Below are 182,535 nucleotides of genomic sequence, written 5' to 3'. Positions count from 1 at the left end.
GGCCGAGCGCACGGTCGATCGGCTCTGGACTGTCGTCGGCAATCTGCTCGACGCCTTCACCCCAACCGAGTGCGCAAACTACTTCGCTGCCGCCGGTTACGATCCGGAGTAGGTGGAAACCGCTCTAGAGCTGCGCCCGATCAAGTTGGGTCAAAGGCATCCGAGGCCCGACTGCCCTGTACCGCGTCAACCGCTTCGACCAGATCTGCCGGGCGCACGACATCGAGCATCGGTTCACCAAGCCAAACCACCCGTGGACCAATGGCCAGGTCGAGCGCATGAACCGGACCCTCAAGGAGGCGACCGTCAAGCGCTACCATTACGACAGCCACGACCAACTGCGGGAACACCTCGCCGCCTTCCTGGATGCCTACAACTTCGCCCGGCGACTCAAGACCTTACGCGGCCTCACGCCATACGAAGCGACCTGCCGAGCCTGGGCAGACGATCCGGACCGGTTCAGATACGATCCGACCCACCTCACCTCGGGACTGAACACCTAGGATGGATATTTGAAGTTCGTACGTTTCAGGCGGAACATAGAGCGCGTGGATTGTTTGGCTCACATGACCCCCATCGGTTTGTTTGTCTCAGATTTAGTCTTAGAGGCTGTTATGGACCTATGACGGCTGGATTCCAGATGAAGGGGCATGACCTCTTCACGCAAAGCCTACCCGTCCGACGTCTCCGATGACGAATGGGCGCTGGTCGCCCCCCCCTGTCTGATGCTGCTGCGCGCGGATGCGGGACAGCGTGAGCACAGCCTGCGCGCGGTGGTCAACGGGCTGCGCGATGTGGTGAAGACGGGCGCGCCGTGGCGGTGGATGCCCCAACGACCTTCCGCCCTGGGAGGCCGTCTACCAGCAGGCGCAGCGCTGGCTGGCGGCCGGGTGCTTCGAGCAACCGGCCGCGGATCTGCGGGCCCTTCTGCGTCTGGCCTCCGGACGTTCGCCCGAGCCGCGTTCGGCCATCCTCGACAGCCGGACCCTGCGCTCCTCACCCGAGAGCGGCGAGCGGGCCGGACGGCTGAGAAGTCGGCCAAGGCCGCCCGCGCCCACGGGATCGAACGGGAGGTCGCGAAACCGCCGGAGACCAAGCGCAGCTTCGTCCTGCTGCCGCGCCGGGGGGGTCGTCGAGCGCTCCTTCGCCTGGGCCACGTGCTTTCGCCGCCTCGTCAAGGATGACGAGCGCGATCCCAGCACGCGAGCAAACCTCCCAGAGTCGCCTTCGCCTGCCTCATGCACGAACAGGCCACTGAACCCGCGGCCCGTTCAGGAATAGCCTCTAGGCAGTCGAGCGACGGGTCTCGGAGGGCGTGCACCCGTAGAGCCGCCGGTAACGCTGGCCGAAGTCGCTCATGTGGGCGAAGCCCCAGCGCTTCGCGATCACCGCCACCGGAAGGGCGGCATTGCGCGCGCTGATCAGATCCTGATGGACCCGCTTCAGGCGCTGATCGATGAGGAATTGAAATGGCGTCTGTCCCACGTCCCGGCGGAACCGGGTCTGCAGGCCGCGGACGCTGATCCCGGCGGCGGCCGCAATGTCCGCCAAGGTGAGGGGGCCGGACAGGTTCGCCTCGATATAGTCGAGCGCCATCCGGAGGCTGCGGGACGGAACGTCGACCCTGTCGCAAACCTTCGGCTCCACCCGCTTCGGCCAGGCCGAGAGCAGCTGATAGCTCAGAATTTCCTGAACCAGGGGCAGGACGTAGTCACACGCCGGATCGGCCTCCTGGACCCGACGCTGGATCTCGCGCAGGGAGCAGGCGAGGGCCTTCATGCCCGGGGTCGCGATGTCGGCGACCGGCGCGAGGGACGACAGGCCGCGGGAATCACCCATCAGGGCCGCGTCGGCGGCCGTCAGGGTCTCGACGGCGATCGTCCCGCTGAGGGCGCTGAAGCTGCCCGAGGCCTGAACTTCCCGCAGATCCTCGAATCCCACGAGGGTCGCGTGCGTCGGTGTTCCGATCGAATTGCCGGCGCGGTGGCGGTAGGTGACGTGGCCGCGCGTGACGAAGCGGAACGTCATCACGGCCGCGTCGTATTTCGGCTTGGTGACGAAGCCGCTGATCGTGTGGGTCGCCCACAGGCTCATGCACGCGTCGACCCGCCCGTCGATCTCGATCTCCGGCGCGATCGAGCGCATCACGTCGAAATGGACCGGGATCCCGCCGCGATCGTTGAAGGCCTGGAGTTGCCGCAGGGAGTCGATATGGGCGGCGAGCCGACGCTGCGGCTGCCTTGCGGACGGATAAGCCGAAGCGCGATCCACCATTCCTACCCTCCTGCCCGCTCCGCGCCCGCGCAAGAATCCGCCTCGTGGAGCCCTCGGATCAGACCTGCGGGCGCAGATCAGGACGGAGGGCGGGACGCTGAGCCCTGCGAGGTCGGGGATGGCGGATCGAACGGCGCCGCGCCGGCCCGTCGCCGGAAGCTCAAGGCCTGCGGGACACCGGCTCCACATCCCGAAAGGCGACCACGACGCCCCTCTTGAATTTCTCCCACAGGCGAAGCGGAAAGAACAGGACGCAGGCCAGGGACACGAGGACCAGGCCGCACAGCAGCGCCAATCGTTGCATCGGCGGCTCGGATTCCTCGCGATCGTACCAGAGGGGATCTTCGTCGGGAATCACGATGGGTCCTCGCCAACACGCGCGCGATTGTCTGCTCGTTTCAGAACATCACAGATCCGAGCATAGGTCGATGACGGGTTTAAGATATCGTTAATCCTAACCCGGCGCCTCGGGCCAAGCAGCCCGTCCGGGATTCCACGTTCACGCCGAACCGACACGCCGAAACGTCCCTTCCGGCCCTTGGCATTCCGAACTTGGCATTCCGAACTTGGCATTCCGAACTCGGGACCGGGTGGACCGCCACGGATGGGGACGAGGCGGTCCCGAATGCGCGCGGCGCTTGGGGGTGGGATCATCGCGACAGGCTCACGGGGATACCTGCCAGAACCGGACCGATGCCGGCCCGAAAACGAAACCGGCTCACTAAGGAAGATCCCCGCGGGAATCGCTCGATGAGCCCGGTTCGAGGCGGTCAGCGGCGAACCCGCAGGGTCGACGCCGTCGGTCTTCTTCAGAAAGAGCCGGTCGTTTCCACCTCTCCCGCCGCCTGCGCGCTCCGCGGCGTCGCCGCAGGCCCGGCCGAAGCGGTCGGCTGAGGCGTGGTGGTCAGGTCGCTGACGCTGCGCACCTGCTGGGTTTCACGCACCTGCTCGCGAAACAGCGGAGGCGTCAGGTAGAGGGCTTCACCCGCCTGGGCGGCACCGCCGGCGAAGGACACCGACGCGAGAACGGTCAGGGTGAGAAGGCGAGCGACGCGCATGGGAAATCTCCTGATCGGCTGGCAAGGGGCCGCCGTTGAAGAGATTGAACCACATTTTTGTGCGCTGCGGTTTGCCGATTTTGCAACGCAGCATAATGCCCGCCCGCCGTCCGGTGACCACTATATCGCAGCTTTGCAAGGGCACGGGGCCAATGATGACCGAAGAAAGACATGTCCTGAGTGCAGGCCGCCCAAAATCAGCAATGCTGCCCAAAAATTAGCTTTTCGGACTTCGCAAAAATACTTTGCGGGACCAGGCGATAAGCCGTCCGTCGCTCATGCGGGTAGGGGGCCATCGGCTCCCTACCCTGGGACAGGATCGTGTTACTCGGCCGTGCCCCACTCATCCTTGGCTTCCGCGGTCGTGCGATTCAGCCGAACTTCGCCGCCCTCGACGGCGGCGATCGAGTCGATGTGGATGAAGTGATGCCGGCCCTGAGCCTCGGGATCGGTGCGGGTGAGCTTGATGCGTTGCCCGTCGAGGTGATCCACGGTTCCGACATGTCCGCCATCGGAGCCGACGACGGGCATGTGCTCCTGGATCTGACTGGTGTCGGTCATGGCGGTGTTCCTCTATCCAAACGCTGGTGAGCAGCGAACGCGCGTCCGACCAAACGGGTCCGAAGCATGTTTCCGAGCTGTGGAGGAACTTTCGCGCGGTGCGGGAAGGGGTCTCCGCCCCGCCGATTTCGCGACCGCGACGGTCAGCGTGAGGCCTGCGAGCCGCCGCGCAGCGGCGCGTGATCGGGCACGGGACGGGAGATTTCGGCCGGGAAGAGGCAGATCGCAGGTGCGCGGCAAGCCGGGACGGCGCCCTGCATCGGTTCGGGGGATCGCCCAGGCGGACCGGTCCCGCCCTCGGGTCGAGCGGTCCTTCTGCGATCGCGCGTTGCATCGGCGCCGTTGCGTTCGTTGATCGAACCGCAACGGCGACCGATCCGCCGAAGGCTAGATGTTCTCGCCAGGCTCGGGACTGGCCACGAGCTGCTCGGCCTCGACGGTCGTGTACCCTTCCAGCCAGTCCGCACTCTCCTGCGATCCCGCCGGATACGGGTTGGCGGAGACGGGCTGGCCCTCGCTCCGCGCGGCACTGCCCTCCAGCCAGATCTTGTTCGACGCGACGACGGTCATGACGGTCCCTCCTGTGGAGGTGAAAACGGCCTTCGGGGAGGACGGTTCACGCCAAACCGAAAGTCCCAAGCTGCCGTTTGCCTGCGCGGGCCCCTGGAATTGTCGGACATCCCCTGTCGCCCCCGGCTGCGGACGTGCCGTACAACCCGGACGGAGGCCGCAGCGGCGACCTTCGTCGGGCTTCGGAGTGCCGGGGCCGGCCCCGCGGGGGCAGGCATCGAGGCCCGAGGTCCGGCCGCCGAATCGGCCGCGCCGGCACCGGGCGATCGCCGGCAGGCCCGGCAGGCCCCTCCCCCGCCGGGCCGCCCCCTCAAATCGGCCTTCGCATGCGCCGCGCGCTGGCGGCCGGCGTCGCCGACGACATCGCGGGCGGCCGCCGGAACCGCTCGAGCCGTGCGGGCGCCTTTGGAGGTGACGCGGGAGGCCGCCGCGATGGCGCTTGCGACCCGCCCGTCCGAGCCGGCACGACCCTTCGCGTCCGACGAAGGCTTAGCCGCTGTTCGACACTCAGATTCCCGCGGGGGTGTGCCCTTTTAGGAACAGCGACCTTGATCGCACCATCAATCGTTTGTTAGCCATTTTGAGCGCGTATCCGTGACCTGGACCTGCGTATTCGTTCACCACTATTGTGAGGTTGTATGGCAAGTTGGCTCAATTCATCTGGTGTTGCACTGAGAGACAGTACATCTCCGGCGAAGTGGTTCACCACTTCCTATGGCGGTCAGACCCTCAACGGCACCAGCGGCGCCGACTCGCTTTCCGGTAAGGCCAACACCGTGTCATCGCTGGCCGGGGGGGCAGGCGACGACAGCTACGCGCTGCCCGACCTGAAGACGAAGCCCATCGAAGCGGCCGGGGGCGGCGTCGACACCGTGACCACCTGGTGGCGCGACTACGTCCTGGCCGACAACATCGAGAATCTGAACATCAACGGCATCGCCCGCGTCGAGGGCAACGGCCTCGCCAACATCATCCGCGGCGACAGCAGCGCCCAGACGATCGACGGCGGCTTGGGCAACGACGTCCTGATCGGCGGCGGCGGGCGCGACACCTTCCTGGTGACGAAGGGCGACGGCAGCGATGTGATCGTCGATTTCCAGACGAGCGGGGCCGGCGACCTGGCGCGGCTCGACGGCTACAGCCTGACGAGCTTCGCCCAGGTGAAGTCGGCCATGTCGCAGGTCGGATCGGACGTCAAGCTGGCCTTGAGCGGGAGCGAGGCGCTCATCTTCCGCAACCACAAGATTGCAGACTTCACCGCGGACGATTTCCAGCTTCCGGTATCGACCGCGGGCCGCACCCTGACCTTCGCGGACGAGTTCAACAGCCTCAGCTTGTGGAACGGCAAGTCGGGGACCTGGGAGACGACCCAGGCAGGGTCTTCGCTCAACGTCAACGGCAGCACACTGGCCGGCAACAAAGAGCTGGAATGGTACATCAACAGCAACTATACGCCGACCGCTTCGGTCAAGCCCTGGACGATCAACAACGGCGTCCTTGAAATCACTGCCGCGAAAGCTCCGGCCGCGATCAAGCCCTATATCAATAATTACAATTACACGTCCGGCATGATCCAGTCGCATCAATCGTTTTCCCAAACCTATGGGTATTTCGAGATGCGCGCCCAGCTTCCTGCCGGGCAGGGATTGTGGCCGGCCTTCTGGCTGATGCCGCAGGATGGCACCTGGCCCCCCGAGCTCGACATCATGGAGGTGGTCGGAAGCAAGCCGACCTCGCTGGTGACCACGCTTCGATCGATGCAGACGGGATCGCTGGTCGAAACCTCGATCGGCTCGACCGTCGCCGACATGACCAAGGGCTTCCACACCTACGGCGTCGACTGGGAGAAGGACACCATCCGCTGGTACTTCGACGGCCTGGAAGTCGCCTCGATCGCCACCCCGGCCGACATGCACAAGCCGATGTACATGGTCGCCAATCTCGCGGTCGGTGGGACCTGGCCGGGCAATCCGGACGCCACGACGACGTTTCCGTCCAAGATGCAGATCGACTACATCCACGTCTATTCCGGTGACGGCACCGCGGCCGCCCCGACAACTCCGGTCACCCCGACGCCCGCCCCCTCCTCTCCGGACAAGAGCCCGACCGGCGGCACCCTGTTCGCGCTCAATGCCGAGGATAAGCCCCTCTACGAGAGCGCTGTCGCGACCAAGGGCTTCGTCGCCAGCGGAAGCTACCAGACCCTCACGGGCACATCGGGCGCCGATGCGCTCCGAGGCAACGGCACCTCCACGCTGACGGGCGGCGCCGGCGACGACACCTACTACGTCTCGAAGGACAAGGTGGTGGAGAGCAGCGGCGGCGGCACCGACACGGTCATCGCCTATGCCAACCATACCCTGGCCGCCAATGTCGAGAACCTGTTCGCGTTCGGTGCCAACACCACGGCCACCGGCAACAGCCTCGACAACGTCATCCAGGGCGGTGCCGGGCGTCAGACCCTCGACGGCGGCGCCGGCAACGATGTGCTGAAGGGCGGCGCGGGCTCGGACATCTTCGTGTTCGGGTCGGGCCACGACCGGGTGCTCGACTTCCAGGGCGGTTCCGGCTCCGACAAGGACCTGCTCCGCATCTCCAAGGCGGATTTCACCAGCGTCGCGGCCGTCCAATCCGCAAGCCACCTCGTCGATGCCGATCATGACGGCGCGATCGACGACGTGGTGATCACGCATGGCTCGGACACGATGGAGCTTCTGAACCTCAGCCTGTCGACCCTCGATGCCGGGCACATCCTGATCGTCTGACCCTGCTCCTCACCCTGCTCTCGCGCGAGAGCGACCTGACCGGCTCCGGCGCGTCCTGCGTCGGAGCCGTCTTGCGTTTCCAGCGTCACGGGCGCAGCGCTGCACCGATCCCACCGGCAGACGGAGACCGCCCGCCGATACCGGTCCCGGCGCGGGAACCGCGCCGGTTCGCGCATCGGGGGCGTCGAGCGCGAGGATCTCAGTGGATGGCGTCGTTGGCCCAGACCCGGACGTAATCGACGTCGAGGTGCGTGGTCGGCATGGAGGCGTCGTACTTGCCCGGCCAGCTGCCGGTGTCACCCACCGCCAGATTGACGACCATGTACATCGGCTTGTGCATGTCGGCCGGCGTTGCCGTCTCGGCCACCTTCGCACCGTCGATGTACCATTCCAGCGTGTCCTTCTGCCAGTTGACGCCGAAGGTGTGGAAGCCCTCCGTCAGGTCTTCCGTCTGCACCGGCATGCTCGTCAGGGTATGACCGCCGATCGAGGAATGCGCCGTGGCGTAGGCGGTGTCCTTGTCGTGGCCCAGGAACTCCAGAACGTCGAGTTCGGCCGGCCACGTCCCGTCGGCGTTCAGCAGCCAGAAGGCCGGCCACATGCCCTGGCCCGCCGGCAGCTCGGCGCGCATCTCGAAATAGCCGTAGGTCTGGGCGAACGACTTGGCCGTGGTGAGCACGCCCGAGGTGTAGGCCAGGCCCAGCGGGTTGCCGTCGTGATCCGGAGCCGCCGTGATGCTCAGGACGCCGTTCGAGACCGAGAACGGGTTCGTGCCCACCGAGCTGTCCGAGTAGTACTGCGCCTCGTGGTTCGACCCCAGGGTCCGATCCTGGCTGGTGCCGACGCCAAGTGCGCTCTTCCACACCGTGCCTTGGCCATTGGCCGAAGCACTGAGGGTGTTGAACTCGTCGGCGAAGCTCAACGTCATGCCCGGATGCGACGGGTCCGCCGGCAGGGCGAAATCGCCGGCCTTGAGGTTCGTGAGCGCCACGTTCTGTAAGGTCAGCGTCTCGCCGCCGCCGAGCGCGATGACGGTGTCCGACCCGACCTGACTGGCCGCCATCTTCAGCTCGGCGAAGCTGTGCAGGTTGACCCCCTCCATGCGGACCTTGTCCACGCCGGAGGCGAAGTCGGTGATGATGTCGCTGCCCTCGCCCTTGGCGATGACGAAGATATCGGCCCCGCCGCGGCCGGTCAGGATGTCGTTCCCGGCCTTGCCGTTGAGGGTCTGGGCGCCGCCATCGCCGGTGATCATGTTGTTGAGGCTGTTGCCGGTGCCGCTCTTGGCGTTGCTGAAGATCAGGTTCTCGACGTTGTCCGGCAGGGTGTAGTCGCGCCAGGCAATGATGACCGTGTCGACGCCGCCGCCGGGCGCCTCGACGACCTGATCGCTCGACTGCCAGATGTGGTAGGTGTCGTCGCCGGCGCCGCCGGTCAGGACAGCATTGCCCTTGTCCCAGCCCCAGATGTCGTCGTGCCCGGCCGTGCCGCTGAGGGCCTGGACGGCATTGTTGGCCTTGATCGTGCTCGTCGGTGCCACGCTGGCCCGCGCCGGCTCGTTCACCACGACGGGTGGAGCGACGACCACAGGCGGGTCGACGACGGGCGGGGTGACGACGGGCGGCTCCGGGGGCGCCGGCGGTAGGGCCACTTCGGGAGGCTGCGGCGCGGGGGGCGCAACGACTACGGGCGGCGTTTCGGGCGCCACGGAATCCTCCAGGACGAAATCGCCTGACGTGAGGGCGTTCCCGGCATGCGCGGCGGTGAAGCGGCCGACGGCCGTGCCATGCTCGCGGATCTCGTAGGTGTGCAGCGTGCCCTGACGGGCGATCTCGACCACGTTGGCATCGGCGGCAAAGCCGCGGAACACCAGCGTGTCCCCGCCGGCGGCGCCGGCCCCCTGGAAGTCGGTGATCCGGTCGAGGGCCGTGCCCGTCAGGCCGGCCGTGCCGGCCAGATCCGCCTTGCTGAAGACGAAGCGGTCGGCTCCGGCCCCGCCCGTCAGCAGGTCGACGCCAAGCCCGCCGGTGATGATGTCGTTGCCGGCGCCGCCGTTGATGGTGTCGTTGCCCGACGCCCCGATGATGATGTCGTCACCGTCCTGGCCGGCGATGAGCTGCGCCCGCGTCCCGCGCGAGGAGAGGTCGATCCGATCCGCACCCGCGGTGCCGGCGGTGTACTGGGCCGCCAGGGGTGCGATCGGGCCGCTGCTCGAACTGACCGGTGCGGTTGCGGAAACCACCGGCGCGAGCGTGCTCGACGCCGCCGGCGTGATCAGCGCTTCCGGAGAAGGCTTGACCACGGACGCCTCCGACGCCTCGAACACGAAGTCGCCTGACTTGAGCGCCTCCCCGGCATGGACAGCGGTGAAGCGGCCGACGGCGACGCCGTGCTCGCGGATTTCGTAGGTGTGCAGCGCGCCCTGCCGGGCGATTTCGACCACGTTGGCATTGGCGGCAAAGCCGCGGAAGACCACCATGTCGCCGCCCGCGGCGCCGGCGCCCTCGAAGTCGGTGATCCGGTCGAGGGCGGCGCCCGTCAGGGTGGCCGTACCGGCGAGATCCGCCTTGCTGAACACGAAGCGGTCGGCCCCGGCTCCGCCCGTCAGGGTGTCGACGCCGAGCCCGCCGGTCATGATGTCGTTTCCGGCGCCACCGTTGATGGTATCGTTGCCTGATGCACCAATGATGATGTCATCACCATCCTGGCCGGCAATCAGTTGTGCGCGCGTCCCGCGCGACGAGAGGTCGATCCGATCCGCACCTGCGGTGCCGGAGGTGTACTGAGCCGAAAACAATGCCGTGTCCGCCATGGGTCGCTGACTTTCTTGCGATCGATGGCGGATGATGAGAACGGCTAAGTTAATACAGAGCAAATACTGCCTTTGGTTCCATCGTCTGAATCGGCAGAGTATTTATCTCGTTAAAGAAGAGTACCGCTAGGCCGACAAATTAATCGAACCATTTCGCTCAAAAACTCAGGGGCAAGGGTGGCCTTTGGCGGATGGCCTTCCGTCAGCGGTTCCATCCCGAGGCGAGAGGGCGAGGATCGTCCCCGAAGCGGCCTTGATCGTCGGCGTGACGCTTCGCTGGAGATCGGGCGCATCCGGGGCGCCAACGGGGCGACCGCCCTCGCCCGCATGACAGATCGGGGACCGGTGTCCGGCGGTTCCGTCCAGCCGGATCAGAGGCCGGCGCAATCGCTCGGCCGACCGGTGAGACTCACGTGGTCACGCTCCCTCTGCCCAGCAGGAACAGAGCTGCGCCGAGGACCAGAAGGCTTTTCGACAGGAACGAGAATCCGGAAACGCCCTCGCCGTCGTCCAGGGATCGCAGATAGGCGACCTGGGCGAACATCGCCGCCCAGTACGCGGACCACAGGGCGAGGACGGACATCATCCCCATCGGCGCGGCACGCTCCCAGAATCCCGCCGGGCGATCTAGGCTTCGACCCGCCGCTCATGCCGCCAGAGCGCGACCGCATGCCGGCGCGCCTCGTAGGCCCGGCGCACGGGCGTGCCGTCGGCGCCGCGCCCCTCCTGGCTGTAGCCGAACCGGAGCACGCCGTCCGGACCGTAGAGACGCGTCATCTCGGAACGCCAGGCCTGATCGGTGCGCGCCAGAACCGCTTCGGTCTCGGCCAGTCGGTTCGTCTGCATCGGGGCTCTCTCGCGGGGCTGAATGCAGATCTAACGCGCGCCGAGGCCATCCGGTCCCGAGCCGGTCCCTCCTTCTCACCGCATCATGCGCGACCCGGCGACCGCGCATGCACAGGTGAGTCGCGTGCAAGGATGAGGCGCGTGCAGGGGAGCTTCCGGCCTCGACGGCTCAGCCCTTCGGCGCGGCCTGCGTCGGCGCGGGCGACGCCCCCGGCGACGCGAGAGCGCTCTTCGGCATCAGCATGTGCACGCCCTTGTTGCCGTCCACCGTCTGGGTGATGCGCAGGTTTCCGGCGAGCGAGCACAGCATGTAGGCCTGGTTGCGGGTGAGGCTCGTGCGATCGCAGACGTGCCGCACCATCTCGCGCACGGCCTGGCGCATCGCCTCGTCGAGGCTCTCGTGCAGGCCGATCGACATCAGGTCGGTGGGCGTCTCGGCGAAGGGCCAGGCATAGCCGAGGTCCTTGCGCACGGTGAGGCGGAAGGTGCCGGTCAAGCCGGTTTCGAGGGCGGTGATGCAGACCTCGCCGTCGCCCTGCACGCCGTGGCCGTCGCCCGCATAGAAGCCGGCGCCCGGATTGTAGACCGGCAGGTAGAGGGTGGTGCCGACCTTGAGTTCCTTGTTGTCCATGTTGCCGCCGAACCCGCGCGGGACCGGGGTGCCGACCCGGCCCCAGGCGGCGGGGGGCGCCGTGCCCATGATGCCGAAGAACGGATCGAGGGGCAGCTCCGTACCCCAGGGCAGCACGGCGACGCCGCGGGCCACATCGATGTCGGGGTGGATGGTCTCGTAGTCGGTGAACTCGTCCGGCAGGGTGCCGAGGAGCGGCAGGATCGCCACGAAGCCCCAATCCATGCGGAATTTCAGGTCCAGGATCTCGACCTGGAGCACGTCGCCCGGCTCCGCCCCGCGCACATGGACCGGCCCGGTGACGAAGTGGGGGCCGGGTCCCTGCGCGAGCGTGTCGAGGGCGAGGCGATAATCGGCCGGCACGCGGGCGGGATCGGGGTGCAGGGATTCCCGGCCGCCGGCCGGAAACGAGTGCAGCGTCACGGTATCGCCGGAGGCGATCTCCAGGACGGGCGGCAGGGCGGCGTCGAAGTAGCCCAGCGCCATGGTTTCGGGGGTCGCGGGAATCTCGTGGTGCTGCGACATGCGGGGTCCTTGCTGTGTCGGATCAGACGGTGATGTGACGCGAGACGGCGTCGTGGTTCAGGGTTTCGCGGCTGCCATGCTCGACCACGCTTCCGCGCGCGAGCACCACGAAGGCATCGGCGAGGCGGATCGCGAAATCGAGGTACTGCTCCACCAGCACCACGGTGATCCGGCCCTTGAGACCCGCGATCACGCCCTCGATGGCCGAGACGATGGAGGGCTGGATGCCCTCGGTCGGCTCGTCGAGGAGCAGGACGCGCGGCCGCGTCGCCAGCGCGCGCGCGATGGCGAGCTGCTGCTGCTGGCCGCCGGAGAGGTTTCCACCCGGTCGATGCCAGAGGTCGCGCAGGGCGGGGAACAGGGCGATCGCCTCGTCGACGGCGTCGCCGCCCTCCAGCCCGTGCGCGCGCGCGGCGACGCGCAGATTCTCCGCCACGGTGAGGTCGGCGAAGATCTCGCGGCCCTGGGGCACGATGGCGAGGCCCGCGCGGGCGCGCCGGTCGGAGGGCAGGCGCGTGATGTCGGCGCCGTCGAGACGGATCGTCCCGCCACTCGCCGGGATCAGCCCGGTCAGGCAGCGCAGCAGCGTGGTCTTGCCGGCGCCGTTGCGGCCGAGCACGGCGAGGCAGGCTCCGGGCGCGACGGCGAGGTCGACGTTCCGCAGCACCTGGGCGCTGCCGTAATGCTGGTCGAGCCCCGAGACCGCGAGGCCGGCCGGGCGGGGGGGACAGGGCGTGCTCATCGGCCGAGGAACACCTCGATCACGCGGGCATCGGCCCGGGCGGCGGCCATGCCGCCCTCGAACAGGGTGCGGCCCTCGTGCAGCACCGTCACCCGGTCGGCGACCGCCTCGACGAAGGCCATGTCGTGCTCGATCACCAGGATGGCGCGATCGGACCGGCGCAGGGTGGCGATGAGTTCGGCGGTCCGGGCCGTCTCGGCATCCGACAGGCCCGCCACCGGCTCGTCGAGGAGGATCACGCGCGGCTCGGAGGCCAGCACCATGCCGATCTCCAGCCACTGCTTCTCCCCATGCGCCAGGGCACCGGCCAGCGCACCGGCCCGGGCCTCCAGGCCGGTCTCCGCGAGCGCCGCCGCGATGCGGTCCGCCTGCGCGCCCGGCGGGCATCCGGGACCGCAGCCGAGGCTCAGGTTCTCGCGCACCGTCAGGGCCGGGAAGACGCTCGGCTTCTGGAACTTGCGCCGCACGCCGGCCCGGGCGATCGCGGCCTCCCCGTGCTGGGTGAGATCGAGACCGTCGCCGAGGACGATGCGCCCGGATCGCGGCCGGGTGATCCCCGTGATGGCATCGAGCAGCGTGGTCTTGCCCGCGCCGTTGGGGCCGATCACCGCCCGGACCTCGCCGGCATCGACGGCGAGCGACAGGTCATCGAGGGCGCGAAAGGCCCCGAACACCACGGAGAGGCTGTCGACCACGAGGGCGCTCATCGAAGCCCGCCTCCGCGTCGAAGCCATGTGGGCTTGAGCGATGTGGGCCGAAGCCCTGTTTGCTTGAGCGATGCGGGCCGGAGCCGGAGCGCGGCGAGGTCGAGCAGCCCGTTGGGCAGGCCCAGCACCACCGCGAGGACGAGGCCCGAGAGGATGAAGGGCCAGGCCTCCGGCATCGCCGCGCTGAGCCAGAACTTCAGGGCGTTCACCGCCACGGCGCCGATCACCGCGCCGCCGAGCCGGCCCATGCCGCCGATGGCGACCCAGACCGCGATCTCGATGGACAGGTCGGGGCTCAGCACCCGCGGATTGATGATGCCGACCTGGGGCACGTAGAGGAGGCCGGCCAGCGCCGCGATGACGGCCGAGAGGCACCAGATGCCGAGCTTCAGGCGGGTGGTGCTGTAGCCGAGGGTGCGCAGCCGCGCCTCGTCGTCCCGGCAGGCGAGCATGCGGCGGCCGATCGGACTCGCCACGAGAACCTTGGCACCGACGAGCACGCCCGCCAGGGTCAGAAGGGCCGCCACCGCGAGGCCCGTGACCACGCCGGGGCTGCCCATCGGCCAGCCGAACAGGACGGAGAAACCCGTCATGCCGTTGTTGCCGCCGAGCCCGGTATCGTTGCGGAACATCAGCAGCATGGCGACGTAGACCAGCGCCTGGCTGATGATCGAGAAGTAGACGCCGTTCACCCGCGAGCGGAACGAGGCAAGGCCGAACACGAAGGCGACGGCCGCCGCCAGACCCAGCGCCAGGACCAGGGCGTAGGGCGCGCTGGTCAGGCCGGTCCAGTAGGCCGGCAGGCTCTTCCAGCCCATGAACTGCATCAGGTCCGGTGCCGTGCCGGTGACCGCGTAGGCATGGGCCAGCAGGTGCATGGCGCAGACGTATCCGCCGATGGCGAAGAACAGCCCGTGCCCGAGGCTGAGGATGCCGAGATAGCCCCAGACGAGGTCGAGGGAGACGGCCAGGATGGCGAAGGCCGCGAGCTGCCCGACCATGTTGACCAGGTAGGGGGCGGGCTGGAGCAGCACGAGGCCGAGGGCCGCCGCCAGCACGAGGACGACGAGGCTCGCCAGCAGCGGGTCGCGTCCCAGAGCGGGGCCGATCCGCCGGACGGCCGGGACACGCGGCGACAGGTCCACGGCGCCGCTCATCGCCGGCGCCTGAGGGCGAACAGGCCCTCGGGCCGGCGCTGCAGGAACAGGATGATGCCGGCGAGCACGATCACCTTGGCGGCGACCGCCCCGTAGAGCGGCTCGATCAGCACGTTGGCGCTGCCGATGCCGAGCGCCGCCACCAGGGTGCCCGCGACGGTGCCGACGCCGCCGAGCACCACCACCATGAAGCTGTCGACGATGAAGTTCGCGCCCATGCCGGGATTCACGCTGTAGATCGGGCAGAGGGCGACGCCCGCGAGGCCGGCCAGCCCCGAGCCGAAGCCGAAGGCGAGCCGGTCGACCCGCCGGGTGCGGATGCCGAGGCAGGCGGCCATGTCGCGGTTCTGCGTCACCGCGCGGATGTCGAGCCCGAGCGGCGTCCGCTTCAGGATCACGAGGGTCAGCGCCAGGGTGGCGACCGCGAAGGCGATGGCGAAGAGGCGGTTCCAGGTCACCACGAAGTCGGCATAGAGCGGCACGCCGCCGCTGACGTAGGACGGCATGGCGAATTGCAGGTTCTGCGATCCGACCGCGACCCGTACCCCGTTGATGAGGAACAGGCTCACGGCCCAGGTGGCGAGCAGGCTCATCAGCGGGCGCCGGTAGAGGTGGCGCAGGATCAGCGCCTCGATGGCGATGCCGACCGCCGCCGAGGCCAGGAACGCCACCGGGATCGCGGCCAGCAGGTACGCGTCGAGCCAAGCCGGGGCGAGACGCCGGAGGACCTCCTGCACGCCGTAGGTGGCGTAGGCGCCGATCATGATGAACTCGCCCTGGGCGAGGTTGATGACGCCCATCAGCCCGAAGATGATGGCGAGGCCGGCGGCCGCCATGAACAGGATGCTGGCGAAGCTCAGGCCGTTGTAGAGCACGGCGAGACCGTTGCCGATGGACACGGCCCGCTCGACCCGGGCGAGGGCGGCGTCGAGGGCGCTGCGGAAGGCGGGATCGCTGCCGTAGGCCGCGTCGGTCTTGAGGGCGGAGAGCCGCGAGAACGCCGCGCCCGAGGGCGCCTCCGAGACGGCCCGGATCGCCGCGAGGCGGCGCGCCGGGTCCGGCGACGACAGGGCGGCGGATTGCGCGACGGCCGCGAGGCTGGCCCTGAGGCCGGGATCGGTCTCGGCGGAGGCCGCGCGCAGGAGGAACGCTTCCGGCACGGCGCCGATGCGGCGCTCCAGGATGGACAGGCCGGCCCGGCGCGCCTCGACGCTCGGCCCGGTCAGCAGGGCCGCCGCCCCGGAGGCGGTCTCCACGAGGGCGCGCTGGCGCAGGCCGAGCACCGGGGAGCGCCCGCCCGCGGCCGGACGCGCCGTCCCGGTGGTGGCCTCGACGCCTTCGGCGGCGCCGGCACGGTCGAGCAGCAGGGCGGTCTCGCCGAGGCAGGCGAGGCGCCGGTCGAGGAGCGCGCGCAAGGCCGCGCCGGCCCAGGAGATCTCGGCGGCCTCCACCTCCGCGGCGCGGTGCAGGAACGCCTCGACGGCCTTCGTCTGCGCCGCGCCGTCCCCGCACAGGGCTGCGGCGAAGGGGCCGCGCTCGAGCGGCGCATCCGCCGCGAGGGCCGGCGGCATCACCAGGCTTGCGCCCCACGCCAGGAGGGCGACGAGACCGAGCCGTCTCACCCCCTCAACCATACGGGCTGAACGGCACGGGCTTGGGGGCGTCGGGCGATTGCCAGAGGATGTCGAAGCCCTGCTTTTCGTTGACCGAGCCGATGAAGACCCCGCGGGCGACGTAGTTGTTCTCGGCCCCCATGGTCAGGGTGTAGCCGGACGGATCGGCGAAGCTGAGGCCCGGGAAGGCCTTGCGCACCTCCGGCACGTCGAAGCTGCCGGCCTTGGCGGCGGCGAGCGCCCAGAGCTGGACGCTGTCATAGGCCGAGACCATCGGGTCGATGACGGTGTCGGCGCTGAAGGGCACGGACTTGGCCTTCACGTAGGCCGCCCATTCGGACAGGAACCGGGTGTTGGCCTCGGCCTTGGCGGCCTGGAGATAGGCCCAGCAATTGAGGTGGCCGACCAGCGGCGCGGTATCGAGGCCCTCGAGGTCGGCCTCCACCATGTCGAGGCCGAGGATCGGCACGTCGGTGGCGCGGATGCCCTGGTTGGCGAATTCGCGCAGGAAATCGGGAATCGACGAGCCGACCACGGTGAGCACCACGATGGGCTGCCCACCGGGTTGCGCGGCGAAGCTGCGGATCTGGTTCACCAGGGTCTGGAAGTTGGAGAAGCCCAGCGGCACGTATTCCTCGCGCCACGCGGTTTCGGGCACGCCCTTGGATGTCCAGTAGGCCTTGAGCTGCTTGTTGATGGTGCGCGGCCAGACGTAGTCCGAGCCGATCATGAAGAAGCGCTTGGCGCCGACCCCCTCGGCCCCCATCAGGTAATCGACCGCCGGCAGCACCGAGCTTGCCGGGGGCGAGTTCACGTAGACGATGTTCTTCGAGTTCTCGTCGCCCTCGAAGTGCAGCGGGTAGAACAGCAGCCCGTCGTTCTGCTCCACCACCGGCAGGACGGATTTGCGCGAGACGGAGGTCCAGCAGCCGAACAGGGCCGCGACCTTTTCCTGCTGCAGCATCTGCCGGCCGATCTGCGCGTAGAGGGGCCAGTCGGAGGCCGGGTCCGAGGTCACGACCTCGATGCGCCGGCCGTTGACGCCGCCCTTGGCGTTGAGACCCTCGGCCGCCATCCGCACCACGTGATTCAGGCGGCCCTCGATGTTGGCCATGGTGCCCGAGGACGAGAACAGGCAACCGAGCTTGACCGTGTCGGCGGCCCAGGCCGGCCGGATGAGGGCCGGGGCGGCCAGGGCCGCCGCCGTTCCCAGAAGGCTGCGTCTCGTGAATTCGACCATCGCTCTCGCCTCGTTCCGTGACGCCGCGATTGTCCGAGCTGAGGGCGTGAGGAGGAAGGCCAAATAGGCTGCACGGCGCCCGTGCCTTGCGTAAAACCCAGGCGTTCCGCTCAAGGTGAGTGCGCCCGGGTGCGACAAACGTCAAAAGTTGCACAATCGGCCGGACGGCACACCTTTGCGCGTCGAGCGACCGACGGTTCGTTTCTTGCTGGAGGCCGTCCCGGATACCGACTCGATTGGCTCCTGCGCATGCGTCGATCCCGACATACCGATCAAGAGATCGCCTTCCTGTTGCGGGAGGCGGAGAACGGAACGGCCATCCCGGCGATCTGCGCCGCCGCGCATGTCTCGGTCGGGACCTTCTACCGCTGGCGCCGACGTTTCGGGGGTCTGCCGCCGGCCGGCGTCCTGCACCTCGGAGAGGTCGAGCGCGAGAATGCACGGCTGCGCAGCGAGGTGACGGCTCTGCGGCGTGCGCTGCTCGCCTCGGTTCCGGGAGAGCGCGCCGGGAGAACGCAGCCGCCGTCGACCGGGCTGGCTGCATCGGCCGGGCTGCCCGCATCGGTCATGACACCGCCCCGCTTCAGAGGCAGTCACGCCTCGGTCGGGCGCTATGCCGGTCTCAGGACCGCGCACTGACGATGAACGGACGAGGCGCCGCGATGGGCAGGCCTCAGCGGCCCCCATCGATCCACACGTCGATTCTCATGCCGGTGATGCGGACCGGATAGGTCCGAAGCTCCCGGACGTGCCATCCGGGCGAGACGGCACCGCCCGGGAGGGTGACCCACGCCGGGTGCCGGGGCCGAACAGGCGTCCGGCCACGCATCGGCCGAGAACCTGATCCGCCTGATGACGAAGATCACGGCCGCGCCGGCGCAGCGCCGGGCGCCGGACGGGTTGCTGGCGTAGTTTCCTCCCGTGGGCTCCGTGTCGGTGGCGGCCACCTCAGAATCGAAGCGGCAGCGAAGACCCGGCGGAACCCGGACCGATGGCGTCGCCGTGGCTCAGGCGTTCGGTTTGTTAAGTCCAGCCGCGTAAGTCCGGGAGCCCGAAAATTCGGGCGTACAAGATCAACGTCATCGGGGGCATCGCTATCATGAAGAGATTTGCATCGAGGATCTGCACATCGGCTGTGTTCGGCCTCGCGCTGTGCGCGAGTCTGCCTGCTCTGGCAGGCGGCGCCGGCAATTACAGCGTCAAGGGCAGCAACGGAGAGCCGGACACCGAATATTCCGGTACGCTGATCATCGTCCAGACCAGCAAAGACACCTTCAAGCTGAGCTGGAACATTGCCGGCGACAAGTACACCGGCTACGCCGTGGGGGACGCCCGGATCATGGCGGCGAGCTTCACCAGCGACGGCACCAGTGGAACGGCACTTCTCGTCGAGGACGACGCGGGTGGCTACAAGAGCATCTGGGCCTTCAACGGCGAGAAGCGCATGGGCTACGAAATGATCAAGCCCAAACCGTAGCCCAATCGCGCCGTAGCCCAATCGCGCCGTAGCCCGATCGAGCCGTAACCTGATCAAGCTTTGGCCTTCTCACGCCCGCCCGGTTCCGGCCGCGGCGGGTTCGGTCGGTCGACGCCTTGGCCTCAGCGATCCTCGATCAGGTCTTCGACCGACTGGATCTTCGTCTCCAGTTCGACGATCCGCTGGAGGACGGCCTGACAGGGGGGCCGTTCGTCGGCCTCGGCGTCCAGCAGCAGAACGTCCTGCTCCGCCCTCAGGCGAGCGACGACCACTTCCAGCTCTGACGTGACACGATCCGACATGATCGGAGAAATCCTGCCCGCTCCGGACTGTTCCGACACGCGGGCGCCGCAGCGTTGATGAATCCTTTCCGCAACACCGACCGCAGACGTCACCACGAAACCCAGACTTGACCACGAAACGCAGACTTCGGCGCTCGCTGCCCTATCTTCCCTGGGAGCAGGAATGAGGAGCGCCCATGCCGACACCGCCGAGCCACGTCGTCGACCGCATCGAGACCAAGGCGGCCAAGCTTGCCGAGCGCGACCGCGTCGCCGAGGCGGCTTGGTCCGAACTGCGGGAATCGCTCCAGGCGCGCGACGAGAAGACGGAGCGGCTCAAGGCTCAGCGGCTGGCCAAGCAGCTCGAACGGCAGGCCTGATCCCGACGATGGCGGACGATGTCCAGACGCCCCAGGGGCGAGAGCGCGAGGTTCGAGAGCTCGAAGTTCAGAAGCTTGAACTTCTGACCGGCCTGTACGAGGTCGCCATCGGCCGGCTGTTCGAAACGGTCCCGGGCGGCGACGAGGCCAAGCGCCGGTTCGCCGCGGATGTCCGCCAGCTCCTGGAGGTCACGCGGGAACGCCAGCCCGATGGCCCGGCCGTCCAGACTTACGAAGCCCTGCTGCGCCGTCTCGGTGCCGCCCCGCCGGATGCGGCCGGCGGCCTCGGCGTGGTGCCGACCCCCGAGCAGGGCCTGCCGCCATCCGGGTCCGGCGCGTAGGCGAACCGGCGGGCGCATCCGTTCGGTGGTTTCACGCCGACGCCATCCCTCGAAGCGGCCCTCCTTCAGGCGGCCCGCGTCAGTGGTGCGATGGCACAGCGGGATTCACCCTGGGCCTTGCCCTGGGCCTTGGCCTCGTAGAGGGCCTTGTCCGCCACGGAGAGCAGTCGCGGCAGGTCGGTGCCGTGTTCGGGCGCCAGGGCGATGCCGATGCTGACGCCGATCCGTGCCGTCCGGCCGCCCTCCAGCGCATAGGGCTCCGAGATCCGGGCCGCGATCGCCTCGCTGAAACCGATCAGCGCCGAGGGGGCGAGGCCGTCGGCCAGGACGACGAACTCGTCGCCGCCGAGCCGGGCGGCGACGTCGCCCGGCCCCGTGCCCGCCCGCAGGCGATCGGCGACGGATTGCAGCAGAGCGTCGCCGACCCCATGCCCGTGGGTATCGTTGACGGTCTTGAAGCCGTCGAGGTCGAGGTAGAGCAGCGCCTTCGGGGCATCGCCGCGCGCCTCGATCGCCTCCGCCAGTCCGGCCCGGTTGGGCAGGCCGGTCAGGATGTCATGATGGGCCCGGAAGGCGTTCTCGCGCTCGGCCCGCATGGTCGCCACCAGCAGCTTGTTCAGGCGAAAGCCCGCCGCGCTCATGCTGGCGAGGTAGAACGGGATCTGCAGGAAGGTGATGAGCAGGATCGGCTCGCCGGTGAACGGCGCGGCGAGGCAGCAGCAGCCCAGCGTCAGCACGATCATCGCGCCGGCGAGGCGCGGCGCCCCGAAATTGCGGAACGAGATGCCGCCCACCATGGCGGCCGCCGAGAGGCAGGCCAGGGTCGCCACCACCCAGTCGCCGCTGATCAGGCTGATCAGGGTGCCGTAGCCGACGCTGGCCGCCCAGGCGAGCCCGAGCACCAGGTAGAGATCCGTTGGTGTCCGGCGCCGCGCGGTCGCGGCACGCTGGGCGATCACCAGCACGACGAGGCGCGTGAGGCAGATGGTGTATTCGAGGGCGCACCAGATCAGGAATTCCGGCCGGGGCAGCCGGAGCGCCACCAGGGTCGAGACCGCGATCGTGTTGAGAACGCCGCCGGCGAAGATCGGAAACGTGCCGAACAGGCTGCGGATCAGGGCCGCGCGGATCTCGAGGGGAACGTCGGGACCCGCATCCGTCAGCCAGCGCGTGAGGCGCCAGGACGGGAGGCTGAACGACCGGGCATCGGTGTGCATCGAAGGACCTGGCATTCGCGAACGGCGATCGGCGTCGGAGAGGGTTCCGCAGTGCCCCCCGCCGCCGGTCCCCGCAGGCTTGATCGCCCGGTTCGGTTAAGATTCACGCCACACTCTCCTTCACCGGCGCGCCCACCGCGGCGACCCGGATCGACCCTCCAGCCGCGCCGCGCTCCATCAGCAGATCCGCCGGCAAGGTGGCCGGGAACGCGTCGTCGGAGGAGAGGCGCTCAGGTCGTGTACGGCGCGTGCCAGAGGCCCGTCATCGTCACGGTCGCGGTGTAGGCGAGATGGCCGGATTCATCGCGCACGGAGGCCTGGAACGTCTGCTGATCGTTCTTCGGCAAGGCGTCTTTCACGATCTCCGCCAAAGCCTTCAGGATCTCGTCGCGGCCCGCAGCCGCATCCGGAAGGTCGAAGGCGTCGCCTTCGACCACACGCAAGTGATTACAATCAAAGTCGAAATAGAATCGCGGCATCAAACATCGGCTCTGGAATAGGGATAAACTTCAACAATCATACGATAAGATCCACCATCTGTCGCGGATATTACGGGTCGTTTGAATTATGTCTGCTGCAACACATAGGACTATCGGTCGAGCTTCGCCTGCTCCTTCAGCGGCCCGGGCTTCCTGTCCTCCGGCAGAATGCGCTGCAGGTGCGCGTGGACGATCCCGGCGCTGAAGGGCTTCTCGATGAAGCAGGCCGTCTCCGGCAGGTCGCCCGGGCCGGGTGTCTCGTGGCCGGAGGCGACCACGATGCTGATATGCGGGTAGTCCGCAGCGGTGACGCGGGCCAGGGCGAAGCCGTCATGCGCGCCCTGAAGGCCGACGGCGGTGAACAGCAGGGTCACGGCGGCGCCGTGCTGGCGCAGGATCACCACGGCCGCGTCGCCGGTGGCCATGTCCAGCACCCGGAAGCCCGCATCCTCCAGGATGTCCACGGCGTCCATCCGCACGAGGGCGTTGCTCTCGACCACCAGGGCGAACGACGGAGGGGACGAGGATCGGGAGCTTGCCATCTGGGCGATACGCCCGAGGCCGCGAAAAGCTCCGCGCGGCCGCTCGATCGCGCGTCATTTCGACCCCAAAAATCTTGACTGCACGAAATCTTGATCGCTTAAGGTTTCATGCGCCTTAAATCTTGAATTGCTCTGAAACGCGATCGTCCGCGACCCTGATCGCTCGAGGTCTCAATCGCGCGTGATTTCGGGCAAGGGGGCTTCGGCCGTGAAGACGACGCCGCGCGGCCGGTAGTCGATCTCGGCGGTGCCGCCGATCTCCTGGGCCAGAGCCCGCTCGATCATGCGCGAGCCGAAGCCCGTCCGGGTCGGCCGCGACACCCGCGGGCCGCCCACCTCCTGCCACTGGAACCAGAGCCGCGCCGGGCTCGATCCGTCCACCACGTCCCAACTCACGATGACCCGACCCGCATCCCGCGAGAGCGAGCCGTACTTCACCGAATTCGTCGCGAGTTCGTGGATCGCCAGCGCGAAGGCGAGGCCGACCCGCGGCGCCAAGCGCAGGATCGGCCCGCCGACCTTGAAGCGGTGGTCCTGCTCGACCCCGAAGGGATGCAGCGCCGCGATCACCACCTCGGTCAGCGTCGCCCAGTCGCCGCTGCCCCGGGTCAGCATCTCGGTCGCGGCCGACAGGGACCGGAGCCGGGATTCCATGGCGACCTGGGCCTCCTCCAGGGAGGCGGCGCCCCGGAGGGTCTGGCGCGCGATGGACTGCACCGTCGCCAGGGTGTTCTGGATGCGGTGATTCAGCTCCTTGGCCAGGAGGTCGCGGTGCTCCTCCGCGCGCTTGCGGTCGGTGATGTCGAGGCTGATCCCGGCGATGCTCAGGGGCGTGTTGTCGGCCCGGTAGGAGGCCTGGCCGCGGATCTGGAGCCAGCGGATCTCGCCCCGGGGCGTCACCACCCGAAGCTCGATGTCGTAGTCGGAATGCCCGTCGATGGCGGCGGCGGTGGCGGCCAGCTTCCGTTCCCGGTCATCCGCATGGATCGTGGCCAGCATCTCGTCGTAGGTCAGGGATTCGTCCGGCCGACGGCCGAAATTCTCCTTGAAGCCGTCAGAGGCCAGCAGCCGCATGACGCCGAGATCGAGCGACCACGCGCCGAGGCGCCCGGCCTTGAGGGTGAAGCGCAGGCGCTCCTCGCTGTGGATCAGTTCGAGGGAGCGGCGCTCGGATTCCGCCTCCAGGGCATCGCGATCCTTCTGGAGCAGGACGAGGCGCTCCTTCTCCAGGGTCACGTCGTATTGCGAGGCGAAGAAGTAGGTCAGCGTGCCGTCCGGGTCGAACACCGGCGAGACCAGGAGGCGGTTCCAGAACGCGGTGCCGTCCTTGCGGTGGTTCTTGAGGTCGATCTCGATGGTCACGCGCCGCTCGATCGCCTCCCGCACCCGGGCCACGTCGGCGAGGTTCGTCTCCGGCCCCTGCAGGAAGCGGCAGTTGCGGCCGACGATCTCGTCGCGGGCGTAGCCGGTCAGCGTCACGAAGGCGTCGTTCACGTAGATGATCGGATTGTCCGCCTGCTGCGGATCGGTGATCACCATCGGCATCCGGGTGGCCCGGACGGCGGCCGCGAACGGATCGGAGCCCGGCACCGTGCTGGTCATTTCGGCGTCGATGCGCGCGCCGTCGTCGTGGTCGCTCATGCGCCGATGGGTCTCCTGATGAGATCGGTTCTAAGGACTGTTTCTCATCAGGAAAGGGGTACAGTTGTCACATTGCCGGGGGTCGCGTGTCTCCATTCCGACCATCACGTCCGACCATCACGTCCGACCATCACGACACCGGTACGGGCATGCGTCCTCGAAGCGATGAACCCGTGAGGCCTGCGTTGCTGTCCCGGCATTGCGGCCGGCCCTCGATGACGTGCGCGCCTCCGGTGCCGTCCGGATCGGGACGAACGGGCTCTTCCCGAGCCGTCGCACGGCCTTCATCCCCTGGTCGACACCCTTTCGACCGATGACGGCTTCGATCCGTGCCTTCAGGCACTTGCCTATTCTGAATGCACTAAGACTTTGGAATAGGCAATATCGGCCGCCCGTCTCCCTTGATGTGACGCCAAACTGCATCGAGGTTCATCATAATGATCAACAAAGCCGCATCGATCTCCGTCGCCCTCTCAATCCTCATGGCCCTGCCCGCCTTTGCGGGAGAGCCCGCACGGCGTAAGAGCCGCCCGTTCCGGCCCGCCATCACGGAGCCGCCACACGCCGTCCGCAGCGAGGCCGACCGCCGGCGCGACCCCCTGGGCATCATTCAGCGGCAGGGCGTCAGCAGCCTGTATGGCGGCATGGGCAACATGGGCGGCGGCTCGGGGCGCAGCGCCAATACGGGGATCGGCCTCGGGGCGCACGGCAACAGCCAGGGGCCGCGATTCTGAAGGGCGGGCCTGCCGCCGATTCGCGCCCTGGGCTCGCTCCGCTCCGGGCGCCGGCCCAGCGGGCCCTTGGCGCGCCTCCGGGATTCAGACGCCCGGGATCCCGTCAAGGTTCCGGTCCCGGAGGACGCGCCGAGACGACGACCCAGGAAGAACCAAGGATCACCCGCCGAGGCATTCAGCCCCTCCTGCGACCGTCGCCGGATGCCGATGACCGAACGCTCAACGACGGGCGGAGCGATGTCTGCTCACGCTCGACCGGGTCCCATCCAATGGGCCGCCGACATGCAGGTCAAGCACTGGATGGGCGTGCTCTCCGACTGGAAGCAGCAGCTCGGCCCTGACTGGGACAAGGTCTATGCGGCCAGCAACACCATCTACGTCGCGCGCCAGAACAACGTGCTCTTCAGCACCCTGGCGCAGTTCTTCAAGCCCGAGGACATCAACGCGCGGCTGATGCTGATCGAGACGATGGGCTTCACCACGACGCCGGGCGAGATGCTGGAATCCCTGACGCGGATCATCTCCGACCGGACCGTCGGTGAGACCTTCTTCGGCAACGCCTTTCTGATGGATTACGAGCTGATGGGAGGCGACGCCCGCGACACCATCGTGGCCGAGACCAAGGCGCGCGGCCTGCCGACGAACCTGCCGCCGCGCGTCCCCTTCGGCTCACACCAATGGCCGACCCTGATCACCCCGGGCAACCGGCCGGCCTCCCTGGCCGACCTGCCGTAAGCCGCGGCACCCCGCCGGGATTCCACCGTCCGGGGCCGGTCCGTCACACAGACGGGCCGGCCTCGCCAGGGGCGTTCCCAGCGCGCGCGTGCCAGCGCATGGCGCTTCCGCGAGACCGTCCTCGCGCAGGCCGCCCTTCTGCTCGCGCAAGGGGTCACGGCGACCGAATGACGGCGGCCTGGACCCGGCGCTACGCCGCGCGGCCGAGCGGGTCCGGCGCGGGGTTCGACGAAGTGTTCGACGCGGGATTCGACGCAGAATTCGATGACGTGCGGGCCGGGCGGCCGATCAGGTAGCCCTGGACCGCGTCGCAGCCGAGCGTCCGCAGGAGCGCGAGCTGCTCGGCGGTCTCGACGCCCTCCGCCAGGGTCGGGATGCCCATGTCCCGGCCCATCTGGGTCACCGCCCGGATGACCGCCAGGGATTGCCGGTCGGTCAGGGCCGCGGCGACGAAGCTCCGGTCGATCTTGATCCGGTCGAGGGGCAGGTCCCGCAGATGGACGAGGGACGAGTAGCCGGTTCCGAAATCGTCCATCGCGATCTTGATGCCGAGGCGGCGCAGGGCCGCCAGGGTGTGGGCGATCTGCGGTCCATCCTCCACGAGGGCGGTTTCCGTCAGTTCCAGCTCCAGGCGGTTCGCCGGCAGGCCGCTCCGGGCCAGGGCCTCGGTGACGTGCGACAGCAACTGGGGCGAGCGCAGCTGGACCGCCGAGACGTTGACGGCGAGGTGCTGCTCCGGAGGCCAGCCGACGGCGTCGCGGCAGGCCTGCTCCAGCACCCACCGGCCGATCGGCACGATCAGGCCGTTCTCCTCCGTGAGCGGGATGAAATCGGCCGGCGAGACCAGCCCGCGATGGGGATGGTTCCAGCGGATCAGCGCCTCGAACGAGACGATCCGGTCGCTCGCGAGGGACAGGATCGGTTGGTAGACCAGATGGAACTGCTGGCGGACGAGGGCGCCGCGCAAGTCGGCCTCGAGGCGTCCGCGCTCGGCCAGGGCCTCGATCATGCCGGGTGCGTAGCAGACCGCCTGGCCGCGGCCGCGGCGCTTGGCTTCGTAGAGGGCGATATCGGCCCGCTGCAGGAGGTCGTCCGGGCCGGCCGGGGCGTCCGGGCCGGCGAGGCCTTTCGGGTCGCCCGCCCGCACGCACAGCCCGATGCTGCACCCGATCACGACCGTGGCTCCGTCGAGGCTGTAGGGCCGTTCGATCGCCCGCACGATCCGGTCCGCCAACGTCTTGGCGGTTGCCAAGGTGTTGGCCGTTGCCAGTGTGTTGGCGGTCGTCACGGCCTGGGTGGTCGTCAGGTCTTGGGTGGTCGTCAGGTCCCGGCTCGTTGTCGGGTCCTTGGTCATTGTCAGGTCCTGGCTCGTTGTCAGGTCCTGGCTCGCATCCGCATCCCGGCCCGGAATCAGGATCGCGAGTTCGTCGCCGCCATGGCGGGCGATGAAACCGTCGCCGGCGCAGTCGCGCAGCCGGGCCGCGACCGCCACCAGGAGCTGGTCGCCGACCGTATGGCCGAAGGTGTCGTTGACCGCCTTGAAGCGATCGAGGTCGATCAGCAGCAGGGCGACGCGTTCGCCGTCGCGATGGGCTGCGCGCATCCGCTCGTTGAGCGCCCGCCGGTTGCCCAGCCCGGTCAGGGGATCGCGGTAGGCCAGATGCGAGATCTCCTCCTGGGCGCGCCGGTCCCGGGTCACGTCGTCGTAGGTCAGGACGGCGCCGCCGGCGACGGGCTGGCAGGCGATCGACAGGATGCGGCCGTCGTCGAAGCGATGCTCGATCAGGGTCTCCTCCGCCCGCTCCATCCAGAGCCGGTGGTTCTCCAGAACCCGGGCGACGCGCGCGGCATCCCAGCCGTTGGCCCGGCCGGTGGCGGCCAGAAAGTCATCGACCCGCATGCCCACCCGCATGGTGTCCGGTGCGAGGTTGAGCATGGTGCAGAGGCGCTGGTTGTAGAGCTCGACGATGCCGCCGGACGAGATCTTGAGGATGCCGTTCGACATGTTCTGGAGCGCGGTCGCCAGCACGGTCAGGTGGGCCGTCTCCTGGGCCTCGAATCGCCGGGTCGCGGCCAGCACCACGACGGCGCCCAGGATGAGGATCGCCGCACCCGCCGCGGTCAGCAGGCTGAGGGCGACCTGGATGTCCGAGAGATGTCCGTCGGGGCGCTGCCCGGTCACGACGGTGCCGGCCAGCGAGATGAAATGCGTGCCGCACACCGCCAGCACGATCAGGCCGCAGGCCAGGAGGCCGGAATTGCGCCAGCCGGACCCATCCGAGGCCGGCACTTGCGAAGCCGGCACTTGCGAAGCCGGCACTTGCGAAGCAGGCACTTGCGAAGCTGGCACCTGCGAGGCAGGCACTGGCGAAGCAGGCACTGGCGCGTCCGGCGAACGCCGGTCCGGCAGAAGGCGCGCGACCGCCATCAGCGTCGCCCCCACGAGGCCGGCCAGGGCGTTGGCCCAGACCGACTGGCTCTGGGTGCAGCCCTCCAGGGCCGCCATGCCGGTGACGTGCATCGCACCGATGCCCAGACCCGACGCGGCGCCGAGGACACACCGGCCGACCCGGCCCGCCGGCAGGGCGGAGAGCCCGAAGGGCAGCCCGACCGCCAGCACGGCGATCAGGACGGAGACCAGCGTGGTGGCCGGATCGTAGCCCAGGATGATGTCGGTCCGGTATCCGAGCATCGCCATGAAATGCGTGGTCCAGACGCCGAGGCCGGCCGCCACGGCCGTGCCGGCGAGCCAGACGGGGCGTCCCGCCGGAGCCGCCTCGACCCTGCGCAGCAGGTGGACCATCAGCCAGGCGCTGAGGGCACAGATGGTCGCGGCAGCCAGGACGAAGCTGAACGCCTGGGCCTCGATCAGCGTGACGAAGGTAAGCATCATGCGCCCCTCTTAGCGGGCCAGATCTTTTCTCTTCCTCAAGCGCTTGCGTAAACGAGGACTTACGATTTTTTAGATCGGAATACTTCCGCAACACAGATCAATATCCTTTGTTGCGGCGCGGCTGTCGCTCACTATTTTGTGATTCACGTCCGATCGAAGCGCCGGCCGGCGCCGGTTCGCCGCACCCCCGGCCGCGTGGCGATCCGTCGGCGAAAAACGTCTAGGATGGGTGCGGGCGGGACGAGGATGACGGGATGGCCTTCAAGGCGAAATCGGCGGCGGAGACGAAGGCGGCGGACCTGGCCTCCGCGCTGATCCGGATCGCGGACCGGGAGGGCGCGCCCCTCACCATCGGGGTCGACCCCCTGCGTCAGGCCAATCCGCGCCTGACGCCACTCGCGATCGGCCAGACCTTCCGCAAGCACCGCGACAGCCTCGACGCGGCCCTGGCCGAGCGCGGCTACGTCCTCGTCGACTATGCCGATCTCGGACCCGGACGCGGCATGGCCTTCACCATCGCGGCCGACGCGTAGGGCGGGCACCGCGACCTGCGGACCGCCACGGAACGAACCGCTCCCAGGCGGCGTCATCCTGTCGATTCGTGACAGATCGAGGAGACACCGATGGATGATGCCCGCGTCTGGTCGTTCGAGGAGAGCCTGTGGGTCGGCGACGCCGACCACTACCGCGAACTCGTCGACGAGGAATGCCTGATGGTGCTGCCGCAGCCCCCCTTCGTGCTCGGCGGCGCCCAGGCGATCGAGGCGGTGGCCGACACCCCGCGCTGGTCCCGCGTCGAACTGTCCGAGGGGCGGATCTCCCGACCCCAGGAGGGCCTCATCGTCATCGCCTACCACGCCAAGGCCTCCCGCGACGACGAGACCTACGAGGCCAACTGCACCTCGACCTATCGCCGGCTCTCGCCCGAGGTGTGGCGGGTGGTCCAGCATCAGCAGACCCCGCCCCTGATCGCCCCGGCGGCGGAGGCCTGAGCGGCCACCCCTCATCCGGGGCGCGACAGCGCACCGGGTTGCCGCCCGGCCGGGGAACGCCATCTGGCCCCGTCCGGACACGCGATGATCGGCAGGATGACAACCTTCTTCACGGCCGACACCCATTTCGGCGATGCCCCCCTGGTCGCGCGGCGCCGCTCCGCCTTCGGCTCGGTCGAGGGCCACGACGAGGCCCTGATCGCCCGCTGGAACGCGGTGGTGGCGCCCGGCGATACGGTCTGGCACCTCGGCGACTTCGCCGCCGGGGCCAGCCGCCCGCATTGCGCCGCGGTGTTCGCCCGCCTCAACGGCATCAAGCGCCTGGTGCGGGGCAACCACGACACCAACCGGGTCCTCGAACTGCCCTGGGCCGAGCCGCCGGTGGAGAGCGCCCGCCTCACCGTCGCGGACGCCCTCGGGCGGCCCTGGCGGCTCTTCCTGTCGCATTATCCGCACCGGTCCTGGCCCGGCTTCTGGCGCGAGACCCGCCATCTCTACGGCCACACCCATGCCTGCCTGCCGGATACCAGCCGGTCCTGCGATGTCGGCGCCGATGCCTGCGACTACCGCCCGCTCGACCTGGCGACGCTGCTGGCGCGCCAGGAGGCCGCTCCGCTCGCCCCCGAGGAGATGGCGGCGCGCGGCCTGCGCTGAATCGATGTCACGGCGCCGGCGGCGAGATGTCATGGCGCTGGCCGCCGGGTTTCATGGCGCCGGCGGTCCGATGTCCTCCGGCGCGACCCGGGCGCGGATCGCATCGAGCAGGGCGCCCTCGAACATCAGGGCGGAGCCGTAATGGTACTCGATGTCGAAGACCCGGCGCGAGTTCATCGACAGCGAGGCGCTGTGGAGCGCCACCAGCCGGCCGTGGGTGTCGAACAGGCCCGAGCCCGAGCCGCCATAGCCGTTGTTGCAATCGTGCCGGACGCGGCGGATGGCGTCCTCGCTCGGCGGATCGATCTGCCGGATGGCGCAGGGTTCGAGGCTGGTCTGGCCGGGATAATTGGCGTGCCCCCCGGGCGACACCATCACCACCGGCACCGTCCCGGTCCCGGTCGGCAGGTCGGGCGCGGCCGGGATCGGCTGCGGACGGACGCCCTCGGCCGCCTCCGCCAGCTCGACCAGGGCCCAGTCGTCGGTGATGTGGAGCGAGAGGGCGCCCGGCACCGTGCCGAAATGCAGCGTGGCGGGACGGAAGGCGTAGTTGCGTCCGCCGATCTGGAAGAAGCAGTCGGCGATGTCCCGCGTCGGCTCCAGGTGCCGGCTGCGGAAGTTATGGGCGTTCATCACCACCAGGCGCCGGCTCCCGATCAGCCAGGCCGCCGCGGCCTTGCGGGGAATGCCCTCGGCCCGGCAGTAGAGCACGCCGGCGCCGGGATAGCGCGCGTAATCGGCGCCCGCCAGTTCGCGCCGCCCGTCCTCCGGATAGAGGGCCGCGACCCGGTCCGCCGGGTCCGGCCCGGCGGCGGCGAGCAGTCCGGGAGCGCCCCACGCGATCAGCCCTGACCCGATCGCCAGCCGGCTGCACGCCCGCAGGCCGCGCCCGATGATCCATCGGAGCCGCAAGCCCTGGCTGGGCCGGATGTCGTGCATGTGCCGCGAGCCCCGCATCCGCGCCGCGCCTGTCCGCCTGTCCGCCTGTCCGCCTGTCCGCCTGGGGCTCGGCCTATTCGGTGGCCTTCTGGTGCACCGCGACGCAGATCTTCACCGCCTGCTCCAGCTTGATGTCGCGGGGATTGCCGATGTTGGCCGTCTCCTCGAGGCAGCGGACGAAGTAGTTCCGGTCGAGTTCGGGCGAGACGGTCGCGAACGCCTTCGCCATCCGGGTGGCGAAGGCGATCTTGTCCGGGGTCGGCGTGCGCGGCCAGCGGGCGACCGGATCGTCCAGGGTCAAGGACGCCGCCTCCGCCGTCGCGCACAACCCGCAAGACAGCAATAAGATAAATCTAAGATGTCGAACCATGGAGGATGCCGAACCGTGCGATGATCTGTCGTCGAGCGATGTACACCTTCGGTCGTCTCAGGTCGCCGTGTCAATTCAGACTTTTCCGCTCAACGACAGGGGCGGATCTGCACTTGCGCTCTTCCGAATCCAAGCCCCCGGGATTGCCGATTGATCCCGATAAAAAAGTGCCAACATCCCGCAGACAGGGACCAAGACAAATGCTTTTATGAATAGCCAGCCGATCAGTAATAAAAACTTTATAAGAACGATCCTGCCTCAGGATAGTCTTATGAATATGAGGACACCCTGAATTCAATACAGGGGCCTTCTCTGATCCGGCGAAATCAAACGCTGCCCCGAACCGAACGGTCAACGGGAGCGGCATTCAGGGTAGGAGACGGTCGAATGAACAGGTTTCTGGCTTCGGTCTCGGTGCTGGCGATCGGCGCCCTCGCGCCGATCGGCCTGCCGAGCATGGCCTCGGCGAACGACAAGCTCGTCGACATGGCGAAGGACGACGCCAACTGGGTGATGCCCGGCAAGAACTACGATTCGGACAATTACAGCCCGCTCAAGCAGATCAACACCAGCAACGTGAAGGATCTGAAGGTCTCCTGGAGCTTCTCGACCGGCCTGCTCAACGGGCACGAGGGCGCCCCGGTGGTCGTGGGCGGCAAGATGTACGTCCACACCTCCTTCCCCAACAACACCTTCGCGCTCGGCCTCGACGATCCGGGCAAGATCCTGTGGCAGGACAAGCCCAAGCAGAACCCGGCCGCCCGCGCGGTCGCCTGCTGCGATCTGGTGAATCGCGGCCTCGCCTACTGGCCCGGCGACGGCAAGACCCCGGCCCTGATCCTCAAGACACTGCTCGACGGCAACGTCATGGCGCTCAACGCCGAGACCGGCGAGACGGTGTGGAAGGTCGAGAACTCCGACATCAAGGTCGGCTCGACGCTGACGATCGCGCCCTACGTGGTCAAGGACAAGGTCATCATCGGCTCGTCCGGCGCCGAGCTCGGCGTGCGCGGCTATCTCACCGCCTACGACGTGAAGACCGGTGCCCAGGTCTGGCGCGCCTACGCCACCGGCCCGGACAAGGACCTGATGCTGGCCGACGACTTCAACATCAAGAACGCCCATTACGGTCAGAAGGGCCTCGGCACCGCGACCTGGGAGGGCGATGCTTGGAAGATCGGCGGCGGCACCAACTGGGGCTGGTACGCCTATGACCCGGGCACCAACCTGATCTACTTCGGCACCGGCAACCCGGCGCCGTGGAACGAGACCATGCGTCCCGGCGACAACAAGTGGACCATGACGATCTTCGGTCGCGACGCCGATACCGGCGAAGCCAAGTTCGGCTACCAGAAGACCCCGCACGACGAGTGGGACTATGCCGGCGTCAACGTGATGATGCTGTCGAACCAGAAGGACAAGGACGGCAAGGATCGCAAGCTCCTGACCCATCCGGACCGCAACGGCATCGTCTACACCCTCGACCGGACGGACGGCTCGCTGGTCTCGGCCAACAAGATCGACGACACCGTCAACGTGTTCAAGTCGGTGGATCTGAAGACCGGCCAGCCGGTGCGCGATCCCGAATACGGCACCCGGATGGACCATCTCGGCAAGGACATCTGTCCTTCGGCGATGGGCTACCACAACCAGGGCCACGATTCCTATGATCCCGAGCGGAAGCTCTTCTTCATGGGCATCAACCACATCTGCATGGATTGGGAGCCCTTCATGCTGCCCTATCGTGCCGGTCAGTTCTTCGTCGGCGCGACCCTGAACATGTATCCCGGCCCGAAGGGCGATCGCCAGAACTACGAAGGTCTGGGCCAGATCAAGGGCTACAACGCCATCACGGGCGAGTTCAAATGGGAGAAGATGGAGCGCTTCGCGGTCTGGGGCGGCACGACGGCGACCGCCGGCGGGCTGGTGTTCTACGGAACCCTCGACGGCTACATCAAGGCGCGCAACTCGGACAACGGAGACCTTCTCTGGAAGTTCAAGATGCCGTCCGGCGCCATCGGCTACCCGATCACCTACACCCACAAGGGTGACCAGTACGTCGCCATCTACTACGGCGTCGGCGGCTGGCCGGGTGTCGGCCTCGTGTTCGACCTTCAGGACCCGACCGCCGGCCTCGGCGCGGTGGGCGCGTTCAAGAAGCTCGCCAACTACACCCAGATGGGCGGCGGCGTGATGGTGTTCTCGCTCAACGGCAAGGGCCCCTACGACGATCCGAACGTCGGCGAGTACCAGACGGCGGCTGCCAAGTAGGCAGCACGACACGGCAGCGCCCGCATCGTGAGCGTGTCCCCCTCCCCCTTGTGGGGAGGGGTCAGGGGTGGGGGTGGCTCCGCTGGCCTTCGTCCGTCGAGGATCACCCGACCACCCCCACCACTCACGCCTCCCCGCGAGGGTCGGGTGACCGCATCTGCGATCTGCTTGTCTGTGATCTGCTTGCCTGCGATCTGCTTGCCTGCGATCTGCTTGCCGAACGACTGATTTCAGCACCCCGTCATCCCGGGGCCGCGCAGCGGAGCCCGGGATCCAGAAACGCAGGGGGTGCCATTTCTTACGCTGTCGGCGGCTCTGGATTCCGGGCTCGCCGACGGCAACCCGGAATGACGGTGTGCCTCATCTGTGATTGCTCTGCCGCAACGGGCCGCGGAGCCGCGCCCCGGTCCCAGAAGACTCCGACCAACAAGAACAACGGAAACGCTCCCATGTCCTTCGCCACAGGATGCTCCTTCGCCACAGGATGCCTGTCCGCTGCGGTTCTTCTCGCCCTCGGCGGGGCCGCGGTCGCGCAAGGCGACACCAAAGCCGGGCCGGACGACAGGATCCTGCGGGTCTGCGCCGCGAACCAGCCGCCGCTCTCGCTGAAGGACGGCAGCGGGCTGGAGAACCGCATCGCCTCCGCCGTCGCCGAGGCCATGGGCCGGAAGGCGGAGTTCGTCTGGTCGGACAAGGCCGCGATCTATCTGGTGCGCGACAGCCTCGACAAGAAGCTCTGCGACGTGGTCGTGGGCCTCGACAGCGACGACCAGCGCGTGCTGACGACGAAGCCCTATTACCGCAGCGGCTACGTCTTCGTGACCCGCGCCGACCGCGACCTCGACGTGAAGTCCTGGGCCGACCCGCGGCTCAAGACCGTCGACCACATGGTGGTCGGCTTCGGCACGCCCGGCGAGGTCATGCTGAAGGATATCGGCCGCTACGAGGAGGACATGGCGTACCTCTACTCGCTGGTGAACTTCCGCGCCGCCCGCAACACCTACACGCAGATCGATCCGGCCCGGATGATCAGCGAGGTCGCCACCGGCAAGGCCGACGTGGCGGTCGCCTTCGGCCCGGACGTCGCCCGCTACGTGAAGGACTCCCCCCAGCCCCTGCGCATGAGCCTGGTGCCCGACGACACCACCCGCAGCGACGGCCGCAAGATGCCGCAAAGCTTCGATCAGTCCATGGGCGTGCGCCGGGACGACACCGCCCTGAAGGCGGCCCTCGATGCGGCGATCGTCAAGGCCAAGCCGCAGATCGAGGCGATCCTGAAGCAGGACGGCGTGCCCCTCGTGCCCGCCACCAACTGAGGCCGGCCCGGCGCGGACCGCCGGCCCCCCTTCACCCTCCTCTCGCCTCCGCCCTCCCCTCGCCTTCGCCCTTTCCTCCGCCACTCCCTTGTCCGGCGCTCGCCTCCGAGCCCGGCCGTTTCGCCCCTCGGCGTCATCAGGTCATCGTCATGCGTGATTCCAAAGGCTTCCTGGCCATCTGCCTCAGCGTCGCCGCCGTCCTGGGCGGCGTCGCGGCCCTGGCCCAGCCGGCCGCCGGTCCCCAGACCGGCTTCGTCTTCCGCAACACCGTCACGGGCGAGCAGCTCAACGTCGCCGAAGGCAAGGAGGGCGGCCGCGACACCCCGGCGGTGAAGCAGTTCTTCCAGTCCGGCAAGAACGCCTACATCGACGACAAGTCCTGCCTGCGCAACGGCGAGTCCCTGTTCGCGACCTCGTGCTCCGGCTGTCACGGCCATCTGGCCGAGGGCAAGCTCGGACCCGGCCTCAACGACAATTACTGGACCTATCCGTCGAACACCGAGGATACCGGCCTGTTCGCCACGATCTTCGGAGGCGCCAACGGCATGATGGGGCCGCACAACGAGAACCTGACCCCCGACGAGATGCTCCAGGTCATCGCCTGGATCCGGCATCTCTATACCGGCCCGGTCCAGGATGCCGTCTGGCTCAACGACGCGCAGAAGAAGAACTACACGCCCTACAAGCAGGGCGAGACCTTCCCCAAGGACGTGAAGGGCCAGTGCCCGCCGCTGGAAGAGTAACGTCCGAGGAAGTCACGGCGCCATCCGTGAGGCACCACCGCGCACAGCCGCAACACTGATCGAAACAACACCGATCAACAGAGGAGACGACCATGCGGACTTTCATCACAGCCCTGGCGATCGGCGCGGGCGCGCTGCTCGCGGTTCCGGCGATGGCCTATGACGGCACCAAGTGCAAGGCGGCCGGCAATTGCTGGGAGCCGAAGCCCGGATTCCCCGAGAAGATCGCCGGCACCAAGTACGACCCGAAGCACGACCCGAAGGAACTCAACAAGCAGTCCGAGTCGATCAAGGCGATGGAAGAGCGCAACAAGAAGCGCATCGAGGCCGCCAAGAAGACCGGCAAGTTCGAGTACGACGTCACCAAGCTGTCGTCGAACTGACCATGCCGTCCTGATCCTTTGCGACCCGGCGGGGCGGCCGTCCGGACGCCCCGTCCCGGGTCGCACCGGTTGCCGTCGCCGGGTCGTCGTTCCCCCGGGACGCTGTTGCCCCGGGTCTTCCTTCCCTCGGGTCTTTGTTCCCTCGGGTCCTGCTTCCCCCCGGGTCTTCGTTTCCCCCCGGGTCTTCGTTTCCCCCCGGGGCCTTCGTTTCCCCCCGGGGTCTTCGTTTCCCCCAAGGCTGAGCATGATGAATCAGGTCCGCTCCGGCGATGCGATGCTCACCGACTGGCGCGGGGCGGCCGGCCGCTTCGAGGCCGCATTGGGCGGCGCCGTGCTCGGGCAGACGCGGGCGATCCGGCTCCTCACCATCGCGCTGTTCGCCCGCGGCCACGTCCTGCTGGAGGGCGATGTCGGCGTCGGCAAGACGACCCTGCTGCGGGCCGTGGCGCGGGCGCTGGGCGGTGCCTACGAGCGCGTCGAGGGCACCGTCGACATGATGCCCTCCGACCTCGTCTATCACACCTACCTCGCCGAGGACGGGCGCCCCCGCGTCGAACCCGGCCCGGTGCTGCGGCAATCCGAGGACCTGTCGATCTTCTTCTTCAACGAGATCAACCGGGCCCGGCCGCAGGTCCATGCCCTGCTCCTGCGCCTGATGGCCGAGCGCACGCTGACCGCCTTCAACCGCGAGTACCGGTTCCCCAACCTGCAGGTCTTCGCCGACCGCAACCGCGTCGAGCGCGAGGAGACCTTCGAGCTGCCGGCGGCCGCCCGCGACCGCTTCCTGATGGAGATCGGCCTGGAGGCGCCGCAGGACGCCGAGAGCCGGCGCGCCCTGGTCTTCGATCCCCGCTTCCACGACACCGACGCCCTCATCGCCGGCCTCGACGCCGGCGTCCTCGATCACGCCGCCCTGCCGGGCATCGCCGCCGCGATCCAGCACGGGGTCCAGGCGAGCCCGGCGATCGAGGCCTACGTGATCGGGCTCTGGGACGCGCTGGTGCGGCCGGCGCAGGCCGGCATCCGCCTGCCCGGCCTCGACATGGAGGCCCTGGTCCAGGGCGGGGCCTCGCCGCGCGGCGTCGCCTTCCTGGTCCGCGCCGCCCGCGTCCGCGCCTGGCTGGAGGGGCGCGACTGGATGGTGCCGGAGGACATCCGGGCGATCTTCCCGGAGGTCATGGCCCACCGGGTCTTCCTGGAACCGATCTACGAGATGCGCCGCGCCGCGATCGTGCCCGAGCTGTGCCGGGCCGTGTTCGAGACCGTGCCGGCGCCATGAGGGAATCGCGCCAGCCCGACATCGTCTACCGCCCGCGCGGGCGCCCGTCCGGCACCCGCCCCGGCGCCCATCGCGGCCGCGAATCCGGCGGCCTCGGCACCTTCCGCGATCAGGTGCCGTTCCTGCGCCTGCCCGATGCACGGCGCATCGACGTGCGGGCCACCCTGCGCGACCCCTTCGAGGGCACGGTGGTGCGCCGGTTCGAGGCCCGGACCCCGATCGAGGTCTGGGCGCTCGTCGACCTGTCCGCCTCGATGCGCTTCTCCGGCGCCGCCGACCGCCGGGTCCTGGCCTCCGACTTCTGCCGCGGCCTCGCGGCCTCGGCCACCCGGATCGGCGATCCCTTCGGGCTGATCGGCTGCGACGGCGCCGTGCGAGAGGACGTGTTCCTGCCCGCCAGCCGCGCCCGCAGCCAGGTCGCGGCGGTGAGCCGCCGCCTCGCGGACGCCGCCTGCACCGGCGACCGCGCCGACGGCTTCCTGGCCGCGGCCCGCCGCCTGACCGGCCGCCCCAAGATGGTGTTCCTGGTCTCCGACTTCCGCTGGCCGGAGCCGCTGATCGCCGAGGTCTTCGCCGCCCTCGGCCTGCACGACCTCGTCCCGGTGGTGCTCGGCGATGCCGCCGAGGCCGAGGGCCTGCCGGATTGGGGCCTGCTCGAACTCGACGATCTCGAGGGCGCCGGGCGCCGGGTGGTGTTCATGCGCCCCGCGCTGCGCCGGCGCTGGATCGCCCGCGAAGCCGCGCGCGCCGAGACCCTGCGGCGCATTGCGACCGCCCATGGCCGGCCGCCCTTCCGCCTCGCCGGCCGCTTCGATCCCGACGCGGTCAGCCGCCATCTCCTCGGCACCTGAGGCGGCCATGCGCATCCCCCCCGCCGGCCGCCTCGCGCTGATTCTCTCAGCCCTCACCCTGTCCGCCGCCGAGGCCCAGGTCCGGTCGGTGGAGGTCCGCACGCCGCGTCCCTTCGGCTACTTCCTCGGCGACCTCGTCCAGGCCCAGGTCGACATCGTGGTCGAACCGGGCTTCCGACTCCAGGCCGCGTCGCTTCCGCAGCCCGGCGCGCTCACCTACTGGCTCGACCTGCGTGACCTCGACGCGACCGCGTCGGTATACGGCGACGCCCAGCGCGTCCGAATCGGGCTGACCTACCAGACCTTATACGCCGCCCTCGACGCCCGCCCCCTGGAGATCCCGGGCTTCACCGTGACCTTCGTCAGCGAGAGCGACCACGGCGCCGCCACCGCCAAGGCCGAGGTGCCGGCCTGGTCCTTCAACGTCTCCCCCTTGCGCGAAGTCCAGCCCCCCGCCCGGAGCGACCCGCGCGATTACCTGCGTCCCGACGGCCAGGTCGGCCCCGGCGATCCGCGCCCCCTGCTGCTGGGCGCAGCCGCCTCCACCGCCCTCGCGCTGCTGGCCTTCGCGGGCCTCGCCCACGACCGGACCTGGTGGCCGTTCCAGGCCCGGCGCAGCCGCCCCTTCGCCGTCGCGGCCCGCCGCATCCGCGCTCTCACCCGCCGGACCGAGGGCGATGCGGCGCCGCGGGAGGCGCTGCTGGCCCTGCATCAAGCCCTCGACACGAGAGCCGGGCGCCGGCTCCTGGCCGACGACCTCGGGGCGTTCCTCGAAGGCCACCAAGCCTTTAAGCGCTGGGGTCCCGATCTCGCCCGCTTCTTCGAGGCCTCCCGCCGGGCCTTCTTCGGGCCGGAGGCGGAGGCGAAGTCCGGTGCCCTCTCGGGCGCCGATCTGGCGAGCCTCGCGCGCCGCCTCGCCCGCGTCGAGCGATCCGCATGACCGACGCCCTGGCCCGCCTTTCCGCCGATCACCCGCTCCTGCTCTGGCTGCTGCCGCTCGCCCTGCTGCCGCTGCTGGCCTCGGCCCAGCGCGCGACGCCGGTGGCCTCCATCGCGGCCGGCCCGCCGGACGGCCTGTCGCGGGCGGTCGGCGTGATCGTGCGGCTCGGCGGCATCCTCGCCCTCGCGGGCCTGATCCTCGCCCTGTCCGGCCCCTATCGGCAGGGCGAGACCCTGACCCGGACCGGGATCGGAGCCCAGGTCTCGATTCTGATCGACCGCTCGGGCAGCATGAACGAGACCTTCGCGGGCCGGCAGCCGTCGGGCGCCGAGGAATCGAAGGCCGCCGCCGCCCGGCGCCTCCTCGCCGCCTTCGTGGGCAGCCGCACGCACGACCAGTTCGCCGTCACGGCCTTCTCGACGGCGCCCATGCTGGTGGTGCCGATGACCGACCGGCACGACGCGGTCCGCGCCGCCATCGCGGCCATCGACCGCCCGGGGCTCGACTACACCAACATCGCGCGCGGGCTCGCCATGGGGCTGTCGCAGTTCGGTGCGGCCAGCCCTTCGACCTCGCGCGCCCTGCTGCTGGTCTCGGACGGTGCAGCCGTGATCGACCCGCGGGTGCAGGAGACGCTGCGGGCCGCCTTCACCCGCCTCCGGCCGAACCTCTACTGGCTCTTCCTGCGCACCAAGGGCTCCCCCTCGATCTCGGACAGACCGCAGGGCGAGGATACCCCGCAGGCGGCGCCCGAGCGCCACCTCGACCTGTTCTTCAAGAGCCTGCGCACCCCCTACCGCGCCTTCGAGGCCGAGGGCGCCGAGGCGGTCGCCGATGCGATCACGCAGATCGAGCGGCTCGAGCGCGACCCGATCCCCTACACCGAGCAGCGCCCGCGTCGGGACCTGGCGGGCTTTGCCTACGGCATGGCCCTGATCGGATTGCTGATCCTCGTCCTGGCCAAGCTCGGTGAGGCCGACCTGCGCCGGACCGGCTCATCCGATGCCGCGCCGAACCGGAGCCTCCCCGTGAGACTGGCCGCATGACGACGCGCGTCACCCTGCCGGCGCGACCGCCCGCGATCCCTGCACGCCCTGCCTTGGGATTCGCCCGGCTCGTTCGGGTGCCGCTTCGGACCGGGTGGGCGCGCGCCCGTCCGATCCTCCTCGCCCTGCTACCGATGCTGCTGCTCGCCTGCGCCCTGGGCTTCGCGGCCGTTGCTTGGCGGATCAGCCGGGACACCGCAACCATCCGCGCCCTGTCCGAGGGGCGGGACATCGCGGTTTCGGCGGAGGCGGCGCCCTCGCTCGTGCTCGCGCGCGTCCTACACCTCGCCCGGCGTGGCGCCACCGAGGCGATCGAGCCGCTGGTCGAGGCCCTCGACACGCGCGGCGCGGTGGATGCAGCCTCGCGTGCCCGCTACGCCTTAGCCAACGCCCATCTGCGCCAAGCCTTCGATCATCTCGAGCGCGGCGACCTCGATCCGGCCGGCCCCCGCATCACCCTGGCGCGTCAGGCGTACCGGCGGGCGCTCCAGGGCCGGCCAACGTTCTGGGACGCCAAGTTCAACCTCGACGTGGCCTCGCGCCTGCTCCGTGACTTTCCCGAATTCGATCGGAAGTCCGGCGATGCCCTGGCGGCCGAGCCGAAGAAGATCTGGACCGACATCCCGGGCCAGCCCAGGGGCGAGCCGTGACGGCCAGCAGCCCGATCGCCCGCAACCTGCGGGACTGGCGTCTACGCGGCCTTGCCGGAGCCCTCGGCCTGGTGGCGCTGACCTTCGTGGTCCCGCCCCTGAACCTGACCCGCGACGGCGTATCCATCCTGGCGGTCGTCGACATCACCGGCAGCATGAACGTCCGCGACTACGTCGGTCCCGATGGACAGCCGGCGAGCCGCATCGAGACCGCGAAAACGGTCCTGCGCGATCTCCTGGCGCGCTTGCCGTGCGGGTCGCGACTGGCGCTCGGCCTCTTCACCGAGCGGCGCCCCTTCCTGCTGTTCGCACCGATCGAGACCTGCAGCGGATTCGCGCCGATCGACGGAGCGCTGGCGGCTCTCGATTGGCGCATGGCCTGGGAGGGCGACAGTCGTATCTCCGCCGGCCTGTTCCGCAGCATCGACCTGGCGGCCGAACTCGGCACCGACCTCGTCTTCATCACCGACGGCCAGGAGGCGCCTCCCCTGCCCAGCAGCGGCGGTCCTCGCTTCGACGGCAGGCCCGGCGCCGTTCGGGGCCTGATCGTCGGAGCGGGGGCTTCCGGCCTGTCGCCAATCCCGCGCTACAACGACCGGGGCCGGGAGACCGGATTCTACGGCCCCGGCGACGTGCAGCAGGAGAACCGCTTCGGGCCGCCACCCGCCGACGCGGAGAGCCGCGACGGCTACAACCCGCGCAACGCCCCCTTCGGCGCCGCGGCCGCAACCGGCACCGAGCACCTGTCCTCGGTGCGCGAGCCCTACCTGCGCGCGCTCGGCCGCGAGACGGGTCTCGCCTACGCGCCTCTCGCCGGACCGGCCGGTCTCGCCTCCGCTCTCGCCGCCGAAGCCACGCCGCGTCCCGTCCCGGGGCGCTTCGATCCGCGCCCGGTGCTGGGCGCGATGGCACTGCTCCTCCTCCTCGCAACCTTCCTTTCCGCCCTTCTGCGCGCGCGCGGATTCCCGACCTGGAAAAAGGCCTGATCGATGCGTCTCGGTGTCCTCACGATTTCCCTCTCCCTCCTGTCCGGAGCAGCCCTGGCGCATGGCCCGACTCCGCAGAAGGTGGATCAGACAATCGTCATCGCGGCCAAACCCGACGCCGTCTGGAAGGTCGTGGGCGAGTTCGCCGGCATCGATCGCTGGCACCCGGACGTGGCCAGGAGCGAGGGCAGCGGCGGAAACAAATCCGGCGGCAGTCGCAAGGTCACCCTCAAGTCCGGCGGCACCCTCGACGAGGGTCTCGACGAAATGGACGCCGCTGCCCGCAGCTACTCCTACCGCCTGTCCGAACCCGACCTGAAAGGGCTGCCGGTCTCGTCCTACACGGCGACCCTCACGGTCTCGCCGGAGGGTGACAGCTCGAAGGTCGAATGGCTCGGACGCTTCTACCGGGGCGATACCGGCAACGAGCCGCCGGAGAACCTGAGCGACGAGGCCGGCAAGGCCGCCATGAACCGCTACTTCGCCGACGGCCTCAAGGGTCTGAAGGCCCGCGTGGAAGGAAAGCCGGCGCCATGACCTGGCGCTGTGCTCTGGTGGGCCTGCTCGTCGTCCTCGGCGCCGGCGGGGTGCAGGCCTCGCCCGTCTACGTGGCGAGCCAGGGCGCCGGCACCCTGGTCGCTCTGGCACCGGGGCCATCGGTGAGCGCAAGCCCCGTCGTCGTGGGCCGCTCGCCCGCACAGGTCGCCCCAGGCCCGAATGGGCTGTTGTACCTGACCCATCCCGACGCGCGACAGATCTCGGTCTTCGACGCCCGGCGCGGATCGCTCGTCCGGACCTTCCCGGTGGACGGGCAGCCCTTCGGCATCGCGGTCTCGGCCGATGGCGCACGGCTCTTCGTCGGCGACTGGGCCGGCGACCGGGTGATGCGCCTGTCCGCCGAGACGGGCGCGCTGGAGGGAACCGTCTCGGTCGGAAAAGAACCCGCGGCCCTCGTCCTCGATCGGCGCGGCAGGCTCTACGTGGCGGATCGCGAGAGCCGGCAGGTCAGCGTGGTCGACTCCCTGCGCCTGGAGCGCATCGCGACGATACCCGTGGGCGAGGCCCCGTTCGCCCTGGCGCTCGATCCCACTGAGGATCGCCTCTACGTCGCGAATGTGCGCAGTGGTACCGTCAGCGTCATCGACACGGTCGCTTCGCGGACCATTGCGACCTTTGCTATCGGCGGCATGCCCTACGGTGTCGCCGTAAGCCCGGATGGCGGCCTGATCCTCGTCACCAACCAGCAGGGCGGAACCCTCGTCGTTGTCGATGCGACCGATGGTATGCGGCGGGCGACGGTACCGGTCGGGCGCTATCCCGAAGGCGTCGTCATCGCCGAGGCGTCCGCCTACGTCGCCAACTGGTTCTCGGATTCCGTGTCGGTGATCGACATGGCGACGTTGCGGGAGACGGCACGGATCGCCGTGCCGGACGGTCCGCGTAGCCTCGCTGTGGCGCGCGGAGGGGACCGGTGAGGTCCGCCGCGGCGCAGGCGCTCCTCCTGCTCTCTCTCCTCCTGGCCGGTTGCGATGGCGGCGAGCAGCCCCCGGAGCCGGCGGTCGTTGCGACGAAATCCGGTCCCGAGGGACCCAAATGGCTTTCGCCCACGGATGCGACCGAACCGGCGCTGTGGCTCGCCAGCCAAGAACCTCGACAATCGGCCGAGACCATCACGGAGCGAACAGACCACCTGAGGCACAGTCTCGCGCGTGCCAAGCGGACCTTCATCGAAGACCCTCGCATGATCGCCAATCGCACGGTGCAGCTCGGGCAGATGCTTGCGGAAGCCGGACAGGGCGAAGATTACAGCGCCCTTCTCGATGGTCTGGAGGCGGCCGCAGCTACGAGCCACCGCAAACAGCTCTTCGGCGAGCTGTGCCAACATTACTACAACTCTCGCCAGCAGGGCCTGGACCGAACCAAGGCTCTCGTACGTCTGACCGACCGCTACGCCGCCCAGGCGATCACACAGGGCGATGCACAATGAGGACCTGGCCGTGCAACGGGGCGTCCATCAGGCGATGACCAGTGTCCTCATCGCCGATGATCATCCGGTGATCCTTCGGGGATTTCGCACCCTCATGGAAGATGTCGGCGTCGAGACCATTCTCGAGGCGAGCACGGTCGTGGACGCTTACCGGGCCTTCTGCCGCCAACATCCCGCAATTGTCGTCTGCGATCTGACCTTCGGCGATCAAGGGGTTTCGGGTCTCACGTTGATCCGACGCATCAGAAAATTGGAACGCAGAACGGGAATCCTTGCCTTCAGCATGCATGACGATCCGATGATCGTTGCGCGCGCGTTGGAAAGCGGAGCGACCGGGTATGTTCTCAAGGACGCGCCGGCAAAGGAATTTCTCGAGGCTTTCGCGTGCGTTCGGACCGGCCGGCACTACCTCGAACATGAGCTTGCCTTGCGGATCGCCATGCTGAATGCGGACACGCAGCAGCCGAGAATGTCGAACCTGACCGAGCGCGAGTTTCAGGTGCTCGCTCTGATCAAAGAGCGGCGCTCCTACCAGGACATCGCAACCGAATTGTCGATGAAGTACAAGACCGTCGTCAACGTCTGCTCATCGATCCGGCAGAAGCTGGGTGCAAAGAACTTCGCCGATCTGGTCAGGGCCGCGCTGGGTACTTGACGGCAGAAGAGCGAGTCGCTCCTCTTTGCCGCAGCACGACGTGTCTGGTCAGAGCCCGAAATGCCTGGATGCTGCCACCGCGGCATCCCGCAGCGCAGATGCCGCTAGGGTTTGGCTGAGAGCGGACGACGGATACGCGTCGCACTGGGGCGATCGCAATGCCTTCCGGACAGCGGCGATCCCGTCAATCCGCACGGTTGGCTGCGGCGTCGGCCACGATCCGGACGGTGCGCGACGCGATCATCGGCTTTGAAGCGGCGACCGGCTGCGGGGTGGTGGTGAGGTCGCTGAGGTTCCGGGTCTGCTGCAGCGCGCGGGCCTGATCCCGATACAGGGGCGGCGTCAGGTACAGTGCCTCATCGGCCAGCGCGACAGTGACGGCAAAGGGAACGGCGGCGAGAACCGCGACGGTGAGAGCGTAAACGACACGCATGACAGATCTCCGAAACGACCGACGCGATGGCGTGGCCGATGGAGTGATTGAACCATAGATTTGTGCGGTGCGGTCTGCTCATTTTGCAACGCAACATAATGCGTGCGGCGGATCTCGGGGGATTTATAAGACATTCGCGCGAGCGTACGCCCCGCCAGTCTGAGGATCGAAGGCATGCTTCAAATGCAGGGAGCTGAAATCTGCAGCTTCTCAAGTCAAAATACAATTTCAAGTCAGTCAAAGTATTTTTGAGACCTGCCCCGCTCCGGTGCTCGATGGGCGCATCTCTCAGGCGACCATAAGCGGTTCCCGCACGCCGCCGCAGCCGTCGGAACACACCGTTTTTGCAGGACGGCGACGCGACTCTTCAGACGCTTGGAGTCCGATGAAGCGGCACCCCATATTCGAGGTTCGTTCACGCCTGCGGAACCCTCGTGTTGAAGATCGCTGCGCTCGCCTTCATCGTCTTGTATCTGGTCCCCATCGCCTTGTCCGCCATCGTCTATGTCAGCCAGTCCCGGGGAGACTGGCGTTCGGCCGATCGCTCCAGTACGGGGCTGCTGCCACCGGCAAGGACGAATCCGGACGCCGTTGTCCGCGTCTTCTCGGCCCGGACGGTGAGTTGGCGCGGCATCATCGCGACCCATAGCTGGATCGTCATCAAGACGGCCGATGCCAAGGCCTATCAGCGTTTCGACTACACGGCCTGGGGCGAACCGATCTGGATCGACCGCTTCGTGCCAGACGGGCGCTGGTTCGGAAGCATCCCCGAGACCATCTTCGAAGCCGATGGCAAGACGGCCGAGAGCATGATCCCGAAGATCCGCGAAACGATTCGGACCTACCGCTACGCGCAGCCAGGCGACTACACGGTGTGGCCGGGTCCGAACTCGAACACCTTCGTCGCCGCCGTGATGAGTGCCGTCCCCGAGATGAAGGCCAGCCTTCCGTCCACCGCCATCGGCAAGGATTTCCCCTATGACGGTCGCTGGATCGGTTTGACGCCCTCGCGCACGGGAATTCGGCTCAATCTCGGCGGTTATTGCGGCCTGACCGTGGGATGGATCGAGGGCATCGAACTGAATCTCCTCGGTGCGGTCGCGGGGATCGACATCCGGCGTCCGGCCCTGAAGCTGCCCGCGCTCGGCCATATCGGCCTGTAGTGCCGGAGCCGTCGACTGGATCGGTCCTGGCGTGCTCGACGGAAGGCTTCACCTCGGTCGTCGGCACCGGCGTGACGGGCTGGCGGAGCTTTCTCGGCGCACCCGCAATGATGCGCGGCAGCGCAAGCTTTCATGGCGCCGAGGCTGGGCGTGCGTGGAGAAGAGAGCAGGATTTCCGTCTGGTACAGCGCTCGACGCACGAGGACGTTGCCTCCAGATCGGGGCTGTGGACTTGGATGACGATCTTCGTCCGATCATCGTGCCGACAGCAGGAGCCGCTCCCGATCACGCCCCTCGGAGAAGCCCTGAGGTGAGATCTACAAAACAATGTCGGGCGTGACGTCTTCGGGTCGAAGCGGCAGGAAAAACCGCGCGGCGAGACCGTCATCGGTATACCGGACGACGGTCGCCCTTCGGCGCCCAATGGCGAGGGTGGTGCCGATCTCGACGTGGGTCGTCAGGCGCAGGGTCGCTTCGGTCATCGAGAGGCTGAGAAGAATCCCGGTCGTGTCCGAACCCGTTTCGGTGCGCACGCGGACTGTGTTGAACCGGGGGATGACGCCGTCGTGATCGCGCGCCCGGCTCGCTTCCGTCGCTCGGCGTCGATGCCATGCGAGGCGCGCACCAAGCCGGGAGAGATGCGCGGTGGTAGCCTGGACATGAATCAGGCATCGGCCCCCTGGGGTGTTCTCGGCGACGATGCCTTCGATGACGCCCAAGCTTTCCACATGGCAGAGCAGGCGTATGCCCGGCTGGACGGTCGAAGCCAGAACGAGCTCCATGGTATCGGGGTCACGACACCGGATCGCGCAGGCTTCTTCGGTCCCGTTCGGAAGCAGGGCGCGTCCGAGCAGATCGATGGCTTCAGGGTTTGGCATCAGGTGAGCCTTCATGGGGATCCTCCAGAACTCTCCGGACGGTGACGGGCGCGGACCTCCGGGTTGTCCGGTCGAAGATGTTCGGCTCTTGCGAGGGATCGCCTCTCGTCGCGGCGGGCGCGAAGTTCGAAAACCGCCGGGGGACGGGTTTCGCGCGACTCCGCGACGGCGCACCCCGATCCGTCACACCGTCAGGGTCTTCATCCAGGACGGGAGAACCGGCTCATCCCGCCCGCGGGTGCGCGGGGAGGCCTCGCCGACGCTCGCGTCGCGGGGCAGAAACCCGAACCGGCGCCGGAACGCGCGGCTGAACGTCTTCTCGTCGGAGAAGCCGACTGCGTAGGCGACCGCCGAGATCCGCGGCCGGGTGCCGGACCGGGTCAGGAGACGCAGAGCGTGAAGCAGACGCCGCTCGCGGATGTAGTTCGCAGCGCCGTCATCGCCCTCGAAGTGCCGGTACAGCGTCGTCCGCGAGACATCGAACCGGCTCAGGAGTGTCTCCACGCCGAAGCCCTCGTTGCCCAGTTCGGATTCGATGAAACGCCGCATCTCCAGGTCGATCATGAGATCGGCGGCGCGGGCGTCCCCCTTCACCGGTTCGAAGCTCGCGGCGCACAGGGCCGCCACGACCTGCGACAGGTGAAGCGCCTGGCCGGGCTCGACGGTGTCGGCACAATTCACTAGGCCGGACAGGTAGGTCCGGAACATCCGCAGGGCCGGGGCCGACAGGCAGTCGAGGGACTGGCCGTGCAGAGTCTCCACCGTCGCGATGCGATCGCCCAGCAGCTTGCGGGGAATCATGACGTCGGTGGCCGAAACGGCCTGCGCCTCGCAGACGACCGGCTGGGACAGGTCGAACAGGACCATCTGCCCCGCCTGCACCCGGACGTCGCGGCGTCCGACCGCAAAGCGGCTCTCGCCGGACGCGTGGAACTGCAGCAGCACGTGTTCGCACCGCTGCAGGTCATGTTTCCGGATCCCGGCTATGTCCTCGCCCTCGAGCGGGACCCGCGCTTTCAGAAGGCCCATGGCAGCGCCTCGGTCGCGGTCTTCGAGGGCGCCGCCACGGTGGCGTGGCGCAATCTCGACGTGGTGTTCTTTCTCAGCGCCACGGGCGCCCTATCGATCCTGTTCACGCTCTGTCGCATGGGCGGAGAGGAGGCCAACAGCACCATCCGGGAGGCCGACCTCTCCGAGATCGCGCCGCAATTCGTCGTCTCCCGCACGCACATCCGCAACATTCTGCGCGCCGCGAAGGAGCGGGGCTTCATCGGCCATCACGGCGAGCGCCGACAGTTCATCCGCCTGATGCCGGCGTGGATCACCGCTTTCAATCGGTTCATGGCGGATTCGCTGGCCTACAGCGACTTGACCTACCGCCTGGGGCTGGCAGCGTTGGCGGACCACGAAGCACCGCTCCCGGCCTGAGGGGCGCACCCCAACGCTGATCATGAGAGGTGGTCTGCGCTGCAGCGAGTCTTCAGGGCGTGGACAAAGATATGGTGGCAGCCAAACTTGCCAAACGATCCTGCCGGATGGGAACCGAAGTTCGCGATGCGGAATTATTCTTCCCGATAACAAATCTGGAGGAACGCACGATGAAATTCTCGATGATTGCCGGCGCCGCTGCCATTCTCGCGCTGACGTCCGGAGCATCCCTGGCGGCTCCCTGCAACACCGGGGCGGTGAAGGGCAAGACGCCTGAGCAGCACGCGGCCAACGACAAGAGCTCGAGCGTCGATCAGGGCAGCAAGAATCTCGCGGGCGGCCAGCAGCCGGCGTCCCCCGGTACCGTCGGTGCCATGAACAATGTCGGCGCCAATCAGGGTGTCGGTGAGAAGCCGGGTTCGGGTACGGCCGCCAAGGGCAATGAGGATCCCGCGAGCAAGAACCTCGCGGGTGGCCAGCAGCCGGCCGCGCCAGGGACCGTGGGCGCAATGAACAACACCGGTGCGAACCAGGCTGTCGGCAAGTCGGGCGACGATTGCTGATCGCCGGATCGGCATGACACGGCTCGCGTCGAGACGCGATGTCTGACGCGTGATAAAGGAGCCCCGGCCGCGTCGCGGTCGGGGGTTTTTTAATACAGAGGTCAGCGGTTGCAGGGGTCAGCCCGTGCAGGCTCGACCCACCAACGATGTCGGCCCGGCGCTGCGGCTTCGGGACTTTGGCCATGCCTGGATCTTGGCCATGCCTGGATCTTGGCCATCCCTGGATCTTGGCGATACCTCAACCGTCCCTTGGTGATCGGTCTAGGGAGATGAGAGGCTGCCGCACCTGCTGCAGAGCGCGCTTCATTCAAGGCTCGGAGACCAAGATCGCCTGCGACTCCTTGCGTCCGCGACCGGCGGAACGTCCCTTCTCGCGAGACATTCCCTGCTCACACCCAGTCAGTCCTGGCATACCAGCAGGGTTTCCAGCATGCGTAACCACATCACGCCCGATCCACGGGCACGGTCATCCGCGACCATCGCATTGAGCCAGCGACCCCGCGTCGGCGGGTGCCATCAATCCTTGGACCTGGCCCGCAGCCATCATCGCGGCGCAGTCGTCGGCACCGGTTCCAGCCTAGCCCGCACGACGGTTCCCCCGTCGTCCGATTTCGAGGGTTTCGGCTCGTTTTCCTGACCGCTGCGTCTCAAGCCCCGCCGATCACCGTTTCCATAACAACCGCCCCGTCGTCGTTCTCGCCAGATCGGACATGTTCATGACCACACTTACCCATCTCGATGCCAAGCCGCACCAGGCGACGTCCGCAATCCGCGACGGCGGCTCCAGCCGCGAGGGGCTGGACAGCACCGTTATGAAGCGCGAGCACCGGGTCGGCAATACCGTCGACAAGGTCGATCAGGTCAGCAGTGTCACGCTGCTTGGCTTCACCGTTGCGGGATCTGCGGTGATGCTCGTGGCGCACTGGCTGGTGGGCTGAGCCAGCGCGGATCGCGGTTGACGACCGGCATACGCATCGCCGGTCTTTGAGGGGATCCGTCCCAGGTCGATCGTGCCCCCAGCCCCGACGTGTCCGCACGCACGCCCCCCCGCCGGCGCGGCAGAATCGTGCGTGGCGGCCGATACCTTCCCCGCAAACCCCGAATACTTCCAGCCACGCGTTGTTCTGGGCGGAAATCTTCCGGCATCCACCCTCGGTGCCAAGACCACCGGAGTGACGCCGACGCTCACTGGAGCAGGCTTGAAAGGCTGTCAGATGCCGGAGGTCTCACGGGCCGGCGTGGTGATCTCCCGGCTTCCATCTTGGACCGAGCGGAATCCCCTCCGCAAGGCGCGCACGAGATAACCCTCACTCAAGGATAACCACCCAGATCGGGCGAAGGTGATGAAATGATTGGCGCACCCGACACGATTCGAACGTGTGACCTTTGCCTTCGGAGGGCAACGCTCTATCCAGCTGAGCTACGGGTGCTGACCGTGTCGCTCTGGTAGCCCATGCGGGGGCTCCGCGCAACGGGGGTGTGGAGGCCTTCGCGCACCATGGGATGGGTGCGAGGGAGCCTCAGGCACAGGTCACGGGGTCGGGCGCGCGGGCGGTTGTCGTGAAGCACCGGTGGGATGCTCGGCGGCGGCAGGCCTGGCGGGCCTCGCTGGTCGGGTAAGCCTCCATGAACTTCGATACGCACCTTCGAAGATTTTCGACAAGCACCTTCGCCCGCTGAATGGCCCCCTCAAGTAGCGGATAGCGTCCGCTTCAAGATGTTCGAAAGCGCTCGAAGGCCAGCTTCGGCACCGGCGCTGTCAATGATCTTTTAAGCGCAGGCATTTAAGCACCCGACGACTATCGCATAGGATACGCCGGTGCCTGGACGTCTCAGAGTTGCAGCAACGATCGTCGGGCTCTGCTCGATCTTGACCATCACCCGGGCGCAGGCCGAGGAGCGCGTTCTACGGCTCGGCTTCCTCTTCGCCCAGACTTCGCAACTCGGGGCGGGGGCGGAGCGCTTTGCCAAGGACGTCGCCAAGCGCACCGGCGGCACCACCCGCGTCGAGCTGTATCCGAACGGCACCATCGGTGGCGAGGTCGAGATGGCGGAGGAGCTCCGCCTGGGGCACCTCGACATCGCCTTCATCACCAGTGCGCCCTTCTCCAGCATCATCCCCGAATTCGGGATCTTCGACATCCCGTTCCTGTTCCGCGATGCCGGCCATGCCCACGCCGTCTTCGACGGCCCCGTCGGGCAGGATTACCTGAAGAAGTTCCAGCAGAAAGGCATGGTCGCGCTCGCCTGGGGCGAGAACGGCATGCGCCACATCACCAATTCGAAGCATCCGGTCACGAACCCGGAGGACCTGAAGGGCCTCTCGATGCGGGTGCCGCAATCGGACATCATGCTCACGGGCTTTCGCAGCCTCGGGGTGAAGGCGGAGCCGCTGGCCTTCCCGGCACTCTACGGCGCGCTGCAATCCGGGCAGTTCGACGGGCAGGAAAACCCGATCGCGGTCATCTCGGCCTCGCGCTTCGAGAAGGTCCAGAAGCACCTGACCCTCAGTGGTCACGTCTATTCCTGGGCCGTCATCGTCATGTCGAAGACGGCCTGGGACGCCCTCGGCCCTGCCGAGCAGAAGGCCTTCACCGAGGCTGCCCGGGCTGCGGGCCAGGTCTCCCGCGAGGCGGCCGGGCGCGCGGAGCGGGAGGGGGTGGACGAACTGCGCAAGGCTGGGATGAACGTGGTCGCCTCCGTCGATCGCGCCGCCTTCGAACAGAGCCTGCAATCCGCGACCGCCGGATTCAGCGCCAGGTTCGGCGCCGAAACGATCCGCCAGATCAAGTCCGTCCGCTAAAGCTTTCGAGGCTCCCGCCCATGTCCCTTCTCCGTCCGGACTCCCTTCTCCGCCTCGACTCCCTCCTCCGCCTCGACCGCCTCTCGGTCTCCCAGCGCATTCTCGCGGGTTTCGGCGTGGTGCTGCTGCTCCTCACCGTGTCCGCGCTCATGACCTTCCGCAGCGTCAGCGTGCTCAACGCCGAAATCGAGGCCACCGGCGCCCGCATGCAGGCGGCCGAGGAGGCGAGCGCCTTCGAGCTGCGCCTCAACGGGGCGCGGCGCCTGGTGCTCAACTACATGCGCACGGAACAGGGCGAGATGTTGAGCGACCTCAAGACCGGTCTCGCCGCCCTCAAGGCGGAGATTGCCGGCCAACAGGCGGACGGCCGGGACGCGGCGGTCCGGAACCGGGCTCTCGACTACGTCACCGGCGCCGATGCCCTGGTGAGCGTGCTGCAGAAGCGGAAAGCCGCCCTCGGCGACCTGGTGAAGCTCGGTGCCACGCTCTCGAACGCCGGTTACGCGATGGCGCAGCGCGCCGCGCCAGAGCCGGGTCTTGCCGCCGCGACCTTTCGCGCCGATCGGGCGCTCCAGGCCAGCATGAGCGCCGTCTATCTGTTCCGCTCCAGCAACAACCCGGCGGATGCCAGCACCGCCACGGTCGAGTTCGGGCGCTACACCCGGGAGCTGCAGGCGTTGTCCCAGCTCGACGAGGCCGGACTGCTCCAGACCTCCCTCAAGGTGGCGAATGCAAAGGCCGCAGCCTTCAAGGCAGCTCTGGACGGCGTCCTGCAGGGGGCCAATGACGTCGAGGTCGCCTATCAGGCCCTGAAGCAGACCGGCGACGGACTGATCGGCCTCGGCCGGGAGACCCGGGAACGGGCAGTCCAGGAGCAGCGCCAGATCATGACGGTGATGACCGAGGATGCGAGCCAGTTGAGCCAGCGGGTGATCGGGATCGGAGCCGTCGCCCTGGTCATCGGGGGGCTGCTCGCCTGGCGCGTCGGCCGCGGCGTGTCCGGGCCGGTGACGGCCATGACCGGCGCGATGCAGCGCCTCGCCGCAGGGGATCACGGCGTGATCGTGCCGGGTGCCCGCCGCGCCGACGAGCTCGGCGCCATGGCGCGGGCGGTGCAGGTCTTCAAGGACGCGCTCATCGCCAAGGAGCAGGCCGACGCTGCGGCCGCCGAGGAGGCGGACGCGAAGACGCGGCGTGCCGACCAGCTCGACGCCCTGACGAAGGCGTTCGAATCGAATGTCTCCGTTCTCACGCAGGGTCTGTCCGGCGCCGCCACGGAGATGGAGGCCACGGCCCAGGGCATGGCAGGCACCGCGGAGCAGACGACCCGGCAATCCACCGGCGCGATGCGGGCGGCCGAACAGACCTCGGCGAATGTCCAGACCGTCGCCGCGGCCACCGAGGAGATGTCCGCGTCGATCCAGGAGATCACGCAGCAGGCCGGTCAGTCGGCCCGCATCGCCCAGCAGGCGGCCGACGAGGCGCGCCGGACGGATGGGCTGGTCCGGCAGCTCGCCAGTGCGGCCGAACGGATCGAGACCGTCGTCGCGATGATCAACAAGATCGCCGGACATACGAATCTCCTGGCGCTGAATGCCACCATTGAGGCGGCCCGGGCGGGCGAGGCCGGACGGGGCTTCGCCGTCGTCGCCTCCGAGGTGAAGGAGCTCGCCGGTCAGACCACGCGCGCGACGGAGGAGATCGCCGGGCAGATCGCGTCCATCCAGGCCGTCACGCAGGATTCCGTCGCGGCCATCCAGGCCATCGGCAGCACGATCGGGCACATGGCGGCGGCCTCCAACGCCATCGCGGCCGCGATGGAGCAGCAGGGGGCGGCGACCCAGGAGATCGCCCGAAACGTGCAGCAGGCGGCCAACGGGACCGGACAGGTCGTCGGCAGCATCGACGACGTGCGCCTCGGCGCCGATTCGACGGGCACGGCGGCGACTCAGGTGCTCGGCGCGGCACAGGCGCTCTCGCACCATTCGGAAAGCCTCCGCCAGGAGGTGGGCACGTTCCTGACGGCGGTGAAGGCTGCCTGAGGCGGCCGGACGGCGTCGAACAGGCGGGAGACCGGGATCGAACCGGTCTCCCCGGCTCGACGAGGGCGTTCCGCATTCCGCACGCGGCGTCGCCGTCATCGGACGATCACGGCGGGACGTGGTGTCGTCGGCGCCCCATCTCGGCGGCGCCTGGTTCCATGCGCATCCCTCGGCAGAGCACGCGGCGGCACAGCCCTCGTGATGCCCGCCCGAGCGGGCGGCACGGCGGGGGCGACCGATTCCGCGCTTCGACGTCACCCCTGCCCGGGCGAGCTGCGGATTCGTGCGCCTTCGAACCGCGCTCCCCAGCCACGATCCGATCCCGGGGCGGGGCAGAGATAAGAGATCGGGGGGTTAGAGATAGGGCAGCAACAGCCGCACGCTCGCGTCCCGGAGCCGGACCGGTAGGCTGCGACGGGTCAGCTCGGCGCATTCCAGGCGGGTCGTCATCTTCGCCTGCATGGACCGGCCGAGCTCGGTTGCCAGAGCCGGGTCGTAGAGCTCCAGGTTGAGTTCGAAGTTCAGGCGGAAGCTCCGCATGTCCCAGTTCGCACTGCCGACGAAGCACCAGGTTTCGTCGACGACGAGCATCTTGGAATGCTCGAAGGGCGGATCGTTCAGCCAGATCCGGACGCCGTGAGCCAGCAGCGGGCCGACATGGGCACGGGTGGCCCAATCCACGAACCGGTGGTTGCTGGCACGCGGAATGATGACGTCCACGCCGACGCCCCGGGTCGCCGCGAGCAGGAGCGCGATCGTCAGCACTTCGCTCGGCAGGAAGTAGGGGGTGACGAGCCGGATGCTGCGCTGTGCCCCGTTGAGGGCATGCAGCACCACGTGCTCGATCTTCTCGATGTCGGCATCCGGCCCGGAGGTCACGACCCGGGCCATCGTGCCGCCGGCCAAAGCCGCCGTGCCGCCGGCCAAAGCCGCCGTGCCGCCGGCCAAAGCCGCCGTGCCGCCGGCCAAAGCCGCCGTGCCGCCGGCCAAAACCGCCGTGCCGCCGGCCAAAGCCGTGCTGTCGCTGGCCGGGGCGGGTTGCCAGCGGTCGCCGTGGAGATCCTCGCCCGCGGCGAACATCCAGCTTCGGGCGAAGGCGCCCGCGAGCTGCCGGACGACCGGCCCTTCGATGCGGAAGTGGGTGTCGCGGACCGGGTTCGGAGGATGCCAGCCGACGCGGTTCTCGTCCGCGATGTTGATCCCGCCGGTGAAGGCGGTCGCGCCGTCGACGATGAGGAGCTTGGTGTGCGTCCGCAGGTTCAGGAACGGCATGCGCCAGGGCAGGGCCGAGTGCATGAACAGGGCGGCCGGCACGCCGGCCCCCCGCAGGCGCCGGTAGATCGGGTGCCGGAAGTAGCCGCCGCCGATGCCGTCGATCAGCACGCGGACCTCGGCGCCCCGGGCCTTCGCGGCGACGAGGGCGTCGAAGAAGGCCGCACCGGTCCGGTCATTGCGAAAGATGTAACTCGACAGGGCCACGGACCGCTGCGCGCGGCCGATGGCGTCGAGCATCGCCGGATAGGCCTCGTCGCCGTTCCGCAGCAGGCGGACGGCGTTGCCCGCCACCAGCGGCAGGCGCGTGATGTGTCGAACAGCGTGGTCGAGCGCCCGAAAGGCCGGGGCGATCGCGGGTGCCTGCGGCGGCTCCGTCTGCGCCGGCTCCGAGGGGGGCACCGCGAGCTGTCGTGCGCGGCGGGTGACGCGGTTGATGCCGAACAGCAGGTACAGCGCGGACCCGGAGAGGGGCGCGAGCCAAGCCAGTCCGATCCACCCGATGGCCGTGCCGACCTCGCGCTTGTGCAGAAGCACGTGGATCGTCAGCAGAAGCGCCGACGCCAGACCGATCCCCATCAGGACGTTGGATCGGATCGACCCGGACGCCGCGATCCACCGATGAAACGCCTCTTCCACAGCCGCCCCGGGGTTCCGATACCGACACCGTGGATACGGGACCGCGGCCGGTTCGCAAACCACGCACGCATCCGCGCCGTCTCGCGCCGAGCGTTCTGTCCCGCGCAGGCCGTTCGCGAGCGTGTCAGACGGCCAGCACGGCCCAGCGATGGGGTCCGAGACTTGCCCGCGCATCCCGTGTTCCGGCGTCCGTCACGACAGCCTCTCCGGCTTCCACCGAGCGGGCGTCCGGCGCCGGAACGACCGCCGCGTCCTCGGCGAGGTTCAGGGCGAGGAGAAGGCGTCGCGTTCCGTCGCCGACCGACAGCACGAGCTGGGTGTTCGTCAGGTGAAGCGTCCGCGTGCGGGCGCGGTGCAGCCAGGCATGGCGGCGGCGCAGGGCGATCAGCGTCTGGTGCAGCCGGTAGATCGGCCAGCCGAAGGGGGCGAGATCGGCCGGCGTGTCTGGAAAAACCGGCCGGATCGCATCGTCCCCGCCGATGCGATCTTCCTTCAGGCCGCGGAAGGCCTGCTCGTCACCTGCATAGATCGAAGGCGTGCCGCCGCAGACGAGCAGGATCGCGAGGGCATGGGGGAGGTGGCGCTCATCCACGAGACGGCTGGCGATCCGCGTGACGTCGTGGTTGCCCACGAAGGTGAGCGGCACGAACGTATCGAGAAAGGCGTTGTGGCGGTCGAGCGCGTGGGCGAGTTCGAACAGGTTACGGTCGTTGAGCGCGCTCCAGATGGCTTTCCAAAGCTCGTACTGGGTCACCGCATCCAGGCCGGTGTCGCGCACGAGGGCGGCGTAATCGCCGTGGATCACCTCGCCGAGCAGGTAGGCGTCCGGGTGGGCCGACCGCACGCGGCCCAGGACATCGGCCCAGAATCGCCGCGGCACGGCGTAGGCCGCATCGAGGCGCCAGCCATCCACGCCGCGGGCGAGCCAGTGCGTCATGACGGAGACGACGTAATCGGCCACTGGGGGCGCGTCGTGATTCAGCGTCACGAGTTGCCGGTGCCCTTCGAAGCAGGCGTAGTCCGGCTCCGCGCCCGGATGACCGCCATGCGGCCAGGACAGCTTGAACCACCCGGCCCTGGGTGCTCGCTCTCCCTGCTGCAGAACCTCCTGGAAGGCGGGATGCGCGCGTCCGACATGGTTGAAGACGCCGTCGAGGAGCACGCGCAGGCCCCGCGCATGCGCGGCCTCGATCAGGGCAACGAGATCGGCCTCGTCGCCGAGGCGGGGATCGACCCGGAAGGGATCGACCGTGTCGTAGCCGTGGGTGGAGGCGGCGAAGACGGGTCCGAGCGCAAGTCCCGTGGCGCCGAGCTCGACGGCATAGTCGAGCCAGGCCTGCAGGTGACCCAGGCGATGCACGACGCGAGCACCCGCTGCAGTCTCGGGCTCGGCGCCGACGAAGCCGAGCGGGAAGACCTGCCACCAGATCGTGTGTTCAATCCAATCCGGCACGGCACCGCCTTCGTCCAAAACCGGCAGGAAAACTCGTCAGGTCCGCCTCGGGTGCCATACCGCGCTCTGTTCGCCCATCACGTGTTTGTCGGGCGCGCGAACGGCCGTCGAGGCAGGCTCCGGAGGTCCGATGACACGGTGACAGCGCGCGGCATAATACTGCTGTCTCGGACATGAAGTCTAAGAACCATAATGCAAGATACTTTGACCTGACCGGTTCGCATCCTCATCCATGCAGGACTGGTATATCTGGCATAACGTATCTGGCATACCAGTCTTGGGCGGGAAGCGTCATATCAGCGTCAACGCAATCGCTTCTCGGGATAACCTTCATGCTCACCCTGCTTCTCGTCGTCGCCGCCGGTACCGCCAACATCGCGCTCGTGGCCTTCGTGGCCGATCGGTTGACCCCGAAGAGCACTGCGTCCGTCATCTCGGCCGGCGAACTGGCGATCGTGAACGACAACGTTCCGGCCTCCGCGGTGAAGCTGGCGGCCTGACGGACCGTCCCCCGGCCCGCATCAGCGGACCCACACGACCGAACCGATCGGCCCCGCCCCTCGAAGGCGGGGCTTTTCTTTTGACCCGTCACCTGTCGCCGCGCCGAGTCGATCAATTCCCGCCGAAACGACGCAAGTCTTGATCGAAACGCGAAACTTGATCGGAATGCAAACCTCGATCGGAACATAAGTCTCGATCGATCAGCTGCCGAGCACGTCCGCCTCTGCCCGGCCCACCGCTGCGGCCTGCTGCTGCGCGATGGCCCTGTCGGACTTGCGCTTGAGAAGGAGGCCGATGCCGACCACCAGCGCGGCCCCGAGGACGCCCATCGCGTATGGGACGGCCCCCTGCAGGCCTGCGGGCAGCACCACGACCATCTGCTGCTGAACGAGCCGATCCGTGGCGATCATCTCGCCGGCCACCCAGCCGAGCAATCCGCCGCCGAACCAGATCAGGATCGGGAACCGATCGATCAGCCGGGTGATCAGACTGGCGCCGACCACGAGGAGCGGCACCGACAAGGCGAGGCCGATGATGAAGAGCTCGTCGTGCCCCTTGGCTGCGCCCGCCACCGCTACGACGTTGTCGAAGCTCATCACGGCATCCGCCACCACGATGGTCCAGATCGCCTTGGGCAGGCTGGAATGCTCCTTGACGGCGCTCTCGTCCTCTTCCTCGCCGCGCACCAGCTTGACGGCGATGTGCAGCAGGATGAGTCCGCCCAGAACCTTCAACAGCGGCACCGCCAGCAACTGCGAGATGATGACGGCGAAGAAGATCCGCAGCAGGGCCGCCGCGAAGGCGCCCGCGAAGACGCCGATCCGCCGCTGCCGCTCGGGCAGGCCTCGGCAGGCCATGGCGATGACCACCGCATTGTCGCCCGACAGGATGATGTCGATCCAGACGATCTGGAGGAGCGACAGCAGGAAGGAGGAGGTAAGGTAGGAATCCACGATCAGGCGCCTCTGATGCTCCGGCCCGGTGAAGCGGTGGTGTCCCGTGCCGGCGCCCGTTGTCCTGGACGCCCGTGCGCAGAAGGGCAACCGACGTGTTGAAAGAGCCGGCCCCCCCTGACGGGCGGCCGGCGCAGAAGACGTCTCAGGGATTGGCTTCGACGGCGGAGCGGAGCACGGGCGTCCACCGCGCCACTTCGCGCTCGACCAGTGCCTGCAGGGCGGCGGGACCCGCTTCGGCCTCCTTCGGCACGGTTCCGCCGAGATCGAGGATGCGCTTGGTCGTGGCCGGGTCCTTGAGCGCGGTGTTGAGGGCGGCGGTGAGCTTGGCCCTGACATCCGCCGGCAGGCCCTTCGGCGCGAACACGGCGTTCCAGGCGCTGACCTCGTAGCCGGGCAGGCCCGCCTCCTTCGTCGTCGGCACGTCGGGCAGGCTCGGGGAGCGCTCGGGCGTGGCGATGGCGTAGGCCTTGATCGTCCCGCCGGCGATCTGAGGCGCGACGTTGACAATCTGATCGGTCATGAAGTCGACCTGGTCCGCCATCAGATCGTTCAGCGCAGGCCCCGTGCCGCGATAGACCACGAGCGTGGGCTTGGCGCCGGCGAGGGAATTGAACAGCACGCCCGTCGAATGCGAGACGGAGCCGACGCCCGCATGAGCCTGGTTGATCGCCGGGCCGCGGGCCTTCAGCACCTCGATGAAGCCCTTGAGGTCCTGGGCCGGGAAGCTCTTCTTGGCGACGATGACGATCGGCGTGCCGGCAGCGAGGCCGATCGGATCGAAGCTCTTGGCCGGATCGTATTTCAAGCCCTTGAACAGGGCCGGCGCGGCGCCGTGCGTGCCCATGTGGCCCATCATGATGGTGTAGCCGTCGGGCGCGGCCTGCGCGGCGCGGGTGATGCCGGTGGTGCCGCCGGCCCCGGTGACGTTCTCGATGACGACCTGCTGGCCCAACGCGCGCGACATCGGTTCGGCGACGATCCGCGCCACCACGTCGGTCGGTCCGCCGGCCGCGAAGGGCACCACCATGGTGATCGGGCGCTGGGGATAGGTGTCGGCGGCCGCACCGAACGCAGCGAGTGCCGACAGGAGGCCGATGGCGAGTGCCCGTCTCATGTTCCTCATCCTTCTGGTTTCTGGTTGTCGAACCCGTTGCCGCAAGACGCCGAGGCGTCCACGCCGTCAGGCCTCCGTGAACACCGCGTCGCGGCTTCGTCGCAGCGACGGCAGCAGCGCCGCCGCCAGGATGGTGAAGGTGACGAGGAACAGCACTGCGCTGACCGGGCGCTCGAGGAACACCAGGGCGTCGCCGCGCGACAGGGTGAGGGCGCGGCGCAGGTATTCCTCCATCAGCTTGCCCAGGACGAAGCCCAGCAGGAGCGGCGCGGGCTCGAAGCCGAACTTGATCAGCCCGTATCCGAACACCCCAAAGGCCGCGATCAGCATCACGTCGGTCGGCTGCGCATTGATGGAGTAGATGCCGATGGAGCAGAACATCAGGATCGCGGGGAACATCAGCCTGTAGGGCACCTTCAGCAGGCGCACCCAAATGCCGACGAGCGGTAGGTTGATGACGAGCAGCATGAGGTTGCCGATCCACATCGACGCGATCATGCCCCAGAACAGGTTGGGGTTCTTGGTCATCACGCCGGGACCCGGAACGATGCCGTGGATCGTCATCGCGCCGACCATCAGCGCCATCACGGCGTTCGGCGGAATGCCCAGCGTGAGGAGTGGAATGAAGGCCGTCTGCGCGCCGGCGTTGTTGGCGCTCTCCGGGCCGGCGACGCCCTCGATGGCCCCGCGCCCGAACCGGCTCGGATCGCGGGCGAGCCGCTTCTCGATCGTGTAGGCCGCGAAGGGGCCGAGCACGGCGCCGTTGCCGGGCAGGATGCCGAGGATCGACCCGATCGCAGTTCCGCGCAGCGCCGAGGGGGCCGCCTGCCGCAGGTCCGCCCAGCTCGGCAGCAGGCGGCCGATACGCGCCCGGGCGATCTCTCGGGTCTCGGTCTGGTCGAGGTTGCGCAGGATTTCGGCGACCCCGAACAGGCCCATCGCCAGCACCGAGAAGTCGACGCCGTCGGTCAGGAAGCCGAAGCCGAAGGTCATCCGCTCCTGGCCGGTCTCGAGGTCGGTGCCCACCGTGGCGAACAGGATGCCGACCAGGATCATGGCCACGGCCTTGAGCACGGAGCCGTGCGCGAGGACGACCGCGAAGGCGAGCCCCATCACCATCAGGGCGAAATACTCCGCCGGTCCGAAGATCAGCGCGAGGCGGGTCAGCGGTGCGCCGAGGGCCGCGATCAGCAGGGTGGCGACGGTGCCGGCGAAGAACGAGCCGATGGCGGCGATGCCGAGCGCCACGCCGGCCCGGCCCTGGCGCGCCATCTGGTGCCCGTCCAGGGTGGTGACGACCGAAGTCGCCTCACCCGGGATGTTGACGAGGATCGCGGTGGTGGAGCCGCCGTACTGCGCCCCGTAATAGATCCCTGCGAGCATGATCAGGGCGCCGACGGGATCGAGCCCGAAGGTGATCGGCAGGAGCATGGCGATGGTGGCGATCGGCCCGACGCCGGGCAGCACCCCGATCAGCGTGCCGACGAGGCAACCCAGGAAGCAGAGCGTCACGTTCTGAAGGCTCAGCGCGACGGCGAAACCGAGGCCGAGATTGGCGAGGAGATCCGTCACGTGCCGCGCTCCCGATCAGGTCGTCATCGCGTGCGGGGCGACGTCGGTCCGGCTCCGGCGGGTGGAGCGGCGCTCCACGGCGAGCAGGCCCAGTCCCGCCAGGGCGAGCGCACCGGCCGCGAGCCGCAGCATGACGCGCGACGGAATCGTCCCGCTCGCCGCCTCGATGAGGGCGGTGGGGAAGATGGGAATGGGCAGGTTGAGCAGGTCGCCGAACAGCAGCATGCATCCGGCGGTGAGGAGCAGGGCCAGGATGAGAAGTTCGCGAAAGCGCGCCTCGGGAGTCGCATAGCCTCCGATGATCACCGCGAGCGGTCCCGCAACGATGAGACCGAGGCCCGGACTGGCAACGGAGCCGAGGGCGAAGGGCCGGATCGTGATCGCGAAGGCCAGGATGGCCAGCACGACGGTGAGGGGGCCGCGCAGGCCTGTGGTCTGCAGGCCTGCCCCTTCGCGGGCGAGGCCCGTCACGGCGAGAACGCTTCCGCAGGCGGCGACGCCGATCGCCACCCAATGCGGCAGCATGCCGGGTCCCATGGCGCCGAGGGTGCCCCGCGGCAGATCGCTCGCGGCCCAGAGGCCGAACATCCCGAGCAGGACCAGCCCGAGGCCGGCCACGAAGCTCTGCGGCGCGCGCACCACGGACCTGGTCCGCCGCACGGCGTCGGATGCGTCGCTCATCGTTCCTCCCCTGCGCGCCCCGCCTTCGTTTCTCGGGCGTATGGCACGGCGATATGCGCGTTCCCGTTCGTACCGACGGAAGGCCGGCTCGAGGATGGCCTCGGCAGCCGGCGCTTCCGTTCACACAGGACGATGCGCCCTGTCGGATCGGGATCGTCGAAAATGATTGTTGTCTAGAATCTATGCCGTAACGCGAAGTCTCCACAAGGGCCGGCGTCTACGCATACGCTCGATTTCAAGCTTTGATTTCAGGACATCTAGGCACGTTACAGGGCGCACTTTAATCCGGCTGCGATGGCGGAACCCGCATTGCTGCGCTTCGCTCGGCCGCCATCACGCCGCGGGTGTTGACCAGGTAGGCGAGCTCGGTGCGGTTCTTGGCCTGAAGCTTCTTCATGATGTTGCGCACGTGAACCTTCACGGTGTTGGTGCACATGTTGAGTTCATAGGCGATCACCTTGTTCGGCTTGCCGATCTGCAGGCCGCCGAGCACGGCCGCCTCGCGCTCCGTGAGCCGGACCGCATCGGCCCCGCGCGGCTCCGGTACCTGCGGTGCCGGGATCGCGCACAGGAGTTCGGAAGGTACGAAGCGCCCCCCCGCCAGCACGAGCGCGATGGCGCTCTGGGCCACCTTCAGCGAACTCGTCATCGGAATGAAGCCGCGCAAGCCCCGGCGCATCGCCTCGGTGACCTGATGATCGTCCTCGATCTCGGACAACAGAATCACGGGGACGCCCGGGCTGATGATGGCCAGGGTGTCCAACTCGCTCCGCATCTGGGCGACGCGGCGGTGGGTCGCCGCGATGACGATGACGGAGGCGCCCGGATGCGCCGGCGCCAACTGCTGCCAATGCGTGACCGTGCAGACTCCAAGGACGTTCGGCGCGTCGCCCTTCATCTGGATCTGGCAGAGCAGACTTTCCCGGAACAAAATTCGAGGATCGATGATGACGATAGTCGAAGTCTCGACCTTCTCGTGGGGAAGGACGGATTCGATCATGATACCGGACATCATCGGAACTCCCATCGCGATCCTTGAAGGATGCCTTCCGGCGGCATCCCGACGCGGACCGGTGATGAATTCCGCGACAATTTGTTCAGTTATCGTGTTGGAATTTTAATGACAAGCGATTACTTTATAATCATCGTCGAATTGATATTTGATAATGTCATAATGCCACTCGGACTGGAGACGAACGAGGATACTCAGTCGATCCGCCGTGACGACGCAAGACGACGGTCCAGTGACGCTCATTCTATTGCCGTGCGGTCCTCTCAAGCACTTTCGCCGGCCTCGCCCGTTGTGCCGGAATCTCCTGTCCGTCGGGCCCCTGCCGAGAGCAAGCGCGCCCCATGACCAGTCGGATGGCGGCTAGACCGGCCGCACGTCCCGCAGCACGAGCCCGCTACGCGGGCGGGCGGGGATGTTCGCGAGGTCGAGGGTCAGGTCCTGCGGTGGGATCGTGTACGTCATCCCGTTGGCCAGTTGATCGGTCAGGGTTTCGACCAGAATCTGGGTGATGCCCTCGCCCGGGCAGCGATGGCCGGTCGCGGCCGAGCCGGCGCCGTGGGAGACGAGGTCGAAGGCGCCGGGCGGCGCGTCGCGGAAGCGCTCGGGATCGAACCGGTCCGGCTCAGGCCACAGGCGGGGATCGTGGTTGGTGCCGTAGAGGTCCATCAGCACCCAGGCTCCGGCCTGGAACGCATGGCCGCGCCAGGTGAACGGCTCCCGCACCCGGCCGCCGATGAACGGGATGAAGGGGTAGACGCGGCGGACCTCGAAGGTGAAGCGCGCCAGGGCGCCCGGATCGGCTCCGCGCTGGGCCTCGCGACAGGCAGGGTTGTCCCGGAGCGCCATGGCGGCGAACACGACGTAGCGGGCATTGGCCACGGTCGGCCGCAGCACGTTGATCAGCTCGACCCCGGCGGTCTTCACGTCGAGGAGGCGGCCCTGGAGGTCGCGATGCTCGGCGATGGTGCGGGCCGCACCCTCCGGCACCGCCCGCCGCCCGTCGCGGATCTCGGCGATGACCCGGCGCGCCCATCGCTCGGTACGGGCGCGGTAGAGATGACCGCGCCAGTTGCGGGGGCCGACCGCCCCCGTGCCGGCGATCATGGCGGCGAACTCGGTCGCCCGGTCGCGGGTCTCGCCCGAATCCAGGGGGAGGCCGACCCATTCGCTGATCGCCGCCGTCAGCACGGCATGCGCCTCGTCGAGGAGGATCACCGCGTCCTGCCGCGCCCAGCGGGCAGCGGCCGCCCGCCAATGCCCCACCGTCAGGTCGGCGAGGCGGCGCAGCGCCTCGTGGCCGACGAGCGAGAGGAACATCGCCTTGCGCCGGCGGTGGGCCTCCCCGTCCATCACCATCACGCTGCCGTGGTCCTGGATCAGCGCGAACGCGGTCGGCGGAAGGGCGTGTCGTCGGGTGAAGCGGTGATCGTCGTAGAAGTGGCGCGCGGCCTCGGCACCGGACATGCAGAGCACCGGGCTCAGCATCAGGCGGGTCGCGAACAGGTCGGTGCCGAGGGCCCGGCAGCGGTTCGGGATGAAGGCGTAGCCCTCGGCCAGCAGCGCCAGGGTGCTGTCGAAGCCGGACGCGCGCGGCAGGGGGGTGGCGTCGCGGCTCTGGTCCAGCATGGCGGGGTTCGCGGTCATCGGGGCTCCCTGGGGTCGAACCGTTCAAGCCCGTCGAACCGTTCGGGGTGGGGTCCAACGTCGACTCTCGGGGTCCAACCCGCGAGCCGCAGGGGATGTTCAGCCGCGCGCCGGGCGGCCCCCTGCGGTCACAGTCGCAGCAGGGGCAGGGCCTTGAGGCTGCCATGCGCGTGGAGATCGAGCCCATGCTCGGCGATCTCCTCGGTGCTCAGTTCCCGCAGGGTTTCGGCTTGGGCACCCGAGCCCGCCGCCTCGGCGGCCACGAGCGCCGCGTCCTGTTCGTCGCGGGCGACGACGATCACCGGCGCCACGGTCGCTTCCCCCGCACCCGCCGGAATCACCGTCACCTGCACACCATAGGCCTTGTTCATCACGCCTTCTCCGTCCGCCAACGATCCGGCCTCCCCTGCGCGCTACGGGCCGCCGCGTCCCCCCACGGCGCCGAAGACCTGCCCCGTCGAGTAGCTCGCTTCATGGGAAGCGAGCAGGACGTAGATGCCCGCCAGCTCCGCCGGCTGGCCCGGGCGCCCCATCGGCGTATCCTTGCCGAAACCCGGCAGTTTCTCGGGCGGCTGGCCGCCACAGACCTGGAGCGGGGTCCAGAACGGTCCGGGGGCGACGGCATTCACCCGGATGCCGCTCTGCGCCAGCTGCTTGGCGAGCGCCTTGGAAAAGTTCACGATCACCGCCTTGGTGGCGGCGTAGTCGAGCAGGGTCTCGGAGGGCTCGTAGGCGTTCACCGACGCGGTGTTGATGATCGCCGCCCCGAGGCCCAGATGGGCGAGCGCCGCCTTGGTGATCCAGAACATCGCGTAGACGTTGGTCTTGAAGGTCTGGTCGAACTGCTCGGTGGTGATGTCCAGGATCGAAACCTGCGATTTCTGGTAGACGGCGTTGTTGACCAGGATGTCGAGGCCGCCGAGGGACCGGGCCGCGTCGGCCACGAGGCGTTGGCAGAAGGCTTCGTCGCGGATGTCGCCGGGCAGCGCCACCGCCTTGCGTCCCGCCTGGCCGATGAGCGCCACCACCTCGGCCGCATCCGACTCCTCGGCCGGCAGGTAGTTGATGGCCACATCCGCGCCCTCGCGGGCATACGCGATGGCGGCGGCGCGGCCGATTCCGGAATCGCCGCCGGTGATCAGGGCCTTGCGGCCGGCGAGCCGGCCGGAGCCCTTGTAGGTCGTCTCGCCGTGGTCCGGGCGCGGCACCATCCGGCTCGCGAGGCCCGGCCAATCCTGCTGTTGCCGCTCGAAGGGCGGCCGCGGATAGCTCCGGGGCGGATTGGGGGACGTATCGGTCTGGGCCACCTGCTCCTGGGCACCGGCCGCACTCCCGAGGGCGGCCACCATGCCGGCGGAGAGGCCGCCGACGAGGGCACGCCGCGAAGGATCGGTCTTCGTCTCGGTCATGAAGACTTTCGCTGCTCGATGAACGGGGCACCGGCGGAACCGCCGCCCCCGTCGGGTCAACCCGAACCGGCCGCGTTCGTTCGCGGCCGGGCGAGAGGCGGACGATCGCCCAGGCCGCTACTGGGTCTGGCTGGCGCCGCTGACCCGCCAGATGGTCTTGCCGACATCGTCCGAAACCAGCAGTGCCCCGGTCTTGTCCAGGATGACGCCCACCGGACGCCCCTGCGCCTTCTCGTCGGCATTGAGGAAGCCGGTAAGCACGTCGACCGGCGTCCCGGCGGGCTTGCCGTCCCGGAAGGGCACGTAGATCACCTTGTAGCCGCTCTTCGGCCGGCGGTTCCACGAGCCGTGCTGGGCCACGAACAGACCGGTTTTCCAAGCCTCCGGCAGGCTGCTCTTCGAAGCCTCCGGCAGACCACTCTTCGAAGCCTCCGGCAGGCTGCTCGCCTGCGAGAAGGCGAGGCCGAGGGAGGCCGTGTGGGTGCCGACCGCGTAGTCCGGTGCGATCGCCTTGGCGACGAGCTCGGGCTTCTGCGGCTGCACACGCTCATCCACGTGGTTGCCCCAGTAGCTGTAGGGCCAGCCGTAGAACCCGCCCTCGCGCACGGAGGTGATATAGTCCGGCACGAGGTCGCTGCCGATCTCGTCCCGCTCGTTCACGACCGTCCACAGGGTGCCGGTCGTGGGTTCGAAGCCGAGGCCGTTGGGGTTGCGCAGGCCGGTCGCGTATTCACGCATCTGTTTCGTCGCGATCGTGTATTCCCAGATCGCCGCCCGGCCCGCCTCCTTGTCGAGGCCGTTCTCACCGACATTGCTGTTCGAGCCGACGGTGACGTACAGCCGCTGGCCGTCCGGGCTGGCGATGACGTTCTTGGTCCAGTGGTGATTGATGCCGGACGGCAGGTCGACGACCGTCTCTGGGGTCGCGGTAATCTCGGTCTGGCCCGGCTGATAGGGCACCTTCACCAGGGCGTCCGCATTGGCGACGTAGAGATCGTTGCCGACCAGCGCCATGCCGAAGGGCGAGTGCAGGCCTTTCAGGAAGACGTGGCGCTCCTCGGCGACGCCGTCGCCGTTTGCGTCGCGAAGCAGGACGATGCGGTCGGGGCTCTTCACCCCCGCCCCGGCCAAGCTCTTGACCTTGTCGGCCACCCAATCGGCGATCCCGGTCGAGGGATCGTCGGTCTGGGGCTTGTTCGCCTCCGCCACCAGCACGTCGCCGTTGGGCAGCAGGGCCATCCAGCGCGGATGGTCGAACCCCTCCGCATAGGCCGCGACCTGAAGTCCGGCGGCGGCCTGCGGCTTGGCGCCGTTCTCCCAGCGTGCCACGCGGGCGATGTTCACCGTCGGCATCAGGGTCGGGTTGGGGGCGGGCAGGGTCGGGCTCGCCCCCTGCCCCGCCGAGGCTTCGAGCGTCGCCTGTTCGGGGAAGACGATGAAGCGCACGAAGGCTGCGCCGCCGAGGAGGACGACGGCCAGGGCCGCGAGGCCGATTTTCGATCCGGTCCGCATGACATTCACTTCGGTTCGCGTGGGCGAGGTGTCGCGTCGGCGAAGCCTCGCTTGAGGGAGAGGGCGCTCGCCGACAGGGCGTTCGCCGCATGCGGCCCGCCGGATCGCACCGCATAGACGTCAAGCGCGCGAGACCGGTTTTGGCTCCCTTCCGTTCGCCCTCGGCGCAACGGTACCCCAGGGGTCGAGCCGGGTCGTCAGCCCGTCATCGCGCGGGGCGCCGGCACCTCCCGTCCGTAGACCTGAACCTGGTTGCGCCCGTTCGCCTTGGCGCCATAGAGCGCCTGGTCGGCCGCCTCGACGAAGCCCGCGGGATCGGCGGCACGCGTTTCCGGGATCTGCGCCACGCCGATGCTGACCGTGAGCACGCCGTTCGGACTCCCCGCATGGGGCACCTTCCAGCCCAGAACGGCCTCGCGGATGCGGTTCGCGACGACTTCGGCGCCCGCCGCATCGGTCTCGGGCAGAAGGACGGCGAACTCCTCACCGCCGATCCGGCAGGCCGTGTCCGCCTGGCTGCCGATGCTGGCCTCGATCGAGCGGGCGATCAGCCTCAGGGCCTCGTCGCCCCTCTGGTGCCCGTAGCGATCGTTGAAGCCCTTGAAGTTGTCGGCATCCATCACGAGCAGCGCGAGGGGCACCTGGTTACGAATGGCGCGGCGCCACTCGCGGCCGAGCACGTCGTCGAACCGTCGCCGGTTGGCCAGACCCGTCAGGGCATCGGTGGTGGCGAGCTTCTCCAGTTGGATGTTGAGTTCGTGGGCGGCCCGCTCCGCAGCCCTGCGCTGGCGCAATTCGCGACGGAGGAGGCCCGTGAGCACCACGGTGGTGGCGCACAGGCTGAGGACCACGGCGCCGAGGCCCAGGGCACGGTGCCACCAGTCCGCGTAGACCTGCGCCGGAGTCACGGCGATGCTGAGATGGAGCGGCAGGTCCCCGACCTTCGTGAAGACGAAGTCGCGGGTGCCCTCCCCCACCATCGCGGGCCCGCTGAAGCTGTCCCGCTCCGTGGCGAAGAATTTCCGGTAGCTGTCCGTCGCCGAAACGCTCTGGCCGATCACGGCCTCGTCGTACGGCTCGCGCATGATGATGGCGCCGCCCGGTCCGTAGAGGGTCACGGTCCCGGCGTGATCCGCGCCGACGGCCGCGAACAGCTGGCGGAAATAATCGAGGTAGATCGAGCCGAGGACCACGCCCGCGAAGGTGCCGTCCGGGTCCGACAGGCGCCGGCTGATGATCAGCACGCGCCGTCCCGTCAGACGCGAGACCAGGGGCTGGCTGATGTGCAGGCCGTTGCCCGGATGGGTGGCGTGGTACTGGAAATATTCGCGGTCGGCGTAGTTCAGCGGCTCCGGATTGAGAGAGCGCGAGCTGATGATGAGCTTGCCGGTCCGGTCGAACACGAGGGTGTGGCCGAAATTCTCGGCGGTGGCCGCCCGGTCGAACAGGATCATCTGCCGGAGTTCGGGGTCGGCCTGTGCCAGTTCGGGCAACTTGAGGCCGTCGACGACGGAGCGGAGCGAAAGATCGTAGAGTTCGATGTTGCGGGCGATGTCGCGCCCCAGAACCTGGACCAGGCTGCGCGAGGTGACCTCCGAGCGCCGCGCCGCATCAAGGCGCATCTGCCAGAGCATGAAAGCGGACACGGCACAGAGCCCGATCACCGAAAGCAAATTGATCGTACTCAGCCATCGGGCCGAGTGGGTCCACCGAAATCGCCGCGTCAGGATAGGTCGCTTTGGCATCGTTAGGACCCTGACATCCATCGTTGATCCAGCAGGGAGCGCTTTTGACGGAAGAATGACATCCGTCGACAGGGCTCTTTCATCGCTCGACGGCGGTTAATTCTTCCTCCGTCCACCGGGGTGCCATGCGGTTACGAACTTTCGCGGGCCGTTTGCTCCACGGATCAAGCGGCCGCTCGGCCGCGTTGCCCAGTCGACGCAGACCGAACCGGACGGAAGGACCCTTCATGGCATCTCGACAGAGCCTGCTGCTGCTCCTCGCCCTCGGGTTGGCGACGCCGGCTGCGGGTCAAGCCTCGCCAGCATCTGACCGAGCGCCGGCGGCCTCCAGCCAACCGCCAGCGGCCTCGACCAATGCGGCGCGCGGCGAGGCGGTCTGCGCGACGCAAGCCGACAAGAACGGGCTCACGGGAGCGGGCCGCGACACCTTCCTGCGGGAATGCACGGCAGGCGAGAGGCTGGATCAGCAAAAACCGGCTGGGGCGAAGCCCTAACCGTCCTGGCCATGGCGGGCGACGCTCAGAGCACCGCCGTCAGCTTGTCCGCCATGGACTGCACCTTGTCGCGCCGCGACGAGAACGCCATCGTGAAGAAGACCCGCTGGACGCCGAGTTCGCTGAGCCGAGCCTCGCAGGCCTCGATCAGCGCACAGATGTCGCCGAGTTCGCCCTCGATATTGGTGCCGTTGGCATGCATCTCCGCCTGAAGGGGACTGGCGTCGATGACCGCCTTGATCTCCTTCACGTAGGGCGAAACCGAGGGGCCGACGCCCATCGGGACGATGCACAGATCCGCGACGACCTTCATGATGTTTCTCCCTGCGCCCGACGGCTCTGCCAGAGGTCGCACGCATCCCGGCCTGTCAATCACATCGCGGGGCCGCCTGCGCACATCGATTCCGCCCCGAATGGGTAAGCCGCGCCTGGGCCGTCGACGTGATGGCGTGCCAGCCCCCGGATCGGCCGCCACCAGGGCAGCAGGCCCGGAACCGGACGCCCAATATCGGAACGGCCGGATCGCAGCGGCCGGATCGACCCGGTCTCAGATGTGGATCGCGCGCTTGCCCACCGCCAACGCCGCTTCCTTGACCGCCTCGGTCAGGGTCGGATGGGCGTGGCAGGTGCGGGCCACATCCTCGGCGGAGGCGCCGAACTCCATCGCCACCGCGACCTCCGCGATGAGGTTGCCCGCATCGGCGCCGACGATGTGCACGCCGAGAACCCGGTCGGTGGTGGCGTCGGCCAGGATCTTCACGAAGCCGTCCGTGGTGTGGTTGACCTTGGCGCGACCGTTGGCGGTGAAGGGGAATTTTCCGCTGTTGTAGGCGATGCCGTCCTTCTTCAGCTCCTCCTCGGTCTTCCCGACCGAGGCGACCTCCGGATAGGTGTAGACCACGTTCGGGATCACGCCGTAATTCACGTGGCCCGACTGGCCGGCCAGCAGCTCGGCCACCGCCACGCCCTCGTCCTCGGCCTTGTGCGCCAGCATCGGCCCGGCGATGACGTCGCCGATGGCGTAGATGCCCGTCACGTTGGTGGCGTAGTGGCTGTCGGTCTGGATGCGACCCTTGTTGTCGAGTCCGACCCCCACCGTCTCCAAGCCGAGGCCCTCGGTGTAGGGCACGCGGCCGATGGCGACGAGCACCACGTCGGCCTGCAGCGTCTCGGCCTCGCCGCCGGCGGCGGGCTCCACCGTGACGGTGGCGGCCCCGTCCGCGACCGCGACGCCCGTCACCTTCGAGGACAGCTTGAACTGGATGCCCTGCTTGCCGAGGATGCGCTGGAACTGCTTGCCGACCTCGCCGTCCATGCCGGGCAGGATGCGGTCGAGATACTCGACCACGGTGACCGCCGAGCCGAGGCGGCGCCAGACCGAGCCGAGTTCGAGGCCGATGACGCCGGCGCCGATGATCAGCATCTTGCCCGGCACCTTGTCCAGGGCGAGCGCCCCCGTGGAGGTGACCACGACCGTCTCGTCGATGGTGACGCCGGGGAGCTTGGTGACGTCCGAGCCCGTGGCGATGACGACGTTCTTCGTCTCGAGAAGCTGATTGCCGCCGTCCTCGGACAGCACCTCGACGCGACCGGCGCCGGCCAGACGGGCGGTGCCCCGGTAGGCATCGATGCCGTTCTTCTTGAGCAGGAACTCGACACCCTTGGTATTGCCGTCGACGCCGTCCTGCTTGAACGTCATCATCTTGGCGAGGTCGAGTTCGGGCGTGCTGACCATGACGCCCATGTCGGCGAAGTGCTTGGAGGCCTCTTCGAAGGCCTCCGAAGCGTGCAGCAGCGCCTTCGAGGGGATGCAGCCGACATTGAGGCAGGTGCCGCCGTGGGTGGCCCGCTTCTCGACCACCGCGGTCTTGAGACCGAGCTGGGCCGCCCGAATGGCGCAGACATAGCCGCCGGGGCCGGTGCCGATGACGACGAGATCGTAGGACATGGAGTTCTGACTCGCTGGATTGGGCGGCGGGTCATGCCCCACCATCGATGGACAAAGCGCGCGGAAGCGTCCGGCCGCGCGGGGGCGCGGCCGGCGGACGGCAGCTGCCGGGCCTTAGAGGTCGAGCACGAGGCGTGCCGGATCCTCCAGCGCCTCCTTGACGCGCACGAGGAAGGTCACGGCCTCCTTCCCGTCGACGATGCGGTGATCGTAGGACAGGGCGAGGTACATCATCGGCCGCGCCTCGATTTTGCCGCCCCGCACGACGGGACGCTCCTCAATGCGGTGCATGCCGAGGATGCCCGATTGCGGCGCGTTGAGGATCGGGGTCGACATCAGCGACCCGTAGATGCCCCCGTTGGTGATCGTGAAGGTGCCGCCCTGCATCTCGTCGATGGAGAGCTTGCCGTCGCGGGCCTTCTTGCCGAAGCCCGCAATGGTCTTCTCGATGCCGGCGATCGACAGGTCGTCGGCGTTGCGCACCACCGGGACCACGAGGCCCTTATCGGTGCCGACGGCGATGCCGATGTGATAGTAGTTCTTGTAGACGAGGTCCTGCCCGTCGATCTCGGCATTGACCGCCGGTACGTCCTTGAGGGCGCCGATCACCGCCTTGGTGAAGAAGCCCATGAAGCCGAGCTTGGTGCCGTGCTTCTTCTCGAAGATGTCCTTGTACTGGCTCCGCATCGCCATCACGGCCGACATGTCGACGTCGTTGAACGTCGTCAGCATCGCGGCGGTGTCCTGCGCGTCCTTGAGACGGCGGGCGATGGTTTGGCGCAGCTTGGTCATGCGCACGCGCTCCTCGCGCGCCGCATCGTCGGGCTTCGAGGGTGCCCGCGGAGCGGCCGGCCTGGCCTCCTTGGCGGGAGCGGCCGCCTGGAGGGCGGAGGGCCCGGCGGAGGGCCCCTTGGCGGTGGCCTCCAGCATGTCGCCCTTGGTCACGCGGCCGTCCTTGCCGGTTCCATTGAGGGTCGACGGATCGATGCCGGATTCGCGCGCCATCTTGGCGACCGCGGGGCCGTGATCGCCGGATTCGCGGGCCGCCGGGGGCGCGGCGTCGCCGTGATTGCCGTAGCCGGCGGAGGATTCCTGGGCCGGCGCCTCGGCCTTCTTGCTCTCCTGAGCCGGCGCCTCGGCCTTCTTGGGGGCCGCCTTGGCGCCGCCGGTGGCCTCGACGATCGAGCCGAGGAGCGCGCCGGGCTCCACCGTCTCGCCGTCCTTGGCCAGGATCTCGCCGAGTTCGCCCGCCGCCGGCGCGTTGACCTCGAGGGTGACCTTGTCGGTCTCCAGTTCCACCAGCGGCTCGTCGGCCGCCACGGTGTCGCCCGGCTTCTTGAACCAGCGACCGATGGTGGCCTCGCTCACGGATTCGCCCAGGGTCGGGACGACGATATCGGTTGCCATGGTTCAGTGTCCGTCCGGAGAGTTGGGGCGCCTCGACGCGGCGCCTTCGGATCGAGAAACGGTGCGGGATGCGCCGGCGGTCAGACCGCCAGCGCCTCGTTGAGGAAGGCCTGGAGCTGGGCCTGGTGCTTCGAGAGCAGGCCCACCGCCGTGGAGGCGGAGGCCGGGCGACCGACGTAGCGCGCGCGCTTCACCGGCGACTGGGCCTGGCCCAGCACCCATTCGAGGTAGGGTTCGACGAAGGCCCAGGAGCCCATGTTCTTGGGCTCCTCCTGGCACCACACCACCTCGGCGTTGCGGAAGCGCCCCATCTCGCCCGCTAGCGCCTTGAGGGGGAAGGGATAGAGCTGCTCGACCCGCATCAGGTAGACGTCGTTAACGCCGCGCTTCTCACGCTCGTCGTAGAGGTCGTAATAGACCTTGCCCGAGCACAGCACGACGCGCCGGACCTTGTCGTCCCTGACCAGCTTGATGCCGTCCTCGTCGCGCTCGGCATCGTCCCAGAGCACGCGGTGGAAGCTCGATCCGTCCGCCATCGCCTCGATCGGAGAGACCGCTTTCTTGTGCCGCAGCAGCGACTTCGGCGTCATCAGGATCAGCGGCTTGCGGAATTCGCGGTGCAGCTGCCGGCGCAGGATGTGGAAGTAGTTCGACGGCGTGGTGCAGTTGGCGACCTGCATGTTGTCCTCGGCGCACATCTGCAGGAAGCGCTCCAGGCGGGCGGAGGAATGCTCCGGCCCCTGGCCCTCGTAGCCGTGCGGCAGCAGCAGGGTCAGGCCCGACATGCGCAGCCACTTGCGCTCGCCCGACGAGATGAACTGGTCGATCACCACCTGGGCGCCGTTGGCGAAGTCGCCGAACTGCGCCTCCCACAGCACCAGGGCGTTGGGTTCGGCCGCGGAGTAGCCGTATTCGAAGCCGAGCACCGCCTCCTCGGAGAGCATCGAGTTGATGACCTCCAGGCTCGCCTGGCCCTCACGGATCGAGTTCAGCGAGGTGTAGCGCTGCTCGTTCTCCTGGTCGATCACCACGGCGTGGCGCTGCGAGAAGGTGCCGCGCTCGACATCCTGGCCCGACAGGCGGACGCGATGGCCCTCGATGAGCAGCGAGCCGAAGGCCAGGGCCTCGGCGGTCGCCCAATCGATGCCCTTGCCCGACTCGACCGCCTTGGCGCGATTGTCGAAGAAGCGCTGGATCGTACGGTGCAGGTGGAAGCCGGGCGGCGGCGTGGTGATGCGCTGGGCGATCTCCCGCAGGGTCTCGGCCGGCACGCCGGTCTTGCCGCGACGGGGATCGTCCACGTCCTCGCGCACGGCCTTGAAGCCGGCCCAGCGTCCGTCGAGCCAGTCGGCCTTGTTGGCCTTGTAGTTGGTGGCGACCTCAAGCTCGGCGTCCAGGATGGCGCGGAACTCGGCCTTGCGCGTGTCGAGCTGCTCCTGGCTCAGGACGCCCTCGGCCACGAGCTTCTTGCCGTAGGTCTCCAGCGCGGTCGGGTGCTTGCGGATGCGCTGGTACATCTTCGGCTGGGTGAAGGCCGGCTCGTCGCCCTCGTTGTGACCGAAGCGGCGGTAGCACAGCATGTCGATGACGACGGGCTTGCCGAACTTCTGGCGGTACTCGATCGCGATCTTGGCCGCGAAGGTGACGGCCTCCGGGTCGTCGCCGTTGCAGTGGAAGATCGGCGCCTCCACCATCTTGGCGACGTCCGACGGATAGGGCGAGGAGCGCGAGAAGCGCGGATCGGTGGTGAAGCCGATCTGATTGTTGATGATGAAGTGGATCGAGCCGCCGGTGCGATGGCCCTTCAGCCCGGACAGGCCGAGGCACTCGGCCACCACGCCCTGCCCCGCGAAGGCGGCGTCGCCGTGGATCAGAAGCGGCACCACCCGGGTGCGCTCCACCGTGGGCTTGGCCCGCTGGTCCTGCTTCGCCCGCACCTTGCCGAGCACCACCGGATCGACGATCTCGAGGTGCGACGGGTTGGCGGTGAGCGAGAGGTGGACGTTGTTGCCGTCGAAGGCGCGGTCCGACGAGGCACCGAGATGGTACTTCACGTCGCCGGAGCCCTCGACCTCGGCCGGATTGGCCGAGCCGCCCTTGAACTCGTTGAACACCGCCCGGAACGGCTTGGCCATCACGTTGGTGAGCACGTTGAGGCGGCCGCGATGGGCCATGCCCACCACGATCTCCTCGGCGCCGAGGGCGCCGCCGCGCTTGATGATCTGCTCCAAGGCCGGGATCATCGCCTCAGAGCCGTCGAGGCCGAAGCGCTTGGTGCCGGTGTACTTGAGGTCGAGGAACTTCTCGAAGCCTTCCGCCTCGATCAGCTTGTTCAGGATCGCGCGCCGTCCCTCGGGGGTGAAGGTGATCTCCTTGCCCTTGCCCTCGATGCGCTCCTGGATCCACGCCTTCTCCTCCGGGTTGGAGATGTGCATGAATTCGACGCCGAGCGTCTGGCAGTAGGTGCGCTCCAGGATCTCGACGATCTCGCGGATGGTCGAGAATTCGAGGCCGAGCACGTTGTCGAGGAAGATCGGGCGGTCCCAGTCCTTCTCCTCGAAGCCGTAATGCTGCGGGTGAAGCTCCTCGTGGTCGCCGCGCGGCGCGAGGCCGAGGGGATCGAGCTTGGCGTGCAGGTGGCCGCGCATGCGGTAGGCACGGATCAGCATGATCGCGCGCACCGAGTCCTTGGTGGCCTGCTCCACGGAGATGCCGGGAGCGGAGGCGACGACGACGCCCTTCGCGGGGGCCGAGGCGGTGTCGCTCTTGGCGCGGATCTTGTCGCCGATGGCCTTCTCGACGGTGGCCCAGTTGCCGTCCAGCGCCGAGACAATCTCGCCATTGGCGTGGATGGGCCAGTTCGGCCGCTCCCAGGAGGCGCCGGCGGCGTTCTTCTCCGCCAGGCCCTTGTCCTCGTTCAGGGAGCGGAAGAACGCCTGCCACTCGGGATCGACCGAGTTCGGATCACGGGCGTAAGCCGCCTGCAGTTCCTCGATGTAGGCGGCGTTGCCGCCGTAGAGGAACGAGGTTTCGAGCGCGTCCTGGCGTGCCATCGTTCGGGTCATCCTGCCGCTTCGCGGAGCCTGCCGTCGGGGCGAGGCCCTGCCCGATCCGTTCCGCCGGGATCTCGGTCGGGAATCGGAAGTGTGGGGAAAGACGCGGGACCCTGTCCCGCGTCGCTCGTTCCTAGATGGGGTCTCGGACCTGAACGCCGGAGCAATGCAGGCCTGCGATCCCGGAGTGTCAGCCGCGCAGGACGTCGACCAGCGTGCTGCCGAGGCGGGCCGGCGAGGGCGAGACCCGGATGCCGGCCGCTTCCATGGCGGCGATCTTGTCCTCGGCGCCGCCCTTGCCGCCCGAGATGATCGCGCCCGCATGGCCCATGCGGCGGCCCGGAGGCGCCGTGCGGCCGGCGATGAAGCCGACCATGGGCTTCTTGCGGCCGCGCTTGGCCTCGTCGGCCAGGAACTGCGCCGCCTCTTCCTCGGCCGAGCCGCCGATCTCGCCGATCATCACGATCGACTCGGTCTTGTCGTCGGCCAGGAACAGCTCGAGCATGGAGATGAATTCCGTGCCCTTCACCGGGTCGCCGCCGATGCCCACCGCCGTGGTCTGGCCGAGTCCCGCATTGGTGGTCTGGAACACGGCCTCGTAGGTCAGCGTGCCGGAGCGCGAGACGATACCCACCGAGCCGGGCTTGAAGATGTTGGCCGGCATGATGCCGATCTTGCACTGGCCGGCGGTGACGATGCCGGGGCAGTTCGGGCCGACGAGGCGGGACTTCGAACCTTCCAGGGCGCGCTTGACCCGCACCATGTCGAGCACCGGAATGCCCTCGGTGATGCAGACGATGAGCGGGATCTCGGCCTGGATCGCCTCGCAGATCGCGTCGGCCGCGCCCGGCGGCGGCACGTAGACCACGGAAGCGTCGGCGCCCGTGGCCTCGCGCGCCTCCGCCACCGTGTCGAAGACCGGCAGGTTGAGGTGCTTCGAGCCGCCCTTACCGGGCGAGGTGCCGCCGACCATCTTGGTGCCGTAGGCGATGGCCTGCTCGGAGTGGAAGGTCCCGTTCTTGCCGGTGAAGCCCTGGCAGATGACCTTGGTGTTCGCGTCGATCAGGATGGACATGGGTACTCTCAGCCCTTCTTCACGGCGGCGACGATCTTCTGCGCGGCATCGTCCAGGTCGTCGGCGGGGATCACGTTCAGGCCGGAATTCCGGATAATCTCCTTGCCCTTCTCGACGTTGGTGCCCTCCAGGCGCACCACCAGGGGCACCTGCAGGCCGACCGCCTTCACCGCCGCGATCACGCCGTTGGCGATCACGTCGCACTTCATGATCCCGCCGAAGATGTTGACCAGGATGCCCTTCACCTGCGGATCGGCGGTGATGATCTTGAAGGCCGCCGTGACCTTCTCCTCGGACGCGCCGCCGCCGACATCGAGGAAGTTCGCCGGCTCCTCGCCGTAGAGCTTGATGATGTCGAGGGTCGCCATGGCGAGGCCGGCGCCGTTGACCATGCAGCCGATGGTGCCGTCCAGCGCGATGTAGGCCAGATCGTACTTCGAGGCCTCGATCTCCTTGGCGTCCTCCTCGGTCTCGTCACGCAGGGCCACGATGTCGGGGTGGCGGTAGAGGGCGTTCGAGTCGAAGGAGATCTTGGCATCGAGGCACTTGAGATGGCCGTCGCCGGTGAGCACCAGCGGGTTGATCTCCAGCATGCTCATGTCCTTGGCGGTGAACGCCTCGTAGAGCCGGGTGGTGAGGTCGCCCGCTTCCTTGGCCTGGGCGCCCGAGAGGCCGAGGGTCTTGGCGACGAGGCGGCCGTGATGGGGCATCACGCCGGTGGCCGGGTCGACCGAGAAGGTGACGATCTTCTCGGGCGTGTCGTGCGCCACCGTCTCGATGTCCATGCCGCCTTCCGTCGAGACGACGTACGCGACCTTGCCGGTCTCGCGATCCACCAGCATCGAGAGGTAGAACTCCGCCTCGATCTGGGCGCCCTCCTCGATGTAGAGACGGTTGACCTGCTTGCCGGCCTCGCCGGTCTGGATCGTGACGAGGGTCTGGCCCAGCATTTCGCCGGCGAACTGCTTGACCTCGTCGAGGGACTTGGTGACGCGCACGCCGCCCTTTGCGCCGGCGGGAGCGCCCTTGAAGCTCCCCTTGCCGCGGCCGCCCGCGTGGATCTGGGACTTCACCACCCAGACCGGGCCGCCGAGTTCCTTGGCGGCCGCCTCGGCCTCCTCGGGCTTGAAGATCGGCACGCCGCGCGAGACGGGCAGGCCGAATTCCTTCAGCACCGCCTTGGCCTGGTACTCGTGAATGTTCATGGATTCAGACCCTCAACGTCATCCCGGGGCCGCGACGCGGAGCCCGGGATCCAGAAACACAGGTTGCGATCCAGCCTGCCGCGTCGGCGGCCCTGGATTCCGGGCGCGCCGGCGGCGCCCCGGAACGACGGCCGGCGATCAGGCCAGCGCGGGGTTCACGCTCTTGCAGGCCTCGATCAGGGTCTTCACGGCGCCGACCGACTTGTCGAACATCGCCTTCTCGTCATCGTTGAAGGTGACCTCGAGCACGCGCTCGACACCGTGGGCCCCGATCACGATCGGCACGCCGACATACATGTCGGTGATGCCGTACTCGCCGTTGAGATAGGCGGCGCAGGGGAGCACGCGGCGCTTGTCGCGCAGGTAGCTCTCGGCCATGGCGATGGCCGACGCCGCAGGGGCGTAGAAGGCTGAGCCGGTCTTGAGCAGGTTGACGATCTCGCCGCCGCCCTTGCGGGTGCGCTCGACCATGGCGTCGAGCTTCTCCTGGCTGGTCCAGCCGAGCTTGACCAGGTCGGGCAGCGGCACACCGGCCACCGTGGAGTAGCGCACCAGCGGGACCATGTCGTCGCCGTGGCCGCCGAGCACGAAGGCGGTGACGTCCTCCACCGAGACCTTGAACTCGTCGGCGAGGAAGTGGCGGAAGCGGGCGGAATCGAGCACGCCAGCCATGCCCACCACCTTGTGCGTGGGAAGACCCGAGAACTTCTGCAGGGCCCAGACCATGGCGTCGAGGGGATTGGTGATGCAGATCACGAAGGCGTCGGGCGCGTGCTGCTTGATGCCGGTGCCGACCGCTTCCATGACCTTGAGGTTGATGCCGATCAGGTCGTCGCGGCTCATGCCGGGCTTGCGCGGCACGCCGGCGGTGACGATCACCACGTCGGCGCCGGCAATCGCCGCATAATCGCTGGCACCCGTGTAGGTCGCATCGAACCCGTCGACGGGCGCGGACTCGGCGATGTCAAGGCCTTTGCCCTGGGGCACGCCGTCGGCGATGTCGAACAGGACGACGTCGCCGAGTTCCTTCAGGCCCGCCAGGTGCGCGAGGGTTCCACCGATCTGTCCGGCGCCGATGAGCGCGATCTTGCTGCGTGCCATGGGGGAAACCAACCTCCGGTCCTTGAGTCGCGGGTCGCGGCGCGCGGAGGGGTCTCGACCACCGGCGCAGTGCTGCCGCGGTGTGTGGCCGAAAAGGCCCAGGGCTTCAACCGAGGCACGAACGGCAAAGCAGGGTTCGGGCCAGGGCGGCTCTCAGGCGGGCACCGGCTACCGCCGAAAAAGCGCAGATCCCTCAGGCAGTTGGCAGATCGGGCGTCGACTTGGTTCGGCGGCGAAGCTCAGGTGACAGATCAAAAACTCTGTCACGGAGGCTCAGAGCGTCCCGGTCCGCAGCACCTTCTGGATCGCCAGAATCACCGCGCCCAGACGGGCTTCGACGAGGTCGCGCGGCAGGTCGGCATCGTGCTGAATCGCCAGCGGATGGGTGAAGCGGTAGCTGGCATCGAAGATGTGCGCGATGGCCCGCTCGCGGTCCCGGGCGACGAAGGCGCCGGCCCCGATGCCCTCCTCCACCACGCGCTCCACGAGACTGCGCAGCCGGACCCGGTGGCGCCGGGCGATGGGGCGCGCGCCCACGGTGGCGTCGAGGTGGACGGCGAACAGGTTCGGCTCATGCACCAGCGTCTCGCGCTGGACGCTCGCCAGGGCGGTGAGCAGGCGCTCGATCTTGTCGTCAGCCGGGTCCGGCGCATCGGCGATGCGGGCGAGTTCCGCCTCGACGTCGCGCAGCCAGCGCCCCGCCACCGCATCGAGGAGCGCGTCCTTCGAGGGGAAGTAGCGGTAGACATTGGCGTGGGTCATGCCCGCCTCGGCGGCGACGGCCACCACGGTCACGCGCTTGGGTCCGAGACGGCGCAGATGTTCCGTGGCGACGGCGAGCAGGCGCGCATCGACGGCCAACGGCGCGGTAGGCCGGGGCGCCGGACGCCCCAGGCGCGGCACCGTGAGGCGGACACCGATGTCCTTGGCGCCGGCCTCGTTGGCCGCACCCTCCCCCGATGAGTCGAAGTCGCGCGACCCGGAATCGCGTGCCCCGGAATCTTCCGACTTGAAATCTTGCGACTTGAAATCCTGCGACTCGGAATCTTGCGAATCGGAATCCTGCGACTCGGAACTCTGGCCGTGTCCGAGGTTGATCGCGTGATCGAAGGCGAAAGGCGGGCCGGGCGGCTGCATCAATGGGACACCGGGGCTCGTGGAAGGGATCGGCAAGCAGGAGATAGGCAGGCAGGAGATAGGCAGGCAGGAGATAGGCAAGACAGGGGTGCGCAAGGCTCCCATTTGGATCCGTCTTGCCAGAACGGATCTCACCCACCGGAACGTCCAGATGACGGGAACCAATGACAGCACCCGCCCTTCTGTAATGCCCCCTTTAGCGAGTTAGAACCGGTTCTTCCAGGCCCTTAGTGCAGTAAAGACAACCGAAGGCTGGGTTCCGGGGGCCAGACCCACGGCCTGCGCGAGGGCCGCCTCACCGGCGCGCAGGAACGGATTGGTCGCCCGCTCCGCGCCGATCGTGCTCGGAATCAGGAAGCGTCCCTCGGCCTTCGCGCGCTCCGCCTCCGCCGCCCGTTCGGCCAGAACCGCGTTGCCGGGCTCGGCCGCCAGGGCGAAACGCGCGTTCGATAGGACGTAGTCGTGGCCGCTGTAGACCGCCGTCGCATCGGGCAGCGGCAGGAAGCGCGCCAGCGAATGCCACAGGGTGGCGGGCTCGTCCTCCATCACCCGCCCGCAGCCCAGTGTGAACAGGGTGTCGCCCGCGAACACCACGCCGGCCTCGGCAAACCAGTAGGTGACGTGGTCGGCGCAATGCCCCGGGGTTTCCCAGACCTCGGCGGCGAGATCGCCGACCCGGACCCCATCGCCCTCTGACACGGTGACGTCGACCTCCGGGACGGCGGCGCCCGCCTTGAGGGGCGCCGTCACCCGCGCGCCGGTGCGACGTTTCACCTCCGGAATGCCCTCCACATGGTCGCCGTGCCGATGCGTCACGAGGATGTCGGTGAGGGTCCAGCCGGTCTCCGCCAGCGCGGCCAGGACCGCGTCGGCCTCTGGCACGTCGATGGCCGCGCAGGCGCCGGTGGCGGGGTCGCGGATCAGGACTCCGATGTTGTCGGAGCGGCACAGGAAGGTGTGGATCTCGGGCTTTGCGGCAGTCATGGCAGCGTCCTCGGGGATGGTGGCGTCGAGCAGGACATCGTTGCGTCGAGCAGGACATGGGACCCGCGGACGCCGGGTCCAGGTGGTTTTTCCCCGGTCCCCGCCCCCCTCGGGCCGATCCGGGCTTGTCGGGCGGGGTGCCGGCCCCCATTGATGCCCCTGCACCTGTTTTTTCGCGCCCCGCCCCGTGGCCGCTCGAAACCTGTCCCATGCGCCTCGACGTCACCGATCTGCGCGCCTTCTATGCGAGCCCCCTGGGGGGCGTGACGCACCGCATCGTCGCGCGCGCGATCCACAGCTTTCTGGGCTCGGTGTCGGGCCTGCGCGTGCTCGGGCTCGGCTACGCCACGCCGTATCTCGGCCCCGTCCACGTCATCGCCGAACGGACCCTGGCCTTCATGCCGGCGACCCAGGGGGTGGTGAACTGGCCCGGCAGCGGCCGCTCCTGCTCGGCGCTGGCCGATCCCACGATGATGCCCCTGCCGGAAGCGGCGGTGGACCGGGTGATCCTGGTGCACGCCCTCGAATCGGTCGAGAGCCCGACGGAGCTGCTGCAGGACGTCTGGCGCGTGCTGACACCGGGCGGGCGCATGATCCTGGTGGTGCCGAACCGGCGCGGCGTCTGGGCCCGGCGCGATGCGACCCCGTTCGGTCACGGCCAGCCCTACAGCCGCTCGCAGCTCGCCCGGCTGATGCGCAGCACCCAGTTCTCCCCCGAGGGCTGGGCCGAGACCCTGTACATGCCGCCGGTGGAAAACCGGTTGCTGCTGCGCACCGCGAGCGCCTGGGAGCGCATGGGCACGAGCCTGTCCCTGCCCTTCGCCGGGCTGCACGTGATCGACGCCACCAAGCAGCTCTACCGCCCGGTCGCCGTGCGGCGGGCGCGCAAGGTCGCCCGCCTCGCCCCGGCCCGCGTCCTGGTGCCCGCCCCCTCGCCGGGTTGAGCGCATGCTGAACCTGATCGCGCCGGAGGCCGCGCTCCAGAGCTTCGTGCTCGCCTTCTCGTCCCTGTTCTCCATCGTGAACCCGGTGGGTTCGTCCCTGATCTTCGCGCAGGTGACGGCGCTGAACTCCCACGCCGAGCGCCTGGAGCTGGCCCGGCGCATCGGCTTCTACGCCGCCCTCATCATGCTCTCGACCCTGTGGGCCGGCGCGCCGATCCTCAACTTCTTCGGCGTCTCGCTGGCGGCACTGCGCATCGCCGGCGGCCTCGTGGTCGCGGCCTCGGCCTGGACGCTGCTGACGGCGCCGGAGGCGCGCGAGGCCCGCAAGCAGGCCGAGGTGACCCGGGACCCCGCCGGAAACCTCGCCGAGATCGCATTCTTTCCCCTGACGCTCCCCTTCACCACCGGGCCCGGCACCATCGCGGTGGCGATCGCGCTGGGCTCCAACCGGCCCGCGCCCGGGCCGGACCGGATCGGTTTCTACGTCGGCATGTCCCTGGCGGCGCTGGCCATCGCCGTGCTGGTGCGCTTCACCTACGGCTCGGCCGACCGGGTGGTGACCTGGATCGGCCCCGTCGGCGCGCGGGTGCTCGGACGGCTCTTCGCCTTCCTGCTGCTCTGCGTCGGCACCCAGATCACCGTGAACGGCGTCACCGACGTGCTCGGGCCGCTGCTGGCGCAGGCGGGGCGCTGAAGTCCCTCCGGGGCGCCGACCCTTGCAAATCTTTGCCGATCCTCGCCGATCCTTGCCGCTGCCCGCCGGAGGCTGTACCGCAGGCGCGAGTTCGACAGGATGACGAGGCCAGGCATGCGGCTCGTGGTGGTGGGCGCCGACGGGCGCATGGGGCGGATGCTGATCCGCGCGGTGGCGGAGACCGAGGGCTGCACGCTGTCGGGCGCCATCGAGCGCGCGGGCTCCGATGCCCTGGGGCAGGATGCCGGCACGTTGGCGGGTCTTCAGCCCCTCGGCGTCGCGGTCACGGACGACCCGCTGCCGGTCTTCGCAGCGGCCGAGGGTGTCCTCGACTTCACCGCGCCCGCCGCCACCACCTTCTTCGCCGAGCTCGCCGCCCAGGCCCGCATCGTCCACGTGGTCGGCACCACGGGCCTGCAGGAGGCCGACCTCGCCAAGCTCGGAGCGGCCGCCCACCATGCCCGCATCGTGCGCTCGGGCAACATGTCCCTCGGGGTCAACCTCGTCGCCGGCCTCGTGCGCCGGATGGCGGCGGCCCTCGGCGAGGATTTCGATATCGAGGTCGTCGAGATGCATCACCGCATGAAGGTCGATGCGCCCTCGGGGACGGCCCTGCTGCTCGGCGAGGCGGCGGCCGAGGGGCGCGGCGTCGCCCTGGCCGACGCCCGCGTCTCCACCCGCGACGGCCATACCGGGGCGCGCCGGCCCGGCGACATCGGCTTCGCCACCCTGCGCGGCGGCACGGTGGTGGGCGACCACAGCGTGGTCTTCGCCGGCCCCGGCGAGCGCATCACCGTCAGCCATCACGCCGAGGACCGCGCGATCTTCGCGCGCGGGGCCGTGCGGGCGGCGCTCTGGGCCTTCGACAGGCCCCCCGGTCTCTACGGGATGGACGACGTCCTCGGGCTTTAATACGGAAGCCACGTCGGCACGGCGGCCCCGTCATCCGCCGTTCAGATTCGGGCGCCCATGAGCCGCCGAACGCACGTTCGCTGCATTGCACCATCGCCTCGCGAGGGTGTTGTCTCAAAAGACCAAGAGGATCGCCCCCCGATGGATCGCCTTCTCGTCCTCGCTCGCCATGGCCAGAGCGAATGGAACCTCAAGAAGCTCTTCACGGGCTGGCGTGATCCCGAGCTGACGGACCGCGGCGTCGAGGAGGCCCGCAATGCCGGGCGCTGGCTCAAGGAGCAGGGCTACGGCTTCGACGTCGCCTTCACCTCCAACCTGAAGCGGGCCCAGCGCACCTGCGCGCTGATCCTGGAGGAGATGGATCTCGGCGGCATCGAGACGATCCGCAACGAGGCCCTGAACGAGCGCGATTACGGCGACCTGTCCGGACTCAACAAGGACGATGCCCGCGAGCGCTGGGGCGACGCCCAGGTGCATCAGTGGCGCCGGTCCTACGACGTGCCCCCGCCCGGCGGCGAGAGCCTGAAGGACACCGCCGCGCGGGTCCTGCCCTACTACATCCAGGTGATCCTGCCCCGCGTGATGGCGGGCGAGCGCGTTCTGGTGGCCGCTCACGGCAATTCCCTGCGGGCCCTCGTGATGGTGCTCGACGGCATGACCACGAAGACCATCGCCAGCCTCGAGATCGCCACCGGCATCCCGCTCGTCTACCAGCTCAAGGCCGACACCACGGTGGAGAGCAAGACGGTGCTGGAGCACGACATCGACCACAAGGCCTGATCGCGGGCGCATGGCGCCGACCGCACAGGCCGGGATCGTCCTCGCTCCCGGCCTGATCCATGTTCCGGGCTACCTCGATCAGGCCGCGCAGGCGCGCCTGGCCGCCGAACTCGACGCCGTGCTGGCGCACGCGCCCGCCTACATTCCCCGCATGCCGCGCACCGACCAGCCCTTCTCGGTGCGGATGTCGAATTGCGGATCGCTCGGCTGGGTCTCCGACCGGACCGGCTATCGCTACCAGGCGCATCATCCCGAGACGGGGGCGCCCTGGCCGGCCATGCCCGCCACGGCCCTCGCCGCCTGGACGAGGCTGGCCGCTTATCCGGCCCCGCCCGAGGCCTGCCTCGTCAATCTCTACGACGCCGGCGCCCGCATGGGCCTGCACCAGGACCGCGACGAGGACGCCCGCGATGCGCCGGTTCTGTCGCTCTCGCTGGGCGCCACCGCCCTGTTCCGCTACGGCGGCCTGAAGCGCAGCGATCCGACGCGCTCGGTGCGCCTTCGGGCCGGTGACGCGCTCGTGATCGGCGGGCCGGCCCGGCTCATCCATCACGGCGTGGACCGGCTGATCCCGGAGGTGCCGGACCTGCTCCAGGGCGCCCCGCCGGCGCCGGTTCCGGCCATCCTGGCGGCAGGCGGCCGCTGCAACCTGACCCTGCGCCGTGTCACGCGGCCGTCAGGCGCTTGACAGCGACGGGGTGTGGGCCGACCCATCGCGTCAGCCTCACCGGCGATCGGCCTCCCGGGGGCTGACCCGGCCGACCTGCCCTGCGAGACCGGGGCCTTGCGGAGAACCGATTTGATGCGTCTGCGTATCCTCGTCCGTCGCGTTTCCATCCTGGCCCTCGCCCTGGGGCTGGCGGGGCCCGCGCTGGCCGCCGACCCGGTCTTTCCGCCGAGCTCGCGCTTCGGCTTCGATCCGCCGTCGGACATGGTCTCCTCGAAGCGCTTCTCCGGCCTGGAGCGGCTCGAGGGCGGCGCGACGGTCTCGGTGGTGGAACTGCCCGCCAACGCCTTCGCCGACCTGGAAACCAATTTCACCGACGAGAACCTGAAGGCCCAGGGCTTCATCGTCTCGAGCCGCCAAGCGATCAAGGTCGCGGGCGACGTCGATGCGGTGCTGTTCACCGGCGAGCAGCCGGCGGTGGAATCGGCCGGGACCCCGGCGATCAAGAAGTGGATGCTGCTGGTCGGCGACCCGACCGTCACCGGCATCATCATCGCGCAGGCGACACCGGATGCCGAGACAGAGGAGACGATGAAGCGTCTTCTGACCGGCATCCACATCCGCCCGGCCCTGAGCCTGCAGCAGCAGGTCGATGCCCTGCCGTTCCGCATCGGCAACGATGCCGGTTTCCGACCGGTGCGGGTGCTGGCCGGCAACTCGGTGCTGCTGACCCAGGGGGCGAAGGACGAGATGCTCGGGCTCGAGCAGCCGATCCTGGTGCTGGCGCAGGCGGTGCAGCCGCCGCCGGCCACGGAACAGCGCGAAGCCTTCGCCCGCGCGGCGCTCTACTCGAACCAGACGATGAAGGACTTCGTGATCGAGCGGGCCCAGAGCTACCGCCAGAACGGCGTCGACTGGCACGAGATCGTGGCCCGGGCGGTCGACACCGCCACCGGCACGCCGGTGGTCATCTCGCAGACGATCCGCTTCGCGCCGGACGGCTACCTGCGCGCCGTCGGCGTGGTCAAGGCCGACAAGCGCGAGGGCGTGCTCGCCCGCTTCCGCGAGGTCGTCGACAGCGTGCAGATGCGCTAGGGCGAACCGCTTCCCTCCCCCTGCGGGCGGGGGGATCGCAGAAGCGAAGCGGCTTTGGCGAAAGGTTCTGCCGGAAGCCCAGACGCAGCGCCGCGTCATCCCGGGGCCGCGCAGCGGAACCCGGGATCCAGAAACGCAAAGCGTGCAGAACCTTACGCCGCCGGCGGATCTGGATTCCGGGCTCGCCTCCGGCGCCCCGGAATGACGGCGCAGTGCGGTCTGCTATCTCCCGCCCCGACGGCGAGGGTCGGGGTGGCGCTTCGGCCGGCCTTCAGGCGGCGTCGGCCGGGGGCGCGCTCGGCTTCGGACCGCCCTTGGCGACGCCGACCAGCGCCGGGCGCAGGACGCGATCGCCGATGACGTAGCCGGCCTGCATGACCTGGACGACGGTGCCGGTTGGGACCTCGGGGTCGGGCACCTCGAACATCGCCTGGTGGCGGTTGGGATCGAAGCGCTGGCCCTTCGGCTCGACCAGCTTGACGCCGTGGCGCTCCAGGGTCTTGGCGAGGTCGCGCTCGGTGAGCTCGATGCCGTCGATCAGCGCCTTGAACGACCCGTCGGCGCTGGTCCGGTCCGCCTCGGGGATGCTTTCCAAGGCGCGGCGGATGTTGTCGGCGGAGTTGAGAAGGTCGCGCGCGAAGTTCGTCACCGCGTAGACGCGGGCGTCGGCGACCTCGCGCTCGGTCCGCCGGCGCAGGTTCTCCATCTCGGCCAGGGTGCGCAGGACGCGGTCCTTCAGCTCGTCGCGCTCGGCCACCAGCGACGCCAGGGCATCGGGGGCCTCATGGGTGCCCTCAGCCTGCGCGGCCCCCTGGATCTCCTCGACCGACTGGGTCGGGTCGCGCCGCTCGTCATGCATGTCGTTCGCCATCGTTGGATTTCGTCGCAGGAATCGGGTGTCGGGGTTGGCGCTGATATCAGGCGGTGCCGCCCTGAAATCAAGCGCACGGGCCATCGTGCCGGCTCAGCGGTTCAGGCTTCGCGGGGCGGCGGCGAGTCGATCAGCGCATCGAGACCTTCGGCGCGCAGGGCCGCCACGTCGCTGGCGAAGACCTCCATCACGGCGGCCCGGATCGCCACCTGCCGGTCGGGCTGCGTCACCCGGGTGCCGGTGAGGTCGGTCACGTAGAACACGTCCACCGCCCGCTCGCCGAAGGTCGCCACATGGGCCGAGGTGATGTTGAGGCTGAGCCGACTCAGCGCCGTCGTCAGCTCGTAGAGCAGGCCCGGGCGATCGAGGCCGGTGATCTCGATCACGGTCTCGCGGCTCGACAGGGCGTTGTCGATGGCCATGTCGGGCGGCACCAGGAAGGTCGGCGCCCGCCCGCTCGGCGGGTGCCGGTCGGCCACCAGGTCGGCGATGCGGATCTCGCCGCGCAGCGCCTTCTCGATCGCGATGGTGATGCGGCCGGCCCGGCGCATCTCGTCCTCGTCGCGCTCGAAGGCCCGCGAGATGAAGATCGAGTCGAGGGCGAAGCCATCCGTGGTGGTGAAGATCTGGGCGTCGACGATGTTGCCGCCCGAGGCCGCGCAGGCCCCCGTGACGATGGCGAGCAGGCGCGGATGGTCGGGCGAGTAGATCGTCAATTCGGTGACGCCGCGGACCGGATCGGTCTCGGTGGCGGTGGCGACGGTGCGGCCCTCCGCCGTCAGCGCCTTGACGAAGCCCGCATGCTTGTACTGGCGCGTCGTGTCGACCTTGAGCCAGTAGGCCTGGTTGTGCCGCGCCGCATAGGCGTCGAAGGTCTCGGATTCCCAGCCGGTGAGCTGCTCGCGCAGCGCCATCTGGATCAGGCGGACGCGATCGGTGCGGGCGATCTCCGAATGCCCGCCGGACAAAACCACCTCGGTCTCGTCGTAGAGGGTGCGGAGCAGCGTGCCCTTCCAGGCGGTCCAGACGCCGGGGCCCACGGCCTTGATGTCGGCGACCGTCAGGATGGTGAGCAGCTTCAGGCGCTCCAGGGTCTGGACCACGCCGGCGAACTTCTCGATGGTCTTGGGGTCCGACAGGTCGCGGCTCTGGGCGGTCATCGACATCAGCAGGTGGTGTTCCACCAGCCAGGCCATCAATTCGGTCTCGGCCGGGGTCAGGCCGAAGCGCGGCCCGAGCTTCTCCGCGATGGCGGCCCCCGCGATGGAATGGTCTTCGGGCCGGCCCTTGGCGATGTCGTGCAGCAGCACCGTGACGTAGAGCGCGCGGCGGTTGCTGATGGTGTCGATCAGCCGCGTGGCGAGGGGATGCTCCTCCTCGGTGCGGCCCGACTCGATCGCCGACAGCACCCCGATGGCGCGGATCAGGTGCTCGTCCACCGTGAAGTGGTGGTACATGTTGAACTGCATCATCGCGACGATGCGGCCGAAATCCGGGATGAAGCGGCCGAGCACGCCGGCCTCGTTCATCAGCCGTAGGATCGTCTCCGGCGAGTTCTTCGAGCTCAAGATGTCGAGGAAGAGCCGGTTGGCCTCCTCGTCGGCCCGCAGGGAATGGCCGATGAGGCGCAGGGAGCGGTTGGCCGCCCGGGTGGCGTCGGGGTGGATCGGCAGGTTGTGGCGGTCGGCGAGCCAGAACAGCCGGATCAGGTTGACGGGATCGCGGCTGAAGGCGTCGGGGTCGCGCAGGTTGATGCGGCCGTGATCGTCGACGAAATCCTCGGCCTCGATGGCGGTGGCGCGGAAGCGGTCGCGGAAGCGGCCGATCCAGCGGTCGAGCACCGGAGTCCGCTTGGCATGGCGCGCCTCCAGGGCCGCGCACACGATGGCGGTGAGGTCGCCGACCTCCTTGGCGATGAGGAAATACGCCTTCATGAAGCGCTCGACGCCCGACAGGCCGCCGCGCGGCTCGTAGCCGAAGCGCTCGGCGATCTTCGGCTGCAGGCCGAAGGACAGGCGCTCCTCGGCCCGGCCGGTGACGAAGTGCATGTGGCAACGCACCCGCCACAGCAGCTCGTCGCAGCGCTCGAACACCCGGTACTCCTCGGGCGTGAACAGCCCGGCGGCCACCAGCTCGCTCTGGTCGCGGACCCGGTAGGTGTACTTGGCGATCCAGAACAGCGTGTTGAGGTCGCGCAGGCCGCCCTTGCCGTCCTTGACGTTCGGCTCGACGAGGTAGCGCGAGGCGCCCGCCTTCGAGACCCGTGCGTCGCGCTCGCGCAGCTTCGCCTCGACGAATTCGGGCGCGGTCCACATCACCAGTTCGGTGTCGAAGCGGGTGACCAACTCCTCGAACAGCACGCGGGTGCCGAACAGGTAGCGCGCCTCCAGGAGCGAGGTGCGGATGGTCATGTCGGCCCGGCCCTCGCGCAGGCATTCCTCCACCGAGCGGGTCGCGTGGCCGACCTTCAGCTTCAGGTCCCACAGCACGTAGAGCATCGCCTCGACGACGCTCTCGGACCAGGCGGTCTGCTTGTAGGGCAGCAGGAACAGCAGATCGATGTCCGAGCCCGGCGCCATCGTGCCCCGGCCGTAGCCGCCGGTGGCCACCACGGCGAGCTGCTCGCCGGTGGAGGGATTGTCGTTCGGGTAGAGCCGCCAGACCACCGCGTCGTGAATCGTGCGGATCACCGCGTCGGTGAGCTGGCTCAAGCGCTGGGCGCAGGCGATGCCGTCGCGCTCCTCCAGCAGCCGCGCCTCGGCATCGGCCCGCCCGAGCTCGATCACCCGGCGCAATTCCGGCACCAGCACCGCCCGCAGACGCGTCGCCTCGCGGGCATCGCGGTCCAGGTTCTCGAGGATGTCTTTGAGGGCGGCGACGGCGTCGAACATGGCCAACCCCGTTAGCATGTTGGCAGAATGACGCCAGCGGCATCACCGCGCGGGCGAGGCGGCGCGCCCCGCCCGCGCGGTGTTTCAGCGGATTCCAGCCGGGAAAAATCGGCCGTGGCGCACGAAGCCGCCGTGGATACCCGATGGGTCACGGTTGCGCCGCAAGGCCGCGCTAGCGCTGCGCCGGACCCCGTCCGATCTCCCGTCACGCGCCCCCCAGCATTCACGAAGGCCCCCGATGCGTTCGATCCTGCATCCGATGTTTGTCCGCCTGGCCGGAGCCCTGCTTCTGACGACCGGGCTGCTCCCGGCGCTCGGGAGCCGGGCCCGGGCGGCCTCGTTCGAGTTCGTGCCGGCCCCGCAGATCGACCTCAACCGGGTCTACCGCGTCGACAAGGTCACGGGCGAGGTCACCTCCTGTCAGTACGGCCTGCGCGAGGGCGCCGTCGGCAGCGTCGGCGTCACCGTGTGCTACGGCTCCGGCGAGGGAGCGAGCGCGCAGGCCCCCTCGGAATACGGTCTCGTGGCCTCGCGCCACACCCGCGAGGCGGGGGTGTTCCGGGTCAATTACCGCACCGGCGAGATGAGCATCTGCTACGTGCAGCTGCAGAAGGAGGCCGTGGTCTGCACCGCCCAGGCGAATCCGACCGGTCCGGGCGCGGACGAAGCCCCGGCCACCGGGGCCGCGCCGGGCCGGGCCGGGCCGAGCGCCACGCCGCCCCAGAGCGGACGCCCCTGACGGCAAGCCTCGCGCAGTGGACGGCAAGCCTCGCGCAGTGGACGGCAAGCCTCGCGCAGCGGACGGCAAGCCTCGCGCAGTGACAGCCACGGCGGAGCGAGGCGGCATCGGCGGCACGCCGCGTTGGACCGGCCGGCCCGGCGTGCTAGGGGCACCCGGTCGCATCCTCCCGCGCCACCAGCGCGCTTCGCTCCCCGCCCCTCGCCCGAGCCGTCCCATGCCGCACGCCCGTTCTTCCGAAGTCGCCGGAGCCCCCGCGTGAGCGGGCCGGATCTGCGCCGCGCCGCGGCCGAGGTCGCCGTCGGGCTGGTCACGCCCGGGATGCGCCTCGGAATCGGCACCGGCTCCACCGCCAACGTCTTCGTCGCATTGCTCGGTGAGCGCGTGCGCGCCGGCCTCGACGTCGTCGGCGTGCCGACCTCCGAGGCGACGCGGGTCGCGGCGGAGGCGGCCGGCATCCGCCTCGCCACCCTGGAGGACCTGCCCGAGCTCGATCTGACCATCGACGGCGCCGACGAGATCGACGGCGCGATGCGCCTCGTGAAGGGCGGCGGCGGCGCGCTGCTGCGCGAGAAGATCGTGGCCTTCGCCAGCCGCCGCATGGTGGTGATCGCCGATGCCGCCAAGCGCGTCGAGACCCTCGGGGCCTTCCCCCTGCCGATCGAGGTCAACGCCTTCGGGCTCGGCGCCACCCGGAAGGCCGTCGCGGCGGCCCTGCGGGCGAGCGGCTGCACCGGGGACATCGTCCTGCGGATGCAGGACGGGGCGCCGTTCGTCAGCGACGGCGGCCATCATATCCTCGACGCCCATCTCCAGCGCATCCCCAACCCCGAAACCCTCTCGGGCGCCCTGTGGGCGGTGCCGGGCGTAGTCGAGCACGGCCTGTTCCTCGGTCTCGCCACCGGCGCCATCCTGGCCGAGGCGCGGGACGGACAGGCGGTGGTGACCCGCCTCGGCACCGTCTGAAGGCAAGCTCGCACGCCGTTCCGCTCACGTTCTGCCGCCCAATCTTTCCTGATTTCGAATTCTTCCCGACTTCTGTCCTTCCCGGAGCGTCCGCCATGTCCCGCCGCCTTGCCGCCCTGGCCGCCCTCATCCTCGCCGGTGCCCCCCTGGCTGCCCTGGCCCAGGCCCCGGCAGCGAAGCCGCCGGCCGCCAACGCCAAGCCCGGCACCAAGCCGCCCGCCCCCGCCGCCGCGGCGCCGAGCACGCCCGCCGCGCAGACGCCCGCCTACTCGGCGAACCATCTGGCGCTCGCCCGGGAGGTGATGCTGAATTCCGGCATCGCCCGCTCGTTCGACTCGATCATCCCCGCCTTCAGCGAGCGGATCCGCCAGGGCGCGGTGACCCGTCCCGAACTGACCAAGGACCTCGATACGGTGCTGGCCTCCCTCGAACCCGAGATGGAGATGCAGAAGCAGACGATGATCGACACGGCCGCGCGCATCTACGCCTCGCGCCTCTCCGAGGCCGAGCTGAACGAGATCGCGACCTTCTTCCGCTCGCCCGCCGGCAAGCGCTACGTTGAGACCCAGCCTCAGGTGCTCGACGAGATGGTGCAGGCCATGCAGAACTGGACCCAGGACGTCTCGGAATACATCATGGTCCGGGTGCGGGCCGAGATGGCCAAGAAGGGCCATCAGCTCCAGTAAGCCCAGCTTGGCGGTTGCTGACCTTGGCGGTTGCTGACCTTGGCGGCTTCTTGACCCTGGCGGTTGCCGCCTTCAGGCGGCGGCCGCCTCGACCCGGTTCCGGCCGGTGCTCTTGGCCCGGTACAGGGCGAGATCGGCGCGCTTGAGCATGTCGGCGGGGCCGGCATCCTCGGCCCGGCGCCAGGCCACCCCGATGGAGACGGTCACCGGCACGGTCCGGGTCTCGCGCTGGATGGCGAAGGGCGCCGCCTCGATCCGCTCGCGGATGCGCTCGGCGATGGCGTAGGCGCCGTCGGCCTCGGCATCGGGCAGGATGATGACGATCTCCTCGCCGCCGTAGCGGGCGACGATGTCGATGCCGCGGGTATGGGTGCGGATGCGCTCCGCGAAGGCCTTGAGCACCTCGTCGCCGGCCTCGTGGCCATAGGTGTCGTTGATCGATTTGAAGCGATCGATGTCGAGCATCAGGGCCGCGACCGGCCGGTTGCGCAGGGCCGCCTCGTTGAACATCGCGCCGAGATGGCTGTCGAGATAGCGCCGGTTGTGCAGCCCCGTCAGGCCGTCGGTGATGGCGAGTTCCATCGAGGCCTGGACGGCGCCCCGCAGGGCGTCCGAGAAGCGGCGGCGGCGCACCTGCGTGCGCACCCGGGCGACGAGTTCGTTCCGGTCCACCGGCCGCATCAGGTAGTCGTGGACGCCGAAATCGAGGCCGCGGATGACCCGGGCGCGGTCATGCTCCTCGGCGATCATCATCACGGGCATCGAGCGGGTGCGGTCGAGGGAGCGCAGCTGGCTGCACAGGCGCAGCCCGTCGAAGCCCTGGATGTCGAGGCTGACGAGAGCGAGGTCGAAGTTGCCCTCCGTGGCCAGCACCAGGGCCCTGTGCGGGTCGGCCTCGACCGTCAGGGTGTGATGCTGGCCCAGCGCCGCGGCGAGGCGGTCGGCCGATCCGGGGCGGTCCTCGACGAGCAGGATCGAGGCGTCGAGCCCGGTCTCGGCGGTCGCGAGGGCGAGCGGATCGCCGATGCCGAAGTCGCGCGAGGCCATGGCGCGGGAGCGCAGCTCGTCCGTCACGGCCTTCAGGCGCACGAGGCTGCGCACCCGGGCGAACAGGGCGGTGTCGTCGATCGGTTTCGTCAGGAAATCGTCGGCGCCCGCATCGAGGCCGCGCAGGCGGTCCGAGGGCTGGTCGAGGGCCGTGACCATGACCACCGGAAGATGGGCGGTGTTGGGGTTGCTCTTGAGCCGGCGGCAGACCTCGAAGCCGTCCATGCCGGGCATCATCACGTCGAGCAGCACGAGGTCGCAGAGGCCCTTCTCGCAGATCGCGAGGGCATCGGGTCCGTTCATCGCCGCCAGAACGTCGAAATACTCCAGGGAGAGCTTGGTCTCCAGGAGCTTCACGTTCGGGAAGAGATCATCGACGATCAGGATGCGGGCCGACATCGTTCCTCGCGCAAGGTCGTTCGTTCTAGGCCGTCGGGGACGCGGTGTGCGAGGCGATCGGGTCAGGCGGTCCGGGCGTCGCCCAGGTATTGGCGGACGGTGGCGAGGAACTTCGCCACCGAGATCGGTTTCGACAGGTAGGCCTCGCAGCCGCCCTCGCGGATGCGCTCCTCGTCGCCCTTCATGGCGAAGGCCGTGATGGCGATGACGGGGATCCCCTTGAGGTCGTCGTCCTCCTTGAGCCACTTCGTGACTTCGAGGCCGGACACCTCGGGCAACTGGATGTCCATCAGGATCAGGTCGGGGTGGTGGGCGCGGGCGAGCTCGATGGCCTCGATGCCGTTGGCGGTCTTCAACGTGGCGTAGCCATGGCCCTCCAACAGGTCGTTGAAGAGCTTCATGTTGAGTTCGTTGTCCTCGACGATGAGCACCGTCTTCTTCATGGCCCGTTGTCCCCGATGCGTGGACGGCCCATTGTCGTTCGACGCATGCCCCGCCTGAGGAGATTTAGCGGATACATGTTGACGAAACGCAAACCCAATGGCGGAGACGCCTCCGCCGAAGGCCTGGCCCTGGCGGCCCTCGCCTGGATGGCCACCGACGACGAGCGCCTGTTTCCGTTCCTGAACGCCACCGGCGTCACCCCCGAGACCTTGCGGGCCAGTGCCCAGGACCCTGGATTCCTGGCCGGCATCCTCGATCATATCATGGGTGACGAGGCGACGCTCATGGCCTGTGCCGAGGCCCTCGACGTCAAGCCGGACCGCATCGCCGCCGCCTGGCGCCGCCTCGGCCCGCCGGACTTCGACGACGGTCTCTAGGCAGCGATCCCCAGCGGAGGCGGGGCGCACGGGTCGCCGCGGCCGATCCGGCGCGCTAGGGTCGGCCTTGCGGGCGCGACGCGCACCCCCTCCGGAGACCAAGCCATGCCTCTCGCCGCCACCATGAGCGCCTGGGCGCCGCGCCTGCTCAGCGTCCTGCGGATCATGTCGGGCCTGCTGTTCCTGGAGCACGGCACCCAGAAGCTGTTCGGTTTCCCCGCCCGGATGGGCGGTGGACCCGCGCCCGACCTGCTCTCCCTGCCGGGCATCGCCGGCGGCCTCGAGCTGGTGGGCGGCACGCTGATCGTCCTCGGGCTGTTCACCCGGCCGGTGGCCTTCCTGCTCTCGGGCCAGATGGCGGTCGCGTATTTCCTGGCGCATGCGCCCAAGAGCCCGTTCCCGGCGCTCAACGGCGGCGATGCCGCGATCCTGTTCTGCTTCGTCTTCCTCTACCTCGTCGCCGCCGGTCCCGGCCCCTGGAGCCTCGACGCCCAGCGCCGCGGCCGGATCTGAACGGCGGTCCCGGGGCCTGTCAGGCGCGGAAGCGCCAGACGCTGCTGCGCTTGATCTCGGCATCCTCCAGGCTCCGGCTCACCGGCACCGTGTAGGTCGCCAGCTCGGTCAGGCGGTCGCGCGGCAGGTAGGACCGGCCGGGATCGCCCACCAGCACGGTGGCGCCGCGCGCATGAAGGCCCGAGAGCCATTCGGTGACGCGACCCGCGAGGTCCTGCTCGTAGAAGATGTCGGCGGCGAGCACCACGGCGCTGCCGGGGTCCGAGCCGATGAGGTCGCGCGACACCGCCTCGATCCGGCCGGCGACGCCGTTGGCCTCCGCGTTCAGGCCGATGGCCGGGATCGCGAAGGGATCGAGGTCGCTGGCGGTGACGTGGACCGCGCCGGCCTTCGCCGCCGCGATCGCCACGAGGCCCGAGCCCGAGGCGAAATCCAGGACCCGGCGTCCCGCCACGATCCCGGGCGTGTCGAGAAGGTAGCGGGCGAGCGCCTGGCCGCCGGCCCAGGCGAAGGCCCAGAACGGCGGCGGCAGGCCGATCGCCTCCAACTCGTCCTCGGTCTTCTGCCACAGCTCGGTGGCCTCGTCGGCCACGTGCAGGACGATTTCGGGCGCGTGCGGCACCGGTCGCAGCCGGGTGTTGGCCCGGATGAACGCGAGGGGATCGGCGGACGCGATCATGCGCGGGCGAGGTCTTCGTACAGGGTCCGGGCCGCGGCCCCGAGCCCGTCCGGCCCGACGAGCGCCAGCCCGGTCTCGGCCGGATCGAGCCCCAGGGCGGCGGCATCGGCCGCGGTCTCGCACAGGAAACGGGTGGAGCGGGTGGCGAGCGCCCCCCGGACCACGCCGCGGAGCGCCAGGCGCGACAGGCGCCCGGCCGCGTCGGTGCGGGCGCCGAGGGCGGCAAGGTCGTCGGGCTGGTAGATGCGGGCGCCGAGGCCCGCCATCGCGGCGGCCGAGCCGCCGACCACGATGGCGCGCAGGCCGAGGCAGTGGATCAGGTCGGTCTCCAGCGCCCGGAGGATGCCGGCGAGCTGGCCGGCCTCGTAGCCGGCCGCCATCGGGTTGAGACGGGACACCCCCAGGGCGAAGGGGACCACGCGGGCGCCAAGCGCCTCGATCGCGGCGCGATGGTCGACGACCCGCGTCACCACCGTGGGCCTCAACCCCGCCGCCAGGGCCGCCTCGATCAGGACCGGGAAGCGCGCCGCGAAGGTCGCGTCGTCGGGGCTGAGGAGGACGAGGCGTCGGGACGCAGCCGGGGAGGAGGCCGAGGAGGAGACTGTGGAGGAGGCGGAGGCGGGGTGTTCCATCGGACCGGATGTAGCACGTCGGCGCCCGGAACACGGTATGGCGCGGCCCCGTTGATCGACAACCAGAAACGTCAGGGATGGGTGCCAGCATGGCGACGGCGCGCGACGAAGAGGGCACGGTGGCCGATCCGCGCGACGCGGCCGAGGAGGCCGGCCTGCGCTACGTCGACGACGCGATGCCGGGGCTGACCCGCGTCAAGAGCGGCACCGGCTTCCGCTACCGGGATGCCCAGGGGCGGCCGGTGCGGGACGAGACGGTTCTGGCCCGCATCCGCGCGCTCGCCATCCCGCCGGCCTATACCGATGTCTGGATCTGTCCCAAGGCCAACGGCCACATCCAGGCGACCGGACGCGACGCCAAGGGGCGCAAGCAGTACCGCTATCACCCGGATTTCCGTGCGGCCCGGGACCTGACCAAATTCGAGCACGTGATGGCCTTCGCCGACGCGCTGCCGGCCATCCGCGCCCGGGTGGACGCCGATATGGGCCGCAGCGGCCTGCCCCGCGAGAAGGTGCTGGCCACCGTGGTCCACCTCCTGGAGACCACGCTGATCCGGGTCGGCAACGACGATTACGCCCGCACCAACAAGAGCTTCGGCCTCACCACCCTGCGCGACCGCCACGCCCGGATCGAGGGCGCGGACCTCACCTTCCGCTTCAAGGGCAAGAGCGGCAAGACCTGGGACCTCGGCCTCAAGGACCGGCGCGTGGCCCGGATCGTCAAGGCCTGCCAGGACCTGCCGGGCCAGGAGCTGTTTCAGTATCGCGATGCGGACGGCACCGTGCGCGACGTGACCTCGGCGGACGTGAACGCGTATTTGCGCGAGATCACCGGACGGGACATCACCGCCAAGGACTTCCGGACCTGGGCCGGGACGGTGCTGGCCGCCCTGGCGCTGCAGGAATTCGAGGCCTTCGACAGCGAGGCCAAGGCCAAGAAGAACCTGCGCACCGCCATTGAGGGCGTCGCCGCGCGCCTCGGCAACACGCCGACCATCTGCCGCAAGTGCTACATCCACCCGCAGGTGCTGGATTGTTACCTCGAAGGCGCCCTGCTGCTGCAGATCAAGGATGCGGTGGAGGAGGAGCTGCGCGAGGACCTCGACGGCCTCAGGCCCGAGGAAGCCGCAGTGCTCGGCCTCCTCCAGGCGCGGCTGGCCGAGGTGAAGGACGACACGGGCCGAGACCTCTCGGATCAAGGAGCCGGCAAGGCGGCTGAGAAGGCAGTCGGGAAGGCGGCCGGGAAGGCGGCTGGCAAGACAGCCGAGCAGGCCACCGGGAAGGTTACGAGGAAGTCCGTCCGCAAGCGGGTCGCGAAGGCGGTCGATGCCGTCGCCGGCCGGAAGACCACCTCCAAAGCGAAGACCCCACCGAAGAAAGCGGCGTCCAAGCAGGCTCCGGAAAAGAAGACGGCGGGACAGGAGCTCCGGCGCCCTGAAACCTCCGACGCCGCACGGGAGCACGCAGCCTCGTAGGAAAGACCTGACCCTCGGGGCCCGCGCCGAACGTCCGGGGCGGGCGAATGTCTGCCGGCCTGCTTTTACGCCGGAGCTGACTTTGCCGTTTGGCATCTTGGCGCTCCGAGGCAGGGAACCCGGACTGAGCCGGGTCCCTGATCCGAGGGTCAGGCGAAGGCGTCGTCGCTGGGCGTCGACACTTGCCCCCGCGCACCGCCCGCGCTGACCAGGATTTGCCCTTCCGACAGGCCTGCACCGTCCTGCACCTCGTACACTCGCGCATGGCCCGAGGCGCCACCAGCTCCAGCGTCGAGCCCGCGGCAAAGCCCGTGAAGCGGATCACGTCGCCGCTGGTCTGGCCCGCATCCTGGAAGTCCACGAGCAGGTCGGTGGCGCCCCTGACGGCGATGTCGCCAAGGGCGATGCGGAAAATGTCGTTGCCTGCACCGCCGCCCATTCGGTCAGCCCCGACGACTGCCAGCACGCTGGGTCGGGTCGGGCTCCGCCGGCCTACGCGATGGCCGTATGGGGTGGGGGAGCGGCCCCTCACCCTCCGCCCTGAAGCGGACGTTCCGCCTCCGACCCAACTACCACGAAGAAGCGATTTCGTCGGGGGCTCTGACGCAGACCTAATCCGTGCCTTCGTTGCGGTCTGCTTGCCCAAGCACGATCCGCTGCAACGCGCCGACGGCTGTCTCGATCTGCGTTTCGTTGAGCGACGAGTAGCCGAAGACCAGCATGTCGTCCCGTGCACCCGGATCGAAGTCGTAGGCAGCTCCGCTCGAAAGGGCGTAGACGCCGATGCCCTGCTCTCGCGCCATGATCTGGATCTGCCGAGCGGGCGGAAAGCCGGGCGGGAGGCGCCAGACCAGGTGCAGGCCACTCTCGCCGCCGAGGACGACAGCCCCGTCGAACGTCCTGCGAAGTGCTCCAACCAGACAGTCACGGCGCGCCTTGTAGACCTGCCTCAGGCGGCGCAGGTGCCGGTCGAAGTGCCCCTCGTCGATGAAGGCGGCGAGCGCGGCCTGCTCAAGCCAGGCCTGGCCATTGCTCATCCGTGCTTTCAGCATCCGCGCCTCGTCCCAAAACATGCGCGGGACCGTGGCGAAGCCGATGCGCAGGCCGGCGCCTACCGACTTCGAGAACGTCCCGGCGTAGAAGACGCGCCGGCCTCCGTCGAGACCGGCCAGAGCCGTCAGCGGCGGCCCGTCGTACCGGAAGTCGCTGTCGTAATCGTCCTCGACGATGTAGCTGTCGGTTTCCTCCGCCCATCGCAGCAGGGCCAGGCGCCGCGTCAGCGGCATGGTGGCTCCGGTTGGGAATTGATGCGACGGCGTGACGTAGAGCAGGCTGCCTTTGGCCGTGGGCAGGAGGTCCGTTCGCAGCCCCTCGCCGTCGACCGGAACCGGATGGATCTCCAGACCGGCGTTCCGGAAGATGAGCGAGGCTCCGAGGTAGCAGGGATTCTCGATGCAGAGTTGCCGGGTGTGTCCCTTCAGCAAGTTGAACACGAGGTTGAGCGCGTCCTGCCCACCCGTGGTCACGATGACCTGATCTTCCGTCACCGCCACCGCTCTGGCGCGCCGCAGGTGCGTGCTGATGGCCATGCGCAAATCCGGGAGGCCGGCCGGATCGCAGTAATCGGTGAGGTAGGCCGTCTCCCGCGCCAGAAGCCGCGTCACGATCCGTCGCCAGATGGCCAGCGGGAACCCCGCCGGATCGGACCGCCCGACCCAGAAGTCGAGTTCGGGTCGGTCGCCGCCGCCGCCGGGCGAGCCGGCGAAGCACAGCAGGGGTTCGCTCGATGCGTCCGGCACCGGGCCGTTCGTCAGGGACCGACTGCCCTGTTGGATCAGGAGGAGACTATCCGGCGAGATCGGCTCCACGAACAGGCCCGCCGTGCCGCGCGCCCTCACGTAGCCCTCCGCCGCAAGGCGTTCATAGGCCAGCAACACCGTGTTGCGGGACACGCGGAGGCGCTCCGCCAGCAATCGGCTTGGAGGCAGTGCCATGCCGGCCTTGATCTGCCCATCCAGGATGATCTCCCGAACCTGGTCGAACACCTGTGCCTGGAGCGGCTTCTCGGACTTGGCGTCTAGGGTGAGCGTCAGTTCCACACGTTCCATCCTGCCCGAGGTCGCCTGCTGGCCGTGACGTACCCCGTCCCTGTCGTCACGAACCAAGCCTCAGGCGGACCGCGCCGATCCGCGACAAAACCGTTGGTACCATGGCCCAACACTCATTTGGCCCTTCCACCGGACCAAAATTTGGAATTGTTTGCACTTGAGTGCATTGTGCTGACGCACTGGGCCGGCCCGCCAGAAAAATAAGGCGGGACGCTCGGCCGTGGAGGAAACATGAACGAGATCGTCAAGCCCGACTCCCTGATCGTCGCCGAGGCCGAGAGCCTGACCGAGACCTTCTTCGGCGGCTGCCCGCACGACTGTCCCGACACCTGCTCGATGATCTTCGAGGTCAAGGACGGGGAGCTGCTCGGCGTGCGCGGCAATCCGGATCATCCGATGACCCGCGGCGGTTTGTGCGTGAAGCTGAAGGACTACGAGAAGCGCCATTACCACCCGGACCGGCTGCTCTACCCGATGAAGCGCGTCGGCCCGAAGGGCTCCAAGCAGTTCGAGCGCATCACATGGGACGAGGCCCTCGACACCATCGTCACGCGCTGGAAGGCGATCATCGACCAGTACGGCCCCGAGGCGATCGCGCCCTACAGCTACCTCGGCAACCAGGGCCTGGTGCACGGGTTGAACGGCGGCGATGCCTTCTTCAACCGCATGGGCGCCACCGTGACCGAGCGCACCTTCTGCGGCGAGGGCTCGTGCACTGCCTGGCTTCTCACCGTCGGCCCGACCGCGGGACTCGACCCGGACAGCTACATCCACTCCAAGTACATCGTGATCTGGGCCTGCAACTCGGTCAGCACGAACCTGCACCACTGGGCCATCGTCAAGGACGCCCAGAAGAAGGGCGCCAAGGTCGTCGTCATCGACACCTACGCCTCCCGCACCGCCAAGGCGGCCGACTGGCACATCGCGCCGAAGCCCGGCACCGATGGCGCGCTCGCCATGGCGCTCATCAACTCGATCATCGAGCAAGGCCTGGTCGACCAAGACTACGTCGACAACTACACGGTCGGCTTCGAGGAGTTGAAGGAGCGGGCCAGCACCCGCACGCCGGAATGGGCTGCCGAGATCACCGGCGTCCCGGCCGAGGACATCCGCAAGCTCGCCCGCGAGATGGCGACCGAGCAGCCGGTCGGCATCCGCATGGGCGTGGCGCTGGAACGGCATTACGGCGGTGGCCAGACCATCCGGGCGGTGTCGTCCATCCCGGCGCTCACCGGCGCCTGGCGCCACGTCGGCGGCGGCGTCACCCAGTTCGGTGTCTGGGAGCATCCCTACAAGTTCGACGTGATGTGCCGGCCCGACCTGATCCCGGAGGGTACCCGCGTCATCAGCAACCTTCAGATCGGACGCGCGCTCACCGGCGAGCTGAAGCTCGACCCGCCGATCATGTCGATGATGTGCTGGAACTCGAACCCCGTCACGCAGGCGCCCGAGACCGACAAGATCGTCGCCGGGCTGATGCGCGAGGACCTGTTCATGGTCTCGGCCGAGCACTTCATCTCGGACACCGCCTCCTATGCCGACATCGTGCTTCCGGCGACGATGGGCGCGGAGATGGAGGACATGATCCTGTCCTGGGGCCACCTCTACCTGACCTACAACACCAAATGCGCGGATGCGCCCGGCGAGGCGATCCCGAACAACGAGATCTTCCGCCAGCTCGCGGCCCGGCTCGGTTTTGAGGAAGAGAACTTCAAGTGGACCGACACGGAGTGCCTGGAGCACTACGTCGACTGGAACGCCCCGGCCTGCGAGGGCATCGACCTCCAGTACATGCGCGAGCACGGCTTCGCCCGGCTGAAGGTCGGCACGCCGGACGACCGCGCGCCCCACCGCGAGGGCAACTTCCCGACGCCGACCGGCAAGTGCATGTTCATGGTCGAGGGCGCCACGAACTTCGTCGCGCCACCGTTCCGGCAGATGTACGAGGGCTTCCAGCCCGGCGAAGCGCTCGATCCGCTACCCGACTACCTCGGCCCGCGCGAGTCCCACACCAACGACCCGGCACTGGCCAAGCGCTTCCCGCTCAACATCGTCTCGCCCAAGAGCCACTACTTCCTGAACTCCTGCTACGCCAACATGGAGGACAAGCAGAAGGGCCAGGGCGAGCAGTTCGTGATGATCAACCAAGCCGACGCCGACACCCGCGGTATCAGGGACGGCGACAAGGTTCAGGTTGCCAACGACCGCGGCGCCTTCAAAGGCGTGGCGCGCATCACCGACGATGTGAAGGCCGGCATCGTGGTCGCGACGCTCGGCTACTGGCGTCAGCTCAACGAGGGCACGGTCAACAGCATCTCCTCGGGGGCCTTCACCGACATGGGCCACGCCCCGTCCTTCTCGGACAACCTCGTCGAGGTGGCCCGGGCGAACTGAGGTCAACGCTTGGCTGCGCAGCAAACAGGCGTCCTACGGGACGCTTGTTCCTGATCCACGGTTCTTTGGTCAGCCTGCGCCGAGAACGCATTGTGAGAGCCCCCGGGTGTTCGTCGAAAGCACGGCCAGGTGTCCGCTTCTTCCATCCTCACGCCCGAACGCGGACCGGAAAAAATCCATCCGGTTCAGGCGTCGGTCATCCTCCACCGAGCTGCTGCGAAGCGGAGCTTCTTGAGGTCGGTGAAGGGACACAAAGAGACGGAACCGAGTGTCAGGTTCTACCCACGAGAAGCTTTCCGCGATCCCGTGTCGTTTGGGCACGCCGGTCGGAGAGCAACGGCGCTGGCGTGAGACCGTTGGCGCAAGCTGTCGTCGGCAGACTGTCTTGGACAAGCTGTCTTGGGCAAGCTCTCCCGGGTTGAGGATACCAACATCATGACCAAGGTCGCGGTCGTTACCGGCGGAACCGCCGGAATCGGGCTTGCCACCGCCTACCTCTTCGCCCGGCGCGGCTGGGCGGTCGCGGTCATCGCCCGCGATCCGGAGCGCCTGCGGAGGACCGAGGCCGCGCTCGCGGCCTATGGCGGGTCCGTCCTGGCGATCTCGGCGGATGTGGCGGATGCGGCCGCAATCGACGCCGCCGCCGAGCGGATCGAGGGCGAGATCGGGCCGATCCGGGCCTGGGTCAACAACGCGATGGCGACCATCGTGAACCCGGCCGACCGGATCACGCCGGACGAGTACAAGCGGGTCACCGAGACGACCTATCTGAGCCAGGTCTACGGAACGCTCGCGGCCCTGCGCCACATGAAGCCGCGCAACCGGGGCGCCATCATCCAGGTCTCGTCCGGCCTCGGCATCCGCGCGGCGCCGCTCCAGGCGCCCTATTGCGCGGCGAAGTTCGCGGTCTCGGGCTTCACCGACGCCCTGCGCTCCGAACTGATCCACGACGCGGTCGACGTCTCCCTCAGCGTGGTCTACCTGCCGGCCGTCAACACCCCGCAGTTCAACTGGGCCCGCAACCGCACCGGCCACGGGCAGTACGCCCCCGACCCGGTCTACGATCCGCGCCTCTGCGCCGAGGCCATCGTCGCCACGGCCGAGAATCCGAGCCGCGAGGTCTGGGTCGGCCACAGCACGGTGATGATGGCCGCCGCCCAGGCCCTGATGCCGGGCTACGCCGATGCCAAGGCCGCCACGATGTGGTCGGCGCAGCTGACCGATGAACCGGCGCCCGACAAGGCCGGCAACCTCTTCGCGCCGGTGCCGGGCGATGTGGGCATCGACGGGCGCTTTTCGGACCGGACCAAGGCCACCCGCAGCGCCTATTGGACGAGCCGGGATCGCGACCTCCTCGTCGCCGGCCTGACCGGCGTGGTCGCCCTCGGCCTGTTCGGCGTCGCGGCGCTGGCCCGGGCACCGCGGCGGCTGTTGCGGAGGCCCTGAGCGCGGCGGCTCCCTCTCTCCCCCCGGACTGCGACCTGAGCGGCCCCGGTGAACCGGGTGCAGCTTTGGTGTCTTCTACGCTATAGCTGTTCCAAGGTTCCCTGATTCCGGGCACCGCATCGGACGAGGTTTCCTATGGAAGTCGACGCGCTCCTGCTCTCGCGCATCCAGTTCGGCTTCACCATGGCCTTCCACATCATCTTCCCGGCCTTCACCATCGGGCTGGCGAGCTTTCTCGCCCGCCTGGAAGCCCAGTGGCTGTGGACCAAGAACCCGATGTACCGGAACCTGTACCGGTTCTGGGTCAAGGTGTTCGCGGTTTCGTTCGGCCTCGGCGTCGTCTCCGGCATCGTGATGAGCTACCAGCTCGGCACCAACTGGTCGCGCTACTCCGACTTCACCGGCAACGTGCTGGGGCCACTGATCCAATACGAGGTCATCACCGCCTTCTTCCTCGAGGCGGGCTTCCTCGGGATCATGCTGTTCGGCTGGGATCGGGTCGGCGACCGGCTGCACTTCGTCTCGACCTGCATGGTGGCGCTCGGGACGCTGATCTCGGCCTTCTGGATCCTGTCCGCCAATTCGTGGATGCAGACGCCGGACGGCTTCGTCGTCGAGAACGGCCGGGCCATCGCCACCGACTGGTGGAAGGTGATCTTCAACCCGTCCTTCCCGATCCGCTATGCCCACATGGTGCTGGGCTGCTTCCTCACCACGGCCTTCGCGGTGGCGGGCATGTCGGCCTGGATGATCCTGCGCGGGCGCAAGGAACCGGCCGAGAAGGTGGCGGGCGCCCGGATCTCGCTGTCCATGGCCCTGTGGTTCGCGGTGATCTTCACGCCGATCCAGATCTTCGTCGGCGACAGCCACGGTCTCGCGGTGCTCAAGCTGCAGCCGACCAAGCTCGCGGCGATCGAGGCCAACTGGGACCGGCAGGCGAACATGCCCCTGCTGCTGTTCGCGATTCCCAACATGGAGGCGGAGAAGAACGACTTCGAGATCGGCATCCCGCGGCTCGGCAGCTTCATCCTCACCCACGACTTCTCGGGGGTGGTGCCGGGCCTGAAGGACGTGCCGCGCGACCAGCGCCCGCCGGTCTGGCCCGTGTTCTATGCGTTCCGCATCATGGTGGCGATCGGCATGGCCATGCTGGGCCTGAGCCTGTGGAGTCTCTACCTGCGCTGGCGGGGCACGCTCTACACGAACCGCTGGTTCCTCAGGGCGGCGATGCTGATGACGCCGTCCGGCTTCGGCGCCGTCCTGTTCGGCTGGTTCACCGCCGAGATCGGGCGCCAGCCCTACATCGTCTACGGTCAATTGCGGACGGCGGACGCGCATTCGCCCCTGACGGTCAATGCCGTGACGACCTCCCTGATCGCCTTCCTGATCGCCTACGCGTTCATCTTCGGCTTCGGCAGCTACTACCTCGCCAAGCTGTTGCGCAAAGGCCCCGAGCCCCTCGAGGAGGCCATGCGCGGCGGCGACGTGGCGCAGAAGCCCAAGCGTCCCCTCTCCGCGGTCAACGAAAGTCTCACCCCCGCCTGAGGGGCACCGTGGCCCGGCTCAGAGCCGGGCCACGCACTCGCTCTGGTGCTGGACCCGTCCGCGCTCGCCGCCCGACCGCATGGGGCTGGCCTCGACCACCGGAGCGAGCCCGAGGTGGCGCGCCAGGGCGACGAGGTCTTTCAGGCGACCGGTCTGGGTCTTCCGACGCAGGTTGAGGCGGTGGGTCTCCACCGTGCGCACGCTGAGGCTCAGGCGGCGAGCCACCTCCTTGTTGCTGAAGCCGGCGCTGAGGAAGCGCAGGATCTCGGCCTCACGCGGCGTCAGGCCCTCGCTGGCGGGCAGCACGGCCGGCGCTGGCGTCTCGGCGCCCCGCGCCTCGGATCGCGCAGCCAGGCTCAGGATGGCGCCGCACACGTCCCGCGGCGTCGCGCTGCGGGCCACGAAGGCGTCGGCGCCCGCTTCCACCAATTGGCGCAGCAGGTCGGCGCGCAGCAGGTCGAAGCCCACCAGGACGTTTAGGCCCGGCGCGCGCTCCTTGAGAGCCGCGATGTCGGCGGCAATCGAGGCCTCCGGCTGCGATCCGACGAAGACCAGGGCGACGCTCCGCGCCGGTGCGCGCGCGAGATCCGACTCACTTAAAGTCTGCAGACGCGGCTCATGTTCGATCACCGCTCGAAAGGTCGAGGCGAACCCGGATGGCTCATTGACGATCAAGACTCCGACGGCGTCATTCATGCCGCATTACTCCCCGTTGTCCCGCCACGACACACCGCGACGGCCCTTGGGAGAGTCAGATCAATTTCCGTTCCAGAGCTTTATTGACCAAACCTCGCGCGAAACCCCGTCGACCTGCTTCGAAACTCGCCTGAAATCCCGCATGACTGTGGTGAACGCTGTGCAGATGCCCCACCCTGGTCGCGGGCCTCGTCCCGCACTGGGACAGACGACGCGGCCGGATGGTTGGGAATTCCTCGGGCGCCGGCTCAGCCGGCACGGGCCAGGACGAGATCGGATGCGGCGCTGACGACGCGGTTGCGGCCGGTGGTCTTGGCCTCGTAGAGGGCGATGTCGGCGCGCTTGAGCAGCCCCTCGACGGTGTCGCCCTCCGACCATTCGCTGACGCCGAAGCTGCAGGTGAGGCGGATCGGCACGCGGCCGCCGCGGATGCGCAGGGCCTCCATGGCACGGCGCAGGCGGGTGGCGATGGCCTCGGCCTCGGTACCGGCCCGGTGCGGCAGGACGATCCCGAATTCCTCGCCGCCGAGGCGGCCGACGATTCCGTCCAGCGCCAGTTCGCGGCAGACGGCCTGGATGGCGGCATCGCCGACATCGTGGCCGTACTCGTCGTTGATGCGCTTGAAGTGGTCGATGTCGAGCAGGATCGCCGACATCTTGCCATGGTCGCCGACCCGCTCCGCGGCATCGCGCGACTTCTGCAGGAAGGCGCGGCGATTCAGGAGACCCGTGAGCGAGTCGGTCTCGGCCAGGCGGATCAGTTCGCTCTGCATCGTGGTCAGGCGCTCGGCGGCCCGCAGGCGGGCATGAAGCTCCTCCGGTCCCGGCGGCTTCTCGATGAAGTCGTCGGCGCCGCTGTCGAGGGCCTCGGCGAGGTTCCGCGCGTTGCGGGCGGACGACATCGTGATGACGTAGAGCGGGCGATTGGCCTCCGCCAGCAGACGGGCGGACCAGCACAATTCGAGGCCGCCCAAGGGCCGGACCTCGAGGCTGGTGATCAGCACCCGCACCGATGCGGTGTTCTCGACATAGTCGAGCGCTTCCGCCGAGTCGGTAAAGGCCGTGACGGTGTGGCCGTTGGGTTCCAGCAGGGCCGAGATCATCTTGAGCACGACCCGACTGGTGTCGACGAGGACGATATGCATGGCGTGGCCCGACCACCTTCACGGTTGTTGACGTGAGGATGACAGGAACAGATTAACCGCTTGCCAAAGCGTCCCGAGCCGAAACATCTTTCGTTCGTGGGCGGACAGCCCTGGCCGAGCCTATCGGTGCGAGACGCGAACCGGGATGACCCGCGCGCCGCCGCTCATCTCGGCTGCGGCGGGCGCAGCCTGGACGGAGGCCGGCCCGGTCTGCCGTGCGGGCTCCGACCAGCGGCCCCGGCGATCGCGGACCACAACCCTGGAGCGGCCCATCGCGGACCGGGACCGGATGGTTCCGCGAGCCTCGGCGCGCGGCGCTTCGATGACATAGACGGTCGGCGTGCCCGGGCGGGTGCTGCGGATACCCGCGACGGTCGGAATCCCGTAGGTGCCGTAGCCCCAGGCGCTCGGCACCAGCTCGCTCGGGCGGGGAACCCGCGTCAACGGTGCCCCGACATAGGCGCCCTCGATCAGCGCGCCGCCGTAGCCGTAGCCCTGGTCGTGCCCATCCGGGAAGGCCTGGCCGTAGGGCGAGCGGTGGCCATAGCCCGACGTTCCGGCGTACGCGACATCCTGGGCGCAGGCCGCGCCGGTCGCGGCTGCGAGAACGAGGGCCGCACCGAGGAGGCGGGCGCCGAGGGGCGCCGGCAGGAAGCGAGTGGTCATGGGGGGCCGAACTCCGACGCGCGCCGATTCGGAGGAAAACCACCCCATTCCACCGGTCGTTCCCGCCCCCTGCGCAACGGACACCGTCGAAGACTGCTTAGGGCGCGAGGCAAGGCGCGCCGAACGCAGCCCGGAACAGAAGCGGCCCAAGACAAAAGCAGTTCAGCACGAAACAGCAGTTCAAACGAAAAACCCTGCCGGGCGGCAGGGTTTCGGTGTCTCACGTCAAGAATCTCGGCCTCAGGTCTTGAGACTGGAAATTTTCAGCCCACCCCGTGGAGCCAATCCGCCTAACGGCAGGTGGTGACCCGGCGCACGATCCAGCCTTCGCCCTCGATCCACAGGCGTCGACGCGCGCGGCTGCAATTGACCGCCTCGTCCTCGGATTCCGTCACGGCCGCCACCGGTGTAATCGTCGGGCTGGAGCCGGAGGCCTTGGCCGGCCCCTGATCGGCCGCGGGTGCCGCCATGACGACACCACCGGAGACGCCGAATCCCATCAAGAAGAAAGCGCCCGCGAGTGCGGGCATCCGCAGTCGATTTGCCATCATCGGAAAGTCTCGCTCGCACATCCCTCGGTGGACGTGCCCTCAACGTGTCGGGTTTGCGCAACGGCCTGCGTTGCTGCTTGAACAGTTAAGTCGCGAGCGGGCTGAAGGGTTGCAGTCAAGAGACCTGCCGGAGCATAAATCGTTGCTCGGCAACGCCGAAATCTCAGGGCGTCGCCGTGACGGACAACATCGGCAGCGTGATCGCCAATTCGGTGACGGCGGCCCGCGGCGTGGCCCGGTCGGACACCACCAGCGCGCCCAGCCCGAGGACGAGACTGAAGGCCAGCAGGGCCGTCTCGATCCCGCGATAGAACCCGTCCATCTCACATCTCCGGCGCTGCGATGCCCGGCCGACCGCGCGGCCCCGCATCGCCCATGATCGCCCCGGGAGTGTGAGGGAACCGTAACCGAAGCGCGGTTCAGGCCCGCCCCAGCACCGCCATGTGGGCGAGGTCCGGTTCGGGCGGCTGCATCAGGGCGGCCGCCAGATGGGCTTCCAGCACGATGAGATCGCAATCCGGATCCGGCTCCCAGCCGCAGCGGCACCCGTTCGGGCCTTCATGAGCCTGAGCCACCTGGCGGTAGAGGGCCCCGACGACGCGGGCCGCCACCTCCAGGGCCGACATCGCCGGCAACGGCGCGCGGTTCAGGCTCTGCCAGAACGCCCGGCGCAGGGCCTCGTCGAGGTGACCCTCGGGCGACGCCGACTCGGCGCAGGCCGGCCTGGCCTGTCCGGCGACCGTCCGGGCGGCATCTCCACCGCTCACGCGCGCTCTCCCAATGCCCAGTTCGCAGGTTCCCAGGTCGCGGGTTCCAAGGTCGCGGGTTCCCAGGTCGCAGGTTCCCAGGTCGCAGGTTCCCAGGTCGCGGGCGCCCGATCGCTCATCCCCCGGCCCTCCGCCCGCGTCCGCCAGTGCGCCGGAACCAGCGCCGGGTCCGCCTCCGGCACGCCGGCCAGGGCGTCGATGATGTCGGTCAGGCGATGCAGCCGCAGGTCGAGGGCCGAGCCGTCCCACCAGGCGAGCCGCGCATAGCCGCGCATCCAGTCCAGCGTGCGTTCCATCGTCCTGCTCTCCCGGCGGCTTTTGTTCCGTGAAGGCAAGGTTTGAAAGCTGGCACTCGGCTTGGCAAGCAATTCAGACAAGATTGGAATTGATTGAATCTTGTATCATTCCAATATTCGGTCAGTTTTAATTTGGAGGCATTCCACGCGGGGAGAAAACGGGCCATCTTTCCGGCGCTTGCCCGGACGGACTTTGTCTCCGGCAGACTGTCGGCCCCGAACGATCAGCAGGACGGCCCCGGGCTCGGTCCGGCCGCCGCGCCGTCTCGTGCCGCACGGTACCTGCCACGCAGGCCTCAGGCCGATTCGGCCTTCGTCACAGGATCATCCGCATGATCATGAGGCCGAGGAGCAGACCGGCCAGGCCGAGCACCATCGAGCCCAGGATGTAGATGATCGCCGCACCGACCTCGCCGCGCTCCAGCAGCAGGATGCCGTCGAGCGCGTAGGAGGAGAAGGTGGTGAAGCCGCCGAGCACGCCGGTCGCGAGGAACAGCCGCATCGGCTGGCTGCCGCTGCGCATGGCGTACCACCCGGCGAGCACGCCCATCAGGATCGACCCGAGGATGTTGATGCCCATCGTGCCGTAGGGAAAGCTCGTGCCGAAGCGCAGGGCGGCGAGCCCGACACCGTGGCGGGCCATGCCGCCGAGACCGGCGCCGAGAAAGACGATGAGGAACCCCATGCGGCCGCGATCTCCCTGAAACCGGCAACCGGCCCGGATCGCTCGACAGCATACGCCCAAATTCCGCAGGTGCGTCGTCCGATCCCGGTTTGCCCCCGAGGTCCACAGGGTCGGTCCCGCTTTTTTCGCGTCGGCGGTTCGACGGTGGGAAAGTGGGAGACAGCAAGTGGGAGTTGGTGAGCAAGGGCCGGGAAGCGGGCGTTTTGCGGACAACGCATCGTTTCGGCGACAAGATGCGCTGCGGTTTATCTCGGATTAACCAAGTTGGGGCTGTAGTGGTCCCGTTAAGATTGATGTTTCCTCAACAGGCACCTTCATCCGATCCTGGTTTCGCTTAACCTTTTCTTCAGGTGTGCGCAGCTGGACCGGTGTCCGTTCGGGACTTGCGTATCCGAGTAGCGCCCGCATGAACGACGCTGTGTATCCGTACGGCCGCCGTCTCCGCCGCCCTCGCCGGCCGCGCGGTCGGGTGCTGCTCCAGACGTCCCTGGTCGCGCTGCTCTGCGGCGTCTTCCCGCGCCTGACCGCGCCGGAGGGGACGGTGCCCGCCGGACCGGGACCGTCCGTCCTGGCGGCGGTCCGCGCCCCCAGCGCCTCCGCGTGGATGCTCGACCCGACCCCGGCGCTCGGGGCGTCCGTGCCCCGGCTGGCGCAGGCTTTGCCGCTCGCCGCCACGCTGGTCCCGGCGGTTGCGCCCGCCACCGTGCTGGCGATGGTGACGCCGCGCGCCTTGCCGGCCACGCCGATGCGGGTATCCCAACCCGTGGCGCAACCCATGGCGCAACCCATGGCCCAACCGGTGGCCCAGCTCGTTCCCCTGCCGGTCCCGCGTCCGGCCGGGCTCCTGGCCCAGGTCCAGGCCCAGGTCCAGGTCCAGGTCCCGGGTCAGGCCGAGCCGGCCCGCTTCGCCCTTCGGTCCGAGCCGACCCTGCGCGCCCTGACGACGCGCCGGACCCGGACGGAGCGGGCGCAGGCCAATGCCGAGGCCGAGCGCTCGTTCTTCGACACGGTGTTCGGGACCCGCCGGGCGCCGGACCCGGAACCGCGCACCACCCTCGCCTACGCGTCGGTCGATCCGACCCTCGATCCGGGACCGCGCCGGATCATCGAGAGCAATCCGGGGGTGAGCGCCGGCACCGCCGTCTACGACATCACCGCCCGCACCGTGACGCTGCCGAGCGGCGAGCGGCTGGAGGCTCATTCGGGTCTGGGCGAGAGCATGGACAACCCGCGCCACGTCCATCGCCGGATGCGCGGCTCCACCCCGCCCGGCACCTACGACCTCACCGAGCGCGAGGCCCTGTTCCACGGCGTGCGGGCGATCCGGCTCAACCCGGTCGGCGGCAGCGCGGCGATCCACGGCCGCGACGGCATCCTGGCCCATACCTACATGCTGGGCCCGAGCGGGGCCTCCAACGGCTGCGTCTCCTTCCGGGACTACAACCGCTTCCTCCAGGCCTACCTGCGCGGCGAGGTCCGCCGCCTCGTGGTGGTGGCCGGACGCGGCGATGCGGGTCCGAGCTTCGCCGAACGCCTGTTCGGCCGCGCGACGCGCTGAGCGCCGCGCACCGGGGGGCACGCGGCTCTCGATCGTCGGGACGGACGGCGGTTCGCCGTCAGCCGATGATCTTGTCGATGGTGATCGGCAGGTCGCGGATGCGCTTGCCGGTGGCGTGGAACACCGCGTTGGCCACCGCCGCCGCCGTGCCGACGATGCCGATCTCGCCCAGGCCCTTCACGCCCATCGGATTGGCCCTGTCGTCCTCCTCGACGAAGATCACGTCGATGTCGAAGATGTCGGCATTCACCGGCACGTGATACTCTCCGAGATTGTGGTTCATGAACCGGCCGATGGTGTGGTCGAGCATGGATTCCTCCTCCAGCGCTGAGCCGATGCCCATCACCACGCCGCCGAGGATCTGGCTGCGCGCCGTCTTGGTGTTGAGGATCTTGCCCGCCGCGATCGCCGAGACGACGCGGGTGACGCGCACCACGCCGAGATCCTCGTCGACCTTCACCTCGGCGAAGATGGCCGAGTGGGTGTAGCCGGCGAAGTCCTGGGAATGGTTGGAATCGGGGCCGGCCGAGCCGGTGGCCTCGATCTTGTCCATCCCCGCCTTCGCCATCACCTCCGTGAGGGCGATGCTGCGGGACGGGTCGCCTGCCACCGAGATGCGCCCCTCCTTGAACACCGCGCGATCGAAATCGACGTTGGCGAGCGGCGAATCGTCGAGGCCGCGCGCCAGGGTGAAGACCTGGGCGGCGATCTCGCGACAGGCCTTCATCACCGCCGTGCCCGAGGAGGCCGCCGTCCAGGAGCCGCCGGCGATCGGCGCGTTGGCGAGCCTGGAATCGCCGAGCTTCGTCGTCACGTCCGTCATCGGCAGGCCGAGCGCATCGGCGGCGATCTGGGTCAGGATGGTGTAGGTGCCGGTGCCGATGTCGCCGGTCTGGTTGCCGACCACGAGCTTGCCGTCGGCCGTCAGCGTGGCCTGGGCGCTCGATTGCTGCATCAGCGCCTCCCAGATGCCGGTGGCCATGCCCCAGCCCACCAGTTCGCGCCCCTCTTTCATCGAGCGCGGCTCAGGGTTGCGGCCCGACCAGCCGAAGCGCTCGGCCCCCTCCGCATAGGCCGCGCGCAGGGATTTCGAGCTGAACGGCTTGTCCTGGGTGCGGTCCTTCTCGGCGTAGTTCCTGAGGCGCAGGTCGATCGGGTCCTGGCCCGTCGCGTGGGCGAGTTCGTCCATGGCGATTTCGAGGGCGAACACGCCCGTCACCGCACCCGGCGCCCGCATGTCGGAGGGGGTGTAGGTGTCGATCTTGGCCAGACGGTAATCGAGGGCGACGTTCGGGCAATCGTAGAGGATGCCCGACCAGTTCACGACCACCTCCTGGTAATCCTCGAAGCCGGAGGTGCCGGAGATCGCCTCGTGCCGGACGGAGGTCAGCGCCCCGTCGGCCTCGGCCCCGAGAGCGATGGTCTGGCGCACGTCGGGGCGGTAGCCGAAGGTGAACATCTGGTCGCGGGTCAGGGTCACCCGCACCGAACGCTCGAGTTCGCGCGCCGCCATCACGGCGAGGAAGAGCTGGTATTGCGGGCGAAGCCCCGAGCCGAAGCCGCCGCCGAGATAGGGGTTGAGGACGTGGACGTCGTCCTTCTTCATCCCGAACACGCCGGTGATGTAGCCGAGGCTGTTCGAGACGCCCTGGATCTTGTCGTAGACGGTGAGCTTGCCGCCGCCCTCCCAGACCACGGTCGAGGCGTGGGGCTCCATCGGGTTATGGTGCTCCACGGCCATGTGGTAGTGGTTGGTGAGCTGGACCGGCGCGGCCTTGTAGGCGCCGTCCGCATCGCCCCAGGGCGCCGGCGGCGGCTTGATGCCGGAGCGCTTCTTCGGCGGCACGTAGGCCACGTCCTCCAGGCTCCTGAGATCGGTGGTCGGCGCCTCGGCCTCGTAGGTGAGCTTGATCAGCGAGGCGGCGTAACGGGCCGTGCCGAAATCCTCGGCCACCACCAGGGCCACCGGCTGGCCGCTGTAATGGACCTTGTCGTCGTAGAGCGGCCGGAAGGGCGAGCCCGGAGGCGCGACCTGGTCCTGGTAATTGTAGTCGAGCCAGGCGGTGCGCGGCCGGTTCGCGTGGGTGAACACCTTGACGACGCCCGGCACCGCTTCGGCGGCGGCGGTGTCGATGGACAGGATGCGGCCGCGGGCGATGCCGCTCGACACCACGTAGCCGTGGGTCAGGTCGGGGGCGGCGAATTCGCCGGCATACTTCGCCTGGCCGGTGACCTTGGCCGGGCCGTCGACGCGGCTCTGCGCCGTGCCGACATAGGTGTCGGTGCCTGAGGTGCTGATGCTGTGGGCCATGAGGGTTCCTTCAGGCGATGCGCTTGTCGGACTGCGACTGCGGCGTGCCGGCGGCGGCCTGGGCGAGGCCGCGGGCAATGGCACGACGCGCGAGTTCGATCTTGAATGCGTTCTCGGATTGGGGCTGCGCCTCGGCCACCACGATGTCGGCGGCCGCTGCGAAGGTCTCCGCAGTGGCGGGCTTGCCGACCAGGAAGGCCTCGGCCTGCGCGTTGCGCCACGGCTTGTGGGCGACGCCGCCGAGCGCGAAGCGCGCGGACCGGATGGTGTCGCCGTCGCGCTTGATCACGGCCGCCACCGAGACCAGCGCGAAGGCGTAGGAGAGCCGGTCGCGCAGCTTCAGGTAGGTGTGGTGGGCGCCGAACTCCTCGTCGGGCAGATCGACCGCGAGCACGATCTCGTCCGCCGCCAGGGTAGTGTCCCGCTCCGGCGCGTCGCCGGGAAGGCGGTGGAAGTCGGCGAACGGAATGGTGCGCTCGCCCCCCGGGCCCGCGACCCGGACCTTGGCTTCGAGCGCGGCGAGCGCCACGCACATGTCGGAGGGGTGGGTGGCGATGCAGGACGGGCTCGTCCCGAAGATGGCGTGGATGCGGTTGACGCCGCCGATGGCGGAGCAGCCGGTGCCCGGCTCGCGCTTGTTGCAGGGCGTGGCGTCGTCATAGAAATAGTAGCAGCGGGTGCGCTGCAGCAGGTTGCCGCCGGTGGTGGCGGCGTTGCGCAGCTGCCCCGAGGCTCCGGCCAGGATCGCGCTCGACAGGAGCGGATAGCGAGCCTGGACCTGCGCGTCGTAGGCCACCGTCGAATTCGTCACCAGGGCGCCGAGGCTGAGGCCGCCGTCGCGCTCCTCGATCCGGTCGAGGGGCAGCCGGGTGATGTCGATGAGGCGCTCCGGCCGCTCGACATTGTACTTCATCAGATCGACGAGGTTGGTGCCGCCGGCGATGAAGCGGCTGTTGGCGCCCGCCGCGATGGCGCGCACCGCCTCGTCCACGGTGGTCGGGCGGACGTAATCGAAGCGGTTCATCGTGCGGCTCCCGCGTGCATCACGTCTTCGATCGCATCGACGATGTTGGTGTAGGCGCCGCAGCGGCAGATGTTGCCGCTCATCGCCTCGCGGATTTCTTCGCGGGAATGGGCGTGGCCTTCCGTCATCATCCCCACCGCCGAGCACAGCTGGCCGGGCGTGCAGTAGCCGCACTGGAAGGCGTCGTGCTCGACGAAGGCCGCCTGGAGCGGATGCAGGCCCTCCGCGCCCGCGACGCCCCCGCTCCCCGCAAGGCCTGCACTCCCGGCAAGGCCTTCCACGGTGGTGATGCTGGCCCCGTCCTTCATCACCGCCAGGGTCAGGCAGGAATTGATGCGCGTGCCGTTCACCAGCACCGTGCAGGCGCCGCACTGGCCGTGATCGCAGCCCTTCTTGGTGCCGGTGAGGTCGAGGTCCTCGCGCAACAGGTCGAGCAGCGTGGTCCAGGGCGCGACCTGAAGCGAACGGGTCTCGCCGTTGATCGTCAGGGTGATGCCGATGGTGTTCGCCGCATGAGGCGAACCACTTTCGATGAGCATGGCGGTATCCGTGACTTGCGGGCCGGGACAGGCACGGCACCGTTGGATTTCGAGACAGGGTCGCAGGGGCCGCGGCGGGGAAAAATCATCCGCCCCGGGCCGGTCCACTCGATAACAGTTCCAAAAAGCGGGTGTTCCCGCCGAGCGTGCACGGGCCGACACGGCGCACGGCTGACGGATACGTTGCGGTACGGCTCGACGATGCGACGATTGCTTCGGTGGAGGCTGGTTGCTCGGTGCTGCCCGGTTGCTGGGTCATGCCCGGTTGCTTGGCCCGGCTCCCTTGCGCTAACCCGGTTCCGACGCTCGCCTCCCCGTGAAGGACGCCCGATGACCGCGCTCGCCCCCGTTCTCAACGATATCGACCGCGACCTCGACAACGCCCTGGAGCGGCTCTTCGCCTTCCTGCGGATTCCCTCAATCTCCACGGACCCGGCCTTCGCCCCCCATTGCCGCACGGCGGCGGAGTGGCTGGAGGGCACGCTGACGGCCCTGGGCTTCGAAACGGCCATCCACGAGACGTCCCTGCACCCGGTGGTGCTGGCCCACGCCCCGAAGCCGGGCGCCCCGCACGTGCTGTTCTACGGCCATTACGACGTGCAGCCGGTGGACCCGCTGGCCCTGTGGGAGACGCCGCCCTTCGAGCCGCGCCTCGCGCTGAACGCCAAGGGCGAGAAGAAAATCGTCGGGCGCGGCGCCTCGGACGACAAGGGCCAGGTGATGACCTTCATCGAGGCCTGCCGGGCGCATCTGACGATGGAGGGCGAGCTGCCCTGCGGCGTCACCATCCTGATCGAAGGCGCGGAAGAGAACGGCTCGCAGGGCCTTCCCGAATGGGTCGCGGCCAACCGCGACAAGCTCGCCGCCGACATCGTGCTGGTGTGCGACACCAGCATGTGGAACCCCACCACGCCGGCCATCACCACCTCGCTGCGCGGCCTCGCCTATTTCGAGGTGACGGTGACCTGCGCCGACCGCGACCTGCATTCGGGCTTCTTCGGAGGCGCGGCGCGCAACCCGATCCATGTCCTGTCGAAGATCATCGCCGACCTGCACGATGTCGACGGAAAGGTCGCGCTGCCGGGCTTCTACGACGGCGTGCGCGAGACGCCGCAGGCGGTGCTCGACCAATGGCGCGGCCTCGACTTCACGCCGGAAACCTTTCTCGGTCCCATCGGCCTGTCGGAGCCGGCCGGCGAGCGCGGCCGCATGCTGATCGAGCTGATCCAGTCGCGCCCCGCCTGCGACGTCAACGGCATCATCGGCGGCTATACCGGCGAGGGCACCAAGACGGTGATCGCCGGTCAGGCCAGCGCCAAGGTCTCGTTCCGCCTCGTGGACGACCAGGACCCTGAACAGCTCGCCCGCACCTTCGAGGCCTTCGTGCGCGAACGCATCCCCGCCGACTGCTCGGTGGAGGTGATCTGCTACAAGGGCAGCCGCGCCATCAGCCTGCCGTTCGACATGCCCGAGCTCGAGACCGCCCGCGCGGCCCTGGCCGAGGAATGGGGCGTGCCCGCCGTGACCATCGGGGCCGGCGGCTCGATCCCAATCGTGGGCGACTTCAAGCGCCTGCTCGACCGCAACACCCTGCTCATCGGCTTCGGCCTCGACGACGACCGCATCCATTCGCCCAACGAGAAGTACGACCTGACGAGCTTTCACAAGGGCACCCGCTCCTGGGCCCGCATCCTGGCGGCTTTCGGCGCGCAGCGGACCGGCTGAAGCCCCCCCCCCCCCGCGTCCCCGTGGCGAGCGGTTTCGCACCCTGGAGTTCGGGCCGCCGCCTTCGGGGACGCGCGTGACGGGAATCGCTCGACGGCCATCGCCGGGCGCGACGGTGCCCCCTCAGAACCCGGCCGGTCCGGGAATCCTTGTGGTGACGAGGCGATCGCAGGGGGGTTTGGATGACCCTCGGCCGACCGACCTCCGCGCAATCACCCGCCCATCACATCCCAAGGCCGCATGACCGCCCCCCCCGACCACCCCGATGTCAGCGAGGCTCGCCTGTTCGCGGCCGGCAACGGCGTGCTGGTCTGTCGCTACCCCGTGGGCACGGACCTGCCGATTCCCCTCGGGATCGCGGGGCCGGCGGGCGTCGGCCTGCTGACCTGGGCCTTCACCGGCTTCGGCGCCGACGCGCGGGACCCGGCCGGACTGCTCGTCCTGGCGGATGCCGGGGCGGCCCTGGCGAAGGGCGGCACCTTGGTGCTGGCGACGCATTTCCGCGAGGTGGCCCTCACATGTCCGAAGCCGCGCCCGGTCGCCGAGCTGACGGCGCCCGCGCGCGCGGCCCTGGCGGGCGCCGTGCTCGCGGCGGTGACGCCGGCCACCCTGGACGCCCTGGCGACGCTGTTCCCCCTCCTGGCCCCCGCCTTCCTGGAAACGCCGGTGCCGGACATGCCGGCGCGGGACATGCCGACGCGGGACGCGGCGCCCCGCCTCGCCATCGCGCGCGACAGCGACAGCCAGGCCACGCTCTCGGGCTCCGGGGTGCCGAACTATCTCCTGGTCCGGGCCGGGACGACGTGGAGCTGCGCGCGGGTGGTGCGGGCCGACCTGCGCTTCGGGCCTGCGCCGGAGACGCGCCTCGGCCTGGAAACCGTCTGGGGCAATCCCCGGGACCTCGCGGTGGCGCAGGCGCTCCTGCTCGGAACCGGCAGCGTCACTCCGGCCACGATCGGGAAGCCCCGCGGATGAGCCCCCCTGCGATCCTCGTGGTGGCGCCCATGCCGGCCTTCCCGACCAGCGCCGGCAATCGGCGCCGGCTGTTGACCACCTGCCTGTCCCTCCAGCGCGGCGGCTTCGCCATCGACCTCGCGACCTACGCCCACGAGGATCAGATCTACCGGCGCTTCGGGCAGCACCCGCCCACCGACGAGGCCGAGGCGGCGGGACTGTTCCGGCACACCTTCCGGATCGAGCCCCAGGGCACGATCCCGCTCACCACGCGGGCGCGCGGCTTCGGCATCGACGATTGGTGCCCCGACGCGGTCGGCGCCTTCGTGGCCTGGTACGGCCAGGCCTATCCCGAAACCCGCGCGATTCTGGTGAACTACGTGTTCCTGTCGCGGGCGCTCGAAGCGGCGCCCCCGGGCATGCTGAAGCTGATCGACACGCATGACCGCTTCGCCGACCGGCAGCGCCAGTACCGGCCGTTCCGGGCCGAGCCGAACTTCTTCTACACCGACCGGGCCGGCGAGGCGGCCGGCCTCGCCCGCGCCGACATCGTCCTGGCGATCCAATCCGAGGAGGCCGCCTATTTTCGGACCCTCACCGACCGGCGCGTCCACCTCCTGCCGCCCCGCTTCCTGGCCCGACGCCCGTTCGCGGCGCCGACCCGGCTGACGCGCATCGGCTTCCTCGGCCACGGCAACGACCCGAACCTGTTCTCGATCCGGCATTTCGCCGCCGCCTGGAGCGCGGATTGGGTGCCGGGGCGGCCCGAACTCGTGATCGCCGGCGAGATCAGCAACAGCCTCGGCCCGGCCACATCGCCGGGGGTGATCCGCGCCGGCTACGTCCCGCGGCTGGAGGACTTCTACGACGACGTCGACCTCGTGGTCGCCCCGATCCTGATGGGCAGCGGGCTGAAGATGAAGGTCGCCGAAGCCCTGTCCTTCGGCAAACCGGTCATCGGCACCGCTCTCGGCTTCGAGGGCTTCGACCCGGTGGCGCCGGCCCACCGCCTACAGACCGGGCAGGCGGTCAAGGACATGGTCCTGGCGCTGGCCTCGGACGCGACCGGACTCGCCGCGCTGACCCGTGCCTGCGAAGCTCTATTTGCCGGCTACAACAAGGGAGCCGAGCAGGCGGAAACCGATTTGCTGGCCATGCTTCCCGCCTGGGACGCGGACACATCCGGCCCGGACGAGCCGGCGTCGAGCGATCCCGCGCAGCCGGCCACCTTCGTCGCGTCCAGCCTCGTGTCCATGCCCCTCCGGCACGGACGTCTCGCCTGCGAGACCTCGCTGCGGTCGGACCTCCGCGACCATCCCGATCTCGGGCGGCTGATCGCCACCGAGCGCGCCGGACCGCCGGGCGCCGCCCCCTACACCCCCTTGCGCCGGCGCTGGTTCGCCAGGGCCGGTGCCGGATCATCGGGGACCGACCGAGGGATCGACCAGGGGACCAGTCCAGAGACCGGCCAAGAGACCAGCCAAGAGACCGGCCTTGCCGGGCTCCACCTCGCCCTGTCGCCGGAATGGGTCCGCGAGCGGCGGCTGCCCCCGCCCCTCCGGGCCGAACTCGCGGCCGAGCTGGCGGATGTCGCCGCGGATTGGGAGGCCGAGGCGCGCCTCGTCGGCCTGACCGGAGAGGGGGCGCTGCTCGCCCTATCGCTCCCGCGCCACCTCGCGTTCGGGACTCACCCCAACGCGGCTTTCCAGATCGGGGCGTCGACGCGGGAGATCACGTTGCAACGCGTCACCTCTTTGAATACCAGCCTGGGTCTTCTGTATACCACGGCCCGTGCGGACCTTCCGGGCGCCCCCGCCGCCCTGACCTTCGCGGGCCTCGAGCCCGTCCACGCGGGTCCGTCTAAGATCCTGTTCCTGCACGACGATCTCATCGGGCGGATCACCATCCTGTCCGAGATCGCCTCGGCAGAGGAACCCCTGCCATGATGGCTGCCCCCGACATCCTCGACGCGCCCTCCGGCCGCAAGGCGGCCCTGGTCGAGGGCGCCCTGATCTGGAACGCCTTGTTCCTCAACGACATACGCCTCGCGTTCCGGCCCGAGACCGAGCCCCTGGTCTCGGTCGTCATGGTCTCGCGCGGGGCCCGGCACCTGCTGGCCTGGACGCTGGCCAAGCTCGCCGCGCAGCAGGCCTTCGCCGGCCCGGCCTTCGAGGTGATCCTGATCGACAACGCCTCCGATCCGGAAACCCGGGCGCTGTTCGGCCGGATCGACGGGGCGCAGATCCACCTCAACGACGAGAACATCGGTTTCGGCCCGGCCTGCAACCAGGGCGCGGCCAAGGCGCGGGGCCGGTACCTGCTGTTCCTCAATCCCGATGTCGACCTGATGCCCGGCGCCCTGGCGGCCCTGGTGGCGACCTTCTCGGAATCCGACGATATCGGCATCGTCGGCGCCCGGCTGGTGTTCCCTGGCGGCATCCTGCAGGAGGCCGGCGCGGGCTTCCAGGACGATCCGCAGCTCACCCATCCCCATGGGCGGGGCGGTCTCGACCCCTTCGCTCCAGAGGCCTCCTACACCCGCGACGTCGGCTACGTCTCCGGGGCGGTGCTGATGATCGAGGCCGCACTGTTCACCACGCTCGGCGGCTTCGACGACTGGTTCGCGCCGGCCTATTTCGAGGATACCGATCTGTGCCTGCGCTGCCAGCAGGCCGGGCGGCGCGTCGTCTATCAGCCGCGCAGCATCGCGATCCACGTGGAGAGCGCCACCAGCGTCCGGCGCGCCGACGTCGAAGCGTTGCTCGACCGCAACCGCAGCCGCTTCCGCGAGCGGCATCGGGGCTGGCTGTTCGGGCAGGGGCCGGCACGCACCGGGTTCGGACCCCGCGACGACGCGCCCTTCGCCCTGCGCATCCTCTATGTCGACGACCGGGCGCCACACCAGGATCTCGGGGCCGGGCTGCCGCGCGCCAACACCATCGTCAACGCGATGGCGGATCTCGGCTACGCGGTGACGGTGTGTTCGGTCTACGGCGAGCGCGAGGAACCGGCGCGGACCTACCGTGACCTTTCCGATCGGATCGAGGTGATCGAGCCCTGTGGGCGGGAGGGTTTCCGACGCCTCGTCAGCGAACGCGCCGGTTTCTACGATGTGCTCTGGGTCAGCCGTCCGCCGCATGTCGGCATGGTCTGCGAGGTCCTGCACGACCTCGGCTTGAGCCCCCGGGATGTCGGGCGCTCCCGCGTGGTGTTCGACTGCGAATCTCTCTACGCCCTGCGCGACTTCGTCATCGCTACCCTCAAGGGCCGACCGGCCCCGGGACCGGCGCTGGCTCGAGCCACGACACTGGAACTCCGGCCGGTTGCGGCGGCCGACAACGTGGTCTGCGTCTCGCCCGCCGATGCGCGGCTGCTCCGGCACGCCGGCATCGCCGATCCTGTCGTGCTCGGCCATCTCCACGCAACGCATCCAAATCCCCCCGGCTTCGCGGCCCGCGCGGGCTTCGTCTTTATTGGCTCCCTTTCCCGCGAGGGAGAGCCCAACATCGATTCCCTCGACTGGTTCTTTGGAGAGGTCTGGACTCCTCTACGGACGCTCCTGCCGGAGGCGCGCATCACCATCATCGGCACCGTCGCGCCGTCCATTGCCGAGCGGCTGACCCGGCCCGGCGTCACCGTGCTGGGTCGGGTCGACGACATCGGTCCCGCGCTTGATGCCGCCCGCGTCGCCGTGGCGCCGACGCGCTTCGCCGCCGGCATCCCACACAAGGTGCTGGAGACCGTGACACGTGGCCTGCCGAGCGTCGTCACGCCTATCCTGGCCGGGCAGATGGGTTGGCCGGACGGCACGGGGTACCGGGTCCATGATTGGCACGATCCACCAGGCTTTGCCGAGACGCTGGCGCAGCTGCACCAGACCGAGTCCGCTTGGACCCAGGTTCAGCAGAACGGCCTCGCCCAGCTCGCCCGCGAGGACGATGCCGAGACCTTCGGTGCGGTCCTGCGCCGCCTGTGCGAGGCGCCGACCTTCACATGACGATCCCGCTGCCGCCCCGCCTCATCCGGATCGCCACCACTCTGTTCCGCCGGGTGATCCTGGGGCGCGTGCCCCGTCTGTTCGACGCCGGTTACTACCGGACCCAGCATCCGGACGTGGCCCGCTCCGGCATCGACCCGTTCCTGCACTACGTGTGGCGCGGGGCGGCGCAGAACCGCGACCCCAGCGCCGATTTCGACACTGCCTTCTACAAGCACCAGAGCGGCCGCATCCGCCTCGACCCGGTGCGCCACTACCTGCGCTTCGGCGCGAAGGCCGGCCTTGATCCGAACCCGAATTTCAGCACCCTGATGTATGTGGCGCGCTATCCCGATATCGGGGCCGCTGGGGTCAACCCCCTGCTGCATTACCGCCAGGACGGCCGGGCCGAGGGCCGGGTCGCAGCCCCCTCTGCATCGCAGCCAGAGGAATGGGTGCCCTTCCAGGGAGTGCGGGAAGCCCATCGCTGGGTCTATCCGGCGCAGGGTTCGTCGCGTTTCAGCGTGACCCTGCGACGGGACGTGCCGGCCACCGCCTGCCCCACCGCCCTGCCCCGCCTCTGCCTCGTGCTGACCCTGGACGGAGCCGAAATCGACGGGCTGGTGCAGAGCTTCGACGCCTTCGCACATTCGGCGGCCGATGCGATCACGCTGACGGTCGACACCACCCTTCGACCGCATCCACCGCGTCCCACCCTGGTGCTCGCCCTGGAGCATGCCTTCCACGGACCTGGACCGGGCGGGACGATCCAGCTGCGCTACGCTGAGGCACGGATTTGGGACGTGGTGCCAGAACGCCCGCACGTGTTGCGGATCTGCCCAGCCGGCGCGCTGTCGATCCAAGTCCTCTGAAGCGGGAAGCGCCCCCGTCCGTCTTGTCGGGCTCGTTCGATGGCCCTGCGGGTCAGACGAGGTCGGCCAGAGCATCCGGGCAGTCGCCGTCGCGGGCGATGACGATGACCGGGACAGCCTGATGGCGACCCTGATGGCGACGGAGTGCCGCCGCCACGAAATCCGGTGACGTCGGCGCGTTCGGGCTCTCGCAAACGACGATCCCGCGGAGTGGAACCCCGTGGGCGCCTAGGGTTTCGGCGGCCGTGAGGGCGTGGCTGATGGCTCCGAGATAGGACCCCGAGACCATGAGGGCCGGCAGGCGGAGGGCCTTGAGCCAGTCGAGGCCGGTCGCGTCGCCGGTCACCGGACTCATCAGACCGCCGACCCCCTCGATCAGGAGGGTACCGCCGGGCGAGATCCCGGCCATCTCGGTCCGGCACCAGTCGACAAGGTCATCCAGGGCCAGGGTCCGGCCCTCTTGCGCGGCGGCGAGATCGGGGCTGAGCGGCGCGGCGAAGCGCCAGGGCGAGCAGGCTTCTACGGTGCGAAGCGTCACGGGCAGGCCCTGCGCCGCAAGCAGGCGCGCTGTATCACTGTCCGCAAAACCGGGGGTACCGAGCGGCGGAACCCCGCTCGCCAAGGGCTTCAGAGTGCGTACGGTACGGCCCCGGTCGTGCAGACGCCGCGTCAGCGCGGCGGTGACGTAGGTCTTGCCGATCTCGGTCCCGGCACCGGCGATGAAGACGGCGCGGGCTCCGCTCACCTCCCGGTAAGACTCACTTCTCGACAAACGCCTTCTCGATGACGTAGTGGCCGGCCTCGCCGTGATTGCCCTCCTCGTAGCCACCGTCTGTGAGCAGCTGGCGGGTGTCGCGGATCATGTCGGGCGAGCCGCACAGCATGAACCGATCGTTCTCCACCGACATCGGCGGCAGACCGATATCCTCGAACAGCTTGCCGGAGGTCATCAGATCGGTGATGCGGCCGCGGTTGCGGAAGGGCTCGCGGGTCACGGTCGGGTAGTAGATCAAACCGGCGCTGATGACCTCGCCGAGGAATTCGTGGTTCGGCAGGTCCTGCGTGATGGTCTCGCCATAGGCGAGTTCCTGCACTTGGCGGCAGCCGTGGACGAGGACGACCTTCTCGAAGCGATCGTAGGTTTCCGGGTCCTTGATGATCGACATGAAGGGCGCCAGGCCGGTGCCGGTGCCGAGCAGGTAGAGGTTCCTGCCCGGCATCAGGTTGTCGAGCACCAGGGTACCGGTCGGCTTCTTGCCGACGATGATCGGGTCACCGACCTTGAGGTGCTGCAGCTTCGAGGTGAGCGGGCCGTTCGGAACCTTGATCGAGAAGAACTCCAGTTCCTCCTCGTAATTGGCCGACACGACGCTGTAGGCGCGCAAGAGCGGACGGCCCTCGACCTCGAGGCCCATCATCACGAACTCGCCGTTGCGGAAACGGAACGCGGGATCGCGGGTGGTGCGGAAGGAGAACAGCGTGTCGGTCCAGTGATGGACGCTCAGCACACGCTCCTCGTTGAACTTGCTCATCGACGGTCCGTCTCGAATTTCGCTCGAATCTCGAAGCTTTGCGTGGGGTCTTCTCGCACCTGCGGTGGGCGCGTCAAGGCGGCGCGCGTACGCAGGTGCGCTGGGGGCAATGGTCTGGAATCGTTCTTAATTCTTCGGTTTTGCCTCACAGCGGCTTCAACCCCGTCTCGATCTCTGCACGGCGGCTTTCGAGAAAAGGCGGCAGAGCGAGGCGTTCGCCCAGCGTCTCAAGGGGCTCGTCGGTGGCAAAGCCCGGACCGTCGGTGGCGATCTCGAACAGGATGCCGTTGGGCTCGCGGAAGTAGAGACTGCGGAAGTAGTAGCGATCCACCGGCCCGCTGGAAGGAATCCGTCGCACCCGGAGACGGTCGGCCCAAGCCTGATACTCGGCATCCGGAATCCGGAACGCGACGTGGTGGACGGCGCCCGCGCCTTGATGCGCAGGGCCGAGCTTCGGCTCGGCGAGGAGGTGAAGTTCAGCGGCTGGACCACCGGCTCCCATGCGGTAAACGCGGACCTCGCCTTCGGGCAGCTCATAGTTGCGATCGTGGCTCATGCCGAGGATGTCGGTCAGGACCGCTTCAGTCCGCGCGATCTGTCCCACACTCAAGCGGATCGGCCCGAGTCCGCGGATCTGGTGCTCGGCCGGCACGGGACTTCCGGCCCAGGGATGGGCCTCCCCAACGCCCCCATCATCCACCAGCATCAGGCGCTGTCCCTCACCATCCTCGAAATCGAGGGTGAGGCGACCGTCACGCTCCATCGGCACAGCGTGGGTCACGCCCTGCCGTGCCAAGTGCTCGCGCCACCACGCGATCGCGGCGGCGCCCGAGACTCGCAGGCCGGTGCGGCTGATACTGTTGGTGCCGCGCCGCTCCGGCGGGGCCGGCCAGTCGAAAAAGGTGACGTCGGTGCCGGGCGAGGCACGGCCATCGGCATAGAACAGGTGGTAAGCCGACACGTCGTCCTGGTTCACCGTCTTCTTCACCAGACGCAGGCCGAGCACCCGCGTGTAGAAGGCCAGGTTGTCTGCGGCCTGCGCGGTGATGGCGGTGAGATGGTGAATTCCGGTGAGCTGCATCGGCTGACCCTTGAGCGACGGGCGATGCCGTCAGATAGGTGCGCCGCCCACCGAACACAAAACGGCCCCCTCGCGGGGGCCGTGCGATCGGAGACGTGCAAGGAAGTTGGGCGTAGTGCTCAGAAAGCGCCGGCCAGAAGGCCGAGGCCGGCAACGGCCAGACCAGCGCCGGCGACCCGCACGGCGGCGAGGCTGCGGGCCAGACGCCCGGCGGACAGGCCAAGACCGAGTCCGACCGCGTGCAGGAGCGCAGTCGCACCGAGGAATCCAAGTCCGTAGGCGAGGCCCGAGCCCGTCTCCGGCATCTCGGCACCATGGGCATGCCCGTGGAACACCGCGAACGCGCCAACCAGCACCATGGCGGCAGCAACAGGCAGGGCAGGCCGCAGGGCCAGCGAGGCGCCCAGCACGACCACCGAGAGGGCGATGCCGATTTCCACGAAGGGAAGTCCGACGCCCGCAGCACCCAACGCTCCGCCGACAGCCATCATGCCAAGGAAGGACAGAGGCACCAGGACGAGGGCTCGGCCGCCGATCCGCGCCGCGATGAGGCCAACCGCCACCATGGCGAGGAGATGGTCGAGGCCGCTCAAGGGATGGAGGAAGCCCTGTGCCAACCCGCTGGCCGCCTCATGGCCCGGATGCGCCAGGGCGGGCGTCGCAGCGAGGCCCATCGCTGCCACAAGGGCAAGGCGAACCGGCAGGGAGGCAAGGCGTGAGGTCATCCGGACTGTCCCGAGCTTGAAAGCGAGCGGCGCGGCATCGCCGCCGCTCTGGCAGACACTAGCAACCGCACACTAGCAACCGCCGTGCCCGCGTACAGTCCCAAGAACCCGGTCCGCAGCGCGGCGGTTCGTCCGCAGCGCCTGGGGAAATCGGTGCCCCGTCAGAAATCGGTGGGTCGCCCGGCGGCCACCACCAGCATCTTCCCATCCGCGAAGGTGCGGGCGCCGGCGCGGCGGATATCGGCCTGGGTCACGTTGGCGACGAGATCGTTGCGGCGGGCGATATAGTCCATGCCGAGGCCTTCGAAGGCGATCTGCACCAGCTGGTGGGCGATCTTGGTCGAGGTATCGAAGCCGAGGGCGTAGGAGCCGGTGAGATAGTCCTTCGCCTTCTGCAACTCCTCGTCGGACGGACCCTCGGTGATGAGGCGGCCGATCTCTTCGCCGATCACCGACAGGGCCTCGCCGACGCGCTCGTTCTTGGTGGCGGTGTAGCCCCAGGTCATCGACGCGGCGCGGTGGCTGACCAGCGACGTGCCCACCGAATAGGCGAGACCGCGCTTCTCGCGCACCTCTTGGAACAAACGGGAGGTGAAGGAGCCGCCGCCGAGGATGTGGTTGAGAACGTAGGCCGGAATGAAGTCGGGGTCGCGCCAGGGCACGCCGTTCATGCCGAAGCGGATCACCGATTGCGGGACGTCGAGGTCGACGACGTGACGCGCGCCGATGTTCTGCATCCGGGTCTGAGGCACGGCCTTGAGGGGGGCGGCCAGAGCGAGCCTGCCGAAGGCCCGGTCGAGGCTTTCCGCCAGCCGTGCGGCGTCGATGGCGCCCACCGCCGCGACCTTCAAACCGCCACGCCCGATGATCTGGCGATGCATCGTCACGAGATCGTCGCGGGTGATCGCCGCGATGCTCTCGGGCGTGCCGGACGACGGGCGGGCGTAGGGATGGCCGGCATAGGCCTCGGCGAAGAAGCGGCGCGAGGCCATCACACCTGGATCGTTCTGCTGGTAGCGCAGGCCAGCCAGGGTCTGAGCCCGCACCCGCTCGATGGCGTCGGGGTCGAGGCGCGGCTTGGCCAGGGCGAGCGCGAGGAGGTCGATGGCTTCGTCCGCATGCTTGATCAGCATCTTGAGCGAGCCGCCAAGGGCATCGGAGCCAGCATGGAACGAGAGTTCGATGGCCCGGGCCGCGAGGCGCTCCTGGAAGGCGTCCGAGGACAGGTCGCCTGCCCCTTCGTCGAGAAGGCGAGCGAGCATCTGGGCCACGCCGGCCTTGCCCTCCGGGTCCTGGGCCGCGCCGCCCTCGAAGGTGAAGGCCAGGGCGATCAGCGGCACCACCGGGGATTCGACGTGCCACGCCTCGATGCCGGGGGCGGTCGCGACGGGAACGGCCTGGGTCGGCGAGGTCGCGGAGCGGGTGGCGGACGTGTCGAGCAGGTCGGTGGTGGCCACGTTCATGGGAACCTCATGCTGTGCGTAGGGCGCGGCGGCAGGGCCGCGGCCTCTCAAAGGGGATCGGCCAGCCGCGGGGTCGGATCGGCCGCGCGGCCTGAAAGGCCTCAGGCTGCTTCGGCGTCGCGAGCCTTGGTCAGGTAACCGGTCACGGAGCGGGACGGCGTCAGGTAGCGCTCGGCCACCGCCGCGAGGCGCGCCTGCGTCACGCCCTCGATGTCGGAGGGCCAGCGCCGGACCTCCTCGATCGACTCGCCGATGGCGAGGGCCGAGCCGTAGATGCGGGCCAGCGAGGACTGGCTGTCGGAGGAGTAAACCGTCTCGGCCACGAGCCGCGTCTTGGCCCGCTCGATTGCTTCCGTGCTCAAGGCCTCGGAGGGAACGCGGCGGAGGACGCGGTCGACCTCCTCCTCCAGCTTCTCCAGGCTGACGCCTTCGGCCGGGATCGCGTAGACCGAGAAGCGGGTGTCGTCGATGGCCGAGCCCATGTACCAGGCGCCGGCATTCACGGCGACGCCGAGTTCCATCACCAGCTTGCGGTAAAGGTAGGAGGTCGAGCCACCGCCCATGACCTCAGCGAGCAGTTCGAGCGCATGGCATTCGCCGTCTCGCGCAGTAATGCAGGACGGGGTCAGGTAGAGGCGCTGCAGGGTCGGCTGCTCGACCTTGGGATCGGCGACCGCGAGGCGGCGGAGCGCCCGCGGCTCCGGCTCCTTGGCGCGGATGCGCAGCGGCCGGGTGCCCTGCGGAGTGACGCGGCCGTAGGTGTCGTCGGCCATGCGGCGAACGTCATCTGGGGTTACGTCGCCGGCAACCACCAGGATGGCATTCTCCGGCGTGTAGAAGCGCTTGTAATAGTCGAGAGCGTGCGTGCGGTTCAGCTGCTCGATCTCGTGCATCCAGCCGATGATCGGCGTGCCGTAGGGATGGTGCACGAAGAGCGAGGCGGCCATCGCCTCGGACAGCTGCGCCGACGGGTCGGTCTCGACCCGCATGCGGCGCTCTTCCAGCACCACGTCGCGCTCGGGCGCCACAACGGCATCGTCGAGGACGAGACCGGTCATGCGGTCGGCCTCGAATTCCATCATCGTTCGCAGGTGATCGCGGGCGACGCGCTGGAAATAGGCGGTGTAATCGTAGGAGGTGAAGGCGTTCTCCTGGCCGCCGAGGCCGGAGACAGCCTTGGAGAAGGCGCCGATCGGGTGCTGTTCGGTCCCCTTGAACATCAGGTGCTCAAGGAAGTGGGCGATGCCTGACTGGCCGAGCGGATCATCGGCCGAGCCGTTGCGGTACCACACCATATGCGTGACGACCGGGGCGCGGTGATCGGGAACGACGACGACATCGAGTCCATTGTCGAGGGCGAAGGCACTGACCTCGGGCCCACCTGCCTCGGAGCGTCCGAAGGGAGCGGCTTCCGCCCGACCGGCGCTGCCGTGCCGGCGCGTCGGTCCGAAGAGGGGCGTGTCCTTCCTGAACAGATGCATCGAAGCTCTTCCTTCCGCGGCTGGCCGCTTGCGAGCGCCATCCGTCATGTTGGCATTGCGCCGGCTCCACGCCACGGGGGTGCGTCGGAGGGGCAGGAAACGGGTTCTCTCGCGACGCCCGCACCCTGCGCGGCGCCGAGACTGACCCGGAGTTCAGTTCGCTGAGCGCGCACGCACATAGGCGCCCGGATCGGATTCTTCGCGCTCGCGGTAGGGATTGTTCACGGGGTCGCCATTGGTCTTGGCAACCTTACGGGGCGGCTTGCGATAGCCATTGGGCGGATCGGTGAGCACGTCGCGATCGGGCTCGACAGCCGACGGCTCAGCGACTTCGGCGGAGCGCAGGCCGAAGGGGTTCGACCAGAACGAGTTCCGGTCATCGTTCTCGCCTTCGGGGCGCCCCGGCTCGGTACGGGTCTGGGCACTGGCGCGGCGCCCGCCACGCATCTCGTCGATCGACAGGGTCATGTTGTTGTCGTTCATCCGGCCCTGTGCACCTCGCGCGATGGGCTTCTTAGCCTCCTCGCGTTCGCGCTCACGCTGGACGATTTCGGGATCCTTCGGCCATTGGGCCGAAGCTTCGGGCTGGCGCGGGGCCGGCAGGGCCTTGCCGTCGAGCTTGGGCGGCATCACGAGAGGGGCCCGCTCGCGATAGGTGATCGCGGGCTTCTCGGGCTCGATGAGGCCGATGTTGCTGAGAGCATCGCGCATGAAGACGCCCTGCTGCGCCTGCGCGCTCCCGGCGGTCAGAACACCCGCTATCACCAACAGCAAACCGCGATGCCCGATCATGCTATCCCCGCTCTCCGCCCGGTTGTGGGTCCCGGTTGCCCGAGCCCGGATGGTCGCCTTGTGTACAGCGATCCTGATCCGACCCTGTCGGCCTGACCTGGGTTTCAGGCGATCGTATGGCGCCTTGACCGCTGCGTACCAGCCTCGGCCGCACAACGATTCCGACTGTGACTTACGGATCACAGGCCGGCTAGAAATGCCGATCCTGTTTCAAAGGCTGGAACCCGTGCGCCGGGGTACCGGCCGCAGGCTGTCGAGGATGAGGCCAACAACGCCCGCGACGATGGCCGCATCGGCGATGTTAAAGACGTACCAGGACCAAGTGCGCCAGTGGAGGTGAACAAAGTCGAACACCGCACCGTAGGCCGTACGGTCGATGGCGTTGCCGATGGCGCCGCCTGCCACGAGCCCGAGGGCGATGGCGAGCAGACGCGTCTCCGCTCGCCGCATCCAGAAGATCAGGCCGAGGGCCGCCAGGCAGGACACCCCCACCAAAACCCAGCGGCCGAGGCCACCCTCCTGCTGAAACATCCCGTAGGACACGCCCCGATTCCAGACGACGAGGAACTCGGCGAAGGGCGTGAGCCGCCAGGGCTGGGTCAGCACCAGATCGGTGCCGAAATAGAGCCAAAGCTTCGAAGCCTGGTCGAGGATCAGGGTCAGGAGAAGGGCACAGAGGCCGAGGCGGAAAGGAGTTACGTGCATGGTTTGGCCCTCCCCCCTGGCTGGGGGAAGGGGTGCTGCGGACGCTGGCTCACGCGGCACTCGTGTGGGCTTGGGCGGCATCCCACTCGCGCAGGGCGCGGGCGTCGCGTGGGGTCACGTCGGGATAGTCCGGGTCGTTGCCGACCTCGGGCGTCACCCGCCAGGACCGGGCGCATTTCCGGCCCTCGGCCAGGGCCGGCACCACCGCAACGCCTCGCACATCGTCGAGGCGGAAGGCCTCCGCCGGGCCTTCCCCGTCCGTGATCCGGATGGCGGACGTGATGCAGATATCGGCGAAGTCGACGCCCTCGACGATCGCCCGGAGCGCCGAGTCCGCGATGAACACGGTAGGCGCCGCCTCGAGGCTTGCGCCGATGCGCTTGGCCGTGCGCTCGATCTCCAAGGCGCCGGTGACGACCCGGCGCACGCGGCGGATGGTCTGCCAGCGCGTCGCCAGAGCGTCGTCCCGCCAAGCGGCCGGCGTCTCCGGAAGGATCTGGAGATGGACCGAGTCGGTTTCGGATGGGTAGCGGTCGAGCCACGCCTCTTCGGCCGTGAAGGCCAGGACAGGGCTCAGCCAGATCGTAACCCGGCGCAAGGTCTCATCGATAACCTGTAGGGCGGCCCGGCGCACCGCAGACGAGGCAGGATCGCAGTAGAGCACGTCCTTGCGGACATCGAAGTAGAAAGCCGAGAGATCGCCGGTCATGAAACCGTTGAGGAGTGCCACCACCCGCTTGGTGTCGAAGGTCGCGTAGGCTTCGCGGATCTCGCCGTCGAGTTCGGAGAGGCGGTGCCGGATCAGCCGCTCCAGTTCGGGCAAGTCCGCATGGGCGATCTCGGTGCCGGGTTCGAAATGTGCCAGCGAGCCAAGCATCCATCGCAGCGAGTTACGCAACTTACGGTATGTCTCAGCAAAGGTCTTGATGATCTCGGGCCCGATGCGTAGGTCATCGGCATAGTCGGAGGCCGCAACCCACAGGCGCAGGATGTCGGCACCGGAATCCTTGATGACATTCTGTGGCGCGACGACGTTGCCCTTGGACTTCGACATCTTCAGGCCCTTGGGGTCGAGTACGAACCCGTGGGTCAGGACGATGTCGTAGGGCGCGCGTCCGCGAGTGCCTGCGGATTCCAGCAATGACGACTGGAACCAGCCGCGATGTTGGTCTGAGCCCTCAAGGTACATCACCGTGTCGGTGCCGCCATCGCGGCGGCGCTTGATGCCGGAGAGACCTGGAAACTGCTCAGGATCATCAAGCACGAAGGCATGTGTCGAGCCGGAATCGAACCAGACGTCGAGGACGTCCGTGACCTTTTCATAGTCCGCCGGATCGTAGTCCGGGGCGAGGAAGCGGGCGCCATCCGCATCGGTGAACCAGGCGTCGGCGCCCTCCGCCTGGAAGGCTGCAGCGATGCGAGCATTCACACGCTCATCGCGTAGCACCTCGTGAGTGCCGCGCTTGACGAAGACCGTGATCGGCACGCCCCAGGCGCGCTGGCGCGAGACCACCCAGTCCGGCCGGTTGGCGACCATCCCGTTGATGCGATTCTTGCCCTGCGGCGGTACCCATTGGGTCTCCTCGATCGCCTGGACGGCAACCTCACGCAGGGTTCGGTTGCCGAGAGAATCCACTGGGCGGTCCATCGCGATGAACCATTGTGGGGTGTTGCGGAAGATGACCGGCTTCTTCGATCGCCAGGAATGCGGGTAGCTATGCTTGAGCGTGCCACGCGCCACCAAGGTACCCGCATCGGTGAGCGCAGCGATGATCGCCTTGTTGGCGTCGCCCTTCTCGCCCTTGTGGTTCAAGACGAGTTTTCCCGTGAAACCGGGCGCCTCGTCGGTCAGCATCCCATCGGCATCCACCGTGTAGGGGATGCGGGTGTCGATGCCGCGCTCAGCCAGCATCCGGCCGTTGGCCATCCAGACCTCGAAATCCTCCCGGCCGTGGCTCGGCGCCGTGTGGACGAAGCCGGTACCGGCCTCGTCCGTGACATGTTCGCCATCGAGGAGCGGAACGGCGAAGTCGTAGCCGGGCACGTGAGCGGCGAGCGGATGGCTTAGGGTCAGGCCGGCGAGTTCGGCCGGCGCGACGTCGCGCAGGCGCTCGAAGGTCTCGACGCGGGCGCTGGCGAAGACGGAAGCGGCGAGCGTGTCCGCAAGGACATAGGCGTCGCCGACCTTGGCCCAGTTGTCGTCGGCGGCTGCCGTGACCCTGTAGAGGCCATAGGCGACCTTCTTAGAATAGGCGACCGCCCGGTTGGCCGGCATGGTCCAGGGCGTGGTGGTCCAGATCACCACCCGTGCCGGTGCAAGCTCCGTCGGAGCGCCGTCAGTGATCCGGAAGGCGGCGAAGATCGCGTCGCTGACGACGTCCTCGTATTCGACTTCGGCTTCGGCCAAAGCTGTCTTCTCGACCACCGACCACATCACCGGCTTCGAGCCGCGGTAGAGCTGACCCGTCATCGCGAAGGCCATGAGTTCGCGGGCGATGGTGGCCTCGGCGGGGAACGTCATGGTGGCGTAAGGATGATCCCAATCACCGGTGACGCCCAGGCGCTTGAACTCCTCACGCTGCATGTCGAGCCACTGCCCCGCGAAGGCCCGGCACTCCTGGCGGAATTCGAGGACCGGCACCTCGTCCTTGTTGCGGCCCTTGGCGCGGTACTGCTCCTCGATCTTCCATTCGATCGGCAGGCCGTGGCAATCCCATCCCGGCACGTAGTTGGCGTCATAGCCGAGCGCGCCCTGCGCGCGGACGATAACGTCCTTCAGGATCTTGTTCAGCGCCGTACCGATGTGGATGTTGCCGTTGGCGTAGGGCGGGCCGTCATGCAGCACGAATTTCGGCCGGCCGGCTGCCTGAGCACGAATCTGTCCATAGAGGCCGGTGGCGGCCCATCGCTCTAGAAGCAGAGGTTCGCGTACCGGGAGGCTGGCCCGCATCGGGAACTCGGTCTGAGGCAGGAACAGGGTCTTCGAATAGTCGCGGGCTGGCACGACGGGGGGGGAGGTCTGGTCGCTCATGGGATGTCTGTGAGGTCTTCGGCACGGGTCGGTGTCGGGCGGTCGGTGGGCGATCTGCCCCCAGGGCCAGCGGAACGGAGGCGAGTGATCGCCCTCCCGGCCTTCGCATCGGGTCCGCCATGGCGGCCCTCAGGCGCAGGCCGGGCTCATAATTCGAGACCGGGTCGTCCGGTCCGGCACGCCGAACCACCCGCGCGGATCACCATCAACGCACATCTGGCGGCTTCTAGCAGCGGCATCGACCTGAGACTAGCGAGCTTTCCGACCTCCCGCACGTTCGGCCCGAACTTTCGATGCCACCTTTTCCAAGCTCGGCCGTTGTTTCTCGCGCGCTCGGGACCTGTCCTGGTTGAAGGATGGCCCGAGACGCGGCGTCATTGGGAGACACCGTCATGAGAAAAGCTCTGCTCGCCGCCAGCCTCGTCCTGTCCGCCTTCGCCATGTCGGGCACGGCCGAAGCACAGGGCCTGCCCGGTGGAATGCGCCGGGGAGCCGCCGAGGGCGATCGGGTCGCCGGTCCGGTGGGCGGCATCGTGGGCGGGGCGGTCGGAGGCGCGGTCGGCACGGTGAACGGGGCGCTCGGCATCGATCCCGGCCGCCGCGCCTATCGCACGCGCATGAAGTCGCGCGGCCATTCCCACCATCGCCGTCACCGCTGAGCGGAGCGCCGCTTCTGGGCCAGGAGAGTAGGGCTCGGAGCCGATGACGATGGACGCACCGATCAGTGTCCATCGGTCCGGCACGTCGCCGAATATCAGGTAACCCAGCGCCAACGGTCAGAGCAGTTGGATGGATATCAAGGACGCCAGCACGTTTGCGGGCGCCCAGGCGTGGGCGAGCACCAGACGCCAATGCCCCATCGTGCCGAAGAGGCCGAGCGGCAAGGCGGCGCTGAATCGACCATCCGCCGAGTAGCGGTCCGGTGATCAGCGTGCCAATCAGGGGCGCGGCGAACCCGGTCGACAGGGTTTCGGCGAGTTGGAGCTTGCGCAAGGTCCGGAAGCTGAGGGCCGTCGATCCGAACCGCAGCAGCGCGCGCAGGACCTAGAAACCGAACCGATTCGTCTGGGCCACACCGGGCGCTCACAGCGGGTTCAGGACCAACAAGACCAGGAAGACGTTCACCGCGTAGAGCATGACGGTCGAGAGCAGTGGGTCGCCTCAGACCAGCCAGCGTCTCGGCCGACGCGTCGAGGCAGGCGAAGAAGGCCCGGCACCGCACGTCAGCGCGATGCCGTCCGGGCACCCTTTCCGGAGCGCGGCGGCCCTCGACTCGATCCCCAACGACTCGATCCCAATCTCGGCGCACCGCTCGGCCAAAGCCGTGGGGCCCAGCGTCAGTCCTGTGACGCGGAGCTTCAAAGCAGGGCCGCATTCCCGCATTCACGCATAGCTGCACCGGGCTGGACCTAGCGTCACATATGGCAGCAGGAGTCGAAAGGGAGAACCGGAAGGGATTGATCGCACGGGACGTGAAACCCGATATTCACCCACATTTGAAATCGGCGCGATTTCGCGCACCACGGCCCCAAAGCCTTAAGAATGTTGGGTGCAAGCGAGAGGTACGAGTGCCGCCTTCGGAGGGCGATCCATGACGAAGGCCGTGCCTTTACTTGCCACCTTTGGGCTGGTCTGCCTGATGGTTCTCCCGGCTCCCGGGATCTGGGGCCTTGTGATCGGCCTCACCTGCACCATCACCATCCTGATCTGCGGGGTCTTATGGCTGTTCGATCGTGCCGCCACCCACTTGGCGCGCCTGATCGAGCGGAACCGCAACCGCTTCCTGCGGCGCCGACGGGCAGTTCATGCGGGGTCTGGTATGATGCGCAAAGCCAAACCCGAGGCTGTCAACGCCAAGCCGCACCTGCCGGCATAGGGTCCCTTGCAGCCTTGATGGCCTCGGGTCGTGCAGGAGGTCGGAGAGGCTGTCCTGAGCGCACACGGCTGCTGGGTGGTACGGCGGTCTCCGACCCATAGGGCGGCCCGTCTACAGAGCTTCCGGAACCACCAGCGAATCCGACTCCTCCTCATCCATCTCGGAATCGCCCTCGACCTCGTGACCGGTGACGCCGGACGCCTCGGCGAGGTTGCGGGCGGCCTTGCGCAGGAGCTTGCGAAGCCGACGCTTCTCCTTGCCGTCGAACCCATCGAGGAGTTCCGCCTCGACATCATCCCACAGCCGCTCGATGGCCGCAGCCTTGGCCAGCCCCGTCTCGGTAAGCCGCACGCGCACGATGCGGCCGTCGCCGGCCTCGGCCCGGCGCTCCACGAAGCCGAGGGCAGCGAGCCGCGAAATCGTCTTGGAGGCGGTGGGCGGGCGCACCCGCAGCATCGCGGCGAGATCCCCCATCGTCATGGTCCCGGCGGCGGCCAGCGCCTGCACCACCTGCTCCTGACCGGCGAAGAGGTCGAGGGCAACCAAGCGGTCACCGATACGGGACCGGTGCAGGCGCGCGGCCTGGACCAGGGCCCAACCGACGCTCTTGGCGCCCGGGGGACGGAGGCGCTTGTCGGATTTCGCCATGCTGCGCTCGCCCTCCCTGTCGTTTCCCGCTCCGGGAAGCGACGCCATCGCCGCACGGGTCAGGCCGCCCTCGCCAGGCTCGGCCGTCCCGCGCTCGTCAGCCGCCCACATCGCACGTCCTCTTCTTCGACCCTAGCGCGATGGCTCCTTGCCCGCGCCCATCATTCCGGATGCATCCACGAGCAACCGGGATGATCCTCTCAGGCCCGGGCATGACCGGCCCATGTGAAGCTGCGATGACAGGCGCCCCGGGCGAGCCCGCAAGAGACCGGAAAAGCCGGCTCATCGATCGGCCGGCCCCACGCCTGGACGAAGCCCATCCCCTCAACTAAACCTTGCGGAAACGCCGCTCCGGCGCCCGTTCCAGGCCCCGCGAAGACCGTTCAGGACCCCATGAAGGCAGTCATCCTCGCAGGCGGTCTTGGTACACGCCTGTCCGAGGAGACAGTGACGCGGCCCAAGCCCATGCTGGAGATCGGCGGTCGTCCGATCCTCTGGCACATCATGCAGATCTTCGCCGCTCACGGGGTGCGCGAATTCATCATCTGCCTCGGCTACAAGGGCTACGTTATCAAGGAGTTCTTTCTGAACTACCGACTACACCTCTCCGACGTCACCATCGACATCGGACGCGGCGACGTCGACTTTCACCGCAGCGCTGCCGAGGACTGGCGCGTTTCGCTGATCGAGACAGGCGAAACCACCATGACGGGTGGGCGGTTGAAGCGAGTGCGCGCCTATCTGGGTGACGACGACTTCTTCATGACCTACGGCGACGGCGTCGCCGACGTGGACCTCACCGCGCTCGCTGCCTTCCACAAGGCGCAGGGGAGGCTCGCCACCCTCACGGCGGTGACACCGCCTGGCCGCTTCGGGGCGCTGGATCTAGAAGCCGGCAAGGTCCGCCGCTTCCGCGAGAAGCCGGCGGGGGACGGAGCGACGATCAACGGCGGCTTCTTCGTACTCTCGCCGCGCGTCTTCGACCGGATCGCGGGGGACGGCACGGTGTGGGAAGCAGAACCCCTGGAGGGCCTTGCCGCCGACGGGCAGCTCGCGGCCTACGTCCACACCGGGTTCTGGCAGGCGATGGATACCCTGCGCGACAAGAACCACCTCGAAGCCCTGTGGGCGAGCGAGGCGCCGCCCTGGAAGTGCTGGTAGTCTCGTCGCCCCCCTGGAGATCGATTTTCAGCGTGCAGCCTTCGCCCTTCCCCCTGCCGCGCACCCGCGACCCGAATCCCGATCCCGCGTTCTGGGCCGGCCGGCGGGTGCTCGTCACTGGTCAGACCGGCTTTAAGGGCGCTTGGCTCTGCCTATGGCTGGGGCGCCTGGGGGCCCGCGTCAGCGGGCTGGCACTTCCGCCCGAAAGCGCGCCGAACCTGTTCGAGGCGGCCCGTATCGGCGCCGGGATGGACTCGCATCTCGGCGACATCCGCGATGTGGACGCAGTACGGGCCTGCCTCGCCGCCACCGCCCCCGAGATCGTCATCCACATGGCGGCCCAGGCGCTGGTGCGTGCCTCCTATCGCGATCCGCTCGGCACCTATGCCACCAACGTCATGGGCACCGCCCACGTGCTCGATGCGGTGCGAACGACGCCCTCCGTGCGGGCCGTCGTGGTGGTGACGAGCGACAAGGCCTACGAAAACCGCGAATGGCCCTACGGCTATCGCGAAACGGAGGCGCTGGGCGGCCACGACCCCTACAGCAGTTCCAAGGCCTGCGCCGAACTGGTGGCAGCGGCCTATCGTACCGCCTTCCTTGCCGAGCGCGACTGCCGGATCGCGACCACGCGGGCGGGCAACGTCCTCGGAGGGGGCGACTGGTCGGAGGATCGGCTGGTGCCCGATATCGTCCGCGCCTTCGCCCGCGGGGAGTCCGTCGAAATCCGGGCGCCCCATGCCACCCGGCCCTGGCAGCACGTGCTCGAACCCTTGAGCGGCTATCTCCGCCTCGCCGAATGCCTGGCGGGTGCGGACGGGCCACGCTACGCCGAGGCCTGGAACTTCGGGCCGGCTGACGAGGATTGCCGGCCGGTGGCCCACCTCGTCGATGCACTCGCCCAGGCCTGGGGGGCGGATGCCCTGTGGCACCTCTCCCCGGCGATCCACCCGCACGAGGCCACCTTCCTCAAGGTCGATTCCGCCAAGGCCCGTACCTATCTCGGCTGGGACCGGCGTCTGCGCCTCGATGCGGCCCTGGCCTGGACCGCCGCCTGGCATCGCGCCGAGGCCGATGGCGGTTCGGCCCGCGACCTGACTCTGGCGCAGATCGAGGCCTACGAGGCGCTCAGCGGATGACGATGTCGGATATGACGGTTCCAGACATGAATGCCTCTGAAACGACCTCTGCGGGCCCGTCACGCACCTGCCGGGCGTGCGGAGCCGCCCTCCAGCGAAGCGTGGCCGATCTCGGCCTGTCGCCGCTGGCCAACGCCTACGTGCCGGCGGACCGGGTGAACCGGGGTGAGATGTTCCACCCGCTCCATGCCTATGTCTGCGATTCCTGCTGGCTCGTGCAGCTCGAGGCGTTCGAGACCCCGGAGGCGATCTTTTCCGATTATGCCTACTTCTCGGGTTTCTCGGCCGGGTGGATCGCCCATGCGGAGGCCTACGTAGCAGCGATGCAGGCGCGCTTCTCGCTCTCGCCTGTCAGCAAGGTCGTGGAGGTGGCGAGCAACGACGGCTATCTGCTGCAAGCGGTCGTCGCCCGCGGCATCCCGGCTCTTGGAATCGAGCCCGCTGCCAACGTGGCGGCAGTGGCCCGTCAGCGCGGCATCCCCACCGAAGTCGCATTCTTCGGCGAGGAGACCGGCCGCCGCCTGCTGGCGGACGGTCACGCGGCCGACCTGATGGCGGCGAACAACGTGCTCGCCCATGTGCCCGACATTCACGACTTCGTCGAAGGTTTCCGGATTCTACTGAAATCCGAGGGAGTTGGTACGTTCGAGTTCCCGCACCTCCTCCGGATGATCCAGGAGCGCCAGTTCGACACCATTTATCACGAGCATTTTTCGTATCTTTCCCTCGGCGTCGTCTCGAACATCTTGGCGGCGCACGGCCTGCGGGTGTTCGACGTCCAGCAAGGGCCGACGCATGGTGGCTCCCTGCGGGTGTTCTTCTGCCATGCGGCAGCGGCCCATGCGGAGACCGACGCCGTGGCACGGGTGCTGGCGGAGGAGCGGGCGGGCGGGCTGTTCGATCCGGAAGGCTACGCCGCCTTCGCGGAGGATGTGGTCGCTATCAAGTGCGCCACCCTGACCTTCCTGGCGGATCTGCGGCTGACGCATCGGACCGTCTGCGCCTACGGAGCGGCAGCCAAGGGCAACACCTTCCTCAATTACTGCGGCATCGGCCCCGAACTGGTCGGGGCCGTCGCCGATCGCTCCCCGCACAAGCAGGGCACGCGCCTTCCGGGAAGCCGCATCCCGGTGGTCTCGCCAGAGGCGCTGCTGGCGATGCGGCCAGACTACGTCCTGATCCTGCCCTGGAACCTCAAGGACGAAATCGCCAGCGAAATGGCGACGATCCGTGACTGGGGCGGGCGCTTCGTCACCGCGATCCCGCGCCTCTCGGTGTTCTGAGCGGATGCGCTTCGAGGCCCTGCCGCTGGCTGGCGCGTATCGGGTCGTCCCGGAACCCCATGCCGATGCACGCGGCTTTTTCGCCCGCACCGCCTGCACGGATGATTTCGCCGCCCAGGGTCTGATCGGCGCCTTCGCGCAATCCAGCATCTCCTACAACGCTCGGCGCGGGACCGTGCGGGGCCTGCACTTCTCGGCAGAGCCGCACGCGGAGACCAAACTGGTGCGCTGCACGGCCGGCGCGATCCACGACGTCATCGTCGACCTGCGGCCAGATTCTGCGACCTACCTGCAGGCCTACGGGGTCGAGCTGAACGCCCGGAACCGCCATGCCCTCTACATCCCCACGGGTTTTGGCCATGGGTTCCAAGCCCTCAGCGACGGCACGGAAGTGCTCTATATGATTGATCGGCCCTACGTGGCCGGCAGCGCCCGAGGCCTGCGCTGGAACGATCCGGCCCTGGACGTCGCCTGGCCGGAGCCCATCACGGTGATCGCCGAGCGCGACCTGACCTACCCGGACTGGGTCCGGTGACGGGCCGTGTCCTCATCACCGGCGCCACCGGCTTCGTCGGCCGCCACGCAGTTCCGGCCCTGCAGGCCCTGGGCTTCGAGGTGCACGGTGTCGGCCGCCGTCCGCTCGGCGGCACGGCGATGCACACGGCCGACCTGCTGGTGGAGAACGAGCGCCGCGCATTGATCGCGGACCTTCGCCCAAGCCACCTGCTGCATCTCGCCTGGGACGCGGAGCCGGGCCGGTACTGGACCTCCGCCAGCAATCTCGACTGGGTCGCCGCCACCCTGGACCTCGCCAAAGCCTTCGCAGCGCAGGGCGGACGGCGCTTCGTCGGCGCCGGCACCTGTGCCGAATACGCGTGGGGCGCATCCCGATTCAACGAAGCAACGACCCCGTGCCAGCCCGCAACCCTCTATGGTGCGGCCAAGGATGGGACCCGGCGCATCCTCACGGCCTATGCGGAGAACCATGGCATCCGCCTCGCCTGGGGACGGCTCTTCTTCCTCTACGGTCCTGGCGAGCGGCGCGGACGCCTCGTCTCAGATGCGGTCCACGCACTGATGACCGAGACATCGTTCCCGACCTCGACCGGGCACCAGCGCCGCGACTTCCTGCATGTCGCGGATGCGGCCGCCGCGTTGGCCGCTCTCGTGGCGAGCGACGTTACTGGACCGGTGAATATCGGCTCGGGCACGGCCGTTCCGGTGCGCGCACTTCTCGATGGTCTCGCCGCCCGGATCGGGAATGCGGAGCACCTCGCCTACGGTGCCCGGCTCCTGAACCCGACAGAACCGGCAGCCATCGAAGCGGGCACCCGGATTCTCACTGAAGCCATCGGCTTCCGCCCACGCTTCAGCCTGGAGCGCGGACTCGACGACACGGTCGCGTGGTGGCGTGCGCACAGCAGCCCGACGGCCTGAAGTTCAGCAACCCATCAGCAGGGCAGCAGTCCCTTGAGCTGCGAGAGAATGTCCTCGCCGGTACAGGGTCGGGCGATGAACTTGGCCCCCTTCGGCATCCGCTCGGGGTCGGGCGCGGCGCGGCCCGAGACGATCACGATGGGCAGTTGGGGACGAGCCTCGGACACCGCCGTAGCGAGCTCGAAGCCGTTGGTCTTGCCGGACAGTTCGACATCCGTGACGAGGCCGCAGATGTCGGGGCGGGCCTGGAGGATGCCGAGGGCACGTTCTGCCGAGGCGCATTGCACGGTTTCGTAGCCGCCATTCTCGAGGACGTCGCCGAGGTCCATGATCGTCAGGGCTTCGTCCTCCACCAGTAGGATCACCGGCCGATCGTCGTTCGCGTTCGTCGCCTCATCCACCACGATGCACCCTCCAGCCTGTCTGGCCGCAGGCCCTGCCCGGAACCAGGATCGTCGCGCCCCACCGGGCTTGCACGACGCGGTTCAGAACACAGGGCCAGCGCAACGTAGTCCCAACGAGCAACGCGGGCGCGGGTTGCAAGGCGTGCCGGACCGAACCCGCCGCGATCAGGCGGTGGTCTCCGTCACCACCGCCCGCATGGCCGCGAGGAGTTGCGCCAGATCCTCGGACGCGATGGTAAGTGCGGGCGTGAGATAGACGATGGCGCCGAATGGGCGAACCCAGGTCCCCAGCGCGAGGAACCGGCGCTTAAGATCGGCGAGATCCGGGGCCTGCCGGAACTGGACCACGCCAATCGCCCCAAGAACGCGGATGTCAGCCACCCCGGGCAGGTACCGGAGCGGCTCCAGGCCCTCTGCCAGAGCCATCGCGATGGCAGCGACCTTCTCCAGGCGCGGCTCGCGCTCGAACAGATCGAGGCTGGCATTGGCCGCCGCACAGGCAAGTGGGTTGGCCATGAAGGTCGGCCCATGCATCAGGGCGGCGGCGGGGTCGTCGGACAGGAAGCTCTCGAACACCGCCCTCGTGGCGATCGTGGCGGCCAACGCCATGGTGCCCCCGGTGAGTGCCTTCGACAGGCACAGGATGTCCGGCACGATGCCGGCCTGCTCGCAGGCGAACAGGGTGCCGGTGCGTCCGAAGCCGGTGAAGATCTCGTCGGCGATGAGCGGCAGCCCATGGCGCTTCGCGAGGCGGGCGACGGTCGCCAGCACGTCCGGAGCGTGCATCCGCATACCGCCGGCGCCCTGAACCAGGGGCTCGATGATGACGGCCGCCAGGGTCTCGCGCTCGGCGGCCATGCGGGCATCCATTGTGGCGACCTGCACCGCTGTCCTTGGTAGATCGCAAAAAACCTGGGCCGGCAGGTAGGCGCCGAAGCGCCGGTGCATGCCCTCGTCGGGATCGCAGACCGACATCGCCCCGAGGGTGTCGCCGTGATAGCCCTCGCGAAACGCCAGGATGCGGGTGCGCCCGGCGATCCCCCGGTTGACCCACATCTGCACCGCCATCTTCAGCGCGACCTCGACGGCGACCGAGCCGGAATCGGTGAAGAAGACGTGATCAAGGTCGCCCGGCAACAGGCCAGCGAGGCGGGCCGCCAAACGCTCGGCCGGCGCGTGGGTGAGCCCCCCGAACATCACGTGCGGCATCGCCTCCAGCTGGGCGGCCACGGCGGCGCGGATGTGGGGATGGTTGTAGCCGTGGGCGGCGGTCCACCACGAAGCAATGCCGTCGATCAGTTCGCGTCCGTCGGCGAGGACGATGCGGGAGCCATGCGTCCGCACAGCCTCCAGCGGGGGAGCCGCCGTCTGCATCTGCGTATAGGGCCGCCAGAGATGGTGCGTGCGCGGGTCGGTCATAGCCGGACCGGGATGGGCTCGCGCAACGGAAGGGTCAAGATCTGGAGGTGGGCCTGACAGCGGCATGGGACCATCTGGCATTCAGCTTATTTTGCGAAACATATCTATATTTTGAGATATAAGTCAGATTATAATAGACTAATTCCAATATATCACCGATATATTGTCAAATATAAAAGACTATCCTACGGAAGATCGAGCCTCAATCTGGAGCGATCATGCCTCATCACGTCCGCCGTCGCCGGCACAGCCGTTCCACAAGCCGCGCAGCCGCGGGAGCGACGGGGTTGCTCTCAGGCGTAGCCCTTCTGCTTCACGCGGGGTCCGCATCTGCGCAGCAGCCGGACTTCTCGGACGTCGCAATGGAAGAGATTCACATCGCCGGCGACAGTCGCGGCGTTCTCGGCTACACCCCCCGGCGCACGAGCTTCGGGGCAGGGTCGGAGACCGCTCTCCTCGATACGCCGGCCAACATCGCAGTCGTGCCGAACGCCGTCCTGCGCGACCAGCGGGTCCTGAGCCTCGACGAGGCCCTGCGCAATGTCAGCAGCGTCGTGCAGACCAACAGTCTCGGCGGCACGCAAGAGGCCGTGATCAGGCGTGGCTTCGGGTCTTCCCGCGACAGCTCGATCCTGCGCGACGGGCGCCGCACCGTCCTACAGCAGAACTTCAACCATTCTATCGAGCGGGTTGAGGTGCTCAAGGGGCCGGCCTCGCTCCTCTACGGCATCTCCGAGCCTGGCGGCCTCATCAATCTCGTCTCGAAGCGGCCGGAATTCACCCCGAGCGGGTCTCTTGAGCTGACGGGGACGAGCTTCGGCGGCGGCCTCGTCCAAACCGATCTCACTGGTCCGGTCAAGGACACCAACCTAGCCTACCGCGTGATTGGTGACTTCCAGGACTATGAATACTGGCGCAACTTCGGACAGATCCGCCGACAGGTTGTGGCCCCGTCCGTGACTTGGCGCGGCGACGACACCAGCGTGACGGTAGGCTACGAGTTCGCGCACTACACCATCCCATTCGATCGGGGCACTACCTTCGATCCGCGCACCGGCCGCCCCCTGTGGGTGCCGCGCGACCGCCGCTTCGACGAGCGCGTGAGCCGGGTCGAGGCTATGAGCCACCTCGCCACGATCGATATCGACCACCGGTTCAACGAGGATTGGAAGCTACATCTCGGCTACAGCTATTCGAACCTCGGTTACGACGACAATCAGATCCGGCCGGTCTCCTACAACGCCAATACGCGTCTTCTGACGCGCCGGGCAGATGCGACGCGCGGAGGCGACTTCAACGCGAACGTTGCGCGCCTCGACCTGATCGGACGCTTCGATACCTTCGGCTTGCGTCACGACCTCCTGGCCGGCGTGATGTATGAACGGATTGATTACTACCGGAAGACCAGTGTGCGCGGGCCGAACGTGAGCGGTTTCGACCCGTTCGATCCCCTCTACGGTCTGCTCGGCGCCTCAGACCGGATCTCGCTCGCGTCCAGCAACAACCGCGATCGTCTCAGCAACACCAGCCTGTACCTGCAAGATTCTCTTCACCTCACCGACCGGCTCATTCTGGTTGGCGGGATGAGTGCCCAGATTTACGACCAGCTCGCCTATGCGGGACGCCCGGCCGTCATCTCGACCGCGATCAACGGTGTAAAGCCGGTGCCGCGCGCCGGTCTCGTCTACAAGCTCGCGCCGAACCTTTCGCTCTATGGCAGCTACACGCAATCCTTCCGCCCGAACGTGACCGATCTCGACGTCACCGGCACGCTGCTGCCGGAAGAGGGCGAAGCCTATGAGGTCGGCGTCAAGGCGGAGGTCGCCGAGGGGCTCCTTATCACGGGCGCGATGTTCGACGCCGAGAAAAGCAACGTGCTGATCACCCAGGTGGTCAACGGCAACCGCTTCGGCTCCACCGCCGGCCGGGTCCGCTCGCGCGGCTTCGAACTCGATTTCGCGGGTCAGATCCGTCCCGACTGGGCCGTGATCGGCAGCTACGGCTTCACCCAGGCCGTCGTTACGGAGGATCCGGTTCTCGTCGGCAAGGAACTCCAGAACACGCCGCGGGTCACGGCCTCGCTGTTCCTGACCCATCAGCTCGGCGCCGTCGCGGAGGCGATGGAATTCGGCTCGACCCGCCTCGGGCCGGGCTCCCTCGAAGTCGGCTTCGGCACCCGCTACGTCGGGGCGCGGCCCGGCGACGCCGCCAATACCTTCAGCCTGCCGGACTACGTGGTCAGCGATGCCTTCCTGGCCTACCGGACCCAGGTGAACGGCCTGCCGACCACGGTCCAGCTCAACCTGAAGAACCTGTTCGACGAGACCTATTATGCCTCGTCGGGGGCGAGCAACCTGCTGGTCGCCGTGGGCGAACCGTTCCAGGCCCTGGTGACCGCACGGGTGGCCTGGTGAGGCGCCTTCGCGCGATCCTATTCCAGATCCATTGGCTGCTGGGTCTCGGCGCCGGACTGATCCTCGCGGTGGCGGGCGTGACCGGCGCCCTCCTGAGCTACGAAGATGCGATCGGCGCGTTCGTCGACGCCGACTTGATCCGGGTCGCGCCCCGGGCGGAAAACCTGCTCACGCCGGATGCGCTCCTCGCCCGGTTCCACGCCCAGCACCGCGGCACGGTGGTGAACCTCACGCTGTCCGCCGAGCCCGGCACCACCGCGATGATGCGCCTCGGCCGCGACCCCGCCACCGACCAGCGTCCGCCCTCGCTCTATCTCGACCCTTATGACGGGACCGTCCTGGGCGCAGCGCGGACGGAGACGGTGTTCGCCACCATCCGGCGCCTGCACCGCTGGCTCCTTCTTCCGGGAGACGGCAAGGGCTGGGGCCGGACGCTGACGGGCTTGAGCGTGCTGGCTCTCCTCATGCTGCTCTGCACCGGCCTGTACCTGCGCTGGCCGAAGGTGATGTCCTGGCGAATCTGGCTGAAGCCGAACCTCCGCCAATGGGGTCGGCCGACCTACTGGTCGTTGCATTCGGTGGCCGGCACCTGGGTGCTGCCGATTTATCTAATCATCGCCCTGAGCGGCCTGTGGTGGTCCTTCGACGGGTATCGCAACGTGGTCACCGCCCTGCTGACGCGCGGCGAGACCATCACCCGGATGGCGGATGGCAAGCCGCAGTCTGGCATGGAAAAACCGCGGTCGGTCGGCTCTGAGAGCAAGCCGCCGCTGGACCGGAAGGAGGAAGGCCTGGGCGCCCCCGGTGCCCCCTCCCTCGACACGGCCTGGGCGGCCTTCCGCGCGGTGGAGGACGGCCATTTCATCCGCGCCACCCTGCTCCTCCCGGCAGGCTTCACGGGTCCCGTGCGGATCCGCTCGGAGAATCCGAACGGCTGGCGTGACGACACCCGGATCGAGGCGGCCACCGGGCGCATCCTGGTGCGCGAGATCGGTGGGGAACGGCCGCTCGGCGTCCGGATCGCCGGCACCATGCTCGACGTGCATAGCGGCCGCTTCTTCGGCCCCCTCGGACCGCCGATTTTCCTCATCGCGGCCCTGTTGATGCCGCTCTTCCTGGTGACGGGGCTGCTGCTCTATATCGGGCGGCGCAAGGCGAAGGCCCGGCGCCGGTCCTCGGCCCCGCCGATCGCCGCCGCGACCTCCGGGCTCAGGCCACGCGCTTGACCCCCTGGCCGGATTTCGACAGGTTCCGCCGCCACAGCGCCCAATCCGTCTGCTGCAACCGTCGAGATCCGATGTCGTCTGGCGACGAATCTGCCGTCCCGCCCGCCGCATCCGCGCGTGCGCGACCCTTCACAATCTGCCGCGAGGACGAGCCGGTACCGCCCGCCATCGCTGGCGCCATCGCGGCGATCGGCAATTTCGACGGGGTGCATCTCGGCCATCGCGCTCTGATCGCCGCCGTCCGCGAGACGGCGCAGGCAGCAAGTCGCCCAGCGGTGGCGCTCACCTTCGAGCCGCATCCGCGCGCTTATTTTGCGCCGCACCTGCCCATGTTCCGTCTCACCGATGCGTTGGCTAAGGAGATCGTATTCGCGCATCTCGGTCTCGACGGCCTGATCGTACGCCGCTTCGACGCCACCCTGGCGGGCACCGGCGCCCGAGACTTCGTCGAGGAGCTTCTGGTGCGTGACCTCGGAGTGTCAGGGGTCGTCATCGGCCACGACTTCCATTTCGGCCGGGGCCGGGAGGGCACGCCGGCCGTGCTCGCGGACCTCTGTACGCAGGCCGGCCTGACCTGCCGTATCATTTCCCCCGTGGCCCTGAGCGCAGGCGCGGAACCGGTCTCGTCGAGCGCGATCCGGGCGGCCCTGGCCGAGGGCGCGGTGGCGCAGGCCAACGCGCTCCTCGGTTATCGCTGGTTCGTCTCCGGAGAGGTCCGCCACGGCGACAAGCGCGGGCGTACCCTGGGCTATCCCACTGCCAACGTGGCGCTGACGGATTGCGGACTCGCTCACGGCATCTACGCGGTACGGGTGCGCCTGCCGGATGGCCGGGTGACGGACGGAGTCGCCAGTTACGGCCGACGGCCGACCTTCGACGACGGCGCTCCTCTCCTCGAGGTCAATCTGTTCGACTTCTCCGGAGACCTGTACGGCCAGACGATCGCGGTGGAGTTTCTCGACTACATCCGGGGCGAGGTACGCTTCGACGGGGCCGAGGCCCTGATCGTCCAGATGCATTGCGATGCGGCGGAAGCCCGCCGGATCATCGCCAAGAACCCCGTCCCGTCGATGTTGGAGGCTTGACCCTCGATCAATCCGCCTCGTCCTCGGTGTCGGGCGTGCGGTTGGGCCAGGTCACGATCCGATCGAGCAGTTCGTCGGCGGTGAACTCCTCCTCGTTGCCGGAAACCCGGCCCCGCACGGAGATGCCGGCCTCGTGCACGCTGGCGGCGCGTCCGGAGACGAGGGGATGCCAAGCGTAGAGGTCTTGACCGTCGCGGATGAGGCGATAGGCGCAGGTCGGCGGCAGCCACGGGATCGTGCGGACCGCCTCGGGCGTCAGGCGCACGCAATCGGGCACCCGCTTCTGGCGCCTCGGATAGTCGCGGCAGCGGCAGCCATGGCCGTCGAGGAGAGTGCAGCCGACATCCGTGTGATAGACCTCAGCCGTGTCCTCGTCTTCGAGCTTGAGGAGGCAGCAGCGGCCGCAACCGTCGCACAGGCTCTCCCATTCGGTCGGGGACATCGCCTCCAGGCTCTTGGTGCGCCAGAACGGCTCGTCGACCGAGGCGGAAGGGGATTCGGGGAAGGCCTGCGGCGTCTGGGAACGCGCGGCCGAGCGGTCCCGCATGGGGAACACCTTGGGCTGGGAGCGGCGAAAATCCGGGTGATCCGTTCCTGTGCCGCAACGCCGACCTGCGGGCAAGCGTTGCCGGCGCAAGGCACGACGTCGCAGCGCGGAGTCAAGCCTCCCGATGCCACCGACCCGCCCCAATCCGACGTCAAGGTTAAGACCAGGTTATCGTCCACAACGCCGGGACTCTGCGCCTTGCCGAGGCGTTGTCAGCAACGAAGCCTCGCGGCCGGGCGCAGGTGTTGTTAGGATCGCGTGACCCGGCCTCGTGCCGGCGCCGGGTACGGAAGGACTGGAACTCAGGTGCGCCTGCCCAAAGCGACCTCGCTGACGACGCGGATCAAGCACGCCGCCCTGGCCTTTGATGCCTGGGTGAACGCGAGCCTGTACGATGGCGGCCGCTCGGCAGGCGAGACCTACGAGCGATTCCAAGAGCGCATGAACGTGTTCGCGGTGCGGGGCTGGAAGCGCGTCACCCTAGACCTGACCAGCGAGGCGGTGACCCTCGGCACCGGCGGGGCCGTGCTGATGCTGGCGCTGGCGCAGCCCGCCTTCAACCTGACCAATGACAACTGGCTCAAGGCCCAGGATCTCGCGGTGACCTTCCTCGACCGCTACGGCACCGAAGTCGGGCGGCGCGGGATCAAGCACGATGATTCGCTCAAGCTCGACGACTTTCCCGACATCATGATCAAGGCCCTGGTCTCGACGGAAGATCGGCGTTTCTACGAGCATTGGGGTATCGACCCCATCGGCACCGCCCGCGCGCTGGTGTCGAACTCGCGCGGCGGGGGCAACACCCAGGGCGGCTCGTCGATCACCCAGCAACTCGCCAAGAACCTGTTCCTCACGAACGAGCGCTCGCTTGAGCGCAAGATCAACGAGGCCTTCCTGGCGCTCTGGCTGGAGAGCCATCTCTCCAAGAACGAGATCCTGAAGCTCTATCTCGACCGCGCCTATATGGGCGGCGGCACCTTCGGCGCCGTGGCGGCGGCGGATTATTATTTCGGCAAGCCGCTCAAGGACATCTCCTTGGCCGAAGCCGCGATGCTGGCCGGCCTGTTCAAGGCGCCGACCAAGTACGCCCCCCATGTGAACCTACCGGCGGCCCGCGCCCGTGCCGTCGATGTGCTGCACAACATGGTCGAGGCCGGCTTCCTCACCGAGGGCCAGATCCAGACGGCCTTGCGCAACCCTGCGACGCCGGTAACGCGCACCCGCGACATCACGGCGGACTATTATCTCGACTGGGCCTTCGGCGAGATCAAGCAAATGGCCGACGCTGGCCGCTTCCGCAGCGACCGGGTACTCACCGTCAAGACGCCGCTCGATCTCACCATCCAGCGGCGGGCCGACGAGGTGGTGCAGAACACCCTGCGCCGGCTCGGCGATCAGTACGAGGTCGACGAGGCCGCGATGGTGATCCTCGACCCCGATGGCGCGCTGCGGGCGATGGTCGGCGGCGCCGATTACGGCGAGAGCCAGTTCAACCGCGCCACCGATGCGCTGCGCCAGCCTGGCTCGTCGTTCAAGCCCTATGTCTACGCGGCCGGCCTCGCCGCGGGCCTGTATCGGCCGGATACCCGCGTCGTCGATCGGCCTGTCTGCATTGGCAACTGGTGCCCGCAGAACTACGGACGCTCGTTCTCGGGCGCCACGACTCTGACCGTGGCGGTGGCCAAATCCATCAACACCATCCCGATTCAGGTCTCGATAGCGCTCGGCAAGGCGATGGGCATCTCGCACGAGGCCCGGGCGGCTGCCGCCGGGCGCAAGAAGATCATCGAGACCGCCCACGCTATGGGCATCACCACGCAGCTGACCGATTCCGTCTCCCTGCCCATCGGTTCGGCCGAGGTGAACGTCATCGATCAGGCCGCCGGCTACGCGGTGTTCGCCAATGGCGGTCGCAAGGCCAAGCCCTACGCGGCGATGGAGGTGAAGAACTCGTCCGGCGAGGTGATCTATCGCCATGCCGACGAGCCGATGCGGCAGGTGCTTTCGACCCAGGTGGTCGCCGATATGAACTACATGCTCACCAAGGTGGTGGAGGAAGGCACCGGCAAGCGCGCCGCGCTGGAGGGCATCAAGGTGGCGGGCAAGTCCGGCACCACGAATGCCTATCGCGACGCCTGGTTCGTCGGCTACACCGGCAATTATGTCGGCGCCGTCTGGTTCGGCAACGACGATCACACCTCCACCAACAAGATGACCGGCGGCTCGCTGCCCGCCATGACCTGGCATGACGTCATGGAAGTCGCACACCAGGGCATCGAGCTGAAGCCGATGCCGGGCCTGAAGGATCCGGGCCGCGCGGTGGCCCAGGCCGGCCCGAGCGCGGCACCCGTCAACGCCGCGGCGAGTGCGGCCGGCAAGCTTTCGCGACGGTCCTTCGAGGTCATTGGCAGCATGAACGGCCTGTTCCGCCAAGTGGAGCGAGCGCCCGAGAAGACCTCTGCCCTCCAGCCCGCAAGCGTACCGGGCGCGGTGGCGGAGGGAACCCGCGCTGGCGGCCGCATCGGCACCCCGTAACTGGCGATGATGCGCATGACATTGGCCGAGACGGTGGCGCGATTGCGCCCGGACCAGACCCGCCCGCCCGCTTCCCAGCCAACAAGCACAGGCACCGTTGGCCCGCTGCGGAGCGGAGTTTCCGGGCGCCTTGCCGGACCTCTGCGACGCGGCGTGCGCCGGGCCTCGACCGTGACGCTGATGCTCTACGCCCTGGCGCTTGGCGCCGGAATCGGGCTGGCCACCGCCGATTACGCCACGCGGGGCGGCTATCCGTTCGGGGGCGTCCCGGTCGGAGCCTGGACGGCCTGGCCGAAGATCGGCTCTGTGGGCGCGGACCCCTACGCCCGCGCGGTCAACGCCCGGCGGGGCGAGATCCCCCTGGCGATCGGCGAGGGTATGCTGCTGACCGCGGAGCAGGACGAGTCCGGGCAGACCCTCGACGCCGCGTGCACTTATCAAGTGGCGGGCGTGACGCCGCCCGCTCGCGCTTGGACGGTGACGGTCGCCGGGCGCGGGCCGCGTGATTCGGAGGCAGCACCGATGCGCGAAGGCTTCACCTCCACGGAGATCCTGCGCGAGACCGACGGGCATTTTGCCATCACGCTTTCGCCCGAGGTGCAGCCGGGCAACTGGCTGCCGATGCCCCGCGCGAAGGGTCCTGTGCGCTTGGCGCTCCGTCTCTACGACACCCCCGTGGCGGCCAGTGCCGGCAACCTGGACCGCTCGGCGGTACCGGCCGTCACCCGAACCGGATGTGCCCCATGACGCCGCGCGGACGCTTTCTGGTCGCCACACTGTCGGGGCTGGTGATCGCCGGCCTCGTGCATGTGGCCACGGTGCTGCTGATCCCGAGGCTGGCGGAGGGAGATGCTCTCTCCCGGGCACGATCGGGAGAGAGCCTCGACCATCCGATGCCGGTGAACACGGTGGCGACCGGTGACGCGCCGCCCCCCGTTGAGGCATGGCTGCCGATCCCCGATCCTGCGGTCGCGGTCGGCCTGTGCGCCTTCGATTTGACCGAGGGACCGATGCGGGTCTCTGCCCGCACCGGTCCCCTGATGCTGTCCCTGGCGGTGCATGGGCCGCGTGGCGCCTTCTATGCGGTCACCGATCAGGCGGCCGTGCGCGGTGCCCTCGATCTGGTTGTCCTCACGCGGGCCCAGTACGACGAGGCGCTCGCCAATGCCGACGAGGACGAGGTGAGCCACGATGTCCGCATCGTCGCCACCGACGCCAAGGGCTTTGTGGTGGTGCGGATCATCGCGGCGCTTCCAAGTCAGCGCGCGACCGCGGATGCGGCTGTGCAGGCGGTCTCCTGCACGGTTGACAGCCCAGCCGATGAGAAGACCGGGGGCTAAGGCAGCCCCAGAACCTGCTCAGTACTTGGCGACGATCGGCTTTGCCGCCGCTACCTCGACCATCACCTCCGGCAGGAGCCCGCATCGCGCCTCGGCCTCCGGGGGCACCAGGGGGTCGAGCAGGGGATTTCGGCCGTTGAGGGCCGCCAGGGCCTGTGCCACGGCCGTGAGCTCCGGACCCGGCGCCTCGATCACCAAATGCTCCAGAGCGTAGCGGTAGCGCCCGGCGCGCCGTCGGGTCTCAAGTCGAACCCAGGCGATCAGGCAGCGGTTCTCGGCCACTCGCATGGCGGCTTGGCGCACATCGCCGTCGTCAAGGCTCTTGGCGAAGGGCAGGCTGCGAAGGCGCAAGGCATCGGCGTCCTTCACCCGAACGGCCAGGGCGACGAATTGTGGAATCAGCCGCGCATCGGCGCCGATATCCTCCGACAGCCGCCGGTAGCGCGAGACCGGTGAGCGGAAGGCCTCCGCCATCAGGATATCGTGGTAGGCCGCGGGATCATCGGTGCGCCAGGACGGGGGCAGCACACGGGTGCGGGTCAGGTTGGCGAGGGCGTCCGTGAAGGCCTCGTGCCCAGCCGCAGGCATCAGGAAGCGCCAAGCACGGTCGCGCAGGGTGCGCTCCTCGTCGGTGAACGGAAAGGTTGAGGCCGGCTCCTCGCGTTCCTGCGCGGCCAGAGTTCCGGTGGTCTCGACCAGACTGTTCCAGGCGCCGGCCTTGGGACGTCCGAAATCGCCCTGCTGCGCGCAACCGGTCAGAAGCACCAGGATCGCGAGGGGCGTCAGATGCCGGGAGCGCGGCCGTCGCGCGAGGAAGCATCCGGTTCGGAACAAAGGCATCCTCCGGGAACGGAGCAGTTCGTGGTCAGGAACGACGACGCAGGCGCGGGGCGGGCGCGTCCGGCTCGGGCATGCGCTCGTAGCGGATGCCGGTGAAGAGCAGGATGGCACCGCGCGGAGTATCCGCGTCCGCACGCCGGAAGCGGCGGGCAGGTCCCGCGAAGGGCACCACCTGGGCTGTCTGGCGCTCGGGATGGCGCTCGGTGCCGCCCGTCTCGGGCGACCGTTTGACGTTCATCCGAGGCGCGTTCATCCGGGGAGAGTTCATCGGCTTGGTTCCGATTCCATTCGATCTCTGAAGCGAGCCGTCATCAGGCCTGCCCTCACCGCATCCGGGCCGTTCCGGTATCGCGGCGGTGCCGGCAGAGATCAGCATGGGGTGGTTAACGGAACCTTGCGATGCTGCCGCCAACACCGTCTTCCCCGACTGGCCATGAGGGGACCGGACCAGCGTGGCTTCCAGGCAACGGAGCCACTTCGTCCGTATGGCCCGCGACTTGCACCCCCGGGACTGCCCATGGCGGGCATTTCCTCCCTTGTACTCGGCCCTGCTCGCCCGGCGAGCGGGGCTTTTTTTGTTCGGCGGACCATGCGCGGATCTTTAGTGGCCCTGATCGATCCGGGAGCGAACGCACGGAACACGCGGCGGTCGAGGCGCTTGCTAAGGGCGGGTCGCGCCCGATATGCCGTGTCGCTTCCGATCGAACGGTCGTACTTTTCGCGAACGCCCATCACCCCAACGCCATTTCATTTCCGATTGAAGGACACCGCCGGATGCGCGTGGTTATCTCCCGACTCTCAAGCCCGAATCGGGGCCTCAAAGCGGCCCTGCGCCTGGCGCCTTTCGCGCTCCTGATGATGGCTGTCAGCCCGGCCCAGGCCCAGCGCGAGGACCAAGGGCTTCAGCTCGGATGTGCCAACGACTACTTCCGCCTCTGCGCCGGCGTCGATCCCAACAGCCAGGACGCGGAGCGCTGCATGGATCGCAACCGCTCCCGGCTGTCCCCCGAGTGCAAAGCCGCCATCGGCGACTATGACCGCCGTAGCGGTGGAAAATCCCAGAAGTAAGGTGCCGTCCGGCACGCCGCATCACGGTCGGGACGGGCATCGACGGTGTCCGTTCCCAGACAGAGGTTTGACAGCATGACCCTGACCGTCGCGGTGCAGATGGATCCGATCCAGTCGATCCGGATCGCCGGGGACACCACGTTCGCGCTCCTGCTCGAAGCCCAAGCGCGCGGGCACCGGCTCCTGCACTACACGCCGGACCGCCTGTCGATGCAGGGCAATGCCGTGACGGCGCGGGTCGAGGCCCTGACGGTACAGGACGTGGAGGGCGCACACGCGAACCTGGGCGCCCCCGAACGCATCGACCTGTCGAGTGTCGACGTGGTTCTGATGCGCCAGGATCCGCCCTTCGACATGGCCTACATCACCGCCACACACATGCTGGAGCGCATCCATCCATGCACCCTGGTGGTGAACAACCCGGCCGAGGTCCGCAACGCCCCTGAGAAGCTGTTCGTCCTCGACTTCCCCGAGTTGATGCCGCCCACCCTGATCACCCGCGATAAGGCGGAGATCGAGGCGTTCCGGGCCGAGCACGGCGCCATCGTGATGAAGCCCCTCCACGGGCATGGCGGCGCGGCGGTGTTCCGGGTCCTGCCCGAGGACGCGAATTTCGGCTCGATGTTCGACCTGTTCTCGGTCACCTTCCGCGAGCAGTGGGTGGTGCAGCGGTTCCTGCCGCGCATCACCGAGGGCGACAAGCGCATCATCTTGGTCGATGGCGAGCCGATGGGTGCCATCAACCGGGTGCCCGCCCTCAACGATATCCGCTCGAACATGGTGCGGGGTGGGGCGGCGGCGGCCTCCGACCTGACCGAGCGCGAGCGTGCGATCTGCGCTACCATTGGTCCGGAACTGAAGCGCCGAGGCCTGATCCTGGTTGGGATCGACGTCATCGACGGAAACCTGACCGAAATCAATGTGACCTCGCCGACAGGTATCCGGGCGATCAAGCGCCTCGGCGGGCCGGACTTGGCGGTTTCTGTGTGGGACGCAATCGAGGGCCGCGTCGGCACGGTCCTGTCCGCCTGACGGGCGCTCACACTCGGCTGTCTTAAAACGACACGACCCGGGCAAGCCCGGGTCGTGTGCTTTGTGGTCCTCGGACTCAGACCAGTCCGAGTTTCTGGGCCAAGCCGATGCGTTGGAGCTTGCCGGTAGCACCCTTCGGGATTTCGTCCAGGATCAGGATCTTGGCCGGCACCTTGAAGGCGGCGAGGCGTTCCGAGGCGAAGCCGCGCAGTTCCTTCTCGGCGAGGTGCTGGCCCTCGCGGAGCACGATGGCGGCGCAAACGTCTTCGCCCAGTTTGTCATGTGGCATCGCGAAGGTGACGCATTGCGATACTGCCGGATGGTCCATCAGGATCTCGTCGACTTCGCGCGGGGAGATTTTCTCGCCGCCCCGGTTGATGATTTCCTTGAGGCGCCCGGTGATGGACAGGTAGCCCTCGGGCGTCAGCGATCCCTGGTCGCCGGTGCGGAACCAGCCCTGCTTGGTGAAGGCCTCGGCATTGGCCTTGTCGTTGTTCTCGTAGCCGGACATCACGTTGTCGCCGCGGATGACGATCTCACCGGTCTCGCCTGCAGGCATCGGCTCGCCGTCCTCGTCCACGATCGCGATCTCGGGGCCGGCCGCGAGGCCGACCGAGCCGGCGTAATGCGGACGCGGCGGCAGCGGATTGGAGGCCATCTGGTGGGAGGCCTCGGTCATGCCGTAGGCCTCGATCAGGGGAGCGCCGAACACCTCCTCGATTTCCTTCATCACCTGGGGCGGCATGGAGGATGAGGAGGACCGGATGAAGCGCAAGGGGTTGGCCTCGATGGCCTCCCGGTTGCGTGCGGCCCGGCTAAGGATCGCCTGATGCATGGTCGGCACGGCGGTGTACCAGGTCGGGCGAACCTCGCTCATCCACCCGAAAAACTTGAGGGCGTTGAAGCCCGGCGTGCACGACACCTGACCGCCGGCCGAGAGCGGGGCCAGGATGCCGGCGATCAGCCCGTGGATGTGGAACAGCGGCATGATGTTGAGGCCGCGATCCTCGGCCGTGAAGGCCAGGGTGGTGCGGATGTTGCGGGCCGAAGCACAGACATTCGACTGCTTCAGCGGCACGATCTTCGGGCGCGATGTGGTGCCGGAGGTGTGCAGCACGAGGCCGATATCGTCCGGGTGAGCCGGACCACCCTGCGCGGCCGGCGAAGCCCCGGCCCCCTCGAACGACAGGGTGAAGCTGCCGGCCCCTTCCTCAGGGGTCGGGCGAAGGCGCACCACTGGCACGCCGAGACGGGCAGCGACCGCGATGGCCGGGCTGTCGGAGCCGTCCGCAACCACGAGGAGCTTCGCGTTGAGATCGGAAAGGTAGAACGTGAACTCGTCGGCCTTGTAGCTCGGGTTGAGGGGAGCGGCCGTGGTCCCGGCCCCGATGGCGATGAAGGCGGCCGCCATTTCAGGTCCGTTGTCGAGGACGATGCCGACCCGGTCGTTCCGGCCGAGGCCCTGTGCATTCAGGGCCGCGATGGTCCGGTCCGTGAGGCCGCGGAGCTGGCCGAAGGTCAGGGGCACGCCGCCAGGGCTGGACAGGGCGGTCGCGTCCGCGGCGCCGGCCTGGATCAGGGCGTGCAGGGTGGTGGCGGCGGGATGTGCGTGGGAAGTCTCGGCCATGGCGAAGCGTCCTCGAATGTCTTGGGGGTCAGGCCGGCATGATGGAGAGGCGCCCCTGCGCCCGCTCCAGGCTCTGGGAGAGGAGGCGCATCAGGGCGTAGACGGTGCCGATATGCGGGGTCGGGGTGTCGGTAAGGCGCCCGAGCTCGATGATTGAGCCGACCAGGGCCTCGAGTTCGATCGGGCGTCCCGCCTCCACGTCCTGCAGCATCGAGGTCTTGTGGGCGCCAACCTTCTCAGCGCCGGCGATGCGCCGTTCGATGCCGAGCTTGAAGGTGATGCCGAGGCGGTTCGCGATCGTCTCCGCCTCGCGCATCATGTCGGCGGCGAGTGCCCGAGTCTCGGGGAACTGGCAGATGTCGACCAGGGTGGCGTGACTGAGCGCCGAGATCGGATTGAAGCTGAGGTTGCCCCAGAGCTTGAGCCAGATCTCCGCCCGGATATCGCTGGTCACCGGCGCACGGAAGCCCGCCTTGATCAGGGTCTGGGCCAGCGATTGCACACGCGGCGACATCGAGCCGTCGAGTTCGCCGAGGCCGAAGCGGTGGCCTTCGACCACCTGCACCACGCCGGGCTCGGTCAGCACGGCGGCCGGGTAGACGACGGAGCCGATGACGTGCCTGGGATCGAGATGCTTCGCGATGAGGCCGCCCGGATCGGCGGTCTCCAGGTGGGTGCCCGTCAGGTCACCGCCGTGACCTTGCGAAAAGTACCACCACGGGATGCCGTTCTGCATCGTCACCACCATCGTGTCGGGACCGATGAGGTGATGGAGGTCGGCCGCGATCGGACCGACCTGATGCGCCTTGACGGTGAGGAGCACGATGTCGTGCTTTCCCGCCTCGGCCATCGACTTCATGGCCTTGAGGTTCGTCACGTGAATCTCGGAGCCGTTCTCCTCGATCAGCCGCATCCCGTTCTGCTGGATGGCGTCGAGGTTGGCGCCTCGGGCGATGAAGGTGACGTCCTCGCCCGCATGGGCGAGGCGCACACCGAGAAATCCTCCGATGGCGCCGGCGCCGACGATCGCGATGCTCATGTGGGTATCCTTGAAGCCTGTTCGGTTCGCGTCCGGTTCGTTGGAGTCGGGTGTCTCACGAAAACCCGTTCGACAGTATGCCGATGCCGGCGATCTCAACCTCGACGGTAGCGCCCTTCGGGATCGGCCCGGCGCCCACCGAGGTCCCACAGGCGATGAGGTCGCCGGGCTCCAGGGTCATGCCCCGGGAGAGTTCGGCCACCAGCTCGGCGGGTCGGCGCATCATGTCAGCCAGCGGATAGCGCTGCCGCTCGCGCCCATTGACCCGCACTGCGACCTCAAGGGCCTCGGGATCGAGGTCGGTGGCGATCACCGGGCCGAATGGTCCGAAGCCGTCGTAGCCTTTGGACCGGGTCCAGTGGGTGAAGCTCGGATCGGCCTTCAGGGCTTCAAGAGCGGTCACGTCGTTCACGCAGGTGTAGCCGAAAATGTGAGCCGCCGCCGCCTCCGGCGTGAGGTCGCGGCCGCGCCGGCCGATCACGATTCCAAGCTCGCCCTCGAAGAGCAACCGACCGCCCCCGTCCGGCGCCGTGACGGTCTGCCCGCTGGCCAGATAACAGCTCGCCGGCTTCACGAAGTAGAGCGGCACCTCGGGCCGGGTGAGGCCCTGCTTCTCGGCCGAAGCGTGGAAGTTGTTCCACAGGGCGATGTATTTCGAGGGCCGGCATGGCAGATCGAGAGTGACCTCGGCGAGCGGCAGCGTCGCACCGGTGGGCGCCGGGTCAGCGAAGAGATCGCCCTCGTGGACGGCGATCGTTCCTCCGTCGAGGCGGCCGAAGCCGCTCTCGCCGTCGTGGATGTAGCGGAGCCATCGGGCCATCTGCATCAGCTCCGGGCAATGAACCGGGCGCGCATCGGCTTCAGCACGAAGAGTGCGAGGAAGCCGGCCAGGAACGCCATGCCGGAGGCGGCGTAGAACACATTCTGCCACGAACCGGTCTTGGCCTGGATCATGAGAAGGATCGGAAGGAGCAGCGCGGCGGTGCCCTTGGCGGTGTAGAGGAGGCCCGCATTGGCGGCCGCGTTCTTGTCGCCGTAGGTGTCGCTGCAGGTGGCGGGGAACAGGGAGTAGATCTCGCCCCAGGCGAAGAACACGAGGCCGGTGAGCAGCACGAAGGCCATCGGGATGTGCGCGAACATGCCCAGTGCCAGGATGCCGGCGCCCTCGATCATGAAGGCGATCACCATGGTGTTCTCGCGGCCGATCTTGTCGGAGACCCAGCCGAAGAACGGCCGCGTCACACCGTTGAGCACCCGATCGATGGTCAGCGCGAAGGTCAGGGCCGGGAGGGTGATGCCGATGAGCGAGACGTTGACGCCCGCAACCTTGAAGTCCTTGGCGATGGGCGCCAGGGACGCCGCCGCCATCAGGCCGCCGGCCGCCATCATCACGAACATGAGGTACAGGAGCCAGAAGACCGGCGTCCGCACCATCTCGGCGGTGGAGTACTGCCGCCGGGTGACGGTGTTCACGGTCGCGGTGCGGCCGGCGAGCATCCGGTCCTTGAAGGCGGTGCTCGGCGAGACAAGAAGCAAAGCCGCCAGCATGACGATGAGGCCCTGGCCGAGGCCGAACACGAAGAAGGTGTGCTGGTAGCCGGAATCGCGGATCATGTTGGCGATCGGGATCACCGTGAGGGCCGAGCCCGCGCCGAAACCGGCAGCGGTGAGGCCGGCAGCGAAGCCGCGCCGATCAGGAAACCATTTCAGGGCATTGCCGACGCAAGTGCCGTAGACTGCGCCCGCGCCGATGCCGCTGATGGCGGCGGCCGCGTACAGCATGGTCAACGTGTCGGCGTAGGAGTTCATCACCCAGCCGAGCGCGCAGAGGGCGCCGCCGAAGATGGTGACGAGGCGCGGGCCGTACTTGTCCACGAACCAGCCTTCGATCGGAACCAGCCAGGTTTCCATCACCACGAAGATCGTGAAAGCCCACTGGATCGCGGTGCGCTCCCAGCCGAACTTTTGCTGGATCGGATCGACGAACAGCGTCCAGCCGTATTGCAGGTTGGCGATCATCGACATGCACAGCACGCCGAGGAACAGCTGTCCCCAGCGGCCCAGTGGCGGCGCATCCACCTTGGTCGATGACCCCACCCGAGCGGCGTGAGCCTCAGCGGGCGTGATCGACGTCGCTCCCTGGGGAGCAGGCGCAACACTACGCGCGGTCATAGGCGTCTTCCTCGGCTCAACTCTGGTTTATGGTGCTCGGTTTTATCGGTAATTATTTTGAATTCAAGGATCTATACCTCGCGTAACCCTCGGGCTCGCCTGCAAAATTTTTGGGTTAAGCATCCAAAAAATTTGAGATGCTGGCGGACACTGGCGCAGCCTCCATCCTTCTCTTGCGACGCAGTAATTTTGTTTGCGATGCGGCAGCGGATGCCTTTTCCATCATTGGAGAAGGGTCTTGCGTGGGCTTCGGGAAAGGCTCGAGAATCGTTGGAAACGGGATCCACGCGGAGCGCTCGCGTGCGCCAGCCCTTGGCATTCGGCCGATCCCAACGGCGGCGGCCCGGTGGATGAGGCCCCGTGGATCGGGGATGAGATCCATGGCACCCAAGGAATATGTGGCGGGACGAGCGCCTCGCCGGGGGAATGCCAGGATGCCGATACGCCACTGGGCCGAGTTGACGACGAACGAGATCCGGAACCGCGACATGGGGCGGGCCATCGCGGTGTTGCCCGTCGCGGCGATCGAGCAGCACGGGCCGCACCTGCCGCTCGCCACCGACACCATCATCGCCGAGGGCTATCTGGCCCATCTCACCGCCCTCCCGGCGGACGAGCTCGACGTCCTGCTGCTGCCGGTTCAGGCCATCGGCAAGTCCGACGAGCACGATGGCTTTGCCGGAACCCTGACCCTGGACACCGGCACCGCCCTGGAGGCCTGGACAAGCATCGGCGATGGGGTGCGGCGTGCCGGCTGCGAAAAACTCGTTCTGGTCACCTCTCACGGGGGCAACAGCGGACTGATCGATCTGGTGGCCGGGACGTTGCGCGGGCGGCACGGCATGGTGGCGGTGACCACGGCCTGGAGCCGCTTCGGCTATCCCGACGGACTGTTTTCCGAGGCGGAAATCCGCCACGGCATCCATGGCGGCGGTATTGAGACCGCCCTGATGCTGGCGCTACGGCCCGACCTGGTCCGGCGAAACCACATCGCCGATTTTACCCCGCGCACCGTGGCGATGGCGGAAACCTTCACGCATCTGCGCGCCGGTCGCCCCGCGGCCTTTGCCTGGAAGGCACAAGACCTCAACCCGGCCGGTGCCATCGGCGATGCCCGCCTCGGTACGGCGGAGGCCGGCGCTCGCGCCCTCGATCATGGAGCCCGTGCCTTCCTCGAACTCCTGCGCGACGTCGACCGCTTTCATCTTGCCCAGTGAATCTCGGCCATGACCCGGGGCTCGCCCCTGCGGGCGGTAACCGCGCCGGCTCCCGGCGCGAAGAAGCCTGACATGAGAGGCGCGACATCCCGGATCGCGGAGTTCACCCGATGGCCGGATTTCATTCCGTGGCATTTGCAGTCCTGGCCGGACCCGATCGGCCCGATGGCTCCGCATCGCGGGCCGAGGAGAGGTTTGGCTGGACCGAAGCCCGGCGGCGCCCGGCGGAGGATCATGGAATTCCAGAGCGCATGACTCAGGATCGGACGCTCTCGGCCGCCATGGCGGCGGCGCAGGCCGGCAATGCCGAGGCCTATCGCCGCCTGCTGCACGACTGTCTGCCGGTGATCGCCGGCATGGCGCGGGCGCAGGGGGTCCGACCGGAGGCGGTGGACGACGTGGTGCAGGATGTGCTGCTGACCATCCATCGGGCTCGGGCGACCTATGATCCGGTCCGGCCCTTCCTGCCCTGGCTGCGCGCCATCACACAGCGCCGCGCCATCGACGGGATGCGTCGTGCCGGTCGGCGGTCCCGCGAGATCCATGATCCGGTCGCCTACGAGGCCGAGGCCGACAGCGGGCCTGCCCCCGGCCAGGGCCTGGAGGCGCGGGACCGCGCGCGCATCCTGGCCCGGGCGGTTGCGGGACTCCCGGAAGGGCAGCGGCAGGCGGTGGAGCACCTCGCCCTGAAGGAGCGAAGCCTCGACGAGACGGCGCAGCTGACGGGGCGCAGCAAGGGCGCCCTCAAGGTCAACCTGCACCGGGCCCTGAAGGCCCTGCGCCGGGCCCTCGGACCCGACTCGGCCGATCTGGGCCGACCGAAACCGGATCCCGCCGCTCGGGAGCGAGGAACACACGATGTCTGAGCGCGCCCACACCATCCCGCACGACGTCCTGGTGGACAGCCTCGCGCGAGGCCTGACCCCAGTCCGGCCCCTGCCCGCACCCGCCTTCCGAGCGCTCACTTGGTGCACGGCGGCCCTCGCCCTCGGTCTGGCGCTGCTGCCGTTCGCGGATCTCGACGCCCTTCGTACGCGCATGGGGGTTCCGGATCTGCGCTATGCCGCCCTCGGCGCCGTGCTGACTGCCGTCGCGGCCGCGCTCGCCGCCTTCCAGACCAGCGTGCCAGGGCGGTCATGGGCCTGGGCGACGCTGCCGCTGGCACCGGCGGCCCTCTGGATCGGCGCGAGCGGACTGGGCTGCCTGCGCGCCTGGGTGGCCCCCGGCACGGGTGCTCCGGACCTGCCCGAGGCCAGCGGATGCCTCGTCTTCCTGCTCACCGTCTCGCTCCCGCTTTCCCTCGGGCTCGTGCTGATGCTGCGACGGGCCTGCCCGTTACGCCCCAATCTCACGGCGGCGCTGGCCGGGCTCTCGGCGGCGGCGGCGGCGGCGGCATTGCTGGTGCCGTTCCATCCCCATGACGCCACGGCGACGGACCTCGCCCTGCATCTCGTGGTCGTCGGCCTCGTCATCGGCGCCAACAGCCTCGCCGGGGGGCGCCTGCTGGCGCGGGGCTGAGCGTCAGGTCCAGGCGAGAAGCACCTCCTCGGTGGTCACGGGATGAACCTGCTGGCCGTAGCGACGGTGATACATCGTCATCAGGGCATCGTGCGCCTCGTCGCAGGAGCTGCACAGGGCGTCGGTGACGATGAGGACCCGGTAGCCGAGGTCGACGGCGCCGAGCACGCTGGCCAGCACGCAGACCTCGGTTTCACCGCCGGTCATCACCAGGGTGTCGATGCCCCGGGCCTGGAGGCGCGCATCGAGATCGGTGCCGAGCCAGGGCGAATAGACCGCCTTGTCGAGGATTTCGGCCGGCGGGACGAGGCGGGCGAGTTCCGGCACGAGGTCGATCAGCCCCGGTGCGAGATGGTCCCGGGTCATCGAGGCCCAGCGCTGCGAGTACCCGGCCCAGGTTCCGCGCCCCTCGCCGGGGTGCCGCGCCGGGATGAAGCGGGTGAGGAGGGTCCGATCCGGATGCGCCTTCACGAGGCGCTCCACCCGCGGCAGCACCCGGACCATCCAGGGGGTGTGCCAGTCCGTTGTCTCCAGGAACATGCGTTGCATGTCGACGCACAGATGCAGGCAGGTCCGCCCCAATGCGCCGGGGCGCGCACGCCATTCGCTCACGATGTCCTCCCCGGCTCCAGCGCCGACACGATTCTGTCCTGTCGGACAACCGTGGCATTCCAGGTCGGTTCGACGAATTTCTCCTGTCCCTCAGGCTAAATCCATCGCGTTGTGCAACAAAATGCACGCGCGAAAAAACTGAACACCTGGTGAATTTTCCGGTTTTTGGGGTATCCGGTGGCCAATGCCTCCGTATGAACCTGCTTCGCATCGCCGTCATCATGACGTGCGAGCTCTCTTTGTTCGAGCATGGCGAGATTACCGCATGTTATACTATGATAAGCGCCTTCAATATCCGGTGAAGGTCGACAGCCCGGACCCGATCTTCGCGCGCATGCTCCAGCAGGCGATCGGCGGCATCGAGGGCGAGATCCGCGTCTGCATGCAGTACTTCTTCCAGGGCTGGGGTGCGCGCGGACCGACGACTAAGTACCGGGACATGCTGCTGAATACCGCCACCGAGGAGATCGGCCACATCGAGATGCTGGCCACCGCCGTGGCGATGAATCTCGAGACCGCACCGACCACGCTGCAGGAGGAGGGCGCGGCCGACGGCGTCGTCGGTGCCGTGATGGGCGGCGGAAACCCCCGTCATACCATCGAGGGCATGCTGCATCGGCACGTGCTGTCGACCGGCATGGCCGCCTACCCGGCCAATTGCGACGGCGTGCCCTTCGACATGAGCCATGTCTACGCCAGCGGAAACCTTGCGGCCGACATGTATTGCAACGTCGCCGCCGAGACGACCGGCCGGGTTCTGGCGGTGCGCCTCTTCAATGCAGCGCATGATGCCGGCATGAAGGACATGCTGCACTTCCTCATCGCACGCGACACCATGCACCAGCAGCAGTGGCTCGCAGTCATCGAGGAACTCGGCGGCGCCGAAGGCAACCTGCCGATCCCGAACAGCTTTCCGCAGAGCAAGGAGCACGAGAAGTTCAACTACAACTTCTTCGCCACCACCCGCGACGGCTCGCCGCCGCCGGCGGGGCGCTGGACGAGTGGTCCCTCGCTCGACGGCAAGGGCGAGTTCACCGTGGTCCAGAACGAGCCCATGGGCGAAGTGCCGAATCTCGGTCCGGCCCGGCCCGACAGCGGCGCCCAGACCCAGCAGATGTGAGCCCCCGACGGCCTTGGTATACGAGGGCGATCCAGGCCCTGGTATACGATGAAGGTCGTGTCACGGTCGCGCGGTTACGGACCCGCGGCGCGTCAGGCGGCGCGGATCGCGGCCGCGACCTCGCCCGGATACTCCTCGTGCGGGCTGAGCGCGCCCGGCACCGAGGCCCGGGCGACCCGGCCGGTGGCGATGAGCGCGTCCATCTCGGCGCCGGAGCGGCGCGGCGCCCGCTCCGGCCGCAGCACCAGGATCGGCGGCAGGCCGGGGGCCTCGAACAGGTCGAGAAAGTCCCGTCGGGACTCGAACGGGTCGAGCCCGCCGGTGACGAAGGCGGCGGTTCCGAAGCGGCCGCCGTTCTGGCGGGTGATGACATGCTTGTCGGCGATGATGCCCGGGGTGACGTGGGCCGGGTCGGCATAGACATGGGCCCGCATCATCCGGCCGATCACGGGCCGGCTGATGTTGATGCGGTAGAGGGCGTCGCCCAGCAGCGGCAGCTCCACCGCCCGGCGCAGGCCGGCGAACAGGCCCTTGCGCTCCGGTCCCAGGGCGGTGGGCAGCGGCCCGCGCCAGGTCGGGGCGACGAGGACGAGGCGTTCGAAGCGGTGCGGATGGCGCCGGGCGGCGGCCACGAGGTAGCCGGCCGCATGACCGGCGCCGATGCCGAGGGCGTAGGGACCGGGCGCGGCCTCCAGCAGGGCGTCGAGGAAGGCATGCATCGTCGCGGGGTTCATCGGCACCCGGGCGCGGACATGGTCGCCGAAGCCCGGCCAGTCCGGCACGAGGCAGCGGTGGCTGTGCCCGAGGTCCTTGGCCAGCGCCCGCATCTCGACCCGGGCCGAGATCGACGACAGGGCCGGCAGCAACAGGGCGTCGGGACCGTTGCCGACCACGTCGTAGGGCGTCGGCACGCGGCGCCCGGCGAAGTTCAGCGCGAAGCTGCGGGCGGAATGGGCCGGGTCGATCATCGTACGCCTCTTCCTCGCATGCGGGACGATATCACCGGCCCCAGATGGGGCCTCGCCGACCGCGCCGGCACGCGACCGGGTGACGCCCCGGACCGCGCGCCGCGCCGGATCAGGTGCGCAGCAGCTCGTTGATGGCGGTCTTCGAGCGGGTGCCGGCGTCGACGCGCTTGACGATGACGGCGCAGTACAGGCCGGGGCCGGGGCTGCCGTCCGGCAGGTCCTTGCCGGGCGTGGTGCCGGAGACCACCACCGAATAGGGCGGCACCCGGCCGTACATGACCTCGCCGGTGGTGCGGTCGATGATCTTGGTCGAGGCGCCGATATAGACGCCCATGGAGAGGACACTGCCCTCGCCGACGATCACGCCCTCGGCCACCTCGGCGCGGGCGCCGATGAAGCAATTGTCCTCGATGATGACCGGATTGGCCTGGAGCGGCTCGAGCACGCCCGCGATGCCGGCGCCGCCGGAGATGTGGCAGTTCTTGCCGACCTGCGCGCAGGACCCGATGGTGACCCAGGTGTCGACCATGGTGCCCTCGCCCACATGGGCGCCGAGGTTGATGAAGCTCGGCATCAGCACCGCGCCGGGGGCGATGTAGGAGCCGCGACGCACGACGCAGCCGGGCACGGCCCGGAAGCCGGCCTCGCGAAAGTGCTTCTTCTTCCAGCCCTCGAACTTCGAGGGCACCTTGTCCCACCAGGTGGCGCCGTCGGGGCCGCCGTGGATGATCTCCATGTCGTTGAGGCGGAAGGACAGCAGCACCGCCTTCTTGAGCCACTGGTTGACCTGCCAGTCGTCGCCGACCTTCTCGGCGACCCGAGCCTTGCCGGCATCGAGCAGGTTCAGGGCCTCCTCGACGGCCTCGCGCACGGCGCCCTTGGTGCCGGTGTCGATGGTGGCGCGCTCCTCCCAGGCGGTCTCGATGGTGGCGGCGAGGTCGGTGGGGGACGCGGCGTGCGACATGGGGCGGTCTTCCGGGAAGCGGCGTTCGGGACGGGTCCCGTGCTTACAAAAGCCCGTCCGGCCTGTCACCTTCCTGTCGCCGTCCAAGAGCGGCGTGTCGCCGTCCAAGAACGGCGTGTCGCCGGCGAAATCCGGCGTGGCCTCGGCCCGTCGTCATCCCGCCGTCATCCCGCCGTCATGGGCTTGGAGCTGGCATGGCCGCAGGCGTCGTAGCGGCGCTCGATGAAGAAGTAGTCCTGCATGGTGGTGTTGAAGTACCGGGCCGAGACCGAGACCTCGCGCTTGACCGGCCGCCCCTCGATCAGGGCGCTGGGCACCCGCTCGATGGTGCAGCACGCGGTCTTGTCCTCCAGATAGGCGAGCTTGCTGGCATAGGACCGGCCGCCGTGATCGCCGTTCTTGACGATGTCGCGGATCATGATGTCGACGTAGGCGTCGTCCGACAGGGTGGCGTTGGTTTCGTAGCAGACCAGCAGGCGGGTGGACTGCTCGTAGATCAGGTAGCCCGCGCCGAGCACCGCCGTGGTGAAGAAGGCGATGCCCGCCGCCCGCGTTCCCCGCCCCGTCGGTCGTTCATCCTGGCGCTCCGCCATCGCCTGTTCCCTTCGCCCGGCGCGGACCCGGGCTCCGACCGAGCACCGGGTCTGGGCGCGCCGCCCAGGGCCGAGGCCGGGGACTCACGCGCCGAATCTACGCCGCGCGAGCCTGGACCGGATTCGATGACAAATGGTTTCCGACCCGCGAAATGTCGGCCAGCCTTCCAGGGCGCAGGAGCTTCTTGGGGTCTCAGGAGCTTCTTGGGGTCTCAGGAGCTTCTTGGGGTCTCAGGCGCTTCTTCGGCGATTGCGGCGTGAGAGCGATGCGGGTTTCGCACGCCGGGTTGTTCGAGCGGGTCGGCCCGACGGTCGCCGCCCGGCCGGATGGCCTACGCCCGCGCGCGAGAAACCCGGCGCGGTCCGAACCACGGCATCGGACGATCCGCAGCGGCGTTCCGGTCCGGCAACCGCGATCGCGGTTGCCGGCAGAGGCAGGTCCGGGGCGTGCGGATCGGGGGCCTCTGTCAGACCGGCGATCCGGCACCGCCCGCCTTCTCAGTCTCCGAAAGCGCGCTCGATGCGGGCGGCGCGATCAGCGCGATGCGCCAGCCGGGCATCGCGGTCGGATTGGACCTGGCGGACATCGGCCGCATGCGCGTATGCCCGGGCGGCGCCAAAATCACCGTTGATCGCAGCAACGTTGGCTGCATGCTGGTCTCTGCGCGCCTGAATCGCCCGGACATTGGAGGAATGAGAGGCATCGCGCGCAAAGAGAGAAGACTGAAGGCTCTCTTGCGCCTGCGCGGGCACCACAAGCCAGAGCGAACCACTGGCGACAAGACCCATTACGGCTGTTTTTACGACGTTCATGACAGCGAATCCTCAACTTGATTGATGATCACCAATGAAACAACAGACTTTTAAGACATGCGACACAGGCCATCAAGCCTTTTGTCGGTCCTGGATTTGATAAAGATCCTCCTTTGACCGGAGATATAGCCTGACGACCGCTTTCGGTTCCGGGCGCAGCGAATTTTTGGTGTCTGCCGGTGTGCCGGAGCACGCGTGCCTCGGCGGCCCTGCACCCGGATCGGACGATGGGTCCGCCTTGCGGGAGAAACGCAGCGGGCTTCCGCGAACGGGGCTTCCGCGAACGGGGCATTCGCGAGCCTACGCCCGGCCGCGAACCCCTCGGCCGGATGCATGACCGGGAGAGATGGAGAGAGAGGGGGTCAGGGCGTGATGGGGTCGAACCGGTCGCCGAGCCCGACCAGATCGGTCGTGAAGGCCGCGAGATCCTGGCTCAGATCGGCGTGGATGGCCCGGGCCGCGTCGGGAAATTCCTCCAGCACGCGGCGCATCAGCGTGGGGGTGATGCGGATCACTTCGGCGTCACGCGTCGCGTCGGCGTCGCAGGGGCGCTCGCCGCGCTGGAACAGGGCGAGACGCCCGATCAGGCTCGACCGCCCCATGGTGACCGGCTCGGCGCGGGCGCCCCGGGGGGTGAGTGTCAGCGTGCCCGACATCACCACGAAGCCGCCATCGGCGCGCTCGCCCTGGGCGAACAGGCGCTCGCCCGCGCCGAGGCTGCGGCGCTCGGCGGCGAAGGAGAGCAGGCGCAGCGCGTCCCGGGCCAGGAATCCGAACAGGGGTGCGGCACTCAGGATCGCGATGTCGTCGTCGAGCCCCACCGGATGTCCCTGCTGTTCTGCGTGGCCGCGCCACGGGATTGCGGGTGGAGCTTAACCGAGACGCCGGCCCGACGATATGGCGCCCGCGCCGCGCCGCCGCCCGGTGTTTCACGGGAAACATCGGACGCCGGCAGCTCCTGCGCGCCGAACCGGAGCAGGCGGTCGCCGCGTCGCCGGGGAACGCCACCGTGCCCCGCCGCTCCCCGCCAGGGCCGCGGATGCCGGTCCGGCCTTCGGTCCGCCGCCCGGGGCGGGAAGGGATTCTCACGCCGGTTCGCGATCGGGGTTAGGTGAATGCGTCGCGGGGGCGCATAGTCGATGCGTCACAGGATGCCCCATGCCCATCATCGAACTCAGAACCGTGTCGGGATTATCGGCCGCGAAGGCCGCCGTCATCGGGGCGACCCGCGCCCTGGAATCGGCCTTTCCGCTCCTCACCGAGGCGGCGATGCAGGACCGTCTCAGCAAGGCGGTGGCGGCCCTGATCCAGGTCGAGGCCGCGGCGGACCTTCAGGGAACGGCCACGGCCGCCTGAGCCGGACGGCGCCGGCCTGATGGAAAACCCGGACGCGACGCTCCCGACACGCCACGCTCCCGACACGCGGACCACGGAACCAGGAATCGGCCATGATCGAGTTTTTTGACCGGGCCGGGCAGGAGGCGGCGTTCTGCCATGACGGGCATGCGCTTTACCTGTGGAATGGGAAGCCGGCGGCCTTCCTCCACGACGACAAGGTCTACGCCTATGACGGGCGCTTCATCGGCTGGGCCGACAGGGGCTGGATCTCGGACGAGACCGGCGCCTGTCTCCTGTTCGAGCACGATGCGGTCGGAGGGCCGGACAAACCCAGGCGCCAGACGAAGACGACGCCGGGACCCCGAGGGGCCAAGCCGGCACGCGGGGAACCCGGGCCGACGCCGCCCGGGCGGTTCTCCGCCGCCACGTGGTCGGACCGTGTCTTCGCCGACCTGATCTGAGGGTCCGGCAATCCGCGCCCGCGCCTCAGTCCCAGTCTTGGCTGTCCAGCGTGCAGGCTCCCTGGGCGAGGTCCGCGATGGCGGACATCGCGGCGTCGAGGGAGGGATGCTCGCGCTTCACGCCCTTCAAAAGGCCGGACGCCTCCGGCCGGATCTGAAATCCAATCGCGCCCGGCGACGTCGTGACGGTGCCGAGACGTCGCCCCAGGCGATCCGCCAGGACCCAGGCACTTCCCGAAGAGCCCGTCGGCGTGAGGACCACGTCCATGGCAGCCTGACCTCCCGTGAGGATCGCACCTTGCGTGCGAAACCCTTCCTAGCACGGTTCCGGCCGGGGCGCGGGGCGAAGCGCAGATGCCGCCCCCCCTTGCCAGATCGCCGCGGGCGCCGTGGTGGGCCTGGCTCGGCGGCTGCCTCAGCGTGCTGCTGATCCTGGCCCAGCTCTACGCCTCGCCCGCCATCGGGCCGCGACCTTCCGGGGAATCATCGTGCCCGGGAATCATCGTGACCGTGGGCGTCGTCCCCTCGATCGGGCTCGACCAGTTCGGCTGGGTCGGCCTTCCGGTGCATCCGGCGAGCCTGTGGCGGGTGGCCGGCGCGGGCTTCATGATCCTCGGAGTCGCCCTGGTGGCGCTGTTCTGAATTCCGGGTCTGCGACGCGGGCCAGACCGCTCAGCCGTAATCGGCCTCCGGGATCACCGCGCTGAACGGCACCGTGAGCACGAGACGGGCCTCCACATCCTCGATCTCAAAGACGCAGACCGACCAGTCGCGGATAAAATCCGTCCGCGTCCGGGTGATCATGTCGTGGGCGATCGCCAGGGCGCGCGCCCGCACGGCGGCGAGATCCGGCCAGTCCTCGCCCTCGGGGTCGACGGCCAGACCCTGCGGCCCCGGGCGGTGACGCAGGTTGAAGTAGTAATGCGGCATGGTCTCAGGCCTCCTCGATGAGGCGCGCGTACTCGGCTTCCGTGATGCCGTAGCCGTCGTCGGCCAGGGCGACGAGCCCGTCCCGGTCCAGCACGCGGATGCGCCCGCGCTGGGCCTTGATGAGGCGGTTGCCCTCCAGCGTCTGCACCGCCAGCGTCGCGCCCGGACGCTGGACGCCGAGCATCAGCGCCAGGAACTCGTGGGTGATCGGAATCTCGTCGCCGTCCACGCGGTCGTGCCCCATCAGCAGCCAGCGGGCGAGGCGCACGTCGAGGGTATAGGCGGCGTTGGCGTAGGCGATCTGACGGGCCTGGGTCAGCGTGGTGTGGAGGTAGCGCAGCAGCAGCCGGCGCAGGGTCGGACTGTCCGCGACGGCCGCGCTGAACGGGGCCCGCGCGATGGCCAGCACCGTGCCGGGGCCCTGCACGAACTCGTGGTAGGACGCCGAGCCGCCGTCGAGCAGCACCTGGGGCGCGCCCACCAGCCCTTCGCGCCCGGTCATCCCGACCTCGATGCGATTGCCGGCGACGTCGGCCATGACGGAGACGTAGCCGGTCTCGGGAAAGTAGAGCTCGGTGACCGGCTCGTTCGGGTGGATCAGGCTCTGGCGCAGGCTGGTCGGCATCGGCCGGAGATGCGGCTGGAGCCGGGCGAAATCGTCTGCCGACAGGCGCTGCAGCAGACGGTTGCGGATCGTGGCGTGTTGGGGCGGCGACATCGAGGGGCTTGGCATCCATGCGGCGGGACCGGGGCAGGCGAGAGCCTGCGCGGGCTCCTGGAGCGCCTGCGCACCATTATGCGGCAGACGATGGACAGAGTATCGATAGGTTCCGTCCCGACCACAACCCGGATTGTCGCTGTGTTCACTACCCGACACAGGAGAAGTGTCGGGTACAACACGATAATATCTTCAGGAGCAACATTGCTCTGCTGGGCAGGTTAGACTTTCGTCTAATGCTTATTCATTGCCGGCCTGCTGAAGAGCCGCTGGCCTGTCGGGAGCCAGCCTCGATGCCTGCCCTTCGCCAGAGCGACGCCGCACCTGCAATCCCGAACCTGCCTATTTCGAACCTGCCTATCCCGGATCTGGACCAACGGTCGGGGCGCAACGCCCTGGTGCGCCGGCTCCAGGGCCTGGCAGCGCTGACCGCCTCCGACGTCGCGGCCCTGGAGCGGATCGGCGCCCAGCCGCGCCTGCTCGGACCACAGGTCGATCTCCGGTCCGACGATGCCGTGCCGGAGGCCGCCTTCGTGGTGCTGGAGGGTTTCGCCTGCCGCTACACGCAGCGCGCCGGCGGGCGGCGGCAGATCATGGCCTACCTGCTGCCCGGCGACCTCTGCGACGTGGATGCGCCCGATCCCGGCCCCAGGACTTCAGGCCCCATGAACCACGCGGTCGGCACCCTGGCGACCTCCCGGGTGGCGCGCATCCCGCGCCCGGCGCTGACGGACCTGATCCGGCGTCATCCCACCCTCGGGCAGGCCCTGCGCGCGGCCCGGCTGTCCGAACAGGCCATCACCCGCGAGTGGATCGTCAATCTCGGCTGCCGCTCGGCCCTGGAGCGGATGGCCCACCTGTTCTGCGAAGTGATGGCCCGCTTCGAGGCGGTGGGACTGGTGCAGGACGGCGCCTGCCCCCTGCCCCTCACCCAGTCGGATCTGGGCGACACCCTGGGCCTCTCGAACGTGCACGTGAACCGGACCCTGCAGGACTTGCGGCGGCAGGGCCTGGTGGAACTCCGGGGCCGGAGCCTGCGGCTGCTCAAGCCCCGGCAGCTCCGGGAGATCGCCGAATTCAGCCCGGGCTACCTCCTGGCTGCCACCGGGACGGACGGGCCGCGCCTCAGCGCAGACCGCCGCTGGCGGTGATCTCCTCGCCGGTCACCCAGCGGGCGTCGTCGGAGGCCAGGAAGGCGACGATGTCGGCGATGTCGTCCGGCCGGCCCGCCCGGCCGAGCGGGGTCTGGGCGACGAAGCCGGCCTCCATCTCCGAGCCGACGATGCCGGCGGTGTGGGTGCCCTCGGTCACCACGTAGCCGGGGCTGACCACGTTGACCCGGATCCGGCGCGGGGCCAGCTCGTTGGCCAGCACGTGCGAGATCGCGTTCACCGCGCCCTTGGTGCCGGTATAGACCGCCGTGGTCGGCGTGTGCACGCTGGTCACCGCCGACGAGATGGTGACGATGCTGCCGCCCTCCCCGAGATGCGCCGCCGCCGCCTGGCTCGCCAGCAGGACGCCGAGCACGTTGACGTCGAAGACGCGGCGGTACTGGGCCTCGGTCACCTCGCCGATCGGGGCGAATTCGTAGATCCCCGAATTGTTGACCAGCACGTCGAGCCGTCCGAATTCCCGGATCGCCGCCGCGATCAGGGCGTGGGCCTGCTCGGTCTTCGACACGTCGGCCTGCACCGCCACCGCCCGGCCGCCATCGGCCACGATCGCCGCCACCACCGCGTCGGCATCCGCCCGGCTCGAAGCGTAGTTGACCACCACGGCCGCGCCGTTCCGCGCCAGCGCCTTGGCGATCCCGGCCCCGATGCCCTTCGACGCGCCGGTCACCACCGCGACCTTGCCATCCAGCTTCGACATCTGTGCTAACCTTCGACCTGGGCCGGCGCCGGATTGGCGCCTGAACTCCCATAGTTCGGAATTTCGGTACTAATGGTGCGACAATCAAGCCTTCGGTCGGTTGAAAGATGAGGCCCCTGGTGCATCCGGCGATGGCGGACGTGCGGCCGGAGGCGATCCTCCACGCCCTGTCGGACCCGGTCCGCGCCGCGATCTTCGCCCGCATCCTGCGGACCGGTTGCGTCGAGGCCTGTTCGGCGGTCTCGGCCTTGGGCGACCGGGTCATCCCGAAATCGTCCCTGTCCAGCCACTTCAAGGTGCTGCGCGAGGCCGGTCTGATCCGCAGCGAACGTCACGGCGTGGAGATGCGCAACCACTCGCGCTGGGACGAGGTGCAGGCACGCTTTCCCGGCCTGCTGCCGGCGATCATCAATGCCTATGCGGCGGAGAGCGGGACGGAGGCCGGGACGGCAACCGCCGCCGGTGGCGACCCGTCCGGGCCGGAGGCCCAGGGCGCGATGTGATGGCCGGGATTGTCGGCTTCCGACTCAACCCCATCGCTTGGTTCGCCATAGACGCTTCCAAGAAACGGTCATTCGTCAGCCGTCCGGCAACTTTGGGTCGGGATGGGTTTAGGACAGTCCTCTTGCCGTTATATCCTGCAAACGAATCCGGAGGTGGGGGATGGACGTAGTTGTGAGGCGTGCCACCGCCGACGACGTTGGGGCCCTGGCGAGACTGAACCAAATCGTTCAGGCCTTACACGTTAGCGCTGAACCTGCCGCGTTCAGGGCGGATTCCAGCGATGCCGAAATGCAGAGCTTTTTTGCGAATCTCGTCATTGCCGATAAGACGTTCGTTTTAATTGCTAAGTTGGCCGGACTTCCTGTAGGATATGCTTGGTTCGAGATACAAGACCGTCCACCAACTCCATTTACGAATGCCAGGCTTCGCATCTACATACATCACGTTGTAGTCTGTGAAAACTCACGTAAACTAGGCGTGGGATCATCCTTGCTCGACGCTGCCGAAGCTGAGGCTCAGGTGCGCGGTATCAAGGACGTTGTGCTAGATACATGGGCTTTCAATGAGAGCGCACGGAATTTCTTCGAAGCTGCCGATTTCAAGCCGTTTAATATCGTCATGCGCAAGAAGCTAGGCAATTCTGCTTAGGTTGCGAGCGGGTGGGATGGCGATATCTACTTACCTAGATTATCGATCGGGAGAAGACCGGCGAAAATCCACCTGACCCATTCTTAGAGCGAATCCGCTGCGTCCGACCCCGTCCACGTCGTCGCGAGAAATTCGTATCGCGCTCGAAGGCGGATGTGTGGGGACGGGCAGTTTGGAACAGTCAGGAACCGAAATCTCGGAAGACCTACGGTCCACGCAGCGTCAAGCGGCGGCCAACGCTGCTTTCAAAGCTCGAATTTCCTGGTCGCGAACCTCCACGACCCTTCGCAGGTTGAGCAGTCCGATCACCTGCTTCGCCAGGGCGTTCAGGCACTCGGTCTGTTCCTCGTTCAGGCCACCCGGGCGCGCCACCGTGTCGATGACGCAGAGCGTGCCCAGGGTCTGGCCCTCCGGCGAGGTCAGGGGGGCGCCTGCGTAGAAGCGGATGCCCGGTTCGCCCGTGACGAGGGGATTGGCGCAGGTCCGTTCGTCCTTGGTCAGGTCGGGGATCACCAGCAATCCAGGGCGCCCCAGGGCATGGGCACAGACCGACGCGCTGAGATCGGTCTCAGAGGGTTTGAAGCCGGAGCGGGCTTTGAACCACTGCCGGTCCGCGGCCACGAGGCTCACCAGGGCCACCGGGACCGCACAGACCGAACGGGCGAGCAGCACAATCCCGTCGAAGCTGGCTTCCGCATCGGTGTCGAGGATCGCGTAGGCATCCAGCACCGCCAAGCGGTCGGGGTTGCCGATAGCGGCCACCGGGTCACGGTCGTTGCTCATCCGGTCAATCTTTCCGTCGGCTGTCGGCAGCCCCGGAGGGCGAACCGATCAGGCGGCGCAGGACGCGGCCCACCTGTTCGGCCGAGTAGGGCTTTTGCAGCAACTCGAACCCATGGTTGTTCTGCCCGGCAAGAACGTGGCTGTAACCCGAGGTCAGCACCACAGGCAGCCCGGGGAAGTCGCTGCGGATCGCTTTGGCGAGTTCGAGGCCGCCCATTCCGGGCATCACCACGTCCGAGAACACCGCGCGGAACGTCTCCGTTCCGGTCTGAAGCCGCTCCAGCGCCGCTTCGCCGCTGACCACAAGCTCCGTCTGGCAACCAAGGTCTTCCAGAAGCTGGGTCGCGGTGAGCCCGACCTCGATGTTATCCTCGACGATCAGGATGCCTTGTCCGTAGCCCAGCGGCGACAGCAGCGCATCCGGATCCACGGAGTCGATCACCCCGGCTCCGCCTTCGGCCCGAGGCAGGTAGAGGGTGAAGGTCGTGCCGTGTCCGAACCGGCTGCTCACATCCACGTCGCCGCCCGATTGCTTGGCGAATCCGAAGACCTGGGAGAGGCCGAGGCCGGTGCCCTTGCCGACCTCCTTGGTGGTGAAGAACGGCTCGAAGATCCGCTCCATCTGCTCCGGGGCGATACCGCTTCCGGTGTTGGTCACCGAGACCGATACGAACGTCCCGTTCTGCGCGGGATGGCTTCGGATGACGGGGATCTGCTCCACGGGCCGCACGGCGACCGTCAGTTCCCCCTCGCCGTCCATCGCGTCGCGGGCATTGACCGCCATGTTGACCAGCGCGGTGTCGAACTGGCTCATGTCGGCATTGATGTAGCAGGGGGCCGGGGAAAGCTCGGTGGTGATCCTGATGCGGGAGCCGGTCAGCGTGCGGATCATCTCGCCGGTCCGGCGTAGGCTCTCGCAGGCGTCGAAGACCTCCGGCGTCAGCGGCTGCCGCCGTGAGAAGGCCAGCAACTGATTGGTGAGTCTGGCGGCGCGCTCGACCGTGTCGGAGATCGCGCCGATGTAGCGGGCACGACGCTCGTCGGAGAGATCGGGCCGCTTGAGCAGATCTGTGGACGACTTGATGACGGTCAGCAGGTTGTTGAAGTCGTGAGCGACGCCGCCGGTGAGCTGGCCCACCGCTTCGAGTTTCTGCGACTGTCGGAGGGTGTCCTGCGTGGTCGTCAGTTCCGCTTCGGCTCGCAGGCGGGCCGAGATGTCTCGGGCGTAATGGAATGCGCCGATGACCTGACCGGCATCATCCCGCAGCGGCGAGTAGGACACCTCCCAGTAAGGCTTGACCCGGTCGGGGTCGCCGAACTCCTCGGTCACCGAGAAGGCCTCCCCCGTCAACGCCCGCTCCATGAGATTGCGCATGACGGGCGCCTGGTCGGGCGGGAAGAGGTCCGGGAACACGTCTCCGAGCTGAACACGGTAGGCGAAGATCCGGTGGAATTCGTCGCTGTGCGCCTGGTTGAAGGCGATGAGGCGGAACTCCGTATCGAAGGCGCAGATCGGCGCGACGCTCGCCTCGACGAGATCGCCGTAGAGGCGGAGTTTGGCGGTGCGCTCGGCTACCCTCGCCTCCAGCGTGTCGTTCAACTCGCGCAGGGCGATCTCGGCCCTACGCCGCGCCGTGATGTCGGACGCCGCGCCGTACCACTCGGTAATGTTGCCCTCGGCATCCAGCAGCGGCACCGCGCGGGAAAAGGCCCAGCCGATGGTGCCGTCGACCTGATTGACCCGATGCTCGATGGAGTAGGTCGATTGGGTTCGGATCGCCCGTGCGATCTCCGCCCGGACGGCTTCCCGGTCGGCGGCCGGGATGTACTCGTCCAGCCAGTTCCGGTTCGCGCTGGAGGTGTCGGGGATGAAGTTACCGCCCGCGAGCTGGTCGAGTTCGGTCCAATCGGCGTTGATCCGGTAGCGCACCTCGGAGGAGCTGCGGATCAATGCATCGAGGGTCTGCTCGCTTCGCTGGAGGGCGAGTTCGGTCTGCCGTCGTGCGGTGATATCGGAAAAGAGCACCGCGACCTGCCGCAGGCTGGCCGGCTCGACGCGATGCGCGGTGACGGCCAAGTCCCGCCCCGTGGCGACCAGGTGCTGCTCGAACTTGATCGGCACGCCGGTCCTCAAGACCGCGGCGTAGCGGTGCACCCACTCGTCGGCCTCGGCGCCGACGATCTCACGCAGGCGCTTGCCGACGGCATCCGGGATGCCAGAATTCGCGGTGTAGGCCGGGTTGGCCTCGATGTGGATGTAGTCGCTCAACGGTCCTTCGGGACCGTCCAGGAACTCGATGACGCAGAACCCCTGCTCGATGGAATCGAACAGCGTTCGGTAGCGCGCCTCGCCAGGATGACGGGCAAGGCCAGCCTCTGCGCTCATGGACGGGCGGTCGAGCTCGGTCATGGCTTCGAGGATGGGCCCGGCGATATCCGCTGAACGTCCTTCGTCTCCTGATGGGATCGCAGCAGGCGCACGGCCGCGCGGATCAGGTCGCTCGCGGAGGCATATTCTCCGCGCATGACCTGCTCATCGACCCACGCGGCGAGCGGCTCGGTCAGCGCGATGTGGCGGGAGTACTTGGCGGGCATAACCCTCGATAGCATCCTTCCTCGGCGGGGTGTTTCCTATTCGACACCTGCGACGCGATGGACGGCCCTTCGGACCAGCCCGGGCGTGATCTGAGCCAGTCCCTGAGAGACCAGCGTGAACCGTATCGCGTGACATCACGTCGTTGTGATCTAGGTTAAAAGAAGAAGCCATGTTCTTTGGCGAACTCGACCTAGGAAGGTTCGCCGGTGTCCGACGCAATCCGCAACTTAATGGACGTGATCCTGAGAGGAATCGTTGAGGACGAGGGATTTGCACGCGAACTGGCCGACGCTGCTTTCCAGCTTGGGTCTGACGACGACCTCGTGTCGGTTCAGGTTCTGTGCAGCCTGAGCCGGCAGCATCGCGTGCGCGCGATCAAGGGACGGGCCGAACTCGCTGCCCTCGCGGAGCGATACATCCGCGGCGAATGCCCGTGAGAGGATCGGGCTGGAGGAGCGCTCCTACGGCAGGAGCTTGTAGCCGCCGCCCTCGGTGACGAGAATCGCCGCGAGGGCCGGGTTCGGCTCGATCTTCTGGCGCAGGCGGTAGATGTGCGTCTCGAGGGTGTGGGTGGTGACCTGGGCGTTGTAGCCCCAGACCTCGGCCAGCAGCGTGTCGCGGCCCACCACCTCGCGCCCGGCCCGATACAGGAAGCGCAGGATCGCGGTCTCCTTCTCGGTGAGCTTCAGCTTGGAGCCGCGCTCGCCCACCAGCAGCTTGGCGCCGGGCCGGAAGGTGTAGGGGCCGATCTGGAAGACCGCGTCCTCGCTGGCCTCGTGGCTGCGCAGATGGGCGCGGATTCGGGCGAGCAGCACCGCGAACTTGAACGGCTTCGTGACGTAGTCGTTGGCGCCCGCTTCCAGGCCCTCGACGGTGTCGTCCTCGGAATCCTGCGCCGTCAGCATGATGACCGGGCCGCGATAGCCGCCGCGGCGCATGGCCCGCACGCCCTCGCGCCCGTCCATGTCGGGCAGCGCGACGTCCATCACCACGAGATCGATGCGGTCGTCGGTGACGCGGGCGATGGCGCTCTGGGCGTCCACCGCCGTCAGCACGGTGAACTCGTCGTAGAGATCGAGCTGTTCCATCAGCGTCTCGCGCAGCGAGGCGTCGTCGTCACAGATCAGAAGGCGATGGGTGTTCGGCATCGACCGAAGGACTTTCAGGCAGTTTCGCGGGGTTCGTCTGCGGTTGTCGGGCTGCAGACGAACGATGACGCCGAGGCTTCGGCACACAAGCACATTCCAAGGCAACGATGATGACACGGTGGCATCGTCATGCCTTATGTAAATCACACCGTGCACACTTAGCCCACAATCTCAACTGCGCACAATACGGTTGTGCGCAGTCTATCCGGCCCCTACGGCGCGGCGCGGCCGAAAGTTTCAGGGGCCGGGCCGGCGCGTTTCGCGCTCCCGATCAGGGAGGTGCCCGGCCGGCCGCTCAACCCCGGCGGAAAACCCCGGCCAAAAACCCCGGCGAAAAACTCGATTGGCAGCCGGCGGGCGGGCACGCGATAAGCGGCCGATGAAGCGCCCCCCGAAGCGAACGACCCAGCGCGTCGCCCTGCCACACCTGCGCGTGCGCGCCCTCGTCACGGACCGGAGCCGGGGCCAGCTCCTGGCGGGCGGGGCGATCGTCCCCTGCGCCCTCGGGCGGGCCGGCATCACCCAGACCAAGCGCGAGGGCGACGGCGCCTCCCCGCGCGGCCGCTTCCGCCTGCGCGGCGGTGTCTACCGGCCGGATCACTTCGCGAGCCGCCCGGCGAGCCCCCTCCCCTTGGCGCCGAGCGCGCCGGGGGACGGCTGGTGCGACGATGCGCGCGACCGGCGCTACAACCGGCCGATCGCCCTGCCGGCACCGGGGGTGGGGCACGAGCGGCTGTGGCGGGAGGACGGACTCTACGACCTCGTGGTCGACCTCGATTACAACCGGGGGCCGATCCGACGCGGGCGCGGCTCGGCGATCTTCCTGCACGTGGCGCGGCCCGGCTTCCTGCCGACCGAGGGCTGCGTCGCCCTCCGGCGCGCCGATCTGGTCCGGCTGCTGCGCCGGATCGGCCCGCGCACGCACCTGTGGATCGGTTGATCCTGGGGGATCGGTTGATCCTGGCGGATCAAGTGAACCCCGCACCTCGGGCGGCGCGGGCCTGCAGGGCGGCGAGGCTGCTGCGCACGGCGATGGCGAGGGGCGTGTGCGGCTCCTCCCCCAGAAGGGCGACGAGGCGGGCATTGTCGAGTTCGAGGCTCGTCGACCACAGATAGCGCATCTCGATCACCTCGCGCAGGAAGGTGACGAAGGGCGCCCCGGCATAGACCGGCAGCCACCGGAACGGCCGGACCGGCGGGCGCGCGCCATGCGCCCGGCCCGCCGCTTCAGCTACCGCATCGGCCACCGCATCGGCCATGCCGCACCCGTGCAGGTGATGGCCGCGGAAGTGCAGGCTCAGGCAGCGCGGCAGGTCGGCCTCCCGGTCGGCGAGGCGCGCGAAGGTCTCGGCGAGATCGGGCAGGTAGGCCCAGGCATGGCCGGCGCCCGGCACCTCGGGGGTGACCACCCGGCGCACGGGTCGGCCCTCCCGCATCAGCACGGTGGTGACCCAGGAACTCGGGGCGCGCGGGCCGAAGAAGTCGCCGGCGCGGACCACCAGCGAGGCGAGGCCGGCCTCCGCCGCCGCCGCGAGCATCGCCTCCATCTCGACCCGCACGGCCCCCTTGCGGGTGCGGGGATGGCGGGGCGCGTCCTCGCCGAGGCGGGCGCCGCCCTTCGGGGTGAACACGTCCGGACCATAGACGTAGAGGCTTCCCGGCAGCAGCAGCCGCGCGCCCGCGCCCTGCGCCGCCGTGATCGCGTGGGCCAGCATCGGCATCGCGAGGCCGCGCCAGTCGCGGTAGCCGGGCGGGTTGGCCCCGTGGAACAGCACGCGGGCGCCGGCGGCGGCGCGCACCAGGTCGGCCTCCCGCAGGGCGTCGCCCGCGACCCAGTCGAGGCCCGCCGGCCCGCTCCGTCTGGCCCTTTCGGGGTCGCGGGCGAGGCCGCGTACCCGCCAGCCGTGCCGCAGCAGCGCCTCCGCCACCGCCCCGCCGATCCCCCCTGTCGCCCCCGTGACCAGGGCCAGTCGCTCCGTCATCGCCTTCACTCCTCTGTCGAAATCCACGCGAGGATGCGGGCGGCGAGGTTCTACGCCCATTGCCGAAAGGCGGTGACCTGCCATACGAAAATGCATGGATGGTCCTGTGGAACACCGAAACGCCGATCCGGACTGGCACCTGTGGCGGGCCTTTCTCGGCGTGGTCCAGGCGGGCAGCCTGTCGGGCGCGGCCCGCGCGCTGAGCCTGACCCAGCCGACCCTGGGCCGGCAGATCGCGGCCCTGGAGCGAAGCCTGGGCCTGACCCTGTTCACCCGATCGAGCGACGGCCTGCGGCCCACCGACCGCGCCCTCGACCTCCTGCCCCAGGCCGAGGCGATGGCGGCGGCCGCAGCCGCGCTGATGCGGCGGGCCTCGGGCGCCCCCGACGCGATGCGGGGCCGCATCCGCCTGACCGCCAGCACCTTCCTGGGCGGCGCCGTGCTGCCGGCCCTGCTGGCAGGCTTCCACGACGCCCATCCGGGGGTCGACCTCGAACTGTCCTTGAGCGACCGGACCGAGGATCTGCTGCGCCGCGATGCCGATCTGGCCGTGCGCAACGTCGCCCCGACGCAGAGCGCCCTCGTGGCCCGGCGCATCGGCACGGCGCCGATCCGGTTCTACGCCCACCGCGCCTACGTCGCCCGGCGCGGCGTTCCGGCCTCGGCGGCGGATCTCGGCCGGCACAGCCTGATCGGGCGCGCGGCCCATGCCGAGCGGGTCCGCCCGAGCCTCGGCCACGACCTGACCTTCGCGTTCTCCTGCGCCGACGATCTCGGCCTGCTGGCGGCGCTGCGCGCCGGCTTCGGCATCGGCTACTGCCAGGACGGCATCGGGCGGCGCGACCCGGATCTGGTGCCGGTCCTGCCCGAGATCGTCTTGGCCGAGGTCGGAATCTGGCTCGTCATGCACGAGGACCTGCGCACGACGCGCCGCATCCGCGCCCTGTTCGATCATCTGGCCGGGGGGCTGAAGGCGTATCTGGACGGCCCGGAGCGGGATGTTTCGAGACGGTCGCCGAGGTCCTGATCGAGGCGCCCCCCCCCCCCCGCGTGTTCGCCACACCCTTGCCGG

Annotated in this window: 179 protein-coding genes, 1 tRNA gene and 3 pseudogenes; 85 read left to right on the top strand and 98 right to left on the bottom strand. The window is 68.5% G+C overall.

Features of this window, described 5'->3' with window-relative positions:
* The 3 pseudogenes from J7U37_RS06620 to J7U37_RS06610 all read left to right on the top strand — a co-directional run.
* A pseudogene (locus tag J7U37_RS06620) lies at window positions 1–112 on the top strand (IS630 family transposase); the annotation flags it as partial.
* An 82-nt stretch (window positions 113–194) separates the two neighbouring features.
* Window positions 195–503: pseudogene (locus tag J7U37_RS06615) on the top strand (integrase core domain-containing protein); the annotation flags it as partial.
* A gap of 147 nt (window positions 504–650) precedes the next feature.
* A pseudogene (locus tag J7U37_RS06610) lies at window positions 651–1,241 on the top strand (transposase); the annotation flags it as partial.
* Between the two features lie 43 nt (window positions 1,242–1,284).
* Here the strand turns inward: J7U37_RS06610 and J7U37_RS06605 are convergent.
* From J7U37_RS06605 to J7U37_RS06585, 5 genes are all read right to left on the bottom strand, one after another.
* On the bottom strand, window positions 1,285–2,274 hold the full coding sequence (locus tag J7U37_RS06605) for an AraC family transcriptional regulator (protein WP_247635194.1): 990 nt from the start codon (window positions 2,272–2,274) through the stop codon (window positions 1,285–1,287).
* Between the two features lie 160 nt (window positions 2,275–2,434).
* The gene (locus J7U37_RS06600) at window positions 2,435–2,632 is read right to left on the bottom strand and encodes a hypothetical protein (RefSeq protein ID WP_247635193.1); all 198 of its coding nucleotides are present in this window, start codon (window positions 2,630–2,632) and stop codon (window positions 2,435–2,437) included.
* Between the two features lie 451 nt (window positions 2,633–3,083).
* A complete protein-coding gene (locus J7U37_RS06595; RefSeq protein WP_056485231.1) occupies window positions 3,084–3,332 on the bottom strand; it encodes a hypothetical protein in 249 nt (82 codons plus the stop codon).
* Between the two features lie 324 nt (window positions 3,333–3,656).
* Window positions 3,657–3,893, bottom strand: coding sequence for a DUF2171 domain-containing protein (locus J7U37_RS06590; protein ID WP_247635192.1), 237 nt, complete (start codon window positions 3,891–3,893; stop codon window positions 3,657–3,659).
* A gap of 387 nt (window positions 3,894–4,280) precedes the next feature.
* The gene (locus J7U37_RS06585; RefSeq protein ID WP_056181925.1) at window positions 4,281–4,463 is read right to left on the bottom strand and encodes a hypothetical protein; all 183 of its coding nucleotides are present in this window, start codon (window positions 4,461–4,463) and stop codon (window positions 4,281–4,283) included.
* Window positions 4,464–5,101: 638 nt separating this feature from the next.
* Here J7U37_RS06585 and J7U37_RS06580 point away from each other — a divergent pair.
* The gene (locus tag J7U37_RS06580; RefSeq protein WP_247635191.1) at window positions 5,102–7,228 is read left to right on the top strand and encodes a family 16 glycosylhydrolase; all 2,127 of its coding nucleotides are present in this window, start codon (window positions 5,102–5,104) and stop codon (window positions 7,226–7,228) included.
* Between the two features lie 199 nt (window positions 7,229–7,427).
* Here the strand turns inward: J7U37_RS06580 and J7U37_RS06575 are convergent, their stop codons facing one another.
* The 9 genes from J7U37_RS06575 to J7U37_RS06535 form a co-directional block, all read right to left on the bottom strand.
* A complete protein-coding gene (locus tag J7U37_RS06575; RefSeq protein ID WP_247635190.1) occupies window positions 7,428–10,040 on the bottom strand; it encodes a family 16 glycosylhydrolase in 2,613 nt (870 codons plus the stop codon).
* A gap of 409 nt (window positions 10,041–10,449) precedes the next feature.
* Window positions 10,450–10,632 (bottom strand): hypothetical protein, encoded by a 183-nt coding sequence (locus J7U37_RS06570; RefSeq protein WP_247635189.1) that lies wholly within the window; start codon window positions 10,630–10,632, stop codon window positions 10,450–10,452.
* A gap of 35 nt (window positions 10,633–10,667) precedes the next feature.
* The gene (locus tag J7U37_RS06565) at window positions 10,668–10,886 is read right to left on the bottom strand and encodes a hypothetical protein (protein WP_056185735.1); all 219 of its coding nucleotides are present in this window, start codon (window positions 10,884–10,886) and stop codon (window positions 10,668–10,670) included.
* A gap of 169 nt (window positions 10,887–11,055) precedes the next feature.
* Window positions 11,056–12,042: an acetamidase/formamidase family protein gene (locus J7U37_RS06560; RefSeq protein WP_056185732.1), complete on the bottom strand. Its 987-nt coding sequence runs from the start codon at window positions 12,040–12,042 to the stop codon at window positions 11,056–11,058.
* 22 nt (window positions 12,043–12,064) lie between these two features.
* The gene (gene urtE / locus J7U37_RS06555) at window positions 12,065–12,784 is read right to left on the bottom strand and encodes an urea ABC transporter ATP-binding subunit UrtE (protein WP_247635188.1); all 720 of its coding nucleotides are present in this window, start codon (window positions 12,782–12,784) and stop codon (window positions 12,065–12,067) included.
* The gene (locus J7U37_RS06550; RefSeq protein ID WP_247635187.1) at window positions 12,781–13,491 is read right to left on the bottom strand and encodes an ATP-binding cassette domain-containing protein; all 711 of its coding nucleotides are present in this window, start codon (window positions 13,489–13,491) and stop codon (window positions 12,781–12,783) included. Before J7U37_RS06550 ends, urtE begins: the two co-directional genes overlap by 4 nt.
* Window positions 13,488–14,648 (bottom strand): urea ABC transporter permease subunit UrtC, encoded by a 1,161-nt coding sequence (gene urtC, locus J7U37_RS06545; protein ID WP_247635186.1) that lies wholly within the window; start codon window positions 14,646–14,648, stop codon window positions 13,488–13,490. The genes J7U37_RS06550 and urtC overlap by 4 nt, the downstream gene beginning before the upstream one ends.
* Window positions 14,645–16,270, bottom strand: a complete 1,626-nt coding sequence (gene urtB / locus J7U37_RS06540; RefSeq protein WP_247635185.1) for an urea ABC transporter permease subunit UrtB — start codon at window positions 16,268–16,270, stop codon at window positions 14,645–14,647. Before urtB ends, urtC begins: the two co-directional genes overlap by 4 nt.
* 4 nt (window positions 16,271–16,274) lie before the next feature.
* Window positions 16,275–17,501, bottom strand: coding sequence for a transporter substrate-binding protein (locus J7U37_RS06535; protein ID WP_056485251.1), 1,227 nt, complete (start codon window positions 17,499–17,501; stop codon window positions 16,275–16,277).
* Window positions 17,502–17,750: 249 nt separating this feature from the next.
* On the opposite strand from J7U37_RS06535, the gene J7U37_RS06530 reads away from it, so the two are divergent.
* The gene (locus J7U37_RS06530) at window positions 17,751–18,140 is read left to right on the top strand and encodes a transposase (RefSeq protein ID WP_247635184.1); all 390 of its coding nucleotides are present in this window, start codon (window positions 17,751–17,753) and stop codon (window positions 18,138–18,140) included.
* Window positions 18,141–18,636: 496 nt separating this feature from the next.
* Window positions 18,637–18,978, top strand: coding sequence for a hypothetical protein (locus J7U37_RS06525; protein ID WP_056185717.1), 342 nt, complete (start codon window positions 18,637–18,639; stop codon window positions 18,976–18,978).
* 122 nt (window positions 18,979–19,100) lie between these two features.
* Here J7U37_RS06525 and J7U37_RS06520 read toward each other — a convergent pair whose 3' ends face one another.
* Window positions 19,101–19,373, bottom strand: a complete 273-nt coding sequence (locus J7U37_RS06520; RefSeq protein ID WP_247635183.1) for a hypothetical protein — start codon at window positions 19,371–19,373, stop codon at window positions 19,101–19,103.
* Window positions 19,374–19,456: 83 nt separating this feature from the next.
* Between J7U37_RS06520 and J7U37_RS06515 the strand changes: the two genes are divergently transcribed.
* Window positions 19,457–19,639: a hypothetical protein gene (locus J7U37_RS06515; protein ID WP_056185710.1), complete on the top strand. Its 183-nt coding sequence runs from the start codon at window positions 19,457–19,459 to the stop codon at window positions 19,637–19,639.
* A gap of 8 nt (window positions 19,640–19,647) precedes the next feature.
* Window positions 19,648–19,980, top strand: a complete 333-nt coding sequence (locus J7U37_RS06510; protein ID WP_247635182.1) for a hypothetical protein — start codon at window positions 19,648–19,650, stop codon at window positions 19,978–19,980.
* 65 nt (window positions 19,981–20,045) lie between these two features.
* On the opposite strand, the gene J7U37_RS06505 is transcribed toward J7U37_RS06510, so the two are convergent.
* The 4 genes from J7U37_RS06505 to J7U37_RS06490 form a co-directional block, all read right to left on the bottom strand.
* The gene (locus J7U37_RS06505) at window positions 20,046–21,197 is read right to left on the bottom strand and encodes a GGDEF domain-containing protein (RefSeq protein WP_247635181.1); all 1,152 of its coding nucleotides are present in this window, start codon (window positions 21,195–21,197) and stop codon (window positions 20,046–20,048) included.
* Window positions 21,198–21,427: 230 nt separating this feature from the next.
* Window positions 21,428–21,679, bottom strand: coding sequence for a hypothetical protein (locus tag J7U37_RS06500; RefSeq protein WP_247635180.1), 252 nt, complete (start codon window positions 21,677–21,679; stop codon window positions 21,428–21,430).
* Between the two features lie 107 nt (window positions 21,680–21,786).
* Window positions 21,787–22,218: a response regulator gene (locus tag J7U37_RS06495; protein WP_247635179.1), complete on the bottom strand. Its 432-nt coding sequence runs from the start codon at window positions 22,216–22,218 to the stop codon at window positions 21,787–21,789.
* Window positions 22,219–22,389: 171 nt separating this feature from the next.
* On the bottom strand, window positions 22,390–23,859 hold the full coding sequence (locus J7U37_RS06490) for a PAS domain S-box protein (RefSeq protein ID WP_247635178.1): 1,470 nt from the start codon (window positions 23,857–23,859) through the stop codon (window positions 22,390–22,392).
* Window positions 23,860–24,296: 437 nt separating this feature from the next.
* On the opposite strand from J7U37_RS06490, the gene J7U37_RS06485 reads away from it, so the two are divergent.
* Together J7U37_RS06485 and J7U37_RS06480 are read left to right on the top strand one after the other, a co-directional pair.
* Window positions 24,297–24,593 carry a hypothetical protein gene (locus J7U37_RS06485; RefSeq protein ID WP_056485264.1) on the top strand — a complete coding sequence of 99 codons (297 nt, stop codon included), beginning with the start codon at window positions 24,297–24,299 and terminating at the stop codon, window positions 24,591–24,593.
* 237 nt (window positions 24,594–24,830) lie between these two features.
* Window positions 24,831–25,328, top strand: a complete 498-nt coding sequence (locus J7U37_RS06480; RefSeq protein WP_247635177.1) for a hypothetical protein — start codon at window positions 24,831–24,833, stop codon at window positions 25,326–25,328.
* 190 nt (window positions 25,329–25,518) lie between these two features.
* Here the strand turns inward: J7U37_RS06480 and J7U37_RS06475 are convergent, their stop codons facing one another.
* Window positions 25,519–28,221 (bottom strand): EAL domain-containing protein, encoded by a 2,703-nt coding sequence (locus J7U37_RS06475; protein ID WP_247635176.1) that lies wholly within the window; start codon window positions 28,219–28,221, stop codon window positions 25,519–25,521.
* A 254-nt stretch (window positions 28,222–28,475) separates the two neighbouring features.
* On the opposite strand from J7U37_RS06475, the gene J7U37_RS06470 reads away from it, so the two are divergent.
* The 3 genes from J7U37_RS06470 (at window position 28,476) to J7U37_RS06460 (ending at window position 29,867) form a co-directional block, all read left to right on the top strand.
* Window positions 28,476–28,754, top strand: coding sequence for a hypothetical protein (locus J7U37_RS06470; RefSeq protein ID WP_056185686.1), 279 nt, complete (start codon window positions 28,476–28,478; stop codon window positions 28,752–28,754).
* Window positions 28,755–28,844: 90 nt separating this feature from the next.
* A complete protein-coding gene (locus J7U37_RS06465) occupies window positions 28,845–29,213 on the top strand; it encodes a DUF4440 domain-containing protein (protein ID WP_056485270.1) in 369 nt (122 codons plus the stop codon).
* A gap of 96 nt (window positions 29,214–29,309) precedes the next feature.
* Window positions 29,310–29,867, top strand: coding sequence for a metallophosphoesterase (locus tag J7U37_RS06460; protein ID WP_247635175.1), 558 nt, complete (start codon window positions 29,310–29,312; stop codon window positions 29,865–29,867).
* A gap of 51 nt (window positions 29,868–29,918) precedes the next feature.
* On the opposite strand, the gene J7U37_RS06455 is transcribed toward J7U37_RS06460, so the two are convergent.
* Window positions 29,919–30,824: a trypsin-like peptidase domain-containing protein gene (locus J7U37_RS06455; RefSeq protein WP_247635174.1), complete on the bottom strand. Its 906-nt coding sequence runs from the start codon at window positions 30,822–30,824 to the stop codon at window positions 29,919–29,921.
* A 55-nt stretch (window positions 30,825–30,879) separates the two neighbouring features.
* Window positions 30,880–31,107 (bottom strand): hypothetical protein, encoded by a 228-nt coding sequence (locus J7U37_RS06450; protein ID WP_156376203.1) that lies wholly within the window; start codon window positions 31,105–31,107, stop codon window positions 30,880–30,882.
* Window positions 31,108–31,563: 456 nt separating this feature from the next.
* On the opposite strand from J7U37_RS06450, the gene J7U37_RS06445 reads away from it, so the two are divergent.
* From J7U37_RS06445 to J7U37_RS06380, 14 genes are all read left to right on the top strand, one after another.
* Entirely contained in the window at window positions 31,564–33,447 is a 1,884-nt protein-coding gene (locus tag J7U37_RS06445; RefSeq protein WP_247635173.1) for a methanol/ethanol family PQQ-dependent dehydrogenase, read from the top strand.
* A 449-nt stretch (window positions 33,448–33,896) separates the two neighbouring features.
* A complete protein-coding gene (gene moxJ, locus J7U37_RS06440; protein ID WP_056185674.1) occupies window positions 33,897–34,763 on the top strand; it encodes a methanol oxidation system protein MoxJ in 867 nt (288 codons plus the stop codon).
* A 149-nt stretch (window positions 34,764–34,912) separates the two neighbouring features.
* Window positions 34,913–35,506: a cytochrome c(L), periplasmic gene (moxG, locus tag J7U37_RS06435; protein ID WP_056185670.1), complete on the top strand. Its 594-nt coding sequence runs from the start codon at window positions 34,913–34,915 to the stop codon at window positions 35,504–35,506.
* Window positions 35,507–35,598: 92 nt separating this feature from the next.
* Window positions 35,599–35,889, top strand: coding sequence for a methanol dehydrogenase [cytochrome c] subunit (locus tag J7U37_RS06430; protein ID WP_056185667.1), 291 nt, complete (start codon window positions 35,599–35,601; stop codon window positions 35,887–35,889).
* 247 nt (window positions 35,890–36,136) lie between these two features.
* Window positions 36,137–37,168, top strand: a complete 1,032-nt coding sequence (locus J7U37_RS06425) for a MoxR family ATPase (RefSeq protein ID WP_247635199.1) — start codon at window positions 36,137–36,139, stop codon at window positions 37,166–37,168.
* Entirely contained in the window at window positions 37,165–38,019 is an 855-nt protein-coding gene (locus J7U37_RS06420) for an MxaS protein (protein ID WP_247635172.1), read from the top strand. Before J7U37_RS06425 ends, J7U37_RS06420 begins: the two co-directional genes overlap by 4 nt.
* Before the next feature lie 7 nt (window positions 38,020–38,026).
* Window positions 38,027–38,959 (top strand): nonribosomal peptide synthetase MxaA, encoded by a 933-nt coding sequence (locus J7U37_RS06415; protein WP_247635171.1) that lies wholly within the window; start codon window positions 38,027–38,029, stop codon window positions 38,957–38,959.
* A complete protein-coding gene (locus J7U37_RS06410) occupies window positions 38,956–40,005 on the top strand; it encodes a vWA domain-containing protein (protein ID WP_247635170.1) in 1,050 nt (349 codons plus the stop codon). The genes J7U37_RS06415 and J7U37_RS06410 overlap by 4 nt, the downstream gene beginning before the upstream one ends.
* A gap of 134 nt (window positions 40,006–40,139) precedes the next feature.
* Window positions 40,140–40,655 carry an MxaK protein gene (locus J7U37_RS06405; protein WP_082504146.1) on the top strand — a complete coding sequence of 172 codons (516 nt, stop codon included), beginning with the start codon at window positions 40,140–40,142 and terminating at the stop codon, window positions 40,653–40,655.
* Entirely contained in the window at window positions 40,652–41,641 is a 990-nt protein-coding gene (locus J7U37_RS06400; protein WP_056185651.1) for a vWA domain-containing protein, read from the top strand. The genes J7U37_RS06405 and J7U37_RS06400 overlap by 4 nt, the downstream gene beginning before the upstream one ends.
* A gap of 3 nt (window positions 41,642–41,644) precedes the next feature.
* Window positions 41,645–42,178 carry an SRPBCC family protein gene (locus J7U37_RS06395; RefSeq protein WP_247635169.1) on the top strand — a complete coding sequence of 178 codons (534 nt, stop codon included), beginning with the start codon at window positions 41,645–41,647 and terminating at the stop codon, window positions 42,176–42,178.
* Window positions 42,175–43,116 (top strand): YncE family protein, encoded by a 942-nt coding sequence (locus tag J7U37_RS06390; RefSeq protein WP_247635168.1) that lies wholly within the window; start codon window positions 42,175–42,177, stop codon window positions 43,114–43,116. Before J7U37_RS06395 ends, J7U37_RS06390 begins: the two co-directional genes overlap by 4 nt.
* A complete protein-coding gene (locus J7U37_RS06385) occupies window positions 43,113–43,628 on the top strand; it encodes a hypothetical protein (RefSeq protein WP_247635167.1) in 516 nt (171 codons plus the stop codon). The genes J7U37_RS06390 and J7U37_RS06385 overlap by 4 nt, the downstream gene beginning before the upstream one ends.
* Entirely contained in the window at window positions 43,618–44,283 is a 666-nt protein-coding gene (locus J7U37_RS06380; RefSeq protein ID WP_247635166.1) for a response regulator transcription factor, read from the top strand. The genes J7U37_RS06385 and J7U37_RS06380 overlap by 11 nt, the downstream gene beginning before the upstream one ends.
* A 184-nt stretch (window positions 44,284–44,467) precedes the next feature.
* On the opposite strand, the gene J7U37_RS06375 is transcribed toward J7U37_RS06380, so the two are convergent.
* Window positions 44,468–44,716, bottom strand: coding sequence for a hypothetical protein (locus tag J7U37_RS06375; RefSeq protein WP_247635165.1), 249 nt, complete (start codon window positions 44,714–44,716; stop codon window positions 44,468–44,470).
* A gap of 443 nt (window positions 44,717–45,159) precedes the next feature.
* Between J7U37_RS06375 and J7U37_RS06370 the strand changes: the two genes are divergently transcribed.
* Window positions 45,160–45,879 carry a DUF3750 domain-containing protein gene (locus J7U37_RS06370; protein WP_247635198.1) on the top strand — a complete coding sequence of 240 codons (720 nt, stop codon included), beginning with the start codon at window positions 45,160–45,162 and terminating at the stop codon, window positions 45,877–45,879.
* Between the two features lie 317 nt (window positions 45,880–46,196).
* On the opposite strand, the gene J7U37_RS06365 is transcribed toward J7U37_RS06370, so the two are convergent.
* A complete protein-coding gene (locus tag J7U37_RS06365; RefSeq protein ID WP_247635164.1) occupies window positions 46,197–46,772 on the bottom strand; it encodes a pilus assembly protein PilZ in 576 nt (191 codons plus the stop codon).
* A 168-nt stretch (window positions 46,773–46,940) separates the two neighbouring features.
* On the bottom strand, window positions 46,941–47,702 hold the full coding sequence (locus J7U37_RS06360; protein WP_247635163.1) for a helix-turn-helix domain-containing protein: 762 nt from the start codon (window positions 47,700–47,702) through the stop codon (window positions 46,941–46,943).
* On the opposite strand from J7U37_RS06360, the gene J7U37_RS06355 reads away from it, so the two are divergent.
* From J7U37_RS06355 to J7U37_RS06345, 3 genes are all read left to right on the top strand, one after another.
* Window positions 47,703–48,185 (top strand): hypothetical protein, encoded by a 483-nt coding sequence (locus J7U37_RS06355; protein WP_247635162.1) that lies wholly within the window; start codon window positions 47,703–47,705, stop codon window positions 48,183–48,185.
* Window positions 48,186–48,355: 170 nt separating this feature from the next.
* Window positions 48,356–48,748 carry an exopolysaccharide production protein YjbE gene (locus J7U37_RS06350; RefSeq protein WP_247635197.1) on the top strand — a complete coding sequence of 131 codons (393 nt, stop codon included), beginning with the start codon at window positions 48,356–48,358 and terminating at the stop codon, window positions 48,746–48,748.
* Between the two features lie 716 nt (window positions 48,749–49,464).
* Entirely contained in the window at window positions 49,465–49,686 is a 222-nt protein-coding gene (locus J7U37_RS06345) for a hypothetical protein (RefSeq protein WP_247635161.1), read from the top strand.
* A 415-nt stretch (window positions 49,687–50,101) separates the two neighbouring features.
* Here the strand turns inward: J7U37_RS06345 and J7U37_RS06340 are convergent.
* A tRNA-Arg gene (locus J7U37_RS06340) sits at window positions 50,102–50,178 on the bottom strand.
* Between the two features lie 389 nt (window positions 50,179–50,567).
* Here J7U37_RS06340 and J7U37_RS06335 point away from each other — a divergent pair.
* Together J7U37_RS06335 and J7U37_RS06330 are read left to right on the top strand one after the other, a co-directional pair.
* Window positions 50,568–51,551: a DctP family TRAP transporter solute-binding subunit gene (locus tag J7U37_RS06335; RefSeq protein ID WP_247635160.1), complete on the top strand. Its 984-nt coding sequence runs from the start codon at window positions 50,568–50,570 to the stop codon at window positions 51,549–51,551.
* A gap of 20 nt (window positions 51,552–51,571) precedes the next feature.
* Window positions 51,572–53,593 (top strand): HAMP domain-containing methyl-accepting chemotaxis protein, encoded by a 2,022-nt coding sequence (locus J7U37_RS06330; RefSeq protein WP_247635159.1) that lies wholly within the window; start codon window positions 51,572–51,574, stop codon window positions 53,591–53,593.
* Window positions 53,594–53,947: 354 nt separating this feature from the next.
* Here the strand turns inward: J7U37_RS06330 and J7U37_RS06325 are convergent, their stop codons facing one another.
* A complete protein-coding gene (locus J7U37_RS06325; RefSeq protein ID WP_247635158.1) occupies window positions 53,948–55,504 on the bottom strand; it encodes a phospholipase D-like domain-containing protein in 1,557 nt (518 codons plus the stop codon).
* A 124-nt stretch (window positions 55,505–55,628) separates the two neighbouring features.
* Window positions 55,629–56,957 (bottom strand): alpha-amylase family protein, encoded by a 1,329-nt coding sequence (locus J7U37_RS06320; protein WP_247635157.1) that lies wholly within the window; start codon window positions 56,955–56,957, stop codon window positions 55,629–55,631.
* Window positions 56,958–57,289: 332 nt separating this feature from the next.
* Between J7U37_RS06320 and J7U37_RS06315 the strand changes: the two genes are divergently transcribed.
* On the top strand, window positions 57,290–57,457 hold the full coding sequence (locus tag J7U37_RS06315; protein ID WP_200935886.1) for a hypothetical protein: 168 nt from the start codon (window positions 57,290–57,292) through the stop codon (window positions 57,455–57,457).
* A gap of 201 nt (window positions 57,458–57,658) precedes the next feature.
* On the opposite strand, the gene J7U37_RS06310 is transcribed toward J7U37_RS06315, so the two are convergent.
* From J7U37_RS06310 to J7U37_RS06265, 10 genes are all read right to left on the bottom strand, one after another.
* Window positions 57,659–58,411: a TerC family protein gene (locus J7U37_RS06310; RefSeq protein ID WP_247635156.1), complete on the bottom strand. Its 753-nt coding sequence runs from the start codon at window positions 58,409–58,411 to the stop codon at window positions 57,659–57,661.
* A 145-nt stretch (window positions 58,412–58,556) separates the two neighbouring features.
* A complete protein-coding gene (locus tag J7U37_RS06305) occupies window positions 58,557–59,528 on the bottom strand; it encodes a tripartite tricarboxylate transporter substrate-binding protein (protein WP_247635155.1) in 972 nt (323 codons plus the stop codon).
* A 66-nt stretch (window positions 59,529–59,594) separates the two neighbouring features.
* Window positions 59,595–61,100: a tripartite tricarboxylate transporter permease gene (locus J7U37_RS06300; RefSeq protein WP_056485386.1), complete on the bottom strand. Its 1,506-nt coding sequence runs from the start codon at window positions 61,098–61,100 to the stop codon at window positions 59,595–59,597.
* Window positions 61,101–61,115: 15 nt separating this feature from the next.
* Entirely contained in the window at window positions 61,116–61,781 is a 666-nt protein-coding gene (locus J7U37_RS06295; protein WP_247635154.1) for a tripartite tricarboxylate transporter TctB family protein, read from the bottom strand.
* Between the two features lie 280 nt (window positions 61,782–62,061).
* Window positions 62,062–62,796 (bottom strand): response regulator transcription factor, encoded by a 735-nt coding sequence (locus tag J7U37_RS06290; protein ID WP_247635153.1) that lies wholly within the window; start codon window positions 62,794–62,796, stop codon window positions 62,062–62,064.
* Between the two features lie 357 nt (window positions 62,797–63,153).
* On the bottom strand, window positions 63,154–64,437 hold the full coding sequence (locus J7U37_RS06285) for a cytochrome P450 (protein WP_247635152.1): 1,284 nt from the start codon (window positions 64,435–64,437) through the stop codon (window positions 63,154–63,156).
* 128 nt (window positions 64,438–64,565) lie between these two features.
* A complete protein-coding gene (locus J7U37_RS06280; RefSeq protein WP_056485392.1) occupies window positions 64,566–64,808 on the bottom strand; it encodes a hypothetical protein in 243 nt (80 codons plus the stop codon).
* Window positions 64,809–64,850: 42 nt separating this feature from the next.
* Window positions 64,851–65,846 (bottom strand): SDR family oxidoreductase, encoded by a 996-nt coding sequence (locus tag J7U37_RS06275; RefSeq protein WP_056182359.1) that lies wholly within the window; start codon window positions 65,844–65,846, stop codon window positions 64,851–64,853.
* Window positions 65,847–65,963: 117 nt separating this feature from the next.
* Complete coding sequence (locus tag J7U37_RS06270; RefSeq protein ID WP_247635151.1) at window positions 65,964–67,358, bottom strand: sorbosone dehydrogenase family protein; 1,395 nt, start codon at window positions 67,356–67,358, stop codon at window positions 65,964–65,966.
* A gap of 197 nt (window positions 67,359–67,555) precedes the next feature.
* Window positions 67,556–69,004 carry a sensor domain-containing diguanylate cyclase gene (locus J7U37_RS06265; protein ID WP_247635150.1) on the bottom strand — a complete coding sequence of 483 codons (1,449 nt, stop codon included), beginning with the start codon at window positions 69,002–69,004 and terminating at the stop codon, window positions 67,556–67,558.
* A 326-nt stretch (window positions 69,005–69,330) separates the two neighbouring features.
* Here J7U37_RS06265 and J7U37_RS06260 point away from each other — a divergent pair, with 326 nt between their 5' ends.
* Window positions 69,331–69,597, top strand: coding sequence for a hypothetical protein (locus J7U37_RS06260; protein WP_247635149.1), 267 nt, complete (start codon window positions 69,331–69,333; stop codon window positions 69,595–69,597).
* Window positions 69,598–69,622: 25 nt separating this feature from the next.
* Here the strand turns inward: J7U37_RS06260 and J7U37_RS06255 are convergent, their stop codons facing one another.
* The 9 genes from J7U37_RS06255 to gloB form a co-directional block, all read right to left on the bottom strand.
* On the bottom strand, window positions 69,623–69,910 hold the full coding sequence (locus J7U37_RS06255; RefSeq protein ID WP_056182372.1) for an MTH1187 family thiamine-binding protein: 288 nt from the start codon (window positions 69,908–69,910) through the stop codon (window positions 69,623–69,625).
* A 234-nt stretch (window positions 69,911–70,144) separates the two neighbouring features.
* Complete coding sequence (gene lpdA, locus J7U37_RS06250) at window positions 70,145–71,545, bottom strand: dihydrolipoyl dehydrogenase (protein ID WP_247635148.1); 1,401 nt, start codon at window positions 71,543–71,545, stop codon at window positions 70,145–70,147.
* Window positions 71,546–71,659: 114 nt separating this feature from the next.
* On the bottom strand, window positions 71,660–72,952 hold the full coding sequence (gene odhB, locus J7U37_RS06245; protein ID WP_247635147.1) for a 2-oxoglutarate dehydrogenase complex dihydrolipoyllysine-residue succinyltransferase: 1,293 nt from the start codon (window positions 72,950–72,952) through the stop codon (window positions 71,660–71,662).
* Between the two features lie 80 nt (window positions 72,953–73,032).
* Window positions 73,033–76,005, bottom strand: a complete 2,973-nt coding sequence (locus J7U37_RS06240; protein WP_247635146.1) for a 2-oxoglutarate dehydrogenase E1 component — start codon at window positions 76,003–76,005, stop codon at window positions 73,033–73,035.
* A 190-nt stretch (window positions 76,006–76,195) separates the two neighbouring features.
* Window positions 76,196–77,080, bottom strand: a complete 885-nt coding sequence (sucD, locus tag J7U37_RS06235; RefSeq protein WP_056182387.1) for a succinate--CoA ligase subunit alpha — start codon at window positions 77,078–77,080, stop codon at window positions 76,196–76,198.
* Between the two features lie 8 nt (window positions 77,081–77,088).
* Window positions 77,089–78,285, bottom strand: coding sequence for an ADP-forming succinate--CoA ligase subunit beta (gene sucC, locus J7U37_RS06230; protein ID WP_247635145.1), 1,197 nt, complete (start codon window positions 78,283–78,285; stop codon window positions 77,089–77,091).
* Between the two features lie 138 nt (window positions 78,286–78,423).
* Window positions 78,424–79,386: a malate dehydrogenase gene (mdh, locus tag J7U37_RS06225; RefSeq protein WP_247635144.1), complete on the bottom strand. Its 963-nt coding sequence runs from the start codon at window positions 79,384–79,386 to the stop codon at window positions 78,424–78,426.
* A 273-nt stretch (window positions 79,387–79,659) separates the two neighbouring features.
* Entirely contained in the window at window positions 79,660–80,289 is a 630-nt protein-coding gene (locus J7U37_RS06220; protein WP_338011498.1) for a TetR family transcriptional regulator, read from the bottom strand.
* Between the two features lie 438 nt (window positions 80,290–80,727).
* Entirely contained in the window at window positions 80,728–81,507 is a 780-nt protein-coding gene (gene gloB, locus J7U37_RS06215; protein ID WP_247635142.1) for a hydroxyacylglutathione hydrolase, read from the bottom strand.
* 209 nt (window positions 81,508–81,716) lie between these two features.
* Between gloB and J7U37_RS06210 the strand changes: the two genes are divergently transcribed.
* From J7U37_RS06210 to J7U37_RS06185, 6 genes are all read left to right on the top strand, one after another.
* A complete protein-coding gene (locus J7U37_RS06210) occupies window positions 81,717–82,451 on the top strand; it encodes a class I SAM-dependent methyltransferase (protein WP_056182398.1) in 735 nt (244 codons plus the stop codon).
* 4 nt (window positions 82,452–82,455) lie between these two features.
* On the top strand, window positions 82,456–83,145 hold the full coding sequence (locus J7U37_RS06205; RefSeq protein WP_056485401.1) for a MarC family protein: 690 nt from the start codon (window positions 82,456–82,458) through the stop codon (window positions 83,143–83,145).
* A 114-nt stretch (window positions 83,146–83,259) separates the two neighbouring features.
* Window positions 83,260–84,057, top strand: a complete 798-nt coding sequence (gene dapB / locus J7U37_RS06200; protein ID WP_247635196.1) for a 4-hydroxy-tetrahydrodipicolinate reductase — start codon at window positions 83,260–83,262, stop codon at window positions 84,055–84,057.
* A gap of 141 nt (window positions 84,058–84,198) precedes the next feature.
* Window positions 84,199–84,837 carry a 2,3-bisphosphoglycerate-dependent phosphoglycerate mutase gene (locus tag J7U37_RS06195; protein WP_056182406.1) on the top strand — a complete coding sequence of 213 codons (639 nt, stop codon included), beginning with the start codon at window positions 84,199–84,201 and terminating at the stop codon, window positions 84,835–84,837.
* A 10-nt stretch (window positions 84,838–84,847) separates the two neighbouring features.
* The gene (locus J7U37_RS06190; RefSeq protein ID WP_247635141.1) at window positions 84,848–85,525 is read left to right on the top strand and encodes an alpha-ketoglutarate-dependent dioxygenase AlkB; all 678 of its coding nucleotides are present in this window, start codon (window positions 84,848–84,850) and stop codon (window positions 85,523–85,525) included.
* Between the two features lie 114 nt (window positions 85,526–85,639).
* Entirely contained in the window at window positions 85,640–86,599 is a 960-nt protein-coding gene (locus tag J7U37_RS06185) for a hypothetical protein (protein WP_056182412.1), read from the top strand.
* A gap of 271 nt (window positions 86,600–86,870) precedes the next feature.
* On the opposite strand, the gene grpE is transcribed toward J7U37_RS06185, so the two are convergent.
* Entirely contained in the window at window positions 86,871–87,470 is a 600-nt protein-coding gene (gene grpE, locus J7U37_RS06180) for a nucleotide exchange factor GrpE (protein WP_056182414.1), read from the bottom strand.
* Window positions 87,471–87,571: 101 nt separating this feature from the next.
* Window positions 87,572–90,361 (bottom strand): [protein-PII] uridylyltransferase, encoded by a 2,790-nt coding sequence (locus J7U37_RS06175; RefSeq protein WP_056485403.1) that lies wholly within the window; start codon window positions 90,359–90,361, stop codon window positions 87,572–87,574.
* Between the two features lie 238 nt (window positions 90,362–90,599).
* Here J7U37_RS06175 and J7U37_RS06170 point away from each other — a divergent pair, with 238 nt between their 5' ends.
* The 3 genes from J7U37_RS06170 to J7U37_RS06160 all read left to right on the top strand — a co-directional run bounded on the left by J7U37_RS06170 (window position 90,600) and on the right by J7U37_RS06160 (window position 92,752).
* Window positions 90,600–91,100 (top strand): hypothetical protein, encoded by a 501-nt coding sequence (locus J7U37_RS06170; protein ID WP_247635140.1) that lies wholly within the window; start codon window positions 90,600–90,602, stop codon window positions 91,098–91,100.
* A gap of 258 nt (window positions 91,101–91,358) precedes the next feature.
* A complete protein-coding gene (gene rpiA / locus J7U37_RS06165) occupies window positions 91,359–92,066 on the top strand; it encodes a ribose-5-phosphate isomerase RpiA (protein ID WP_247635139.1) in 708 nt (235 codons plus the stop codon).
* Between the two features lie 95 nt (window positions 92,067–92,161).
* Window positions 92,162–92,752: a DUF2059 domain-containing protein gene (locus tag J7U37_RS06160; RefSeq protein WP_247635138.1), complete on the top strand. Its 591-nt coding sequence runs from the start codon at window positions 92,162–92,164 to the stop codon at window positions 92,750–92,752.
* A 72-nt stretch (window positions 92,753–92,824) separates the two neighbouring features.
* On the opposite strand, the gene J7U37_RS06155 is transcribed toward J7U37_RS06160, so the two are convergent.
* Both J7U37_RS06155 and J7U37_RS06150 read right to left on the bottom strand, forming a co-directional pair.
* Entirely contained in the window at window positions 92,825–94,198 is a 1,374-nt protein-coding gene (locus J7U37_RS06155) for a PleD family two-component system response regulator (RefSeq protein ID WP_056182433.1), read from the bottom strand.
* Between the two features lie 62 nt (window positions 94,199–94,260).
* A complete protein-coding gene (locus J7U37_RS06150) occupies window positions 94,261–94,641 on the bottom strand; it encodes a response regulator (RefSeq protein ID WP_056182436.1) in 381 nt (126 codons plus the stop codon).
* Window positions 94,642–94,716: 75 nt separating this feature from the next.
* On the opposite strand from J7U37_RS06150, the gene J7U37_RS06145 reads away from it, so the two are divergent.
* On the top strand, window positions 94,717–95,019 hold the full coding sequence (locus tag J7U37_RS06145) for a DUF3572 domain-containing protein (protein WP_056485409.1): 303 nt from the start codon (window positions 94,717–94,719) through the stop codon (window positions 95,017–95,019).
* 105 nt (window positions 95,020–95,124) lie between these two features.
* A complete protein-coding gene (locus tag J7U37_RS06140; protein WP_056182442.1) occupies window positions 95,125–95,532 on the top strand; it encodes a DoxX family protein in 408 nt (135 codons plus the stop codon).
* Window positions 95,533–95,551: 19 nt separating this feature from the next.
* On the opposite strand, the gene J7U37_RS06135 is transcribed toward J7U37_RS06140, so the two are convergent.
* Both J7U37_RS06135 and J7U37_RS06130 read right to left on the bottom strand, forming a co-directional pair.
* Window positions 95,552–96,211 carry a methyltransferase gene (locus J7U37_RS06135; RefSeq protein ID WP_056485413.1) on the bottom strand — a complete coding sequence of 220 codons (660 nt, stop codon included), beginning with the start codon at window positions 96,209–96,211 and terminating at the stop codon, window positions 95,552–95,554.
* Window positions 96,208–96,843 (bottom strand): hypothetical protein, encoded by a 636-nt coding sequence (locus tag J7U37_RS06130; protein ID WP_247635137.1) that lies wholly within the window; start codon window positions 96,841–96,843, stop codon window positions 96,208–96,210. The genes J7U37_RS06135 and J7U37_RS06130 overlap by 4 nt, the downstream gene beginning before the upstream one ends.
* 89 nt (window positions 96,844–96,932) lie before the next feature.
* On the opposite strand from J7U37_RS06130, the gene J7U37_RS06125 reads away from it, so the two are divergent.
* Window positions 96,933–98,318 carry a DNA topoisomerase IB gene (locus J7U37_RS06125; protein WP_247635136.1) on the top strand — a complete coding sequence of 462 codons (1,386 nt, stop codon included), beginning with the start codon at window positions 96,933–96,935 and terminating at the stop codon, window positions 98,316–98,318.
* Between the two features lie 611 nt (window positions 98,319–98,929).
* Here J7U37_RS06125 and J7U37_RS06120 read toward each other — a convergent pair.
* Window positions 98,930–100,417 (bottom strand): PLP-dependent aminotransferase family protein, encoded by a 1,488-nt coding sequence (locus tag J7U37_RS06120; protein WP_056182452.1) that lies wholly within the window; start codon window positions 100,415–100,417, stop codon window positions 98,930–98,932.
* Between the two features lie 240 nt (window positions 100,418–100,657).
* On the opposite strand from J7U37_RS06120, the gene J7U37_RS06115 reads away from it, so the two are divergent.
* The 3 genes from J7U37_RS06115 (at window position 100,658) to J7U37_RS06105 (ending at window position 105,811) form a co-directional block, all read left to right on the top strand.
* Complete coding sequence (locus J7U37_RS06115) at window positions 100,658–102,820, top strand: molybdopterin oxidoreductase family protein (RefSeq protein ID WP_247635135.1); 2,163 nt, start codon at window positions 100,658–100,660, stop codon at window positions 102,818–102,820.
* 435 nt (window positions 102,821–103,255) lie between these two features.
* The gene (locus J7U37_RS06110) at window positions 103,256–104,266 is read left to right on the top strand and encodes an SDR family oxidoreductase (protein WP_247635134.1); all 1,011 of its coding nucleotides are present in this window, start codon (window positions 103,256–103,258) and stop codon (window positions 104,264–104,266) included.
* A 135-nt stretch (window positions 104,267–104,401) separates the two neighbouring features.
* The gene (locus tag J7U37_RS06105) at window positions 104,402–105,811 is read left to right on the top strand and encodes a cytochrome ubiquinol oxidase subunit I (protein WP_056182457.1); all 1,410 of its coding nucleotides are present in this window, start codon (window positions 104,402–104,404) and stop codon (window positions 105,809–105,811) included.
* Window positions 105,812–105,829: 18 nt separating this feature from the next.
* Here the strand turns inward: J7U37_RS06105 and J7U37_RS06100 are convergent, their stop codons facing one another.
* The 8 genes from J7U37_RS06100 to crcB all read right to left on the bottom strand — a co-directional run bounded on the left by J7U37_RS06100 (window position 105,830) and on the right by crcB (window position 110,617).
* Window positions 105,830–106,507: a response regulator transcription factor gene (locus J7U37_RS06100; protein WP_247635133.1), complete on the bottom strand. Its 678-nt coding sequence runs from the start codon at window positions 106,505–106,507 to the stop codon at window positions 105,830–105,832.
* Window positions 106,508–106,755: 248 nt separating this feature from the next.
* Window positions 106,756–107,652: a diguanylate cyclase gene (locus J7U37_RS06095; RefSeq protein ID WP_056485421.1), complete on the bottom strand. Its 897-nt coding sequence runs from the start codon at window positions 107,650–107,652 to the stop codon at window positions 106,756–106,758.
* 120 nt (window positions 107,653–107,772) lie between these two features.
* A complete protein-coding gene (locus tag J7U37_RS06090; RefSeq protein ID WP_247635132.1) occupies window positions 107,773–108,318 on the bottom strand; it encodes a hypothetical protein in 546 nt (181 codons plus the stop codon).
* A 290-nt stretch (window positions 108,319–108,608) separates the two neighbouring features.
* Window positions 108,609–108,788 (bottom strand): hypothetical protein, encoded by a 180-nt coding sequence (locus J7U37_RS06085; RefSeq protein WP_247635131.1) that lies wholly within the window; start codon window positions 108,786–108,788, stop codon window positions 108,609–108,611.
* Window positions 108,789–109,032: 244 nt separating this feature from the next.
* Window positions 109,033–109,191: a hypothetical protein gene (locus tag J7U37_RS06080; RefSeq protein WP_200935887.1), complete on the bottom strand. Its 159-nt coding sequence runs from the start codon at window positions 109,189–109,191 to the stop codon at window positions 109,033–109,035.
* Between the two features lie 97 nt (window positions 109,192–109,288).
* On the bottom strand, window positions 109,289–109,636 hold the full coding sequence (locus J7U37_RS06075; protein ID WP_056182471.1) for a hypothetical protein: 348 nt from the start codon (window positions 109,634–109,636) through the stop codon (window positions 109,289–109,291).
* The gene (locus J7U37_RS06070; RefSeq protein WP_247635130.1) at window positions 109,633–109,932 is read right to left on the bottom strand and encodes a hypothetical protein; all 300 of its coding nucleotides are present in this window, start codon (window positions 109,930–109,932) and stop codon (window positions 109,633–109,635) included. Before J7U37_RS06070 ends, J7U37_RS06075 begins: the two co-directional genes overlap by 4 nt.
* A gap of 316 nt (window positions 109,933–110,248) precedes the next feature.
* Entirely contained in the window at window positions 110,249–110,617 is a 369-nt protein-coding gene (gene crcB / locus J7U37_RS06065; RefSeq protein WP_056182479.1) for a fluoride efflux transporter CrcB, read from the bottom strand.
* A gap of 406 nt (window positions 110,618–111,023) precedes the next feature.
* Here crcB and J7U37_RS06060 point away from each other — a divergent pair, with 406 nt between their 5' ends.
* Entirely contained in the window at window positions 111,024–112,175 is a 1,152-nt protein-coding gene (locus J7U37_RS06060; RefSeq protein WP_247635129.1) for a DUF2778 domain-containing protein, read from the top strand.
* A gap of 58 nt (window positions 112,176–112,233) precedes the next feature.
* Here the strand turns inward: J7U37_RS06060 and J7U37_RS06055 are convergent, their stop codons facing one another.
* From J7U37_RS06055 to J7U37_RS06045, 3 genes are read right to left on the bottom strand one after another with little or no spacing between them, the layout of a single operon-like run.
* Window positions 112,234–114,486, bottom strand: a complete 2,253-nt coding sequence (locus tag J7U37_RS06055; protein ID WP_247635128.1) for a xanthine dehydrogenase family protein molybdopterin-binding subunit — start codon at window positions 114,484–114,486, stop codon at window positions 112,234–112,236.
* 10 nt (window positions 114,487–114,496) lie between these two features.
* Complete coding sequence (locus tag J7U37_RS06050) at window positions 114,497–115,510, bottom strand: xanthine dehydrogenase family protein subunit M (RefSeq protein ID WP_247635127.1); 1,014 nt, start codon at window positions 115,508–115,510, stop codon at window positions 114,497–114,499.
* Window positions 115,507–116,049, bottom strand: coding sequence for a (2Fe-2S)-binding protein (locus J7U37_RS06045; RefSeq protein WP_247635126.1), 543 nt, complete (start codon window positions 116,047–116,049; stop codon window positions 115,507–115,509). Before J7U37_RS06045 ends, J7U37_RS06050 begins: the two co-directional genes overlap by 4 nt.
* A 330-nt stretch (window positions 116,050–116,379) precedes the next feature.
* Between J7U37_RS06045 and J7U37_RS06040 the strand changes: the two genes are divergently transcribed.
* The 5 genes from J7U37_RS06040 to J7U37_RS06020 all read left to right on the top strand — a co-directional run bounded on the left by J7U37_RS06040 (window position 116,380) and on the right by J7U37_RS06020 (window position 123,576).
* Complete coding sequence (locus tag J7U37_RS06040; protein WP_247635125.1) at window positions 116,380–117,774, top strand: M20/M25/M40 family metallo-hydrolase; 1,395 nt, start codon at window positions 116,380–116,382, stop codon at window positions 117,772–117,774.
* Between the two features lie 240 nt (window positions 117,775–118,014).
* Entirely contained in the window at window positions 118,015–118,749 is a 735-nt protein-coding gene (locus tag J7U37_RS06035) for a hypothetical protein (RefSeq protein ID WP_247635124.1), read from the top strand.
* Window positions 118,746–120,674, top strand: a complete 1,929-nt coding sequence (locus J7U37_RS06030; protein WP_247635123.1) for a glycosyltransferase — start codon at window positions 118,746–118,748, stop codon at window positions 120,672–120,674. The genes J7U37_RS06035 and J7U37_RS06030 overlap by 4 nt, the downstream gene beginning before the upstream one ends.
* Window positions 120,671–122,725, top strand: coding sequence for a glycosyltransferase (locus J7U37_RS06025; RefSeq protein ID WP_247635122.1), 2,055 nt, complete (start codon window positions 120,671–120,673; stop codon window positions 122,723–122,725). The genes J7U37_RS06030 and J7U37_RS06025 overlap by 4 nt, the downstream gene beginning before the upstream one ends.
* Window positions 122,722–123,576 carry a hypothetical protein gene (locus J7U37_RS06020; protein ID WP_247635121.1) on the top strand — a complete coding sequence of 285 codons (855 nt, stop codon included), beginning with the start codon at window positions 122,722–122,724 and terminating at the stop codon, window positions 123,574–123,576. The genes J7U37_RS06025 and J7U37_RS06020 overlap by 4 nt, the downstream gene beginning before the upstream one ends.
* 52 nt (window positions 123,577–123,628) lie before the next feature.
* Here J7U37_RS06020 and bioD read toward each other — a convergent pair whose 3' ends face one another.
* The 9 genes from bioD to ileS all read right to left on the bottom strand — a co-directional run bounded on the left by bioD (window position 123,629) and on the right by ileS (window position 134,386).
* The gene (gene bioD, locus J7U37_RS06015) at window positions 123,629–124,321 is read right to left on the bottom strand and encodes a dethiobiotin synthase (RefSeq protein ID WP_056182512.1); all 693 of its coding nucleotides are present in this window, start codon (window positions 124,319–124,321) and stop codon (window positions 123,629–123,631) included.
* Window positions 124,322–124,334: 13 nt separating this feature from the next.
* Entirely contained in the window at window positions 124,335–125,108 is a 774-nt protein-coding gene (locus J7U37_RS06010; protein WP_056182515.1) for a ferredoxin--NADP reductase, read from the bottom strand.
* A gap of 145 nt (window positions 125,109–125,253) precedes the next feature.
* Window positions 125,254–126,189 (bottom strand): ring-cleaving dioxygenase, encoded by a 936-nt coding sequence (locus J7U37_RS06005; protein WP_056182519.1) that lies wholly within the window; start codon window positions 126,187–126,189, stop codon window positions 125,254–125,256.
* Between the two features lie 119 nt (window positions 126,190–126,308).
* Window positions 126,309–126,914, bottom strand: a complete 606-nt coding sequence (locus J7U37_RS06000; RefSeq protein ID WP_247635120.1) for a HupE/UreJ family protein — start codon at window positions 126,912–126,914, stop codon at window positions 126,309–126,311.
* Between the two features lie 161 nt (window positions 126,915–127,075).
* A complete protein-coding gene (locus tag J7U37_RS05995) occupies window positions 127,076–128,377 on the bottom strand; it encodes a pitrilysin family protein (RefSeq protein ID WP_056182524.1) in 1,302 nt (433 codons plus the stop codon).
* 101 nt (window positions 128,378–128,478) lie between these two features.
* On the bottom strand, window positions 128,479–129,858 hold the full coding sequence (locus J7U37_RS05990; protein ID WP_056182527.1) for a pitrilysin family protein: 1,380 nt from the start codon (window positions 129,856–129,858) through the stop codon (window positions 128,479–128,481).
* Window positions 129,859–130,011: 153 nt separating this feature from the next.
* Entirely contained in the window at window positions 130,012–130,650 is a 639-nt protein-coding gene (locus J7U37_RS05985; protein WP_056182530.1) for a hypothetical protein, read from the bottom strand.
* 210 nt (window positions 130,651–130,860) lie between these two features.
* On the bottom strand, window positions 130,861–131,355 hold the full coding sequence (gene lspA, locus J7U37_RS05980; protein ID WP_056182534.1) for a signal peptidase II: 495 nt from the start codon (window positions 131,353–131,355) through the stop codon (window positions 130,861–130,863).
* 49 nt (window positions 131,356–131,404) lie between these two features.
* The gene (gene ileS, locus J7U37_RS05975; protein ID WP_247635119.1) at window positions 131,405–134,386 is read right to left on the bottom strand and encodes an isoleucine--tRNA ligase; all 2,982 of its coding nucleotides are present in this window, start codon (window positions 134,384–134,386) and stop codon (window positions 131,405–131,407) included.
* A gap of 392 nt (window positions 134,387–134,778) precedes the next feature.
* Here ileS and J7U37_RS05970 point away from each other — a divergent pair, with 392 nt between their 5' ends.
* The gene (locus J7U37_RS05970; RefSeq protein ID WP_247635118.1) at window positions 134,779–135,045 is read left to right on the top strand and encodes a hypothetical protein; all 267 of its coding nucleotides are present in this window, start codon (window positions 134,779–134,781) and stop codon (window positions 135,043–135,045) included.
* A 932-nt stretch (window positions 135,046–135,977) separates the two neighbouring features.
* Entirely contained in the window at window positions 135,978–136,262 is a 285-nt protein-coding gene (locus J7U37_RS05965; protein WP_247635117.1) for a hypothetical protein, read from the top strand.
* Window positions 136,263–136,373: 111 nt separating this feature from the next.
* Here the strand turns inward: J7U37_RS05965 and J7U37_RS05960 are convergent, their stop codons facing one another.
* Window positions 136,374–136,958: a MarR family winged helix-turn-helix transcriptional regulator gene (locus J7U37_RS05960; protein ID WP_247635195.1), complete on the bottom strand. Its 585-nt coding sequence runs from the start codon at window positions 136,956–136,958 to the stop codon at window positions 136,374–136,376.
* Between the two features lie 345 nt (window positions 136,959–137,303).
* On the opposite strand from J7U37_RS05960, the gene rfbF reads away from it, so the two are divergent.
* The 5 genes from rfbF to J7U37_RS05935 are packed head-to-tail and all read left to right on the top strand — an operon-like array spanning window position 137,304 to window position 141,930.
* Entirely contained in the window at window positions 137,304–138,071 is a 768-nt protein-coding gene (gene rfbF / locus J7U37_RS05955) for a glucose-1-phosphate cytidylyltransferase (RefSeq protein WP_247635116.1), read from the top strand.
* A 32-nt stretch (window positions 138,072–138,103) separates the two neighbouring features.
* Window positions 138,104–139,210 carry a CDP-glucose 4,6-dehydratase gene (gene rfbG / locus J7U37_RS05950; protein ID WP_247635115.1) on the top strand — a complete coding sequence of 369 codons (1,107 nt, stop codon included), beginning with the start codon at window positions 138,104–138,106 and terminating at the stop codon, window positions 139,208–139,210.
* Window positions 139,211–139,236: 26 nt separating this feature from the next.
* Window positions 139,237–140,493 (top strand): class I SAM-dependent methyltransferase, encoded by a 1,257-nt coding sequence (locus tag J7U37_RS05945; RefSeq protein WP_247635114.1) that lies wholly within the window; start codon window positions 139,237–139,239, stop codon window positions 140,491–140,493.
* 4 nt (window positions 140,494–140,497) lie between these two features.
* Window positions 140,498–141,028, top strand: coding sequence for a dTDP-4-dehydrorhamnose 3,5-epimerase family protein (locus tag J7U37_RS05940; protein WP_056182551.1), 531 nt, complete (start codon window positions 140,498–140,500; stop codon window positions 141,026–141,028).
* Window positions 141,025–141,930, top strand: a complete 906-nt coding sequence (locus J7U37_RS05935; RefSeq protein WP_247635113.1) for an NAD(P)-dependent oxidoreductase — start codon at window positions 141,025–141,027, stop codon at window positions 141,928–141,930. Before J7U37_RS05940 ends, J7U37_RS05935 begins: the two co-directional genes overlap by 4 nt.
* 14 nt (window positions 141,931–141,944) lie before the next feature.
* On the opposite strand, the gene J7U37_RS05930 is transcribed toward J7U37_RS05935, so the two are convergent.
* Window positions 141,945–142,331, bottom strand: coding sequence for a response regulator (locus J7U37_RS05930; protein WP_244478353.1), 387 nt, complete (start codon window positions 142,329–142,331; stop codon window positions 141,945–141,947).
* A 168-nt stretch (window positions 142,332–142,499) separates the two neighbouring features.
* The gene (locus J7U37_RS05925; RefSeq protein ID WP_247635112.1) at window positions 142,500–143,753 is read right to left on the bottom strand and encodes an adenosylmethionine--8-amino-7-oxononanoate transaminase; all 1,254 of its coding nucleotides are present in this window, start codon (window positions 143,751–143,753) and stop codon (window positions 142,500–142,502) included.
* 362 nt (window positions 143,754–144,115) lie between these two features.
* On the opposite strand from J7U37_RS05925, the gene J7U37_RS05920 reads away from it, so the two are divergent.
* The 3 genes from J7U37_RS05920 (at window position 144,116) to J7U37_RS05910 (ending at window position 148,478) form a co-directional block, all read left to right on the top strand.
* Window positions 144,116–146,167 (top strand): TonB-dependent siderophore receptor, encoded by a 2,052-nt coding sequence (locus J7U37_RS05920; RefSeq protein WP_247635111.1) that lies wholly within the window; start codon window positions 144,116–144,118, stop codon window positions 146,165–146,167.
* Window positions 146,164–147,393 carry a PepSY-associated TM helix domain-containing protein gene (locus tag J7U37_RS05915; protein WP_247635110.1) on the top strand — a complete coding sequence of 410 codons (1,230 nt, stop codon included), beginning with the start codon at window positions 146,164–146,166 and terminating at the stop codon, window positions 147,391–147,393. The genes J7U37_RS05920 and J7U37_RS05915 overlap by 4 nt, the downstream gene beginning before the upstream one ends.
* A 71-nt stretch (window positions 147,394–147,464) precedes the next feature.
* Window positions 147,465–148,478 carry a bifunctional riboflavin kinase/FAD synthetase gene (locus J7U37_RS05910; protein WP_247635109.1) on the top strand — a complete coding sequence of 338 codons (1,014 nt, stop codon included), beginning with the start codon at window positions 147,465–147,467 and terminating at the stop codon, window positions 148,476–148,478.
* Window positions 148,479–148,485: 7 nt separating this feature from the next.
* On the opposite strand, the gene J7U37_RS05905 is transcribed toward J7U37_RS05910, so the two are convergent.
* On the bottom strand, window positions 148,486–149,025 hold the full coding sequence (locus J7U37_RS05905; RefSeq protein ID WP_082504095.1) for a YcgN family cysteine cluster protein: 540 nt from the start codon (window positions 149,023–149,025) through the stop codon (window positions 148,486–148,488).
* A 306-nt stretch (window positions 149,026–149,331) separates the two neighbouring features.
* Between J7U37_RS05905 and J7U37_RS05900 the strand changes: the two genes are divergently transcribed.
* From J7U37_RS05900 to J7U37_RS05890, 3 genes are all read left to right on the top strand, one after another.
* Window positions 149,332–151,560, top strand: coding sequence for a PBP1A family penicillin-binding protein (locus J7U37_RS05900; RefSeq protein WP_056182574.1), 2,229 nt, complete (start codon window positions 149,332–149,334; stop codon window positions 151,558–151,560).
* A 180-nt stretch (window positions 151,561–151,740) separates the two neighbouring features.
* Window positions 151,741–152,307: a DUF1214 domain-containing protein gene (locus J7U37_RS05895; RefSeq protein WP_244478356.1), complete on the top strand. Its 567-nt coding sequence runs from the start codon at window positions 151,741–151,743 to the stop codon at window positions 152,305–152,307.
* The gene (locus J7U37_RS05890) at window positions 152,304–152,900 is read left to right on the top strand and encodes a hypothetical protein (RefSeq protein WP_247635108.1); all 597 of its coding nucleotides are present in this window, start codon (window positions 152,304–152,306) and stop codon (window positions 152,898–152,900) included. Before J7U37_RS05895 ends, J7U37_RS05890 begins: the two co-directional genes overlap by 4 nt.
* Window positions 152,901–152,918: 18 nt before the next feature.
* Here the strand turns inward: J7U37_RS05890 and J7U37_RS05885 are convergent, their stop codons facing one another.
* The gene (locus J7U37_RS05885) at window positions 152,919–153,734 is read right to left on the bottom strand and encodes a hypothetical protein (protein WP_247635107.1); all 816 of its coding nucleotides are present in this window, start codon (window positions 153,732–153,734) and stop codon (window positions 152,919–152,921) included.
* A gap of 31 nt (window positions 153,735–153,765) precedes the next feature.
* Window positions 153,766–153,978 carry a hypothetical protein gene (locus J7U37_RS05880; protein WP_056182578.1) on the bottom strand — a complete coding sequence of 71 codons (213 nt, stop codon included), beginning with the start codon at window positions 153,976–153,978 and terminating at the stop codon, window positions 153,766–153,768.
* A 536-nt stretch (window positions 153,979–154,514) separates the two neighbouring features.
* On the opposite strand from J7U37_RS05880, the gene J7U37_RS05875 reads away from it, so the two are divergent.
* Complete coding sequence (locus tag J7U37_RS05875) at window positions 154,515–154,808, top strand: hypothetical protein (protein WP_247635106.1); 294 nt, start codon at window positions 154,515–154,517, stop codon at window positions 154,806–154,808.
* 75 nt (window positions 154,809–154,883) lie between these two features.
* Window positions 154,884–155,840, top strand: coding sequence for a glutathione synthase (gene gshB, locus J7U37_RS05870; RefSeq protein ID WP_247635105.1), 957 nt, complete (start codon window positions 154,884–154,886; stop codon window positions 155,838–155,840).
* 76 nt (window positions 155,841–155,916) lie between these two features.
* Here gshB and J7U37_RS05865 read toward each other — a convergent pair whose 3' ends face one another.
* From J7U37_RS05865 to oxlT, 4 genes are read right to left on the bottom strand one after another with little or no spacing between them, the layout of a single operon-like run.
* A complete protein-coding gene (locus tag J7U37_RS05865) occupies window positions 155,917–157,467 on the bottom strand; it encodes an acyl--CoA ligase (protein ID WP_247635104.1) in 1,551 nt (516 codons plus the stop codon).
* Window positions 157,468–157,495: 28 nt separating this feature from the next.
* On the bottom strand, window positions 157,496–158,506 hold the full coding sequence (locus tag J7U37_RS05860) for a 2-dehydropantoate 2-reductase (RefSeq protein WP_056485475.1): 1,011 nt from the start codon (window positions 158,504–158,506) through the stop codon (window positions 157,496–157,498).
* A 55-nt stretch (window positions 158,507–158,561) separates the two neighbouring features.
* Window positions 158,562–159,326: a fumarylacetoacetate hydrolase family protein gene (locus J7U37_RS05855; RefSeq protein WP_056486115.1), complete on the bottom strand. Its 765-nt coding sequence runs from the start codon at window positions 159,324–159,326 to the stop codon at window positions 158,562–158,564.
* Between the two features lie 5 nt (window positions 159,327–159,331).
* On the bottom strand, window positions 159,332–160,678 hold the full coding sequence (oxlT, locus tag J7U37_RS05850) for an oxalate/formate MFS antiporter (RefSeq protein WP_247635103.1): 1,347 nt from the start codon (window positions 160,676–160,678) through the stop codon (window positions 159,332–159,334).
* A 434-nt stretch (window positions 160,679–161,112) separates the two neighbouring features.
* Here oxlT and J7U37_RS05845 point away from each other — a divergent pair, with 434 nt between their 5' ends.
* The 3 genes from J7U37_RS05845 (at window position 161,113) to J7U37_RS05835 (ending at window position 163,413) form a co-directional block, all read left to right on the top strand.
* A complete protein-coding gene (locus tag J7U37_RS05845) occupies window positions 161,113–161,895 on the top strand; it encodes a creatininase family protein (protein WP_247635102.1) in 783 nt (260 codons plus the stop codon).
* A gap of 251 nt (window positions 161,896–162,146) precedes the next feature.
* Window positions 162,147–162,761: a sigma-70 family RNA polymerase sigma factor gene (locus J7U37_RS05840; protein ID WP_247635101.1), complete on the top strand. Its 615-nt coding sequence runs from the start codon at window positions 162,147–162,149 to the stop codon at window positions 162,759–162,761.
* Window positions 162,754–163,413, top strand: coding sequence for an NrsF family protein (locus J7U37_RS05835; protein WP_247635100.1), 660 nt, complete (start codon window positions 162,754–162,756; stop codon window positions 163,411–163,413). The genes J7U37_RS05840 and J7U37_RS05835 overlap by 8 nt, the downstream gene beginning before the upstream one ends.
* Before the next feature lie 3 nt (window positions 163,414–163,416).
* Here the strand turns inward: J7U37_RS05835 and J7U37_RS05830 are convergent, their stop codons facing one another.
* On the bottom strand, window positions 163,417–163,995 hold the full coding sequence (locus J7U37_RS05830) for an isochorismatase family cysteine hydrolase (protein ID WP_282103682.1): 579 nt from the start codon (window positions 163,993–163,995) through the stop codon (window positions 163,417–163,419).
* 295 nt (window positions 163,996–164,290) lie between these two features.
* Here J7U37_RS05830 and J7U37_RS05825 point away from each other — a divergent pair, with 295 nt between their 5' ends.
* Window positions 164,291–165,145: a manganese catalase family protein gene (locus J7U37_RS05825; RefSeq protein WP_056485481.1), complete on the top strand. Its 855-nt coding sequence runs from the start codon at window positions 164,291–164,293 to the stop codon at window positions 165,143–165,145.
* A gap of 92 nt (window positions 165,146–165,237) precedes the next feature.
* Here J7U37_RS05825 and J7U37_RS05820 read toward each other — a convergent pair whose 3' ends face one another.
* The 3 genes from J7U37_RS05820 to J7U37_RS05810 form a co-directional block, all read right to left on the bottom strand.
* Window positions 165,238–166,113: an alpha/beta hydrolase gene (locus J7U37_RS05820; RefSeq protein WP_247635099.1), complete on the bottom strand. Its 876-nt coding sequence runs from the start codon at window positions 166,111–166,113 to the stop codon at window positions 165,238–165,240.
* 109 nt (window positions 166,114–166,222) lie between these two features.
* Window positions 166,223–167,077, bottom strand: a complete 855-nt coding sequence (gene dapD / locus J7U37_RS05815) for a 2,3,4,5-tetrahydropyridine-2,6-dicarboxylate N-succinyltransferase (RefSeq protein ID WP_056182614.1) — start codon at window positions 167,075–167,077, stop codon at window positions 166,223–166,225.
* A 164-nt stretch (window positions 167,078–167,241) separates the two neighbouring features.
* Window positions 167,242–167,670 carry a hypothetical protein gene (locus tag J7U37_RS05810; RefSeq protein WP_247635098.1) on the bottom strand — a complete coding sequence of 143 codons (429 nt, stop codon included), beginning with the start codon at window positions 167,668–167,670 and terminating at the stop codon, window positions 167,242–167,244.
* Between the two features lie 327 nt (window positions 167,671–167,997).
* On the opposite strand from J7U37_RS05810, the gene J7U37_RS05805 reads away from it, so the two are divergent.
* Window positions 167,998–168,504, top strand: coding sequence for a hypothetical protein (locus tag J7U37_RS05805; RefSeq protein WP_247635097.1), 507 nt, complete (start codon window positions 167,998–168,000; stop codon window positions 168,502–168,504).
* Between the two features lie 341 nt (window positions 168,505–168,845).
* On the opposite strand, the gene J7U37_RS05800 is transcribed toward J7U37_RS05805, so the two are convergent.
* Window positions 168,846–169,304, bottom strand: coding sequence for a Crp/Fnr family transcriptional regulator (locus J7U37_RS05800; protein ID WP_247635096.1), 459 nt, complete (start codon window positions 169,302–169,304; stop codon window positions 168,846–168,848).
* 337 nt (window positions 169,305–169,641) lie between these two features.
* On the opposite strand from J7U37_RS05800, the gene J7U37_RS05795 reads away from it, so the two are divergent.
* Window positions 169,642–169,839 (top strand): hypothetical protein, encoded by a 198-nt coding sequence (locus tag J7U37_RS05795; RefSeq protein ID WP_056182628.1) that lies wholly within the window; start codon window positions 169,642–169,644, stop codon window positions 169,837–169,839.
* A gap of 92 nt (window positions 169,840–169,931) precedes the next feature.
* On the top strand, window positions 169,932–170,282 hold the full coding sequence (locus J7U37_RS05790; protein WP_056182631.1) for a 4-fold beta flower protein: 351 nt from the start codon (window positions 169,932–169,934) through the stop codon (window positions 170,280–170,282).
* A 25-nt stretch (window positions 170,283–170,307) separates the two neighbouring features.
* Here the strand turns inward: J7U37_RS05790 and J7U37_RS05785 are convergent, their stop codons facing one another.
* Window positions 170,308–170,550 (bottom strand): hypothetical protein, encoded by a 243-nt coding sequence (locus J7U37_RS05785; RefSeq protein ID WP_056182634.1) that lies wholly within the window; start codon window positions 170,548–170,550, stop codon window positions 170,308–170,310.
* Window positions 170,551–170,636: 86 nt separating this feature from the next.
* Here J7U37_RS05785 and J7U37_RS05780 point away from each other — a divergent pair, with 86 nt between their 5' ends.
* On the top strand, window positions 170,637–170,924 hold the full coding sequence (locus tag J7U37_RS05780; RefSeq protein WP_082507803.1) for a DMT family transporter: 288 nt from the start codon (window positions 170,637–170,639) through the stop codon (window positions 170,922–170,924).
* A 30-nt stretch (window positions 170,925–170,954) separates the two neighbouring features.
* Here the strand turns inward: J7U37_RS05780 and J7U37_RS05775 are convergent, their stop codons facing one another.
* Window positions 170,955–171,212 (bottom strand): hypothetical protein, encoded by a 258-nt coding sequence (locus tag J7U37_RS05775; protein WP_056182636.1) that lies wholly within the window; start codon window positions 171,210–171,212, stop codon window positions 170,955–170,957.
* A 4-nt stretch (window positions 171,213–171,216) separates the two neighbouring features.
* On the bottom strand, window positions 171,217–171,930 hold the full coding sequence (locus J7U37_RS05770; RefSeq protein WP_247635095.1) for a Crp/Fnr family transcriptional regulator: 714 nt from the start codon (window positions 171,928–171,930) through the stop codon (window positions 171,217–171,219).
* A 293-nt stretch (window positions 171,931–172,223) separates the two neighbouring features.
* On the opposite strand from J7U37_RS05770, the gene J7U37_RS05765 reads away from it, so the two are divergent.
* Window positions 172,224–173,081, top strand: coding sequence for a Crp/Fnr family transcriptional regulator (locus J7U37_RS05765; protein WP_247635094.1), 858 nt, complete (start codon window positions 172,224–172,226; stop codon window positions 173,079–173,081).
* On the opposite strand, the gene J7U37_RS05760 is transcribed toward J7U37_RS05765, so the two are convergent.
* The gene (locus J7U37_RS05760) at window positions 173,056–173,802 is read right to left on the bottom strand and encodes a glucose 1-dehydrogenase (RefSeq protein WP_056182642.1); all 747 of its coding nucleotides are present in this window, start codon (window positions 173,800–173,802) and stop codon (window positions 173,056–173,058) included. The two genes, J7U37_RS05765 and J7U37_RS05760, sit on opposite strands and share 26 nt — an antisense overlap.
* Window positions 173,803–173,909: 107 nt before the next feature.
* On the opposite strand from J7U37_RS05760, the gene J7U37_RS05755 reads away from it, so the two are divergent.
* Both J7U37_RS05755 and J7U37_RS05750 read left to right on the top strand, forming a co-directional pair.
* Window positions 173,910–174,305, top strand: a complete 396-nt coding sequence (locus J7U37_RS05755) for a helix-turn-helix domain-containing protein (RefSeq protein WP_056182645.1) — start codon at window positions 173,910–173,912, stop codon at window positions 174,303–174,305.
* 160 nt (window positions 174,306–174,465) lie between these two features.
* Entirely contained in the window at window positions 174,466–174,954 is a 489-nt protein-coding gene (locus J7U37_RS05750) for an N-acetyltransferase (RefSeq protein WP_247635093.1), read from the top strand.
* A 222-nt stretch (window positions 174,955–175,176) separates the two neighbouring features.
* On the opposite strand, the gene J7U37_RS05745 is transcribed toward J7U37_RS05750, so the two are convergent.
* The 3 genes from J7U37_RS05745 to J7U37_RS05735 are packed head-to-tail and all read right to left on the bottom strand — an operon-like array spanning window position 175,177 to window position 178,332.
* On the bottom strand, window positions 175,177–175,737 hold the full coding sequence (locus tag J7U37_RS05745) for a GAF domain-containing protein (protein ID WP_056187371.1): 561 nt from the start codon (window positions 175,735–175,737) through the stop codon (window positions 175,177–175,179).
* Window positions 175,738–175,741: 4 nt separating this feature from the next.
* On the bottom strand, window positions 175,742–178,123 hold the full coding sequence (locus tag J7U37_RS05740; protein ID WP_247635092.1) for a PAS domain-containing protein: 2,382 nt from the start codon (window positions 178,121–178,123) through the stop codon (window positions 175,742–175,744).
* A gap of 20 nt (window positions 178,124–178,143) precedes the next feature.
* Window positions 178,144–178,332, bottom strand: a complete 189-nt coding sequence (locus tag J7U37_RS05735; RefSeq protein ID WP_247635091.1) for a type II toxin-antitoxin system ParD family antitoxin — start codon at window positions 178,330–178,332, stop codon at window positions 178,144–178,146.
* A gap of 207 nt (window positions 178,333–178,539) precedes the next feature.
* Here J7U37_RS05735 and J7U37_RS05730 point away from each other — a divergent pair, with 207 nt between their 5' ends.
* Window positions 178,540–178,770, top strand: coding sequence for a hypothetical protein (locus J7U37_RS05730; RefSeq protein ID WP_056187380.1), 231 nt, complete (start codon window positions 178,540–178,542; stop codon window positions 178,768–178,770).
* A gap of 24 nt (window positions 178,771–178,794) precedes the next feature.
* Here J7U37_RS05730 and J7U37_RS05725 read toward each other — a convergent pair whose 3' ends face one another.
* Window positions 178,795–179,481, bottom strand: a complete 687-nt coding sequence (locus J7U37_RS05725; RefSeq protein WP_056187383.1) for a response regulator transcription factor — start codon at window positions 179,479–179,481, stop codon at window positions 178,795–178,797.
* A 379-nt stretch (window positions 179,482–179,860) separates the two neighbouring features.
* Between J7U37_RS05725 and J7U37_RS05720 the strand changes: the two genes are divergently transcribed.
* Window positions 179,861–180,421, top strand: coding sequence for a L,D-transpeptidase family protein (locus J7U37_RS05720; protein ID WP_056187385.1), 561 nt, complete (start codon window positions 179,861–179,863; stop codon window positions 180,419–180,421).
* Between the two features lie 28 nt (window positions 180,422–180,449).
* Here the strand turns inward: J7U37_RS05720 and J7U37_RS05715 are convergent, their stop codons facing one another.
* Window positions 180,450–181,463 carry an NAD-dependent epimerase/dehydratase family protein gene (locus J7U37_RS05715; RefSeq protein ID WP_247635090.1) on the bottom strand — a complete coding sequence of 338 codons (1,014 nt, stop codon included), beginning with the start codon at window positions 181,461–181,463 and terminating at the stop codon, window positions 180,450–180,452.
* Between the two features lie 106 nt (window positions 181,464–181,569).
* Here J7U37_RS05715 and J7U37_RS05710 point away from each other — a divergent pair, with 106 nt between their 5' ends.
* Window positions 181,570–182,490 carry a LysR family transcriptional regulator gene (locus J7U37_RS05710; RefSeq protein WP_247635089.1) on the top strand — a complete coding sequence of 307 codons (921 nt, stop codon included), beginning with the start codon at window positions 181,570–181,572 and terminating at the stop codon, window positions 182,488–182,490.
* Window positions 182,491–182,535: the final 45 nt, after the last annotated feature.

The sequence above is a fragment of the Methylobacterium sp. 37f genome, assembly GCF_023093475.1.
In the GTDB taxonomy this organism is placed as follows: Bacteria; Pseudomonadota; Alphaproteobacteria; order Rhizobiales; family Beijerinckiaceae; genus Methylobacterium.
Note: the sequence above shows the minus strand (reverse complement) of the source record. Positions and strands in the feature narration are given on the sequence as shown.

Coding starts and splice junctions, on each gene's coding strand:
- J7U37_RS06605 (WP_247635194.1), bottom strand. CDS start 2,274: ATGGTGGATCGCGCTTCGGCTTATCCGTCCGCAAGGCAGCCGCAGCGT.
- J7U37_RS06595 (WP_056485231.1), bottom strand. CDS start 3,332: ATGCGCGTCGCTCGCCTTCTCACCCTGACCGTTCTCGCGTCGGTGTCC.
- J7U37_RS06590 (WP_247635192.1), bottom strand. CDS start 3,893: ATGACCGACACCAGTCAGATCCAGGAGCACATGCCCGTCGTCGGCTCC.
- J7U37_RS06585 (WP_056181925.1), bottom strand. CDS start 4,463: ATGACCGTCGTCGCGTCGAACAAGATCTGGCTGGAGGGCAGTGCCGCG.
- J7U37_RS06580 (WP_247635191.1), top strand. CDS start 5,102: ATGGCAAGTTGGCTCAATTCATCTGGTGTTGCACTGAGAGACAGTACA.
- J7U37_RS06575 (WP_247635190.1), bottom strand. CDS start 10,040: ATGGCGGACACGGCATTGTTTTCGGCTCAGTACACCTCCGGCACCGCA.
- J7U37_RS06570 (WP_247635189.1), bottom strand. CDS start 10,632: ATGGGGATGATGTCCGTCCTCGCCCTGTGGTCCGCGTACTGGGCGGCG.
- J7U37_RS06565 (WP_056185735.1), bottom strand. CDS start 10,886: ATGCAGACGAACCGACTGGCCGAGACCGAAGCGGTTCTGGCGCGCACC.
- J7U37_RS06560 (WP_056185732.1), bottom strand. CDS start 12,042: ATGTCGCAGCACCACGAGATTCCCGCGACCCCCGAAACCATGGCGCTG.
- urtE (WP_247635188.1), bottom strand. CDS start 12,784: ATGAGCACGCCCTGTCCCCCCCGCCCGGCCGGCCTCGCGGTCTCGGGG.
- J7U37_RS06550 (WP_247635187.1), bottom strand. CDS start 13,491: ATGAGCGCCCTCGTGGTCGACAGCCTCTCCGTGGTGTTCGGGGCCTTT.
- urtC (WP_247635186.1), bottom strand. CDS start 14,648: ATGAGCGGCGCCGTGGACCTGTCGCCGCGTGTCCCGGCCGTCCGGCGG.
- J7U37_RS06535 (WP_056485251.1), bottom strand. CDS start 17,501: ATGGTCGAATTCACGAGACGCAGCCTTCTGGGAACGGCGGCGGCCCTG.
- J7U37_RS06530 (WP_247635184.1), top strand. CDS start 17,751: ATGCGTCGATCCCGACATACCGATCAAGAGATCGCCTTCCTGTTGCGG.
- J7U37_RS06515 (WP_056185710.1), top strand. CDS start 19,457: ATGCCGACACCGCCGAGCCACGTCGTCGACCGCATCGAGACCAAGGCG.
- J7U37_RS06510 (WP_247635182.1), top strand. CDS start 19,648: ATGGCGGACGATGTCCAGACGCCCCAGGGGCGAGAGCGCGAGGTTCGA.
- J7U37_RS06505 (WP_247635181.1), bottom strand. CDS start 21,197: ATGCACACCGATGCCCGGTCGTTCAGCCTCCCGTCCTGGCGCCTCACG.
- J7U37_RS06495 (WP_247635179.1), bottom strand. CDS start 22,218: ATGGCAAGCTCCCGATCCTCGTCCCCTCCGTCGTTCGCCCTGGTGGTC.
- J7U37_RS06490 (WP_247635178.1), bottom strand. CDS start 23,859: ATGAGCGACCACGACGACGGCGCGCGCATCGACGCCGAAATGACCAGC.
- J7U37_RS06485 (WP_056485264.1), top strand. CDS start 24,297: ATGATCAACAAAGCCGCATCGATCTCCGTCGCCCTCTCAATCCTCATG.
- J7U37_RS06480 (WP_247635177.1), top strand. CDS start 24,831: ATGTCTGCTCACGCTCGACCGGGTCCCATCCAATGGGCCGCCGACATG.
- J7U37_RS06475 (WP_247635176.1), bottom strand. CDS start 28,221: ATGATGCTTACCTTCGTCACGCTGATCGAGGCCCAGGCGTTCAGCTTC.
- J7U37_RS06470 (WP_056185686.1), top strand. CDS start 28,476: ATGGCCTTCAAGGCGAAATCGGCGGCGGAGACGAAGGCGGCGGACCTG.
- J7U37_RS06465 (WP_056485270.1), top strand. CDS start 28,845: ATGGATGATGCCCGCGTCTGGTCGTTCGAGGAGAGCCTGTGGGTCGGC.
- J7U37_RS06460 (WP_247635175.1), top strand. CDS start 29,310: ATGACAACCTTCTTCACGGCCGACACCCATTTCGGCGATGCCCCCCTG.
- J7U37_RS06455 (WP_247635174.1), bottom strand. CDS start 30,824: ATGCGGGGCTCGCGGCACATGCACGACATCCGGCCCAGCCAGGGCTTG.
- J7U37_RS06445 (WP_247635173.1), top strand. CDS start 31,564: ATGAACAGGTTTCTGGCTTCGGTCTCGGTGCTGGCGATCGGCGCCCTC.
- moxJ (WP_056185674.1), top strand. CDS start 33,897: ATGTCCTTCGCCACAGGATGCTCCTTCGCCACAGGATGCCTGTCCGCT.
- moxG (WP_056185670.1), top strand. CDS start 34,913: ATGCGTGATTCCAAAGGCTTCCTGGCCATCTGCCTCAGCGTCGCCGCC.
- J7U37_RS06430 (WP_056185667.1), top strand. CDS start 35,599: ATGCGGACTTTCATCACAGCCCTGGCGATCGGCGCGGGCGCGCTGCTC.
- J7U37_RS06425 (WP_247635199.1), top strand. CDS start 36,137: ATGAATCAGGTCCGCTCCGGCGATGCGATGCTCACCGACTGGCGCGGG.
- J7U37_RS06420 (WP_247635172.1), top strand. CDS start 37,165: ATGAGGGAATCGCGCCAGCCCGACATCGTCTACCGCCCGCGCGGGCGC.
- J7U37_RS06415 (WP_247635171.1), top strand. CDS start 38,027: ATGCGCATCCCCCCCGCCGGCCGCCTCGCGCTGATTCTCTCAGCCCTC.
- J7U37_RS06410 (WP_247635170.1), top strand. CDS start 38,956: ATGACCGACGCCCTGGCCCGCCTTTCCGCCGATCACCCGCTCCTGCTC.
- J7U37_RS06405 (WP_082504146.1), top strand. CDS start 40,140: ATGCTGCTGCTCGCCTGCGCCCTGGGCTTCGCGGCCGTTGCTTGGCGG.
- J7U37_RS06395 (WP_247635169.1), top strand. CDS start 41,645: ATGCGTCTCGGTGTCCTCACGATTTCCCTCTCCCTCCTGTCCGGAGCA.
- J7U37_RS06390 (WP_247635168.1), top strand. CDS start 42,175: ATGACCTGGCGCTGTGCTCTGGTGGGCCTGCTCGTCGTCCTCGGCGCC.
- J7U37_RS06380 (WP_247635166.1), top strand. CDS start 43,618: ATGCACAATGAGGACCTGGCCGTGCAACGGGGCGTCCATCAGGCGATG.
- J7U37_RS06375 (WP_247635165.1), bottom strand. CDS start 44,716: ATGCGTGTCGTTTACGCTCTCACCGTCGCGGTTCTCGCCGCCGTTCCC.
- J7U37_RS06365 (WP_247635164.1), bottom strand. CDS start 46,772: ATGAAGGCTCACCTGATGCCAAACCCTGAAGCCATCGATCTGCTCGGA.
- J7U37_RS06350 (WP_247635197.1), top strand. CDS start 48,356: ATGAAATTCTCGATGATTGCCGGCGCCGCTGCCATTCTCGCGCTGACG.
- J7U37_RS06345 (WP_247635161.1), top strand. CDS start 49,465: ATGACCACACTTACCCATCTCGATGCCAAGCCGCACCAGGCGACGTCC.
- J7U37_RS06330 (WP_247635159.1), top strand. CDS start 51,572: ATGTCCCTTCTCCGTCCGGACTCCCTTCTCCGCCTCGACTCCCTCCTC.
- J7U37_RS06315 (WP_200935886.1), top strand. CDS start 57,290: ATGCTCACCCTGCTTCTCGTCGTCGCCGCCGGTACCGCCAACATCGCG.
- J7U37_RS06305 (WP_247635155.1), bottom strand. CDS start 59,528: ATGAGACGGGCACTCGCCATCGGCCTCCTGTCGGCACTCGCTGCGTTC.
- J7U37_RS06295 (WP_247635154.1), bottom strand. CDS start 61,781: ATGAGCGACGCATCCGACGCCGTGCGGCGGACCAGGTCCGTGGTGCGC.
- J7U37_RS06290 (WP_247635153.1), bottom strand. CDS start 62,796: ATGATGTCCGGTATCATGATCGAATCCGTCCTTCCCCACGAGAAGGTC.
- J7U37_RS06285 (WP_247635152.1), bottom strand. CDS start 64,437: ATGACCGCGAACCCCGCCATGCTGGACCAGAGCCGCGACGCCACCCCC.
- J7U37_RS06280 (WP_056485392.1), bottom strand. CDS start 64,808: ATGAACAAGGCCTATGGTGTGCAGGTGACGGTGATTCCGGCGGGTGCG.
- J7U37_RS06275 (WP_056182359.1), bottom strand. CDS start 65,846: ATGACCGAGACGAAGACCGATCCTTCGCGGCGTGCCCTCGTCGGCGGC.
- J7U37_RS06270 (WP_247635151.1), bottom strand. CDS start 67,358: ATGCGGACCGGATCGAAAATCGGCCTCGCGGCCCTGGCCGTCGTCCTC.
- J7U37_RS06260 (WP_247635149.1), top strand. CDS start 69,331: ATGGCATCTCGACAGAGCCTGCTGCTGCTCCTCGCCCTCGGGTTGGCG.
- J7U37_RS06255 (WP_056182372.1), bottom strand. CDS start 69,910: ATGAAGGTCGTCGCGGATCTGTGCATCGTCCCGATGGGCGTCGGCCCC.
- lpdA (WP_247635148.1), bottom strand. CDS start 71,545: ATGTCCTACGATCTCGTCGTCATCGGCACCGGCCCCGGCGGCTATGTC.
- odhB (WP_247635147.1), bottom strand. CDS start 72,952: ATGGCAACCGATATCGTCGTCCCGACCCTGGGCGAATCCGTGAGCGAG.
- J7U37_RS06240 (WP_247635146.1), bottom strand. CDS start 76,005: ATGGCACGCCAGGACGCGCTCGAAACCTCGTTCCTCTACGGCGGCAAC.
- sucD (WP_056182387.1), bottom strand. CDS start 77,080: ATGTCCATCCTGATCGACGCGAACACCAAGGTCATCTGCCAGGGCTTC.
- sucC (WP_247635145.1), bottom strand. CDS start 78,285: ATGAACATTCACGAGTACCAGGCCAAGGCGGTGCTGAAGGAATTCGGC.
- mdh (WP_247635144.1), bottom strand. CDS start 79,386: ATGGCACGCAGCAAGATCGCGCTCATCGGCGCCGGACAGATCGGTGGA.
- gloB (WP_247635142.1), bottom strand. CDS start 81,507: ATGACTGCCGCAAAGCCCGAGATCCACACCTTCCTGTGCCGCTCCGAC.
- J7U37_RS06210 (WP_056182398.1), top strand. CDS start 81,717: ATGCGCCTCGACGTCACCGATCTGCGCGCCTTCTATGCGAGCCCCCTG.
- J7U37_RS06205 (WP_056485401.1), top strand. CDS start 82,456: ATGCTGAACCTGATCGCGCCGGAGGCCGCGCTCCAGAGCTTCGTGCTC.
- dapB (WP_247635196.1), top strand. CDS start 83,260: ATGCGGCTCGTGGTGGTGGGCGCCGACGGGCGCATGGGGCGGATGCTG.
- J7U37_RS06195 (WP_056182406.1), top strand. CDS start 84,199: ATGGATCGCCTTCTCGTCCTCGCTCGCCATGGCCAGAGCGAATGGAAC.
- J7U37_RS06190 (WP_247635141.1), top strand. CDS start 84,848: ATGGCGCCGACCGCACAGGCCGGGATCGTCCTCGCTCCCGGCCTGATC.
- J7U37_RS06185 (WP_056182412.1), top strand. CDS start 85,640: ATGCGTCTGCGTATCCTCGTCCGTCGCGTTTCCATCCTGGCCCTCGCC.
- grpE (WP_056182414.1), bottom strand. CDS start 87,470: ATGGCGAACGACATGCATGACGAGCGGCGCGACCCGACCCAGTCGGTC.
- J7U37_RS06175 (WP_056485403.1), bottom strand. CDS start 90,361: ATGTTCGACGCCGTCGCCGCCCTCAAAGACATCCTCGAGAACCTGGAC.
- J7U37_RS06170 (WP_247635140.1), top strand. CDS start 90,600: ATGCGTTCGATCCTGCATCCGATGTTTGTCCGCCTGGCCGGAGCCCTG.
- J7U37_RS06160 (WP_247635138.1), top strand. CDS start 92,162: ATGTCCCGCCGCCTTGCCGCCCTGGCCGCCCTCATCCTCGCCGGTGCC.
- J7U37_RS06155 (WP_056182433.1), bottom strand. CDS start 94,198: ATGTCGGCCCGCATCCTGATCGTCGATGATCTCTTCCCGAACGTGAAG.
- J7U37_RS06150 (WP_056182436.1), bottom strand. CDS start 94,641: ATGAAGAAGACGGTGCTCATCGTCGAGGACAACGAACTCAACATGAAG.
- J7U37_RS06145 (WP_056485409.1), top strand. CDS start 94,717: ATGTTGACGAAACGCAAACCCAATGGCGGAGACGCCTCCGCCGAAGGC.
- J7U37_RS06140 (WP_056182442.1), top strand. CDS start 95,125: ATGCCTCTCGCCGCCACCATGAGCGCCTGGGCGCCGCGCCTGCTCAGC.
- J7U37_RS06135 (WP_056485413.1), bottom strand. CDS start 96,211: ATGATCGCGTCCGCCGATCCCCTCGCGTTCATCCGGGCCAACACCCGG.
- J7U37_RS06130 (WP_247635137.1), bottom strand. CDS start 96,843: ATGGAACACCCCGCCTCCGCCTCCTCCACAGTCTCCTCCTCGGCCTCC.
- J7U37_RS06125 (WP_247635136.1), top strand. CDS start 96,933: ATGGCGACGGCGCGCGACGAAGAGGGCACGGTGGCCGATCCGCGCGAC.
- J7U37_RS06115 (WP_247635135.1), top strand. CDS start 100,658: ATGAACGAGATCGTCAAGCCCGACTCCCTGATCGTCGCCGAGGCCGAG.
- J7U37_RS06110 (WP_247635134.1), top strand. CDS start 103,256: ATGACCAAGGTCGCGGTCGTTACCGGCGGAACCGCCGGAATCGGGCTT.
- J7U37_RS06105 (WP_056182457.1), top strand. CDS start 104,402: ATGGAAGTCGACGCGCTCCTGCTCTCGCGCATCCAGTTCGGCTTCACC.
- J7U37_RS06100 (WP_247635133.1), bottom strand. CDS start 106,507: ATGAATGACGCCGTCGGAGTCTTGATCGTCAATGAGCCATCCGGGTTC.
- J7U37_RS06095 (WP_056485421.1), bottom strand. CDS start 107,652: ATGCATATCGTCCTCGTCGACACCAGTCGGGTCGTGCTCAAGATGATC.
- J7U37_RS06090 (WP_247635132.1), bottom strand. CDS start 108,318: ATGACCACTCGCTTCCTGCCGGCGCCCCTCGGCGCCCGCCTCCTCGGT.
- J7U37_RS06085 (WP_247635131.1), bottom strand. CDS start 108,788: ATGGCGGCACCCGCGGCCGATCAGGGGCCGGCCAAGGCCTCCGGCTCC.
- J7U37_RS06080 (WP_200935887.1), bottom strand. CDS start 109,191: ATGGACGGGTTCTATCGCGGGATCGAGACGGCCCTGCTGGCCTTCAGT.
- J7U37_RS06070 (WP_247635130.1), bottom strand. CDS start 109,932: ATGGAACGCACGCTGGACTGGATGCGCGGCTATGCGCGGCTCGCCTGG.
- crcB (WP_056182479.1), bottom strand. CDS start 110,617: ATGGGGTTCCTCATCGTCTTTCTCGGCGCCGGTCTCGGCGGCATGGCC.
- J7U37_RS06060 (WP_247635129.1), top strand. CDS start 111,024: ATGAACGACGCTGTGTATCCGTACGGCCGCCGTCTCCGCCGCCCTCGC.
- J7U37_RS06055 (WP_247635128.1), bottom strand. CDS start 114,486: ATGGCCCACAGCATCAGCACCTCAGGCACCGACACCTATGTCGGCACG.
- J7U37_RS06050 (WP_247635127.1), bottom strand. CDS start 115,510: ATGAACCGCTTCGATTACGTCCGCCCGACCACCGTGGACGAGGCGGTG.
- J7U37_RS06045 (WP_247635126.1), bottom strand. CDS start 116,049: ATGCTCATCGAAAGTGGTTCGCCTCATGCGGCGAACACCATCGGCATC.
- J7U37_RS06040 (WP_247635125.1), top strand. CDS start 116,380: ATGACCGCGCTCGCCCCCGTTCTCAACGATATCGACCGCGACCTCGAC.
- J7U37_RS06035 (WP_247635124.1), top strand. CDS start 118,015: ATGACCGCCCCCCCCGACCACCCCGATGTCAGCGAGGCTCGCCTGTTC.
- J7U37_RS06030 (WP_247635123.1), top strand. CDS start 118,746: ATGAGCCCCCCTGCGATCCTCGTGGTGGCGCCCATGCCGGCCTTCCCG.
- J7U37_RS06025 (WP_247635122.1), top strand. CDS start 120,671: ATGATGGCTGCCCCCGACATCCTCGACGCGCCCTCCGGCCGCAAGGCG.
- J7U37_RS06020 (WP_247635121.1), top strand. CDS start 122,722: ATGACGATCCCGCTGCCGCCCCGCCTCATCCGGATCGCCACCACTCTG.
- J7U37_RS06010 (WP_056182515.1), bottom strand. CDS start 125,108: ATGAGCAAGTTCAACGAGGAGCGTGTGCTGAGCGTCCATCACTGGACC.
- J7U37_RS06005 (WP_056182519.1), bottom strand. CDS start 126,189: ATGCAGCTCACCGGAATTCACCATCTCACCGCCATCACCGCGCAGGCC.
- J7U37_RS06000 (WP_247635120.1), bottom strand. CDS start 126,914: ATGACCTCACGCCTTGCCTCCCTGCCGGTTCGCCTTGCCCTTGTGGCA.
- J7U37_RS05995 (WP_056182524.1), bottom strand. CDS start 128,377: ATGAACGTGGCCACCACCGACCTGCTCGACACGTCCGCCACCCGCTCC.
- J7U37_RS05990 (WP_056182527.1), bottom strand. CDS start 129,858: ATGCATCTGTTCAGGAAGGACACGCCCCTCTTCGGACCGACGCGCCGG.
- J7U37_RS05985 (WP_056182530.1), bottom strand. CDS start 130,650: ATGATCGGGCATCGCGGTTTGCTGTTGGTGATAGCGGGTGTTCTGACC.
- lspA (WP_056182534.1), bottom strand. CDS start 131,355: ATGCACGTAACTCCTTTCCGCCTCGGCCTCTGTGCCCTTCTCCTGACC.
- ileS (WP_247635119.1), bottom strand. CDS start 134,386: ATGAGCGACCAGACCTCCCCCCCCGTCGTGCCAGCCCGCGACTATTCG.
- J7U37_RS05970 (WP_247635118.1), top strand. CDS start 134,779: ATGAGAAAAGCTCTGCTCGCCGCCAGCCTCGTCCTGTCCGCCTTCGCC.
- J7U37_RS05965 (WP_247635117.1), top strand. CDS start 135,978: ATGACGAAGGCCGTGCCTTTACTTGCCACCTTTGGGCTGGTCTGCCTG.
- J7U37_RS05960 (WP_247635195.1), bottom strand. CDS start 136,958: ATGGCGTCGCTTCCCGGAGCGGGAAACGACAGGGAGGGCGAGCGCAGC.
- rfbF (WP_247635116.1), top strand. CDS start 137,304: ATGAAGGCAGTCATCCTCGCAGGCGGTCTTGGTACACGCCTGTCCGAG.
- J7U37_RS05945 (WP_247635114.1), top strand. CDS start 139,237: ATGAATGCCTCTGAAACGACCTCTGCGGGCCCGTCACGCACCTGCCGG.
- J7U37_RS05940 (WP_056182551.1), top strand. CDS start 140,498: ATGCGCTTCGAGGCCCTGCCGCTGGCTGGCGCGTATCGGGTCGTCCCG.
- J7U37_RS05925 (WP_247635112.1), bottom strand. CDS start 143,753: ATGACCGACCCGCGCACGCACCATCTCTGGCGGCCCTATACGCAGATG.
- J7U37_RS05920 (WP_247635111.1), top strand. CDS start 144,116: ATGGAAGAGATTCACATCGCCGGCGACAGTCGCGGCGTTCTCGGCTAC.
- J7U37_RS05910 (WP_247635109.1), top strand. CDS start 147,465: ATGTCGTCTGGCGACGAATCTGCCGTCCCGCCCGCCGCATCCGCGCGT.
- J7U37_RS05905 (WP_082504095.1), bottom strand. CDS start 149,025: ATGCGGGACCGCTCGGCCGCGCGTTCCCAGACGCCGCAGGCCTTCCCC.
- J7U37_RS05895 (WP_244478356.1), top strand. CDS start 151,741: ATGCTCTACGCCCTGGCGCTTGGCGCCGGAATCGGGCTGGCCACCGCC.
- J7U37_RS05890 (WP_247635108.1), top strand. CDS start 152,304: ATGACGCCGCGCGGACGCTTTCTGGTCGCCACACTGTCGGGGCTGGTG.
- J7U37_RS05880 (WP_056182578.1), bottom strand. CDS start 153,978: ATGAACGTCAAACGGTCGCCCGAGACGGGCGGCACCGAGCGCCATCCC.
- J7U37_RS05875 (WP_247635106.1), top strand. CDS start 154,515: ATGCGCGTGGTTATCTCCCGACTCTCAAGCCCGAATCGGGGCCTCAAA.
- gshB (WP_247635105.1), top strand. CDS start 154,884: ATGACCCTGACCGTCGCGGTGCAGATGGATCCGATCCAGTCGATCCGG.
- J7U37_RS05865 (WP_247635104.1), bottom strand. CDS start 157,467: ATGGCCGAGACTTCCCACGCACATCCCGCCGCCACCACCCTGCACGCC.
- J7U37_RS05860 (WP_056485475.1), bottom strand. CDS start 158,506: ATGAGCATCGCGATCGTCGGCGCCGGCGCCATCGGAGGATTTCTCGGT.
- J7U37_RS05855 (WP_056486115.1), bottom strand. CDS start 159,326: ATGGCCCGATGGCTCCGCTACATCCACGACGGCGAGAGCGGCTTCGGC.
- oxlT (WP_247635103.1), bottom strand. CDS start 160,678: ATGACCGCGCGTAGTGTTGCGCCTGCTCCCCAGGGAGCGACGTCGATC.
- J7U37_RS05845 (WP_247635102.1), top strand. CDS start 161,113: ATGCCGATACGCCACTGGGCCGAGTTGACGACGAACGAGATCCGGAAC.
- J7U37_RS05840 (WP_247635101.1), top strand. CDS start 162,147: ATGACTCAGGATCGGACGCTCTCGGCCGCCATGGCGGCGGCGCAGGCC.
- J7U37_RS05835 (WP_247635100.1), top strand. CDS start 162,754: ATGTCTGAGCGCGCCCACACCATCCCGCACGACGTCCTGGTGGACAGC.
- J7U37_RS05825 (WP_056485481.1), top strand. CDS start 164,291: ATGTTATACTATGATAAGCGCCTTCAATATCCGGTGAAGGTCGACAGC.
- J7U37_RS05820 (WP_247635099.1), bottom strand. CDS start 166,113: ATGATCGACCCGGCCCATTCCGCCCGCAGCTTCGCGCTGAACTTCGCC.
- dapD (WP_056182614.1), bottom strand. CDS start 167,077: ATGTCGCACGCCGCGTCCCCCACCGACCTCGCCGCCACCATCGAGACC.
- J7U37_RS05810 (WP_247635098.1), bottom strand. CDS start 167,670: ATGGCGGAGCGCCAGGATGAACGACCGACGGGGCGGGGAACGCGGGCG.
- J7U37_RS05805 (WP_247635097.1), top strand. CDS start 167,998: ATGGCCTACGCCCGCGCGCGAGAAACCCGGCGCGGTCCGAACCACGGC.
- J7U37_RS05795 (WP_056182628.1), top strand. CDS start 169,642: ATGCCCATCATCGAACTCAGAACCGTGTCGGGATTATCGGCCGCGAAG.
- J7U37_RS05790 (WP_056182631.1), top strand. CDS start 169,932: ATGATCGAGTTTTTTGACCGGGCCGGGCAGGAGGCGGCGTTCTGCCAT.
- J7U37_RS05785 (WP_056182634.1), bottom strand. CDS start 170,550: ATGGACGTGGTCCTCACGCCGACGGGCTCTTCGGGAAGTGCCTGGGTC.
- J7U37_RS05780 (WP_082507803.1), top strand. CDS start 170,637: ATGCCGCCCCCCCTTGCCAGATCGCCGCGGGCGCCGTGGTGGGCCTGG.
- J7U37_RS05775 (WP_056182636.1), bottom strand. CDS start 171,212: ATGCCGCATTACTACTTCAACCTGCGTCACCGCCCGGGGCCGCAGGGT.
- J7U37_RS05770 (WP_247635095.1), bottom strand. CDS start 171,930: ATGTCGCCGCCCCAACACGCCACGATCCGCAACCGTCTGCTGCAGCGC.
- J7U37_RS05765 (WP_247635094.1), top strand. CDS start 172,224: ATGCCTGCCCTTCGCCAGAGCGACGCCGCACCTGCAATCCCGAACCTG.
- J7U37_RS05760 (WP_056182642.1), bottom strand. CDS start 173,802: ATGTCGAAGCTGGATGGCAAGGTCGCGGTGGTGACCGGCGCGTCGAAG.
- J7U37_RS05755 (WP_056182645.1), top strand. CDS start 173,910: ATGAGGCCCCTGGTGCATCCGGCGATGGCGGACGTGCGGCCGGAGGCG.
- J7U37_RS05750 (WP_247635093.1), top strand. CDS start 174,466: ATGGACGTAGTTGTGAGGCGTGCCACCGCCGACGACGTTGGGGCCCTG.
- J7U37_RS05745 (WP_056187371.1), bottom strand. CDS start 175,737: ATGAGCAACGACCGTGACCCGGTGGCCGCTATCGGCAACCCCGACCGC.
- J7U37_RS05740 (WP_247635092.1), bottom strand. CDS start 178,123: ATGAGCGCAGAGGCTGGCCTTGCCCGTCATCCTGGCGAGGCGCGCTAC.
- J7U37_RS05735 (WP_247635091.1), bottom strand. CDS start 178,332: ATGCCCGCCAAGTACTCCCGCCACATCGCGCTGACCGAGCCGCTCGCC.
- J7U37_RS05725 (WP_056187383.1), bottom strand. CDS start 179,481: ATGCCGAACACCCATCGCCTTCTGATCTGTGACGACGACGCCTCGCTG.
- J7U37_RS05720 (WP_056187385.1), top strand. CDS start 179,861: ATGAAGCGCCCCCCGAAGCGAACGACCCAGCGCGTCGCCCTGCCACAC.
- J7U37_RS05715 (WP_247635090.1), bottom strand. CDS start 181,463: ATGACGGAGCGACTGGCCCTGGTCACGGGGGCGACAGGGGGGATCGGC.